The sequence below is a fragment of the Pseudomonas sp. LjRoot71 genome (assembly GCF_964253255.1).
Taxonomy (GTDB): domain Bacteria; phylum Pseudomonadota; class Gammaproteobacteria; order Pseudomonadales; family Pseudomonadaceae; genus Aquipseudomonas.
On the sequence record NZ_CAXURA020000001.1, the window covers coordinates 57672 to 282697 of the forward strand.

A 225026-nucleotide genomic window follows, 5' to 3' on the forward strand; every position below is an offset into this window, starting at 1 on the left:
CCATGTCAGGCTCGGTGCTGGTGGCCATTCTTACGCCGATGGCAATTGATGGCGACATGAGCGCACGACTGGCCTTGCTGACTACGGCAGTTGTCATGCTGCTGGTGAAAAAGCCGCTGCCCGCGATTGCCGCTGGCATTCTGGTCGCGGCCCTCTGCCGACAACTTTGAGTATCGCCGCACGGGCCTTGCCGCACAGCTAGCAAGCGCCGTTTAGCGAAATTGACATATCTGCCTGACGACAACCTATGCCGCCCCGCGAACCAGGCAAGACTGCTATTAACCCCTCACAACACCGCTATTGATTGCTCACGCCGCTGCCAATTGTCCTGCTGCGGCAGGTCATTTCAAAGCACATATGTATATATCTAAAAATTCTTTATTAACTATTTTTTAGATCGTTTAACTTATTTCTACCGGATCACCGGACCCTGCTGAACCCCATTTATTTCCAGTGATCCGGCCACTCCTGCAACAGCAGTCGATTGGCTGTTGAGGAGTCCTGCCATGCTCAACAAATTCCTGCCCCGTCGCCTGCTTGCCGCTATCGCCTTGGGTGGTTTTGCCCTGAATGCCCATGCGGTGGATTTCACCGTGGCCTACCAGACCACCGTCGACCCGGCCAAAGTCGCCCAGGCTGATGGTGCGTATGAAAAAGCCAGCAACGCCAAGATCGACTGGCGCAAATTCGATGGCGGTGCCGAAGTCATTACCGCCGTTGCCTCCGGCGATGTGCAGATCGGCTATGTCGGCTCCAGCCCTCTGGCCGCAGCGGCCACCCGTGAATTGCCGATTCAGACCTTTCTGATTGCCGCCCAGATCGGTGCCGCCGAGGCGCTGGTTGCCCGTGACGGCAGCAATATCAGCAAACCCGAAGACCTGATCGGCAAAAAAGTTGCCGTACCGTTTGTGTCCACCGGCCACTACAGCCTGCTCGCCGCGCTCAAGCACTGGAAGATTGATCCGAGCAAGGTGCAAATCCTCAACCTGGCTCCGCCGGCAATCATTGCTGCCTGGCAGCGTGGCGACATCGATGCGACCTACGTGTGGGACCCGGCGCTGGGTGTGGCCAAGGAAAACGGCAAGGTACTGATCACCTCAGGTGAACTGAGCGACCTGGGTGCACCAACCTTCGATGCCTGGATTGTGCGCAAAGACTTTGCCGAGAAGCACCCTGAAGTTGTCCGTGCCTTTGCCAAGGTCACCCTGGACGCATACGCCAACTACCGTAAAGACCCGCAAGCCTGGCTGGCCGACAGCAGCAACATCGACAAGCTGGTCAAGCTCTCCGGCGCTAAGGCCCAGGACATCCCGCTGCTGCTGCAAGGCAACGTGTTCCCACTGGCAGCCGATCAGGTCAACCAGCTCGCGGCGCCGACCACCCAGGCCATCACCAACACCGCCAAGTTCCTCAAAGAGCAAGGCAAGGTCGATGCGGTGCTGCCGGACTACGCGCCCTACGTCAGCAATCAATACCTGACCAACTAAATCACCTTACCTGCGCCGTGCATGACCATTCGGCCTGCACTGCGCAGCGGCATTCTTGCGGAGTAAGCAGCATGAGTTTTCGTCCATTACGCAGCCTGTTGGCGGCGCTGATTGTCAGCGGGCTGAGCACCGCAGCCCAGGCAGATGACCTGATCATCGGTTACCAGACTGGTATCGATCCGACCAAAGTGGCGCAGTTTGACGGCACCTACGACAAAGCCTTGGGTCAGAAGATCGACTGGCGACGTTTTAACAGCGGCGCTGAAGTGGTTACCGCCATCGCCTCCGGCGACGTACAGATCGGTAACCTCGGCAGCAGCCCATTGGCCGCCGCCAGCCGTGGCCTGCCGATTGTGACCTTTATAGTCGCCGCGCAAATCAACGCCGCAGAGGCATTGGTAGTACGTAACGGCAGCGGCATCAATGGCCCGCAAGACCTGATCGGCAAGACCATCGCCACGCCATTCGTTTCCACCTCGCACTACAGCCTGCTCGGCGCACTCAAGCACTGGCAGGTCGAACCGAGCAAAGTGAAGATCGTCAACCTTAACCCCAGCGAAATCTCAGCTGCCTGGGCGCGCGGCAATATCGACGGGGCCTTCGTCTGGTCGCCGGCACTCGGCGCGATCAAGCAGAACGGCACAGTGCTGACCGATGCCGCAGAAGTCGGCACCTGGGGCGCTCCGACCTTCGAAGTGTGGGTGGCACGCAAGGATTTTGCAGAGAAGCACCCGGAGCTGCTGAGTAAATTCGCCCAGGTCAGCCTGGATGCTTTCGCCGACTACGCCGCCAACAAAGACAGCTGGACTGCCGACTCCGAGCCCGTGCAGAAAATTGCCAAGTTGACCGGTGCTGATCCTAATGACGTGCCTGAGCTGCTCGCCGGCTCTGCCTTCCCGGATGCCAAGCAGCAAGCCGAGTTGCTCGGTGGCAAGACGGCCAAGGACATCGCCGCCACCGCGGTATTTCTCAAGGAACAGGGCAAAGCCGACAGCGTGCTGAGCGACTACTCACCCTATGTCAGCGACGCCTATATCCAGTAACCCGCTGTAACTCCCCCGGCAAAAGCTGGGGGAGCATTTGAGAGAGTCACGATCATGGCCTTACTTGAACTGGAGCGCATCAGCGCACAGTACCCCGGCACGGCCGAGCCGGTACTGACGGATATTTCCCTGAGCCTTGGCCCTCAGCAATTGCTGGTCGCCCTAGGCCCTTCGGGCAGTGGCAAAACCACCCTGCTCAACCTGATCGCCGGCTTTGTTGCACCCAACGCCGGCCGCATCAGCCTCGATCAACAACCGGTACAGGGCCCCAGCGCCGAACGCGGCGTGGTGTTTCAGGATGACGCCCTGTTGCCCTGGCAGAACGTATTGGAAAACGTCGCATTCGGCCTGCAACTGGCCGGCGTGGCAAAGCCCCAGCGCGAAGCCAGGGCCCGCGAACTGTTGAGCCTGGTGGATCTGGCAGGGTTCGAACAGCGACGCATCTGGGAACTGTCTGGCGGTCAGCGTCAGCGTGTCGGCCTGGCCCGCGCACTGGCCGCCGAACCACGGGTGCTGCTGATGGACGAGCCGTTCGGTGCCCTCGACGCCTTTACCCGCGAGCAGATGCAGGAGCTGCTGCTGCAGGTCTGGCAGCGCACGGCCAAACCCGTGTTCCTGATTACCCACGACATCGAGGAAGCAGTCTTTCTCGCCACCGACCTGATTCTGCTGTCAGCCAACCCTGGCCGCATCAGCGAACGCCTGAGCCTGGATTTCGGCCAACGCTACACCGCCGCTGAGAGTGCCCGCGCGATTAAATCCGATCCGGCCTTTATTGCCACCCGCGAGCATGTGCTCGCCCAGGTTTTCGCCGAACGCCAAGGGAGCCGCGCATGAGCAGCCATGAGTACATCTACTCCAACACCGAGAGCGAACAACAAGCACGGCGTGCTCCGCGTGAGCTCAGCCTGTTCACCATCAGTAGCCTGACAGTCGCCTTTTTACTGTGGGCTTGGTGGGCGGTAACCTACTTCGGCCTGATTGAGCCGCTGTTTCTACCCAGCCCACAGGCGGTGGCCAAACGCGGCTGGCTGGTGCTGAGCCAGGGTTATATGGATTCCAGCCTCTGGCAGCACCTGGCCGCCAGCCTGCAACGTATCGGCCTGGGTCTGTTCGCCGCCGTACTGACCGCCATTCCGCTGGGGATCGCGATTGGCCGTTACCGAATCGCTCGCGGTATTTTCGACCCGCTGATCGAGTTCTACCGCCCGATCCCGCCGCTGGCTTACCTGCCGCTGATCGTTATCTGGTGCGGGATTGGTGAGCTGTCCAAGGTGCTGCTGATCTTTCTGGCGATCTTCGCGCCAATCGCCATTTCCACCGCCACCGGCGTGCGCAACGTCGACCCGAGCAAGATTCGCGCAGCGCAATCGATGGGTGCCAGCCAGGCGCAGTTGATCCGCTACGTGATCCTGCCCAGCGCCCTACCGGAGATTCTTACTGGCATTCGCATCGGCCTGGGTGTGGGCTGGTCAACCCTGGTGGCCGCCGAGCTGATCGCCGCCACCAGTGGCCTGGGTTTTATGGTGCAGTCCGCCGCCCAGTTTCTGGTAACCGATGTGGTGATTCTCGGGATTCTGGTGATCGCCCTGATCGCCTTTGCCCTGGAGATGGGCCTGCGCGCCCTGCAACGTAAGCTGGTGCCCTGGCATGGCCAAGCCCATTGAACTGGATAGATGAGCATGAGCATTCAAATCACCCAACTGAGCCCTGCCCTTGGCGCACAGATTGACGGCATCAACCTCAGCGAGCCCCTGAGCGCCGAGAACCATCAGTTGATTGAGCAGGCCCTGCTCACGCATCAGGTGCTGTTCTTCCGTAACCAGCCGATCACCCCACAACAGCAGGCCAGTTTTGCCCGCCATTTTGGTGATCTGCATATCCACCCGATCTACCCCAATGTGCCGGAGCAGCCAGAAGTGCTGATCCTCGACACGGCGGTAACCGATGTGCGCGACAACGCCATCTGGCACACCGATGTCACCTTCCTGCCGACTCCGGCCATGGGCGCGGTGCTGTCGGCCAAGCTGCTGCCACCTTTCGGTGGCGACACGCTGTGGGCCAGCAGCAGTGCTGCCTTCGAGGCATTGTCGAAACCGCTGCAGGTGCTGCTCGACGGCCTGACTGCCACCCACGACTTCACCCACTCGTTCCCGCTGGAGCGCTACGGCAATACCCCGCAAGCGCTTGAGCACTACCACGAGGTGCAGCGTAAATACCCGCCACTGTCCCACCCGGTGGTGCGCACTCACCCGGTTACAGGGCGCAAGGGACTGTTCGTCAACGATGGCTTCACCACCCGGATCAACGAACTGGAGGCCGATGAAAGCGATGCGCTGCTGCGCTTTCTGTTCGCCCACAGCACCCGCCCGGAGTTCACCGTGCGTTGGCGCTGGCAGACCAACGACATCGCCTTCTGGGACAACCGCATTACCCAGCATTACGCCGTAGACGACTACCGCCCGCAGCGCCGGGTGATGCAGCGCGCGACAATTCTCGGAGATGCGCCGGTCTAAGCAGAGTCTATGCCCCTCACTCCTCCTGACAGCGGCAGCCTTTCTCCAGCCTCGACCAGGCTGGCGCATGCGGTTTTATCAGCCTGCCGCAACTCTACTTCGAACACCTGCTTGGCAGTTTGCTGCTGTTGCATGGCAATTACCCAATAGGCAAACCGATCACCTATCCTTGGGCAACACCCCGTGAATATACCGAGCACGGGCTTGCCGAGGAGATGGCGCATGGCGCAATTCACTGGCGGTTGCCTTTGCGGCAACGTGCGTATCGAAGCAACCGGGCAACCTTACCGAGTTGGCCTGTGTCATTGCCTCGACTGTCGCAAACACCACGGCGTACTCTTCCACGCCTCTGCGGTTTTTCCCAAGGACGCCGTGACAGTCGTTGGCGCAACAGCCGATTACGCCGGGCGGTTTTTCTGCCCACGCTGCGGCTCTTCGGTATTTTCCCGCAGTGCCGACGAAGTCGAAATCAATCTGGGGACTCTCGACAGCCCCAACCAACTGCGCCCCACCTATGAGCTGTGGACCACCCGCCGCGAATCCTGGCTGCCACCCTTCCCATTCACGAAGCGCTATGAAGGTGATCGGGAAACCACCACACGCACGGAAGAGTAGAGACACCGTCTCGGGGTAGCCCAGTCAAGCCGACTCAAGCGCAATGCAGTAGGCTTGGGCGCACAACAACAATCAACGAGTCCCATGCATGCCTAGCATTCAGTCTCAGCTGCTTATTGCCCTTCTGCGCATCACCCGACGCAAACGCATTTACAGCTCCGTGCAGGCGGTACTTGAGGGCATCAAGAAAGTCAGAAACCAAGGCCCGGCAAGGCCCTCAGGCAATATGCTGCGCAACCTTGAAGTACAGCATCAGACCCCGGACGGGATCGAGCTGTACCAACTGTCGCCACAAACCCCACAGGCCACGGCGCGCCATCTGCTCTACCTGCATGGCGGGGCCTATATCCGGCCCATCACCACACATCATTGGCGATTTCTTCAGCGACTTGTAGAGCAGACCGGCTGCACGATCACCGTGCCCCTCTACCCGCTGGCACCTGAAGCCAGCTGCAAGCAGGCAGTGGATGCGGTTGTTCGGGTTTACCAGCACCTCTGCATCACCACAGATGCCGGCTCACTGACCCTGGCCGGTGATTCTGCCGGTGGCGGCCTGAGCCTCGCCCTTTGCTACGCCCTGCGCGAAAAAGGCCTGCCACTACCCGCGCAATTGGTGCTGATCTGCCCCTGGCTTGATGTGAGCATGCAGCACCCGGCCATAGCCGCCAGAGAAAAGCATGACCCCATGCTCGCCGCTGTCGGCCTAAAAGAGGCCGGCCGTTTGTACGCTGGGGATTTGAGTGTTGAGCACAGTCATGTCAGCCCGCTTCGTGGCAACCTGCAAGGCCTCCCACCCACACTGCTGTTCGCCGGCACACGCGATATCGCCCACCACGACGCATTGCTGTTTGCCAACAAAATGCGGGCTGCCGGCGTACCGGTGGACCTGCAGATAGGCGAAGGAATGATTCACGTCTGGCCAATCCTACCCATCCCAGAGGGTAAAAAGGCGCTGGAGCTGATTGTCAGCTGCTTAACTAGCGCCGGTTAACAGGAATGGTCTGCGGTAAATAGAAACGTTACATCCATAGTCGGCGGCAGAGAGTTGCATGCGGCGCTATCGGCCGATTCTGTTGAAAAAGTAGCTGCTTCCCCATGCCTTCGGCAGAATTGCCCTGTCAGCGAGCGCGGGGGCGAACAGCATGATGGGGCAGTTACCGGGAGGACAGCAGCGCCTGTTCTACTCGTTCAATCTGGAAGATCACGTCCCGGCCCAACACCTCCTGCGCAGCATCGACCAGTGCTTAGATCTCAGTGATCTGCGCGCCTACCTGGCAGATTTCTATAGCCCCATCGGGCGCCCCTCGATTGATCCGGAGTTAATGGTGCGCATGCTGGTCGTCGGCTACTGCTATGGCATCCGTTCCGAGCGGCGACTGTGCGAAGAGGTGCACCTAAACCTGGCCTATCGCTGGTTCTGCCGACTGGGCTTGGAGGATGAAGTACCCAATCATTCGACCTTCTCGAAGAATCGCCATGGACGTTTTCGTGACAGCGATCTGTTCCGCTGGTTGTTCAATGAGGTGCTGCGGCGCTGCATGGCGGCCGGTCTGGTCAAGGGTGAAGGTTTCGCCGTCGACGCCAGCATCATCAAGGCGGATGCCAGCCGGCAACGTGGGGTAGCGGGAGATGAAGTCGATTGGAGTGATCCAAAGCTCAGCAGCCGCGCCGTACGCGAGTACCTCGAAGCCCTTGATGAAGAGGTGTTGGCTAAAGCCCTCCCCAAGAAGATTTCGCTCACCGATCCGCTGTCTCGTTGGACAGCAGCGCCAGGCGGCCCGGCTTACTTTGCCTACTCCACCAACTACCTGATCGACACCGAGCATGGCGTGATCATGGATGTGGAAGCGACTCCGGCGCATCGTACCGCCGAGGTTGATTCGACTAGGACGATGGTTGAGCGTGTCGAAGCGCAGTTCGACCTCACACCGGAACGCCTCATCGGCGACACCGCCTATGGCACTGCGCCGATGCTGGCCTGGATGGTCGAAGAGAAGAACATCGAGCCGCATGTGCAGGTGTGGGACAAGACCGAACGCAAGGACGACACCCTCTCCAGTAATGACTTCCACTGGAATCAGGAGGCCAATGAATACCGCTGCCCAGCCGGCAAACCGCTGCGCAGTGCATGGCGCACCTTCACCCAGCAAAGATCGCGGGTGACCAAGGCCAACACCATCATCTACCGCTCCAGCCAAACCGACTGCGCCACCTGCCCGCTGAAAGCGAAGTGCTGCCCCAATACCGCATTTCGCAAGATCGCTCGGAGCATCCATGAAGCGACCCGTGACGTGGCGCGACGCATCGCCAAGACGCCGGAATACCTCGTCTCTCGTTGCGAACGGAAGAAGGTGGAGATGCTGTTCGCCCACCTCAAACGGATCATGAAACTGGACCGTTTACGACTGCGTGGACTGACGGGTGCGACTGACGAATTCACCTTGGCGGCGACCGTGCAAAACCTGAGACGTATGGCCAAGCTACTGCCTCACGGGCCGCCGATCACGGGATAGGTGCGCCTGCGGCGAGCAGAAACCCTCGAATTAACCCTCAGACCTGGGCAAAAAAGCTCAGTGAAACGCCGAAAGGCAACTTGAAGTGGCTTCCAGCCACTTCGACAGCAGGCACATTCGACCGGCCGGCTGCCGCTAAACCTACTTTTTCAACAGAATCGGCCGCTAGCTGCCCATCACCATAGGCTGCGTTCCCTGAGTTCCATACACGGGCGGGGGCATTCAGTTAACTGAGGAGCGAGCCGAGTTTCAAGAATGGCGCGCATTGAAAAACGCCCGCCAGGACGGCTGCCGCTCCGATACGTTACCCGCCGATAGGCGATGCCAGCCCTGCCAAATAGTCCCACGGGTAAATCCCCCGCTCATGCCCGTCACTGAACACTAGTTGCACGCCATAACCCTGACTGTTGATAGCACTCAGGCTTACCCCGGCATTGACCAGATCGATACGCCCGGCCAGCCGTGCCGCGCGGCACTGTGAACACGGGCATGCGGCACGCAACCTTGTATGGCTGAGGCTTTGCGTCGAGCCGTCAGGCCACTGCAGGTGCAGTAGGCCGGCACTGCGCTGATTGCGGATGGCGCTGGGGGCGTTCATCCCACAGCCTTTTGCAGCTGGCTCAGGGCGATACGCACGGCCTTGCGCACTTCCGGGTCGCTGTCCTGTTCGGCCGCTTGCAAGGGGGCAATGGCGGCGCTGTCGGCCAGTTCGCCGAGGGCTAGGGCGGCCTCCTTACGCAGGTTGCTGATGCTATGACCGAGCAGCGTGACCAAGCCATCCAACGCGTCGACAAAGCGCAGTTTGCCCAGCGAACGCGCCGCGCGCAGGCGCACCTGCCAGTAGCTGTCCTGCAATGCGTCGATCAGCGCCGGGCCGGCCTCGCTCAGGCCCACCTTGCCCAAGGTGGTGGCAGCTTCTTCGCGCACCTGCCATTCACTGTCGCGCAAGGCTGCCTGCAAAGCCGGCAGTACCACCAAATCGCTGGCCAGGCCCAAGGCACCGGTGGCGGCGCGGCGTACTTCGGTGTCCGGGTCATCACTGGCCAGGCGCGCCAACTCGGGTAGAGCGTCGAGCTGCTTGAGCCAGCCGAGGATGCCCACCGCCTCACGCCGTACAAAGGCATCGCTGTCCTGCAGGGCCTGGCGCGCCACTGGCACGCTGTCGGGCAGGCGCAGTTCACGCAGGGCACGCAGGGCGCTGCTGCGCACAAAGGCATCAGCATGGTTGGCCCAAGGCAGGATCACCCGCCCGGCGTCCAGGCTTTTCAGTTCGCTTAGGCTCTGCGCAGCAGCACCACGTACCGCCTCATCCGCATCGGCCAGGGCGGCGCACAAAGCGGCCACGACCTCGGGCTCCTCCCAGGCTTCAAGCAGACGGGCGGCCTCGGCGCGCACCTGGGCGTCGCTATCGCTGCCCAGGGCCTCAATCAACCAGGGTAAGGCGTCGGGGTCTTCCAGATCGGCCAGGGCAATCAGGGCAATACGCCGCACGCCTGCATCGCTGTCACTCAGGCGTGGCTGCAGGGCCAGAATTTCGGGGTTGTCGCTGTTCAATTCAGTCATAGGGCAATTCGCAATGGCGGGAAGTCGGCGCTGGGCAGGCCCAGCGGGGTCAGGCGTGGCAGTTCGCGGCCTTCTTCATGGCGCAGCAACTCCAGGCAATGGCGCTTGAGGCGGACGAACTCAGGGCTGGTCAGCAGGCTGGCGTGCCGGGGCCGGGGGAAATCCAGGCGCAGATCCTCGATAAAGCGTCCCGGCCGTGGGCTCATCACCAGTACGCGGTCGGCGAGAAACAGCGCCTCGTCGATATCGTGGGTGACAAACACCACGGTGGTACGGATGCGCGTCCAGATGTCCAGCAACAACTCCTGCATCCGCGCACGGGTCTGTGCATCCAGCGCGCCGAAGGGCTCGTCCATTAGCAACAGACGCGGGCGGTTGATCAGCACCCGGGCGATTTCCGCGCGCTGCTGCATGCCGCCGGACAACTGATTGGGCCAGCGCAGGGCAAACTCCTGCAGGCCAACCAGACGGAGAAACTCACCGGCCTGGTAGCGTCGCTCGGCCTTGCCCAGGCCCTGCATCTTCAGGCCGAAAGCAACGTTGTCGAGCACGCTGCGCCAGGGCAACAGGGTGTGGTGCTGAAACACCATACCGCGTTCAGGTGACGGCCCATCCACCGCCTGGCCATCGACGCGCAGCGCGCCGGCACTGATCTGTAGATGACCGGCCAGAGCACCGAGCAGGGTCGATTTGCCACAACCGGAGGGGCCGAGAATGCACACGAACTCGCCGGGCTCAACGCTGAAATCCAGGTTCTGCACGGCGTCGAAGGTCTGTGCGCCCTGCCCCAGGCGAATCGACAATTGCTGGCCGTCGATACGCCCCGGTTCAACGGCTTTTTCATAGGCACTCATCAGCGCTTCCCCTTGATCCGGTACCAGGGCGTCGCCCAGGCCCCCAGTTGTTTGACCAGGGCACTGCTGCCCATGCCGAGCACGCCGATCAGCAGCATGCCAACGACAATGTCGGCGTAGTTCTGGATGGTGTAGGACTCCCAGGTGTAGTAACCGATGCCCCACTGCCCGGAGATCATTTCCGCCGTCACCAGGCAGAACCACGAGGTGCCCATGCCGATGGCCAGGCCGGTAACGATGCTCGGCGCAGCGCCCGGCACGATTACCTCGCGCAGAATCGCCAGGCGCCCAGCGCCCAGGCTGCGCGCCGAGGCGATCAGACGCGGATCGACGCCCTCAACGCCATGGATGGTATTGAGCAGGATGGGGAACAGCGCCCCGGTAAAGGTGATAAAGATCATCGAGGCTTCCGAGGACGGAAACATCAGGATGGCCAGGGGAATCCAGGCCACCGCGGGAATCGGCCGCAACACTTCCAGTGGCGGCAGCAGGCTGTCTTCGGCCCATTTCGAACGGCCAATGGCCAGCCCCAGCAGCACACCGGCGATCACCGCCAGCAGGTAACCGACAAACACCCGGCCCAGGCTGCTGGACAGGTGCGTGGCCAGCTTGCTCGATTCGATCAGGGCCACGGCGGCATCCAGCACCGCGCTTGGCGTTGGCACGTAAGTGAAGGTAATCAGCCCCAGATTCAGACGCTGGGTCGCCGCCACATGCCAGAACAGCAGGCAGGCGGCGAGCGATGCCAGACGCAGGGGCCAGCGATATAGCGGATTCATGGCAATCTCCATAACCCTCTGCCACACCCCGCTCGCCTGAGCGAGAAAGGGGGGGCAGAGGGAGTAGGTCTTAGCGGCTGGCCAGCAACTGCTGGTTGGCGCTGACGAAATCCAGCGCGGTGCCGCCATGCTGCTGGGCGTACTGCTCGGCCTGCTGCTTGAGCAGGAAGGCGCTGAGCTGGCCCTTGGCATCACGGACGAACCAGGCCTGGTTGGCCAGCAGCTTGATGCCGCTGTCCGCTGCCTGGGCGTAGATGGCGCGGATGTCCTTGCCCTCTTCTTCCAGCGTGGCCAGGGCGCTCAACGCAGCCTCGGGCGAGGCGTAATGGCGCACCTTGTCTTCGCCACGCACCCAGATCTGCGCCAGGCGCTTGAAGTCGGTGATTGGTTTGCCGGTCACCGCATCATTGGCCTGCAGTGGCAACTGGGCGTAGTTCTCCAGCTGTTTGGAGTAGTCGAGGTTGGAGGCCTTGAACGCCGCACGGATGTACTGATCATCAATAAAGCTGTCGATGTTCAGGTCGCGGTCGGTGCGTTTGAGCAGCTTGAGGGTTTCGATGGAGGTAGTAACCGCCTGGCGATACTCCGGCTTCCAGCTCAGGTCGCGGGTCTGCAAGCCCAGCGGGCCGTGGAACAGGTAGTTGACCTCGGCCTCGATGCCGGTGACTTTCTCGATCAGCTCGCTGTATTTCTCCGGTTCAGCGGCCAGCAACTGGTCAGCTTCTATCCCTGCGCGCAGATAGGCGGTGACAACTTCCGGGTACTTTTTGGCGTACTCGGAATCCACCAGGGCGCCGTGGAACGTCGGTGCGTTGGCTTGCGAGCCATCGTAGATCTTGCGGGCGAAGCCACGGTTGGGGAACAGCTCGGCGAACGGCACAAAATCGGCGTGCGCCTCAATGCGGTTGCTGCGCAGCGCAGAACCGGCGATTTCCGGTGCCTGGGCGATGATGCGCACGTCCTTCTCCGGGTCCCAGCCTTGAGCGGCAACCGCACGCAGCAGCATGCCGTGGGCGGTGGAGGCAAAAGGTACGGAAATGGTCTTGCCCTTCAGCTCGGCCAGCGACTGCACGCTGGAAGACGCCGGCACGACGATGCCATTGCCACTACCCTCGATGCTGCCGGACAGCACGCTGATAAACAGGCTGCGTTTGCCGGCATCCAGGTGTGCAACGCCGTTGAATGAGCCAGGGAAGTCGGCCATCGCACCGAAGTCCAACTTGCCGGCGACCATTTCATTGGTCAGCGGCGCACCGCTTGTGAAGTTCTTCCACTCGATGACGTATTTGGCATCCTTGTACTTGCCGTCTTTGGGCAGGTACTTGTCGAGCAGCCCCAGCTCACGGATCAGCAGGCCGCCGGCGGCGCAGTTGATGGTGGTGTCCTGGGTGCCGATGGCGATACGGATCGGCTCTTGACTGGATTGGGCCTGAGCCGCGGTGATGCTGCTGATGGCCAGCGCAAGGCCGGCAATAGTAGTACGCAAGATCATGGGTGTTTCCCCTCGAATCAGTAGTTATGCAGACAGGGTTAACACGTAGCGAGCGAAGGGTAAGCAAGGCGAAACGCAGATGAAAAAGCGGAGTTGGCTCTAGCCAATGAGCATTTTGAGTCTGTGGTTCAAGGCCGCTAACCGAGCGCAGTAGTGTTTACCTGGTCTGTTGGAATCGTCTCCGCCACGCTGTAAGTGGTGGGAAACGAGGGGGTGTTACATCAGGCGTCCGGTGGTTGGCCGGATGGCATTTTTGCTCTTGTAGGGTGCGCCGGGCGCACCATCGACCAGCAGTGCGCGCCGCGCACCCTGGTCAACGCAACAGGTAAGGAATTTCCACTTTCACCGCGCCGGTCGGGCAGTCGGTTTCGCACGGCATGCAGTACCAGCACTCGTCAAAGGCCATATAGGCCTTCTGGGTGGCTGGGTTGATGGCCAGCAGGTCCATCGGGCAGACCTCCACACACACGGTGCAACCCTTGTGGGCGATGCACTTGTCCTCATCGACCGTTACCGGGGCATTGCTGCGAAAGAAGATTTCCTGCGGTTGATAAGCCATTTCACGATTCCTTGGAGCCTGCGGCTCGTTGTTCTGTACGGGTGTCACGCATAACTTTGCTTGCCGTGGGAGGGGCTTCAGCCGCGAACAAATGTCGCGGCTGAAGCCCCTCCCGCAATTACTGTCCTACGCGGCAGCCTCGGTTTTCACCCGCAGGCGGTTGTAGGCCTGTTGTTCATCGTCATCCAGGGCGATCAGATACGGCTCCACCGCCTTCTTGAAACTGACCATCTGGCCGTGCTCGTCCTTCTTCAGGTGGCAGTGCACAAACCACTCGGCGTCATTGCGCAGTGGGTGATCGACGCGGTGGTGATACAGGCCCCAGCGGCTCTCCTTGCGGAACAGCGAGGCGCGTGCAGCCATTTCGGCGCAGTCGCGGATCACACTGACTTCCAGGGCGCGCATCAGCTCATGAGGGTTGTTGGCCTTGAGCTGGTCGAGGTCACGCTGGATATCGGCAAAACGAGTCAGGCCGATTTCCATCTTCTTGGTCACCTTAGGCGGCTGCAGGTAATCGTTGACCATGCGCCGCAGCTTGTACTCGACCTGGGCCGGCGGCAGGCCGTGCTCACGCAGCAGCGGCGCATACACCCGCGCTTTCTCTGCCTCGATCTGCGCTTGGTCCAGCTCGCTGTAATCACGCTCAGCCACGTAGTCAGCCGAGTTGCTGCCGGCAAACCAGCCGTAGGTGAACGCCCCCAGCATGTAGTTGTGCGGCACGGCGGCCATGTCACCCGCCGAGTACAGGCCTTTCACCGAAGTCTCTGCCTTCTCGTTGACCCACACGCCCGAAGCACTATGGCCGGAGCAGAAACCGATTTCGGAGATATGCATCTCGACCATGTGCTGGCGGTAGTCGGTGCCGCGCCCGGCGTGGAACTGGCCGCGACTCGGCCGCTCGTTGCTGTGCAGAATTTCCTCGATGTTCTGGATGGTTTCCTCGGCCAGGTGATCGAGTTTGAGGAACACCGGGCCGTTGCCGCCTTCGAGTTCCTGGTGGAACTCCCACATCATCTGGCCGCTCCAGTAGTCGCACTCGATAAAGCGCTCGCCCTTGTTGTTGGCGGTATAGCCGCCCAGCGGGCCGGTGACGTAGGCGCAGGCCGGGCCGTTGTAGTCCTTAATCAGCGGGTTGATCTGGAAACACTCCAGGTTGGCCAGCTCGGCACCCGCGTGGTAGGCCATGACGTAGCCGTCGCCGGCGTTGGTCGGGTTCTCGTAGGTGCCCATCAGGTAGCCCGAAGACGGCAAGCCGAGACGTCCGGCCGCGCCGCAGCAGAGGATCACCGCCTTGGCCTTGATCACATGGAAGTCGGCGGTGCGGCAGTCAAAGCCCATCACTCCGTTGACCGTGCCTTCGGCATCCGTCAGCAAACGCGTGGCAATCAGACGGTTGGTGATCTCCACCCGCGCACGTTTGAGCTGGCGATACAGCACCTTCTTGATATCGTGGCCTTCCGGCATCGGCAGCACGTACGCGCCCATGTGGTGCACCTTCTTCACCGCGTAGTCGCCGGTCTCGTCCTTCTCGAACTTCACGCCCCAGCGATCCAGCTGTTCGATAGTCTCGAAACTGTGGGTGGCATAGGCGTACACGGCGGCCTGGTTGACGATACCGTCGTTGGCCACGGTGATTTCCTTGGTGTACTGCTCGGGCGTGGCGTGGCCGGGGATGATCGCGTTGTTCAGACCGTCCATACCCATGCTGATCGCGCCGCTACGCTTGACGTTGGCCTTGTCGATCAGCAGCACGCGCAATGCCTTGTTGCGCTCCTTGGCCTTGATTGCCGCCATCGGCCCGGCCGTACCGCCGCCGATGATGACGATGTCGTATTGCTGTTCGATGGTGTTGATCTCATTCATTGGTGCGCGCCCTTGTGCCGGTCGATGCGCAGGCGGTACTGGAAGGCATCGCCGCGGTAATAGAGGTGTTCGAAATCCAACGGCGTGCCATCGGCGGCATGGGTCAGACGCTCGATACGCATGATCGGCGAACCCTCCTCGACCAGCAGCGCCTGGGTCAGGTCGCTGTCGGCCAGCACCGCATCAATGGCCAGGTCGGCGTGGCCGAGGGCAATGCCACAGTCGTTTTCCAGGATCAGGAAGATGTCGCGGGTCGCCAGGTCGGCCTTCTCCAGCTTCTCGCCAACGGCTTGCGGCAGGTAGGTGACTTCCAGCGAAACCGGCTCGCGGTTGATCAAGCGCACCCGCTTGATCTCGGTGACCAGGCTGCCCTCTTCGACCTGCAAGCGTTCGGCGACCAGCGCGCTGGCGGGCACGAACTTGAGGCTGCGCAGGCGATTGAGCACTTCATAGCCCATCTGCGTCATCGACTCGGCCAGGCCTTGCAGGGTGCTGACGTTCTGGAAGGCCTTGGGCTTGGCGACGAAGGTGCCCTTGCCGTGGATCTTGAAGATCAGCCCCTCCTTCTGCAGATCGCCCAGGGCCTGGCGCACGGTGATGCGGCTGACGTCGAAGGCCTTGCCCAGCTCGCTCTCGGAAGGCATGCGACTGTGCGGCGGATAGGTGCCGTCGAGAATGCGCGTGCGCAGAAGCTCCTTGAGCTGGCTGTACAGCGGGACGGGTGACAGGGGAAGCAATTGGGCCATGTTCTAACTCTCGATTCTTACTTGTCATAACAAGTTGTAGCGAGAAGATAACGAATATAAGCATCGCTTTGAAAATACCGTTATCGAATAAGGTTATGGCATTGCGCGCAGCAGCCATTGGCCAGGCAAACACCCATTCCAACGCGGCATAGCGTCGGCAGCCTGCGGGTATGGTCGCGCAAAAAAGAACGCCGACGAGAGCAAGCCTTCGTCGGCGCGGGAAATGGCCTGGGCAGTTGAACCGCACAGGCCGCCGTGGTCAGTTGGTAGAGGGAATCAGAACGCGGGAACCACCGCGCCGGAATACTTCTTCTCGATAAAGGCTTTGACTTCAGGGCTGGTCAGCGCCGCCGAGAGCTTCTTGATGGCTTCGCTGTCCTGGTTGTCCGGGCGTGTCACCAAGTAGTTCACGTAAGGCGAATCGCGGCCTTCGATCACCAGGGCGTCCTTGCTTGGATCCAGCTTGGCTTCCAGGGCGTAGTTGGTGTTGATCAGCGCCAGATCCACCTGATCAAGCACGCGTGGCAGCGTTGCCGCTTCCAGCTCACGTATCTTGATGCTCTTCGGGTTGCCGGCAATATCCTTTGGCGTCGCGAGGATGCCGCTGTCCGGCTTCAGGGTGATCACGCCGGCCTTCTGCAACAGCAGCAAAGCCCGACCGCCGTTGGTGGCGTCGTTGGGGATGGCCACAGTGGAACCTTGCGGCAGTTCAGTCAGGTTCTTGATCTTGCTGGAGTAGGCACCAAACGGCTCGACGTGTACGCCCTTGACGCTCACCAGATTCGTACCGCGATTGGCGTTGAAGGTATCCAGATAGGGCTGATGCTGGAAGTAGTTGGCATCCAGCTGTTTCTGGCTGACCTGCAGATTGGGCTGCACGTAATCGGTGAAGACTTTGACATCCAGATCGACGCCCTCCTTGGCCAGCTGCGGCTTGATCAGCTCAAGGATTTCGGCATGCGGCACGGGCGAAGCCGCCACAACCAGTTTCTCGCCGGCCTGCGCCAGGGTGACGGAAAGCGCAGCAGCCAGCGCGGTGAGCAGCAAAGTCTTTTTCATCGTGAGTTCTCTCAGTTCGTATGCCCCAGCTGGATCTTCAGGTGCGAGCGGAGCGGATTTTTCACCTGCCGGTCAGGCTCGGTTGCTGCCGACACTACTGAGATTATTTATTCCAATAAAATACTAAATAATTATTTTATTATTCGATTATTGAATATAAAGATTGCCTTGCCCTACACCCTCATAACCGCTGCCGCAGAGCATTTACGGGCTCACTGCACCAGTTGGCCCGGCCACAGCCAATGGCGAGCACACGCCAGCGCAAGCCCGCCCGTCCCGCCTGCTGCCTTTTAGCGCCGTAAACCGCTACAATCGCGCCCCTTTCGCGCCCGTGCGCCCGCTTATCTGGACCAAGATTCGTGATCTCCACCGCCAACATCACCATGCAATTCGGCGCCAAGCCGCTCTTTGAAAACGTCTCCGTGAAGTTCAACAACGGCAACCGCTACGGCCTGATCGGCGCCAACGGTTGTGGTAAGTCGACCTTTATGAAAATTCTCGGCGGTGATCTGGAGCCCTCTGCTGGCCAGGTGATGCTGGAGCCGAACGTGCGCTTGGGTAAGCTGCGTCAGGATCAGTTCGCTTACGAAGAATTCAACGTGATCGACACCGTGATCATGGGCCACGCCGAGCTGTGGAAGGTCAAGGCTGAGCGTGACCGCATCTACTCGCTGGTGGAAATGAGCGAAGAAGACGGCATGAAGGTCGGTGAGCTGGAAGGTGAGTTCGCCGAGATGGACGGCTACACCGCCGAGTCCCGCGCGGGCGAGTTGCTGCTTGGCCTGGGCATTCCGCTCGAACAGCATTTCGGGCCGATGAGCGAAGTCGCACCCGGCTGGAAGCTGCGCGTACTGTTGGCCCAGGCGCTGTTCTCCGACCCGGACGTGCTGCTGCTCGACGAGCCGACCAACCACCTGGACATCAACACCATCCGCTGGCTGGAAAACATCCTCACGGCGCGTAACAGCACCATGATCATCATTTCCCACGACCGTCACTTCCTCAACTCAGTCTGTACCCACATGGCCGACCTAGACTACGGCGAGCTGCGCCTGTTCCCGGGTAACTACGACGAGTACATGACGGCCGCGACCCAATCGCGTGAGCAACTGCTGGCTGACAACGCCAAGAAGAAGGCGCAGATCGCCGAGCTGCAAACCTTCGTCAGCCGCTTCTCGGCCAACGCCTCGAAAGCCAAGCAGGCCACCAGCCGTGCCAAGCAGATCGACAAGATCCAGCTGGCCGAGGTCAAGCCATCGAGCCGCGTCAGCCCATTTATCCGTTTCGACCAGAACAAGAAGCTGCACCGCCAGGCCGTGACCCTGGACAAACTGTCCAAGGCCTTCGACGACAAGGTGCTGTTCAAGGACTTCAGCTTCACCATCGAAGCCGGCGAGCGCGTGGCGATCATCGGCCCCAACGGTATCGGCAAGACCACCCTGCTGCGCACCCTGGTCGGTGAAATGACCCCGGACGCCGGCACCGTGAAGTGGACCGACAGCGCCGAACTGGGTTACTACGCCCAGGACCACGCCCACGACTTCGAAGCCGATGACACCCTGTTCGAGTGGATGGGCCAATGGACCCAAGGCGAGCAGAACATTCGCGCCGCTCTCGGCCGCATGCTGTTCTCCTCCGATGAAATCCAGAAATCGGTAAAAGTGCTGTCCGGTGGTGAGCAAGGCCGCATGCTGTTTGGCAAACTGGCCTGCCAGAAGCCCAACGTGCTGCTGATGGACGAACCAACCAACCACCTCGATATGGAATCCATCGAGGCGCTCAACCTGGCGCTGGAGAACTACCCGGGCACGCTGATTTTCGTCAGCCACGACCGCGAGTTCGTCAGCTCCCTGGCCACCCGCATCATCGAGCTGTCGGACAACGGCGTGACCGACTTCAGCGGCAGCTACGACGACTACCTGCGCAGCCAGGGCGTGATCGTCTGACCGGTCTGTAACCGGCATAAAAAAGCCCGCTCATTGAGCGGGCTTTTTCGTCTATGCAGCCTTATGCAGTGGCGAACAACCCGGCGATCTGCGCATGCGCGGCATTGAGGGCATTGCGGCGCGGCTCTTCACCGTAGGCCAGGCCTTCAGCGCGAACAATCTCGATGTCAGTGATACCGAGGAACCGCAGCACCAGTTGCAGGTAGTCCTCATGCGCCTGGCCACTTGGCTGGCCAGCATGGATGCCGCCGGCGGTGGAGACGATGATGACCTTCTTGCCACCGGCCAGACCTTTCGGGCCATTTTCATCGTAGGCAAAAGTCTTGCCGGCTACAGCCACGCGGTCGATCCAGGCCTTGAGCTGAGTGGGTACGGTAAAGTTGTACATCGGCGCGCCAATCACCAAAGCATCGGCAGCCAGGAATTCATTGAGTGTGGCTTCAGCCAGCTCCACTTCATGCCGCTGCGCAGCATCACGCAGCTCTGCCGGCGTACCGCCTGCCATCAGGCTGGCGGCAGACAGATGGCTCAGCGCATCGCCGGCCAGGTCGCGATAGCTCACTTGAATCTCAGGGGCAGCGGCCAACCAAGCCTCGACCACGGCGCGGCTGAGCTGACGGGAAGCGGATGAGTCGCCGAGGATGCTGGAATCGAGGTGAAGTAGTTTCATGACAATCTCCAAAATGAGATCGCCCCACGGCGATCAAGATGCTGGAGATACTACTGATGAAAGCAATAGCCGATTAGTCGGCGCAAATGCGATAGTTCGTCCTACTGATAGGACGATTAAGCCATGCATGACCTCAACGACCTGTTCTATTTCGCCAAAGTGGTAGAAGCCGGCGGTTTCGCCGCCGCCGGACGCATTCTGGGTATTCCCAAATCGCGCCTATCACGGCGGATTGCCGAACTGGAGAACCGCCTCGGCGCGCGCTTGTTGCAACGCACCACACGCAAACTGGCACTGACCGACGTTGGCGAACGCTACCTGCGTCACTGCCAGGCCATGCTGCTGGAGGCCGAACAGGCCGAGGAAACCGTGGCCAGCCTGACCAGCGAGCCCCGTGGGCGTCTACGGGTTAGCGCGCCAGGTGGTATCGCGTTATTGAGTGAGTGGGTGGTGAGCTTTCTGGCGCTCTACCCCAAGGTGCAGCTGGAGCTGATCCAGACCAGTCGGCGGATCGACCTGCTCAATGAAGGCGTGGACGTCGCCCTTCGCGTACGCAGTGCAGAAGATGAAGACCCGTCGCTGATCACCCGACGTTTGCGCCCGGCGCAGGCGTTTCTGGTGGCCGCCCCGACTTTGCTGGAAAACGCCGAAATCTGCACGCCTGAAGACCTCGCACAATTGCCAGCCCTGGGCGCATTAGAAGCAGATCGGCAGATCCACCTGCGCTTCCAGCATGGCAGCGGACGAATACAGGAGGTCATGCTGGAAGCACGTCTGGCCATCGTCGACTTCAGTGTGCGCAAGCATGCGGCTCTCGCCGGGCTGGGCTTTACCATGCTACCGGCTGCGCTGTGCCTGGATGAGCTGGCCGATGGCAGCCTGATCCGCCTGCTGCCTGACTGGGAATTACCGGCAGGCAATCTGCAACTGGTTTACACCCATAGACGCGGCATGCTGCCGGCAGTGCGCGCCTGGATTGAACACCTCAGCGAGGCCGTCAGCCGTTGGGAGCAACCGATCTAGCGGTTTACCGCGTGCAGCAAAGCCATCAACAACTGGCCGTCGAGCAACAACCAGTCAATCCATACCACCTGGTGCGCAGCAACAATCAACCAGAACACCAGCTGGAAGGACGCCTTGCGCGTCTTGTGTCGGAAACACTGCTGCGCCACCAACGCGCCCGGCCAACCACCCAGCAGCGCGACCCCATGCAGAACATTCTCCGGCGTGCGCCAGCGACCTGCCTGGGCGCTGGACTTGTCGTGCCAGTACTGCACAAAGCTGACCATGCTGGCCAGCGGATAAGCCAACAACACCCACATCACGCCAAGCTGCGTCAGCACCCGCCAACTGCCCAGTAATGGCAGCACGCAAAGCAAAGCCAGCAATGCCAGTTTCGCCGGTAGATGCTGAATCGGCCCGGAGTCGTGGCTGCGCCTCGATCGTAGCTTGGGCTTATTCGCTGGCTTAACGACTGACTGGGTTAGCGGTTTATCTGCGCGCGGTTTACGGCGAATGGCCGGGCGATCCAGCGCCAGCTCACCGGCCAGGCGGATATGCTCGGCACGCACCCTGCCCTGGGCATCCTGGCCGGCGACATACAGCACCTGATCGCCGGCAACCGGGCGACGGTCACCGCGCATGGCCGAGATATGCGCGAATAGCTCTGCACCGCCCTGCTCCGGCTGAATAAAGCCGAAGCCCTTGTCGTCATTCCAGTTGCGTAACCGGCCACGCTGTTCCATCACGTCATCCCAGAGCTTTACGCGCGATAGTGGCGCTGCAGAAAGTCCAACAGCAAAGCATTGACCTGCTCAGCCTGCTCGTTCTGAATCCAATGTCCGCAATTTTCTAGAACATGCGACTCCAGCCGGGGAACCCGCTTGGGCATCTGCTTGAGGGTATAGGCCTCCAATGTGCCCACCGGGTCCATGTCGCCCAGCAGAAACAGCGCAGGCTGCTCCACCTGCCGCTCAGCCAGTGACTCGGTGCGCTGCCAGTTACGCTCGAAGTTGCGGTACCAGTTCAGCGCACCATAGAAGCCGCGCTCCTGGAAAGTCTGCACGTAGAGTGCGAACGCCGGCGCATCACACCAGACGGGAAGCGTGCCGGGGTCCTGCATGCCGTCGAACAACCCCGCACCGGCGGTTTTTTCCTGCAGAAAGTGATCCTTGGGTACAGCGGCGGAGGTGTTGTGCATCATCATGCGCAAGGTGCGCGGGATATCTGCATCCATCTCCGCCTCAGCCACGCCCGGCTGCTGAAAATGCACGATGTAATGAAAGCGTCCGGCATACAGCTGACGCATGATGTCGATGGCCGGCTGCCGGGGCCGACCGCCAAACGGCACCGCCATGCCCACCACGGCCTGCACCCGTTGCGGCTCAAGCAAGGCTAGATGCCAGGCAATCGGCGCGCCCCAGTCATGCCCCACCACACACACCTGCTGCTGATCCAGCTGATCCATGGCCGCCTGAATATCACCGCAGATGGTCAGTACGTCGTATGCCGCCGGGTCGCGTGGTGCGCTGCTCTGGCCGTAGCCACGCATTTCCGGGATCAGCACGCGGTAACCGGCCGCAGCCAGTGGGGCAATCTGCTGCCGCCAGGAATGCCAGCATTCGGGAAAGCCATGCAGCAGCCAAACGGGTCGCCCACCCTCGGGGCCGGCACAGTACAGGCTCAGGTCAATCCCGTTGACCTGCAGAATCTGATGTTCGAGCTGATCCATATCCGCCTCCATTAACTGCGGCCACTATGACAAAGGCGCACTCGAAGGTGCGCCTTTATTCATCCGCCGAATGCACCGGCAGCAATCAGCCCTGCACGGTGCTCCAGTCAATCCACTGCAACTGCCAGGTAGCCAGAATCAGCAAGCCGAAACCGATGCGATACCAGGCAAAGGCTGCATAGCTGTGGTTGCCAATAAACTTCAGTAACGCCCGCACAGCAATCATGGCGAAGACAAACGAGGTGATAAAACCGATGGCGAACACCGGCAGATCACTGGCCTGGAAAAGATCACGGTATTTGTAGCCGGAATACACCGCGGCACCGACCATGGTCGGCATGGCGAGAAAGAAGGAGAACTCGGTAGCGGCCTTGCGCGACAGGCCAAACAGCAGACCACCAATAATCGTCGCGCCGGAACGTGAAGTGCCCGGAATCATCGCCAGACACTGAGCAAAACCAATTTTCAGGGCGTCTTTCCAGTTCATGTCATCGACGCTTTCCGCATGCACAAGGTGCGTGCGCCGCTCGGCCCAGAGCATGATCACTCCACCGATGACCAAGGCCAGGGCCACGGTGATCGGGTTGAACAGGTAATGGTGAATCAGATCGGCAAACAAAACACCCAGGGCTACCGCAGGCAGAAAGGCGATCAGCAGATTCACGGTAAAGCGCTGCGCCTGCGGTTCTTTCGGCAGGCCGATGACAATGTCGAAGATCTTGCGCCGGTATTCCCATACCACCGCCAGAATCGCCCCAAGCTGGATGATGATGTTGAACGCCATCGCCCGCTCGCCGCCAAAACCGATCAGATCCGCAACAATGATCTGGTGCCCGGTGCTGGAAATCGGCAGAAACTCGGTCAGCCCTTCCACCACACCCAGAATAAATGCCTGCAAGGCAACCCAAAGATCCATCCCCACTCCCCAACACGTGCGTTTTTGGCACGAACAACAACGATGATGATGAACCCGCGAGTGCGTCGACAGCCTTTGCGAGCAAAGGTTCCCTCGCGCAGAAAAAACAGCCAAATCACACACTTAACAAACAGTGGCGCAAATCCTAACAGAGAACATACAGACATGGTGCTGCCAACCCAGACGCTCGGAATCGCCCACCTATAGACAACTGCTGGCCATTGGCCTTCTACACTGTGCTTATCCGCCAATTAGCCTAAGGTCTAACGTAGGAAAACAGCGCGCTCAGCCTATAAGAGCGCCTCACAAAAACATAAGGGAGCCTAGTCCCATGAACAGCTTGCGCAGCCTACCCATCAATCGTCGTCTGTGGCTGATTCTGGCAGTGTCCATCCTGATGCTGGTGATCCAGGGCGCATTGTTGCTGCAGCAGATTCACACCGACCTGTATGCCGCCAAGGGTGAGAAGACCCAGCATGTGGTGCAGAGTGCAGCCGGGATTCTGAAATACTTCCATGGCCTGGAAACGGCTGGCAGCCTGCCCCGTGAACAGGCACAGAAACAGGCCATGGAGGCGATTCGCGGCCTGCGCTATGCCGGCCAGGAATACTTCTGGATCAACGATCAGACGCCCGTGATGATCATGCATCCCACCAACCCCAAACTTGAGGGGCAGAACCTCTCGGGCTTCAAGGACCCTGACGGCAAAGCCCTGTTCAATGAGATGGTGGCCATCAGCAAGAGCCAGGGCGCCGGCCAGGTGAACTACCGCTGGCCCAAACCCGGTGCCAGCGATCCGGTGCCCAAGGTGTCCTATGTCGAACTGTTCCAGCCCTGGGGCTGGATTATTGGTTCAGGGGTGTACGTCGATGATGTCCAGGCCGAGTTCCAGACCCAGGCCCTGAAAGCGGTGATTATCGGCCTCGGCATTGCCATATTGGTGGCGTTGCTGGTGGTGCTGATCGTGCGCAGCATCACCCAGCCACTGCAACAGGCCGTCAGCGCCATGGCCAATATCGCCAGCGGCGACGGCGACCTGACGCGCAACCTGGACACCCATGGCAGCGATGAGCTGTCCGCCCTGTCCCGCCATTTCAATGTGTTTACCGAGAAGTTGCGCCAGGTGATCCGCCAGTCACTCGACTCCGCCGGCAAACTCGATGTAGCCGCCCGCGAACTCGGGCAGATTTCCAGCCAGGCGCAGCAGCACAGCGAGCAGCAATCACAGCAGATGGAACTGGTGGCCACGGCAATCAACCAGGTCACCTATGGCGTTCAGGATGTGGCGAAGAACGCCGAACATGCTTCATCAGAAGTGCATACCGCCGAAGATCAGGCGCGGCAGGGCCAGCAGAACATCGAAAGCAGCCTGCGGCAGATCACCGAACTGTCCGCCACCATCACTCAGGCTGTCGAAGTCATTCAGGCCTTGGCTCAGGAAAGCACGCAGATCGGCAGCGTGCTTGAAGTGATTCGCTCGATTGCCGAGCAGACCAACCTGCTGGCCCTCAACGCCGCCATCGAGGCAGCCCGGGCTGGCGAGCAAGGCCGTGGTTTTGCCGTGGTGGCCGACGAAGTCCGCCTACTGGCGCAGCGCACGCAGAAATCCACCGCCGAAATCCAGGTAATGATTGAACGCCTGCAAGGTAACTCTGAGGCCGCCGTTAAAGTCATCAACGACAGCAGCAAAGCCTCACAACTGACCATCGAGCAGGCCAGACAGGCGGGCGTCAGCCTCACCCAGATTGCCAACGGTTTGCGCAACCTCACCGGCTTGAACGCTTCCATCGCCAGCGCGACGCTGCAACAATCGCATGTGGTCGAAGACATCAACCAGAATGTCACCCAGGCGGCCAGCCTGGCTCATAACAATGCCCTGGCAGCACAACAATCCAGCGACGCCGGGCAGCACCTAGGCCAGCTTGCTGAGCAACTGAACAGGCTGCTGGGACAGTTCAGGGTATAAATACTAAATGAGCAGTATGGAACATCAGGAAGTCGACCTCAGCAAACCGCAGAACCAGGACCTGATCTGGGACCTGGACAGCATTGCCAGGCGCGAGCTGGCCGAGCGCTTTATCAAGCTGTTCGAGAACCGTCTGTGCGTTTACTCGGAATCGACCCGCCAGCTGTACACCAACTATGACCTGCACTTCCCCAGCGACCTGGGGCGCAAGATGGTGGTGCTGCCCAACCCCTATGCGTTTCACGACACCCTGAATGGCATAGAAGCGCTGGCCGTACGCAAGACCGGGCTCTGTGTGCTGCCCGGCGTGGTGCTGAACAAGCCTGGCCTGCTGCTGACCACGATGATCAAGGAAGGCGGCCCTGCCCCCAAGACCATGCCATTCAAACCCGCCCTGGCGCAGATCATCAGCAATCAGAAAAAGGCGGGGGACATTTTCCTGCCGATCATGATGAAAGGTGACCTGCGCGAGTTCGATCAGCAGATGCCTTACATCCACTTGCATCGCCTGCAAGTCGGCCGCCTGACACGTCTGTCGACCTTCGAACGCGACGATATCCAGCAGACCATCACCCGCAAACTGTTGATGCTGTACCGCCAGGCCGACAGCCTGAGCTGCCACTGAGGCTGCACACCGACCAATAAAAAACGGGCATCAACGCACTGATGCCCGTTTTTTTGTACCGGTCGCGGGTCTTACTGCTGGCTGACCCAGAACACCGCAGTGGCGACGAAGATCAGAATCAAGGCAAAGATGGCCTTGGCATCAACCACGCTGTCAGCATTATCCGGTTCACTGTGTTCACTCATGGACTACCCCTCTTGTTGTGTTTATGGGTGAATCGTCTTATGCAGTTAAGACCAGCATGCCCGCTTACTCAAGCCGTGGGGCTATGTTCAAGGGCCGTCTTATCCCTTTAAGTTCTTTCCATATACTCAAACATCACTTTTGCGCATAACCCTGAGCTGGTATCTTCCTCCGGCTCCGCAGGGAGTGCGCGGCCGTGCGCGCTGATAGCTGTAAAAAGCCTGATAACAGGACACTCCATGTACGTATACGACCAGTACGACCAAAAAATCGTCGAAGACCGCGTCAAGCAGTATCGCGATCAAACCCGCCGTTACCTCGCTGGTGAACTGAGCGGTGAAGAATTCCGCCCGCTGCGCCTGCAGAATGGCCTGTACATCCAGCGCTTTGCGCCGATGCTGCGCGTTGCCGTGCCGTACGGCCTGATGTCTTCCGCCCAAGTACGCATGATGGCCAAGATTGCCCGTGACTACGACAAGGGTTACGCGCATATCAGCACCCGCCAGAACGTCCAGTTCAACTGGCCGGACCTGGAAGATGTGCCCGATATTCTCGCCGAGCTGGCCACCGTTCAGATGCACGCGATCCAGACCAGCGGCAACTGCATCCGTAACACCACCACCGACCAGTTCGCGGGCGTGGCCAAGGATGAAATTATCGACCCGCGCCCCTGGTGCGAGATTATCCGCCAGTGGTCGACCTTCCACCCCGAGTTCACTCACCTGCCGCGCAAGTTCAAGATTGCCGTCAACGGTGCAGTGAGCGACCGTGCAGCGATTGAAGTGCACGACATCGGCCTGGAAGCGGTACAGAACGACGCAGGTGAACTGGGCTTCCGCGTGTCCGTCGGTGGCGGCCTGGGCCGTACTCCGATCGTCGGCAGCTTTATCAACGAGTTCCTGCCCTGGCAGCACCTAATCAGCTACCTCGACGCCATCCTGCGTGTGTACAACCGCTACGGCCGTCGCGATAACAAGTACAAGGCGCGCATCAAGATTCTGGTCAAGGCGTTGACCCCTGAAGTCTTCGCCGAGCGCGTCAATGCTGAGTGGGTCCACCTGAAAGACGGCCCGACCACCCTGACCGAAGCTGAAGTGGCGCGCGTTGCCGCGCACTTTATCGACCCAACTTACAAAGCCCTCGACGATCAGGATGCCGCGCTGGCTGCCCTGGATGCCGAACACCCAGGCTTTGCCCGCTGGCGTCAGCGCAACACCTTCGCCCACAAGAAGCCGGGCTATGTCGCCGTTACTCTGTCACTGAAACCGACCGGCGTGGCGCCAGGCGATGTCACCGACAAGCAGTTTGATGCGATTGCCGACCTGGCCGACCGCTACAGCTTTGGCGAAGTGCGCAACAGCCACAACCAGAACATCATCCTCGCGGATGTTGAGCAGGCGCAGCTGTTCACCCTGTGGGGCGAGCTGCGTGAAAACGGTTTCGCCACGCCGAACGTCGGCCTGCTGACCGATATCATCTGCTGCCCAGGCGGCGACTTCTGCTCGCTGGCCAACGCCAAGTCGATCCCGATTGCCGAAGCCATCCAGCGCCGTTTCGACGACCTGGATTACCTGTTCGACATCGGCAATATCGACCTGAATATCTCCGGTTGCATGAACGCCTGCGGTCACCACCACGTTGGCCATATCGGCATCCTCGGGGTGGATAAGAAAGGCCAGGAGTTCTATCAGGTGTCCCTCGGCGGCAGCGCCGGTCGTGACGCCAGCCTGGCGCAGATCCTCGGCCCATCCTTCGCCGAAGCAGACATGGCTGATGTGATCGACAAGATCGTCAAGGTCTATGTCGAGCGCCGCACCGAAGAAGAGAGTTTCCTCGACACCTTCCGCCGTATTGGCGTCGACCCGTTCAAGGAGCGCGTATATGCAGCGAATCATTAAGAACGGTCAACTGATCGACGAAAGCTGGCACCTGCTGCCCAAGGACGCCACGCTGGACGGCATTCCCAACTGCGACGACCTGATCGTGCCGCTGGGCTTGTGGGTCGAGCACAGCACCGCGCTCAAGGCCCGTGATGGCGGCCTGGGCGTGTGGCTGGATGCGGGCGAGGAAATCGAGGAAATCGCCGATCAGCTGGATAACTTCCAGGTTATCGCGCTGAACTTCCCTGCTTTCACCGATGGCCGCCACTGCTCCACCGCCTACCTGCTGCGCAACCGCTACGGCTACAAAGGCGAAGTGCGTGCCATCGGCGATGTACTGCGCGATCAGCTGTTCTCCTACCTGCGCGTGGGCTTCGATGCCTTCGCCCTGCGTGAGGACAAAGACCCGCTGGACGCTTTGAAAGCCTTCGAGGAGTTCAGCGAGGTTTATCAGGCCTCCACGGACCAGCCGCTGCCGCTATTCCGCCGCCGCGCCTGATTGGCTCAGCATTGAAAAGCCCCGCTCTGCGGGGCTTTTTTATTTCAGGCTTTCACGCTGTCCCAGGCCACCTGAGCCAATAGTTCGCGACAGTCCGCCAGCTGTGTCTGCGTGCGCCCCGCCAGCCAGTTGCGCGAGAAGTCGTGGGTCGGCCCGATGATCACCGAAGCAAAGCAGTCCACCGGCATGGCTTTGAACAGCCCCTCTTCGCGGTAGCGCGAGAGCGCGGCAAATATCCGCTGAAAGTGCTCGCGGTTGGCTTCACGCAACTGCTCACCCATTTCCCCGGCCTCCACACGGCTGCGGCTGTGCAGGACAAAACGCGCCCAGTCGGGGTTGGCCGCCACCCAATCGATATAGCTGGTGACCAGCAGCTTGACGCAGGCCTCGGCGCTGTCAGCCGTGGCAAAGCCCTCTTCCAGCATCGCCGCGTACTCAGCCGTACCCGCCAGATAGAGCGCGGCGATGATTCGCTCCTTGTTGCCGAAGTGGTGATACAGGCTGCCGATGCTGGCCTCGGAACGATCACGGATCATCTCGATGGTGGTGCCATCGACTCCAACCTCGGTGAAGCAGGCCAGTGCGGCCTGAAGGATTTCATCTTTGCGGGAACGACGGGCCATGCTTTCCTCGGCGACAACTCAACTAGAATATATTTCTAGAATTAAATTCCAATATTCGTATACTGCCCTGGCGCGCACATCTCTTCAATCAGTAAACAAGCCAGGAGAACCCCATGAGCCAGATGTTACAGATGTTCCAGCAGGCAGGCCCGCTGCAGTTCAGCGCCATGATCGGCCAGGTCGCGCCCTACTTCGCCAGCATCGCCCCGCAATTCGTCGAGCTGCGCCCAGGCTACGCCGAAGTCACCTTCCCCAAACGCCGCGAGGTGCTCAACCATATTGGCACCGTGCACGCGATAGCCCTGTGCAACGCGGCCGAACTGGCTGCTGGAACCATGACCGACGCCTCCATCCCCACAGGTTGCCGCTGGATTCCGCGCGGTATGACCGTGGAATACCTGGCCAAGGCCGATGGCGATATTCGCGCCGTGGCCGATGGCAGCGCCATCGACTGGAGCCAACTGGGTGACGTGACTGTGCCAGTACAGGCCTTTGTCGGCGACAAAGCGGTGTTTCGCGCCGACATCACCATGTACGTCAGTCAAGCCTAAGCCCCGGAAATACAAAGGCCCGGAAATACCGGGCCTTATCAGACACGCTAGCCATCAAGCCAGGTTGACCAGCACCCGCCCGACCTGTTTACCCGCCAGTATCTGCGCAATGGTTGCCGGCAATTGCTCAAGCGTCACTTCGCTGACCAATGCATCGAGGCTGACCTTCCATTGCAGCGACAGCTTGTCCCACATCGAGGCTTTGACCACCAGCGGCAGCTCTACAGAGTCGACCCCCAGCAGGTTCACGCCGCGAAGGATAAACGGCAGTACGCTGCCTTTGAAGCCGACCCCGGCCGTCAGCCCACAGCAGGCCACGCTGGCGCCGTAGCGCAGCGACTTGACTACATTGAACAGGATGTCCCCGCCCACACAATCCACGGCGCCCGCCCACTGTTCCTTGAGCATCGGCTTATCGGTGCCGTCCTGTAACTCACTACGCGACACTACTTGCTGCGCGCCCAGTGCCTTGAGGTAATCGGCCTGCTCCGCCTTGCCCGTCGAGGCCGCGACGCGATAGCCCAGCGAGGTCAGCAGGGCCACAGCAACACTGCCCACACCACCCGTAGCCCCCGTTACCAGCACAGGGCCGGCATCCGGGCTCAGGCCGCTTTGCTCCAGCTTGTCCACACACAGTGCCGCCGTGAGGCCGGCTGTACCGAGCACCATGGCTTCACGCAGGGATAAGCCCTTGGGACGCTTCAGCGCCCAGTTGGCCGGAATGCGGATGTACTGGGCAAAACCACCCGAGGTGTTCATGCCCAGGTCATAACCGGTGACGATCACCTCATCACCCACGCTGAACTCAGCCACGCTGGACGCCTCCACCACACCCGCAGCATCGATGCCCGGGGTGTGCGGAAAGTGCTTGGTCACACCGCGGTTGCCACTGGCCGACAGCGCATCCTTGTAGTTGAGCGAGGAGTACTTGACCCGAATCAGCAACTCACCGGCCGGCAAGTCGTTGATGTCGCGCTGCACAATCACCTGTTCGAAACCGCCCGTAGCACTTTCACGAGCCTGCAATGCACTGAACTTGCTCATCTTCTTCCTCTGTATGAAGGCGTTATTACCAGAAGCGCTGCTGATTCAAACGACTCAACCAGTTCAGCACGAAGCGATCCAGCGCCACGCTACCGGCCAGGCCAACACGCTCCTGCAGGGTTTTCTTTTCGGCATAGTGCAGATGAAACAGCTCGGCACTTTTCGCCCGTTCAGCCAAGTACTCGTCGCTGGTTTTCAATTCATCCACCAGCTGTTTCTCCAGCGCTGCCAGGCCTAGCCAGACTTCACCGGTGGCAATCTGATCGATATCCAGTTGTGGCCGGTAACGCGCAACAAAACCTTTGAACAATTCGTGGGTGGTTTCCAGGTCGTCCTGAAACTTCTCCCGGCCTTTATCGGTATTCTCGCCAAACACGGTCAGGGTGCGTTTGTACTCACCCGCGGTGAGCACCTCGAAATCGATATCGTGCTTCTTTAGCAGACGATGCACGTTAGGCAACTGCGCCACCACACCAATCGAGCCGAGAATGGCGAATGGCGCGGAAATGATCTTCTCGCCAATACAGGCCATCATGTAGCCGCCGCTGGCCGCAACCTTGTCGATACAGATCGTCAGCGGCACGCCCGCTTGGCGAATGCGCGCCAGCTGCGAAGAGGCCAAGCCGTAGCTGTGTACCATGCCACCACCGCTTTCCAGGCGCAGCACCACTTCATCCTGCGGCGTGGCCATGCTCAGTAAAGCAGTGATTTCATGGCGCAGGCTGTCGGTGGCCGAGGCTTTGATATCCCCATCGAAATCCAGCACATAGACACGTGGTTTCTGCGTACCGGCCTTTTTCTCCAGCTTGGCCGCCTTGGCTTCGGCTTTGGCTGCAGCCTTCAGCTGATCCTTGTCGAGCACCGCGTGTTCGACACGCTGTTGCAGTTGCTTGAAGAAGTCATTGAGCTTGTTCACCTGCAATTGGCCCGTAGTCTGACGCCCTTTGCCACGCAAAGCGGCAATTGTGACCAGCACCACCACAATGGCGACAACCAGGGTGACCGTCTTGGCCAGAAAGCCGATGTACTCTGCAAAAAACTCCACGTATTGCCCCTCAATCCAGTGACAGCGCCGATTCATCAAGCACGCTGATTGACCGCAAGCATACCGAGGCCATGGGTTGGCGGCCAGCAAGCTGAGGACTGGCCATTCAGCGCATCGATGCAATTCAAACAAGCGTATGTTTTTACGTTGACAGCTCCTGAGCTTCCTCATACCCTCGCGAAACTTTCAACGTACCGGAATCGAGCGGACGTGGGCAGCATCTACCTGATTCGACATGGCCAAGCCTCATTCGGTGCCGACGATTACGATGTGCTATCGCCCATCGGAATTCGCCAGGCCGAAGTGCTAGGCGCGCACCTTGCGCAACTTGGTACGCGCATTGACCGCAGCGTCAGCGGCGATCTGCGTCGTCAGCAGCACACGGCCAATGCCGCACTCAAGCAGCTGCAGGATGCCGAACTGGCAAGCGCTGCGCTGGAGATCGATGCAGCCTTCAATGAATTCTACGCCGACGCGGTGATTCGCGCCCTGCTGCCCGACCTGCTCCCGGAAGAACCCGAAGCGCTGCACATCCTGCGTAATGCGGCGCAGAACCGTGGCGAATTCCAGCGCCTGTTCGCCACGCTGATTGGCCGCTGGGTCAGCGGTGAGCATGACAAACCCGGCCTGCAAAGCTGGCAGGCGTTCGTCGAACAGGTGCAGGGTGGCCTGGAGCGTGTGCTACAGCAGGCTGACAGTAAACAGAACATCGCCATATTCACCTCAGGCGGCACCATTACCGCCCTGCTGCACCTGATCACCGGCATTGCGCCAGCGCAGGCTTTCGAGCTGAACTGGCAAATCGTCAACACCTCACTAAGCTGCCTGAAGTTTCGTGGCAAGCAAGTGAGCCTGGCTTCCTTCAACAGCCATGTGCATCTCCAGCTGTTGAAGGCGCCGGAACTCATCACTTATCGCTGAGTCCGGCCCACTGCACCCTGACGGGCGCTAGTAAAACCCAAGAAAAAGGAAAACATCATGAGCGTTGCAGACATCGTCCAAACCATGCACTCCAAGTTCAACGCCAGCGCTGCCGCCGGCCTGGATCTGGTATTCCAGTTCAACATCGAAGACGGCGAGAACTACGCACTGATCGTCAAAGACGGCACCTGCGCCGTTGAGAAAGGCGACAACGCCAACGCCAACGTGACCCTGATCATGGACACCGACACCCTGAAAGGCATCACCAGCGGCGAAACCGACGGCATGCAAGCCTTCATGTCCGGCAAACTGCGCGCCGAAGGCGACATGATGCTGGCCATGAAACTGGGCGAACTGTTCCCGGTTTAAGTGGAAACAGCAGCACAGTTGCACAACAAACCGGAGTCCTCGACTCCGGTTTTTTTATGTTCAGTACATCCATGTGCTTCTCCCCTTCGGGGCTTGCGCGCAAAAATGCTCCTGGCGTTTTTGTGGCCTGCCATCCATGGCAGCCACCCTAAGGGCTATCGCTACGCGACGTTAACACTGGCTCCCGGTCAGTTTTTGATGTCTTGCAACACGCTCCAGAACAGCCAATCAGGCAGCTTGATTAGGTAGCAACACGCGCGCCTATAACGGCGGGTAATCCTTGTGAGCCGCAGGCTGCAGCATTAGATTAGCTAATTATCTTAGGCACCCATCATAAGCAGAAGGGATAAACATGGCGCTCACTGACCAGTCCACCCGTATCCGCGAAGGCGAAGAACTCGACGCTGCGGTCATCGACCAGTACCTCAAGGCGCATATCCCGGGCCTGACTGGTGAGCCACGCATCAGCCAGTTCCCTGGCGGCGCATCGAACCTGACCTACCTGCTCGAATACCCTGGTAAAGAATTCGTTCTGCGCCGTCCGCCATTCGGCCACAAGGCCAAATCGGCCCACGACATGGGCCGCGAGTACCGCATTCTCAACCAGCTCAACGCCGGCTTCCCGTATTGCCCGAAAGCCTATGTGCACTGCACTGACGAATCGGTGATCGGCGCCGAGTTCTATGTCATGGAACGGGTCAACGGCATCATCCTGCGCTCGGACATGCCGGCCGAGCTGAACTTCAGCGCTGAGCAGACCCGCGAGCTGTGCAAGAGCTTTATCGACAAGATGGTCGAGCTGCACAACGTCGACTATCAGGCCTGCGGCCTGGGCGACCTGGGCAAGCCGGAAGGTTATGTACAGCGGCAGATCAGCGGCTGGAGCGACCGTTACGAAAAAGCCCTGACACCCGACGCGCCACTGTGGGAGCCGGTCAAGGCCTGGCTGCGCGACAAGATGCCGGCCGACCACCACAAGCCGGGCATCGTGCACAACGATTACCGCTTCGATAACGTGATTCTCAACCCCCAGAACCCGAGTCAGATCATCGGCGTGCTGGATTGGGAACTGACCACCATCGGCGACCCGCTGATGGACCTGGGCAACACCCTCGCCTACTGGATCGAAGCCGCCGACCCGGCTCCGGTGCAACTGATGCGCCGCCAGCCAAGCAATGCGCCGGGCATGCTCACCCGCCAGCAGTTCGCCGACTACTACGCTGAACGTGCCGGTATCGAGATCAAGAGCATCGACTTCTACTACACCTACGGCCTGTTCCGTCTGGCCGGTATCGTGCAGCAGATCTATTACCGCTACTTCCATGGTCAGACTCAGGACAAACGTTTCGCGCAGTTCATTCACATGAACAAGCTGCTGGAACAGATGAGCCTGCAGGTCATCAATAAATCGCAGCTGTAAACGGCCGAACAGGCCTCTCATAAGAAAGGAAAATCCCATGTCCAAGACCCATCTGTTCGACCTCGACGGCAAAATCGCTTTCGTTTCCGGTGCCAGCCGTGGCATCGGCGAAGCTATTGCCAAACTGCTGGCCCAGCAAGGCGCACACGTCATCGTCTCGAGCCGCAAGATTGATGACTGCCAGAAAGTCGCTGACGCCATCATCGCTGACGGCGGCAAGGCCACAGCGATTGCCTGCCACATCGGTGAAATGGAGCAGATCAGCAACGTCTTTGCACAGATCAAGGAGCAGTTTGGTCGCCTCGACGTGCTGGTCAACAACGCCGCCACCAACCCACAGTTCTGCAACGTGCTGGACACTGACCTGGGCGCATTCCAGAAAACCGTCGATGTGAACATCCGGGGTTACTACTTCATGTCCATCGAAGGCGGCAAGCTGATGAAAGCCAACGGTGGTGGCAGCATCATCAACGTGGCTTCGATTAACGGCGTCTCGCCGGGTGAGTTCCAGGGCATCTACTCGGTGACCAAGGCCGCCGTAATCAGCATGACTAAAGTATTCGCCAAGGAGTGCGCGCAATTCGGCATCCGCTGCAACGCTTTGCTGCCTGGTCTGACCGATACCAAGTTCGCCTCTGCCCTGGTGAAGAACGACTCGATCCTCAATCTCGCTCTGCAACGTATTCCGCTCAAGCGCGTAGCCGCCCCGAGCGAAATGGCCGGCACCGTGCTGTACCTGGCCAGCGATGCCTCCAGCTACACCACTGGTGTAGCGCTGAACGTAGATGGCGGTTTCCTCTCCTGAGACGCGGCATTCAGCGGCAATAAAAAAGGGACCCTCGGGTCCCTTTTTTATGCGTGTAGCAATGCTCGATCAGATGCTAAAACGCGACACCAGTGCATTCAGGTCCACCGCCAAACGTGACAGCTCCTGGCTGGCCGCACTGGTCTGATTGGCACCGGCCGAGGACTGCATCGACAGGTCGCGGATATTCACCAGGTTACGGTCGACTTCACGGGCCACCTGGGCCTGCTCTTCCGAGGCACTGGCAATCACCAGGTTACGTTCGTTGATCTGCGAAATGGCCGCAGCAATTTCATCCAGCGCCTGACCGGCGGCCTTGGCCACATCCAGGGTCGAACGCGCCCGGCTGTTGCTGTTCTGCATGGCGTTGACCGCTTTATCGGTGCCCTGCTGAATACCACTGACCATTTGCTCGATTTCGCGGGTCGATTGTTGCGTACGATGCGCCAGAGCGCGCACTTCATCGGCCACCACAGCAAAACCGCGACCGGCTTCACCGGCACGCGCCGCTTCAATGGCCGCGTTGAGTGCCAGCAGGTTGGTCTGCTCGGCAATCGAGCGGATTACATCCAGAACCTTGCTGATGTCACGCACCTGCCCTGCCAGCTGTTCCACTTCAGTGGCGGTGTTGGTGACGTCTTCGGCCAGGTGGCTGATCGAATCGACCGTCTGCCGCACCTGCTCGCGACCATGCTGGGCGGTACGGTTGGACTCGCTGGAGGCCTCGGAGGTGCTCACCGCATTGCGCGCGACTTCTTCCACAGCGCTGGTCATTTCGTTGACCGCAGTGGCCGCCTGTTCGATTTCGTTGTTCTGCTGGTGCAGGCCACGGGTGGAGTCCTCCGTCACCGCACTGAGTTCTTCCGAAGCCGAGGCCAGTTGCGTCGAGGAGTCGGAAATATTCTGGATGGTGCTGCGCAGGCTCTGCTGCATGGTCTTCAAGGCGCCAAGCAGACGGGCCGGCTCGTCCGAGCCCTGCACATCGATGGTCTGGGTCAGATTACCGCTGGCCACCACCTCAGCCACACGCACTGCTTCACCCAACGGGCTGACGATGCTGCGGGTCAGCAACAGCGCCAGAGTCACTGTCATGCCCAGCGCCATCAGCATCATCGCGATGACCCAAACACGGGCGCTGGAGAACACGGCGTCAGCACGATCAGCAGCGGCCGTTGCACCGGTGCGGTTCATTTCGGCCAGATCGGCCAAGGCCTTGGCCATATCATCGGCATGGCTGTTGAGTGTGCCATTGGCCACTGCCAGGGCGGCATCCAGATCGCCCTGGCGTACGGCCGTAACGATTTTGGCCTGCTCCTGCAGGTAGCTGCTCTCGGCTTGTTTGAAACGCTGGTAAATGCTGCGCTCGGCATCACTGGCAATCAGATTTTCATATTGGCTTTGCGCCTTATGCAACAGCGTCTTGAACTCCTCGACACGGGCAACGTTCTGCTGCGTCACTGCCTCGTCACTGTTGAGCATCAGGCGCAGGGTCAGTGCGCGCAAACGCAGGATGTCCTGGCTCATCTCCCCGAGGCTTAATACGCTGGGCAACCAGTTGTCGTTGACGTCGGCAGACTGCTTATTCATCTCCGACATCTGCAACAGCGAGAAACTGCCGAGCAGCATTACCAGCAGGGCCACCAAACCAAAGCCAAGCGACGCTCTGGGGGCGATATTGAGGTTTCTTAGGGTCATCACGGCTGTCCTTGGGGTCTTTAACCTTATGGTCAGTAGCATATGGCCATCAGCCTTATGAACACATTAAGACTTTCAGCCAACTGCTCCTGAACTTGTACCAGCCTATCGACCCCAAACGCTTAATCTTGACTGCTCAGGCATAAAAAACCTGAGCCAGGCTCGGGTTGGCAGCACAGCCTGGAGGCTTCAGCGCACGGTAAAACGCTGCTCCAGCAGCTTGCGGTCATCCTGAAACACCATAAAGTGCCATTCACCCGGCACCACTTCATGCGCCTCAGTGAACTCGAATGCCATGACGTCCTGGGGCGCACCGGGCACCAGCTTTTGCGTGACCACATACTTGTCATGGCGCTTGCCATCCGGGGTGATCACCCCTGGGGTGAGATACAGCAGAGTCAGCGGCGCTTCAGTGGCGGTTTTGCCCGTCAGGCTGTAACGCACACCGAATTTGGTACCGAGCTTGGCGGGAATCTCATCGCCGGGCTCGATCTGCTGGTTACTACGGGTCAGGACGCGCTCGCCTTCCTGAAAATTCTGGTAATCGCTGGCGAAGACGCCGTATTCCAGCGGGCCCTGAACCCGCACTTCGGCCTGCACCAGGCCACTGATCAAGACGCATGCCGCCAAGGCACTGAAACGGGTGTATTGCATATCGCGCTCCTTGTTTAGATGGCGCGAGCCTATGACACCCGTGTGACAAGGCCGTGACAGAGCTATTCGACCAGTTCGGCCTGCACCTTGCGCGGCAGTACCGCGAGAAAGTTGTCGCGCGCCACCTGCTGCGCCACATCCGCCGGCAAGGCATCAAGAAAGGGGGCAAAACCGCTCAGGTATTCACCCAGCCCATCAAAGCGCCCAACCACATCGGAGCCGAGCATAAAACGCGCCGGGTAGCTGCTGACCAACTTCACCCATGCAGGGTCAGGCTTGCCGTCGACATCCAGCAGGTAGGGCTGCAACATGGTCCAGGACAGGTCGATATACAGGTTGGGGTATTGCTTGAGCATCCGTTCGAGCGTTGGCAGGAGGAAATCCAGCTTCTCCTGATGACGATGAATTTCCTTGCTGGTGCCGGCATGCGCCCAGATAAAGCGTACATGCGGGTGGTTGCGCATTGGGTCTTCGATTTCCTGCAAATACAGTGGATTGCGCTCGCGCTTGGAGGTGATGTTGGAATGCAGCATCACCGGCAGGTCGTATTCGGCGGCCAGGTGAAAGACCCGTGCAAGGGCTTCGTTATTGGCCCGTGGCGCATCGCCATGAATCAGCGCAGTAAGATCATCATGGCGGGTGAACACCTCACCGATGCCCTGCCACAGGCCAGGATCGAGTTCGAGCATGCGGCGGATATGTGCATCGGCATTCTTGTCATTCGGGTTGAACCCGGAAAGAAACGGATGCAGGCGTTTGCGTTGCTCAGCCGGTACCTGCTTGTAGGCATGCGCCACCAGCACATCGGTGGCGCTGTACCAGTAGGCGTTGGCATCGTCGCCAGCGTAATAGCGCGGGCGTTTGGGCTCATCTTCATCCCACTTCTTGGCCACGGGAATACCCGAGAGCATCACATGGTCAATATTGCCGGCGGCCATCTGCTCCAGCAGCTCGGTCATGCCGGCACTTTCCTGAAAAAAGTCGACGTAATGCAGATGGGCATCGCTGTAGCGATAGTCGCGGGCCTGAACCAGCGTGCTCAGCAAAGCGAACAACAGGGCAACACTCAAACGCGATGCAGGCAATGGGATGTCCTCCTGACAGTCAGAGCAGCATAGACCCTGCGCTGCGAGCGCAAGTTCAGGCTCCAGGCGGGTAAACAGCACCACAAAGACCCAGAACAGGCCGTACGGCACCAGAACAGGGCAACCACGACGACTGTTTTCCAGCGTCAGCGGCATGACGCGCCACTTCAGTAATGGCACTTGGCTTGCAGTGCAGCCAGCAGACCCTAGAAGGAATTCGCCATGCTTCAGCTATTGCGCTCGACCCCACGCAAGAACACGGACGACATTGCACTCGACGCGCTGTTTAATCAGCACGACCTGACCACCCGCCTGAGCGACAACTATCGCTGGATGTCGCGCCTGAATGACTTCAGCGCAGGCCTGCACCAGCGCATCCGCACCAGCCTGGGCGCAGCAGTCGGCATTGCTTCGCATGCCCCACAACTGGCGCGTATTGCCGCCGCCAACCAGCAAAGCGGGCAAACCCTGGCACAGTCCTCGGAACTGATCGCCAGCGCCAGCGAACAGGTCACCACCACCCTCGACGCCGAGTTGGTGCCTGGTGCCGCCGAAGTCGCACAGCTGTCCGCCGAGGTCACCGCCACCTTGCATGGTTGTCAGCAAAGCGGCCAGGCGGTGCTGCAACAGGTTGAGGTGATCGGCAAGAGCGAACAGCAGCTGGAGCTGGTGATTCAGCAACTGACCAGCCAGCTTGAAGAGGTCAGCAAGGTGATCGGGGTGATTGCCAGCATTTCCCAGCAAACCAACCTGCTCGCGTTGAATGCGGCCATCGAGGCTGCCCGCGCAGGCGAGCATGGTCGTGGCTTTGCCGTGGTGGCCGAGGAAGTGCGGCGTCTGGCCGGGCATACCACCGACGCCACCACGCAGGTCAGTGACATCATCGAGCGCTTTCGCAGCGGCATGCAGCAACTCACCGACGCGGGCAGCCACATGCACCAGGCCGTGGCCGATGGCCGCGATGGCATGCTCGCCGTGGGCGGTGGCCTGGATAGCACCCGCCAGGCCATGGATCGCCTGGACAGCCGTGTGGGCCAGATCGCCGCGGGCACCGAGCAGATCGGCCAAGCCGTACGCTCGATCAACGGTGACGTACAGAACATCGCCCGGGTTGCCGGCGAATTGCTCGGCAAGGCCGGCCAAGTGCTGCACCACAGTCAGGCGGTGCGCGAAGATGGCGACCGTCTGCTGGCCGGGCTAGGTGATTTCCGCCTGGAGATTCACCACGCCGTGCAGACCAGCGTCGAGCAGCTGGCGCGCCAACCTGGCATGAGTGCTGATGTGGCCACCGCCGAACGCCTGCTCGGCGACACCCTCAAGCGTGATGCGCGGTTCGAGCTGTTTTACCTGGTCGACAGCCGCGGCGTGCAGCTGTCCGAAAACATCTTTGCCGCCGACGTGAACCACAGCGAAAGCAGCAGCTGTAAAGGCCGCAACTGGCAGCAACGTCCGTGGTTCCGCGCCGCGGCCGACAGCCTGTGCAGCCATATCACCCAGGTCTATCGCTCATCGGCAACCGACGACTTCTGCTTCACCGTCTCGGTGCCGATCCTCGATGCCCGTGGTCAATTGCTGCGTGTACTGGGGGCCGATGTGCGGCTGTCTGCGCTGGTCTGAGCCCCGCGCCATGAGCTAGGCTGGCTACTCACTCAGCCCATGGCGTTGGAGTTCACATGATCAGCATCAGCAACGAGAAAGGCCTTCTGCAACGCATCAGCATCGGCCCGCACACCCTGCACAGTGACGTATCGGTAGAGCTGGGCGGCGAAGGCTCAGCGCCCGAGCCCCATGACCTGTTCGATGCGGCCCTGGGTGCCTGCAAGGCGCTGACCCTGGCGTTGTATGCCAAACAACGTGGTTTGCCGCTGGAAGGCCTCGACGTGAAAATCAACCGCGACGACAGCCAGGAACGTCAAGGCGTCTACCAGCTAAATGTCGAGCTGACCCTGCACGGCGCGCTGGATGACGCGCAACGCCAGCAGCTGCTGCGCGTCGCCGATAAATGCCCGATCCACAAGTTGATGACCAGCAGCGAAGTTCAGGTCAGCACTCAGCTGAGCGAGGGCGCCTGATGAGCGATTTTCTGCTGATCCAGCCGCGCCCGGAAAACCTCGGCGGGCAACCTATCCTGCGCCCCCTACCCTCAGCCAAATGCCGCAGTGTCGGACCGTTTGTGTTTTTCGACCATATTCTGGAAAACACCTACCCGGCTGGCAGCGGTATGAATATCAACCAGCACCCGCATATCGGCCTGTCCACCCTCACCTACCTGTTCAAGGGGCAATTGCAGCACAAGGACAGCCTCGGCTCGAATCAACTGGTCAGCCCCGGCGAGGTCAGCTGGATGACCGCCGGCCGTGCCGTCGCCCATGTCGAGCGAACCCCACAGGCGCTGTGGGAAAGCGGCTCGCACATGCATGGCCTGCAAGTCTGGCTGGCCATGCCCGCCGCCGATGAGCAAAGCGAACCCCACTACAGCCATCACCCCGCAGACAGCCTGCCGCGCAGTACCAGCATGGGCGTGGACATCTGCCTGATTGCCGGGGCAGGCTTCTGCCTGCAATCGCCAGTACCGGTGCTGTCGCCCACTATCTATGCCGAGCTCAAACTGGCCGCCGGCAGCGCACTGCAGATACCCGCCGAGCATGCCGAACGCGCGCTGTACCTGATTGACGGCGAGGCGACACTGGACGACCAGCAACTGCCGCTGCGCGGCCTGCTGGTGCTGCCTGAAGGCGAGGCCTACACCCTCAGCGCCTGCAGCGAGAGCCACCTGGTATTGATCGGCGGCGCGCCGATTGGCCCACGGCGGATCAACTGGAACTTCGTTGCAAGCGACCCGGCGCTGATCGACCAGGCCCGCCAGCGCTGGGCGGCGCAGGACTGGCCAAGTGTGCCCGGCGAAACCGCACGCATCGAGCTGCCGCGCTGACGGAGAAGATTTGTTGCACTCGCGCAACATCCAAAGCGCAGGTGCTCGGGTATAACCCTTGGCACGCTCACACATTCAGGAACCCTGTGCATGGCGCAGCCGCTGTTTGATTACGAAAGCCATCTGGAAGCTTGCGCCCGGCAGGATGAACGCGCATTCCAGGCGCTCTATCAACAGGAGGCCGCGCAGATGCTCGGGTTGGCCATCACCTTGCTTGGCCGTCGTGATCAAGCCGAAGACTGCGTGCACGATGCCTTTGTGCAGGTCTGGCGCAACGCCCAGCGTTTCCAGCCCACGCTGGGCAGTGGCCGTGCCTGGATCTACAGCATCCTGCGCTACCGCGCACTGAATCAGTTGCGCAGCCGTGGCCGTACGGTGGAGATGAACGACGACTTTATCGAACGCGCGGCCGACGACAGTCCGCAGGCCGCCGAACTGCTGGAGCAGCAAGGCGAACAGCAGCAACTGCGCCGCTGCTTGCAAAGCATCAAACGCAATCGCCGCCACCCGATCCTGCTGGCCTTTTACCGCGGCCTGACCCATGAACAGATCGCCAACCGCCTGACCACGCCGCTGGGCACCATCAAGGGCCGTATTCGCGCCGGTCTGCGCGCATTGCAGGAGTGTTTGCACGCATGATTTCGCAGCAACCTGCCGAGCGCCGCGCCTTGATCGGCGAATACGTCCTGGGCTTGCTTGATGAGGCCGAAGCCGCTGAAGTGCGCGAGTTGATCGAGCACGACAGCGAAGCCGCGCAAATGGCCCTGCAATGGCAGCAGCACTTTCTCGAACTGAGCGACCAGCTGCCCCCGCAAACACCGTCGGCGCACTTATGGCAGCGGCTACAGGACAGCCTTGGCCTGACACCGGCCGTCAGCCGTGTGAATGCCTGGCTCGCCTGGTGGCAGAGCCTGACCACCTGGCGTCTCACCAGCGCCGCACTGGCGCTGGCCTTGATCGCCGTGCTGATGCCTGACCTGTGGCGCACAGACATGCCTGGCAACAGCTACACCGTGGTGCTGCAAGCCCCGGGTGAAGCCGCCAAACCTGGCTGGGTGGTGCATGTGGATGGCACAGGCGGCCTGCGTTTGCAGCCGTTGCTGGACGATCAGATTCCAGCCGACCGCTCCGTGCAGTTCTGGACGTTGATCGACCCCGCCATCGGTCCGCGCTCGTTGGGCCTGGTCGAACCGGGTAAAGCGCTGCAACTGTCTGCCGAACAGATTGGTGCGGTACAAGCTGGCCAGCTGTTCGAGCTGACCCTGGAACCGGCCGGTGGATCGCCCAAGGATCGGCCAACCGGCAAGGTGCTGTATATCGGCCGCGCGGTGATGGCCTCGGTCAACTGAGGCCATTTACAAAAAACTGAATTTATTTTCAGGCGACGACATCCAGACGTTCTCTCGTGGGTATAGCTATCAGGTGTTTCATCGAGGCACCTGCAAGGCAGGCCTTAGCCGGCCTTGCATCGATGCTGGATAACCACAGATGAGAGGACGCATATGAACAGCTTTAATACCCTGCTGACCGCTGCCGTTACCACTGCCACCCTCAGCCTCGTCGCCAGCACTGCCAGTGCAGCAACCCTATTGGCACTTGGCGCCGACGGTCAGCTGTTCAAGATCGACAGCAGCAGCCAGAAAGTAACCGCCACCATGGCGACCAACAGCCCAAGCCCGTTGCGCGGCATTGATGTGCGCCCGGCAAATGGGATGCTCTATGCCTTGAGCAATGACCATCAGCTCCACACCCTGGACCTGGCCACAGGTGCAGCCAGCAAGATCGCCAGCCTGCACAAGCAACTGCCTGGCAGCGGTCAGGTGGTGATCGACTTCAACCCGGTCGCCGACAAGCTGCGCATGCTCGCGGCCGACGGCACCAGCTTTCGCGTCAACGTCGAAACCGGTGAAGTGGTGGTAGACGGTTCGGTGGCTTACGCCGCCGAAGGCCCTTATGCCGGTAAAAGCGCCAAGGTTGTTGCCGGTGCGTATAGCAACGCCTACGCCGGCACTCAGGCCACCGCGCTGTACACCGTCGACCTGGCCAGCAGCAGCCTGATGCTGCAGAATCCGCCAAACGATGGCATTCAGCAAGCCGTAGGCAAGATCGTTGATGGTTTGCAGAATGCGGCGCTGGACATCGCCAGCGACGGCAAGGGCGGCAATACCGCGTACCTGCTGACCGGTACCACACTACATACCCTGGATCTGGCCACTGGCAAGCCGACCACGTTAGGTGAGATCGCCGATCTGCCGGGCAATATCATCGATATCGCCGTACTGCCGGAGTAAGTGCAGACGCGGGAAGGTCGCCCGGCCTTCCCGCTACGCCTTAATCGGCGAAGGTTTCCGCAAACAGATCATCCATGGCCTTGAACGCGCGCGCGGCCACCACCGGGTGGTACTCGTTGCGCCCCGGCACGTTGGCCACCGGGCTGGTGAAGGAATGCACCGCACCGCCGTAGCTGACCAGTTGCCAATCGGCTTTGGCCGCTTTCATCTCGGCAATAAAGCCATCAACCTGCTCTTGCGGCACTGCCGGATCGTCAGCGCCATGCAGTACGAGAACCGGTGCTTTGATGTTCTGCGCATCACTTGGGTTGGGCGTATCCAGATTGCCGTGGAAGGAGACAAAGCCTTTCAAATCAGCACCGGAACGCGCCAGCTCCAGCACAGTGCCGCCGCCAAAGCAGAAACCGATGGCCCCCAGCTTGCTGACATCCAGCGCCACCTGTGCGGTTTGCGCCTTGAGCACTTCCACGGCAGCTTGCGCGCGTTTACGCATCAGCGGCCTGTCGCCACGCACTTGGGTCGCCGTAGCCTTGGCTTCATCGGCATTTTTTGGGCGTACGGCCTTGCCGTACATGTCGGCCATAAACACCACGTATTTATCGCCAGCGGCGCGGGCGGCCTTCTTCGCCGAATCCTCGGTAACGCCCAGCCAGTTGGGCACCATCAGCAGTCCGGGGCGCGGCGTGGTTACCGAATCGTCGTAGATCAGCAGGCCTTCAAAGGCTTCACCGTCGATTTCATATGGCACTGGTTTGACCACCACGGCGGCTTCGGCAAAACCAATCACGCCGGCACATAACAGGGGTAACAGGATTTTCGTGGACATGGCGAAGCTCCTCTGGGCGAGTTAAACGCAGCGCTCACCATAGACCGCCGCCGCAGGATGACCAAGCCTGAGCGCTTACGGGCGCACAACCAAAGGTTTCAACCTATTACGGGCTCAGCCCTGCTCGGCCCAGCGGTCTTTTATTTCCAGAATCGCCGGCAGCTGCTGAATAAACAGCTCGACCAGCTGCGGATCGAAGTGCTTGCCACTCTCTTCGCGCAGCAGACCGACCGCATCCTCGACCGACCAGGCGGCCTTGTAGGGGCGCACGCTGGTTAGGGCATCGAATACATCGGCAATCGCCACGATGCGCCCTTCCAGCGGAATGTCCTCGCCGCTGAGGCCATTGGGGTAGCCCGTACCGTCCCACTTCTCGTGGTGCGACAGGGCAATGCGCTGCGCGGTGCGCAGCAGGCCCGAGGCATGCTCACCAATAATCCGCGCGCCAATCTCGACGTGTTGGCGCATCACCGCCCATTCCTGTTCATCGAGCTTGCCAGGCTTACGCAACACCGCGTCAGGAATGCCGATCTTGCCGATATCGTGCATCGGCGCGGCGTTGAGCAATTCTTCGGCGGCGGCTTCACTGAAGCCGGCAGCCAGGGCCAGGATCTTGGAGAAATGGCTCATGCGAATCACGTGCAGGCCGGTTTCGTTGTCCTTGTACTCCGCAGCCATGCCGAGGCGCTGAACAATCTGCAAACGGGTCTGGCGCAGCTCATCCATGCGTACCAGTGACAGGTGCGTACGCACCCGAGCGCGCACAATCGGCGGGCTGACCGGTTTGGTGATGTAATCGACCGCGCCCACGGCAAAGCCGCGTGCTTCATCTTCAACATCAGCCAGCGCGGTGACAAAAATCACCGGAACGGCCTCCAGATGGGCCTGCGCCTTGAGTGCCTGGCACACCTCATAGCCGGTCATGCCAGGCATCATTACGTCCAGCAGGATCAGGTCCGGCCGCTCGCGTTCGGCCATTTCCAGGGCTTTCGCGCCATCCTTGGCAAACAGCAGGCGATAGTCATCCTGCAGGATATGCCGCAGCACTTGCAGGTTGGTGGCCTCATCGTCAACCAGCAGGAGCAACGGGCGCGCATCGACTGGGGTAATCATGGTGTATGCGGTTCCTCGTCGTGCAACTGGCTCAGCAACTCGTTTAGCGATTGCTGCGCCAGGTCAAAGTCGAAATCATCCAGCGCCAGGCGGATCTGCGCCAAGGCGGCTTTGTGCGGCGCGCTCTGCAAGCCGCGAGTCAGGCAGTCGAGAGCCTGATCATCCAGGCCGCCACGACTGACGGCCTCTTGCAGGCGCAGCAAGGCAGCACGCAGCTGCTCACGGTCCAGCGCCTGGGCCGGCGTACTGGCTTCAGGCACTTGTGGCAGGGCTTCGGTCACTGCGGTCAGTGCTCGCGCCAATTCCGCCAACAGGCTACGCAGGTGCAAGCCTTCGCGCTGATTGAACGCCTGCTCGATAGCCAGGCCCAGACCGGCCAGATGAGTCAGCGCCAGGTTGGCCGCTGCCCCCCGGAAACGGTGCGCCAGGCTGCGCCCGGTGTCCCAATCATTCTTCTCCAGCATGCTGCTGAGGTGCTCGACCAGCGCATTCTGCTCAGCAAGGAAACGCTGGATCGCCTGACTCATCTGTACCGGCCCGCCCCACAGGCTGGCCCCACGCTGCCAGTCGAACAGTCCGTCCGTGGCTGCGGCCTCGCTTTCGGCCGGCGACGCGTCCTCAGCCACGCCGAGCAGCCGAGCTATTTCCGCGAGCAAAGCGGCCAGATCCAGGGGTTTCGAGGCAAAGCCGTTCATCCCGGCATCCAGTGCTGCCTGACGATCCTGGTCCAGCACGCTGGCGGTCAGGGCAATGATTGGCACGCCGACACGCTGCCCGGCGGTCTCCAGCGCACGGATACGCCGAGACGCTTCCAGGCCGTCGACCAGAGGCATCTGCACGTCCATCAGAATCAGGTCAAAGCTGCCATTAGCAAAGGCTTCTACTGCGGCCTGCCCGTCCGCCACGCAAGTGACCCGATGCCCCAGGCGCTGCAGATTGAGCTGCAACAACTCCAGGTTCTGCGGCACATCGTCAGCGGCGAGAATGTGCAATGCCGCCAGTTGCGGCAGCGACTGACGCACCTGCGGAGCCAGGCGTTGCCCCGCACGCAGGGGCAGTTCGACGATAAAACGACTGCCCTCGCCCAGGGTACTTTCCACCCGCAGACGTCCCCCCATCAATTCGACCAGCTGGCGCGAAATGGTCGTCCCCAGCCCCGTGCCACCAAACCGTCGGCTCATCGAGGCATCCGCCTGGGCAAAGGGTTCGAAGATCTTCTCCAGACGGTCGGCGGCAATGCCGATGCCGGTGTCTTCGACGATCAAGCGGATCGCGCCGGGTTCACCCTGCACGTGCAGGCACACTCGGCCTTCACTGGTGAATTTCACCGCATTGCCCAGCAGGTTGGTCAGCACCTGCTGCAGGCGTAAAGCATCGCCCCGGTAGAACTCCAGTAACTGCGCCGGATAATCGAGCTGTAACGCCAAGCCTTTGTTCTCTGCGCTCAGGCGCTGGGTTGCGCAGACCTGCTCACACAGTTCGCGCAAGGAAAAATCCAGATCTTCCAGCTCAATCGCGCCACGGTCGAGCTTGGCGGTATCGAGAATGTCGTTGAGCAAACCGAGCAACGAGCGCGAGGCCTGCTGCACGGTCTGCAGGTGGCGGCGCTGGTCATCGGCCAATGGGGTGCCAATCAGCAATTCGGTAAAGCCGATGATGGCGTTCATCGGCGTACGGATCTCATGGCTCATATTGGCCAGGAAGCTGCTGCGCGCTGCCGCTGCGGCTTCAGCACGGTCACGCGCGGCGCGGGTTTCCTGCTCCATCAGGCGACGCGGGGTGAGGTCGGTGGCCAGCTTGACCACCTTGAAAGGCTTGCCGTCGGTATTGAGAATCGGGTTATAGGTCGCCTGAATCCATACCTCACGGCCGCCATAGCCAATACGGCGGTATTCACCACTGCAGAACTCGCCAGCGCGCAGTCTCGCCCAGAGCTGGCGATAGTCGTCGCTGTCGACATACAGCGGGTCACAGAACATGCTGTGGTGCTGGCCAATCACATCGGCGCGCTGATAACCGAACAGATCCAGCGCATTGTCGTTGATCGCCAGCACATGGCCTTGCAGGTCAAACTCAACCAGTGCCATGGCCTTGCTGATGGCATTGACCTTGCCTTCGTACTCGGCGTTGCGCAGCTTGGTTTCGGTCTGGTCGAGCAGCACGCCATCAATCCAGCGCGGAATGTCCTGCTCATCGCACACAGCACTGCCGCTTTCCCAGATCCAGTGTTCCTTGCCATCGCGGTCAAACAGGCGGTATTCGACGGTGTAATTGCGCCGCTGATCAATGGCAGCCTGCACTTGTTCGGCAACAGGTTGCAGATCATCCGGGTGGTAGAGCGCGGCAATCGACTGGCGCTGGCTGATGAAGTCATCGGCACTCCAGCCGGTCAGCGGCTGCACCGCATCACTGATAAACAGCATGGTCCAATCGCTATCGAGCAGGCAGCGAAAGGAAACCCCGGGGATGTTGCTGATCAGCGAACGGTACTGCTGCTCGCTTTCACGCAGCGCCTGCTCCATGTGGATACGTTCGCTGATGTCGTTGGCGAACACCACAAATAGCGGGTGATTGCCGGCACGGGTCACCCCGACGCTAAGGCGCACCGGTTTTTCCTGGCCATCGCGGGCAATGCAGTACAGCTCCTGCTCAGCCCCTGACAACATGACCTTGCCACTGTTCAGGTAGCTGCGCAGGTACACCTCGTAGGTGTTGCCATCCTGCTCGCTGAGCAAGCGCCGCATCGGCATCCCAACCAACTCATGCGGTTGCCAGCACAAGAGGCGGGCGGCAGCACGGTTGGCTGAACGGATGGTGCCGGTATGGTCAATGGTCAAAATCGAATCAAGGGCGGTATCGAAGATCGAACGTAAATGCTGCTCGCTGACTTGCAGTTGCAGGCTCATCCGGCGGTAGCGCAACAGCGCGTTAGCCGCTACTACGAAAACCGTCAGGGCCACAGTAATCAAAGAGATCGCAGCGCCCAGGTAGAGGCTGTCCACCACAGCTATCGGATGATCGGACTCGGCCACCCCGACAAAACGTGCCGCCTTCATACCGGTGTAGTGCATGCCACTGATTGCCAGGCCCATCACCAGGGCGCTGAGTAGTAAGGCCCACAGCGCGGGCAGACGTCCTTCCAGACCGAAACGTACCCACAGGGCAAGAATGGCCAGGCCGACGGCCACCAGAATCGATACACCGAACATCCAGGGGTCATAGCGCAACAGCGGTGCCATCTGCATCGCCGCCATGCCGCTGTAGTGCATCGCGCCGATACCGGCCCCGACCAGCACCCCGCCGATACACAACTGGAGCAGGCTCAGGTTATGGCGGGCCAGCACACTCAGCGCCACCCAGGACGCCGCCAGGCTCGGCAGCATGGACAACAACGTCACACCTAGGTCAAAACGCACCTCGGCGCATAACTGGAAGGCCAGCATGCCGATAAAGTGCATGGACCAGACACCCGCCCCCAGGGCCAGCGAGCCGGTGAGGATGGTGATCTGCCGCCACCAGGCGGTTTCACTGTCGCGGGCCACACCGGCCAGTTGCAAGGCCATGCCCGAGGTGAACACGGCAATGCACAGCGACATCAGCACCAGCAGCGGGTCGTAACTGCTGAGAACCAGCACACTGGGGTCAGCACTGACGATGAACAACTGATCAAGAAACTGCATACCACCTCAAGACTGCATCGGTTGTACATGCGCATCAGTGGCGCAATGACAGCATGACAAACGAGCCCGTCCGGCCTGTCAATCAAACGCCGACAAAAAAGCCCGCTTTCGCGGGCTTTTTTCGGGTTACTGCTTTCAGGCGGACAATTCGACCAGCAGCTTGTTCAGACGCTGCACGTAAGCAGCCGGGTCTTTCAGGTTATCGCCGGCGGCCAGGGCAGCCTGATCGAAGAGGATATGACTGAGGTCGGCGAAACGATCTTCATCGGCCTCGGCATCCAGTTTCTCGATCAGCGGGTGGCTTGGGTTGAACTCAAAGATCGGCTTGGAGTCCGGCACCTTCTGCCCGCTGGCTTCGAGGATCTGGCGCATCTGCAAGCCCAGGTCCTGTTCACCGATGGCCAGGATGGCTGGCGAGTCGGTCAGGCGGTGCGACACACGCACCTCGGCAACCTGCTCACCCAGCGCCGTTTTCAGGCGCTCAACCAGGCCTTCTTTGGCCTTGGCGACTTCTTCCTGGGCCTTCTTGTCCTCTTCTGAGTCCAGCTTGCCGAGGTCCAGATCGCCACGGGCGACGTCGACAAAGTGCTTGCCGTCGAACTCGGTCAGGTAGCTCATCAGCCACTCGTCGATACGGTCGGTGAGCAGCAGCACCTCGATGCCTTTCTTGCGGAACACCTCCAGATGCGGGCTGTTCTTCACCTGGGCGTAGGATTCGCCAGTCAGGTAGTAGACCTTGTCCTGACCTTCGGCCATGCGCGCGATGTACTCGCCCAGGCCGACGCTCTGCTCGCCATCCTCGGTGCGGGTGGAGGCAAAGCGCAGCAGGCCTGCGATCTTCTCCTTGTTGGCGAAGTCTTCGGCCGGGCCTTCCTTGAGCACCTGGCCGAAGTTCTTCCAGAAGCTCTTGTATTGCTCGGGCTCGTTCTTCGCCAGTTTTTCCAGCATGTCCAATACACGCTTGGTCAGCGCCGACTTCATCGAGTCGATGATCGGGTCTTTCTGCAGGATCTCGCGGGAGACGTTCAGCGACAGGTCGTTGGAGTCGACCACACCCTTGATAAAGCGCAGGTAAAGCGGCAGGAAGGACTCAGCTTGATCCATGACGAATACGCGCTGCACATAAAGCTTCAGACCGCGCGGCGCTTCACGCTGATACAGGTCGAACGGTGCACGCGCCGGGATATACAGCAGCGAGGTGTATTCCAGCTTGCCTTCGACCTTGTTGTGGCTCCAGCTCAGCGGGTTCTCGAAATCGTGACCGATGTGCTTGTAGAACTCCTGGTATTCCTCGTCCTTGATCTCGGTACGCGGGCGGGTCCACAGGGCGCTGGCGCGGTTGACGGTTTCCCACTCAACTTCGGCTGGTTTGTCCTTCTCCTCACCGTGGAACTCTTTCGGCAGTTCAATCGGCAAGGCGATATGGTCGGAGTATTTCTTGATGATGTTGCGCAGGCGCCAGCCATCGGCGAACTCGTCTTCACCGGCTTTCAGGTGCAGAACGATGCGTGTACCGCGCTCGGCTTTTTCAACAGTGGCGACTTCGAACTCGCCCTCGCCTTTGCTCGACCAGTGCACGCCTTCGCTGGCCGGGATACCGGCGCGGCGGCTGTACACATCAACCTTGTCGGCAACGATAAAAGCCGAGTAGAAGCCCACACCGAACTGACCGATCAGGTGCGAGTCCTTCTTCTGGTCGCCAGTCAGGTGCTTCATGAAATCGGCAGTGCCGGATTTGGCGATAGTGCCCAGGTGGGTAATGGCGTCTTCACGGCTCATGCCGATGCCATTGTCTTCGAGGGTGACGGTCTTGGCGTCCTTGTCGAAGCTGACGCGAATTTTCAGCTCTGCGCCGCCTTCAAGCAGCTCGGGCTTGGCCAGCGCTTCGAAACGCAGCTTGTCGCTGGCATCGGAGGCGTTGGAAATCAGTTCGCGCAGGAAGATTTCCTTGTTCGAGTACAGCGAATGGATCATCAGGTGAAGCAGCTGCTTCACCTCGGTCTGGAAGCCCAGGGTTTCTTTTTGAGTTTCCACACTCATGCTCTCTAACTCCACTTTGTTGACGAAGCCGCAGCGCGGCGGATGTCATACAGATGGGGGCAACGTGTGGAATTTCAAGGCCTAAGGTTCAAGCAGCTCAATGCGGGTTATTTCTTCTGGCTGCAAGGTATAGGTCACCTCACCCTGAGCGTTCATGCGCTGGCGCAGGATGATCCGTCCCTGCTGGTCGATCCCCTGAAAACGTCCTTCGGCAGTGTTGCCGCGCTCGGTGGCGGCACGCATGCTGAGGTTCTCATAGCGATTGGGGCTACGCAGCAGGCCTTCCAGGCTGAAACGCACACGGCGATCCAGGGGCCGGCTGACTCGCTCCGATGCAGGAGCGGCGACAACACTGGCTGCCTCGCTGACGGCCGCCGGCTTGGCAACCACGACGTCGCGAGTGGCCAAGGGCGCAAAACTGTCACCGGCCACCTGCCAGCCACGCTTATCCTGTTTCTGCAGCAGGATCGGCAGCTGCTGCAGCTCACCATTGATTCGCGCCTGCACGTTCAGCTCAAAACGCGGCTGCGGAAAACTCAGCCCCCCCAACGGTTGCAACTGCACCTGGCGCGTGGCAAAGCGGCGTTCAAGGTAGTCCTCAATCACATGGGCCAAGGTGTCGGTTGAGTCGAACTGCCGGTCAATCTTGCCATCGCGGTAGCGCAAACCGTTGCTGAACAACTCCAGCTTGCCGCTGAGGGTGGTTTTGAACTGCGGCGGCAGTACCAGATGGAAATCGCCCACCAGCTTGTTCGGCGCTAACGGCTGCAAATCCAGATGCAGGGTGTAGCCACGGCTCAGGCGCCGCGCTTCGGGCAGTTCCTGCTCGGGCAACAACCAGCTGATTTCCACCTCCGGCAGGATGCCTTCATCGGCCGGCAACACATCGACGCGCACCGGGCCTTTTTCAGCCTTGGGCAGACGGATTATCAACTCACTCTGGGCAAAGAAATCCTGCCCTTCGCGCAGGCTCAATACACCGTCGATCAGTTCGGCCTGTTGCGGCATAAAGGGCCGACCGTGCAACTCACCGCGCAGACTGATGGCCAGTTCGGCCGGCACCGGCGTTTGCGGCTTGAGCCATTGCAGGCTGAGGATGGCCTCCAGGCGCTGCACATCATGGCTGGCCAGCAGGGTCAGGCCAACCACTAGGGGAATGATCCCCAACCCCGACAACGCCAGAGCCGGGCGGGCCGAGCGCCAATGACGCAAGGCATACAGCAAGGTGAACGGCGGCAGCAAACTGGCCCAGCCCCACAACAGGCTGGTGGCAAAGGCTCGCATCACCAGCCAGACCAGGCCGGCAAGAATCAGCAGCAAGCCACCCAGAATCAGCAGCGCATCCATTCAGTATTCCTTAGTGAGGGTTCAGCGAGAGGTCAGTGCCGCACTCAGGGCTCATCCACCTTGAAGTGCGCCCGTGCTGTGGCAATCGGCTCGGTCTGGTTGGTCTGCCAGGCAGTAATGGCCACGTTGGCCACACGGCGCCCCTGCCGCCAGACCTGGCACTGCACGAAGGTGTCACGATAATGGCCAGCGCGCAGGTAATCTATCGAGAAGTCGATGATTTTCGGCAAATGTGGAATACCCATGAACATCAACAAGTGAAGCATCGCCGAGTGTTCCATAAACCCGGCAATCACCCCGCCATGCAGCGCTGGCAGGGTCGGGTTGCCAATGCAGTCCTGGTTGGCGGGCAGACGAAACACCATGTCATCACCCAGGCGCAGGCACTCGATGCCAAGCAGCTTGGCATAGGGAATCAGGCTGATCAGTTTGTCGTAGTTATTCTGTTCGTGGGCTTCACGCACCAGCTGGTTGAGGTTCAGCGTGCTCATTGGCCAGCCCCCTTGGCAGTGCGTTGCAGATCGGCCGGTTTACCCATGCGCATAAAGGCACCCACCACATGGGCAATCGGCTCGTCGGGGTTGTCCTGATAGGCATAGCCACGGGTGAAAATGATGTTCTCGGTCACCCGATAGCATTCGGCGAAACCGAATACATCCTTGTTCGGCTCGGCCGGGCGCATGTAATCGATGCGCAGATCCAGGGTCGGGCAGATCTCGAATTCCGGTAACACGCAGACGGTGGAGATGCCGCAGGTGGTGTCCATCAACGTGGTAATGGCGCCACCATGGATTACCCCTGTGTCCGGGTTGCCAACAATTTGCGGGCTGTAGGGCAAACGCAGGATCAGCCCCTGCGGGTCTGCGCTGTGTACGCCCATGCCCAGCACCTGGCAATGACGCAGCACCGATAAAAAACGCTGCGCCCGCTCAAGAATGGGGGAATCGCTCATGATTTCAGTCCCGCAACAACTGTACAAAGGGCGTGCATGATACCCCTTGGCGGCATAGGCTTCACCTCGGCCGCACAGCGAATCACGGAACAACCCGGTAAAGGTCAGGGAACTTCGGCGAAATAACGCTGTTTAATGGCTATGCCTGGGGAACCAGACATCGATCATCACATACAAGGAGTATTAACCGTGCAAAAGCCATTCACCTATGCCCTGCTTCTCGCCGCCATGCTCGGCCTGGCAGCTTGCGAGAAAACCCCGGAAGACAAAGTAGAGTCAGCCAAGGAGTCCGCATCTGAAGCCGTCGAATCCATGGGTGATGCCGTTGAGAAAACCGGCGAAGCCATTGAGCAGAAAGTCGATGAAGTGACCGGCAATGAGCCGACCACTGGCGAGAAGATTGAAGACGCTGCCGATGATGCCGCTGACGTCATCAAAGATGCCGGCGATGAAATCAAGGACGCCGTTGAAGGCCAATAAGCCGTTCAACTGAAAGCAAACAGGCCCGCGTAATGCGGGCCTGTTTGTTTATGCGTGCACTCAAAGTGCCGGAGTGAGCATCAGCAGCAGGCTGCACAGCAGCCCGACCACCCAGACCAGGCTGCGCTGCCAATGTAGGTCGGCCCAGTAGAAAACCAGGTACAGCACCCGCGCCACCACGAAGGTCACCGCCAGCACGTCAACCAGCACACCGTGGTTGTTGGTCACATGGGCCATCAGCACGCCCACGGCAAACAGTGGGAAAGCCTCAAAACTGTTCATGTGCGCAGCCAGGGCGCGCGCGCCGAAACCGCTCAAGCGGGCCTGCTGAGCGCGTGGGTGGTGATTGTCGTAGCGGCCACCGCCCTCCTTTGCCATGGCCCTGGCCACCGGGGCCTTGGCGACAAAGATCAGGATGGCACTGATAAAGATGCACCAGAACGGCAGACTCATTCGCTTTTCTCCTTGGGCGGATCAAATGCCGGTGTCTGGGTATAGACCATGACCTCCAGCACATCTGAGTGAAACTCGCGGTGATACAGCACCAGAACCACACCGGCGGTCACCAGCATGAAGAACCAGGGGTTGATAAACCAGGCCAGGGTCGCCATGCCAAAGTAATAGGCACGCAAGCCCTGGTTGAACTGGTGAGCGGCCATCGAAATGACCCGCGCAGTGCGCTCGGCAAAAGCCTTACGTTCCTGCTCGGTAACATGCCGTTCACCGATCATCGGTGCCGAGCCTACCAGCACAGCGGCAAAGTTGTACTGGCGCATGCACCAGCTGAAGGTAAAGAAGGCGTAGACAAACACCACCCCCAGGCTCAGCAGCTTGACCTCAGACAGCCCACGACTGGCCGCCTGGACAAAAGGCAAATCGGCCAACAGTGACACGGCTCGATCAGAAGCGCCGAGTACCGTAAGGATACCGGCGAGGATGATCAGCGTGCTGGAGGCAAAGAACGAAGCGTTGCGCTCCAGATTGCCGATCACATTGGCATCGGCGATGCGGTTGTCGCGCAACAGCATGCGCCGCATCCAGTCCTCACGATAAAGATGCAGCACGCTGGCCAGGCAAGGGGTCGTGCGGCCTTTGACCTGGGCGTAGCGGGTGTAGCCGACCCAGCAGATCACGAACCAGAGGACGGCAAGCAGATGAGGCAGGTAGTAGTCGCTGATCGGCATGGAGGCTCCTTGTTAACCTGCGCCGATTATAGACAGGCCAGGCTTTCAGCTGGCCAACAAAAAGGCCACCGCATGCGGTGGCCTTCAATACAGTAAAAAACCTCAGGCCGTTGCTGGAAGCGGACGCCCCAATGCGCGATCCAACGCTGTAGCCAGCAACACCGTGAGCAATACAGGAACCAGCCAACCGAGGCTCTGCCCGGCCAGCGGCAATTGGCTGAACAGCTCCGGCACCACCTCGGTAAGCCCGGCAGCAGCCAGGCCATCGGCCAGCCCGAAAACCAGCGTCACGGCCATGGCAGGAACAAATACCCGCGATGGCGACAGCCACAACCGATCCAGCAAGCTCAGAACAACCAGCACAATGGCCAGCGGATACAAGCCAACCAGAACTGGAATGGAAACACTGATCAGTTGGGTCAAGCCCTGGTTGGAAACAATCAGACTGAACACCGTCAGCACTACAACCACTGCGCGGTAAGGCACCTTCAGCAGCTCGCTGAAAAACTCACCGCAGGCGGTCAGCAAGCCAACCCCGGTGGTCAGGCAGGCCAGTACCATGACCATTGCCAGCAACAAAATCCCCGAGTCGCCGAACGTATGCTGAACATAGGCGGTGAGAATCTGTCCACCATTCTGCGCGCCACTGGCCAGTTCATTACTGGTGGCACCGAGATAGAACAACGACAGGTAAACCAGCGACAAGCCCGTCGCCGCGATGAGTCCGGCGATAATCGAATAGCGCGTAACAAGCCGCGAATCAGCGATGCCACGATCACGGATGGCGGTCGCGATGACGATGCCGAATATCAGCGCGCCCAATGCATCCATGGTCAGGTAACCCTGCAGAAAGCCCTGCACCAGGGGCTCATCGCGATAGGCCCCGCTGGCCACGCCAATAGAACCGGCCGGCACAAACAAGGCTGCGGCGCCCAGGGTCAGTAGCGCAGCAATCAGCACCGGCGTGATCAGCTTGCCGACCCGGTCCACCAGTTGCCCAGGATTGAACGCGAGAAACAGCGCAGCGGCGAAATAGGCACTGGTGTAGATAAACAAGGCCAGCTTGCTATCGCCGGTAAACGGAACAATGCCCACTTCAAACGAGGCGACAGCGGTTCGTGGGGTTGCAAACAGCGGGCCGATGGTCAGGTACACCGCCACCGCCAGCACGCTTCCAGCAACCCGACCAATCGGAGCAGTCAAGGTAGGTAAACCGCCGCCAACCCGGGCCAGAGCCACGACAGTGAGCAGCGGCAAGCCAACGCCGGTCAGCAGAAAACCTAGGGCGGCCAAGCCGATATGCTCACCGGCGGCCATACCAGCGCTGGGTGGAAAGATGATGTTGCCTGCGCCGAGAAACAGCGCAAAGGTCATAAAGCCGAGAGCCAGAATATCCGACCGCTGTAACACTTTCATCGAGAGCAGCACCGACGCAAAAAATCAGAAAGGTGTGGTGTTTCCCAACTCATTGATCAGGAAAGTCGCGCACCTTAATGCAATGCGCCGTGCCCGACGACCCATGCTGGTCGAGGCGTCGAACCACAGGGCGTGCATGTCGCATTTCTATAACTTCGGCAAAGCCTGCACCGCCCCTTACACCTGGAAGTGCTCAATCAGCCGGCTCAACTGCTGCTCCAGCTCACGAATGCTCTGCGCCGCTGCGCGGGTCTGCTCGACCGTGGCATAGGTGTTTTCGCTGATCTGATTGGCACGCACCACGCCCGCCCCCACATCTTCCGCCACCTTGGCCTGCTCGGCAGCAGCCGCCACCAGCAGCTGGATGTTCTGGTCAATGGCGCCCACGGCCTGGGTGATGCGCTGCAACGAATCGCTGGTCTGCTCGGCGCTGTCATGGGCCAGGGTCACCGCCTGACGGCTTTCGCCCATCACCGTGATAGACGCCTGACTGCGTCGTTGCAGGGTCTGGATGATCTCCTGGATTTCCTCGGTCGAGGTCTGGGTACGCTGCGCCAGGCTACGCACCTCATCGGCCACCACTGCAAAACCACGGCCTTGATCACCGGCCCGCGCCGCCTCAATCGCGGCGTTGAGCGCGAGCAGATTGGTCTGCTCGGCAATCGAACCGATCACCGCCAGCACCGAGCCGATACGTTCGCTTTCAGTACTCAGGCTCTCGATTACATCGGACAGCCGAGCGAACTTCTCGGTCAGGCTCTGCATGGCCTGACGGTTGCTCTCGACGCAGCGCAAGCCATCATGGGCAGCCTCGCGGGTATCACGCGACAGCTGCTGGCCCTGCCCTGCACTGCTGGCCATCTCCTGTGCACTGGCAGCCATCTGGGTCATGGCGGAGGCAATCTGTGTGCTCTCATCACGCTGCTGCTCGACATCCTGATGCGCACGCTGTGCGGACTGCTGCAGGTTCTCCCCGGCCTGCTCCAGGGTATGAGTGGCCTGCGCCACCTCGGTAACGGTCTGTCGGATCTTTTCGACAAAGGTGTTGAAGCTGCTGGCCAATTGGCCGAGATCGTCCTGCCCGCGAATTGGCAAACGCTTGGTCAGATCACCCTCACCTTCGGCCATGTCTTGCAGCATCAGGTTGATCTGCCTCAGGCCACGCACCAGGGCATGCCCTACGCCGTAGGCCAGCAATGCACCAAAAACCAGCGCAGCAACCAGCAGCCCCCAGAGCAACTGATTGACCTGCAGCACGGTGCTGTCAGTTGCCTTGGCAGCTTCCTGCATGCCAGCCATCAGGCGTTGCTGCAGACGACTGGCCAGATCGGCGATCTGCGGATCGATGCGATCCATCTGCGCCAGGGTTTCATTACGCTGCTTGACCAGCTCAACCACCTTGGCAGCCGCAGCCTTGTAACGCTCCAGACTCTCCAGCGCCTGGGTCAGCTGCGCAATTAAGCGTTCACTGCTGCTGCGGTCACGCAAGACCCCAATCATGCTTTGCGCGTTGTCCAGCTCACGGGTGAAGGCGGTGACCTGAGCGTCCTGATTTTCCTGCAGAAACTGATAGAGATACTGGCTACCCAGCAACAGATGACGCATCGCCGCACTGGCATAGAACACCGCATCGAGGTTGAAACTCTGCTGCGCATTGGTCAGCACCGCCGACAGCGCCTGTTCAATCGCCGGCCCGTGCTCGCTCAACTCGCCACTGATCAACGCCTGGCGCTGCTGACTCAACGGCACCAGGCGCTCACGAAACAGCCCGCTGTACTGCACATGCAACTGTTGGATAGACGCCAGCAGACGCTGCTGCTCGGCATCATTCAGTCGGCTTTCAGCCTACTGCAAGGCTGCACCCAGGCTGCGGTCCAGTTCGGCAATCAGCGATTCGGCGCCTGGCTCACCGCTGCGCGCATACTGGCTGACGGACAACTGCAGTCGCGCCATGTTGTCACTGACATGAGCGACCCGCTCGATACTCGGCCCCAGATCACGGGTAACCACCTCAGCCCGGTCGGCGATATTGCGCAGCGACAGTGAGGAAACCACCCCGAGAATAATCAACAGTACGCAGAGCACCACCGGCACGATGGCAATTTTGTAGGCAATCCGCAGATCGGCAAACCAGCGCATAGAAAACTCCCTCTGGTAGCGATTAAGTAGGCATTTGCTGCCTTATCGACTGCAGCCGCCGCATTCTTGAGACTTTTCTCAGCCAATTGCCCAGCAAGAAGCAGACCTGCTGCATGCCACTTTATGCTTGCCGAAAACAAAAAGGCCACCCGAAGGTGGCCTTTCATGAGCAGTCAGCAACGCTTAGGCGTTTTTGACTTCCCAACCGGTCAGCTCGGCCAGGGCCTTGCCGATGTCAGCCAGAGAGCGCACGGTTTTCACACCAGCGTCTTGCAGGGCTGCGAACTTCTCGTCTGCAGTGCCCTTGCCACCGGAGATGATGGCGCCAGCGTGGCCCATACGCTTGCCCGCCGGAGCGGTTACACCAGCGATATAGGACACGACAGGCTTGGTCACGTTGGCCTTGATGAAAGCAGCCGCTTCTTCTTCAGCCGAACCGCCGATCTCGCCGATCATGACGATCGCTTCGGTCTTCGGGTCTTCCTGGAACAGCTTCAGGATGTCGATGAAGTTGGAGCCTGGGATCGGGTCACCGCCGATGCCGACGCAGGTGGACTGACCGAAACCGGCGTCAGTGGTCTGCTTGACGGCTTCGTAAGTCAGGGTGCCGGAACGCGACACGATGCCTACTTTGCCTGGCAGGTGGATGTGACCTGGCATGATGCCGATCTTGCACTCGCCCGGAGTGATCACGCCTGGGCAGTTCGGGCCGATCAGGACTACGCCCAGCTCGTCGCACTTGACCTTGGCTTCCAGCATGTCGATGGTCGCGATGCCTTCGGTGATGCAGACGATCAGCTTGATGCCGCCGAATGCTGCTTCCAGGATCGAGTCCTTGCAGAACGGAGCCGGAACGTAGATCACCGAGGCAGTGGCGCCAGTGGCTTCCACAGCTTCCTTGACGGTGTTGAATACCGGCAGGTTGAGGTGAGTGGTGCCGCCTTTACCTGGGGTCACGCCGCCAACCATCTGGGTGCCGTAAGCGATGGCTTGTTCGGAGTGGAAAGTACCCTGCGAGCCGGTGAAGCCTTGGCAGATAACTTTGGTGTCTTTATTGATCAGGACGCTCATTATTTGCCCTCCGCAGCTTTGACGACTTGCTGAGCAGCGTCGGTCAGGCTGGTTGCCGCGATGATGTTCAGGCCGCTTTCTGCCAGGACTTTAGCGCCCAGCTCAGCGTTGTTGCCTTCCAGACGGACGACAACCGGGATTTTCACGCCGACTTCTTTCACAGCGCCGATGATGCCTTCGGCAATCATGTCGCAACGAACGATACCGCCGAAGATGTTCACCAGTACGGCAGCCACGTTGCTGTCGGACAGGATGATCTTGAAGGCTTCGGTTACGCGCTCTTTGGTTGCACCGCCACCTACGTCGAGGAAGTTGGCTGGCTTGCCGCCGTGCAGGTTGACGATGTCCATGGTGCCCATGGCCAGGCCAGCACCGTTGACCATGCAACCGATGTTGCCTTCCAGGGCAACGTAGTTCAGCTCGAACTTGGCAGCGTGAGCTTCACGTGGGTCGTCCTGAGACGGGTCGTGCATGGCACGCAGCTTCGGCTGACGGTACATGGCGTTGCTGTCGATGTTGATCTTGGCGTCCAGGCAGTGCAGGTTGCCGTCAGCCTTGATCACCAGCGGGTTCACTTCCAGCAGAGCCAGGTCATAGTCCTGGAACAGCTTGGCCAGACCCACGAAGATCTGAGTGAATTGCTTGATCTGATCGCCTTGCAGGCCCAGCTGGAACGCCAGCTCACGGCCCTGGAACGGCTGAGCGCCGACCAGCGGATCAATGGTCGCCTTGAGGATTTTCTCAGGGGTGTCGTGTGCCACTTTCTCGATGTCCACGCCACCTTCGGTGGACGCCATGAACACGATGCGACGGCTGGAACGGTCAACTACCGCGCCCAGGTACAGTTCCTTGGCGATGTCGGTGCACGATTCAACCAGGATCTTGCTGACCGGCTGACCATTGGCATCGGTCTGGTAAGTCACCAGACGCTTGCCCAGCCAGTTGGCGGCGAACGCCTTGGCGTCTTCTTTGCTCTTGACCAGCTTCACGCCGCCCGCTTTACCGCGGCCACCAGCGTGGACCTGAGCCTTGACGACCCACTCGGTGCCACCGATTTTTTCGCAGGCTGCTGCGGCTTCTTCCGGGGTGTCTACCGCGAAGCCCTTGGATACGGGCAGGCCGTATTCAGCGAACAGCTGCTTACCCTGATACTCGTGGAGATTCATGCTTGTCTACCGTCTTCGTTTAGGTATTGCGCATACGGTGCTGCACTTATGATGCCGCACCACCTGTGACTGCTTCTGGAGCAATCCGGCTGATATTCCGCGCAGCAACCTGAGCTGTACGCGGGCCATCTGCCGTGGTTCTTTCTGCCTGAGCTGCACCTGCGTCGGTACACAACGCCGCCGCAGGCAACCACTCAGACCAACAACGTCTTAACGCTTTTTGCGGTTGGCGATATGAATCGCACCGCCGTTTACAGCCAATGCCGCTTCGTGCAGGGCTTCAGACAGCGTCGGATGGGAGAACACCATCATTCCCAGATCCTCGGCGCTGGTGCCGAACTCCATACCGATTGCACCCTGCTGCACCAGTTCGGCAGCGCTTGGGCCGATCACGTGTACGCCCAATACGCGGTCAGTGTTGGCATCGGCGATCACCTTGACCAGACCACCAGTATCGTTGGCCGCCATGGCACGGCCGCTGGCTGCGAACGGGAAGGTTCCGACGTTGACGGCAACGCCTTCAGCCTTCAGTTGCTGCTCGGTTTTGCCAACCCATGCGATTTCCGGGTGGGTGTAGATAACCGACGGGATCAGGTCGTAGTTCATCTGCGCTTTGTGGCCGGCGATACGCTCGGCAACCATCACGCCCTCTTCCGAGGCCTTGTGGGCCAGCATGGCACCACGCACCACGTCACCGATGGCGTATACGCCCGGCACGCTGGTTTCGCACTGATCGTTGACGAAGATGAAACCACGTTCATCCAAGGTCACGCCGCTGTCGGTAGCCAGCAGATCGGTAGTGACTGGACGACGGCCAACAGCCACGATCAGCTTGTCAAAGACGATCTTCTGCTCGCCTTCGGCGTCGGTGAAGTTGACGGTAACCTGCTTCTTCTTGACTTCCGAACCGGTCACGCGAGCGCCCAGACGGATTTTCAAGCCCTGCTTGGTCAGGGTTTTCAGGGCTTCCTTGGCGATCTGCTCATCGGCAGCCGGCAGGAATTTGTCCAGGGCTTCCAGCACGGTCACTTCCGCCCCCAGACGCGCCCACACCGAACCCAGTTCCAGACCGATTACGCCTGCACCGATCACGCCCAGCTTCTTCGGCACGCTCTGGAATTCCAGGGCGCCAGTGGAGTCGACGATCACGTCCTGATCAACCGGAGCAGGCGGAATGTCGATCGGCTTGGAGCCGGAAGCGAGGATTACGTTACCCGCCTCAACGATCTGGGTCTTGCCATCGGAGCCAGTGACTTCAACCTGCTTGTTCGCCAGCAGCTTGCCGTGGCCTTCGAGCAGAGTCACACCATTGGCCTTGAACAGGGTCGCAACGCCGCCGGTGAGGTTCTTCACGATGGTGTTCTTGCGACCGACCATGGCCGGTACGTCGATGGTCACGCTTTTGGCTTCGATACCGTGAATGGCAAAGCCTTCATGCGCTTCGTGGTATTTCCAGGAGCTGTCGAGCAGCGCCTTGGACGGAATGCAGCCGACGTTCAGGCAAGTACCACCGAGGGCGACTTTGCCCTCTTTATCCTGGTACTTCTCGATGCAGGCAGTTTTCAGACCAAGCTGCGCTGCTTTGATGGCCGCTACATAGCCACCAGGGCCGGCACCGATGACTACCACGTCGAATTTCTGGGTCATAACGTATTCCTTCTCGAATAAACCGGACGGCCCTGGTGACAGAGCCGCCGTGGGAGAAACTGGCTTTTAGATGTCCAGCAGCAGACGCGCCGGGTCTTCCAGCAAGTTCTTGATGGTCACCAGGAAGGTCACGGCTTCCTTACCATCAATCAGGCGGTGGTCGTAGGACAACGCCAGGTACATCATCGGGCGGATAACCACCTGACCATTCACCGCCATCGGGCGCTGGATGATGTTGTGCATCCCCAGGATCGCGGCTTGCGGCGGGTTGACGATCGGCGTCGACATCATCGAACCGAAGGTGCCACCGTTAGTGATGGTGAAGGTGCCACCGGTCATTTCTTCGATCGAAAGCTTGCCGTCTTTGGCTTTTTTGCCAAAGGTGGCGATGCCGCTTTCGATTTCAGCCAGGCTCATCAGCTCAGCATTACGCAGCACCGGAACCACCAGGCCACGGTCGCTGGACACCGCTACACCGATGTCGGCGTAGCCGTGGTAAACGATGTCGTTGCCGTCGATCGAAGCGTTGACCGCCGGGAAGCGCTTCAGCGCCTCGGTAGCGGCTTTGACGAAGAACGACATAAAGCCCAGGCGCACGCCGTTATGGGACTTCTCGAACAGGTCCTTGTACTTCGAACGCAGGGCCATGACTTCGGTCATGTCGACTTCGTTGAAGGTGGTCAGCATGGCCATGGAGGACTGAGCCTCGACCAGGCGCTCGGCGATCTTGGCGCGCAGACGAGTCATCGGCACACGTTTCTCGGTGCGGTCGCCAGTCGCGAAGACCGGAGCGGCAGCAGCTGGAGCAGCAGGCTTGGCAGCCGGCGCAGCAGCAGGTGCGTTTTTCTTCGCTTCAACGGCCGCTACCACGTCTTCCTTGGTCACACGGCCGCCTTTGCCGGTGCCGGCAATGCTGTTCGGGTCGATGCCGTTTTCTTCGGCAATCTTGCGTGCAGCTGGGGACAGGATCTGGTCATCGCCCGCAGCAGCTGGTGCAGCGGCCTGAGCCGGTGCGGCAGCAGCCTGAGCAGCCGGTGCTGGCGCAGCAGCACCGCCCTCACCCAGGGTGCCCAGCAGTTCGTTGGACAGAACGGTGTCGCCTTCATTCTTGATGATTTGCGCGAGGACGCCGTCGGCCTCGGCCAGCACTTCGATCACTACTTTGTCGGTTTCGATGTCGACGATCAGTTCGTCGCGCTTGACCGCATCGCCCGGTTTCTTGTGCCAGGTGGCCACGGTGCCATCGGCAACCGATTCCGGGAAAGTAGGGGCTTTGATCTCGATAGCCATTATGTGTGGTTCCTTAAATTCGGTTTCTTCTAGCAGGCGGCCCAGTTGGCCGCCTGTTGCGCGAAGGCGTTAAACAGTAAAGGCGTCTTGCAGGAGTTTTTCCTGCTGTTCGGCGTGCATCGATGCATAACCACAGGCCGGTGCGGCAGAGGCATCACGACCGGCGTACTCGAGGAACAGCGCTTTCTTGTGCGCTGTCGCCACGCGACGCATGTGATGCTGACTGCAGTACCAGGCGCCCTGGTTCATCGGCTCTTCCTGACACCAGACGATGTGTTTGAGGTTCTTGTACGGGGCGATTGCCTCGGCCAGGTCCTCTTCCGGGAACGGATAGAGCTGTTCGATACGCACGATGGCGATGTCTTCGCGACCTTCGTTGCGGCGCTTCTCCAGCAGGTCGTAGTAGACCTTGCCGCTGCACAGCACCAGGCGCTCGACTTTCTTCGGATCGATTGCATCCAATTCCGGGATCACGGTCTGGAACGAGCCTTCGGCCAGATCTTCCAGGGTCGAGATGGCCAATTTGTGGCGCAGCAGCGACTTCGGCGTCAATACGACCAATGGCTTGCGCAGCGGGCGAATCACTTGGCGGCGCAGCAAGTGGTAGATCTGTGCCGGCGTGGTCGGTACCGCCACCTGCATGTTGTGCTCGGCGCACAGTTGCAGGTAACGCTCCAGACGCGCCGAGCTGTGCTCAGGCCCCTGCCCTTCATAACCGTGCGGCAGCAGCATGGTCAGGCCGCACAGACGGCCCCACTTGTGCTCGCCACTGGAGATGAACTGGTCGAACACCACCTGGGCACCGTTGGCGAAGTCGCCAAACTGCGCTTCCCAGATCACCAGGGCATTCGGCACAGTGGTCGAATAGCCGTATTCGAAGGCCAGTACCGCTTCTTCCGAGAGGAAGGAGTCATACAGCTCGAACTTTGGCTGACCTTCGTAGAGGTTCTTCAACGCCACGTAAGCACTGGCATCCTTCTGGTTGTGCAACACCGCATGGCGGTGCGAGAAGGTGCCACGGCCGATGTCCTGGCCGGTCATACGGATCGGGTGGCCTTCAAACAACAGGGTTGCGTAGGCCATGGTTTCGGCGTAGCCCCAGTTGATCGGCAAGGCACCTGCGCCCATTTTCTGACGGTCTTCGAGAATCTTCGCTACCTGACGCTGAACCACGAAGCCTTCCGGGATTTCCAACAGCTTGTTGGACAGTTCCTGCAGGGTCTTGAGCTCGAAGCGGGTGTCGTGACGCGCGGTCCAGGCGTGGCCCAGGTACGGACGCCAGTCAACGAACAGCTCTTTGTTCGGCTCTTTGACCAGGCTCTTGACCACATGCTGGCCGTTATCCAGGGCAGTGCGGTATTCGTCGATCTTGCTCTGCACGTCGTCATTCGACTGACGTGCCGCGGCGATCAGGGCATCGGCATACAGCTCACGGGTGGTGCGCTGCTTGGTGATCTGCTGATACATGATCGGCTGGGTGCCGTTCGGCTCGTCGGCCTCGTTGTGGCCACGACGGCGGTAGCAGACCAGGTCAATAACCACGTCGCGCTTGTATTGCATGCGGTAATCGACGGCCAGTTGAGTCACAAACAGCACGGCTTCCGGGTCATCGCCATTGACGTGTAGGATCGGCGCCTGAATCATCTTCGCCACATCGGTGCAGTACTCGGTGGAGCGCGAGTCCAGCGGGTTGCTGATGGTGAAGCCGACCTGGTTGTTGATCACGATGTGGATGGTGCCGCCCGTCTTGAAGCCACGGGTCTGCGACATCTGGAAGGTTTCCATGACCACACCCTGACCGGCGAATGCCGCATCACCATGCAGGGAAACCGGCAGCACTTTCTCGCCGCTGGCATCGCTGCGACGGTCCTGACGCGCGCGCACGGAACCTTCGACCACCGGAGAAACGATCTCCAGGTGGGAGGGGTTGAATGCCATGGCCAAGTGCACTTCACCGCCGGCAGTCATCACGTTGGACGAGAAGCCCTGGTGGTATTTCACGTCGCCGGAGGACAGGCCTTCGGTCTTCTTGCCTTCAAACTCGTCGAACAGGTCACGCGGGTTTTTGCCGAAGGTGTTGACCAGTACGTTCAGACGGCCACGGTGGGCCATGCCGATGACGATTTCCTTGGTGCCGTAGGAGCCGGAACGCTGAATTACTTCATCGAGCAGCGGAATCAGGCTCTCGCCGCCTTCCAGACCAAAGCGCTTGGTGCCCGGGTATTTGGTGCCCAGGTATTTTTCCAGGCCTTCGGCAGCCGTCAGACGCTCAAGCAGGTGGCTTTGGACGTCGACGGAGAATTGTGGACGACCGCGCACACTTTCCAGACGCTGCTGGAACCAGCTGCGCTGCTCGGAATCGACAATATGGGTGAACTCGGCACCGATGGTGCGGCAATATGTCTGCTGCAACGCATCGCGAATTTCGCGCAGAGTAGCCTCTTCCTTGCCAATGAACAGACCACCGGTACGGAAAGTGGTGTCCAGGTCGGCATCGGTCAGGCCGTAGTGATTGATCGCCAGATCAGCCGGAACCGGACGCTGCCAGAGGCCAAGCGGATCGAGCTGGGCAGCCTGATGGCCACGCATGCGATAGGCCTGAATCAGGCGCAGCACTTCGACCTGCTTCTTCTCGTGCTCACTGCTCACGCTACCAGCAGACACCGGTTGGGCGCGGCGCTGGTTTTTTGCGAGCAGGACGAAATGATCGCGAATCGTTGAGTGCGATACGTCTGTGGCGGCGCTGCCGTCAGTCGGCAACTTCTGGAAGTAAGTGCGCCACTCTTCTGGCACAGCGTTGGGATCGTGCAGGTAAAGCTCATAGAGCTCTTCCACATAGGCAGCGTTACCACCGGATAGGTGGGCACTGTCCCACATGCGCTGCATCACGCTTTCTTGCATGCTTGGTCACCCTCGGTAAGGGGACACCACCGGCGTAGAAACCGCATGATTTGCCAGTCCTGAAGCAGCGACTGGTAAGCCACTACGGATCCCGCAGATAGTCCGGGCACCAGCCCGGATGCCCCTGCTGGTCGTCATATTTTTCAATTTAGGCACCACCGCTTTGTGAGCAGCAGCCCTGGCTATAACTACGGCGCGGGGTTTGAAGCCAGCGCCGCAGGTGTTACAGGTCTAGCAAACAACTGTGAATCAGGTACCGCTCTGCAGCAGCATGTTGCGTACGTGACCGATTGCCTTGGTCGGGTTCAGACCTTTCGGGCACACGTTCACGCAGTTCATGATGCCGCGGCAACGGAACACACTGAACGGATCATCCAGCGATGCCAGACGCTCTTCGGTCTTGGTATCACGGCTGTCCGCCAGGAAACGATAAGCCTGCAGCAATGCAGCCGGACCGAGGAACTTGTCGGGGTTCCACCAGAACGACGGGCAGCTGGTGGAGCAGCACGCGCACAGAATGCACTCGTACAGACCGTCCAGTTTCTCGCGCTCTTCCGGCGTTTGCAGACGTTCGATGGCCGGAGCCGGCGTATCGTTCTGCAGGAATGGCTGCACCTTTTCGTATTGCTTGTAGAAGATGCTCATATCGACAGCCAGGTCACGAATGACCGGCAGACCAGGCAGCGGGCGAATCACCAGCTTGCCGCCTTTCAGCCCCGCTGCGGACAGCGGAGTGATACAGGCCAGGCCATTCTTACCGTTGATGTTCATGCCGTCGGAACCGCAAACGCCTTCACGGCAGGAGCGACGGTAGGAGAAACCCTCGTCCTGTTCCTTGATCAGCGCCAGGACGTCAAGAACCATGATGTCCTTGCCACCGGTGTCGACCTGGAAATCCTGCATGAACGGAGCAGCATCTTTCTCCGGGTTGTAGCGATATACACTGACTTGCAACATATCAGGCACCCTTAATAAGTCCGGACCTTGGGTTCAAACGCTGGAACTGTCTTCGGCGAGAAGTTGACCGAACGCTTGCTCACGCGCTTCTCACCTGGGAAGTACAGGGAGTGGCACAGCCAGTTTTCGTCGTCACGTTCTTCGAAGTCTTCACGAGCGTGAGCACCACGAGATTCTTTACGAACCTCGGCGGCGATCGCAGTGGCTTCTGCCACTTCGAGAAGGTTTTGCAGTTCCAATGCTTCGATACGCGCAGTGTTGAATGCCTGGCTCTTGTCCGCGATCTTGACGCTCGCGATCCGCTCACGCAGGTCGGCCAGTTGGGTAATACCCTTTTGCATGTACTCGCCGGTGCGGAACACACCGAAGTAGTTTTGCATGCACTGTTGCAGTTCTTTACGCAGCGGGGCGACATCTTCGCCGCTGGTGCGTTCATTGACACCGGCCAGCCGCTTGAGCGACAGCTCGATGTCGGTTTCGCTGGCACCACGGACTTCCACGCCTTCTTTCAGCGCTTTTTCCAGGTGCAGGCCAGCAGCGCGACCAAATACCACCAGGTCAAGCAGCGAGTTGCCGCCCAGACGGTTGGCACCGTGTACCGATACGCATGCCACTTCGCCTACAGCGAACAGGCCTTCGATGATCTTGTCGTTGCCGTTGGCATCCTGAGTGATGGCCTGACCGTGGATGTTGGTCGGCACGCCGCCCATCATGTAGTGGCAGGTCGGAATCACTGGCACCGGAGCAACAACCGGGTCAACGTGAGCAAAGGTTTTCGACAGTTCGCAGATGCCTGGCAGACGACTATGCAGCACGTCTTCGCCAAGGTGGTCGAGTTTCAGCAGCACGTGGTCCTTGTCCGGGCCACAGCCGTTGCCGGCGATGACTTCCTTAACCATCGAACGGGCAACCACGTCGCGACCGGCCAGGTCTTTGGCGTTCGGCGCGTAGCGCTCCATGAAACGCTCGCCGTGGGCGTTGATCAAGTAACCACCTTCACCACGGCAGCCTTCGGTCACCAGTACACCGGCGCCGGCAATACCGGTCGGGTGGAACTGCCACATTTCGATGTCCTGAACCGGCACGCCAGCACGCAGGGCCATGCCAACGCCGTCACCGGTGTTGATCAGGGCGTTGGTGGTGGAAGCGTAGATACGGCCAGCACCGCCAGTGGCCAGAACCACGGCCTTGGAACGGATATAAACGGTTTCACCGGTTTCGATGCAGATGGCGATAACACCGACGATGGCGCCGTCCTGGTTCTTCACCAGATCCACGGCGTACCACTCGTTGAGGAACGAGGTGCCCGCTTTCAGGTTGGCCTGATACAGGGTGTGCAGCAGTGCGTGACCGGTACGGTCAGCAGCAGCACAGGTACGCGCAGCCTGAGTCGGGTTGTTCGGGCCTTTGGACTGACCGCCGAACGGACGCTGATAGATACGACCCTGTTCGGTACGGGAGAACGGCAGCCCCATGTGCTCCAGTTCGAATACAGCTTCTGGGCCGACGGAGCACATGTATTCGATCGCGTCTTGGTCACCGATATAGTCGGAGCCCTTGACGGTGTCGTACATGTGCCAGCGCCAATCGTCATTCGGATCAGCCGAGGCGATGGCGCAGGTGATACCACCCTGAGCAGATACAGTATGCGAACGGGTCGGGAAGACCTTGGTCACCACTGCGGTTTTGTGACCACCCTGAGCCAACTGCAGTGCAGCGCGCATACCCGCGCCGCCGCCGCCAACAATGATGGCGTCATAAGAAAGAGTGCGAATGCTTGTCATGGATCAGTTACCCCAAAAAATCTGCACGCCCCAGACGAAGAACGCGAACATGACAACGCCACACGCGGCCTGGAACAGAAAACGCACGACAGTCGCCCACTTACCCAGCGCCATGTGCGTCAGGTAGTCAGTGGAAATCGTCCACATACCAACCCAGGCGTGAACGCTGAGCGCCACCAGGGTCAACAGGCTGAAAATGCGCATTGCGTTATTGGAGAACAGCGCCTGCCATTCGGCGTAACCCAGACCCGGGTTGCACACAATAAAGCCAAGCAGAAACAGCACATAAGCCGCGAGGACAACAGCAGACACACGCTGCGCCATCCAGTCATAAAGACCCGAACGCGAGAAGTTCGTGACGTTGGTTACCATATCCACACCCCCAGCAGCACGATCACGATCGTCGAGACGACGAGAACGATTTTCGAGCCCAGCTTGCCGCCTTCCAGCGTCTCACCGATGCCCATGTCCATGATCAAGTGGCGAACACCGGCCACCAGGTGGTACAGCAGAGCGGACAGCAGACCCCAAATCACGAACTTGGCCAGCGGGCTGGTCAGGCATTCCTGCACCTGGGCAAAGCCCTCTTCGGACGCCAGCGACTTGTCGAGGCCATACAGCAGAATGGCGATGCCGACAAAGAGGATGACACCGGAGATACGGTGAAGAATGGACGTGTAAGCAGTGATCGGGAGTTTGATAGTCCTAAGGTCTAGGTTTACAGGTCTTTGGCTATTCACGGCTTTTTTATCACACTGAGAGCCCCTAACTATCAGGGCAAAGTTGTCGGGAAGTGCACTGGTCAGGTACCCATCACCCAAGGAGTGGCAACTACCAGAATACGGGCGTAAAGCCCTTGGTAGTTGGGCGCAGAGTATAGACAGTTAGGTTACTAATGACAACGCAAAGCCCCCTACCTAAAAGCGCATTGCACAGCATCAATAAATGGCGTAAAGAGCCGCTTTTCCAGCCCGAAAACAACCCGCAAACCCTTCTGCCATCTGGGTTTTCGCAAATTGACATTCAAATTTATCCCACTATAGTGGTGCGGGCCCTGCGTGGGGGGCTGTCAGATGATTTCAAGCATAACTAGGAGGCCACACATGGCTGACAAAAAAGCGCAGTTGATCATCGAGGGCGCAGCCCCCGTCGAGCTGCCCATTTTAACCGGCACCGTTGGTCCCGATGTAATTGACGTGCGGGGCTTAACCGCCACGGGCCGTTTCACTTTTGATCCTGGCTTTATGTCCACCGCCTCGTGCGAGTCGAAGATCACCTATATCGACGGCGACCAAGGCATCCTGTTGCACCGCGGCTACCCCATTGAACAGCTGGCAGAACAGTCCGACTACCTGGAAACCTGCTACCTGCTGCTGAACGGCGAACTGCCCAATGCAGAAGAAAAAGCCAAGTTTGTCAGCACCATCAAGAACCACACTATGGTTCACGAGCAACTGAAGACCTTCTTCAACGGCTTCCGCCGTGACGCTCACCCGATGGCTATCATGTGTGGTGTAGTCGGCGCCCTGTCGGCCTTCTACCACGACTCGCTGGACATCAATAACCCGCATCACCGCGAAGTATCGGCCATGCGCCTGATCGCCAAGATGCCAACCATCGCCGCCATGACCTACAAGTACTCCATGGGTCAGCCGATGATGTACCCGCGTAACGACCTGAACTACGCGGAAAACTTCCTGCACATGATGTTCAACACCCCGTGCGAGATCAAACCGATCAGCCCGGTATTGGCCAAGGCCATGGATAAGATCTTTATCCTGCACGCCGACCATGAGCAGAACGCCTCCACCTCCACCGTACGCCTGGCCGGCTCTTCGGGTGCCAACCCGTTTGCCTGTATCGCGGCCGGCATTGCCGCCCTCTGGGGCCCGGCACACGGTGGTGCGAACGAAGCGGTGCTGACCATGCTCGACGAAATCGGCAGCGTGGAAAACATCGACAAGTTCATCGCCAAAGCCAAAGACAAGAACGATCCGTTCAAGCTGATGGGCTTCGGTCACCGCGTTTACAAGAACCGCGACCCGCGTGCCACCGTGATGAAACAGACCTGCGACGAAGTGTTGAAGGAACTGGGCATCACCAACGACCCGCAATTGCAACTGGCCATGCGCCTGGAAGAGATCGCCCTGACCGATCCGTACTTCAAGGAGCGCAACCTGTACCCGAACGTCGACTTCTATTCGGGCATCATCCTCAAGGCCATCGGCATTCCGACCAGCATGTTCACCGTGATCTTCGCCCTGGCGCGCACCGTCGGCTGGATCTCGCACTGGAAAGAAATGCTCTCCAGCCCGTACAAGATTGGCCGCCCGCGCCAGCTGTACACTGGCTACCCGCAGCGTGATCTGAACAAGTAATTTAGCGATGCTGCATAAAAAAGGCTGCCCTCGGGCAGCCTTTTTTGCTTCTTGCAGACTGTTCTATTGTTCTTCCGCCAATTGGCGTAGCGCCTGCAAGGTATTGAACGGCGCATCGACGACAAAGCTGTTGGCCAGCCACGCCGGCACGCTGCCGCCAGGTTCGGAATGCACCTGATAGATCACCTCGATCTCGCCGTCGCGAGGCGTCAGACTCCAGAAACCTTCAACCTTGCTGACACGAACAAACCCCGACTGTTGCGGCAAATAATCCGCCACACCGTGCAGAACACGGGTCACACTGCCATCGGCAGCCTGTTCGGTGGTGACCTGCAAAATCGAATCACGTTGCTGGACTGGCCACGGCGTGTGATAGCGGGTGTAGGCCCAGCTTTGCTTGCCGTCATGGCTGAGCAGCTTCTGCTCACTGCACGCATGAATCCAGCGACACGCCGCACTGACATCATCCTGCAAGGCCAATAGCCTGGGCATGCTCACCCGCATGCGAGTGACACCGCGAAAAGCCTGAAAGCTTGAGCCGGGAATGGCCTGCAGGTAGACCTGTATTCCCGCCTCATCCTTGACCAACCGCCACGGCTGCGCCTGTACCAGACTGGCCACCAGCAGCAGGCAACTGCCCAGAAACCACTGCCCAACTCGCTTCATTACGCCTCCACTACTGCTCACCTGGTGTCACGCGATCAGGGTGCCACACCCGTGCTCTGCTCCAGCCAACCGAGCAACTGAATAGCCTGCTCGTCGGTGCTGCCACACACCTCGACATCCGCTTGAAAAGACGAACAGACTGCCGGGCGCTCCGGCCTGCCGAAGATCAAACAGTAGTTGTTGGTATCCAGCTGCACACAGCGCACACCTGCAGGCTTGCCGTGCGGCATACCGGGGATGGGCGAACTGATCGAAGGGGCAATACAGCAGGCACCGCAGCCAGCACGGCAATTCATTAGGGCAGACCTCAACTACAACAGAAATCGATATCCGAGCAATTTTACGATGCCCAGACCAGGCTTAGCAGCCCAAGACGTACAGATTCAGGCGAGCGGTAGGCGCAACCGAAACTGCGTCCCCTGCCCCACAGTGCTGCGTACCTGCAGTTCAGCACCGAGAATATCCACTGCCAGTTGATGGGTAATATGCAAACCTAAGCCAGTGCCGCCACGCCCGCGCCGAGTGGTGTAGAACGGGTCGAAAATCTTGCTCAGCACCTCATCACTCATGCCACAGCCGTTATCACGCACCTCGATCACGCACTCATGGCGCAGTACATCATGCTCGACACGCACTGTAACCAGGCCCGACTCGTCGTCAGTAAACGCATGCGTCAGGGCATTGTCGATCAGGTTCTGCAGAATCTGTCCCAGCGGCCCCGGGTAGCTGTCGAGCAGCAAGCTGTCGGGCAGCTCCAGAACCACCTGTTGCGCCGCTTGCTTCAGCTTCGGGGTAAACAACAGCAATACCTCACGCACCAACTCGACCAGATCGAAGGTCCGTCGCTCGGTGCTGGCACGGTCACTGGCCAACTGTTTGAAGGCCCGGGTCAGCTGCGCCATACGCGACAGGCTGTTGCGGATAATCGCCAGACCTTCATCATTGCGCTGCAGGAATTTTTCCAGCACGGAGCGCTGCAACCCCTCCTCCAGGCCACGCTGCACCGTCTGATTACCTGCTTCCAGGGCCGAAGCCGCAACGCTGGCCGCACCGATTGGGGTGTTCAGCTCATGGGCTACGCCTGCCACCAGGGTGCCCAACGAAGACAGTTTTTCCGCCTGCAGGAGTGCACCACGGGTACGCTGCAACTGATCCACCGTGTCGCGCAGCTCGTCATTGCTCTGTTGCAGAGCCTGGCTGCTGACCTCCAGCGCCTGACGCACCTGGTCGCGCTCATGCTCGGCTAAGCCCAGACGGATAGCCACCAACATGCCCATCGATAACGTCACGCAGACAAACAGCAGCACCAACCAGAAGACTTCGACCCGCAACGCCTGCACCTGCACACGGGGCAAATGGGAAACCAGCAACCATTGCTCACCCGCATCGGAAGCCCGCACGCTGCGCTGGTAAGGGTCGAATGTGGCAAATGCCCAAACCCCGGCAGCATCGGTAAACACGCCATTGCGCGTGCTTTGCATACGCTGCCAGCTGGCCGGGTAACGACTGGCCAGGGTGGCGTCGGGTTTGCCCAGGTCAAAACCCCAGGCATCCTGCTCGGCAGCGGCCAACAGCCAGTAACCTTCGTGATCGACCAGCGTCAGGTTGTTGCCATAGCTGCGAGAAACCTCAGCCAGACGCTGCAACAGCACCTTGCCGAGGTAATTGAGCACCAGAATGCCGCGGCGCTTGCCCTCACTGTCAAAGATCGGCTGGGCCCCGCGCAAGGTCGGTTTCAGCGGTCGTTCGACCACGCCGAAGTCCTTGTTCAGGTCGAAACGCGACAGGTAGAAACGACCACGGTCCAGGTTCATGGTTTCGACAAAATAGTAATGCTGAGCCTGGTTCTGCAGTTCTGCCTGGGCGCGCACCAGCGGTGCGCCGTCATGCCAATCAACACGTACCTGCTCGGCCCCACGTTCGTCCAACCAGCGAATCTGGTCATAACTGGCGGTACTGCGAGCGAACTCGACAAATAGCTGGCTCAAGGCATGCCGATTTTCCGCACTGGGGTTGGCGAGCACCTCGGCAAACAGGGGTTGTTGAATCAGAAACTGCACATTGCCACGCAACATGGCCAGATGCCGATTGAGCACCCCTACGCCTTCATTGAGGCTGACCTGCTGATCGCGCAGCAAGGGATCAAGCCGCGCATCCAACAACCGTTCGTAGAGCAAAGCCATCAGCAATAGGATCAGCACGGTCCAGGGCACAAACAACAGCAGCAGATAACGCCTGACCGGGCGCACCAACAGCCTGCGATAGCCGGCTTTAACCATCAACGCTGGCGCTCGGACCAACAGCCGAGCCAGTCCAGCAGCTCTGCGCAGGCCATCGGCTTGGCAAACAGATAGCCCTGTGCCTGTTGGCAACCGTGACTGAGTATCCAATCGGCCTGCTGCTGAGTCTCTACGCCCTCAGCGATCACCTGCATACCCACCCGCGCGGCAATCTGAATCACCGCCTCGGCGATCATCTGCTGATCCCCCACCTCACCGATCTCAAGGACGAAACTGCGGTCGATTTTCAAGCGATCCGCCGGCAGTAAACGCAGGTAGCTGAGCGAGGAGAAACCGGTGCCAAAGTCATCAATCGCCACTTCCACCCCCATGGCGCGCAGGGCCCGAAGCTTTTCACACACGGTATCGAAAGTACGCATGGCCACCGACTCGGTGATTTCCACTTCGATCTGCTGCGGTGTAACCCCGGCGACTTGCAGGTGAGAGCTGAAACGCTCAATGAAATCGTGCTGGAGCAGCTGTGGCGCCGAGACGTTGACCGCCACACGGATCTGCGGGTAACCCGCATCGGCCAGCTGCTTGGCCGCCTGCAGCGCCAGGCGCATCAGCAAATCACCCAGTGGCAGGATGTAACCGGTGGCTTCGGCCAGGGGAATAAAGCTTAGCGGTGGCACCATCTTGCCATCGGCCTTGCGCCAGCGTGCCAATGCCTCCACCCCGGTGACGCACTGGGTACGCAGATCAATCTGCGGCTGTAGCTCCACACTGATCTGCCCAGCCTCGACCGCATCACGCAGCGCCAGCAGCATGCGGTACGACTCGGCGTGCGCGCTCTGCAAGCGTGGATCGTAAACACCATGCTGATCGTGGCCCAGGCGCTTGGATTGCTTGAGGGTCAACAGCGCATCCTGCAACGCCACACTGGCTGAGCCGGTAAAGTCGGCCAGGTGCATGGTCACGCTGCTCAGGCTGTGCACCTGACCCAGTTCATAGGGTCGCTTGTGCCGCCGAAACAGCGCTACGATCTCCGCCGCCCGTACCTGTGTCTGCGGGCCGAGAATGGCAAACAGGTCATCACGCACCCGCGCAATCAGCACCTCGCTGCTGAAAGCATCGCGCAACTTCTTGGCCACCAGGCCGAGGATAAAGTCGCCATAGCCCGTACCAAAGGCCGTGTTGGCTCCGGAGAAATTATCGATGTCGATCAACACCAGCACTGACTGATCCTTGCCATTCGACTTCAGGGTCATGTCCAGCATGCGGATCAGCGCGTTGCGGTTGGGGATCTTCAGCAGGTCATCCTGGTAGGCCATTTCCTCCAGGCGACTGAACAGCGCAACGTTGTACAGGCCACGGCTGATGCTGGCACTGAACACCTTGAGCAGTTCCAGCTCGGTGTCGTCCAGCGTGCGCTCACTGGCCACATAGCAGGCGTAATCCGCGCCCGCCTGGAAGCGCGGAAAGAACAGCACCGCAGCATCAGGCAGGCGCAAGGTCTGTTGTTCCAACAAGCACTGACGTAGGGCCCCTGCCACCTGGGGCGCGTCCAGGCTGTCCAGACTGCCCTCGACAGTGCCGCTGAAACGGCCATTGGCGCCGACAATGCGCACGGCCAGCGTCGCAGCATCCTGGCCGTCATCCAGGCGCAAACACACTACGCCCTCGGTTTGCAGATTCAGCAGCGAGCTGATTTCCGAGAGGATCTTGGCTGAGAGTTCACGGGTGTTCTTCGAGCAGAACAGCGCATTGCTCGACTCGACAATCATCTGCAAGCCGCGCCGGGCAATGGCCACTGCGCGCAACTGGGCATAACCCCGCACAGCGGCGGTCAGCACGGTCAGCAGGCGCTCGGCACTCAGCTCACTTTTGGCCCAGTAATCGTTGATGCCGTAGTCACGCATCACCTCATGAGCCGGGGCCAGCCCTGGTTCGCCGGTCAGCAGCACCACGCGGGTGTCACGGTTGCCGAGCACCTCACGCAGAGACTGTATCAGGCGCAGGCCGGCATCTTCGGTTTCCATTACGACATCGAGCAGCACCAGGGCGATATCCTGCTGCTGAGCCAATACTGCCAGGGCTTCGCGGCAGCTGAATGCCTGCACCAGCTCAACACGACCACCGAGCACCTCAAGCTCACTCAGGGCAAAGGCCGTCGCGCGCTGGAAATCGGCATCATCATCAACCGCCAGCACACGCCATACACGCTGGCTTACAGGGCCGGGAAGTTCGTCGTCGCTGAACGCAAATTGCTCATCCATGAAAGGTGCCCGCATACCTGATGGAGTGGGAACACAACCGATTCCTGACTGGTTGTCAGCTCAGTATAGACGGCCCACTCCAGACGCCAGGCCATCCGCGCGCGAGGTGCGTACGAGCACGTTCAGCGGGGTTTACGACCCTGCAGGCGGGCCAGCAGGCTTGAGGTGTCCCAGCGTCCGCCGCCCATGCTCTGTACATCGGCATAGAACTGATCGACCAGCGCCGTCACTGGCAACTGCGCGCCATTGCTACGCGCTTCATCCAGCAGGATCGACAGGTCTTTGCGCATCCAGTCCACGGCAAAACCATGCTCGAACTCGCCGGCCAGCATGGTCTTGTGACGGTTCTCCAGCTGCCAGGACTGCGCAGCACCCTTGCCGATCACTTCCATGGCGCCATGAGCATCAAGGCCTGCGCACTGGGCAAAATGCAGGGCTTCGGACAAACCCTGGACCAGGCCGGCAATGCAAATCTGATTGACCATTTTGGTCAATTGACCACTGCCGGCCTCTCCCATCAGACGCGTCATCCGGGCATAGGGCTGCAGCACCGGCTCGGCCTTGGCGTAGGTGGCCTCTGCACCGCCGACCATGATGGTCAGTACACCGTTCTGTGCACCGGCCTGACCGCCGGAAACCGGCGCATCGAGAAAGCCCAGCCCCAGTTGGCTGGCCTGTGCGGCAAGTTCACGCGCCACGTGGGCCGACGCGGTGGTGTGATCAACCAGCACGGCACCCACTTGCATGCCAGCAAAGGCACCATCGGCTCCCAGCACCACGCCACGCAGGTCATCGTCATTGCCAACACAGACCATTACAAACTCAGCGTCAGCAGCGGCCTCACGCGGGGTCGGCGCATGGCTACCGGAATATTCCTCCACCCACTGCGCCGCCTTGCCGGCGGTGCGGTTATACACACACACCTGATGGCCAGCACGCGCCAGATGCCCCGCCATCGGGTAGCCCATCACCCCCAGCCCGATAAACGCCACCTTTGCCATGCCCACACCTCTACGCTGATTCAATTACCGCTCGTACCGCCTAACGCCGCATTACGCGCCGCTCAGCCCCTAGGCTGCAAGCATGCCCGCCACCTGCGGCCAATACCAGTACAGCCAAAGGGCAAAACTGTATGGATACAGCCGACAGGCAGGCTTTACCTGCAGCCGAATCCGCTTCCATACTCGCCACAGGCAAAGGAGGGCTTATGCAGCATTGGCTGGTAATTGACCTGGAAGCCACCACCGAAGACGGTGGCTGGCCAGTCGCAGAAATGGAAATCATTGAAATCGGGGCCAGCCTGGTCACCCGCGACGGCCACGAGGTCGAGCACTTTCAGCGCTTTGTCCGCCCTACCCGGCGTCCGCATCTGACGCACTTCTGCCGTCAGCTGACCCAGATCAGCCAAGCCGATGTCGATACGGCCGCTCCGCTTTCAGTGGTCTGGGCACAGTTCGAGCGCTGGTTGCAGAGTCATCAGGCACAACTGGCCGGTTGGGCCAGTTGGGGCGACTATGACCGCCGTCAGTTCGAACAGGAATGGCTGGCACATGGGCTGAACAGTTACCTGAGCCAGATCCCCCATATCAACCTGAAGAAACGCTTTGCCGAGGCCCGCCAACTGGCCAAGCCAATTGGCCTGAAGATGGCCCTCAACCTCGCGGGCTTGGCCTTCCAGGGTCAACAGCACCGCGCCCTCACCGATGCGCGCAATACCGCCCGGCTGCTGCCACTGGTTTTGCCTGTGCAAAGCAGATGACGAAGAAAAATCGCTTGGGCATACTGGCGGGCCTTTTTCCATGGCCTGCCGCAACTGGCAGCCAGCGCTTTTAATCCCCTTCTCGAGGAACTGCAGATGTTCAAGGTCAATGAATACTTCGACGGCACCGTCAAATCCATCGCCTTCGGCATGGCTGAAGGCCCGGCCACCATTGGCGTGATGGCTGCAGGCGAGTACGAATTTGGCACCAACCAGCTGGAAATCATGCACGTAGTGGCCGGTGCCCTGACCGTGAAACTGCCAGGCAGCGATAACTGGGAAACCTTCGCCGGCGGTAGCCAGTTCACCGTACCGGCCAACAGCAAGTTCCAGCTCAAGGTCGCCGTAGATACCGCCTACCTGTGCGAATACCGCTAAGTCCCGGCCAGGTGCCTGAAAGCCGGCCTCAGTGGCCGGCTTTTTTATTAACGAACAAAAAACCAAGGAACAGCCATGCCGCGCTCAACGCAATTCTCTCTGGTGATCCTGCCGATCCTGTTGCTACTGATCGCCATGACCTCGATCCAGAGCGGCGCGTCCCTGGCCAAAGGACTGTTTCCGGAAATTGGCGCCAGCGGCACCACGGCCCTGCGTTTGAGCCTCGGCGCGCTGATTCTGTGCATTCTGATGCGCCCGTGGCAGGCCAAGCTGACGCTAAAGTCCAGCCGTTCGCTGCTGGCTTACGGGTTGTCACTGGGCGGCATGAACCTGCTGTTCTACCTCTCGCTGAAAACCATTCCACTGGGCATTGCCGTGGCCCTGGAATTCACCGGCCCATTGGGCCTGGCGCTGTTGTCGTCACGCCGCCTGGTGGATTTCGTCTGGATTGCCCTGGCGGTGTTCGGCCTCTGGCTGCTGTTGCCAACAGCCCAGAGCGACGTGCCGCTGGACCCCGTCGGCATGGCCCTGGCCCTGGCGGCCGGCCTATGTTGGGCGCTGTATATCGTCTTCGGGCAGAAGGCTGGTGCCGAACACGGCAAGCAGACCGTAGCCCTCGGCACCATAGTCGCGGCGCTGCTGGTGTTCCCGATTGGCCTGTGGCAAGCCGGCAGCGGTCTGTTCTCCGTGGATCTGTTGCCCATCGCCCTCGGCGTCGCCGTGTTGTCCTCGGCCCTGCCCTACAGCCTGGAAATGGTCGCTCTGACCCGCCTGCCGGCGCGCACCTTCAGCATCCTGATGAGCATGGAGCCGGCGATTGCCGCGCTCTCCGGCCTGTTGTTTCTCAGCGAGCGCCTGACCCTCAGTCAATGGCTGGCGATCAGCGCCATCATCCTTGCCTCGGCCGGTGCAGCGGCGACGATCAAACCGAAAGCCAAGCCGCTTTAAATTCCCCAACATGCGGCTCTGGTGGGAGGGGCTTTAGCCGCGACGAAGCAACACAGCAGCATCCCTGCTCGCGGCTAAAGCCCCTTCCACACAGTCAGTTGGCAGCTTCGGCCTCGTTACTGAACTGCAACTCGGCCAGGCGCGCATACAGCGGGCTGCTGCTGACCAACTCGCTGTGCGTGCCGATGGCCGCCAGCTTGCCATGCTCGATCACTGCGATGCGGTCAGCGCTTTTTACCGTAGCCAGGCGGTGGGCAATCACCAGGGTGGTGCGCCCCTCCATCAGCGGCGGCAAGGCTTGCTGAATCAGATGCTCGCTCTCGGCGTCCAGGGCACTGGTGGCCTCATCGAGCAGCAGAATCGGCGCATCCACCAACAGCGCACGAGCAATCGCCAGGCGCTGGCGTTGACCACCGGAAAGTCCCAATCCGGCATCACCGAGGTGAGTCTGGTAACCATTTGGCAGTTTCATGATGAATTCGTGGGCATGGGCGGCCTTCGCCGCCGCTTCGACCTCAGCCAGGCTGGCATCGGTACGCCCATAGCGAATGTTGTCCTCCACTGAGCCGAAGAACAGCGCCGGGTTCTGCGACACCAAGGCAAAGCTGCTGCGCAGTTCACGCGGATCAAGCTGCTGGATCGGCACGCCATCAATCAGGATGCGGCCCTGCTGCGGGTCGAAAAAGCGCAGCAGCAGATCAAACAGCGTGGACTTACCTGCACCAGACGGCCCGACCAGCGCCAGAGTTTCCCCGGCCGCAACCTGTAGATCGATGCCGTCCACGGCAAAACTGCCAGGGCGTGACGGGTAGGCAAAACGCAGCCCTTGTAGCTCGATACGCCCCTGCACCGGCTGGGCCAGATGCACGGCATCAGAAGTCGGCGGGGTGATTTCATTACGTGCCTGCAGCAGCTCGGCAATACGCTCGGCGGCGCCGGCAGCCCGTTGCAGCTCACCGATTACCTCGCTCAGGGTGCCGAAGGCCGAGCCGACGATCAGGCTATAGAACACGAACGCCGCCAGCTCACCGCCGGAAATTCGCCTGGCGATCACGTCCATACCGCCCACCCAGAGCATCACCCCCACCGCGCCGAGCACCAGCACGATCACCACAGTAATCAGCCAGGCGCGCTGAGCGATGCGCTGGCGCGCGGTATCGAAAGCCGCCTCGGCAGACAGACCGAAGCGACGCTTGTCCTCATTCTGGTGGTTGTAGGCCTGCACGGTCTTGATCTGTCCCAGCACCTCACCGACATAGCTGCCAACATCCGCCACCCGGTCCTGGCTCTGCCGCGACAATGCGCGTACGCGGCGGCCGAAGATCAGGATCGGCGCGACCACCAGCGGCAGCGCCATCAGCACAATGCCGCTGAGTTTGGCGTTAGTCACCACCAGCAGCACGCTGCCACCCACCAGCATGATCAGGTTGCGCAGCGCCATCGACAGCGACGAGCCGATCACCGACTGCAGCAGTGTGGTATCGGCAGTCAGGCGCGACTGAATCTCCGAACTGCGGTTGCTCTCATAGAAGCCCGGGTGCAGTTCGATCAGGTGGTTGAACACGCGCTTGCGGATATCGGCGACAAACCGCTCGCCGATCCACGACACCAGGTAGAACCGGGTAAAGGTGCCGATGGCCAGCGCCAACACCAGTACGAAAAACAGCCCGATCGACTGCTGCAACGCCGCCGGCGACTGGGTCGCCAGACCCTGATCGACCAGCAGCTTGATGCCCTGGCCCATGGACAGGGTGATGGCGGCGGTAAACAGCAGCGCCAGCAAGGCCCCAAATACGCGACCGCGATACGGCGCAATAAAGCGCCAAGCCATACGCAGAGCATTGCGCTGACGGGAAGACAGGATCGAAAGCATGCAGGCTCGCTGGGGCGCTGGCGCCCGTTAATGAGGAGGCGATTGCGGCGTTTCCGCCCGCCAAGCCACCCAACACAGCGCCAAAGCGGCGAGATTGGTCGACAGCGGATTGAACGCCTGCAGCAGTAGATGGGGACTCACTAGCGCCACATCAAGCAGCAAACCAATCAACAGCACGCCGGCCAACAGCAAAGGCCAGCGCTGACGCCGCCACAGCAGCAACAAACCGAGAATGATTTCCACCAGCCCGGCAATGCGCGCCACCCATTCGGGAGCCGGCAGGTTATGCGCCTGGATCATCGCCAGCTCATCGGGGCTTAGCCAGAAGATTTTCGGCACCAGGCCGTGCCAGATAAACACCAGCGCCAAGGCGATACGCGCGCCCCAGGCGATCTGCGATAAACGCGGCTCAGTCATGTAAAAAGCGCCGGGCATGATCAGCGCTGGGCAACAAACAGCTGTCGTAGCGACCGAACAGCCGGTAGCGATTGAGCGCAATTCGGTCATAACACCAGTCGCGTAGAGGCCTTGGAATAACGCGCAGCCAAGCCAGCCAGCGCCATGGACCGGGCAATTGCGCAACGATGCGCAGCACCGCGTCCGAACGCAGCAGCATCTGGTCATTTTCGATCAAGGCCATGGTATCAAAGCGCTCAGTGGGCAAACCGCCCCAAGCCAGTAGCGCCTGGCCCTCAGCCGACTGCACCGAGGCCAGGCGAAAGCGCTGCTCGACATCATGACGAATCAGAAACTTCGCCCAGCCGTTGCACAGTTTGCATACGCCATCGAACAGCACCACGCGCTCGCCGGACTGGATAAAAGGTGCAGACATGCGCAACTCCTCTGTGCAGCCCTCAGGCCTCGGGAATACGGTAATGGCCGGTAATCTTGAAGCGAAAGAGGATGTCTTCTTCCTGGGTGCCGCGACCAATATTGTGCAGCACCAACGGTACATCGCCGCCGGTCTGGCGGTCGCTGATAATGCCAATATGCGTCAGGCCTCCACCTAGATCCCAGGTGACGATATCGCCCGGGTGATAGCCCTCGACATCTTGACCAAGCGGCAGCGCCCAGCCCTGGCGCTTGAACCAGGTCATCAGGTTCGGCACGCGGCGATGATCAATATTGCTGTCGGGCCGGCTTAGCCCCCAGCTCTTTGGATACAGGCGAAAATTCGCGCGCATGTCCTGATGCACCGCCTGCTGCAAATCCAGGCCCTGCTGACGCAGGGCGCGAATCACCACATCGGTACACACGCCGGTATTCAGGGGTACATCGCCGTTGGGGTAACTCAGGCGGCGGTAAGCCGGGTCATAGGTGAGCGTCACGCCGACCTGCTGCCTTGCAGCCAGCACCAGTTTGTCCGCCTCGATGGCCTGCGCAGCAAAGGCCAGCAGCCAGATCAACAACCCACTCACAACCCGCATCGCGACCTCCTATCGACTCAGGGGATACAGCAGTTCTTCCTTATAACCGGCCCACACACGTACGGCATCGGGGAAAGCATCGTCCAGCGCGACATCGCCGCTGTCGACCAGCAGCGGCCGACCCTCCAGCGTACCGAGCTTACGCTTGGTGGCGACCACCCGCAGATTATCCAGGCCAATGGCGCGCAGCACCCGTGGGCTGATCTGCTGGTTGCCGCGACCGATAATATGACCCTGGCCACCAATCGCAGTCACCAGCAGCCGCGCCGGATGGCCATAAATTAGCTCGAACAGCTGCGCCTCGGTCACATCGCTGGCCAGCAGTTGGCCATTCTCGATCACATCGACGCCGAGCAAGGTGGTCTGCATGCCGAGGTTCTGCGCCAGGCCATGCAGGGTCGAACCAGGGCCGAAGACGTAGCGTACACCGGCTTCCCAGCTGTCCTGCAGCCAGTCGGCCAGGTCAATCAGTACCAGCTCTTCAGATTCGACGCCGCCCTGCTTGACCTGCTGCACATAACCGCCTTCCTGCGGCACGGTCAGTTCGCCATACCAGCGCGCCGTCACCCGACCTTCACGCAGGGCGCTTTCTTCGATATCGCGCACTTCCCCGCTGCTCAAGCGTACCAGGCCGCCCTCAACCAGCCGTGCGGTCAACTCACCGGCTGCGCGCGGGCTGATGGCATAGACTCCTGACTGGATCTTCACTCCAGCCGGAATGCCCAACACCGGCTGGCCTTCACGAACGGCGGCGCAGATATCTCGCGCCGTGCCATCGCCGCCGGCAAACAGAATCAGCGCCACGCCAGCATCCTGTAGCAGTTCGACAGCCTGGCGGGTGTCCGCAGCGCTGCTCGGGCCTGCGCCCAGCTCGCCAACCACGCGGTGGGCAAAGCCCATCTCAGCCAGAAGATCAGCACCCATGGCACCGGGAAAGGTGACGAATTCCAGGCGCTCGCGCAGCGGTAGCAGCACCTCAAGCGCCGTTTGCGTCCGTAGCGCCGCTTTAGCTTCAACACCCAAAGCCAGGGCCTGCTCGGCCATGCCATCACTGCCCTTGAACCCCGCTGGGCCGCCCAGCCCGGCCAAGGGGTTGATGATCAAGCCGATGTGGAAAAGACCCATAACACCCTCTGATTCAATACCTGCCTGCTCAATACCTGCTGGCCTGGCACGTTGCCTGCTATGACTGATTAGCCCTGTGTCTTGCGGCGGTTTTCTGCCGTCGCAGTCATAGCGCCTTCATCTAACACTCATAAAATCGCGCTAACCGATGAGGAGACCAGCCATGCACAGCCAACAACAGAATTCGCAGAAAGCTACAACAATGCCCATTGGTGGCTTTGTCATTGACGCCCAGGGCCGCGAGATTCCGATCACCGAAGAGATGATCCAACAGGCCTGCAACGCGCTGGAAAAAGCCCAGCAGCAAACCACCAAACGTAAGTAAGTTTCCCGCCAGGGCAGCATCGCTGCCCTTCGCTACAGCTGATTCAACCTCGCACCCAACGCCTGCACCAGGCTCACCAGCACCGGCGCATGCCCCTTCACGGCAACCTGCAAGCCGTCGATTTCCCGGCGCATCGGATAATGCTTGCGCAACCCGTCAAATGCCGCACGCCGGGTAGCGGCATCACCCTGCAGGCTGCGGCGAAAATCCGCATCGTCGCGGCGCGGGTCGTAGACCGCGCGGCAGATGTTGGCCAGGGCCCAGGCCGGATCGGCGCTGGAATCGATAGTCAGCTCACTCAGCCAGGCGGCAGGCATCAGTTGTTGCGGTTCAACGCTGGGCGCAACGCCCAGGTGCTGACACAGCGCCTGATAGATCTGCGCCGTGCCGCGTAGCTTGCCGTCGAGGCTGTAGCCGGCGATATGCGGGGTGGCGATACGGCACAGCGCAGCCAGCTCAACATCAGCCTGCGGTTCACCTTCCCAGACATCCAGTACCACTTGCAGATCGTTACGCTGCGCCAGTAATTCACGCAATGCCTGGTTATCCACTACCGCGCCGCGGCTGGCGTTGATCAACCAGCTGCCCGGTTTGAGCGCAGCCAGGCGGGCGCTATTAAACAGATGATGAGTAGCATATTCACCCAGACGCTCCAGCGGCGTATGCAGGCTGATCACGTCACATTCATCCAGCACCTGCTGCAAGCTGACGAAATCACCGCCCTCGGCAGCCTGGCGCGGCGGATCGCACACCAGCACGCGCCAGCCCAGACCGCGCAGCACCTTGAGCAAGCGGCTGCCGACCTGCCCCGCGCCGACTACCCCATAGGTGCGGCTAGTCAGATCGACACCCTGTTGCTCGGCCAATACCAGCAAACTGCCCAGCACATAGTCGACCACGCCACGGGCATTACAGCCCGGCGCGCTGGCCCAGGTGATGCCGGCTTGCTGGAAGTAGTCGAGATCCAGATGATCGGTGCCGATGGTGCAGGTGCCGACAAACTTCACCGCCGAACCGTCGAGAAGCGTGCGATCGACCTGGGTCACCGAACGCACCAGCAGCAGGTCGGCATCGGCGACGGCCGCCGCATCAATGCCACGACCTGGCAAGCGGCGAATCTCGCCAAAGCCGGCGAAGAACTCGTCAAGCAGGGGGATATTTTCGTCGGCAACGATGCGCATAGAGGGTCTGTTCCCGTGCTCCAAAAATCAGGTCGGCATTCTAACCTGCCAGCACCGCTTGGCTACGCTGAGTCGTGTAATGCGCCCATCGCACTGAAACATCGCAAAGCAAGGTTTCCTGACCAGACCGTCAAGGCGTAGACTGCACGGTTTCCTGATATACAGCCGGATACACCTCAATGCTTGCCCAATCCCGCCTGCAACGCGTCAGCACCGAGTTCTACAGCCTGCTGAAGCTCGCAACGCCGATCATCATTGCCCAATTGGCCAACACCGCCATGGGCTTCGTCGATACCGTGATGGCCGGCCGGGTCAGCCCACGCGACCTGGCGGCAGTGGCACTGGGCAACTCGATCTGGGTACCGTTGTTTCTATTGATGACCGGCATCCTGCTGGCCACCACGCCGAAAGTCGCGCAACGCTTTGGCGCGGGTGCACACGGCGAAATCGGCCCGCTGGTGCGCCAGGCCCTGTGGCTGGCGCTGGCGGTGGGCGGCAGCGCCGCGGCCTTGCTGTGGAACGCCGAAATCATCCTGACCCTGATGAACGTCGATCCTGGCCTGATCGAACCGGCCATGGGCTATCTGCGCGGCGTAGCCTGCGGCTTTCCGGCTGTGGCGCTGTACCACGTGCTGCGCTGCTTCAGCGACGGCCTCGGCCACACCCGGCCGAGCATGATCCTCGGGCTCGGCGGCCTGGCGCTGAACATTCCGCTCAATTACATCTTTATCTACGGCAAGCTCGGCGTACCGGCCATGGGCGGCGTGGGCTGCGGCTGGGCCACCGGCCTGGTGATGATCTGCATGTTCCTGGGCATGCTCTGGTGGGTGAAATGGGCACCGTTCTACCAGCCGAGCAAAGTTTTCAGCCACTTCGAATGGCCGCAGTGGTCGGTGCTCAAACGCCTGCTCGCGGTGGGCCTGCCGATTGGCATTGCGGTGTTTGCCGAGTCGAGCATCTTCGCCGTGATCGCCCTGCTGATCGGCGGCCTGGGCGCTACCGTGGTGGCCGGGCACCAGATCGCCCTGAATTTCAGCTCTATGGTGTTTATGATTCCCTACTCGCTGGGCATGGCCGCCACCGTGCGCGTTGGCCAGGCGCTGGGCCGTGGCGAGCCGCGTGAGGCGCGCTTTGCCGCCGGGGTGAGCATGGCCGCCGCACTGGGCTACGCCTGCCTGTCGGCCAGCCTGATGCTACTGTTGCGTGAGCAGATTGCACAGATCTACACCCCCGACCCGGCGGTGATTCTGGTGGCCACCACCCTGCTGGTGTATTCGGCGCTGTTCCAGTTCTCCGACGCCATTCAGGTAACGGCTGCCGGCGCGCTGCGCGGCTATCAGGACACCCGCGTGACCATGATCCTGACCCTGTTCGCCTATTGGGGCATCGGCCTGCCGGTGGGTTATATCCTGGGCTTGACCGACTGGTTCGGCGAGCCCAGCGGCCCCAGCGGGCTCTGGCAAGGCCTGGTAGTGGGTTTGACCTGCGCGGGCGGCATGCTTGCGATACGCCTGGCCGGCAGCGCGCGCAAGCGCATCCGCATGGCCAGCTAGCACTTAATCCGGGTGGCAGGGATGCGCCGCCAGCGCGGCCCAGTAGGCCTCGGGCAACCATTCACGCCCTGCCAGCAGATGCGCCAGGTAGTCGGCACTGGGTAACAGGCCGGCCTGACGAAACGCCGGGTTGGCGATGTACACCCAGGCGGCCTGGACACCGGCAACCGTGACAATCGGCATGCGTTCGCGGCTGTAATAGACCGGCGTACCTTCGAAGTGATCCAGCTTGGCGATTTCGTCAGCGCCCTGCAGGCGATACAGCACGCCCTCCACCACGCCATCGCGCTGATAACGGATATTGGCGTAGGCGCGCCCCGGCGCACGATCGGCGGCGCGCTTGTCAAAGCACAGGCCGTAACCTGGCAAACGCCCCGGCAACACCTCGCTCACACACAAGCCGCGGGCCTGCATGCGCGCAGGGTTCATGTTCGAGCCGTAAGCGAAGTACCAGTCCATCAATCGGCTTTCTTGCGAATCAGGTACAGGTAGGTCGCGCCGTCTTCGGCCTGTTCCACCAGCTCATGGCCGAGAAACACGCAGAACTTGGGGATATCGCGACGGGTCGAGGGGTCGGTGGCAATCACCTTGAGCAGGCCGCCGGCCGGCAGATCGCGCACCTTGTTGTGCAGCATCATCACCGGCTCCGGGCAGTTCAGCCCGGTGGCGTCGAGGGTGTCATCGGGAATCGCAGGGGTTTGCAAAGACATCGGCAGGCTCCAGTAGCAGGCCGCCATTCTCGCGCAAAGCTGACCCCGAGGTCATCTAGTGCTGCTGGAAAACTGCTGAGTGCCATTGCTGCGGCCATTGCAGCCGCAGCAGGCCAGGTAGCGAAAGGGTTATTTACCTAACCGGCGCAGGTGACACGTCACTTCTTCGCGGTCGTGATAGAGCTGCTTACAGGCGATCGACACTTTGATCTTGCGCGCGGCAAAGCCGTCTTGCAGACGTTCCAGCAGGCGGCGCACCTCAGCATAACGCTGCTTCATCGGCAACTTGAGGTTGACCACCGCCTCACGGCAATGGCCGTCACCGATCCAGATTTCCACCATCGCCGCGGTGCGCGCCGGCTTTTCCACAATATCGCAGACCATCCAGTCCACCGGTTGCTTGGGCGTCCAGGTAAAACCATCGACCATCAGGTGGTTGACCAGGCCGGTGTCCATAAGGCTTTCGGCCATCGGTCCATTGTCGATGGCGGTCACCAGCATGCCGCGCTTGACCAGCTGATAGGTCCAGCCGCCGGGTGCCGCACCCAGGTCAACCCCGGTCATCTCATCGGACAGGCGCTCATCCCACTGCTCGCGGGGAATAAAGGTGTGCCAGGCCTCTTCCAGCTTGAGGGTCGAACGGCTCGGCGCTTCGCGGGGGAATTTCAGCCGCGGAATGCCCATGGGCCAGAGCGCCGAGTTATTTGCCTCGGCCATGCCGACAAACACCTCGCGGCCGCTCTTGAAGGTCAGCAGCAGACGCGGCTTGTGTGCATCTTCAACCAGCCTGCCGGCCTTGCTCAGGGCCTTGCGCAGCGGCGCTTCGAACTTCTTGCAGAAATTCGACAGCTCTTTGCCGTCGTTGCTGTCCAGCACTTCCAGCCACAGGCTGCCGAACACCGGCGCATCCGCCAGATGGGCCAGCAGCACGCTGATGCGATCCGTTTCCGGCAGTTCGACAAACGCTCCGCGTGCCCACTGCCGCGGGAAAATCAGCTGGGTGAAACGCACCCCGCGCATCAGCCGCTCGGCACCGTTGGCTTCGCTGCAGATAAATTCGGCGCAGGCGGTGTTCGGCTTGGCCTTGGCATAGCCCGCCACATTCAACAGCGCAGCATGTTCGGCGATTTCCGCACACACTTCGTTTTCAAAACCCGGACGGCAGTGCAACAGCAAGCTATTCATCGATCAGTCTCCTCAAGGCGCGCATCATAGCCGACTGGCTCTGTTGCCGTTTGTTTCCTCAGCGGTTACGTGACCATGCGTACTTCGCCTCATTCACAACCTTCGGGTTAGACTGCCAGCACTGCGTCAGGCCGCTATGGCCTACCAACCGACCATCCGCTCGCACCAAGATCTTCAGGCCACGACTTTTGTCTCTATCGGGCACGCCCAAGTTCGCGAGCTAAACTTCTGCGACAAACAGCCGAAGTACCGATAACGCTTAAAGGAATAAAACTCACCATGCGCAATAACCAACCTATTACTCAACGTGAGCGCACATTCCCCGCGCAGCAGCGGCTGATTTCCACCACCGACCTCAAAGGCCAGATCACCTATTGCAATGACGCCTTTGTCGATATCAGCGGCTTCACCCGTGATGAACTGATTCGCGCGCCGCACAACCTGGTGCGCCATCCCGATGTACCGCCAGCGGTGTTCCAACATATGTGGGACACCCTTAAGAAAGGCCGGCCGTGGATGGGCATCGTCAAGAACCGCTGCAAGAACGGCGACCACTATTGGGTCAACGCCTACGTCACCCCGGTGACTGAAAGCAATCAAGTGATCGGCTACGAGTCCGTGCGGGTCAAACCGACTGCCGAACAGGTACGCCGCGCCGAAGCGCTGTACCAGCGCATCAACAGCGGTAAATCAGCGATTCCCGGCAGTGACCGCTGGCTGCCAATCGTGCAGGACTGGTTGCCATTTATTCTGGTCAGCCAGATCGGTTTCCTCATCGGTGCTTGGCTCGACTCCAGCTGGGGCTTTGCCCTGGCGGCGGCGCTATCGGTGCCGCTCGGCCTGGCCGGTTTGAACTGGCAGCAACGCGGTCTCAAACGTCTGCTGCGCCTGGCGGATCAGACCACCTCTGATCCCCTGATCGCGCAGATGTACACCGACAGCCGTGGTGCTCAGGGCCGCCTGGAAATGTCCATCCTCAGCCAGGAAGCGCGCCTGAAAACCTGCCTGACTCGCCTGCAAGACACCGCTGAACAGCTGACCCTGCAAGCCAAGCAGGCTGACACCCTGGCGCACAACAGCTCAGCCGGGCTTGAGCGGCAGCGCAACGAAACCGATCAGGTGGCTACCGCCATCAACGAGATGGCCGCCACCACTCTGGAGGTGGCCAGCAACGTGGCGCGCACTGCCATCGCCACTCAGGATGCCAACCGCCTGACCAGCGCCGGCCGCAGCATTGCCAGCGAAACCCGCCAGGCCATTCAGCGTCTGTCGCAGTCCGTCGGCGATACCGGTGAAACGGTGACTCGCCTGGCTCAGGACAGCACTGAAATCGGCGGCGTGGTCGATGTGATCAAAGGCATTGCCGACCAAACCAACCTGCTCGCCCTCAACGCCGCCATCGAAGCGGCGCGTGCAGGGGAAATGGGCCGTGGTTTTGCCGTGGTGGCCGATGAAGTGCGCTCGCTGGCGCAGCGTACCGCCGAATCCACCGGGCAGATCCATCAGCTGATCGCCAAACTGCAACGCACCGCCGAAGAAGCAGTACTGACCATGGAAATCGGTCGCAAGCAGGCCGACGAAGGGGTTGAACGTGTACAGCAGGCCGATGAGGCTCTGGCCGGTATCAGCGACGCGGTGGCCAATATCACCGATATGGCCAACCAGATTGCGGCAGCCGCCGAAGAGCAAAGTGCGGTGGCCGATGAGGTCAACCGCAGCATCACCACCATCGCCCACCTGGCCGACCAGACCGCAGGCGAAGCGCATGACACCGCCCTGCTCAGCGAAGCCCTGACGGCCACCGCCAACGGTCAGTACGCACTGGTCGAGCGCTTCAACCGCTAACAGCCCACTCGCAAGATCGTGAACAGGTTCTAGACCACGAAGGCGCACTGCCCTGCAGTGCGCGGCCCTCCCCGTCGTTACAAATTCTCGTAACGGTTCATATCCAGCACGCCGGCTTCCACCGGTTCGGTCTGCTGGATATACGCCGACATATCGTGGAAATAGCGCCAGAACTCTGGGTGCGTACGGCGAATGCCCCAGCGCTCGACAACCTTCTCAAACGCCGACTGATCACGCGCTTGCTCCAGCGCTGCAACGAAGTCTGCCACCTGCTCTGCCGGGATATTGAAGATAAAGTTCGGGTAGCTGCTGAGCACACCGGGATAGACCGTCAGGGTATCCAGCGCCGGCTGATAACGCAGTTCCTCGCCCAGCATAAAGGCCACATTGCTGTGCGCACGGTTGCGCAGCAGGCTGTAAACCTCGCGCGGTCCATCAGCCAGCTGCACACGCAACAAGGTGGCTTCCGGCAACTGGCTGATCACCTTGAGTGTGCCTCCCGGCTTGCCGCTCAAACGGCTCAGGGATTGCTCGGCACGCTGTAGCTCGGCGGTTATGCCGGAGCGATGGCAATGCGCTCCGGTGCAGCGGTTGATCGGATCAGGTCGCGCATTCAGGCTGCCATAACGCTCCAGCAGGGTTTCGACAAAGCTGCGTTTAGGATCACCTGCGGCCAAGCGCAGCGCACTCGGGCTGTCACTGTCGATGGCCTGATAGTCCAGCCAGATTTTCAGCTTGCCGCTGTTTTGATACCAATCATCCAGATAACTCTTGCGTGACTCGGCCGGCATCAGACGCAGGAAGTTGACCTCGGCACCATTGCGAATCAGGTCGAAGTACAGGCGGGTCTGCGCTTGGTGCGAAACGTTGCCAAACACATCGAAGTTCACCACCAGTTGGTAATAAGTGCGCTCCAGCAGTGGGTAATCCATCCACCAGAGGGTTTGCGGCACTTCACCAATCAGCCCTTTGCGCACGGAGGCACTGTCGTGCTGGCGGAAGATCGACAGCAAGGCGTTGTCGTTGCCGGCCCAGATATGCGACCAGCTAGGTGCGGGGGCATCGGCATAACGCTGCATACGCAGCGCTTCATAGGCATTGCGTTTGTCCCGGTAGCTGCGCCACAGGCCCGGCAGATCGGTGATGCCATCAAGCTGACCGGGCATGGCCAATAACGCGGTGGCCTGCTCGCGGTACTCGGGGTCGGTGATATAGAGGTCATGCTGCGGGTCCTGGAACAGCGCCCAGAAGTTATCGCGAATCACATCCGTGGCAATCTGCCCCCGGCATACCGGGCCGCGAATAAAGGTACGCACGAAGTATTCGGCGTTATCCAGCATGAACTGATAACGCGCCTGGGCCGGAATCGCGGCAAAGGTCTCGAATGGATTGGCGCGGCGTTGCAGGCCATAACCGGGCACGGCGTCAGCCTGCCAGTCACTGGCAAAGAACAACTCTTTGACTCGCGCCAGCTTGGCCGCACTCAACCCGTAGGTGATGTGAGTCTTGTGCACAATCACCCCCTGCACCGGGATCAGCCGGTAATAGAACTCGGTGCCGGGGTCATCATTGGGTCGCCGCGTGGCGATGACATCCACTGGCTGGCCACTGGGCGTGCGCGAACGCACCATCTGGAAGAAGTGCCCCGGCTCGCCACCGGCAAAATGCAGGTGGGCGAGAAACAGGTGTTCGTAGAGCCAGCGCGACACCAGCGCCTCGCGGGCGCCGGGGGCGTTCATAAAGGCTTCCCAGGTGGCGACCTGCTGCGCCTCGGCGGCGCTGGCCTGCAGCGCCTGCTGATCCACCGGCGCGCCCTCGGCCAGCCAGCGCTGCAACGTCTGATAGTCCGCCTCGCTCAAGCCGGTAACAGCAAACGGCATGCCTGCCTGCGGATTCTTGCGGGCGAACTCGGCAAACTCCTGCGGTAACGGGCATTGGTTAGCCCGGTTGATGCTGATATCCAGCTGCGCCGGCAACTTGCTGTTGGCGACCAGCGGCTGCTGATGCCCCAGCTCCAGCATGCGTGCCATCAGAGCGGCCTGACTGCCCTGCGCCTCCAGCACCGAGGTAAAGCCCTTACGCCGCCAGGCCGCTTCATCATGCGCGTCGAGAAACAACCGCGTAGTGGCTTGAACTTGCGTGCGTGTGCCGTTATAGACCGCGATTTTGCTCGCCCCGCGCTCTGCACCTGCGGCGCTGCCCAGATTGAGTTGGCACGGCGCGTCATAGCAGGCATGGCAGGCCACGCAGTTCTTGGTAAAGATTGGCTGAACGTCGCGGCTGTAGGAAACCGGCTCCGCCGCCTGCAGCGAGCCGATGAACAATAAACACGCGCCAAGCAGTAAGCGGCAGAACATAAGCACATCCCTGAAAAGGCCAAGCGCCGATTCTAGCTAGCGTCAGGCAAGAATGGCGAATCAACAAACATGAGCAGGATTCATGTGAAAGCGCAGACCACTGCAAAAGCACGCAGCTTTGCTATCATCGCCGCCTTTGTTTCCGCTCCCCAGGTAGTTCCCCATGTCTGATCGCACCGCCCGCCTCCACGCTCTGCAGAAGGCTCTTTCCGAGCGCATCCTGATTCTCGACGGCGGCATGGGTACCATGATCCAGAGCTACAAGCTGGAGGAAGCCGATTACCGTGGCGAACGCTTTGCCGACTGGCCGCAGGATGTCAAAGGCAACAACGACCTGCTGATCTTGAGCCGCCCGGACGTGATCGGCGCCATCGAAAAAGCCTACCTGGATGCCGGCGCCGACATCCTCGAAACCAACACCTTCAACGCCACCCAGGTGTCGCAGGCCGACTACGGCATGGAAAGCCTGGTGTATGAGCTGAACGTAGAGGGTGCGCGCCTCGCCCGCAGTGTGGCCGATGCCAAAACCCTGGAAACGCCGGATCGTCCGCGTTTCGTCGCAGGTGTGCTGGGCCCAACCAGCCGCACCTGCTCGATTTCCCCGGATGTGAACAACCCTGGCTACCGCAACGTCACCTTCGACGAACTGGTGGAAAACTACGTGGAAGCCACCCGCGGCCTGATCGAAGGCGGCGCGGACATGATCCTGATCGAAACCATCTTCGACACCCTTAACGCCAAGGCGGCGATCTTCGCCGTGCAGGAAGTCTTCGAGCAGCAAGGCTTCGAGCTGCCGATCATGATTTCCGGCACCATCACTGACGCCTCCGGCCGCACCCTGTCCGGGCAGACCACCGAAGCCTTCTGGAACTCGGTGCGGCACGCCAAGCCGATTTCCGTGGGCTTGAACTGCGCCCTTGGTGCCAGTGACCTGCGCCCGTACCTGGAAGAGCTGGCCAACAAGGCTGACACCTTTGTCTCCGCGCACCCCAACGCCGGTCTGCCGAATGCCTTTGGTGAATACGACGAAACCCCCGCGGAAATGGCCGTGGTGGTGGAAGAGTTTGCCGCCTCGGGCTTTTTGAACATTGTCGGCGGCTGCTGCGGCACCACGCCGGCGCATATCCAAGCGATTGCCGAAGCGGTGAGCAAATACCCGCCGCGCGCCATCCCGGATATTCCCAAGGCCTGTCGCCTGTCGGGTCTGGAGCCGTTCACCATCGACCGCAACTCGCTGTTTATCAACGTCGGCGAGCGCACCAATATCACCGGTTCGGCCAAGTTCGCCCGGCTGATCCGCGAGGACAACTACACCGAAGCCCTGGAAGTCGCCCTGCAGCAGGTGGAAGCCGGCGCCCAGGTGATCGACATCAACATGGACGAGGGCATGCTCGATTCGCAGAAGGCCATGGTCACCTTCCTGAATCTGATTGCCGGCGAACCGGACATCTCCCGCGTACCAATCATGATCGACTCCTCCAAGTGGGAGGTGATCGAAGCCGGCCTGAAATGCATCCAGGGCAAGGGCATCGTCAACTCGATCTCGATGAAGGAAGGTGTTGAGCAGTTCAAGCACCATGCCCGCCTGTGCAAACGCTATGGTGCAGCCGTGGTGGTCATGGCCTTCGACGAGGTCGGTCAGGCCGACACCGCCGCGCGCAAACGCGAGATCTGTCAGCGCAGCTACGACATTCTGGTCAACGAAGTGGGCTTCCCGCCGGAAGACATCATCTTCGACCCGAACATCTTCGCCGTGGCCACGGGCATCGAAGAACACAACAACTACGCGGTCGACTTTATTGAGGCCTGTGCCTATATCCGCGACCACCTGCCCCATGCATTGTCGAGCGGCGGCGTGTCCAACGTGTCGTTCTCCTTCCGCGGCAACAACCCGGTGCGTGAAGCGATTCACTCGGTGTTCTTGTACTACGCGATCCAGAACGGCCTGACCATGGGCATCGTCAACGCCGGCCAGCTGGAAATCTACGACGAGATACCCAAAGAGCTGCGCGACGCGGTGGAAGATGTGGTGCTCAACCGCAACGCCGGCGCCACCGAAGCGCTGCTGGCGATTGCCGACAATTACAAGGGCGATGGCAGCGTCAAGGAAGCGGAAACCGAAGAGTGGCGCACCTGGAGCGTGGTCGAGCGGCTCAAGCATGCGCTGGTCAAGGGCGTGACCACGCATATCGTTGAAGACACCGAAGAATGCCGCCAGCAATGCGCACGCCCCATCGAAGTGATTGAAGGCCCGCTGATGGCCGGCATGAACGTGGTCGGCGACCTGTTCGGCGCCGGCAAGATGTTCCTGCCGCAGGTGGTCAAATCCGCCCGCGTGATGAAGCAGGCCGTGGCCCACCTGATTCCGTTTATCGAGGCCGAAAAAGGCGACAAGCCGGAAGCCAAGGGCAAGATCCTTATGGCAACCGTAAAAGGCGATGTGCACGATATCGGCAAGAACATCGTCGGCGTAGTCTTGGGCTGTAACGGTTACGACATCGTCGACCTGGGCGTGATGGTGCCGGCGGAGAAGATTCTGCAGACGGCCATCGCCGAGAAGTGCGACATCATCGGCCTGTCCGGCCTGATCACCCCGTCGCTGGATGAAATGGTGCATGTCGCCCGCGAAATGCAGCGCCAGGATTTCCACCTGCCGCTGATGATCGGCGGCGCCACCACCTCGAAAGCCCACACCGCGGTGAAGATCGAGCCCAAATACCAGAACGATGCCGTGGTGTACGTCACCGACGCCTCGCGCGCTGTGGGCGTGGCCACTCAACTGCTGTCCAAAGAGCTGAAAGCAGACTTCGTTGAGCGCACCCGCCTGGACTACATCGAAGTGCGCGAGCGCACCGCCAATCGCAGTGCCCGCACCGAGCGTTTGAGCTACGCCAAGTCGGTAGAAAACAAACCCAAGTTCGACTGGACGAGCTATCAGCCGAGCGTGCCGACGTTCACCGGTGTGAAGGTGCTCGACAATATCGACCTGAATGTTCTGGCCGAGTACATCGACTGGACACCGTTCTTTATCTCCTGGGACCTAGCCGGCAAGTTTCCGCGCATCCTCACCGATGAAGTGGTCGGCGAAGCAGCGACAGCCTTGTATGCCGATGCTCAGGCCATGCTGAAAAAACTGATCGACGAAAAACTGATCAGCGCCCGTGCAGTGTTCGGTTTCTGGCCCGCCAACCAGGTGAATGATGACGACTTGGACGTCTACGCCGACAACGGCGAGAAGCTGGCCACTCTGCATCACCTGCGCCAACAGACCATCAAGCCGGACGGCAAGCCGAACTACTCCCTGGCCGACTTTGTTGCACCGAAAGACAGCGGCATCACCGACTATGTTGGCGGCTTTATCACCACCGCCGGTATCGGTGCCGAGGAAGTGGCCAAGGCCTATCAGGACGCCGGCGACGACTACAACTCGATCATGGTCAAAGCCCTGGCCGACCGCCTGGCCGAAGCCTGCGCCGAGTGGCTGCACAAAGAGGTACGTACCACTTATTGGGGTTATGAGCCGGACGAGCAGCTGTCCAACGAGGAACTGATCAAGGAAGCCTACAAAGGCATCCGCCCGGCACCTGGCTACCCGGCCTGCCCGGATCACACCGAGAAAAAGACCCTGTTTACCCTGCTCGACCCGGCGGCCGAGTTCAACAAGGCAGGTGCCAGCGGCGTGTTCCTTACCGAGCACTACGCCATGTTCCCGGCCGCAGCCGTATCCGGCTGGTACTTCGCCCACCCACAGGCGCAATACTTCGCCGTCGGCAAAATCGACAAGGACCAGGTGGAAAGCTACACCGCCCGGAAAAAGCAGGACTTGAACGTCAGCGAGCGCTGGTTGGCGCCCAACCTGGGCTATGACAACTAAGTAACACCCTCGCTACTCGCCCAATAAAAATGCCGCTCACCTATCAGGTGAGCGGCATTTCTTTTATCTGGAAGGCGCTTTAGCGGCGGGCTTTAGACCAATGTTTCGCGGCTAAAGCCCCTCCCACACTGCCGATGTTGTCGCCGGTTACTGCTGCAATTCCTGCTCGGTAAACATATCGCTGAACAGCATGCTCGACAGGTAACGCTCGCCCGAGTCTGGGAGGATCACCACGATGGTTTTACCCTGCATTCCGGGCTCGGCAGCCACACGCAACGCCGCCGCCATGGCTGCACCGCAGGAAATCCCGCAGAGAATCCCCTCTTCGCGCATCAGGCGCAGGGCCACGGCCTTGGCATCGTCATCGGTCACCAGCTCCACCCGGTCGACCATGCTCAGGTCGAGGTTGCCTGGAACAAAACCGGCGCCGATGCCCTGGATCTTGTGCGGGCTGGGTTTGACTTCATCACCCGCGATGGTCTGGGTGATCACCGGCGAGCTGATTGGCTCGACCGCTACCGAAAGGATCGGCTTGCCCTGAGTGTTCTTGATGTAGCGCGAAATACCGGTGATGGTACCGCCGGTGCCGACGCCTGCCACCAGTACGTCAATCGCGCCCTCGGTGTCGTTCCAGATTTCCGGGCCGGTGGTCTTTTCATGGATCGCCGGGTTGGCCGGGTTGTTGAACTGCTGCGGCATAAAGTAGGTGGCGCTGTCAGAGGCGGCGATTTCCGCAGCTTTCTCGATAGCGCCCTTCATGCCCTTGGCCGGCTCGGTCAGCACTAGTTCGGCGCCCAAAGCCTTGAGCACCTTGCGCCGCTCCAGGCTCATCGAAGCTGGCATGGTCAGCAGCAGCTTATAGCCACGCGCCGCCGCGACAAAGGCTAGGCCGATGCCGGTATTGCCCGAGGTCGGCTCGACAATGGTCATGCCGGGCTTGAGCACGCCACGATCCTCGGCATCCCAGATCATGCTCGCGCCGATACGGCACTTCACCGAGTAGGCCGGGTTGCGCCCCTCGATCTTGGCCAGGATGGTCACCCCAGCAGGCCCCAAGCGATTGATCCGGACCAGCGGAGTGTTGCCGATGGCTTGTGCGTTGTCTGCGAAGATGCGACTCATGACGATGTCCTTGTGCGTGGGTTTCCAACAGTCCCCCAGACTAAAACGCGCGCAGGCAACCGTCCAGCACAGGGCGTGACCCGCTATTCAGTGACTGAATGCCCCGTCTGCGTTCACAGTCACCGGGGCTGCGCGTTATAGTCTGTTTTTTCAAATACTGAACCCGCGGGTATGGCCCTGCGCGTTACCGTTCGAGGATTTACCGATGAAGTTCGAAGGCACCCAGTCCTACGTCGCCACCGACGACCTCAAACTTGCGGTCAACGCCGCCATCACTCTGCAGCGCCCGCTGCTGGTCAAGGGTGAGCCGGGCACCGGTAAAACCATGCTGGCCGAACAACTGGCCGAATCCTTTGGCGCACGTCTGATCACCTGGCACATCAAGTCCACCACCAAAGCCCACCAGGGCCTGTATGAATACGATGCGGTGAGCCGCCTGCGCGACTCGCAGCTGGATTCGGACAAAGTTCACGACGTGCGCAACTACATCAAGAAAGGCAAACTCTGGGAGGCCTTTGAGTCCGAAGAGCGCGTCATTCTGCTGATCGACGAAATAGACAAGGCCGACATCGAGTTCCCCAACGACCTGTTGCAGGAACTCGACAAGATGGAGTTCTACGTTTACGAGACCAACGAGACGATCAAGGCCAAGCAGCGCCCGATCATCATCATCACCTCGAACAACGAAAAAGAACTGCCGGACGCCTTCCTCCGTCGCTGTTTCTTCCACTACATCGCCTTCCCGGATCGCGCGACCCTGCAGAAGATCGTCGATGTGCACTACCCCAATATCAAGAAGGATCTGGTGGCAGAGGCCTTGGACGTATTCTTCGACGTGCGCAAGGTGCCGGGGCTGAAGAAAAAGCCATCCACCAGCGAACTGGTCGACTGGCTGAAATTGCTGATGGCCGACAATATCGGCGAAGCGGTGCTGCGCGAACGCGACCCCACCAAGGCCATCCCACCACTGGCCGGTGCCCTGGTGAAGAACGAGCAGGATGTGCAGTTGCTTGAGCGTCTGGCCTTTATGAGCCGCCGCGCCAGCCGCTGAACCGGCAGCCGGGAGGAAATCCATGCATAGCGGCAGTTGCCTTTGCGCAGTGGTGAAATACCGCATCGATGCCCCGATCGAGTCGGCGAACCACTGCCACTGCTCGATGTGCCGCAAGGCGCATGGGGCAGCATTCGCAACGTATGCCAACGTGCGTCGCAGGGATTTCCACTTCACTCAGGGCGAGGACTCACTGGGCATCTACCAGTCTTCGCCGGGGGTGACGCGAACCTTCTGCAAACACTGTGGCTCAAGCCTGCAGTGGTACAGCGACCAGCCCCACCCGAACTGGCTTTCAGTGGCGCTCGGCACGCTGGACACGCCAGTGGGTGAAATCGCCCAGAAGCATATTTTCCCCGAAGCCAAGGCCGACTGGTACGCCATCAACGATGGACTGCCATTGGAGCGGCGCTCCTAGCGCCACACTCAGATGAATTCACGAGGGCGCAGCCATGCTGCTCAACCTGTTTAACGAAATGCGCGCCGCCAAGGTGCCGGTGTCGGTGCGCGAGCTGCTCGATCTGGTCAACGCGTTGAAACACAACGTGGTGTTCGCCGACATGGACGAGTTCTACTTCCTCGCCCGCGCCATTCTGGTCAAGGACGAACGCCACTTCGACAAGTTCGACCGCGCCTTCGGGGCCTACTTCAAGGGCCTGGAAAACCTCAACCAGCATATCGAGGCGTTGATCCCCGATGAGTGGCTGCGCAAGGAATTCGAGCGCTCGCTGACTGACGAAGAACGCGCCCGCATCGAATCCCTCGGCGGCCTCGACAAGCTGATCGAGGAGTTCAAAAAGCGCCTCGAAGAGCAGAAGGAACGCCACGAAGGCGGCAACAAATGGATCGGCACCGGCGGCACCAGCCCATTCGGCTCAGGTGGTTTCAACCCGGAAGGCATCCGCGTCGGTGACGCCGGCAAACGCCAGGGCAAGGCCGTCAAGGTCTGGGACCAGCGCGAATACAAGAACCTCGACGATCAGGTCGAACTGGGCACGCGCAATATCAAGGTGGCCCTGCGCCGCCTGCGCAAATTCGCCCGCCAGGGTGCGCAGGACGAGCTGGACCTGGATGGCACCATCGACCACACCGCCAAAGACGGCGGCCTGCTGAATATCCAGATGCGCCCGGAGCGGCGCAACGCAGTGAAACTGCTGATCCTGTTCGATATCGGCGGTTCGATGGATGCCCACGTCAAGGTCTGTGAAGAGCTGTTCAGCGCCTGCAAGACCGAGTTCAAGCATATGGAGTACTTCTACTTCCATAACTGCGTGTACGAGTCGGTGTGGAAGAACAACCTGCGCCGCACCTCCGAGCGCTTCTCCACCCAGGACCTGCTGCACAAGTACGGCGCGGACTACAAGGTGGTGTTCGTCGGCGACGCAGCAATGGCCCCTTACGAAATCACCCAGGCCGGCGGCAGCGTCGAGCACTGGAACGAGGAGCCGGGCTATATCTGGATCAAGCGCTTTATGGAGAAGTACAAGAAGCTTATCTGGATCAACCCCTACCCCAAGGACACCTGGAACTACACCGCCTCGACCAACATCATGCGCGAGCTGGTCGAAGACCAGATGTACCCGTTGACCCTACAAGGGTTGGAAGAAGGCATGCGCTTTCTCTCCAAGTAACAGCAACAGGTTTCGTAGGGTGCGCCATGCGCACCTGGTTGCAGTTATCAGCGGCCTCGTGGTGCGCACAGCGCACCCTACCGGGGACTACTACCAGTCAGGCAGTCTACCAACTCCGCGGCAAACCCGGACAACAGCTCGCGCTTGCGCACACAGACTTTCAGATCACGCTGCGCCCAGGTTTCCTCCAGTTCAACCACGGCAAGCGGCATACGCAACGCACCGTCGCTTACCGCACTGCGCGGCACCATACCGATACCAACACCTGCACTGACCATGCGGCACACCGCTTCAAAGCTGCGCACCTGAATCCGCACCTCAAGGTGTCGCCCCAATGCGGCAGCAGCATTCATCGTGAAGGTGTGGATCGCCGAGCCTGAATGCAACATCACAAAGGGGTAATCCAATACCTGGGCAAACAGGCTGCTGTCGCATGTGGCAAGTGGATAATCGAGCGGTGCAATCAATACCAGCCTGTCTTCCCTGTACGGAATCAGTTCGACTTCAGCCCCCTCAATCGCTCCCGCCACCACGCCAACCTCCACCTCACCGCGCGCCACCGCCATCAGCACATGCGGGCTGGTGTGTTCTTCCAGGGAGATACTGACTTGCGGATGACGCTGCAAAAACGTCGACAGACTGTCGGGCAGAAAGGTATGGGTGGCGTGGGTGTTGGCCCACAGGCTGACATGCCCGCGCACGCCTTTGGCGTAAGGCGTCAGATCGGCATGCATCTGTTCGAGCTGGGCAAACACCTGTCGCGCATGGCGCAGCAAGGACTCGCCGGCACGGGTCAGGCTGACACCACGCGGCTCACGCAGCAGCAGCGGCGTGCCAATTGACGCTTCCAGCAAGCGCATACGGTGGCTGGCCGAAGACGCCGCCAGGTGCACGCGCTCAGCCCCACGGGTGAGGTTTTTCGCCTCGGCAATGGCGACAAACAGGCGCAGATCAATCAGGTCATACTGCATAGCGTTAGTTAAATCCGAACGATCTGTTATGAAAAAGCCAATTCCAAGCTGATTCTATACCCATCATCATTCGGCGCAGCACAACACTTAAGGAATCGCCCCAAGATGCCATGGAAAACCTGGTCAACTGAGCGCGTAGGTATCGCACTGGCGATCCTTGCTGCCTTTGGCTTCTCGTTCAAAGCCATCTTCGTCAAGTTGGCCTACGCCGCCGCGCCGGTAGATGCCGTCACCCTGCTCGCCCTGCGCATGAGCTTTGCCCTGCCCATCGCCCTCTGGGCCACGTTGTGGCTGTGCCGTAACGCACCACCGCTGACCCGCAAAGACTGGGGCATGCTGGTAGCCCTTGGGCTGCTCGGTTACTACGGCGCCAGCATTCTGGATTTTATTGGTCTGCAGTACATCTCGGCGGCGCTGGAGCGGTTGATCCTGTTTATCTACCCGACTATGACCGTGCTGATCGGCGTGTTGTTTCTAGGCAAGCGCCTGGAGAAACGTCAGATTGCCGCACTGCTGCTGACCTACGTCGGGATTGCCCTGGCCTTCGCCCATGACCTGCAGGTGGCAGAAGACCTCAAGGTGGTGCTGATCGGCGCGGCATTTGTTTTCGGCTCGGCGTTGTCCTACGCGCTTTACAGCGCGGGGGCCGAAGTGGCGATTCATCGGCTGGGCACCATACGCTTTGCGGCCCTGGCGATCATCGTTTCCACCTTTGCCACGCAGCTGCATTTTCTCGCCACCCAGCCGTTCAGCGCACTGCAACTGCCGATTGAGGTGTACGCCTACAGCGCGGCGATGGCGATTTTCTCCACGGTGTTGCCGATCTTCTGGCAATCGGCGGCGCTGCGTCTGATCGGCTCGGCGCGTACCGTGCTGATTGGTACGCTGGGGCCGATTCTGACGATTGTTTTCGCCTGGATGCTGCTGGCAGAACCGGTGTCGTTGGCTCAGTTGGCCGGGGCAGGTTTGGTGCTGGCGGGGGTCTTGCTGGTATCGCGGCGCAAGGCACTGGCTACTCAAGCAGAGTCTGTTGACCAAACTGACACCGCCCAGAGCCATAAGGCGTCACGTGCCAAAGCCGTTTCATCAAGCCACTAGACTGACGGCTGTAGCTGTCTGTGGGAGGGGCTTTAGCCGCGACGCATTCAGGCCTGCAAGAGCTGTCGCGGCTAAAGCCCCTCCCACAGAGCCCTCGCACAAGACCAAAAGGCTGATCGTAAAACCTAACGCCAGTGCCGCTGCTGAACCTTCTGGCTGCGGCCAGCCCCAAGCAGCATACCGACCAACAACACCAGACTTTCCAGCAGCCAGGCCAGCAGCAGTGCACAGGCAATGCCCCAGGCGATGGCTTCCGGGGCCAGCAGTACTTGGTAGCGGTAAGCAGCGAAGGTTTCCGCCATCAACTCATGATCAGCCGCAGTGGCCAGATGCCAGACCTGAGCGTACCAGGGGCCTTGCATGGCCTTGCTTTCACGCTCCAGAAAGGCCGAACGCTCGACCAGCGTGCCCAGGCTCTGAGCATCGCTGCGCATCACAGGATCTGCACTGGCCTGGTAATGGCCGACCAGGGCCACCAGATCGCCTTTGAAAAAGCGCTTCGCCGTTTCGCGGAAGCCTTTGAGGCCCAGCTCCGATTCGATGCGATGGGCTTCGACGCGCTTGCTGTAGTCGTCGATAAACCCCGGCACCTGTACCCCAACCAGCAAACCCAGGGCAAACAAGGCTAATCGCAGATAACTTCTCAACATCTTCCCTCCCCCCATTCAGTCCGTCAGGCCCTGCGCTATGCATTCGCCGCCACGCCACAAGCGCCACTCGCCGGGCTGATACAGCGTCCAGCTCTCGTTATCGGTCAAGGGTTCAGTGGCCAGCACGGTGACCACATCATTGGGTGTGGTTTCTGCCTGGAAATCCACCTGCATATCGGCATCTTTCAGGTGCGCCGGGCCAAACGGCGCGCGCCGGGTGATATGCGCGAGCTTGCTGGAGCAGAAGCTGAACAGCCAGTCGCCATCGCTGAGCAGGCAATTGAACACGCCGTGCTGGCGATAGCCGACGCAGGCACTGACCAGGGTCGGCAGCAGTTCCTCCACCGCTACCGGCTCAGGGAAGGCCTGGCGCAGGCGATTGAGCAGATCACAGAACGCCGCCTCACTGTCGGTATCGCCAATCGGTCGGTAGTTATCCAGATGCGGGCTGAACGCGGCCAACTGGCCGTTGTGCGCAAAGCACCAGTTGCGCCCCCACATCTCGCGGACAAACGGATGGGTGTTGGCCAGGCAGACCCGGCCGACATTGGCCTGGCGAATATGGCCAATTACCACTTCGCTCTTGATCGGGTAGCGCTGCACCAGCTGCGCCACCTCTGATTCACTACTGGCGCGCGGGTCCTGAAAAAGACGCAGGCCGCGCCCTTCATAAAAACCGATGCCCCAGCCATCGCGGTGCGGGCCAGTACGTCCGCCGCGCTGCATCAGCCCGGTAAAGCTGAAGACGATATCGGTCGGCACATTGGCGCTCATGCCCAGCAATTCACACATTGGCTAAAGCCTCGCGCAGTTGCTGCGCCTCAAGCGCCAATCGCGCCTCGATACGTTTGCGCGCCAACGGCAGAAAACGCGTCAGGGCGCGCCAGAGCAGCTGCATGACATCGCCGCTGCGCCGTGGAATCAGGTGCAGATGCAAGTGCGGTACATGCTGGTTGGAGGTCGGCCCGTCATTGATCAGAAAATTGATGCCCTGCTCGCCATAGCCAGCCGCACGCAGGGCGGCGGCAATCCGCTGCGCCAATGGCAGCAGCGCATCTGCGGCGGCAATGGAAAGGTCCTTGAGAAACGGCGCGTGCTCGCGGCTGACGATCAGCACATGAGCCGGGCGCAAGGGGAAGATATCCAGCAGGACGATAAAGTGTTCATCCTCATAGATACGCTCGGCAGGCAGTTGCTCGGCGGCAATTGCACAGAACACACACTCCATAACCCCTCCTTAGTCAAAGGGGCATGCTGAACGGCTGTGCCGTCCGGTGCAAGTGCGCAGCGCAGATTACAGACGCGGCTCAACCCGCAAACGGCGATCGCCACGACCATCAACGCGGGTGTCACCAAAGTCCTGCTCGTCGCGCGTCATCATCTCGCGCAGCGTCGGTTCGTCGTCGGCAATCGGGGCCGGACCTTTGCGAGCTTGCCACCAGCGCTCCAGCGGCCAGCGGATGGCGACAAATAACAGGTACAAGCCAAATACAATCAGGCCATACATGCTCAAATCCGCGACTGCGCGCCAGGCGTTGTTACCGACGCCAAGCAGCAGATCCATCGCGGTAATGGCAATAGAGGGGGCGAACTGCTCCTTGCCAGGGTCGACAATGGTCGGGCTGAACAGCAACACCAACACCAGTACTCGCAGCGGCTCACGCAAATAACGCCACATCCAGCCGGTCAGACGCAGCCATACCAGCAGGCAGCCGAACGCCGCCACCAGATAGGCACCCCAGGCAAGCAGGTAGTCGTGTTCACTCATAAAACGCAAATTCTCTGACAGTGAAGAGCAGCCGGCGCGCACGCACATCAGCACACAGATTTCAGCGCCCGACAGGCGAAGTGGCGCTTATGATAACGGCTTTTGTCCGCAGCGGCGTCCCCGCTGTCGGCGCACGTCAATGGAGCCACCTCATGCCCCACGCCCCCATCGCCCGCGTCGAGAACGCTGCCGACCCCTATCGCTGGCTGGAAAACCGCGACAGCGCTGAGGTGCTTGACTACCTCAAAGCGGAAAATACCTACCTGGAACAACAACTCAGCGAGCAACTGACGCTGCGCGAAAGCCTGTTTCAGGAGATCAAGGCGCGCATCCGTGAAACCGACCTCAGCCTGCCCTCGCCCTGGGGCCCTTACCTGTATTACCAACGCACCACCGCTGGCGATGAATACCCGCGGCATTACCGCTGCCGCAAACCCGTCGATGGTTCACTGACGGTCGATGAGGCCAGCGAACAGCTGCTACTCGACCCCAACGCCCTGGCCGAGGGCGGCTTTATCTCGCTGGGCGCCTTCAGCATCAGCCCGGATCACCAGCGCCTGGCCTACAGCCTGGACATCAGCGGCGAAGAAACCTACCAGCTGTTCGTCAAGGAACTGGCCGACGGCAGCCTGATTGAGCTGCCCTTCGAGGACTGCGACGGCAGTATGACCTGGGCCAATGACAGCCAGACCCTGTTCTTCGGCGAACTGGACGACACCCACCGCCCGCACAAACTCTATCGCCACCGCCTCGGTACCGATGCAGCCGAACAGGTGTTCCATGAGCCGGATGGTCGTTTCTTTCTCAGTTGCTACCGCAGCAGCTCCGAGCGCCACCTGATCCTGCAACTGGGCAGCAAGACCACCAGCGAAGCCTGGATACTGGATGCGGCAACCCCGGAGGGCCACTTCAGCTGCGTCGCGCAACGTGAAGAAGGCCATGAATACGACGTCGACCACGGTATGCTGGATGAGCAATGGCGTTGGCTGATCCGCAGCAACCAGCACGGCATCAACTTCGCCCTGCTGTACGCCAGTGAAGCCGCCCCGCAACGAACCCATTGGCAATTGCTGCGCGAGCATGACCCACAGGTGATGCTGGAAGGCGTCACCCTCAATCAGCAGGCCCTGATACTCAGCCTGCGCGAGAACGGCTTGCCGATCATCGATGTGCAACCGCAGGGGCAAGCTGCCTACCGCGTACAGTTACCGGACGCTGCCTACAGCCTGTATGTGCAGGACAGCCTGGAATTCGACAGCCCAGTCATTCGCCTGCGTTATGAAGCGCTCAATCGCCCGGCGCAGGTGCGCCAACTGGAACTGGCCACTGGCGAGCAGGTCGTCCTCAAGCAAACCCCGGTACTCGGCAGCTTCGATGCCGACAGTTATGTCAGCCAGCGCCTGTGGGCCACTGCCGCCGACGGTACCCAGGTGCCGATCACCCTGGTGGCCAAACGCGACGTGCTCGGCAGCCCTGCGCCGCTCTACCTGTATGGCTACGGCGCTTATGGCGAAAGCCTCGACCCCTGGTTCTCCCATGCGCGCCTGTCGTTGCTTGAGCGCGGCTTTATCTTTGCCATCGCCCATGTGCGCGGTGGCGGCGAGCTGGGCGAAGCCTGGTACCGCGGCGGCAAGCTGGAACACAAGCAGAACTCGTTCAGCGACTTTATCGCCTGCGCCGAACACCTGATCAGCAACGCTTATACCAGCGCTCAGCAATTGGTGATCAGCGGCGGCAGCGCCGGCGGCCTGCTGATGGGCGCGGTGCTCAATCAGCGCCCCGAACTGTTTGCCGCGGCCATCGCCGAAGTGCCGTTTGTCGATGTGCTCAACACCATGCAGAACCCTGACCTGCCCCTGACCGTCACCGAGTACGACGAATGGGGCGATCCACAGGATCCCGCGGTGTTTGCGCGGATCAAGGGCTATGCCCCCTATGAGAATGTAAAAGCTCAGGCCTATCCGGCGATTCTCGCAGTGGCCGGTTACAACGACAGCCGCGTGCAGTACTGGGAAGCGGCAAAATGGGTAGCCAAGCTGCGCGCGCAAAAAACCGACAACAACCTGCTGCTGCTGAAAACCGAACTGGATGCTGGCCACGGCGGCATGAGCGGCCGCTACCAGGCGCTCAAGGATGTTGCCCTGGAATACGCCTTTATCCTCAAGGTACTGGGCCGGGTTTAAGTCGCTGATAGCGCGCAGCCCCATCCTATTCGGGTGGGCGGCGCGCTAATGGGTCAGTGTGGGCCCTAGACAGCGGATGTTTAGGAGCAATTACCTAATCGACCTGACGCATGAGGTTGCAACCGGAAGCCCAAAACGGCGCGCTGCCCCCCCCTATTTGGCTACCTGCCACAATAAAAGGCCTGCCATGAAAACTGGCTGATCAGCATTCATTTATTGCGGCTTTTCGGCTGCAAGCGGGTAGCTCTTCGATGAACGCTTTGCACGCTATTCCCGCACGTTTGCAGGGCGTCATGCAGCGTTTCAGTTTCTAGATTCATGCCACACCAGCGCCACTCGGCGGCAGGCACCGGGCGGCGCTGGCAAGCGTGATGGCCGACGGCTAAGGTCAAAGTATGCGACAAATGTCGCGCCATCCCAGGCTGCCGTCCATGCCCGCCCAGTCACAACTGATTGATGAAATACGCGACATGCTGCTCGACTGCGGCCTGTTCGACAGCCTCAGCCCGAATGAACTGCTCAGCGCCGCCGGCTATTTCAATATCAGCAAGTGCGCCCCCGAAGCGAGCATCTGCCGCGAGGGCGACCCGGGCACCTTTATGTGCATCATCCACGCTGGGGCAGTCTCGGTACGCAAGATCAACTCCAGCGGTGAAACCATCGAACTGGCCAAACTGCGCAAAGGCCGCGCCTTCGGTGAAATGGCCGTGCTCGATGGCGAACGGCGCTCGGCCAGTTGCATTGCCGTCAGTGACTGCAGCCTGCTGATGCTGGCCAAGGACTCCCTGGACAAGATGCTCGGTGAATCCCCGAAAACTGCTGCCAAGGTGATTCGCGCGATTGCCATCGCCATGTCGCGACGTTTGCGCATGGCCGACGGTCAACTGGTGGAACAACAGCTGTAACGACTGCCGCTTACTCCGCCGATTTCAGCACCGGCTGCGCATTACGCTCACGCTGCTCCTGTAGCAACCGCAGATCCTCGTCACGACGCGGCTCACGGGCCTCGGGCTTTGGCAACGGGTTGAGCAGCGGCGGGTTCTGGCTACTTGAGTTAGGCAAGTGCTGCGCCGGCACGGGTGCGTAAGGTTGTGGTGTGGCGGTGCCAGGGGCTCCTGTCGCGGGGGCCGTGGCCGGCATTTTCGGGGGTTGCTGAGCCAGTATTGACGTGCTGGCCAGGGTGGTCAAAGCGAACAACAGGGCAGTCAAGCGCATGCTGGGATCTCCTGTGAGGTTACTGCGTTGGGCCACAGGCTTGCCGTTAAGTGCCACATCGGCGGTTCTCACTGACGACCGGCACGGCTAGACTGCAACCAAGGCCCACCGCACGAGACATCAGATGAGCAGCGATAAATCCCCATCCGCCACTGGCAAGCTTGACCGCATTCTCGCCGAAGCCCAGCGCACGCGCGAAGAAGGCTACCGCGACAAGGCGCTGAAAATGTACCCGCATGTCTGCGGGCGCTGTGCCCGCGAGTTTTCCGGCAAACGCCTGAGTGAACTGACCGTGCACCACCGCGACCACAACCACGACAACAACCCGCAGGACGGCTCCAACTGGGAGTTGCTGTGCCTGTATTGTCACGATAACGAACACGCGCGCTACACCGACCAGCAGTACTTCAGCGAAGGCTCGCTGAGCACGCCAAAGACCGCCCAGGCGACCCACAACCCCTTCGCCGACCTCGCTGCCCTGCTGAAAAAGAACTAGCAAGCGTCAGCCCGACGCAGCCAACCGGTGCACGGCGTTATACTCGCCGGCCTGTTCTGCCCTGCCGCCCTTGGCGACCTGTTGCGGTCGTTCTGCTGCGGCGCTCTATCTACCGAATCTTTGCGAGTACAGCGTGGCCAACAAGAGATACGCCTGCATCGGCCTGTTCAACCCGAAATCCCCGGAAAACGTCGGTGCCGTGATGCGCGCAGCGGGCTGCTATGGCGTCAGCTCGGTGTTCTACACCGGCAAACGCTACGAGCGTGCCCGTGATTTTGTCACCGACACCAAGCGCATCTACATGGATATCCCGCTGATTGGCGTAGCGGATCTGCAACAGATCATCCCCCTGGGCTGCACGCCAGTGGCCGTGGAGCTGGTCGAAGGGGCCCGGCCGTTGCCTGAGTACACCCACCCCGACCGCGCCATCTACATCTTCGGCCCCGAAGACGGTTCACTGAGCAAGGAAGTGCGCGACTGGTGCGAGGATGTGATCTACATCCCCACCGAAGGCTGCATGAACCTTGCTGCGACGGTTAACGTCGTGCTCTACGATCGTCTGGCCAAGGGTAACAACACAAAGTCTGGCCCCAAATTCAAATAACCCACATAGCCTAGAGCCCCGACTTGAGCCGGCTGAATGCGCGCGTCAGGGCGCGGTTGAATACCGGGTTGTTGTCGTTCTTGGTATAGAGCTTGGCGCGTATCGCGGCAGGTGGGTAGGTGCCTGGATCAGCGAGAATCGTCGGATCGACCGCGGCATTGGCTGCCGGCACCGCGTTGGCGTAGTAGATGGTGTTGGTGATAGCGCCGATGACCTCGGGGGTCATCAGGTGGTCCATCAGCGCCAGGCCTACCTCGGGGTGTGGCGCGTCCTTGGGGATCACCATTGCATCGAACCAGATCAGCGTGCCTTCACGCGGGATGCTGTAGCGCAGGCTGTAGGGCTTGCCTGCCTGCTCAGCCTGGCCGGCAGCAATCGAGACGTTGCCATTCCACGACATCGCCAGGCAGGTATCACCGTTGGCCAGGTCGCTGATATTGCGGTCGTTGTCGAAGTAGCGGATCGACGGCCGCACCTTGGCCAGATGCGCCTCGGCCAGTTTCAGATCGTCCAGGCTCTGTTGGTTGATATCCAGTCCCAGATAGCGAAACGCGGCGGCAAACACTTCATTGGGGTCATTAAGAAAGCTCACCCCGCAGTCGGCAAACTTCGCCACGACGGCTGGGTCCATCAGCATCGCCCAGCTGTCGGTCGGCGCATCGGCCATGCGCTTGGCAATGGCCTGCTGCTGATAGCCAAAGCCGGTGGTACCCCACACATACAACCCGGCATAGCGGTTACCCGGATCGAAGGCCGCCATGTGCCCGGTGAACTCCGGATCAAGCCCGGCGAAGTGCGGCAGCGCAGCCTTGTCCAGCGGCTGTACGGCGCCACTCTTGATGGCCCGCTGCAGGTGCTGCCCGGCCGTGAGTACCAGGTCATAACCGCTGCGCCCGGTGAGCAGCTTGGTTTCCACGGTTTCCAGGGAATCGAAATGATCGACCACCACCTTGATCCCGGTCTTCTGCTCGAACTGACTGAGGGTATCCGGGGCCAGGTACTCGCCCCAGATAAACAGATTGACCTGCTTCGGCGCCTCGGCCGCCAGCGTCTGAACGCTCGCGGCCAGGCCTAACGCCAACAGACTGGCATGCAATTTCATCGAAACCTCCTAGGCGCGCTTGGGCGCGGCGTACTGCGGCATGGTGATACAGGCGACGTTGCCGCCACCGAGGAGGATTTCCCGCGAATTCTCGATGCCGATGATGCGGTGCTGGGGGAACAACTCGGCCAGAGTGGCCTGGGCCACGCGGTCGCAGGGATCGTTGAACAGCGGCACGACAATCGCCGAGTTGCCGGCGTAGTAGTTGATGTAGGACGCGCAGATCTGCGTGCCAGCCTGGCGGGTGTGGGTGGCGTCGTCTTGGTCCAGGCCCTCGGCTTCTTCTGCCGTCCACTCCAGCACGCGCGGCTGCGGCAGCTTGTGTACCTCAAGCTCGCGACCCTGAGCATCGCGGGTGCTGCGCAGGATGTCGTAGGCCTCCTGGTAGATTTCCCACTGCGGGTCGTTGCGATCATCGGTCCACTGCTGCACCACCACGCCCGGGCGGACGAAGCAGGCCAGGTCATCGATATGGCCATCGGTTTCATCGAACTTGCAGCCACGCGGCAGCCAGATCACCTGCTCGGCACCGAGGTAGTCGTGCAGCCGGCGGGTCATCTCATCCTTGCCCAGGTGAGCATTGCGGTTGCGGTTGAGCAGGCACTGCTCGGTGGTCAGCAGGGTGCGCTGGCCGTCGCTCTGGATGCCGCCCATCTCGGCGATGAAGGGGGTGCGGTAGCGGTCGAAGCCTTCGATCTCGAGGATCTTCTGGGCGATCTGGTCATCCTTGTCCCAGGGATAGTAGAGGCCGCCGTCCAGACCGCCGTAGGCGTTGAACTCGAAGTCCACGCCGCGCACCTCGCCGGTCGCGTCGTTGAGCAGAAAGGCCGGGCCGCTGTCGCGGAACCAGGTGTCATTGCAGGTCATTTCCACCACCCGCACATGGGCCGGCAGCTGGCGGCGGGCGTTGGCGTACTGGGCGGCCGAGGCGCAGACGGTGACCGGCTCGCTGCTGGCGATGGCGGTGACGATCTCGACCCAGACCTTCTGCGCCGGCTTGGCGCCGTTGCGCCACACGTCGGTGCGCTCCGGCCAGCCGAGCCAGCAGCGGGTCTTGGGTTCGAATTCGCCGGGCAGGCGGAAGCCGTCAGTTTTGGGCAGAGAGGTCAGGGAACGGGCCATTGCTAGGTACTCGTCGGTGGCTGTTGGATAGCCCGACAGTACCCGCGGCAGCGCGCCGGCGACCAATGACCATTATCGCGGAATCCTTGAATTCAATTCACAGGTCAGCCAACTGATCAGTGAACCATTCAACGAACTGCGCCACCGCCGGCTTGTCCAGGCGCAACCGTTCGCAGACCAGCGCGTACTGCCCGAGCGAGGCCACGCTGGCGGCAAACGGGCGCACCAGGCGGCCGCTGGCCAGGTCTTCGGCGCTGGTCAGGTTGTCGCCGATGGCCACACCCTGCCCGCGTGCAGCCGCTTCCATGGTCAAGCCGGCATGGCCGAGGTACAGGTGGCGCTGCGGCTGGATATCGCCGGCATGGGTGGCCAGCCAGGCGGTCCAGGTCTTGCCGTCCTGGTCATCGTGCAGCAGGCAGTGGCGGGCCAAGTCGCGCGGGTGCTTGAGCGGCAGCTGGTTGAACAGGCCGGGGCTGCACACCGGGAAGAACAGCAGGGTCGGTAATGGCCGCACGAAGTAGGCGCTGCCATCGGCCGGACCGGTGCCGTAGGTGATCGCCAAGTCGACTTCCTCGCCGGGCTGGGTCGCCTCCAGCGGCTGCTCATAAAGGTGCAGGGTGATCTGCGGATAGCGTTCGCTGAAATCGGCCAGGCGACCGATCAGCCATTTCTGCGCCAGTTCGGCGGTTACTGCGATGCGCAACTGCGCCTGGGAGCCGGGGTCGCGCAGTTCATCACAGGCATCCAGAATCAGCTCGAAGGCCTGCTGCACACTGCGCAACAGACGCTGAGCCTGCGGTGTGGGGCGCACCTGGCGGCCGTCACGCTGGAACAGCGGCGTACCGAGCTGCTCTTCTAGCTGGCGGATCTGATGGCTGACCGCGCTGTCGGTGACGCACAGCTCGGCCGCGGCCCGGCCAAAGTGGGCATGCCGGGCGGCACACTCGAAGGTGCGCAAGGCAGTGAGAGACGGTAGACGGCGCATGCGGCGCTCCTCGCTGGCAACTGCGCCGCATGCTTACTCAGGCAGGTGACTAGCGCAACAGCTTGTTGTCCAGCACCTCGGAGGCACTGCCCATGACGTTTTCGCTGATCTCGATAAAGTCCTTGGTGCTGGCCTTGTCCAGGCGCATCAGGCCGCGGGTCACGTCATCCAGCGAACGTGGCTGGGTGGTGCCTTTGGTGGCCTGACGGATTTCCCGATCCAGCTCCTGCAACAGCAATACCGCGCGGGCAGTGACAGGGCCACTGGAGTTGTCGGTGCGCAGGCTCTGCACCGGCTTGCTCCAGCGGATCAGCTGTTCGCGAATCTTCTGGTAACGCTCCTCGCTGAGGCCACCGGCACGGCGCATCAGCTCGATGGCGTAGTACTCGGCCAAGCCCTCGGTGATCCAGTCACTGCGGTCACGGGCGCGGATTCGGCTGAATACATGCACCAGTTCGTGCACCAGGGAGCTGGTGCCGTTTTCGCTGACCAGCGGACGGTCACTGTGCATGTAATAGGAATTGGCCGCCGACAACCCGCCGCGCCACATCGGGTCACCAGCACCGACAATCAGTAACTTGGCCGGATCACGCGGGAACACGTCCTGGGCATGCGGCCAGATAAACGTCAGCAGAGTCAGCACATCCATGCGGCGCATGCCCTCGCCTACTGGCGCGGCGATGGCCACGTCGGTTTCACCGAGTTTGGCGCGGCGCGTGCCGACTTTACCGGCCACGATCCAGCCTGTTGGGCGGTCGAACTTGCGCTGTGGGTTGTCGATGCGGAACTTGTTCTTGCCGACCCGCTGCCAGCCGGTTTCGACACTCTTCCAGCCCTTGGGCAGGTCGAACTGCAGGCGCGACACCAGCACGGTGTGATCCTCCTGACGCAGCTTGACCGCCGGCACCAGATCGTCGCCACGCAGCAGCGCCCAATCCTTGGTGATACGCGCATCAAAACGCCCGGGGGCACGTTCATGGTTGATGCGTACCAAGTAGGTCAGCTTTGCCTTGCCTTTGGCTGGCTGCCAGACACCCAACGCTGGGCTGTCCTGGGTCCATTGGCCATCGGCCTTGAAGTCGCTGTAAACGCCCTGGTCGCCCAAATTGAAGGCCAGGCTGATGACCCGTGCGCCGTCCTCCAGGGTCAGGCTAACTTCGGCCTGCTCAGTCTCCGGCAGAAAACGCACGCGGTAATCCAGATCAACCTTCTTCGCCCACAGCGGGGTACTCAGGCTCAGCAGCACAACAGACAGCAACAGACGACGCAGCAACATGCCAAAGCTCCACAGTGCAATTGAATGGTTCAGGCGAGTTTAGGCTGGCATTTGCAGACGAGGTTCAGCCGGCGCGGAAGATCATATGGTCCTCCCACTCATCCTCAGCCACGCTGTTTTCGCTGAGCATGCGCCCTGCCTGGGAAATCCGCTGTTTGTGCACCTGCTCAGGGTCGCCACACACCAGGTGGTGCCACAGCAACAGGTCCTTGCCCTCGCTGACCAGACGGTAAGCACAGGTCGGCGGCAGCCACTGGAACTGATCGGCCTGGGCCGGGGTGAGCTGGATGCAGTCGGGCACAAATTTGCGCCGGTTGCTGTAGTCCGTGCAGCGGCAGGTTTGCAGGTCCAGCAGCTTGCAGGCGATGCGCGTGTAATAGACGCTGCCATCGTCCTCGTCTTCGAGCTTTTGCAGGCAGCACAGGCCGCAGCCATCGCACAGCGACTCCCACTCGTCCTGATCCAGCTGTTCGAGGGTTTTGCGTTTCCAGAAGGGTTCGACTTTGGCGGCCATGGCGAGGGTACAGTGAGGGGCGAAAAGGCCGGCAGTCTAGCCGCTTGGCCTGGCGCGGCCAAGGGCGGCAAGCCGAATGGCTGCCGCCTGACTCAATAACCCCGAGCAAAATCCACCTGCCCCACCAAGACCTCATCGGCACGCCAGCGTTGCAGGTTATCGACAAACAGCTGCACCAACAGACGCGGATCTGTCGGTGCAGCACTGTGCCCGGTCAGCAACAAACGCGGTGCATCCCAGAATGGATGGCCAGCAGGCAGCGGCTCTACTCGGCAAACATCAATCACCGCGCCTGCTAGTTGCCCCTGCTGCAAGGCACTGACTAACGCCTCATCGACCACCGCCACACCGCGCCCGGCGTTGATGAACAGTGCGCTGGGCTTGCAGGCAGCAAACAGCTCGGCGTTGTAAATATCACGGGTGGCGAGCGTGTCGGGCAGCAGATTGATCAGGTAATCGGCCTCAGCCGCCAGGCTTGGCAGTTCGTCGAGCCCAGCCACCAGACGGAACGGCGGCAGATTGCGCGGGCTGCTGGCAATGCCCAGCAACTGCATGCCGAACGGCGCGAGAAACCGCGCCACGCTCAAGCCGATATCACCCGTACCGACAATCAACGCCGTGCGTCCGGCCAGGCTCTGCGGTGCGCGGTTGTCCCAGCGCTGCTCGACCTGAGCAGCCAGACGGGCAAACAACTGACGTTCATGGGCCAGCAGATGACCCAGTACGTACTCGGCCATCACCTGACCGAAGATGCCCACGGCGCGGCTCAGGCGGTAATCGCTTGGCAAATCAGCGGCCAGCAAGGGCGTGATGCCTGCCCAGGTCGATTGCAGCCATTGCGGCCGAACACCCTGGCGCAGCATGGCAGCCAACAGATCGGGCTGCCCCAACCACACAGGGCAGGTGGGCGCTTGCTGCTGCAACTCGCCCAGTTGGTCGCTGCCGAACACATCCAGCTCCGGGGCCTGTTCACGCAGCAGCGCAGCATAGCGGCGATGCTCGCCCTCCGCGATCAGTACGCGCAGCGGGGTGTCAGCTGGCGGGTTCATCACACCGGATCGTTACGGCGCAGCAGTTCATCGGGCAGGTGCTCGATGTATTCATCTTCCGGTGGCGGCATTTGCAGGTGGTAGCCCTGCTCGTCGAGGTTGGCCAGCACCTTGTAGATGTCCTCGCGGGCTAGTTGGCGCTCGGGGGTGAGGATCAATTCGAAGGCCAGAGCCGGAGTACCGAAGGCGCTCAACAGCGCTTCAGGTACACGTTTGAGGCCATCGCTTTTCAGCACATAGAGGTACATCTCGTTCTTGCGCGGGCTTTTGTAGATTGAGCAGATACGTTTCACGCGGTGTCTCCGGTTGCAGCCAGGCAATCAAGCAGTGCCTGGCCCATCAATTCACGTCGCCAGCCGCGCAGGGAATCCGGCAGCTGGTAGGGGCCACTGGGGTAGCCGGTTTTCAACAGGGCTTCGAGGGTTTTCTTGCGCAACATCAGCTCCGGGGCGATGCCCAGACGCTCACCCTCGCGCTGGCCGATGGCCCGCAGTTTCTTCAGCAGCGCCGAGGCTTCCAGCGGCAAGGGTTCGGGCAACGCCTCGGGCCAGTCCGCCGGTGCAATGTCGGCTGCCTGCTTGATCAGCCGCAGAAGGAACTCGCCGTCCTGACGCACGGTTTTCGGGTGCATGTCCTCGATACGCGCCAGCGCCACCAGGTTGTCCGGCTGGGTACGCGCCAGGGGCCATAGCGAATGCTCGCGAATAATCCGGTTGCGTGGCTGGTTGCGCTTGCGCGCTTGCTCTTCACGCCAGGTGCACAGGACCTGGAGCACGGCCAACTGCTGGCGGGAGAGTTTCCACGCCAGCTTGGCTTCGCGGTAGGCCAGACGCGGGTCGGTTTCCCGGCCAAGGTTGCTGACCAGTTCGGCACCGTCTTCCAGCACCCAGGCGTACTTATCAGCCGGCAGCTGCGCCTTGAGCCGGGTATACACCTCGGCCAGGTGCACGACGTCTTCGGCGGCATAACTGACCTGCGTCTCGGACAATGGGCGCTGCAGCCAGTCTGAGCGGGTCTCGCCCTTGGGCAGCTCGATCTCCAGCACGGCCTGTACCAGACGCGAGTAACCCATGGAGAAGCCGAGGTTGAGGTAACCGGCGGCCAGTTGCGTGTCGAACAGCGGCACTGGCAGGCTGCCGGTCAGACGCAGAAACACTTCCAGGTCCTCGCTGCAGGCATGCAGCACCTTGACCACCGCTGCGTCTTGGAGCAAATCGACAAAAGGTGCCCAGTCACTGATCAGCAGCGGATCAATCAGATAAGCCCGTTCTCCTTCGCTGACCTGCAACAGGCCGGCAATCGGGTAAAAGGTGTCGACCCGCATAAACTCGGTATCGAGCGCCACAAACGCCAGCGTGCGCCAGGTTGCACAATGCTGTGCCAGGCTGGCGTCATCGCCAATCCACTGAATATCTATCGCCACGCGGCTCTCCCCTGAAGAATGCCGCGCAGTATATATCGCCCTGCCCAATAGCCGGGCATTCACAATGCGCGACAGCCGGCAGACGCGCTATTCTGCGCCCGCTTGCATTGAGAACCACCTTCAGCACAGGGAATAACAACAATGAAGAAACTGCTTGGCCTGCTGGCGGCCCTGATTGCCGCAGCGGCAATCTACCTCGTCATCACCCCCAGCCCGATTGACCCGCTGGCCTGGGACGCGCCAAAGATCCCGCCAATGACCGGCATTCTGGAACCCAATGACACGCTGATGAAGGCCGAGCTACTTGGCCGTGGCCAGGTGCATGGCCCGGAAGACACCGCGGTGGATGCCCAGGGCCAGGTCTACAGCGGCCTGCATGACGGGCGCATCGTGCGCATCAAGGCCGATGGCAGCGTAGAAACCTTTGTCGACACCCAGGGCCGCCCGCTAGGCATGGACTTTGACGCCGCCGGCAACCTGATCGTCGCCGACGCTTACAAGGGCTTGCTGAGCATCGACGCCCAAGGCCAGATCAAGGTGCTGACCACTGAGGCCGAAGGCGTGCCATTCAAGTTCACCGACGATCTCGACATTGCCCGCGACGGCATCATCTATTTCAGTGATGCCAGCCAGCGTTTCGAGCAACCGGACTACCTGCTTGACCTGCTCGAAGCCCGCCCGTGGGGCCGCCTGCTCAGCTACAACCCGGCCAACGGCGAAACCAAGGTGCTGCTCAAGGATCTGTACTTCGCCAACGGCGTGGCACTGTCGGCCAATGAGGACTTTGTGCTGGTCAACGAAACCTACCGCTACCGCATCACCCGTTACTGGCTGAGCGGCGACAAAGCCGGCACGCATGACGTCTTTATCGACAACCTGCCTGGGCTGCCGGACAACCTGCAGGGTGATCGCAATGGCACCTTCTGGGTCGCCCTGCCAACCCCGCGCAAAGCCGACGCCGATATGCTGCATCGCTCGCCCTGGGCTAAAGCGCAGCTGGCCAAACTGCCGCGCGCCTTGTGGCCCAAGGCCGTGCCTTACGGGTTTGCCATCGCCCTCAATGAGCAAGGCGAAATCACCCAGAGCCTGCACGATACCAGCGGCACCCACCTGCGCATGATCACCTCGGTCAAGCCGGTGGGCGACTACCTGTACTTCGGCAGCCTGGACAACGACCGCATCGGCAAACTGAAAATCCGCTGATACACCTCAGGCCCGCCCATCACCTGTGGCGGGCCTTTCTGCCCCTCTCTAGCAGGCTCCTGTCATGGATATAAGCGCCCTGTTTTCTCAAGTTCACAGCTTGCCCTGTATACCCCGCGTCGCCCAGGATTTGATTCAACAGTTCGATAACCCCCACACCAGCCTGGACAGTGTGGCGCGCAATATCGCCCTGGATCCGGTGATAGCCGCCAAGGTGTTGCGCCTGGCCAACTCGGCGCGCTTTCGCGGCGCCCGCGAGTCCACCAGCGTCGAAGATGCCGCCATGCGCCTGGGTTTCAACACCCTGCGCACACTGGTGCTGGCCTCCGCCGTGACCGGCGCGTTCCAGGCGCCGCCTGGCTTTGACCTCAAGGGTTTCTGGACGCACAGTTTTCAGGTCGCCAGCATCAGTCGGCTGCTGGCAAAGAACCGTGGCGTTGCCGTGGAAACTGCGTTTACCTGCGGGATGATGCACAACATCGGCGAACTGCTGATTCAGACCGGCGTACCTGAACTGGCCGAACGCCTCAACCAGAACGGCAAGGATGTCGGAGCCGCCCAGCGTGTGGCACTGGAAACCCTGCAACTGGGCTTTGGCTTCCCTGAAGTGGGTGCGGAACTGGCGCGGCGCTGGCAACTGCCGGAGCTGATCCAGCATGCCATCGCCTACCAGAGTCGGCCGTTCCAGGCGCCAGTGGACATGCCTTTGCCACGCGTGCTGGCGCAAGCAGTGTCGATTGCCGAGGCGCTGCGCGAACATCCAGGTGCCATGTCCAAGGCGGTGGACACGCTGCAAGGCCCGTTGTTCGAAGGGCTGGATGTGGCCAGCCTGCTGGATGAGCTGCCGGCGATTCTGGATGCCGACAAAGGCTTTGCCGAGTTGCTTGGCTGAGCCGAACACCACTGAGCGCCTGGCGGCGTTTAGTGGTGGCTAGCGCTACTTGCTGGCAATCCAGATGGTGTGCCGGGTGCCCTTGTTGCCATGGGCATAGACCTGCACTTCTTCGACCTTGAAACCGGCCTTGCGCACCTTGTCGCTGAACACCCTGTCGACACTCGCCGACCACACCGCCAACACGCCTTTGGGGCGCAATGCCTGGTAACAGCGTTGCAGACCCTGGGCCGAATACAGCCAACTATTGCGCGTCTGGGTCAGGCCTTCGGGGCCGTTGTCGACATCCAGCATGATCGCGTCATAACGCTGTTCGGCATTCTTCAGGCAATTGGCGACATCGTCCTGAATCACCCGGGTACGCGGATCAAGGATCGGATAGCCAGCCTTGGCGCCCAGCGGGCCGCGGTTCCACTCCACTACTCCTGGCACCAGCTCAGCCACTTCCACTTCGGCGGTCTTGCCCAGGTTCTGCAACGCCGCTGCCAGGGTAAAGCCCATGCCCAGGCCACCGATCAGCACCCGCGAGTCCGGCCGCCCGGCGACCTTCTTGCAGGGAATCGCCGCCAGGGCGTCTTCGGAGCCGTGCATGCGCGTATTCATCAACTGACCGCCATCGCCGCCGGCGATCTTGATGACAAAATCCTCGCCATACTCGAACAGGCACAGCGCGCCCGAGCCATCGGGAATCGGGGCGGTATCGAGCAATACAAAACGCTTCATGGGGTGCGGCAACCTGGATCAGAGAAAACGGGCAGGCAGCATGCACACAATCGCCTCAAGATGCAGCGCCCAATCGGCAGAAATTCTTCTATGCGCGGCGTCTCGACAGCTCAACGCCAGGGTTTATGATGCCGGCTGCCCCTTTGCCCACAGGATGACTGGCATGCCCCTCGCCCAACTGATCAGCGCTGCACAACTGCAACAGCGCTTTGCCGAACCCGACCTGCTGATTCTCGATTGCCGCTTTGCCCTGGATGATCTGAGTTACGGCGAACGTCAGTACGCCGACGGGCATATCCCCGGTGCGCAATTCGCCGATCTGGAGCGCGACCTGTCCGGGCCGATCCACAAAGGCATCACCGGCCGTCACCCCCTGCCAGAACCCGCGCAACTGCTACAGCGCCTGCGCGAGTGGGGGCTGAGTAATCAGAGTGAAGTGGTGCTCTACGACGACGGCCCCGGTGCCTTTGCAGCCCGCGCCTGGTGGCTGCTGGCCTGGTTGGGCAAACGCGAAGGCGTGTACCTGCTCGATGGCGGCCTCAAGGCCTGGCGCGAAGCAGGCGGGGCTTTGACCCAGGAGCTGCCCACGCCCACACCCGGCACCTTCAGTGGTAGCACCGATGCCAGCCTGCTGATCAACGCCGCGCAGCTGCAACAACGCCTCGGTGATAACCAACTGACTCTGCTCGATGCACGTGGCTTGCCACGCTTCAGAGGCGAAGTCGAACCGATCGACCCGGTCGTCGGGCATATTCCTGGCGCGCAGTGTGCAGCGTTCACCGACAACCTCGACAGCGACGGTCACTTCTTCAGCCCAGAGCAACTGCGCCAGCGCTTTACCGCGCAACTCGGTGAACGCCCCGCTACGGGCCTGGTGGCCTATTGCGGCTCAGGCGTAACGGCCTGCCACAACCTGTTCGCCCTGTGCCTGGCTGGCTATCCCCTGGCTCCGTTGTATGCCGGTTCCTGGAGCGAATGGATCACCGACCCGACTCGGCCAGTAGCCACCGGCGACTGACAAGCCCCAAGCGATGCGGCTGCAGTGCCGCATCGCCATATACGGGTTAATCACCAACTGGAATATAGGCAATAACCGAAAGCCAAAAACAATTTAAAAACAGCTCTTTACAGTAGAAAGGTCGCACTACACTTCAATATAAGCGGCTAACACCGCTTCCGGTGGGGCCTTTCACTAAAAGAACAACCGCTGCCAGCGCCCCGGCCCCATCGGTCACCTTTCGCCGAGGGCTCTATGGGAATTGCCGCCTGCGAGTTAAGCCAGTACGTCATCCGCCCTACCCTGCTCTACCTGGGCCGCCACTCCAACGCCGCCGAAGCACTGTTACTAGGCGCGGCCGCCAGCCAATCCGGACTCGGTTCCGCCCTTGATGACAAACACGGCCACGGCCTCTACCGAATTGCCGCACTGCGTCATCAACAGCTCTGGGACCAGCACCTGGCCCTGGATCCGGAACTGGCCAGCCAGGTGCGCGGCCTCGCCAGCCAGCATGCCTTCCTCGCTGCACCGCATCTGGAACTGACCGTCAACCTGCGCTACGCCACGGCGATTGCCTGGATGCTGATCGAAGCCGAGCACCGCGAGCTACCGGCTGCCGACGACCTGATGGGCATGGCGCAAGTCTGGCGACGGGTGTTCAAACCCCACGGCCGCAGCAAAGATTTTATCGCCGCCTGGCAGCGCTGCATCGGCAACCTCAGCCAGGTCGCCTGAAACACAAACCAACGTGCCAAGGGCATTTCCGGCACTCAAAACACTGGAAACAACCGCTCTATCTCAGAGGCTGCAAAGACTTTTCAGGAGCCATGGAAAGTTGCCGCGTTTCGTCCTACAGGCAAACCCCAGTAACCCAAACCCTGCCTATTTTCTGATCGTGTCTCTGCCCCCAGCCATCGCGCGGCCAATGGTTTTGCCAGCAAGGCACACAGCATCAATAACCTGGCCACAGTCGGGCGCACAGGTGATGTAGCGCTTCTGATTCATCCCGCCGTTTGGGTTACACTCGCCCGGCGCACACAACAATAAGAAGAATGGTCTGGAACCGTTCTAACGTCGCGTAGCGACTGCCCGCGGGTGGCCGCCATGGATGGCAGGCCATAAGCCGCCTGAGACAGCCCTTATGACTGCACTCTGCACTGCCTTGCCTGAACAGCTCAGCCTGTTGCTGGTGGATGACCACCGGATCTTTCTCGATGGCCTCAGCCTGGCCCTCGCCCCGCTCTGCCCTGACCTGCAGATTCGCACCGCCGAATCCGCAGCCGCCGCTGAAGCATGCCTGCAACACGCCACTTTCGATCTGATCCTGCTCGACCTGCGTCTGCCAGACGTGCCGGGCCTGGAGTTACTGCAACGCTGGCAACAACAAGGGCGCATGACCCCAGTGGCGATTCTCAGTGCCAGCGACTCCAACCTGGACGCCCAGGCCGCACTCTCTGCCGGAGCATTGGGATTTATCCCGAAAAGTGCCAATAGCGATGAACTGCGTCAGGCCGTCACCCGCGTTCTGCTGGGGGAAACCCTGCCTGCACCACAACACGGGGACAAACCGCAACTCACGCCACGGCAGATGGAAATCCTTCAGTTGCTGGCCGAAGGCCTGCCGAACAAGTCGATCAGCCGTCAACTGGGCGTTTCCGAGGACACGGTGAAAACTCACCTAAAATCACTGTTCCAGGAATTCGCCGTGCACACCCGCACGGCTTGCGTCAGTGCGGCGCGGCAACGGGGTTGGCTTTGACCGCCGCTGGCAATAACACCGCCAGGGCCTGACGCAGGCGCGCCGGCAGCAGTGGCTTGCCCAGCAATGTGACATGGGCACGGGTGCAGCGCTCCTGCAGGTCGGCGCTGACATCCGCAGTGATCAGCAGAGCCGGCAGCATGCGCCCGGCTTCCTCGCGCAGACGCTCGATGGCGCGCAGGCCGTCTTCAGTAGCAGCCAGCCGATAGTCACTGATCAGCACCTGCGGTTGGGCCTGCGCCACGCATTGCAGCGCCTGCGCCGGATCGGCACAGGCCCAGACCTCACACCCCCAGCGTTGCAACAGCCCGGCCAGTGCCTCACGCCCGGCCGCATCATCCTCCAGCAACAGCACCCGGCCCTGCATGGCGTTGACTGCCGGCGCAGGTGCCTGCCATTGACCGGCCTCGGCCACCGGCAGTTGCAGTACAAACCGCGCCCCCGCCCCTGGGCTTGAGTGCAATTGCAACTGATGCCCGAGCAATTGCGCCAGTTGTTGCACAATAGCCAGGCCCAGACCCAGGCCGCGCTCGGCATTGCGTCCGGGGTTGTCCAATTGGCGGAACTCTTCGAACACCAGCTCTTGCTCTTCATCGCTCAAGCCCTGGCCATCGTCCCCCACTTCCAGGTAGACCACACCCTCTTCCGCCCGCGCCTGCAACCAGACATGCCGTGCCTGAGCGTGACGTAGCGCATTACTGAGCAGATTGCGCAGCACACGCTCCAGTAACAGCGGATCGCTGCGCACCCAGATGTCGGCACTGTGCAGCTGCAACTCGATGCCCTGGGCATCGGCTTCGGCGCGGGTTTCTTCGCTCAGGCGAGCAAGCAACGGACGCAAGGCAAACACTTCCTGCTTGGCCTGCACGCCGCCGGGCAGGGTCAACCGGGTGTAATCGAACAGGGATTGCAACAGCCGGCTGAGCTGCTCAACGGCAATCGCCAAACGGCTGCTGATGCGGTGCACACCGGGATCCTGGTTCTGCTCCAGCAGGTGCTGGGCATACAGGCCCATGGCATTCAGTGGCTGGCGCAGGTCATGGCTGGCGGCCGCAAGCAGCCGCAGTTTGCGCGCGTCGTCCGCTTCCGCACGCTGCCGTGCCAGGTCCAGCAGACGCAAGTTGAGCCAGGCACCACGCTGGCCGTGCTCTTGCAGATAAGCACCGACACTGCCGATCAGATTGGCGCACAGCAGAAACAGCCCCTGATAACTCAGTAGCACACTGCCGCCGGAGCTGAGCAGGCCAAACAACAGAAACAGACCGCAGATGCTCCACGACGCCAGACTGACCGAACGAAACGACACGCCGAGCAATACATAGCCAAACAGCAGCACCAGAAACAGCCCGTCATAGGGCATCGGCACGCCCTGGGCCCAGCACACGTGGATAATCACCGCCACACAGCTGCCGTTCAGCGCGTAGGCCGCCACATAAGCCAGCAAGCTGGGACGCGCTGGACTGCTCGGACGACGGCAATAGAGGAATGCCAGCAGCGCACCGAACATACCCAATAGACGCAACGGCAAGGTTGCCAGACTGGTCGCCAAGGGCAACAGCAACAGATCCAGCACGGTGTAAACCAGCTGAAAGACAATCGCAGTACTGATGATCAGAAGCAGACGGCGGCGGATACGCTGTACCCGGTGCTCGACAAACTGGTCTTCCAGTGCCTCGGTAAAGCGCAGGCTGCGGTAGCCCCGGAGCTGCTGGGCCAGCAACAGGGCTTCCTGGCGCTCCAGATTCATGGCTTACAACTCGGGCGAGGGATTGTCCTGCTGTTTGGCGGCAATGGCGTCATAGGTTTCCACCCGGTGCTGATCTTCGGCGCTGAACAAACGCTGGCGCAGACGCTGTTGCTCACGCTGCTGGTCCTCGGCACTCAGGCCATTGCCCTGCAGACCCGCCAGCTCCTGCTGGTAAGCGGCATAACGTTGCTGCCAGGCGCGCTCGTTGCGCTGCTCGTCGAGCAGACGCTCGACCGTGGGTGGATCATAGGTCAAGGTAAGGAACTGGCGCACCTGCTCTTCGCTGGCCCCCTCTTGCCAGAGCTTCTCGGTTTGCGCCTGCAAGGCCTGGGCCTGCACCTGACGCTCCTCGCTGGCACGCATGGCCTCGGGCAACTGGGCGCGCAAACGTTCTTGTGCCAGTGCCTTGGCCTGTTCGGTCAGGTCATCACGGGCCATCAGTGCCAAGTTATCCAGGGTGTAACGGCCATAGGCTTCTTCGGCACCGAACAGGGCTTCGGCAGCCGCACTGGAAAAATGCGCCCGGCGCAGTTGCGCCAGTTGCTCGAAGGCACGCTGCAAGGCCTGCAACTGGTCTGCCGGGGTGCTCTGCTGCGCAGCACTCAACGGCTGTTGTAACAGTTCCAGGCTGGCGCGTTTGTAATCCATGTAGTCGCCCAGCAGGCCGATAAACTGCCCCAGCGCCGGCTCAGGCAAACGCCCACGGGCATCAGCCAGCATGGCCTCGACGACCACTTCCAGGCCGGCTCGATCCGCCGCGCTGAGGAAGTAATCCAGATAATCGCGCAAGGCCAGGTTCAGCTGCAGGTTGCCGGCACTGTCGGCACGCAGGTCACCATCCACTTCGGTGCCTTGCAGGCCCGGCAGGGTTACGGGGTTTTCCGGGCTTTGCGCTGTCGGTTTGCCAGCGGGTAGATGCGCTACAGAGGGGCTGGCAACAGTCGCCGTGCTGGTCGACGGTGCGTGGCTTGCGGCCGGCGCAGATGCCTGCGGCCATTGCCAGTAAAGCGTAAGGCCGGCAACGCTGCCGGCCAGTAACAGAAGAGGAACAGTGGTGCGCAACGACAGGGCCATAAAAGCTCCAGAACGCGGGCTGCATTGCGCAGCCCGCCGGACAACGGTCAGACGCCTTTGTTTTTCAGGCGGTTGGCATGCTGGCGGTACAGCGAAACCGGGTCGGTCCAGCCACGTACGCCAAACAGGTGGTTGATCGCATCCACGTGGTTCATGTTGTAGTCATCAGCAATCACCTGCCCCAGGTAAGTCGAGCAGACGCCAACCAGCCCATCGTTCTTCTCGCCATTAAACGCCAGGCCGGTGATGGCTAGAAACGGATCAACCGCATCGAAGACGTTGGTGTAAGGCGTGTTGCCGGTCCAGGAGTAGTAACGAATGTTGTGCCCGCGCACGTTGTGCACTTCGGTGGACTTGGCGCAGTAGCTGCTGCTGTTCACACCCCATGGATGACGGCCGTTAAGCGCCGTGGTACCTGCAGTGGTGAGGGTTTTTAGTGCGGCCAGGCCGTTCTGCGGGTTGTTGTTACCCGACAGCAGGTTGATCAGTTTACCCAGGGTATTGGCCAGGCCATTGGCACCGCCTTCGATGGCGCTGTTGGCCGGAATCGCGCCGCGCAGCACATCGGCTACTTTAGAGCCTTTGTTGACACCGTTGACCGACGTAACCGAGGCCACCAGGTCAGGGCGCAGCGAGGCCGCAACGCGTGAGGTCGGTGAACCTTGGCTATGGCCGATCAGGTTGACCTTGCCGCCATTGGCGCTGGCCCACGGCACGATCTGCTGAGCCAGGGAGGCACCGCGCTGCTCGCTGTCGTTGAGTGCCGATACGCTGGCGACATAGACCTTGGCACCGTCGCGCTCAAGGTTCCAGGGAATGGTATGGAAGTAGTTGATCAGCCCACCAATGGTGTCGAAACCAGTCACCCCGTGCACCAGCACGATCGGGTATTTGGTCTTGGTGTAGTTGGCTTGAGCTTCAACCGCGCCCACCAGGGCAACAGCAGCTAGGGCAGTAGCAATAACGCGACGCATGGGTGCCTCCTTATTTTTCTTGTTGGCACGCCGGGAAACTGCGTCCGGCGTACTAGCAACTCTAAGGAGGTGTTTAACGGTGAACCATCGCCCAGATGGGTGAGGCCTCAGTCACCCAGCGTTCAGCGCTGCGAGGCAATCGCCTGCTCGACGGCAGCCAGCAGGGCCGGGTCATCCGGGGTGGTACTGCTGGGGAAACTGGCGATCACCTGGCCCTGGGCATCGATCACATACTTGGAGAAGTTCCAGCGGGGAGCCTGGCTTTGCGCGGCCAGCTCCTTGAACAGCGGCACGGCATCACTGCCGGTTACGCGCTGGGTTTCGCTCATGGGGAAAGTCACGCCGTAGTTGACGTAGCAGACCTTGGCCGTCTCTGCGCTGTTATCGGCCTCCTGGCGAAAATCATCGGAAGGCACCCCGAGAATCTGCAGGCCCTGACCTTTGTAACGCTGATACAGCGCCTCGAGGCCTTTGAACTGCGGAGTAAAACCGCAGAAGCTGGCGGTATTGACCACCACCAGCGGCTTACCGGCGAACTGCGCACACAGGTCGATACGCTCCTGGCTGCGCAATTTCTGCAGATCCCCCTGCAACAAGGCCGGGCATTCTGCCGCCTGAGCAAACCCGCCCCCAGTACCCAGCATGAGTGCAACCAGTAGAAGAGCACGCCACATAACGGATTACCTTGATAGTGATCAGCACCAGCGCCACGTGTCAGGCGCAAACGGTTACAACACTCAACAGACGCCCAGCCCCAGTTGCAGAAAAGCCAAGCCACCTTGCAGCCATCCCCACCAGGCCAGGCCCAGGGTCAGCATGCCGCCCATCACCCATGCAGCGTTCCAGCCATACGCACTATTCACGCACTCGCCTCCTGTTGCTGCAAGCGGGCCACCGGCTGTTCGCGCACCGGCCAGTTCAGGGCAGCCGCCAGCAAGCTGAGCAGCACGGCAATCTGCCAAACCAGATCATAGCTGCCGGTATGGTCATACAGATAGCCGCCCATCCAACCGCCGAGAAACGCCCCCAACTGGTGGAACAGAAACACGATACCGCCCAGCATCGACAGGTTGCGCACCCCAAACAGGGTCGCCACGGTGCCATTGGTCAGCGGCACCGTGGACAACCACAGCAATCCCATCGCCACACCAAAGGCATAAGCGCTCCAGACGCTCAGCGGCGTCAGGATAAACGCCACGATCACCACCGCCCGCGCCAGGTACAGTGCGCTGAGCAGACGCGGTTTGGACATCCGCCCACCCAGCCAGCCGGCGATATAGGTGCCAAAGATATTGAACAGCCCGACCAGCGCCAGCACCGTGGTACCCACCAAGGCCGGCAGATGCTGATCGACCAGATAGGCCGGCAGGTGCACGCCGATAAACACCACCTGAAAGCCACAGACGAAAAAGCCCAGCGCCAACAACCAGAACCCCGAGTGGCTGCAAGCCTCGCGCAGAGCCTCGCCGAGGCTCTGCTCCTGACCGGTCAACGGCAGCGGCGTGTCCTTGAGCATCGCCGCCAGTGGCACGATCAGGGCCACCAGCAAGCCCAACGCCATCAACGCCACTGACCAGCCCAGCCAACTCAGCAAGCCCAGGGTGCCGGGCAGCATGGCGAATTGACCGAACGAGCCGGCCGCTGCCGCAATGCCCATGGCCATGCTGCGTTTCTCCGTGGGCACCGCGCGCCCCACCGCGCCAAGAATCACCGAGAACGAGGTACCGGACAGGCCAATGCCAATCAGCACCCCGGCACTCAGCGACAAGCTCAAGGGCGAGTCAGCCAGGCCCATGCAGAGCAGCCCGATGGCATACAGGACGCCACCGACAATCACCGTGCGGCGCGCACCAAAACGGTCGGCCAGGGCCCCGGTAAACGGCTGGGTCAGCCCCCAGATCAGGTTTTGCAGGGCGATGGCAAAGGCAAAGACTTCCCGCCCCCAGCCGAACTCACTGCTCATCGGCGGCAGAAACAGGCCAAAACCATGCCGGATGCCCAGCGACAGAGCCAGAATCAGCGATGCGCCCAACAGCAACCAGGTGGCAGAGCGCCTTGCGCTTGTCATGTGTCGATCTCCCAGGGACAGCCGTTGGCGGCTGTGAAGGTAATGCAGTCGTCAGCACACGGCTCAGACGGACAGCCGGCCTGAGTGTCGAAACGGTGATCAGCAGGTATATGCCGGCTGTTGATCAAGGCACAGGCACAGTTACTCGCTTTGTTGGCAGCACAGTCGCCGCCGCGCCATCAGATCGCCAGGGCCAAGGTTAGCAGCACGGCACACTCGACTATTTCCAGCAGCGCGCCAGCGGTGTCGCCCGTAGTGCCGCCAAGGCGCTGGCACATCAGCGCACGCAGATAAATAAACACGGCCGCAGCAACCAGCCAGGCCAGCAGCGCCGGCCAGCCAAACAGCAACATGGCCAGGGCATTGGCGCCGAGTACCCAGGGCAGTTGCTGACGTGGCAAATACTCGACCAGGGATTGCCCAAGCCCGCCGGGACGCACATAGGGCGTGGTCAGGAGCAACAATGGCAGCAGGCTGCGGGCCAACCAGGGCACGAGAACCAGCAGCAGCGTCGAGCCGTTTTCCAGCAAGGTCGCCAGGGCGGCGAACTTGAGCAACAGCAGCAGTACCAGCACCACCACGGCAATCGGCCCGCTGCGCGGGTCCTTCATGATGTCCAGGGTGCGCTGCCTGTCACCGAAACCACCGACCCAGGCGTCAGCACTGTCCGCCAGGCCATCGAGATGCAAACCGCCACTGATACCCACCCACAAGGCCAGCAGCAATGCAGCCTGCAACAACACGGCGCTATCACCGAGCAGGCATTGCGCGGCGAACAGCAACAGGCCTATCAGCAGCCCCACCAGCGGGTAGAACAACAGCGAACGGCCGTTCTGCTCGGGTGTCGGCATCGCGCGCAAGCGCACCGGCAGACGGGTGAGAAACTGCAGGGCAATCCACCACGGCGTCATATCAGCTCCCGCAGGTTGCCGTGCTGATCCAGGCTTAACTGGAACCGCTGGGCATGACCCACCGCGACCTGCAGCAGGTCATTGCGCGGCAGACCCCGCGCCCGTGCCAGCAGCAGGCGGATCACCCCACCATGGGTGACCAGCAGCAGGCGCTCGCCGGCATGCTGCGCCTGCAAGCGCTGTACAGCGCGCAGCACCCGCGCCTCGAAAGCCAGCAGCGGCTCGCCATCAGGCGGGGTAAAGCCATAGGGATCGCTCCAGAAACGACCGAGTTCAGTCGCGCTGGTTTGCATCAAGTCGGCAGTGCTGCGCCCTTCCCATGCACCAAAATGCAACTCCTGCAGATCGGCTTCCAAGCCCAGCGACACGCCTTGTTGCGTTGCCAGTTCCTCGGCAAATCGCGCGCAGCGCTGCAAGGGCGAGCTGATCAGCCGATCCCATCGACTGCCATCAGCCACCGCCGCGCGCAACTGCGCCCAGCCGGTTGCAGTCAGGGCATCGTCCAGGCTGCCGCGCAGACCGCCGCCCAGTTCGGTTTCACCGTGGCGCAGCAGCTCCAGGTAGACCGTCATGCCGGGCGCTCGGCCACCGCCGCCTCGGCAAAGGTGGCCATGTCGTTGTGCAGGCTACAGGCCAGCTGCAACAGCGGCAGCGCCAAAGCCGCGCCACTGCCCTCGCCCAGACGCAGGCCCAGATCAAGCAGCGGTTCGGCCTGCAGCGCCTGGAGCACACGCTGGTGGCCCGGTTCTGCGCCGCGATGAGCGAACAGCAACCACTCACGACAATCTGGGTTGATCCGCACGGCAAGCAAGGCCGCCACCGTGCAGATAAATCCATCGACCAACGCCACAATGCCCTGCTGCGCACAGGCCAGATAAGCGCCAGCCAGTGCCGCCATCTCGAAGCCGGCAAAAGCCTGCAAGGCCTGCATCGGCTCAGCGATAGCAGCGCGGTGCAGCAACAACCCCGCCTCAACCACCTGCGCCTTGTGCGCCACCCCCGTGGCATCCAGCCCTGTGCCAGGGCCGACCAGCTCGGCTGCCGGACAGTCCAGCAACCAGCACGCCAGGGCGGTGGCGGCGGTGGTATTGCCGATACCCATCTCCCCGCCGATAAACAGCTCGCAGCCGTTCTGCTGAGCACGCAGCAGGCTATCCCTTCCCGCCTCCAGGGCGATCAGCAATTGCGCCGGGGTCATGGCCGGGCCTTGCAGGAAATTCTGCGTGCCGGCGCCGACATGCAGATGGCGCACCCCTGGCAGCGGTTCCAGCGGCAAGGCGGTACCCAGGTCAATCACCTCCAGCGTGGCATTCAGCTGACGGGCCAGCACGCTGATGGCGGCACCACCCGCCACGAAGTTGCGCAGCATCTGCCCGGTTACCGCCTGGGGAAAGGCCGAGACACCCTCGGCGACAATGCCGTGATCACCGGCAAAAATGCTGATGGCCACCTGCGCCACGCTCGGCCGCTCGCGACCTTGCAGTGCGGCCAGCTGAATGGCCAGGCGCTCCAGCTGGCCGAGCGAGCCGGCGGGTTTGGTCAGTTGCTGCTGACGCGCCAGCGCCTTGTTGCGGGCCACATGATCCAGGGGCTGGCAGGGGCCCTGCCACCATTGCAAACTCATAACCTCTCTCCTTCCAATGCTGCGCCCTTGAGCCGCATCGGCAAGCCGGCGACGCAGAACAGCACGCGCTGGCAACGCTCGGCCAGGGCCTGATGCAACCAGCCCGCCTCATCGACATAACGCCGGGTCAACTCGCCCAACGGCACTACACCCAAGCCGGTTTCATTGCTGACCAGAATAATCCGCCCCGGCAGGCTCGCCAGGCTGTCGAGCAGTGCATCGCGCTCGGCCTTTAGCTGCGCCTCATCGTCCTGCATCAATAAGTTGGTCAGCCACAGGGTCAGGCAATCAACCAGCAGGCACTTATCCGCAGCGGCCTGCTCACGCAGCACCCGCGCCAGGGCCAGCGGCTCTTCCACCAAACCCCAGTGCGGCGGCCTACGTTCCTGGTGATGGCGAATGCGCGCGCTCATCTCACCATCCAGCGGCTGGCTGGTGGCGATATAGGTCACTGCCAGGCCAGACTCAGTCGCCAGCCGCTCGGCCAGGCGGCTTTTGCCGGAACGGGCACCGCCGAGAATCAGTTCATGCATGTCGATAACCTTCTCATTGCAACGGGTGACGAAGGACTACTGTGGGAGGGGCTTTAGCCGAGAAATGGCCGAACCAAAAATGTCGCGGCTAAAGAGGATCGCCGCCCGGCCCCTCCAATAAACGTGCGTTACAGGCCGCATAACGTTCGCAGCTTTTGCGTATCCAGGTGCGCCTCGACCAGATCGGCCAAACGCTCGATATCACGTTCACGCAGGGCGTGGTAATCCACCGTCTGTGCATCACGCAGCCCGGCCCAGCGCAGTAAGGCGCTGCACGCCTCGCTGCCTTCAAACAGACCATGCAGGTAGGTGCCGAGCACCTGGCCATCGGCACTCAACGCGCCGTCACTGCGGCCATCATCCAGGCGCACAGCGGCGTTCAGACCGACGCCCGTGCTGACCCCGGCATGAATCTCGTAACCGCTGACCGGGGCATTTTCCAGACACAACTGGCCACGCACATTGCGCAGCTGCTTTTCCGGTTCCAGCACGGTGCTAAACGCCAGCAACCCCAGGCCGGGGCTTAAGCCTGCCGCCCCTTCCAGGCCATGGGGGTCGTCGATCTGCGTACCCAACATCTGCAGCCCGCCGCAGATACCCAGCAGCTTGCCGCCGTAACGCAGGTGCCTGGCGATAGCGTCTGGCCAACCCTGCTCACGCAGAAACGCCAAGTCAGCGCGCACGCTTTTCGAGCCAGGCAGGATGATCAGATCAGCCGCCGGAATCGCCTGGCCAGGCCCAACAAAGATCAGCTCGACTTGCGGGTGCAGGCGCAGCGGATCGAAATCGGTGTGGTTGCTGATACGCGGCAGCACCGGCACCACCACCTTGATCCGCTCGGCCGCCTTGGCGCTCTGGCGCACATCAATGGCATCCTCGGCTTCCAGGTGGAAATCCATCAGGTAGGGCAATACCCCCAGTACCGGTTTGCCGGTGCGCTGCTCCAGCCAATCCAGACCCGGTTGCAGCAAGGCGATATCACCGCGAAAGCGGTTGATCACAAAGCCCTGCACCCGCGCCTGTTCGCTTTCGGAAAGCAACGCCAAAGTGCCGACCAGATGGGCAAACACCCCGCCCTTGTCGATATCGGTGATCAGGATCACCGGGCAATCCACCGCTTCGGCAAAACCCATATTGGCAATATCGCCGGCACGCAGGTTGATCTCCGCTGGCGAGCCGGCACCCTCGACCATCACCACCGGATAAGCGGCGCTGAGGCGCTGGTGTGACTGCAGCACCGCCTGCATCGCCACCTTCTTGTAATCGTGGTAGGCCACGGCGTCCATGCTGCTCAGGGCGCGGCCATGGATGATCACCTGGGCACCAATGTCACTGTTGGGCTTGAGCAGCACCGGATTCATATCGGTGTGCGGCGGCAAGCCTGCGGCCTGGGCCTGCACCGCCTGGGCGCGGCCGATCTCGCCGCCGTCGGCGGTGACGGCGCTGTTGAGTGCCATATTCTGCGGTTTGAACGGCACCACGCTGACGCCCTGGCGCTTGAGCCAGCGGCACAGTGCCGTCACCAGGGTGCTCTTGCCGGCATCAGAGGTGGTGCCCTGCACCATCAGGGTGGTCATGCAATGTCCCCACTAAAGGCAGCAAGTGCCTGCTGCAAACGCTGCCAGCCGGCTTCATCGGGCGGCAGGCCGAAACGCAGGCTCAGCGGTGCTTCAAACAGCCGAGTAAGAATGCCCTGTAGGGCGAGAAACTCATGCAGCAAAGCGGCCTGCGGCGTGCAACAGAACTGGAACAGCGAACAGCCGCCTGTTGGGCTCAGGCCATGTTCAAGCAACAACGCCAGCAGCCGCTCACCATCAGCCAGCAGCCGTTCACGCTGCGTCTGCTGGCCGGCCAGGTCCTGTAACAACGCCGTGGCCACCACCCGGCTCGGCCCACTGATGGCCCAAGGCCCGAGCAACTCGGCCAGTTGCGCCAGCAGCTGCGGTTGCGCCAGGACAAAGCCCAGACGAATGCCCGCCAAACCGAAGAACTTGCCAAACGAGCGCAGTACGATCAACCCCGGCAGCTCGCTGAACGCCGCCAGGCTCAACGCCGGTGTGCAGTCGATAAAGGCCTCGTCCACCACCAGCCAGCCGCCACGCTCAGCCAGACGCCGATGCCACTCGAGCAAGCGCGCAGGTTCAATGCAGCGCCCGGTGGGGTTGTTCGGATTGACCAGCAACAGCACATCGATGCGCTCCAACGCCCGCTCGATTGCCCCTTCGCTGATTTCCAGCAGACGATGCCCTTCGCGCTGCCAGGCCGCCGCATGCTCGGCATAGGCCGGCGACACAATGCCTACCGTGACGTTGCGCAGCAGACGTGGCAACGCCTGGATCGCCGCTTGCGAGCCAGCCACCGGTAGCAGGTTGGCCACGCCGTAGTAATCGCGTGCCGCGATTTCCAGGCCGTCCTGCTGTTCGGGCAAGCGCGCCCAGGCACTGGCCGGGATGGCGGGCAAAGGCCAGCCATAGGGCGCAATCCCGGTGGACAGGTCCAGCCATTCCGCCAGGGCGATGCCATAACGCAGCGAAGCCGCACGTAAGCGGCCACCATGTTCAAGCATAAAAAAGCATCCAGAAAAGCAGCAGCGCCAACCATAGCAGCACGCCGCCATAGACCAGATTGACGGCCCGCTCGATATCCCGCGCCTGGGGCGGCGGCCCCGCGCCCAGATCAGGCCGCACATGCACCTCACCGTGATATTCCGCCGCGCCGCCCAGGCTGATGCCCAGCGCCCCTGCCCCAGCCGCCATCACCGGGCCGGCATTGGGACTGTCCCACAGCGGTGCCTGGGTGCGCCAGCAATGCAGCGCCAGCAGGGTTTTGCCCAACACCGCATAGGTCAAGGCAACCAGCCGAGCGGGCAGGTAATTGAGTGCATCGTCAATCTTCGCCGCGGCCCAGCCGAAGCGCTCGAAGCGGTCGTTACGGTACCCCCACATGGCGTCCAGGGTATTGCTCAGGCGGTACAACACCACGCCCGGCGCACCGGCCAGGAGGAACCAGAACAACGCGGCAAACACCGCATCGCTACCGTTTTCCAGCACCGACTCGCTGCCGGCGCGGGCCACACCCGTGGCATCCAGCTGCGCGGTATTACGGCTGACCATATAACCGACCCGCTCGCGGGCCAGGGCCAGATCACCCAGGCGCAGCGCCTGCGCCACCGGCAGCGCATGCTCGCCCAGGCTTTTCAGGCCCAGGGCGGCGTACAAGGCAATAATCTCCACGGCCCACCCCAACCCGCTGATCTCACTGAGCAGCCAAGTCAGCAGGGTCAGCGGCAACACCGCCAGGCACCAGGCCGTGACCCCGTGGCTGCGCCAACCGGCACCGGCGGGGTTGAAACGCTGCTCAATACGCGTGGCCAGACGACCGAAGGCCACCAGCGGGTGCCAGCCCTTGGGCTCACCGAGCACGGCATCCAGTGCCACACCGGCCAGTGCGCTTAGCGCCAGGCTCACGCGCCGGCCTCCACACAGCCACGGATCAACGCATGCAGCTGACGCAGGCCATCGCTCAGGGCGGCTGGGCCTGGCTGGAGAATGTCTGCTGATTTGATCTCATGCAGCTGACCGTTGCGCACGGCCGGCAGCGCCTGCCAACCCTCACGCGCAGCCACCTGCTCGGGGCGAAAGCGTTTGCCGCACCAGGAGCCGATGATCAGCTCCGGCGCACGCCGCAAGACCTCTTGCGGATCCGCGATGATCCGCTCGCGCGCACGTTTGAAAACCGCCAGTTCGGCAAAGCAGTCCTCGCCCCCGGCCAGTTCGATCAACTCGCTGACCCAGCCAATGCCGCTGATCAGCGGCTCATTCCACTCTTCGAAATACACCCGTGGCCGCCGCGGCAGTTGCGCGGCCTGTTCGGCAACCTGCCGCATACCAGCCTGCAGTTCAGCCACCAGTTGCTCGGCACGCGCACTGGCATGCACCAGGGCGCCGAGGGTTTCGATCATGCGCAGGATGCCGGCGACATCGCGCTGGTTGAACAAGTGCACCTCCAGGCCTTCGCGAGCCAGCTCGGCAGCGATGTCCGCCTGCAGGTCGCAGTAGCCCAGCACCAGGTCGGGCTGAACCGCGAGAATCTTGTCCAGCCGCGCCGTGGTAAAGCCGCTGACCTTGGGCTTTTCCTTGCGCGCCTGGGGCGGCCTTACGGTGAAACCGGAAATGCCCACGATGCGCCGCTGCTCACCCAGCAGATAGAGGGTTTCGCAGGTTTCCGTGGACAGACAGACAATACGCTGCGGGCCCTTGCTCGCTGCACTCATGCCTGCGCCTCGCCCCAGCTGTTTTCGAACAGCAGCTCGGTCAATGGCCGGGGTGTGGCCCAGCCTTGCTGCACCAGCATCGGCTCGCTGTAGAACTCGCTGACCGGCCCCAGGCAAAGCACCGCCAGCGGTTTGCTGCCGCTGGGCATATGCAGCAGCTCAGCCAGCGCCTGCGGCTCGAACAGCGACACCCAACCCAGCCCCAGCCCTTCGGCCCGCGCTGCCAGCCAGAGGTTCTGGATGGCGCAGGCCAGTGACGCGAGGTCCATTTCCGGCAGGGTGCGACGCCCGAAGATGTGCGACTCACGCTGATCCATCAAGGCCACCACCAGCAACTCGGCGCAATCACGAATGCCTTCAACCTTGAGCTGCATGAACGCATCAGCGCGCTCACCCAGCGCCTCGGCTGTACGCACCCGCTCGGCTTCCACCAAGCCATGGATCGCCTCACGCAAAGCAGGCCGAGTGATGCGGATAAACCGCCAGGGCTGCATCAGGCCGACACTGGGAGCCTGGTGCGCCGCCTCCAGCAGACGCGCAAGCAACTGCGGAGCCACCTCACCACCGACGAAGTGGCGCATATCGCGGCGCTCGGCGATGGCGCGGTACACCGCGGCGCGTTCTGCGGGGCTGAAGGCGTGATCGGTCATGGCAACAACAACTCGGCTGCCGCCTGGGGATTGGACGGCATATAGAAGTGGATATAGGAGGCCGTCAGCCGGCCGATGCGGTACACCGCTTCGGCGGTGCGCCGGTAATTCGGGCATTCGCCACGCGCCAGCGGCTCAAGGGCACAGTCCAGCACGGAATGGTGGTAAGTATGCCCGCGCAGACGGCCTTCTGGCAGCTCTACTTCCTGCAAGGCCAATGCGGCCAGACGCGTCTGCAAGTGTGCGTGCCCCGGCAACAGCCCGGCCAGTTCGGCACGCTCACCCTGCTTGTCGGTCAGCGACTGCAGCAGATAGAGCATGCCGCCACACTCGGCCAACAGCGGTTTACCCGCTGCATGGTGCGCAGCAATTGCCGCCAGCATCGTCTGGTTGGCCGCCAGCGGTGCCAGGTGCAGTTCGGGGTAGCCGCCGGGCAGGTAGAGGCTGTCGACCTCCGGCAACTGCTGATCGTGCACCGGTGAAAACGGCAGCAGTTCAGCGCCCATCTGACGCAGTAAATCCAGGTTGGCCTGGTAGATAAAGGCAAAGCTGCTGTCGCTGGCCACGCCAATGCGCACCCCTTCAAGCAGCGGCGGGTAGTGCAGCGCGGCAGGCGCCGCGAAACTGACTGGCTCCGGCAGCAACTCTCCAGCGCTGGCCAGCAACGCATCGGCAGCCGCGTCCAGACGTGCATCGAGGTCCTCCAGCTCTTGCGCCTGGACCAGCCCGAGGTGCCGGCTTGGCAGTTCCACAGCCGCACTGCGCGGCAAGGCGCCATACCAGCGAATCGCCGGCGGCAGGCTGTCACGCAGCATTTCAGCGTGCCGCTCACTGCCGACACGATTGGCCAGCACCCCGGAGAACGGCAGGTTGTGCTGAAAGTTGGCCAGGCCATAGGCCAATGCGCCGAAGGTCTGCGCCATGGCGCTGCCGTCGATCACGGCCATAACCGGCACGGCAAAACGCCGCGCCAGGTCAGCAGCCGACGGCGTGCCATCGAATAGCCCCATCACCCCTTCGATCAGAATCAGGTCTGCTTCACCCGCCGCTTCCCAGAGCAAGCGACGACTTTCCGCCTCACCGATCATCCACAGGTCCAGCTGGTACACCGGCTGGCCACTGGCACGCGCCAGGATCATCGGGTCAAGGAAGTCCGGCCCGCATTTGAACACTCGCACCCGGCGTCCGGCACGTCGGTGCAGACGCGCCAGGGCAGCGGTCACGGTGGTTTTGCCCTGACCGGAAGCCGGAGCCGCAATCAACAGAGCCGGGCATTGCCGGGCAGCCGCGCGTGCCATCTAGAACTCCACTCCCTTCTGCGCCTTCACCCCAGCCTTGAACGCGTGCTTGACCAGGCTCATTTCGGTGACGGTATCCGCCGCCTCGATCATCCCCGGCAGCGCCCCACGGCCGGTCACCACCACATGCTGCAGCAGCGGCCGCGCTTCGATGTCAGCGAGCACCGTGTCGAGTTCCAGGTAGCCGTACTTGAGGGCGATATTCAGCTCATCGAGCACCACCAGGCCGATGGCCGGATCACTCAATAGCTGCACCGCCACGGCCCAGGCTTCGCGGGCCTTGTCGATATCACGCTGGCGATCCTGGGTTTCCCAGGTAAAGCCCTCGCCCATCACGTGGTAGCTGACCTCATCGGGGAAGCGCCGGAAAAAGGTTTCCTCGCCGGTGCTCGCCGCGCCTTTAATGAACTGCACCACGCCTACCTTGAAACCATGCCCAAGGGCCCGAGCCACCATGCCGAAGGCACTGCTGCTCTTGCCCTTGCCATTGCCGCTGTGCACCAGCAACAGGCCATATTCATCCTGAGCCTGGGCGATCTTTTCATCGATCAGGGCTTTCTTGCGCTGCATGCGCGCGCGGTGGCGCTCATCACGCTCGTTCGACTCGGCCATTATTGGATGTCCAGGCTGCGGCGCTGACCCAACAACGCCCAAACGGCGATATACAGCGCACTGGCCACGCCGACATACAGCGCCATGGAAGACAGGAAGCGCGGGTAGTATTCCGCGATGCGCGGCAACCAGGCAGCCAGACTTGGCTCCGGGTAGCGCCCGGAGAAGAAGTAGAAGCCACCGCCCGAGAGCAGGTTGCAGAGGAACGCACTGACCGCTACCACCGCAGCCAGCAGCAGCAGGCTCTGCAGGGTGTCGCGGTGCCAGCCGGCATACAGGCGGCCAGCCAGCCACAAGGTGGCGTAAGCCGGCACCAGCATCCAGTAGGCTGGTGACAGGCACCAGTCACTCACCGTGCCGCTGGCCAGCATGGAGAAATCCAGGCCACTGGCCAGGGCAAACAACCCGGCAAATACCCAACGCGGGCGCAGCAGCACGCCCGCCAGGAAGAACACCGCCCAGGACGCGCTGGGCAGATTGAGCGTGGCGAAGTGATTACCACGGGTAATGGCCAGCAGCAGCGCCAGGGCGATGCCAATCAGGACCTGAGTACGGGTTGAAAGAACGGGCATGGAGCTGCTCCTGAGTCATAAGCCACCCGCCAGGGGTGGCCGGGTGGGTTAAAGGGCTTGGTAACGCACGGTCAGGTAAAACGCCTGGCCCGGCTGGTTGTAGCCTTCGGCGGTCTGGTAATCGACATCCAGCAGGTTGGCCGCCCGCGCTTGCAGGCGCCATTCCTTGTTGAGGCGGTACTCACCGCGCAGATCAAGGGTGGCGAAGCCGGACAACTCGGTCTGGTTTTCCAGGTCGTCGTAGGTCGAATTCTGCGCATGCAGGCTGGCACCGACACTGACATCACCGAAGGCGCGATCAACGTCGAGGTTGAACAACTGGCTCGGCCGTCGATTGAGTTCCTTGCCGTAGTAAGCAATGCCGCCACGGCTGCTGCGCTGTGAGCGGTTCTCGGCACTCATCAGGCTGTAATTGGCATTCCATTCCCAGCCCAGCAACTCGCTGCCCAGCTGCAACTCGACACCGCGAATGCGCGCCTCATCGACACCTTCGGCGCGGCTCTGGCTCTTGCCGCCCACCAGCGAATTCACAGTGGCGATCAGGTTGTCGATCTCACTGCGGTAGGCATTGATCGACCAGTGCCCCCAGTCATGCACACCGGCCAGCCCCAGCTCGATGCTGCGCGACTCTTCGGCTTGCAGATCCGGGTTACCGAAACCTGGGTAGTACAGCTGGTTGAAGGTCGGTGCCTTGAAGGCCGTGCCGTAGCTGGCCGTCAGGCGCAGCGCATCGCTCAGCGCATAGCCCCAGCCCAGACTGCCGGTGTCATGCTTGCCGAACTGTTCGTCATCGTCGCGGCGCACGCTGAGTTGCAGGTCATGCCGGCCGAGCTGCGCCAGGTACTGGGCAAAGAGCCCCTGGTTGTCACGTGAATCGCGGGCATAGTCGGTCGTGCCGTTGACCTCGTCATGCTGATAGTCGGCGCCCAAGGTCAGGGTGTGGCCATCGGCCAGGCTGAGGTCGTTCTGCCAACTGAGCGAGTCGCGGCGGCTGTCAAATCGCGAATAGAAGGCGCGGTCCTGAAAGCTGTCGGACTTGTCCTCGCTGCGCCCGGCCTGCAGGGTCAACAGCCAGGGCTCCAGCGGGCTGAAACGTGCCCGTCCGCCCACCACCTTCTGCACACCCTCGGCATTGGCACCGAAGCCGGCGGTGCGCTTGCTGTTCACCGAGTCATAGTCGTTGTGCGAGCGGCTCTGCAACAGGCTGCCATCGAGTTCCAGGCCATTGGCGAACTGGTAACCGGCCTTGGCGGCCAGTGACAGGCTGCGGTAGCCGTCGCGGTCCTGCTCATAACCGCTGACCGTTGCCGGTTTGACGTTGATGCCATCCGTATCAAGACCAGACACCCCCAGGCTGTACCAGCCACTGCCGGCCGTACCGGTGAAGCCGGCGCTGCCCTGATAGGTGTCCTGGCTGCCATAACCTGCCGAAGCAAAAGGCTTGAAGCCCGTGCCCTGGCCTTTGCGGGTGTAAATCTGAATCACCCCGCCAATGGCCTCGGAGCCATACAGGCTGGAGCGTGGCCCGCGAACCACTTCGATGCGCTCAACCAGTTCAATGGGCAAATCCTGCAATGCGGCGCCACCACTGGTCACCGAACCGACCTTGACGCCATCGATCAGTACCAGCACATGGTTGGAGTTGCTGCCGCGCATAAACAGTGAGGTCGACTTGCCTGGGCCGCCGTTGTTGCTCAGGGAAATACCCGGCACGCGGCTGAGCAATTCCGGCACCGACTGCGCCTGGCTGCGCTCGATCTGCTCACGCTCGATCAGGTTGAACGCCGCAATGCTGCTGGCCGCTGACTGCTCGGTGCGGGTTGCGGTAATAACCTGGGTATCCAGGCTGAGGGTTGCGGCCTGGGCCGCGAGAAATGGGCTACAGCCCGCGAGCGCAATGGCCAGCGGACGCATATTGAGGATGCGAAGCAAGGTCTGATTCTCCGTCGCGCCACCCGCGCGACACTGCCGATATAAGGCATGGGAGAACAGCACGGGCAGACACGGCAGAACGCCGCAACCACCCGACAACGCCCTCCGCAATGCCGTGGATGCAGCAGGCCGGTCTCCGGGCTGACGAGTGAAGCCGATGGCTTCCGGATCGCGCCTTCCCATGCCGGTGGGCACAGTGGCTATTGGCGATCCTTGACTCGTTTACCGTTGCGGGGGCAGCGCCGGAATTGTTGCGTGATCAACACGTAACGCACCGGCTTCCCTGTTTCACCCCTCTGACGCGCTGCGTCGGGGGCACCTGTTGCAGGCGCGCAGGGTAGAGAGTTGCACCGGGAGCGTCAACGCATAACGCCGCCCAGAGACCATTAAGGTCGCAGGCAGGCTGCCTGACACACGCCGGGCTAGATCAATGCCGGGGCATAAACCCGGCGGGCTTGCTCGCCAGCCACTCGACGAAGGTGCGCAGGCGTTCATCTGCAAGCAGGCTGTCGCGACTGTTGTAGGTCAATGCCAGTTCCTTTTCACTGAACAACCGGTGGATCTGGTTGTGACAGGCCCGGCAAACCCAGAGCGTAGCGCTGATGCGCTCACTCTTGGCGAAACGCTTCTGCACATAGACCTTGTTGTGCAGCGCCTTGGGGATCAGGTGATGCCGCGTCAGTGGCACCATACGGGCGCACAACTCACAGGCATCAGGCTGGGCAGGCAGGCGAATCGGTTCTGGCATACGAGCAGCGCAGGTTCAGCGTTTGCGACACAGGCTCAGCCCGTCACCCAGCGGCAGCAGGGACAGGTCGATGCGCGGGTCATCGCGTAGCGCCAGATTGAGCGCTTGAATGGCTCGGGTATCGGCGCTTTCAGGGCTTTCCTTAAGCACACGGCCACTCCACAGGGTGTTGTCGAACAGGATCAGTCCTCCCTGGCGCACCAGACGCAGAGCATGTTCCAGGTAACTGGGATAATTGGCCTTGTCGGCATCGATAAACAGCAAATCGATACTGCCGGCCAGGCCTTCCTGTTCCAACGCAGCCAATGTCTCCAGCGCCGGTGCCAAACGCAGCTCGATACGTTCAGCAACCCCCGCCTCAGACCAGTAACGCTCGGCCGTGGCGTTGTAGTCGCCGGGAATGTCGCAACAGATCAGTTGGCCGTCCGCCGGCATGGCCTGAGCCATGCACAGGGCGCTGTAGCCGGTGAAGGTACCGACTTCGACAATCCGCCGGGCACCGGTCAGCTGCACCAGCAGGGCCATAAACTGACCCTGCTCAGGGGCAATCTGCCAACGCGCCATGCTCAGCTGTGCGGTTTCTTCGCGCAGACGCTTGAGCAGCGGCGTTTCACGCAGGGAAACATCCAGCAGGTATTGATGCAGAGCAGCATCGAGCGTAAGCGTCTGGTTGGTCATGGCAGGCCCCTCAGCCGCGCAGGTTGATCAGGGATTGCGCGCCAGTTCCGGGGTAAATACGCGCTTGGCATTCAGGTAGGTACGCTGCCAGTAGGTGTTGCTCAGGCTGTCCAGGCGTACGGTGCCGCCGCTCGACGGCGCATGAACGAAGCGCCCCTCACCGACATAGATGCCGGCATGGCTAACCTGGCTGCCGCCATTGGTGGCGAAGAACACCAGGTCGCCACTTTGCAGGCGGTCGCGACCGACAGCCGGAGCGCGCATGCTGATCAGCTCGCGAGTCGAACGCGGCAGGCTGATACCCGCCGCATCGCGGTAGACATAGCCAATCAGGCCACTGCAATCAAAACCACCGTCCGGGGTATTGCCCCCGTAGCGATAAGGCGTGCCAACCAAGCCGAGGGCGCGAAACAGCACGTCATCAGCATTGCCGTTAAAGCTGCTGCTGGGCGTTTGCACGACAGGTGGCGGGATTGGAGTAGGTGCGCGACTGGAACAGGCGCTGAGCAAGGCAACGACGACCAGCATGCTGAAACGGGCGAGAGCGGTCATGGATAAGGCGATCCTGAGCCGGGATGCGCCCTACTCTGCCGACTTGCGCACCGCAGAGCAAGCTTTAGATTAGCTTTGCCTAGCAAGTCATTGAAAACTATCGAGATGCATCAGATATATAACCCTGGGAAACGGCTGCGCAGCTGGCAGCCGCCTCCCACAGGTTCAAGGATGGCGCGCCACGCTGTCACTTGGCGCCAGCGCCAGGGCACGCTTGGCTTCGATAAAGGTACGTTTCCAGTAACGATCTTCCAGGCTGTCGACCCGCACACCACCGCTGCGGCTGCTGCTGGAGTGGATGAACTGGTTATCACCCATGTAGATGCCGGCGTGGCTGACGCGATTACGCCCATTGGTGCTGAAGAACAGCAGATCACCCGGCTCCAGCTCATCGCGCGAGACCAGAGGAGCGTCGATATTGATCATGTCGCGGGAAGAACGCGGCAACTGCATGCCGGCTTCTTCCTTGAACAGGTAACCGATAAAGCCGCTGCAATCGAAACCGGAACTCACCGAACCACCACCGAAGCGATAGCGCGTACCCACCAGCGATAGGCCGTGAGACAGGATGCTGTCAGCCAGCTGCGGCAGTTTGTAGGATTTTTCTTCGGTAAAGTCGCCGAGGGCTGCTTCCTTGGCCTGTTCATCAAACTCGGCCAACTCGGTCGAGGAGAACACTGCGGGCTGGGCGGCCAGCTCCGGCTGTGGCTGCGGCGAATGGTTGGCGCAAGCGGCCAGAACCATGGAGAGTGCAATAGGCACGAGGGGTGCGAGGCGTTTGAGCATGGGCACGACCGTGTCGATGAATTTTATAAGAGCGCGACTATGCCCTCTATGGCATACATTTGCAAATTCTATGGCCCTAGATGTGACTCAGTAGTTTCGGCAAAACATCTAACGCCCGCCCTTGCAGGTGCACATCCACTCGCCCACTCAAGTCAGTGCGCTGCGGGTTGATCTCGACGGTAAAGCCACCCGCCTGGCGGGTACGCAACAGCGGTTCGACGATATACGGGAAGCTCGCGCTGGTGCCGATACTGATCACCACCTCAAAGCCTTTGCGCACCTCGTCATACAGCGTGCCGATGGCCTGCTCAGGCAACATTTCCTCGAACAGCACCACTGGCGGGCGCAGCACCCCGGCGCATTGCCGGCATTTGGGTGGCAGCGGTCGATCCAAATGCGCGGCCAGCTCACTGTCGACGGCACCGCAGGATTGGCAATACAAGGGAGCCAGCTCGCCATGAATTTCGATCACCCGCTCCATCGGGCTACCGGCCGCACGGTGGTAGCCGTCAATATTCTGGGTCAGCAACCAGCACTGCGGTTTTCTGCGCTGCAATTCGGCAATCGCATAGTGCCCGGCGTTGGCCTGAGCCCCCAGGCAGGCCTTGCCCAACTCCGCCAGGTATTTCCAGCACAGTGCCGGATCGCGCTGCAGCATTGAGCCGGACAGCGCCGCCTCAATCGGCAAGCCTTCGGCGGTGTGACCGTTGTACAGGCCACCGAGGCCGCGATAGGTGGGCAAGCCGGAATCAGCAGACAAGCCGGCACCAGTAATCAGCAGGATGCGTTCAGCCGCGACGATGGCCTGGGCAACACGGGTAATGACCTCGTCCATCTCGATCCCTCATCTGTAGGGTGGACGACGCTCTTCTGGCCCACCGCAACCGCGTCATGCTGGATGGAAAAACGTCATCCACCCTACATCCAGCGATCTGCTCAGTGATTGACTGTATGGGCCAGCATCACCGACAGCTGACATAACGGCCGCCCGCTCTGCTCCTGCCATTGATTGAACGCCGCCTGCACGGTAGCCAGCTCCTTCAAGCTGGTCGGCGCCTTGTCGATGATTTTCTGCGCTTTCAACGCTGCGACCATGTCATCGGTGGGGACGAAGGTGTCCTTGCCGACCATGCGCAGGAAACGCGGCGCGGACAGCCCGCCCAACTGACAACCGTGCTTGGCCAGGTACTTCCACAGCCCGACCACATCGCTCACCGGCCAGTCGGCGATCAGCGCACCGAAGCTGCCCTTCTCCTTTTGCACATCGAGGATGAACTGGGCGTTGCGCGGCACACTCTTGAGCTTGCCCAGGTGGCGGATGATGCGCGCATCCTGCATCAGGTTTTCCAGGCGTTCCGCGCCCATCAGCACGACTTTCTCCGGATCAAAGCCGAAGAACACCTGCTCGAAGGCCGGCCATTTGGCGTCCACCAGGCTGTGTTTGAGGCCCGCACGAAAGATGCGCAGGCTGAGGATCGACAGGTAGCGATCATCAGGGATCGCCCGTAGCTCCTCGGCACTACGCGGCTGCGGCAGGATCGACTCCAGCGCGGCAACCGAGCCAAAGCGGTTCAGGCAGTATTCGTTAAGCCATTTGTAATCGCGCATCAGGCAATCCTTGAACCGTAAACTGCGGGATCAGAGATTCATCACGTCGAGAAAGCGCGGCGTGGCGCTGTCGTCGATTTTTAGGCTCTTGAAGTCAAACAGATTGCGGTCAGCCAGCTGCGACGGCACCACGTTCTGCAGCGCGCGGAACATGATCTCGGTGCGACCCGGCGACTTGCGCTCCCACTCCTGGAGCATTTCCTTGACCACCTGACGTTGCAGGTTCTCCTGCGAACCACAGAGGTTGCACGGAATGATCGGGAACTCCTTGAGCACGCTGTAGGCTTCAATATCACTTTCGCTGCAATAGGCCAGCGGACGGATCACCACGTTACGGCCGTCATCGGCACGCAGCTTGGGCGGCATAGCCTTCAGCGTGCCACCGTAGAACATATTGAGGAAGAAGGTTTCGAGGATGTCGTCACGGTGATGCCCAAGGGCCATCTTGGTCGCACCGATCTCATCGGCAAAGGTGTAAAGGGTGCCGCGACGCAGGCGTGAGCACAGCGAGCAGGTGGTCTTGCCTTCCGGGATCTTCTCCTTGACCACCGAGTAGGTATCCTTCTCGACGATGTGGTACGGCACGCCGATGGATTCCAGATAGGCCGGCAGCACATGCTCAGGAAAACCTGGCTGCTTCTGATCCATGTTCACCGCAACAATCTCGAACTTGATCGGCGCGACTTTCTGCAGGTGCAGCAGCACATCGAGCATGGTGTAGCTGTCTTTGCCGCCGGACAGGCAGACCATGACCTTGTCGCCATCCTCGATCATGTTGAAGTCGGCAATGGCTTCGCCGGCCTGACGACGCAGGCGTTTTTGCAGTTTGTTCTGATTGACCGAGAGGGTGCCCATGGTGCGCTGGAGTCCGGAGGGTTACGAAAGTGCGGCATTTTACCCAGAAAGCGTGACGCGCCCTACCCCACAGTGACGCAAATGCTAGGCTCGGCCGATGAATGACGATTTCGACCCAGGCCTCGACCTGTCCGAACAACTGCATGAGCTGCTGTGCACTGCCCCTGATGGCCTGGGCGAGTACCAGTTGATTCAACTGCTGAAAGCCCGCCAGTGCGTGCATATCCCCAACCAGCCCCTGACGGACAGGCTGGCGCTGTTTCGCACCCACTTTATTCTGTTCAACGCCCTCTACCGCTTGCGCGACCGGCTCTGGGCCAGCCAGAGCAGCTGTTTACAGATCAGTGCACTGAATATCCAGCTGTTGCCCTATCAGCCTGGTAGCCGCGAACTGAGCGAGCACGACCCATTGCGCGACTATTACCTCGATCTGAGCCAACTCAGTTACACCGACGAAGAGGGTGTGGCCAAACTGCTGCTGAGTTTCTGGACGCGCATGCACGGCAGCGATGAAAAACAGGCGGCGCTGGAGCTGTTCGAGCTGGAAGACAGCACGCAACCGCTCAACTTCGCCACTATCAGGCATCGCTACCGGCAGTTGGTGAGTCAGCATCACCCCGATCGCGGCGGCAGTACGGCACGCTTGCAGTCGATCAACAAGGCCATGGAAATCCTGGAACGCTATTACGGCCGCGTTTGAGAGCACGATTTGCTCTAACCCAGCCCCTTTGCCAATCCGCTTGGCTGCCTATACTGCGACATACGGTCGCATAGGTTTGGTATCGCACCTGACACCGCTGTGCACGCGATTCAGGCGCTCTACTGGGGGACGGCCGCTATAACAACAGGAGGTCTGACATGATCCATCATGTTTTGGGGCTATTCACCCATCCCGATCAGGAATGGCAGGAAATCCGTGGCGAAGAAGAAAGCATCAGCCACATGTACCTCACCCATATTCTGATTCTCGCTGCCATACCCGCAGTCTCTGCCTACATCGGTACCACTCAGGTGGGCTGGGCCATCGGTGATCGAGCACCGGTAATGCTGACCGAGGCCAGTGCACTGCAAATGACCGTCATGACCTACCTGGCGATGCTGGCCGGGGTCGCTGTGATGGGGGCCTTTATCCACTGGATGGCGCGCACCTACGACGCCAGCCCAAACCTCACACAATGCGTGGTCTTCGCTGCGTACACCGCTACACCGCTTTTTATCGGCGGGCTGGCGGCGCTCTATCCGCATCTCTGGCTGGCCATGGTGGTGGGCACGGCAGCCATCTGCTACACGGTGTACCTGCTGTATGTCGGCATACCGACCTTTATGGGCATCCCCGAGGATGAAGGCTTTATGTTCTCCAGCTCGGTGCTCGCAGTAGGCCTGGTGGTGCTGGTGGCAATGATTGCAGCCTCGGTGATTCTCTGGGGCTTTGGCGTCGGCCCGGTGTACACCAGCTGATTCAACGCATGATGAAACAAGACGAAACCACCTGCGGGTGGTTTCGTCGTTTCAGGGCTGTGATCGCTGCACTGCTTGGGCATAATCAGCGCCTTTCTCAGCACCCAAGCCGCCATGCCTGAACAACTGCTCCAGCGCGTCGAACACTGCTATCAGCAGGCTGAAACCTTTTTCAAACAACCCTTCACCCGCGCCGAGGTAAGTTTCAAGCTGCGTGGACAAAAGGCCGGTGTGGCGCACCTGACGGAAAACAAGCTGCGCTTCAACCCGCAGCTGTATCGGGAAAACCGCGATGACTTTCTAAAGCAGACGGTGCCTCATGAGGTGGCGCACCTGATCGCTCACCAGCTGTTCGGCCCGAAGATCCAGCCCCACGGCGAGGAATGGCAGCTGATCATGCGCGGCGTGTATGAACTACCGCCCAACCGCTGCCACAGCTATGCGGTGCAACGGCGTACGGTCAGCCGCTATATCTATCGCTGCAGTTGTGCCGAGGGCGAGTTCCCCTTTTCCGCCCAGCGCCATGCCCTGGTCAGCAAAGGCCGGCGCTACTACTGCCGCCGTTGCAAGGTGACGCTGCGTTATACCGGTGAACAGCGCCTCGAATAATCCGCCGGGAACTACAGCACGTAACGCAATACCGCGACAAAGTGCATCAGGCTACCGCCCATGACGAACAAGTGCCAGATGCCATGCCAGTGGCGAAAACGGCTGTCATAGGCAAAGAAGATGATCCCCACGGTGTACAACACCCCACCGCCGGCCAGCCAGATAAACCCGTCCATCCCCAGTGCGGCGATCAGTGGTTTGACCGCGATCAGCACAATCCAGCCCATCACCGCGTAGATCACGATCGACAGCACACGCGCCTCGGAACGCGGCTTGATCTCCTGCAGCATGCCGATGATTGCCAGCGTCCAGACGATGCCGAACAACGTCCAACCCCAGGCACCTTCGAGGGTCACCAGGCAGAACGGCGTATAGCTGCCGGCAATCAGCAGGTAGATCGACAGGTGATCGAGCTTGCGCATCAGCACTTTCGCCCGCCCCTGCACGCTGTGGTAAAGCGTGGAGATGCTGTAGAGCAGCACCAACGTCAGGCCGTAGATGGCCACACTGATGACCTTGCCCAGCTCGCCATCCAGACTGGCCAGCACCAGCAACCATATCGCGCCAGCGCAAGCCAGTAGCGCCCCGACCAGATGGGTCCAGGCGTTGAAGCGTTCCCCGTGATACATATTTTCCGACCCCACGACGCCCGCAGGCAAAATGCCTCAGGCTTATGCCGGAAATTTCAGTGTTTGACGAGCAACCTTTTGCTCAGCGCGAGCAAACTACCCGCCAATCAACGTGATACTTGCCCGCACACTCAAGCCACAACCTTGGCCGCCCTGAGTTGGTCAATCTGCTCAGCGCTGTAACCCAACTCCGCCAACACTTCGCGGGTGTGCGCACCCAGCGTGGCACCGATATGCCGTGGCGCAGGCAGGCCGCTGGAAAACTTGATCGGACAGGCGATTTGCGCCTGTGGCCCATTGCCCGCACGCGGCACTTCGGTGACCAGGCCGCGGGCCTTGATCTGCGGATGTTCGACCGCCTCGCTGAGATTGAGCATCGGTTCCACGCAGGCGTCCAGCCCGGCGAACACCTGGCTCCACTCGGCAAAGTCGCGTTTCTCGAACTCGATTTCGATCTCGCGTTTAAGCGCCTGCTGATCCTCGGGCTTCTGTGACAGGCCGCGCGCGGCCAGCTCCGGGCGGCCGATGGCAGCGCAGAACTGCTGCATAAATTGTGGCTCCAGGCTGCCGACCGAGAACCAGCGACCATCGCGGGTGCGGTAGTAGTCGTAGAAGCTGCCGCCGTTCAGCGCCTGGTTTTCCATCGCAGGCTCCACCCCAGCCGCCAGATAGCCTGCCCCGGCCATGCCATGCAGGCTAAAGGCGCAGTCGGTCATGCTGATGTCCACCTGTTGGCCCTGCCCTGTCGCCTGACGCTGGATAACCGCCGCGAGCAGGCCGATCACCCCATGCAGCGAACCGCCGGCAATATCCGCCGCCTGGATGCCCAAAGGCAGCGGCCCGGTTTCACGGCGGCCGGTGTAGCTGGCGATACCGGCCAGGGCCAGGTAATTGATGTCGTGACCGGCGCGGTCCTTGTACGGGCCGCTCTGACCGTAACCGGTGATCGACACATAGATCAGCTTTGGGTTGACCGCTTTCAGTGCCTCATAGCCCACACCGAGCTTGTCCATCACCCCGGGGCGAAACTGCTCCAGCACGATGTCGTACTCGGCCACCAATTGCTTGACCATCTCCACCGCTTCCGGCTTTTTCAGGTCGAGGGCGATGCAGCGCTTGTTGCGATTGAGGTAGGCATGGCTGGCCGATACGCCGCCGTCATGCGGTGGCAGCACGCGCACCAGATCCATGCGGCTGGGCGACTCCACGCGCAGTACCTCAGCGCCCATGTCAGCCAGCAATAAAGAGGCAAACGGCCCTGGTAACAGGGTGGAAAAGTCCAGCACTTTCAATGACGACAGCGGGCCTTGCATAACAGCTCCTCAGGGAACTCAATCCCGTAGCCCGGATGCACTCCGGGGAATATCAACAGATTCCCGGAAGTGCATCCGGGCTACCCAGCGCTCACTGCCAATGCAGCGGCTGTCTGGCATCCAGCGCCGCCAGCTGATCGGCAAAGCGCGCTTCCAGTACGTTGCGACGAATCTTCATGGTCGGGGTCATGCAGCCGTTGTCCACGGTCCAGGCTTCGCGCACCAGCACGAAGTGACTGACCCGCTCATGCGCCTGCAACTGCGCGTTGAGCTGTTGCAGGGTCTGCTGCAAATCAGCCGTGACCTGCTCACGCGGCTGCTCGCGCGCGGCCGGTGAGAGTTCGATCAACGCCAGCGGCTGATCGAGGTTACTGCCCATCAGGCAGACCTGCTCAACCCAGAGGTTTTTGGCTATTTCACCTTCGATGGGTGCCGGGGCGATGTACTTGCCCTTGCTGGTCTTGAAGATGTCTTTTACCCGCCCGGTGATCTTCAGGTAACCGGCCGCATCCACCTCGCCCTTGTCGCCGGTGTGCAACCAGCCATCGGTGATGGTTTCTACGGTTTTCTCCGGATCGAGGTAGTAGCCCAGCATCAGGCTCGGGCACTGCAGGAGGATCTCGCCATTCTCGGCGATGCGCAGCTGATTGCCCGGCATCGGCCGGCCCACCGTACCGAAGCGCACCTGCCCGGGACGGTTGAAGCAACCATAGGCAAAGTGTTCGGTCATGCCGTAGCCCTCGCAGATGGTCATGCCGATGCTCTGATACCAGTCGAGCAACGCCGTTGGTATCGCCGCTGCGCCACTGACCAGAATGCGTGCACGGTCCAGCCCCAGACCCTTGCGAATCTTGCGTGCCACCAGGCCGCCAAGCAGCGGGATGCGCAGCAAACGCGCCAGCTTGGCCTGTGGCAGTTTTTCCAGCACACCCTGCTGAAAGCGCGTCCACAAACGCGGTACGGAGAAGAATACGGTGGGCCGTACATGGCGCAGATCACTGGCAAAGGTTTCCAGCGACTCGACAAACGCCACTCGCCCGCCGCTGTACAGCGCATTCATTTCCACCAGGAAACGTTCGGCGGCGTGTGACAGCGGCAGGTAGGAGAAATACTGATCCTGCTCGGTGATCTGCAACTCCTTCACCGACTGGCTGCCGGCATAGGCAAAGGCCCTGGCCGAAAGCATCACGCCTTTGGGCTGCCCGGTAGTGCCAGAGGTGTAGAGAATGCTGAGCAGCGCATCGGCCGCCTGCTGGTGGCCTTTGGTAAGCGGCGCATGCGCGGCCAACAGCGCATGCCAGCCATGTTCGGCCGCAAGCGTCGGGTATGGCATGGCGATGCGCACCACATCAGTTGGAATGCCCGCCTCCAGTTTGGCCGGTTCATCCAGCTTGCCGAGAAAGATCACCTTGCACTGCGAGTGACGCAGCACATAGTCGATGCTCTCGGCCGACTGCAACGGATACAGCGGCACACTGATCAACCCGGCCTGCATGATCGCCAGATCGGCAATCAGCCATTCGGCGCAGTTCTTCGCCAGCAGTGCAACCCGGTCACCCGGCACACAGCCCAAGGCGAGCAAGGCACTGGCCATGCGCCGCGCCTGCTCGTCGACCTGCGCCCAGGTAAAGTCATGCCATTGGCCGCCTACCGGCTGACTAAGCCAGACCGCATCCGGGCGTTTCTCAACCCAGAGCGCCAGGCGCTCCAGGGGCAGTTGCTCGTTCATCGCATTCCCTCGTTCTTGTTATTTTCCAGGCATCAACCCTGAGGCTTGGGTTGCCCGTTTTAACAGACAACCACCACGCGGGGTCAAGATCGCCTGGCAGGGCAAGCGCTTTACAGCTTCATGCCGCGGCTAATGATCTCCTTCATGATTTCCGAGGTGCCGGCGAAGATCCGCTGAATACGTGCGTTCGCGTACATCTTGCAGATCGGGTACTCCCACATGTAGCCCCAGCCGCCGTGCAACTGCACGCCTTCATCGACCACCTTGCACAGCAGCTCAGTGGTAAACAGCTTGGCCTCAGCGGCGACTTCCGGGGTGAGCTTCTTCTGGTTGTGGTCCATCACGCAGCGGTCGACGAATACCTGCGCCACATCGATCTGTGTGCGCATTTCCGCCAGTTTGAAGCGGGTGTTCTGAAAGTGCGAGATCGGCCGGTCGAAAGCCTTGCGCTCCTTCACGTAATCAATAGTGGTCTGCAACGCTGCTTCAGCACCGGCGACCGCGCCGCAGGCGTTGGTCAGGCGCTCCTGGGCCAGCATGTTCATCAGATAGAAGAAGCCGCCCTTGGCGTCGCCCAGCAGGTTGGCCTTGGGCACCTTGACGTTGTTGAAGAACAGTTCAGCGGTGTCCTGGCTCTTCATGCCGAGTTTTTCCAGGTTCTTGCCGCGCTCGAAACCTTCCATGCCGCGTTCGACCAGGAACAGGCCCATGGCGTGCTTGTTGTTCGGGTCGGTCTTGGCCGCAACGATCACCACATCGGCCAGCAAGCCGTTGGAGATAAACACCTTGGAACCGTTGAGCAGGTAGTGGTCACCCTTGTCCACCGCACTGGTGCGCATACCGGCCAGGTCGGACCCGGCGCTCGGCTCGGTCATCGCCACCGCCAGGATCAACTCACCGCTGATAATGCCCGGCATAAAGCGCGCTTTCTGCTCCGCATTGCCGTACTCGGCGATGTAGGGCCCGCACAGTGCTGAATGCAGCGGCAGCATAAAACCGGGCTCGTTAATCTTGGCCAGCTCTTCACACATGATCTGCTCATAGCGGAAGTCCTTGAGGCCCGAACCGCCGTATTCCTCATCCGCCCAGGGCAACAGAAAACCCATGTCACCGGCCTTCTTCCACACTTCGCGGCTGACCACGCCCGCCGCTTCCCATTCATCCTGATAAGGCACCACTTCCTTCTTCAGAAAGGCGGCAAAGGCGTCGCGAAACATCGTGTGTTCGGTGTCGAAAATAAGGCGCTGCATGCGAGTGTGCTCCCAGGGGGATTGAGGTCGTGCTGCAGGTTAGGCCGCCACCCTGCGCGCCTCAATGACCCATGCGCTCAGCCTGGATTGACCCATTCGGTCATCCCACGCACAACGCCCATAGCCATGGCCCAGGCGAAAAAAAGCCCGCCAAAAGGCGGGCCCAATTGCACCATTAATCGATCAGCTCAATTCGGTTTTGGCCGCTACGGACACCGGTTGCGCCTTGCCACCGCTGGCTAGCTCGCGCTGTAGGGTGTCTTCATCCAGCTCCTTGCACCACTTGGCGACCACGATGGTGGCCACGCCGTTACCAATCAGGTTGGTCAGGGCGCGGGCTTCGGACATAAAGCGGTCGATACCCAGAATCAGTGCCAGACCGGCAACCGGCAGATGGCCCACCGCCGACAGCGTAGCCGCCAGCACGATAAAGCCGCTACCCGTTACCCCGGCCGCCCCCTTGGAGGCCACCAGCAACACCAGCAAGAGGGTGATCTGATGGCCAATATCCATCGGCGTATCAGTGGCCTGGGCGATAAATACCGCCGCCATGGTCAGGTAGATGGAGGTGCCATCGAGGTTGAACGAATAGCCGGTCGGGATCACCAGCCCCACCACTGACTTCTTCGCACCCAGCTTTTCCATTTTGGTCAGCATGCGCGGCAGCACCGACTCGGACGACGAGGTGCCAAGCACGATCATCAGCTCTTCGCGGATGTACTTGATGAACTTGAGGATGCTGAAGCCATGGCTGCGGGCGATACCGCCGAGCACCACGAGGATGAAGAACACGCAGGTGATGTAGAAGCAGATCATCAGCTGACCCAATTGCACCAGCGAGCCGACACCATACTGGCCAATGGTAAAGGCCATGGCACCGAAGGCACCGATGGGCGCGAGCTTCATAATCATGTTGATGATGCCGAACATCACTTGGGCAATGCGCTCGATAAACTCCAGCACTGGGCGGCCAAAATCACCCATGCGCTGCAGCGCGAAGGCGAAGATCACCGAGAAGAACAGTACCTGCAGAATGTCGCCATTGGCGAACGCCCCCACCACGGTGGCCGGGATCACGTTGAGCAGAAAGCCGATGGTGGTCTGCTGCGCACCGGCCGAGGCATAAGCGGCGATGCTGCTGGCATCCAGGGTGCTCGGGTCGATGTGCATGCCCACGCCTGGCTGCGCCAGGTTGACCACAATCAGGCCGATCACCAGAGCAATGGTGGACACAATTTCGAAATACAGCAGTGCGTAACCGCCGGTCTTGCCGACCGCCTTCATGTCCTGCATGCCGGCGATGCCGCTGACCACGGTGCAGAAGATGATGGGCGCAATCACCATCTTGATCAGCTTGACGAAGCCGTCACCCAGAGGTTTCAGGGCAACACCGGTTTCCGGGTAGAAGTGACCGAGCAGAATACCAATGGTGATGGCCACCAGTACCTGGACATAGAGCATCTTGTAAAACGGTTGACGTGGCGCAGCGAGCGGCGTGGCGGTCATGGCAGGGTTCCTCTGCGGTGCTGCATGCATCGTCCGTCGATACTTGCAACACCCTGATAAGCGCTAACCCCCTTAACTGAGGGGACTTGTTGTAGGTGCGCCTGGCGCAGCCTTGTACGGCCTATCGCAAGCCCCGTGCCACTCCGTATTTAATTTTTTAATCCTTATAAATCAGTAAGTTAAAAAACATACAGGCGTATTTTAGAAGCCGCCTGGCGGATTTCCGCACGACGTCGGCCAGCCCCATGGCGGATATCCACCAGCCCGACTGAACCGGATCAATAACCAACCAGGCAAAGGCTTGGCTTGTTGCACAGGCCGGCGTCTGGCTACCATCGGCCCGCCCTTATCAATGAGCCAGCCCCATGCGCGAACGCACTATCGCCAGCCACTTTGTCCGCGCCGCCTTGCGTGGCGCCGAGCGCCAGGGCCACGACAGCACGCCACTGCTACGCCAACTGGGCATCCAACCGGCACTGCTCGACGAACCGCGCGCGCGGGTCGCCCCGGAACAGTTCGCCCGCCTGGTGCAACTGCTGTGGGAAAGCCTCGACGACGAATACCTGGGTTTCGGCCGTATGCGCAGCAAGCGCGGCACCTTCGCCATGATGTGTTACGCGATCATCCACTGCCATTCGCTGGAAAAAGCCCTGGGCCGTGGCGCGCTGTTCTATAGCCTGTTCCCCGAAGCCCCGGCCATCAGCATCCAACGCGAAGGCGACTGGGCGCGACTAAGCGTGGACGACTCAACCCTATGGGACCCCGATCACTTTCTGGTGGAAAGCCTGCTGGTGATCTGGCATCGCCTCGGCAGTTGGCTGATCGGCCAGCGCATCCGCCTGGAAGAAGCCACCTTTACCTACAGCCAACCGGCGCATGCCGGCGAATACGAACTGCTGTTCCCCGGCACCCGGCGATTTGGCGCCGGACGTACCAGCCTGTTGTTCCATGCACGCTACCTGGCCATGCCGCTGCTGCAGGACGAACGCACTCTCAAGCAATTCCTCCAGCACTCCCCCGCCGACCTGCTGGCCCGCCCGGATGGCGGCGACAGCCTGACCAGCCAAATCCGCCGCCTACTCGGCCGCGATTGCAGCAACTGGCCGGACCTGGATGCCGTCGCCCAACAACTGCACATGAGCCCACAAACCCTGCGCCGGCACTTACGCGAAGAAGGCTCGAGTTTTCAGGAACTCAAAGACCATCTGCGCCGGGATTTGGCGATTTACCACCTGGGACGTGATGAGTTGGCGATTCAGGATATTGCTGAGCAGCTAGGATTTTCCGAACCTTCGGCGTTTCATCGGGCGTTTAAGAAGTGGACCGGGCTGACGCCGGGGGCTTATCGGGCGCAGGAAGGGTAAGTCAGCAGTTGCCGGCTGCATGCAGCACACGGACGCTTATGGCGCAATCAAGGATCGAAGGCAAAGACCAGCTATTTCTGGGCTCCAGTTAAAGCGTAAGTGGTCTGACTTGCCTCTCCTCGCCGTGATTCCAAGAGATTTTCGACACATCCGCTAGACAGCCATGGGGCCGATCAGTAGCGTCTGAACATTACGACACTTGAGCTGGCTTGGTACGCGTGGTCATTCATGTCGCTTTTTCACCTCACTTAGCCGCGTTGAACATTCACGCCTCTAAGCAAATCAAGGGGTTGCTACATGACAAGGAACGTTATCAGACACCTTCAGGTGTTTTATGCGACAGAGATGTCGCCTAATTATAGTTAGAGCACTCAAGATGAAAATCACCTGGCGCGAACTAGCAATTGATATTTCAGAGGAGTCCCCAGATGAGATCCTAAAAGAGTGGCGCTGGCTAATACCTTCTGGATTATCACTCCGCATGGTCTCAGCTCTAGGCGATGCATTTCTTGAAAATGAACTAGGCGAAATTTATTGGCTTGATACTGGCAGCGCAGAAATTTCAAAAATTGCCGCTAGTCGAGATGAATTTGACACTCTTCGTCAAACTGCAAATCACGCAGATCAATGGTTTTCCCCAATGCTCGTAGGGGACTTATTGTCATCTGGCAAGAGCCTGTCACATCGTGAGTGCTTTAGTTATAAAATTCCTCTAACGCTCGGAGGGTCGTTCTCTCCAGAAAATTTCAAGCCAACAAGTGTTGCAGTGCACTTCAGTACACTTGGACAAATCCAAAAACAAGTACGCGACCTTCCAATTGGCACGAAAATCAGCTCAGTTAAACTCGGAGTGTGAGTGCTCTAACAATTGGTTCAAGTCGTTCGCTTCGCTCACTCGGGACCGGCTAAAGCCGGCCCCTTAACCAAACGTTATACACACATGCCATATAACATCGGCACCGCCCATGAAAGTCATTTATAAAATCACTTACCCGAACGGCAAGATTTACGTTGGCAAAGACTTAACGGGAACGCTAAATTATTTTGGTAGCGCCGATAGCAAGCTAATTGCGCGTGATTTCACTCCAGAACAAATGCGTGACTTTACAGTTCGCAAGCAAATTCTCTGGGAGTCGGAAACCGCAACAGACAAGGAAGTGAATATGAAAGAAGTGGAGTTAATCAAAGAGCTACAATCAAACAACCCGGATATCGGCTACAACCAGTGGCCGAAATTCAAGGTCATTGTGCAGGCTGGCGTATAACAATGCGCTCAAATCGCTCACTTCGTTCGCTGGGACGGGCTAAAGCCCGCCCCTTAGCTTAATCGTTAGAGGCAAAGCGTGAAACTTAAGTGGCTAACCTTACCGCTAATCGCAATCATAGTAGGCGTGGCTAGCCTATATGCCTTTGCACACACGCTGCCGAGCCTTGCCTTCCCCCTAAAGTCAATAGATGCATTTGCCCTTACTGATGGTGGATCACTAACAATTGAGTTAGAAGACGCAGAAGGAAACCAGTTTTACTTCGGAATCAAAGGTGATTTAGATACACCGCGCGAAAAGTTTCCATCATTTTATATGCGCACTTTCTTAGGCATACCTCTAATGGTTACGCCAGATATTGGCAGCCTTGAGGAGCGCAAACTTGCAAATTTCGCAAAGACTCTAGCAGAGGCCAATCTAACCGCAGCCTCACTGAGCAAGGTCAAAAATAACGACCTCGATGGGCTTTCAAAAGCTGAACTCAAGTACGCCGTCATCTACTCTATATACAGCAGCATCAGCGAGCGCCATGCCTCTAACTAATGGTTCAAGTCGTTCGCTTCGCTCACTCGGGACCGGCTAAAGCCGGCCCCTTAACCAAACGTTATACGTACTGGATGATTACGTGAAATTTTTAAGACCAACAAAAACGAAGCTAACCACAACGCTGTTACTGATAGCGTTGTGGTTTACATATTCAAGTTTTAACTCCGTGGCAAAAAATGCATACAAGGCATACTCTCTTGAAATAATGCAACTTAGCAACTACAGCAAAGATATAGAAAACCCGACAAAGGAATATGTCCTAGCAACGCAAACTGCTCGTGAAAAAATCACTATGGACGTGGTAAGAAAGCTTGAAATTGCTGGGTATTTTAATATTTCAGCTCAGCTAATTATGGGTCTACTAATCGCATATTTTGGTTCTTGCCTCATCCACAGAAAGAAATCCAGTGAGTACGTATAACAACTGGTTCAAACCGTTCGCTGCGCTCACTGGGACGGGCTAAAGCCCGCCCCTTAACCAAACGTTAGGCATATAGAGCTTAGAGCCGTGCACCCAGGCGAAATTGCTGAATCAATAATTCGGCACAGTGCAAATCCTTGGAAATGCATCGGTGTATTTGAAACCGCTGGCGGGCAAAAAGTCGGCGCGGGCCATATCATCGCCAAAGCCATAAAATCGCTGGCCGGCAGGTTGTCCGCTGAGAGTAGTGTCATCACGCTGGCCTCAGCACCGTACCAGCGCTGAGGCGCTTCAAAACCGCAGAGAAAAAGGCGAAGGAACGCATGCAGGTACATCAAAAATCAAAGGCAGGTACGGCATCGCATCAGCGGCCTTTGCCCGTTCCACGAACCGCTTGCCTAACAAGCGGTTCAAATCGCTCGCTCCGCTCACTGGGACGGGCTAAAGCCCGCCCCTTAACCAAACGTTAGGCCATGATGGGGGTACGTCCTTGATCCCAGATCAAATCGAAACATTGCAGGAAATATTTTCACTGATATCCGCCGGAATACATGAGCCTTATCAAAAGCTAACTTTTGAGTCTGATGTATTTGACAGCTACACGGACAACATCTTGACATTAACAACTAATAGCAAAGAAAAAACCGACGTAGATACAACCTACAACCATTCATTACTATATAGCCTTATCCAGAAACTCCACAAGCAGTCAGTGCAACAAGGTGATGACTGGAAAGTGCTTGTTATTACATATATTCCAGGCGACCAAGTAAAGGCCAAGTATATTTACCAGCATCGTGAAGAAAACTTGTTGTGATCTACCATGCACGTTATACACCTACGTCTACACAGAAAGTTCTGTTGTCGGCGCAACGTCAGGCAGCCTAACTAGAGGTTCAAATCGTTCGCTTCGCTCACTGGGACCGGCTAAAGCCGGCCCCTTAACCAAACGTTAGGAACCGCATGCCTAATAAATCTGCAACCATTAAGTACCTTTTTTGGGTTGGCCTGCTCATATTTTGTGTTTTCTTATTTTTCGTAGGGGCTAACAGAAACGCCTTCTTCTCAATACCAACCGAGGTATTCCCCATCCCGCTAGCTGTTTCGTTAGTCATAGCAGCTTATTTACTGAACCTTAAAAACAAATTGTTTAGATTCTTGATTTGGGTTGGACTACTAGCATCCACGGCATCAATTGGGTGGTTCCTTCTTCTTTACATAGCAAACCCGTATGGAACCGAAGTGACAATTGCCATTTATTTAATAGCTGCATTAATTATTGCTTGGCTACAATTCAGAAATCATCGAGCAGCTCCTAACTAGTGGTTCAAGCCGTTCGCTTCGCTCACTCGGGACCGGCTAACGCCGGCCCCTTAACCAAACGTTAGGCAGAACAGTACGACCATGGACATTGATGATCTTAATCGCATGTATGACAGCGCCATGGATAAGCTTGAAAATTTCCCCGAGATAGACTATCGATTCTATACATTGAATGATTACATTAATGAAATTGCTGAATTTCTTGAATTTACATACGCACAAAAAATACAGCGCATCAAGGCAAAGATTCCGACCATCTCAGCCCCTGTAGAGCAAGGAGAGTTGGCAGGCGAATTATGTAAGCTTGAAGAAAATGGGTTGGAATATCTCTCTCACACCATATGGGGTGGCGTACTTGTATCAATATTTGGAACATATGAGAGCAGCATCCAGGAGCTGATGACTTTTTTCGAAGAAACCCAGGGAAAACCAAAGTTCAAAAAGGAAGGCCGAAAAAGCTTGATTGAGTGCGCGGACATATACTCAAGAGAACACTTAAAAACCAGACTATATCGTGACCAAGCAGACAAGCTGCTAATTGATGACTTAGCAAAACTCAGGAACTCATACGTTCATAATGGTTGCAGCATAAATCTACTACCCACAAGATTAAGAGAGGCGGTAGTCGAAAACAAATACAGAGACTATAGCCTTGGCGTAAAAAATGGAAAGTGGCTAGCCAACTCGACAAATTCAAAGCTTTATTTTAAGTACATCCATGACTCCTTCCAGAGCTACAGAAGGCGACTTGCTGATTTACTTTAACAATCATGCCTAACAACTGGCTCAAACCGTTCGCTTCGCTCACTGGGACGGGCTAAAGCCCGCCCCTTAACCAAACGTTATACGCTGGAGACACATGGAAGAACTTCTCAGCCTCGCAGCCCGATTTTTTGGCTACTTAGTAACGGAAATAATACTTGGAACATTTTTCTACGCCATAGGGTGGCCATTTGTAAAAGTGGCCACTCTTGGGAAATACCCAAAAAACGAGTGGTTAAGCGGCTCCAGAAATGAGGCTTATGTATGCTGCGTTGGAATACTCGTATTTGCCCTTTTGCTAATGGCCCTTCTTGGCCAGTTCAGCGCATAACAATTGGTTCAAACCGTTCGCTTCGCTCACTGGGACGGGCTAAAGCCCGCCCCTTAACCAAACGTTATGCCTTTACAGGAGTACAGCGTGACAAAGGACATTTTCAATCTATTCATGGCTATTTTTTATATATCCATAATGGCCGGGGCAATAGTTTTTGTTTTTTGGATGACGATCCAAAGAAGAAAAAATATGGAAAAAATGAAATCAAACATTAAGCAGAAGCTCTCATCTTCGGTAGCACTTTCCGCAAAGGATATAACCTTAATTGGGCGCGGCTTTGACCTGTCATCAAAAAACAGCCGAGATGCGGTTTATAAACTTTACGCAGAAACCGACGATGCCAGCTCGTTCGCGGCACTCAAGAAATTAGTTGATGACATAGAAAAAGAAGAACCTTTCGACGACTTACCTGACGAGGTTAAGCCTTCATTATCTAGGCTACTTACACTTGTCGAATCATCACCAGAAATATCCGACAAGCATGTGCTTTTACCGATAACCTCAACGCTAAATAAATACACCGAATTAAAATCAGAACAAGAAAAGACAAAAAAGCAAACCAATAGAGCTTACGTTATAACAATAATTAGTTTTGTAGTTGGCGCAATAAGTTTTTACTTCACTCTAAAATCACCCTCGGATGTAGATATAAAAAAAGCAATGGAGCAAGTTCTAATAGAGCGTTCAGTTACCAATACGAATGAGCCATAAGCATAACAATTGGTTCAAAGCGCTCACTTCGTTCGCTGGGACCGGCTAAAGCCGGCCCCTTAACCAAACGTTAGATGCTTTGACCCACCACCCGTCACGCCCGCTTGCCTCAATGAATACCATGTAATACATTGCATTAAACAGTATGGAGGGCACCCCAATGAGCGTCACAACCGTCCGGCTACAACCTGAACTCGAAGAAAATCTTGGCGCCATGGCCGAAAAGCTTCACCGGAGTAAAAGCTGGCTTATCAATCAAGCACTTAGAGAATTTTTTGAGCGCCAGACATTAGAGCAGAACCGCTGGCAGGAAACGTTGCAAGCTATGGAGTCCGTTGCACAGGGCAAGGTCGTGTCCGGTGAAGCAGTAAGCTCCTGGCTCCAAAGCTGGGGCAGCTCCAATGAACTGCCACCACCGAAGGCGGGCCAATGAAGCTGGTCTACTCAGAAGAATCCGTGGCAGATTTGGTTCGTCTTCGTGCATTCATTGCTGAAAAAGATCCCCTTGCTGCTGCACGTGTAGCAACAGAACTCATTGCACGCATCGAAAATCTTCGCCTATTTCCAACAATGGGTCGCGCAGTTGAATTAGCTCCAGATCCAAAAGCTATTCGTGATGCAGTTTTCGGTAAATACGTAATTCGATATGCCACCCATACCGAAACTGTCGTGATTCTTCGTATATGGCACCACTATGAAGACCGCATGCAAAGCATCTAACTACTGGTTCAAGTCGCTCGCTGCGCTCACTCGGGACGGGCTAAATCCGGCCCCTTAACCAAACGTTAGGCAACCCCCAATAGTTCCCGCAGACTTTCCGGGTGCGGCGGCGCCGAAGCGTAGTTCAGGCTCTTGAAGTATGTATCCAGACAGCGGCTACCACACCGTCACATACCCGCCGATATGCCTCAGTTGCTCAGCCGCACACGAAAACTCGCGCCGCCCAGGGCGGAATCTTCCAGCTGCAATTCCCCGACGTAGCTCTCGATAATGTCCTTGACCACCGCCGTGCCAATGCCCTGCCCCGGATGCTGGGCATCCAGCCGCTCGCCGCGGCGCAGGATGCGTTCGCGCTGATCAGCCGGTACGCCGGGGCCGTCATCTTCCACGCAGAGTTCGAGCGTGCCGCCCTGCTGACGCACGCTGACGCGCACCTGACCGAGGCACAGGCGATAGGCGTTTTCCAGCAGGTTGCCGAGCAATTCGAGCAGCGCTCCGCGCTCCATTGGCAGGTGCTGTTCAGGGGTAAAGTCGCGCAGTACTTGCACCTGTTTGTCGCGGTAGACCTTGTCCAGCGCACCACAGAGGGTGTCGAGCAAAGGCGACAGGTGCGTGCTGTGGCGGATCAGGCCGCTCTTGCGCAGGCTGGCGCGTTGCAGCTGATAGCCAATCTGCTGGCTCATGCGCTCAATCTGCTGTTGCAGCACCTGCGACTGCTCGCGATTGTTGGGCTGGTTGTCGATCACCTCGGCCACGCTTTGCAGCACGGCCAGGGGAGTCTTCAGGCTGTGCGCCAAATCGTCCAACGAATGCCGATAGCGCTCGCGCTGCTGGCGTTCATTTTCCAGTAGGCGGTTGAGCGAACCGGTCAGACGCAGCAGCTCGCGCGGATGCTGTTCACTCAAGCCGGCGCGCGTGCCCGCCTCCACCTGATCCAGCTCGGCACTCAGGCCGCGCAGGCTGCGAAAGCCCCAGGTCAGACCGAACCAGAGCAACCCCAACAGCACCAGCAATGCACCGCCCAGCCAGAGGTAGAGCTGGCCCATAAAGCCATCGTACATAGACTGGTAATCACTGGCCGGTTGCATGGTGACCACGCTGAAGGCGGCGCTCTGCCCGCGCAACAGGTCGATTTCCACATCGTAAGCAAAGAACTCGCGACCCTGAGCATCGCTGATGCGCACAAACTCGTGGCCACGGCCGTCGTAGCGCGGGCGGTAGCTGACGCTTTCATCCAGAGAGGAGCGTGACTGCCAGACCAGTTTGCCCTGGCGGTCGTAGATAAAACCCAGCAGCTTGGCTTCCAGGCTGTCGAATTCATCGGCCGGCAGTTTATCCGGCATGGTCAGCCGGCCCTGTTCGGTCCGCGCTGCAGAAACCAGGGCCGCGGCATCGGAGGCCAGGCGTTTTTCGATGGATTGTTCCAAGGCGATGACAAAGGCCCCGCGCAACGCTGGCAGCAGCGCCAGCATAAACAACACAGCCAGCACGGCGGTGCCGAGCATCAGGCGCAGGCGTAGGGATTCGCCGCGCTGGGGTGCGGAGTTTCTCGCCTCGGCGGCGGCGCTCATCGGCAGCGCTCGGTAAACAGGTAGCCCTAGCCGCGCACGGTTTCGATGGGTTTGAAATCCAGCTGGCCTTCAAGTTTGCGACGCAGGCGGCCAACCAGCACTTCGATCACATTGGGGTCGCGCTCGTCGTCATCCGGGTAGAGCTGTTCGATCAGCCGCTCCTTGGCCACCACCTGCTGCTGGTGACGCATCAGGTACTCGAGAATGCGGTATTCGAAGGCTGTCAGTTGCAAGGTTTCGCCATCGAGCAGCGCCTGCTTGCGATTGAGGTCGAGCACGAGCGGGCCAGCGGCAATGCTCGCCTGGGTAAAGCCCGAGGCGCGGCGCAGCAAGGCGTTCAGGCGTGCCTCCAGCTCTTCGAATTGAAAGGGTTTGACCACGTAATCATCGGCGCCAGCTGCCAGGCCTTCGACCTTGTCCTGCCAGTTGCCACGGGCGGTGAGAATCAGAATGGGGAAGCTCTTGTCCTGGCTGCGCAACTGGCGAATCAGGTCCAGGCCGCTCATGCCCGGCAGGCCGAGATCGACCACGGCCAGGTCATGGTTGTATTCAGCCGCGCGGTACAGTGCTTCTTCAGCATTGGCCACGGCATCGACCACATGGCCCTGTTCGCCAAGCCGGCTGTAGAGGTGGTGGCGCAGCAGCGCTTCATCTTCCACGACCAACAGTTTCATCGTGCACTCCCCGCAATAAAGCGGCCGGGCTTGTAAGCCCGGCCAGATCGATCGGCAACCACTTAGAACTTGTAGTTGGCACCCAGGTACAGCTGGCCGCTGCTGTGCAGGTCCAATGAGCCAACCTTGCCTGCGCCGTGCGGGGCCATTTCCGTGCTGGCATTGGTGCGCAGGTAGCGGTAGCCGGCTTCAATCGAGGCATTCTGGTTGATGTCTTGCAGAATGCCAGCCTGCAGGCCGAGGGCATAGCCGATGTTGCTATCACGCTTGAAGCCCTTGCTCTCCTGCTCCAGCTTGACCAGGCCGGCCGTAGCACCACCGAACAGCTTGGTGTTGTAGTCGCCAATCGGCAGGAACACATCGTAGCTGCCGAGCAGGTTCTGCTGGCGCAGCTTGTTGCCGCTGTCGGTGTCCGAGACATTTTCATAGGTCATGTAGTAACGGTTTGTCTCGCTGACCTGACCGGCGCGCACGCCCCAGGTGCCGGTGTCGTTGATCACCTTGTCGAGTTTGGGGTTGTTCAGGTTGCTGTTGAGCGCGCTGGACTTCTGAATATTGTTATCGGTCTGGCCCCAGGTCAGGCCGACGAAGTTGTCAGCAGCGTTGGCGGTAACAGCAGCGAAGCTCAGGGAAGTCGCCAGGGCGAGTTTGCTAAGGGTACGGTTCATGGTGTGTCCTCAATGGTTAGTCGGTGTTGTTTAACTCGAGGTCTATGTTGCCTAGCCCTCGCTGAACGCCTCCTGAACCCTTGCTGAACAAACGCTGAACCGAATGCCGCCCGCCTTTGACCGATTATTACCAGGCGATTACCCAACACGTGCTGGAAAAAGCCATTCGTCATGATTCAGCGCAATGTTTTTGTCCCTATTGCCTGTAGGGTCTAGTCTGACTGCTACGCATGAATGGAGTCAGCCGAGATGCCTACCACTGACCGCGACGCCCCCAGTAAACGCAAGGAAACCCGCTTGTTCCTGTTTCTGGTGGTGTGCTTCTTCCCCCTGCTGTCCATCGCCCTGGTCGGTGGTTACGGCTTCTTTATCTGGTTTATGCAGATGCTGATTGGCCCACCGGGGCCGCCTAGCTGACAGCCCTGCCTGATTCACCCCATGGAGCCACGGAACATGGCCGAAACCCTGCATATCGCCAGCCTGCTGGTACACGCCCGCCCCGAACTGTTCGAGGCGGTAAAAGCCAATCTGCGCCTGCTTGACGGTGTTGAACTGCACCAGCAAAGCCCGCTGGGCAAGCTGGTGGTGGTACTGGAAACCGCAAACGAACAACAGATTCTTGAGCGCATCGATCAGATCAGCAACCTACCGGGCGTACTCAACACCGCACTGGTCTATCACGAGTTGCTCAGCCCCGAAGGAGTCGACGAATGAGCTTAACCCGCCGTCAATTCGCCAAAGCCAATGCCGCCGCCATTGCTGCCGCAGCGGCCGGCCTGCCGCTAGCCACTTCGGCGAGCAACCTGGTCACCGAAGCAGACCTTACCGCGCTGAACTGGAACAAGGCCCCCTGCCGCTTCTGCGGCACCGGCTGCAGCGTGATGGTGGCGACCAAGGACAACCGCGTGGTGGCCACCCACGGCGACGTCAAGGCCGAGGTCAACCGCGGGTTGAACTGCGTGAAGGGCTATTTCCTGTCGAAGATCATGTACGGCGTCGACCGCCTGACCCAGCCGCTGCTGCGCATGAAGAATGGCGTGTACGACAAGCAGGGCGAGTTCCAGCCGATCAGTTGGGAGCAGGCTTTCGACATCATGGAGTTGAAGTTCAAGGAAGCGCTGAAGAACAAAGGCCCCGAGTCGGTCGGCATGTTCGGCTCCGGGCAATGGACGGTGTGGGAAGGCTACGCGGCCAACAAGCTGATGAAAGCCGGCCTGCGCAGCAACAACATCGACCCCAACGCGCGCCACTGCATGGCCTCGGCGGTGATGGGGTTTATGCGTACTTTCGGCGCGGATGAGCCGATGGGCTGCTATGACGACATCGAAGCCGCCGATGTGTTTGTGCTGTGGGGCTCGAACATGGCCGAGATGCACCCGATCCTCTGGAGCCGGGTCACCGACCGTCGCCTGAGCTATCCGCAAACCAAGGTGGCAGTGCTGTCCACTTTCGAGCACCGCAGCTTCGAACTGGCTGACATCCCGATGGTGTTCAAGCCGCAGACTGATCTGCTGATCCTCAACTACATCGCGAACCACATCATCGAAAGCGGTGCGGTAAACCAGAACTTCGTCAGCCAGCACACCAAGTTCGCCAAGGGGGCCGACGATATCGGCTACGGCCTGCGCCCGGACAATCCGCTGGAGATGCAGGCGAAGAACGCAGATAAGGCCAATACCTGGACGGACATGTCCTTCGAGCAGTTCGCCGCCTTCGTCAAACCCTACACGCTGGAGCGCACCGCCAAGGAAACCGGGGTGCCGGCCGAACGCCTCAAAGCGCTGGCCGAGCTGTATGCCGACCCCAAGCGCAAGGTCATGTCGTTCTGGACCATGGGTTTCAACCAGCATACGCGCGGCGTGTGGGCCAACAACCTGATCTACAACATCCACCTGCTCACCGGCAAAATCAGCGAGCCGGGCAACAGTCCGTTCTCGCTCACCGGCCAGCCTTCGGCCTGCGGCACCGCCCGTGAAGTGGGCACCTTCGCTCACCGTCTGCCAGCCGATCTGGTGGTGACCAACCCCAAACACCGCGCCACGGCGGAAAAAATCTGGAAGCTGCCGGCCGGCACCATTCAGGAAAAGGTCGGTTTTCATGCTGTGCAGCAGAGCCGCATGCTCAAGGACGGCGTACTCAACGTGTACTGGACCCAGGCCAGCAACAATATGCAGGCCGGTCCCAACATCATGGGCGAGGTGTTGCCCGGCTGGCGTAACCCGGACAACTTCGTGATTGTTTCCGATGTGTACCCCACCGTTTCCGCCCAGGCCGCCGACCTGATTCTGCCCAGCGCCATGTGGGTGGAGAAGGAAGGCGCTTACGGCAACGCCGAACGCCGCACGCAGTTCTGGCATCAACTGGTCAGCGCGCCGGGCGAGGCCAAATCCGATCTGTGGCAGTTGGTGGAGTTCTCCAAGCGCTTTACCACCGATGAAGTCTGGCCCGCCGAGCTGCTGGCCAGCTCGCCGCAACACAAGGGCAAGACCCTGTATCAGGTGCTGTTCGCCAACGGCCAGGTCGACCAGTTCCCCGGCGAACAGATCGAAGCTGGCTATCTCAATGATGAAGCCAAGGCCTTCGGTTTCTATCTACAAAAAGGCCTGTTCGAGGAATACGCCCAATTCGGCCGCGGCCACGGCCATGACCTCGCGGATTTCGACCGTTACCACAGCGAACGCGGCATGCGCTGGCCAGTGGTGAACGGCGAGGAAACTCGCTGGCGCTACCGCGAGGGCCTCGACCCTTATGTGGAAAAAGGCAGCGGTGTGCAGTTCTACGGCTACCCGGACAAGAAGGCGATCATCTTCGCCCTGCCCTACGAGCCCGCGGCTGAATCTCCGGATGCCGATTACCCGTTCTGGCTCAGCACCGGCCGGGTACTGGAACACTGGCATACCGGCAGCATGACCCAACGCGTCGAAGAGCTGCACAAGGCGGTGCCCGACGCCCTGGTGTACATGCACCCGGATGACGCCAAGGCGCTCAACGCGCGGCGTGGCAGCGAAGTGAAAATCATCAGCCGGCGCGGCGAAATGCGTGCACGCATCGAAACCCGCGGGCGCAACAAACCGCCACAGGGTCTGGTGTTCGTGCCGTTCTTCGACGCCCGCAAACTGATCAACAAGGTCACCCTGGACGCCACCGACCCGATCTCCAAGCAGACCGATTACAAGAAGTGTGCGGTGAAGATCGAACTGATCAGCGTGGCCTGAGGAGAAGCCTGATGAACTATCGCCTACTGCCTTTATTGCTGCTGGCCGCGTTCGGCATTGCCGTGGCTGCCGAGGTCAACTACCCGCTGGACGCTCCAGCCCCGGATGGCCGCCGCGCTGGTGGCACCATCAGCCAGATCCTGCCGGCCCCGCCCATCGCCAACGAGGAAAACAAGGACCTCAAGCGCGAACGTAACTACCCCGAACAACCGCCGACCATCCCGCACAGCATCAGCAGCTACCAGATCGACAAAAACGGCAACAAGTGCCTGACCTGCCACAGCCGCGCAGGCAGCGCGCGCACCCAGGCGCCGATGATCAGCATCACCCATTACATGGACCGCGACGGCCAGGCACTGGCGGCGGTGTCACCACGGCGCTACTTCTGCAACCAGTGTCACGTCTCGCAGAACGAGGTGCAGCCGCTGGTGGGCAACAGCTTTCAGACCATCGACACCCTGTTGCAGAACGAAGCCAAGGCACCGGCCAAACCCTGAGGAGGCGTCATGAAATCATTGTTCGCCCTGCTCAAGGACTACTGGGGCATCCTGCGTCGTCCGAGCGTGCATTACAGCCTGGGCTTTCTCACCCTAGGTGGATTTATCGCCGGGATCATCTTCTGGGGCGGCTTCAACACCGCACTGGAGGCCACCAACACCGAGCAGTTCTGCATTTCCTGCCACGAGATGCGCGACAACGTGTATGTCGAGCTGAAGGACACCATCCACTACAGCAACCGCTCTGGGGTGCGCGCCACCTGCCCGGACTGTCACGTACCACATAAATGGACCGACAAAATCGCGCGCAAGATGCAGGCCTCCAAAGAGGTGTGGGGCAAGATCTTCGGCACTATCAACACCCGCGACAAGTTCCTCGCCCATCGCCGCGAACTGGCCGAACACGAATGGGCACGGCTCAAAGCCAACGACTCACTGGAATGCCGCAACTGCCACAACTTCGAATTTATGGACTTCACCCGCCAGGGCCAGCGCGCTCGGCAGATGCACTCCACGGCCCTGGCCAGCGGCGCAGCCACCTGCATTGATTGCCATAAAGGCATTGCCCACAAACTGCCGGATATGAGCGGGGTGCCTGGCTGGTAACGCAGAGCAAAAAAGCGTGCGACTAACACTGCAATCCGTAGGGTGTGCTGTGCGCACCCCGGGGCTCACAACCGCGCAGACAGCCCAGACGAGCAATAGCTTGTGCGCACTGCGCACCCTACGCATGCAGGCCACTTTACGCTCGGTGTCGAGCACTAAAGACGCAAAACACGATTGGCACAGCGGCATAAAAACTGTCTGGAGCAGTTTTTAACGTCGCTCAGCGACGGCCCGCAGGATGGCCCAAGGCTGGCAGGCAAAAAAAACGGGAGCCCAAATGGGCTCCCGCACTCAATCTCAGAGAAATGCAGGTACACGCCTCACGCATGCCCCGCTACAACCTCACCTGCGTCTCCTAGGAAACGCATGACTCAGTGTGGCAAAAAAACTGTACCCACTCCGTTTAGCTTTGTTGCCGCTTTGCAAAGAATTGTAAACAGCACCGCCGGCTGGCCGATACGTCCCACACGCGGCAGAATGCGCCCATGACTACAGACTACCTGCCGGCCTGTTGCACCGCGCTCAGCGCCCACTGGCCCCTGCCCCATCAATTACCGTCGCTGCTGCTATGCAGCACCCGTTTTGATCCTGCGCTGCTGCACAGCGAGGATTTCCAGCGCTGCGCCATTACACCGATAACAGGCGTTGCCAAGCGTCAGGCCGAATACCTGGCCGGCCGCCTGTGCGCCCGCACGGCCCTGAACCAGCTCACAGGCCTGGCGACCGTTCCCGGCAGCGACGCAGACCGCGCGCCACAATGGCCAGCCGGCACGCTGGGCTCAATCACCCATGGCAGTGGCTGGGCAGGCGCCGTGGTGGGCAACAACTCGGATTGGCGCGGCCTGGGTCTGGATATCGAGCGCATCATGCCGGCCAGCCGCGCCGAACGCCTGGTCGGGGAAATTCTCACAGCCAACGAACGGTTGCGCCTGGAAGACCTGCCCACAGAACAGCGGGCCCAGCGCATCAGCCTGACCTTCTCACTCAAGGAGAGCCTGTTCAAAGCGCTCTACCCGCAGGTGCTACGGTACTTCTACTTTCAGGATGCCGAGCTGCTCAGCGTCACCTCAGACAACAAGGTGCGTATGCGTCTGCTGATTGACCTGCATGCCGACTGGCCGGCCGGCAGTGAGCTGGAAGGCCAGTTCGCCGAGTTCGACGGCTACCTGCTCAGCCTGATCAGCATCCCGCGCTGAGCAATTGCATACACGCATTACTGATATGCGATCTTGCCCCAAAAGTTCGCCGCTGAAGCACCTTCCACAGCGTAAGACTGCAGCTCATCTAGCGGCCTGAAGCAAAACTGTGGGAGGGGCTTCAGCCGCGACAAACGCCTCACTCTCATGCGACTGGTCTCTAAGCAGCGCTGCGACACAACAGCGCCTTTAGCAAATCCGCTAAACTCGGCCGATTGCCGCCCGGAGTGCCCTATGCGCGAAGATTTGAATCAAGGCCTGATCGAGTTCCTCAAGGCCTCGCCCACCCCTTTCCATGCCACCGCCAGCCTGGCTTTGCGTCTTGAAGCTGCGGGGTTTCAGCACCTGGATGAGCGCGCCAGTTGGCACACCGAAGCCGGTGGCCGCTATTACGTGACGCGCAACGACTCCTCGATCATTGCCTTCAAACTGGGCAAACGCGCGCCGCTGGAAGGCGGCATCCGCCTGGTTGGCGCACACACCGACAGCCCATGCCTACGCGTCAAACCGCAACCGGAGCTGCAACGCCAGGGCTTTTTCCAGCTCGGCGTTGAGGTGTACGGCGGCGCACTATTGGCACCCTGGTTTGACCGCGACCTGTCGCTGGCCGGCCGTGTCACTTACCGGCGCGACGGCAAGGTGGAAAGCCAGTTAATCGACTTCCAGAGCCCGATTGCGGTCATCCCCAACCTGGCCATTCACCTCAACCGTGAAGCCAACCAGGGCTGGGCGATCAATGCGCAGAACGAACTACCGCCGATCCTCGCCCAACTCGCGGGCAGCGAAGCGGCCGACTTCCGCGCGCTGATCACCGATCAGTTGGCCCGTGAACACGATTTCAGTGCCGATGCGGTGCTCGATTACGAGCTGAGCTTCTATGACACCCAAAGCGCAGCAGTAATCGGCCTGAACAGCGACTTTATCGCCGGCGCACGCCTGGACAACCTGCTGTCCTGCTACGCCGGTCTGCAAGCGCTGCTGGCTGCGCCGGATGAGGAAAGCTGCGTGCTGGTGTGCACCGATCATGAGGAAGTCGGCTCCTGCTCGGCCTGCGGAGCTGACGGCCCGATGCTTGAACAGGTATTGCGCCGCGTGCTACCAGAGGGTGATGCCTTCGTGCGTACCATTCAGCGTTCGCTGCTGGTTTCGGCGGACAACGCTCACGGCGTGCACCCCAACTACGCCGACAAGCACGACCAGAACCATGGACCCAAGCTCAACGCTGGCCCGGTAATCAAGATCAACAGCAACCAGCGCTACGCCACCAACAGCGAAACCGCCGGGTTCTTCCGTCATCTGTGTTTGGAAAACGAAGTGCCGGTGCAGAGCTTCGTCACCCGCAGCGACATGGGCTGCGGCTCGACCATCGGCCCGATCACTGCCAGCCAACTGGGCGTACGCACCGTGGATATCGGCTTGCCGACCTTCGCCATGCACTCGATCCGCGAACTGGCCGGCAGCCATGACCTGGCGCATCTGGTGAAGGTGCTGACGGCGTTTTACGCCAGCGCTGATTTACCGTGAACGACGCGACGCAGGGTGGATTAGCGGCTCTGATAGGTATCACTTCGCCCAACGCCACCCTACGAACAACCCTGCGCACAGCGATGTAAACCCGCCTTACTCCGGCACTTCGACGCTCACATGCAGGGCGTCGTGGCGCCAGAATTCCAGGTCGCAGTCGATCAGCCGTCCATGCTGGTCGCGGTTGATCCGCACGATGCGCAGCGCCGGGCTCCCCACTGCCACTTTCAAAGCTGAAGCGGCTTCGCTGTGCAACGCCGTGGGCACCATATCGAAACGCACTCGCCCGTAATGAATGCCGTACTCACTGGCATACAGCTCGGTCAGCGAACGGGTCAGGTCGAAATCCAGAATACCGGCGAAATAGTTCGGGTTGAGGTAGTGCTCGACATACAGCACCAGACGCCCGTCGATTCGCCGCGCGCGCCGGATCTGGTACACGCTGGACAGCGCTGGCAAGGCCAACAGCTGGCAGATTTCCGCACTGGCGGGAATCTGCTTGGCACTCAGCACTTCGGTGGCCGGCACCCGACCCTGCTCGCCGACCATGGCATGGAAGTGGCTGCGCACCAACGGGTTATAGGTCACCCGTGGCGGTGAGACAAACCAGCCACGGCGATCCTCACGGTAGATCAGCCCTTGCGCTTCCAATTGCCCCAGCGCTTCACGCAGGGTGATCCGCGTGGTGTCGAACACTTCGCTGAGCTTGCGCTCGGCCGGCAACTGGCTGCCCGATGGCAACAGGCCGTGTTCGATCTGTTCTTCCAATGCCCGGCATATAGCGGTGACTGCCCGCGGCGCTTCATCGCGCATCAAGACCTCCGAATCTGGACTAGTCCAGCCCCATTCAGGGGCAATAACCACTGCCTGCAGCGGTTTTAAAAGCATGTTTCAAGTTTAAGCAGTCTTGATAAACAGACCATGACAATAATCTTTCAGCCCATCCATTTATCGGTAACGCACCGCCCATACCTCAATTAATCGGCACCCGAGTGATGGTCTACGCTTGCTGATCAGCCGTTACCAACGCCTCTACGTGGCCATTTGATAGCGAATGTACATAAAACTGTCATTACACAAGCCTAAAGTGGCGCAAGTTTTGCTGATCTAGACCAGAAGCTTAACTTCGCACGCATATCACTCGCAAAGGAGTTTCCAATGAAACAACTGTTGCTGGCTTCACTGATGGGCTCTGCCATCGCCCTGGCCACCTCGGCCATGGCGGCCGGAACAGACTTGCACGCGCTGGAACAAGCCGCACGCGCAGAAGGCACGGTAAACAGTGTGGGCATGCCTGATAGCTGGGCCAACTGGAAAGATACCTGGGCCGACCTGAATAAACTCTACGGCCTCAAGCACATGGACACCGACATGAGTTCGGCCCAGGAAATTGCCAAATTCGCCGCCGAGAAAGACAACGCCACCGCCGACATCGGCGACGTCGGCGCCGCCTTCGGCCCCATCGCTGTGCAGCAGGGTGTTACCCAAGCCTACAAACCGAGCACCTGGGAACAGATTCCGACCTGGGCCAAGGATGCCGACGGCCACTGGATGCTGGCCTACACCGGCTCCATCGCCTTTATCGTCAACAAGCAACTGGTCAAGGACGTACCCAAGTCCTGGGCCGACCTGAAACAGGGCAAGTACAAGGTCGCCATCGGCGACGTCAGTGCCGCCGCCCAGGCCGTCAACGGCGTACTGGCCGCGTCCATCGCCAACGGCGGTGACGAGAAGAACATCCAGCCGGGCCTGGACTTCTTCGCCGAGATCGCCAAGCAGGGCCGCCTGGGCCTGTCCAACCCGACCATCCAGACCCTGGAAAAAGGCGAAGTGGAAGTCGGCATCGTCTGGGACTTCAACGGCCTGTCCTACCGCGATCAGATCGACCCGAGCCGCTTCGAAGTGCTAATCCCGTCCGATGGTTCGGTGATCTCCGGCTACACCACCATCATCAACAAGTACGCCAAGCACCCCAACGCGGCCAAGCTGGCGCGTGAGTACATCCTCAGCGATGCCGGGCAGATCAACCTGGCCAAGGGCAACGCCCGGCCGATCCGCGCCGAGCACCTGACCCTGCCGGCCGAGGTGCAAGCCAAGCTGCTGCCCAACGAGCAGTACGCCAAGGTTCAGCCGATCAAGGATCCGGCCGCCTGGGAAACCACCTCGAAAGCACTGCCGCAGCTGTGGCAGGAAAACGTGATCATCGAAATGCAGTAAGCGCTCGCCCACGGCCCGGCGCTCGCCGGGCCGTGTTTTTGCTCAAGGAAATCGCGCGATGAAACACAACGTCATCCTGGTGGTACTGGATGGCCTGAATTACGAGGTAGCCCGCCATGCGCTGGGCCATCTGCAGGCCTACTGCGGCGCTGGCCGCGCTGCGCTGTACAAGCTCGAATGCGAGCTGCCCGCACTGTCCCGCCCGCTCTACGAATGCCTGATGACCGGCGTGGCGCCGATCGACAGCGGCATCGTGCACAACGATGTGGTGCGCCTGTCCAACCAGCGCAGTATCTTCCACTACGCCCGTGCAGCTGGCCTGACCACCGCCGCCGCGGCCTATCACTGGATGAGCGAGCTGTATAACCGCGCGCCCTTCGATGCCGCCCGCGACCGCCACACCAGTGACAGCACCTTGCCGATCCAGCACGGCCACTTCTATTACGCCGACCACTACCCGGATTCGCACCTGTTCGCCGATGCCGAGCATCTGCGTGTGCAGCACCAGCCGAACTTCCTGCTGGTGCACCCGATGAATATCGACGACGCCGGCCACAAGCATGGCCTGGACTCGCCGCAGTACCGCAACAGCGCGCGCCGCGCCGACCTGCTGCTGGCCGAATACCTGCAGCGCTGGCTGGATGCCGGCTACCAGGTGCTGGTCACCGCCGACCACGGCATGAACAACGACCGTTCGCACAACGGCCTGCTGGCGGAAGAGCGCGAAGTGCCGTTGTTCGTCGCCGGCAGCGCCTTCAGCCTGGATGGCAGCGCGCAACCCCGGCAGACCGAACTGTGCGGCACCATCTGCACCCTGCTCGGCGCCAGCCACGACAAACCGCTGTGCAAGGAATTGCTCAAGTGACGGCCAGCAAACCCCGCGGCAAATGGCTGGCCCTGCTCTGCCTGCTGCCCTTCGCGATTTTCTTCATCGCCTTCCAGATCGCCCCACTGCTGTGGGTCGCGGTGCACAGCCTGAGCGTCGGCGACGCCTGGGGCCTGGGTAATTTCGAGAAGATCTTCAGCTCCAAGTTCTACCTGCAGGCGATCAAGCACAGCCTGCAGATTGCCTTCTGGTCGAGTCTGTTCGGCATCGTCATCGCCGTGCTCGGCAGCTACTCGCTGCGCCAGGTCGACTCCAAGCTGCGCGACTTCGTCATGGCCTTCTCCAACATGACCAGCAACTTCGCCGGGGTGCCGCTGGCCTTCGCCTTCATCATCATCCTCGGCTTCAACGGCGCGCTGACCCTGCTGCTCAAGCAGGCCGGGATCATCGAAGACTTCAACCTGTATTCCAAGACCGGGCTGATCGTGCTCTACACCTATTTCCAGATTCCCCTCGGCGTGCTGCTGCTCTACCCGGCCTTCGACGCCCTGCGCGAAGACTGGCGCGAGTCCGCCGCGCTGCTCGGTGCCGGTACCTGGGAGTTCTGGCGGCATATCGGCCTGCCGGTGCTGACCCCGGCACTGCTCGGCACCTTCGTCATCCTCCTGGCTAACGCCCTGGGCGCCTACGCCACGGTGTATGCGCTGACCACCGGCAACTTCAACGTGCTGCCGATCCGCATCGCCGCCATGGTCGCCGGCGATATCAGCCTCAACCCGGACATGGCCAGTGCCCTGGCGATGGTGCTGGTGGGCCTGATGGTGGTGATCACCGCCGCGCACCAGTGGCTGCTTAAGAGGAGCTACCATGTCGCGCGCTGATGCCAAACCGGCCGCCCTCTATCACCGCACGGTGGTCTGGTTGCTGTTCCTGATCCTGCTGCTGCCGCTGGCCGGCACCTTGGTCTACTCACTCTCCACCAGTTGGTCGGCGACCATCCTGCCATCCGGCCTGACCTTCAAGTGGTATGTGGCGCTGTGGAGCGACCCTCGTTTCCTGGCCGCTTTCGGCCAGTCGCTGCTGGTGTGCTTCGGCTCCCTGCTGCTGGCCACCGTGCTGATCCTGCCGCTGCTGTTTGTGGTGCATTACCACTTCCCCAAGCTCGACGGGCTGATGAACATCCTGATCCTGCTGCCGTTCGCCGTGCCGCCGGTGGTGTCTTCGGTCGGCCTGCTGCAGGTCTACGGTTCCGGGCCGCTGGCGATGGTCGGCACGCCGTGGATTCTGATCGGCTGCTACTTCACCGTGGCCCTGCCGTTCATGTACCGGGCGATCACCAACAACCTGCAGGCGATCAACCTGCGCGACCTGATGGACGCCGCCCAGCTGCTCGGGGCCAGCACCTGGCAGGCCGCCTTCCTGGTGGTGCTGCCTAACCTGCGCAAGGGCCTGATGGTCTCGCTGTTCCTCTCGTTCAGCTTCCTGTTCGGCGAGTTCGTGTTCGCCAACCTGCTGGTCGGCACCCGCTACGAAACCCTGCAGGTGTACCTCAACAACATGAAAAACAGCAGCGGCCACTTCAACAGCGCGCTGGTGATTTCCTACTTCTTCTTCGTGCTGATCTTCACCTGGGCAGCCACTCGCCTGAACAGGGACAAACAGTAGGCTGCGTCGAGCGCAGCGAGTACCAGACTACAAGGACTTTTTATGAGTTACCTGAGCATCCGCGGCCTGCATAAAAGCTACGGCGCCACCTCGATCTTCAGCGACATCAACTGCGAAATCGCCCAGGGCGAGTTCGTCACCCTGCTCGGCCCCTCCGGTTGCGGCAAATCCACCCTGCTGCGCTGCATCGCCGGCCTGACCGACGTCGGCGGCGGGCAGATTCTCCTCGACGGCCAGGACCTGGTGCCGCTGTCGCCGCAAAAGCGCGACATCGGCATGGTGTTCCAGAGCTATGCGCTGTTCCCCAACATGAGCGTGGCGCAGAACGTCGCCTTCGGCCTGCGCATGCAGAAAGTTGGCAAGGAGGAAAGCGCCCAGCGCGTGCAGGAGGCCCTGGCCATGGTCGAGCTGGGCGACTTCGCCAGCCGCTACCCGCACCAGCTCTCCGGCGGCCAATGCCAGCGCGTGGCCCTGGCCCGTTCGCTGGTCACCCGCCCGCGCCTGCTGCTGCTCGACGAGCCACTGTCGGCGCTGGATGCACGCATCCGCAAACACCTGCGCGAGCAGATCCGCAGCATCCAGCAGGACCTCGGCCTGACCACCATCTTCGTCACCCACGACCAGGAGGAGGCACTGACCATGAGCGACCGCATCTTCCTGATGAACGCCGGCAAGATCGTCCAGAGCGGCGATGCCGAGACCCTCTACACCGCACCAGTGGATGCCTTTGCCGCCGGCTTCATCGGCAACTACAACCTGCTCGATGCGGAGACCGCCAGCCGCCTGCTGCTGCGCCCGGTGAGCAGCCGCATCGCCATCCGCCCGGAGGCCATCCAGTTGCACCACAGCGGCGCCATCGCCGCGGAAATTCTCGGCCACAGTCTGCTCGGCAACGTCATCCGCTACCGCGTCGAAGCCAATGGCGTGCAGCTGGTGGTCGACGTACTCAACCGCCGCGAAGGCGACCTGATCGGCAAGGGCCAGTGCATCGGCCTGAGCATCGACGAACAGGCAATCCGGGAGGTGGCGTGATGGCCCTGGCAATCTTCGACCTCGACGAAACCCTGATCCACGGCGACTGCGCCTCGCTGTGGGCCACGCACATGGCCGACATCCAGTGGGTCGACCGCGACAGTTTCCTGGCCCGCGAGCAGGAACTGATGGCGCTCTACTCCCAAGGCAAGCTGGCCATGGAGGACTACATGGCCTACACCCTGTCGCCGCTGGTGGGTCGCACGCCGGAGGAAGTCGAGTTCGTCGTCGATCCCTTCGTCGAGGATGTTATCGAGCCGATCATCTACAGCGACGCCATGCGCTGTCTGGCCCAGCACCGCGCCGCCGGCGACCGCCTGCTGGTGATCTCGGCCTCAGCGCATTTCCTGGTCAGCGCCATCGCCGAGCGCCTGGGGATAGACGAGGTGCTGGCCATCGACTGCGAGCTGCAGCACGGCTGCTACAGCGGCAAGACCCAGGGCGTGCTGACCTATCGCGAAGGCAAAGTCACCCGACTGCAGGCCTGGCTGCAGGAGCAAGGCGAAAGCCTGGCCGGTGCCTACTTCTATTCCGACTCACGCAACGACCTGCCGCTGCTGAGCCAGGTGGACTTCCCCTACGCGGTAAACCCGGATCCGACCCTGCGCGCCCATGCCGAGCAAGCCGGCTGGCCGATCCTCAACTGGCGCTGAAAGAACCTAAGCCTGCACTCAGGCCTGCATGGCCCGGCCGTGCACACTCATCGCCGCCTGGCGCAAGGCCTCTGAGCGGGTCGGGTGCGGGTGGCAAATCAGCGCGATGTCTTCGGCCGAGGCGCTGAATTCCAGGGCCACGCAGTACTCGCCGATCAGCTCACCAGCGCTGGGGCCGATAATATGCACGCCGAGAATCTGGTCGGTACGCTCATCGGCCAGCACTTTGACGAAGCCTTCGGCCTCGTGGTTGATCTTCGCCCGGCTGTTGGCGGTGAAGGGAAACTTGCCGACCTTGTAGGCACGCCCTGCGGCCTTCAGCTGCTCCTCGGTCTTGCCCACGGTGGCAACTTCCGGCCTGGTGTAGATCACCCCGGGAATGGTCTCGTAATTGACCTCGGCAGCGTGCCCGGCAATCCGTTCGATACAGGCAATGGCTTCATCTTCGGCCTTGTGCGCGAGCATCGGCCCGGAGGTCACGTCACCGATGATCCAGATGCCCGGCACGCTGCTGCGGTGCTGCTGGTTTTCCAGCATGCCGCGCTTGTCGGTGGCCAGGCCGACAGTCTCCAGCCCCAGGCCGGCGCTATAGGGACGACGACCGATGGCGACCAACACATAGTCAGCCTGGAGCTGCTCGATTGCGCCGCCAGCGGCGGGCTGCAGATCAAGGGTTACACCGTTTGCCGTGGCCTGGGCGGCACTGACTTTGGTGGCCAGTTTGAAGCGCATGCCCTGCTTACTCAGAGTGCGCTGCAGGGTTTTCGCGGTTTCATCGTCCAGGCCTGGGCAAATACGGTCGAGGTACTCCACCACCGTCACCTCACTGCCCAAGCGCCGCCACACCGAACCCAGCTCCAGACCGATCACCCCGGCACCGATCACCACCAGGTGCTTGGGCACCTCGGGCAGAGCCAGCGCGCCGGTGGAGTCGAGGATGCGCTGATTATCAATGGTCACCCCCGGCAGTGGCGTCGGCTCCGAGCCGGTGGCGATCACAATGTCCTTGGCCTGCAACTCACGCACGCTGCCATCGGCGAGGGTCACCGTCACCTTGCCCGGCCCGTTCAAACGGCCCCAGCCCTTGATCCACTCGACCTTGTTCTTGCGAAAGAGGAATTCGATGCCCTTGGTCAGGGCGGTCACACTCTCATCCTTCTGCTTCATCATCTGCGCCAGGTTGAGCGTCGGCTTGACCTCGATACCGAGGTTATTCAGCTCGCCACTGGTCGCCGTTTCATACAACTCCGAGGCATGCAACAAGGCCTTCGACGGCATGCAGCCGACATTCAGGCAGGTGCCACCCAAAGTTTCACGCCCCTCGATACAGGCGACTTTCAGGCCCAGTTGTCCGGCACGGATGGCTGCGTTGTAGCCGCCGGGGCCGCCACCGATAATCAGCACGTCATAGTTGCTCATTGAGTTACTCCTATAGGCTGCAGAGGTTTAGCGAACCAAAGCGGCGTTCGCTGCTGGCCGTGGACGCAGCAGGTGGAAGGCGCAGAACGCCGCAACGGCAAATAAACTGTTCAGCAACACCATAGGCCACGCCGAACCATCCGCCAGCAGGCTGAGCAAAACACCGCTGCAGGTGGCGCCGGCCATTTGCGCAAACCCCATAAAGCCTGCCGCCAAGCCAGCGCGGTGGGCATTGGGAATCACCGCGCCAGCCACCGAAGCCGGCAGCAACATGCCGCCACCCAGCGTGACCAGTACCTGGGGCACCGACAAGCCGAGCAGCGACAAGCCAAACAGCAGATAAATAGCCAAGGTAGCCAGCGCGCCGCTCGCCACCAGCGCTGCACCGATGCCAACGATCCGCTCGGGCCCCAGTTGCAGGATGCGCCGCTGGGTGAACAGCGCGCCGGCAATCAGCGCCGAAACGATGGCCGCGAAGGTGATACCGAATTGCGCCGTGCTCAACCCCAGCAGACCGATATACACAGCCGAAGAGCCAGCAACCACCGCAAACATCGCGCCATAGGTACAGGCCAGCGTCAGGGCCAACGCGCGAAACGAAGCGGCGCGCAGCAGATCGCGGTAATTACCGACCAAACGGCTGAGTTGCCCGGCCTGCGGGTCAAGTTGCTGATTGCTTTCGCGGTACAGACCCAACACCGCAACAACGATGGCTACGCCGATCAGCAGCGCCAGGGCAATCGGTGCGCGCCAGCCGCCATAAAGCGTCAGCACCCCGCCGAGCATGGGCGAAAGGACGATGGCGCAGAGCATACCGATCACCGTCAGGGCCAATGCCGGCCCCGCCTGGGCCTGCCACACATCGCGCACGATGGCCCGCGCCAACACCAGCGCCGTACAGGCACCAATGCCCTGCAACACACGGGCAGCGATAAATTCACCCATGCTGCCGGCCAGCAGCATCCACAGGGTCGCCAGCAGGTAGACCAGCAACCCGGCGATCAGCACCGGACGCCGGCCGATGCGGTCCGACAAGGGACCAAGCCATAACTGCCCCAGGCCAAACGCCGCGACGAAAGCCGACAACGCCAGCAGGCTGCTACCCGGTTGTGCGGACATGATCAGCTCGATAGCGCCCAGGCTGGGAATGATCAGTTGCGTGGAGATTTCGCCAAGGGCCGTCAACGCCACCAGCATCAACAGCAGGCGGCGCGACGGTAGTGGATGAGCGTGCATGGCGTGTCCCTTAATTTTCAGCGGCAGTGGCTTGCCATTTATTAATATTTCAGTCGTAATGTAAACAATAAAATTACGCTCGAAATATAAAACACCGACCCAAGCAGAGGCCCCCATGAGCACTCCATCACACGAAGAAAAACTGGCTGAATGGATCGCCGCCGAACAGGCCATGCGCGCCAGCCTTGGTGCACCCGGCAGCATGAGCCTGGCGCAGGTCAGCGAATTGCTACCGCAGGAGTTCTTTGACGGTATCGGACGCGGTGAACTGCCCTCGCCGCCCATCGGTCACCTGCTGGATTTCATCCCGCTGGAGTGGTCACCCGGTCGTTTTCTCTTTCAGGGCACGCCCGATGAACGTCACTACAATCCCCTGGGCAGCGTACACGGTGGTTACGCCGCCACCCTGCTCGACTCCTGCATGGGTTGCGCCATCCATACGCAGTTGCAACGCGGCCAGGGTTACACCACCACCGACCTGCGCATCAGCTATATCCGGGCCCTGAGCAAGAAAATCGGCCCGGTTCGCGCCGAGGGCCGCATCGTCCATCTAGGCCGCACCACCGCACTGGCCGAGGGGCGTATCTATGACGTCGACGACCGCCTGTATGCCGTGGGCTCAACCACCTGCCTGATTCTCAACATGCCCGGCTGAGCCTGGCTTTGCCATCGCGTTAATCACCATGAGGAACTCCACCATGTCATCCATCGTCATCGCCGGTTTTGCGCGCTCGCCATTTCACTTCGCCAAGAAAGGCTCCCTGATCAACCTCCGCCCGGACGATCTCGCCGCCCAGACGCTGCGCGGCCTGGTGGACAAGCTCGACCTCGATCCAGCAGAGATCGAAGACGTGATCATGGGCTGCGCCTACCCGGAAGCCGAACAGGGCATGAATATCGCCCGCATTGCCAGCTTCCGCGCCGGCTTCCCGGAAACCCTCGGTGGAGCGACGGTCAACCGCTTCTGCGGCTCGTCGATGACTGCCGTGCACTTCGCGGCTGGGCAAATCATGCTCGGCGCCGGCGAGGCCTTTATCTGTGCGGGGGTTGAGTCGATGACGCGCGTGCCCATGGGTGGTTTCAATATTTCCCCCAACCCCACCCTGCTCGAGAACTTTGCACAGGTCTACATGAGCATGGGGCACACGGCAGAGGAAGTGGCCAAGCGCTTCAACATCAGCCGCAATGATCAGGACGCCATGGCTGTCGAGTCGCATGCCAAAGCCACTGCAGCCCGTGAGAGTGGCCTGTTTCGCGATGAACTCGTCGCCATCAGCACGCCCGAAGGCCTGGTCGAAGCCGACGGCTGCATCCGCCCTGGCACTCACCTCGAGGCTCTGGCCCAGCTCAAGCCGGCCTTTGGCGGCAGCGTGACTGCGGGTACGGCGTCACCACTCACCGACGGCAGTGCCGCCGTGCTGGTGTGCAGTGAAGACTTTGCCCGCCGCCATCGCCTGAATATCTTCGCACGGATCAAGGCTGTCGCAGTGGGTGGTTGCGCGCCAGAAATCATGGGCATGGGCCCGGTGGTGGCGACACGCAAGGTGCTGCAGCGCGCGGGCTTGCGTATCGAGGACATCGACCTGGTGGAAATCAACGAAGCATTCGCCAGCCAGTCACTGGCCTGCGTGCGCGAACTGGGGCTGGACATGGCCAAGGTCAATCTCGACGGCGGCGCCCTGGCGCTGGGTCACCCACTTGGGGCGACCGGTGCGCGGATTACCGGCAAGGCCGCCAGCCTGCTGCAGCGCACGGACGGCCGCTATGCCATTGCCACCCAATGCATTGCCGGCGGCCAGGGCGTTGCCACCCTACTGGAAGCCGTCTAATCCTGTGCTGCACCCGCCCGGCGCGTCACTACGCCGGGCGCTGAAACAGCCAGACGAAGCGGGTAAGATGGCAGCCAACATCTTAAATATCAGCGGCCAGGTACTCCATGCGTTACTCCGAAGACCATAAAGCCCAAACCCACCAGCGCATCATCGAAGAAGCCGCACACCTGTTTCGCCGAGATGGCGTGGGTGCAACCGGCCTGCAACCGTTGATGAAAACCCTGGGCCTGACCCATGGCGGCTTCTACGCCCACTTCAAGTCGAAAGACGAGCTGGTGGAAACCGCACTGCGCCACAGCGCCGAACAGCTGGCCGCAGCCAGCAGCGAGCTGCCATTGGCGGGTCTGATCAAGGGCTATCTGTCGTCTGCGCACCGTGCCAATCCGGGTGCAGGCTGCCCGCTGCCGACCATTTCCGCCGAACTGGGCCAGCGTGGCGCACCCAGCCCGACCACTGATGAACTGATTCGCGACCGCCTGAGCACCATCGAAGCAGGCCTGCACGGCGAACAGGCCGATCAGCAAAGTGTGCTGATTCTCAGCGCCATGGTCGGTGCGTTGCTGCTGTCGCGCAGCGTCAGCGACCCAGAGCTGTCCGACCGACTGCTGAAAACCACTCGCCGCCTGCTGATCGAGCAGAACACGGGCGCGAACATAGCCTGACATTTCCGCAAACCCTACAAAAGCAAAAGCCCCGACTGTTGTCAGTCGGGGCTTGGCTTGTTGTTCAGGCTTATTTGTAACGCGCAGCCGCGCTGCTGTGGGACAGGTTCGGCCCAAGCTTGCCGCGCGCGGCGGTAAAGGCCTGCCAGTCGGCAGCATCGGGCAGCGATGGAATGGTCACCAGCTCGCCCTGATCAAACCCTGCCAGTGCCGCGTCGACCATCTCCCCCACCTCCATGATCATGCTGGGCGGCAGCGCCGAATCATCCATGCCGCTGCGCTCCCAGATTTCGGTACGGGTGATCCCGGGCAATACCGCTTGAACCTGCAAACCCTTGTCTTTGACCTCACCATTGAGCGTCTGACTCAGGCTCAGCACGTAGGCCTTGGTGGCGCTGTACACAGCATTGAACAGCTCTGGAGCCAAGGCCACCACCGACGCGATATTGATAATGGCTCCACGCCCAGCAGCCGCGAAGTTTGCTGCCGCTGCACTGGACAGGTGGGTGAGGGAAACGACATTGAGCAGGATCATGCGGTCTACGGTGTCGAGATCGGCCTCGACCAACTGCCCGTTCATGGCCATTCCCGCGTTATTGACCAGCAGGCTGATGGCCTTGTCGCTGCGCAGACGCTGGGTGACGGCCTGCAAATCGGCCTTGTCGGTCAGGTCGGCTTGCATCACTTCAGCCTGCACCCCGTACTGCTCGCTCAGGCGCGCAGACAGCGCCTGTAACCGCGCCAGGTCGCGGGCCACCAGGAGCAGGTCATAACCTCGCTGCGCCAGGCGCTCGGCGTAAGTTGCACCGATGCCTGATGAAGCACCGGTGATCAATGCTGTGCCTTGTTTAAGGTGCGTATTCATTGCGTGTCTCCTGCAGCGTGCGATGGTTGAACTGTCTGGAAGTGATAGTGCGCCAATAAATATTACGCGCATAATATAATTATTATATGCCAACCGTAATTAAATCTATCAGCACTCAATCGATGGCACTCAGCGCACTAATCCTGGCAAAACGAAACTGCAGAGCAGATGAGCAGAAGGTCAAAACGAACCCGGCCAGGAACACCGCGCACAAAAAAGCGGACAACCCTTGCAGGTTGTCCGCTCTATTTGACACCGCCACGTGAGGCCGTCAGCTGGCCTCAACGTTTAGCTGCGAATCAGATGATCAAAGGCACTCAGCGAGGCTTTGGCGCCCTCACCTACAGCAATCACAATCTGCTTGTATGGAACGGTGGTCACGTCACCTGCCGCGAACACGCCTGGGATATTAGTGGCGCCCTTGGCATCGACGATGATTTCACCGAAACGGCTCAGTTCCACAGTGCCTTTGAGCCAATCGCTGTTGGGCAGCAGGCCTATCTGCACGAAGATGCCTTCCAGCTCGACGGTGTGCAGCTCCTCGGTGGTGCGATCTTTGTACACCAGGCCGTTGACCTTCTGACCGTCGCCTTTGACCTCGGTGGTCTGCGCGCTCTTGATCACAGTCACATTCGGCAGGCTGTAGAGTTTTTTCTGCAACACCGCATCGGCACGTAGGGTGTCAGCGAACTCCAGCAGGGTCACGTGAGCCACCAGCCCAGCCAGGTCGATAGCCGCTTCAACACCGGAGTTACCGCCGCCGATCACCGCCACGCGCTTGCCCTTGAACAGCGGGCCGTCGCAGTGCGGGCAGAAGCACACGCCCTTGGCCTTATATTCCTGCTCACCGGGCACGCCCATCTCGCGCCAGCGCGCACCGGTGGAGAGGATTACAGTTTTGGCCTTGAGCGAAGCGCCGTTGTCGAACTTCACTTCGTGCAGACCACCTTCGCTGCTGGCCGGAACCAGGGCGCTGGCGCGCTGCAGGTTCATCACGTCGACTTCGTATTCCTTGACGTGTTCTTCCAGAGCACGCACCAGTTTTGGCCCTTCGGTTTCCTTCACCGAAATAAAGTTCTCGATGGACATGGTATCCAGCACCTGACCGCCGAAACGCTCAGCGGCGATAGCCGTGCGAATACCTTTGCGCGCGGCGTAAATGGCCGCTGCTGCGCCAGCTGGGCCACCACCGATGACCAGCACATCGAAGGCCTCCTTGGCGCTCATCTTCTCGGCATCGCGGCTACCAGCTTTGGTGTCGATCTTGGCGAGGATTTCCTTCACCTCCATGCGACCCGAGGCGAACACTTCACCGTTCAGGTAGATGCTCGGCACGGCCATAACCTGGCGACGCTCGACTTCTTCCTGGAACAGCGCGCCGTCGATGGAGACGTTGCGGATGTTGGGGTTGAGCACCGCCATCAGGTTCAGCGCCTGAACCACGTCCGGACAGTTCTGGCAGCTCAGCGAGAAGTAGGTCTCGAACTCGAACGTGCCTTCGATGCGCTTGATCTGCTCGATGGTTTCCGCGTCCAACTTGGACGGGTGGCCGCCCACTTGCAGCAGCGCCAGTACCAGCGAGGTGAATTCGTGGCCCATGGGGATACCGGCGAAGGTCACGCCGATGTCCGCACCAGGACGGTTGAGCGAGAACGACGGACGACGGGCGTCGTTGCCATCGGTCTTCAGGGTGATCTTGTCGGTCAGGCCGACGATGTCCTGGAGCAGGCTCAGCAGCTCCTGGGATTTCGCGCTGTCATCGAGGGACGCGACGATCTCGAACGGCAGGGTGACCTTTTCCAGATAGGCCTTCAACTGGGTTTGCAGGTTGGCGTCCAACATGGCGAATAGTCCTCAATGACAAAAATTTTGGGCAATAAAATGCCCGGACGGATCGCACCCGGGCATCGGGCACTCAAGAGGCTGGGTAGCAGCCCTAAAGCGCAGAGCAGAGATCAACCGGCTCAGCACTGCTCGGCAACGCGAGGCAGTGCTGAACAGCGATTTAGATCTTGCCGACCAGATCCAGCGAAGGAGCCAGGGTCTTCTCGCCTTCTTTCCACTTGGCCGGGCACACTTGGCCTGGGTTGGCAGCGGTGTACTGAGCGGCTTTCAGCTTGCGCAGGGTCTCGGAGACGTCGCGAGCGATTTCGTTGGAGTGGATCTCCAGGGTCTTGATCACGCCTTCCGGGTTGATCACGAAGGTGCCACGCAGCGCCAGACCTTCTTCCGGAATGTGCACGCCGAAGGCGTTGGTCAGTTGGTGAGTCGGGTCACCGATCAGCGGGAACTGAGCCTTGCCAACAGCCGGCGAAGTTTCGTGCCAGACCTTGTGCGAGAAGTGAGTGTCGGTGGTCACGATGTAGACCTCGGCACCAGCCTTCTGGAACTCGGCGTAGTTGTTGGCAGCGTCTTCGATCTCAGTCGGGCAGTTGAAGGTGAAAGCAGCCGGCATGAAGATCAGCACGGACCACTTGCCTTTCAGGCTCTGCTCGGTGACCTGGATGAACTCACCGTTGTGAAACGCGTTGGCCGAAAAAGGTTGAACTTGGGTATTGATGAGGGACATCTCTGATTCCTTCTGAGGGTTAGGAAATTTACAGGGCGCATTCTAGCCCCTTATTCGAAAAAAGCTTATTGATTGCCGCCATGATTCTGATTGAGTAAGCCAATCGACCCATAGCCTTATGCCAGGGTCGGATCAATCACCAATACCAGCTTGCCATTAACGCCATTGCCCGCCAGTTCGGCAAAAGCCAACTCGGCCTCTTTGACGGCAAAACTGCGCTCAAGTTGCGGTTTTAGACGCCCTTCGGCAAACAGCGGCCAGACGTATTGCTGTAAATCCTTTAGCAGCTGCGCTTTGAACAGCGCATCACGGTTGCGCAGGGTCGAGCCAATCAGCTGCACGCGCTTACCCAGCAGCAACGCCAGGTCCAACTCGGCCTTGCGTCCGCCGAGCAAACCAATGTTCACCCAGCGGCCATCCTGGGCCAGCAACTCCAAATTAAGCGCTGCATAGTTGCCCCCGACCGGATCGAGAATCACATCGAACGGCGCAAAATCACGCAGCGCCTGCAACTGTTCTTCACCGCGCAACACGCCGCCCTGAGCCCCCAAGCTCTCACAGTAGGCCAACCGTTCAGCAGAGCCGACGCTGACCCAACACGGGCTGCCAAAGGCCTTGCACAATTGAATTGCGGCCGACCCCACACCACTGGCACCGGCATGCAGCAACACTCTCTGCCCGGGCTTCAGCGCCGCCAGTTGGAACAGATTGAGCCAGGCCGTGGCGTACACCTCGGGCAAGGCGGCGGCTTCAACCAGCGTCATGCCTTCAGGAACCGGCAAGGCATGCCGCGCATCGACCACCACTTCCTCGGCCATACCGCCGCCTGCCAGCAACGCGCAGACCCGATCACCGACTTTCCAGTCGCAGCCCGCACCCACTTCGCTGACCACTCCGGCGCACTCCAGCCCGAGGATCTCGCTAGCACCCGGCGGTGGCGGATACAGGCCGGCACGTTGCAACAGATCGGCACGATTGAGGCCGGCGGCCGCTACGCGAATGCGAATTTCCCCAACATCACAGGCCGGTGTGGGCTGCTGCGCCCACTCCACACGGCCTTCAACGCCTTGCAATGCCTTCACGCTGCCTCCATAGTGCATTTGAACCGAGCCCGGCGCTGACCGCCGGGCTTTTGCATTGCGCCGATGGAACCTGGCGCCCTTAAAGACGGCCTAATATGCGTTATCAACTGCCCACACGTCGAATCAGCATGAAGCGATCCCTACTCAGCGTCACCCTCGCCTTTTCATTTGCCCTGAGCGCCTTTCCGCTTGCGGCGAAAACCACCAGTGACGACTCCTGGGAATACCTGCAGCCTGACCGCGAGCAGGTCATCGCCAGCCTCAACGTCGTGGAATTGTTGAAGCGCCACCACTACAACAAACCACCGCTGAATGACGAACGCTCGGAAAAGATCTATCAGGGCTACCTGAAGATGCTCGACCCTTCGCGCAGCTACTTCATCGCCTCCGATATTGCCGAGTTCGATCAATGGCGCACGCGCTTTGACGACCTGTTGAAAAATGGCGACCTGCAACCGGGCTTTGCCATCTACAAACGCCACCTCGAACGCCTGCAGAGCCGTTTGCAGTTCACCCTGAACATGCTCGAACAAGGCGTCGACAAGATTGACCTCGACAGTGATGAGACATTGCTGATCGACCGCGAGAACGCCCCCTGGGTCAAAGACCTTTCCGAACTCGATGACCTCTGGCGCAAGCGTGTTAAAGACGAAGTCCTGCGCCTGAAAATCGCCGGCAAAGAGCCCAAGGCGATTCAGGAGCTGCTGACCAAGCGCTACAACAACCAGCTCGCGCGCCTCAAGCAGACCCGCGGCGAAGACGTGTTCCAGGCTTACATCAACGCCTTTGCCATGTCCTACGACCCGCACACCACCTACCTGTCGCCGGACAACGCGGAAAACTTCGATATCAATATGAGCCTGTCGCTCGAAGGTATTGGTGCCGTACTGCAAAGCGACAACGAACACGTCAAGGTTGTGCGCCTGGTACCTGCAGGCCCGGCGGAAAAGAGCAAGCAGATCGCCCCTGCCGACAAGATCATCGGGGTGGCACAAGGCAGCAAGGAAATGGTCGACGTGATCGGCTGGCGCCTGGATGAAGTGGTCAAGCTGATTCGGGGCCCGAAAGGCTCGCAAGTACGACTGGAAGTGATCCCCGCCAGCAACGCGCCGAATGATCAGACCAGCAAGGTGGTGTCCATCACCCGTGAAGCGGTCAAGCTGGAAGAACAGGCAGCGAAGAAATCCATCCTCAACCTCAAGCACGACAACCGCGACTACAAGCTCGGTGTCATCGAGATTCCGGCCTTCTACCTGGATTTCAAAGCCTTCCGTGCCGGCGATCCGAACTACAAAAGCACCACCCGTGACGTCAAACGCCTACTCACCGAACTGGAGAAGGAAAAAGTCGATGGCGTGGTCATCGACCTGCGTAACAACGGTGGCGGCTCGCTGCAGGAAGCCACCGAACTGACCGGCCTGTTTATCGACCAGGGCCCGACCGTACTGGTACGCAACAGCGATGGACGTGTCGATGTACTGGCCGATGAGAACACCGGTATCTACTACAAAGGCCCGCTGGCCGTGCTGGTCAATCGCCTGTCAGCCTCGGCCTCGGAGATTTTCGCCGGTGCCATGCAGGACTACCACCGCGCACTGATCCTCGGCGGTCAGACCTTCGGCAAAGGCACCGTGCAAACTATCCAGCCGCTCAACCATGGTGAGCTGAAATTGACCCTGGCCAAGTTCTACCGTGTCTCCGGGCAGAGCACCCAGCATCAAGGCGTGATTCCGGATATTCAGTACCCAGACGTCATGGACACCAAGGAAATCGGCGAAAGTGCCCTGCCCGAGGCCTTGCCATGGGACAGCATCAAGCCTGCGATCAAACCGGAGCTGGACCCGATCAAACCGTTCCTGGCAGAACTGCAGAGCCGCTTTGAAAGCCGCACCGCACAGAACCCGGACTTCACCTTCGCCCGCGAACGCCTGCAACTGGCGCAGAAGCTGATGGAAGAAAACACCGTCAGCCTCAATGAAAACAAACGCCGCGCCCAACAGGCCGATATCGAAGCCCAGCAACTGGCCATCGAAAACAGCCGCCGCCAGGCCAAAGGTGAAGCCCTGCTGAACAAGATCAAGGAAGAAGACGAAGATGCTCTGCCGGTGGAAGATGATAAAACCAAACCGGAAGACGATGCCTACCTCGCCGAAAGCGGGCGCATCCTGCTCGACTACCTGGGCCTGAATACCCGTCTGGCCAAGCAGTAACAGCGAGCGTCATTAAAGGGTCATCAAATTGTCGTGAAATGCGGGGACTGGTCATCAACCAGTCCCCGTTTTTTATGCCTATCGAGATCCAACATGATTGCCACCGAGCAGTTCAGCGCGCTGGACAACATCCTCGCCAACAGTGATCTGCATAGCCTGTTTCAGCCGATCTTCTCGCTCTCCGAGCGGCGTATTCTCGGCTATGAAGCCCTTAGCCGTGGCCCGTCCAACAGCGCCCTGCACTCGCCGATCAATCTGTTTGCCGTGGCCCGCAGCGCCGGCCGCCTGAGCGAACTGGAGCTCTTGTGCCGCCAGAAAGCCTGCCAGCGTTTCAGCCAACTCAAGCTTGAGGGCAAGCTGTTTCTTAACGTCTCGCCAGACTCGCTGATGCAGCCCAAACACCAACCGGGTCGCACGCTGCAACTCTTGCAGTCGCTGGGCATTCCGCCCAGTCAGGTAGTGATTGAACTCACCGAACAATCGCCCACCGACGACTTCGCCCTGCTTGATACAGCCCTGCACCACTACCGCGCCATGGGCTTTTCCATCGCCCTGGACGACCTCGGCGCGGGTTATTCCAGCCTGCGCCTGTGGTCAGAGTTGCGCCCGGACTACGTGAAAATCGACCGTCACTTTATCGATGGTATCCATCAGGATGCGGTCAAGCGCGAATTCGTAGGCTCCATTCTGAAGATGGCCAAGGCATCGCGCGCGCAAGTCATCGCCGAAGGCATCGAACTGCCCGAAGAACTCGCGGTACTGGCAGAAATGGGCGTCGACCTGCTGCAAGGCTACCTGCTCTGTCGCCCGCAAGAGGTGCCACCGCGCGATGCCCTCAACCTGCTGCCCAACACCACGACCAGCAGTCCGTTGAGTGAAGACACCAGTGACCTGCGTGGTCTGCTCAACCCGCAACGCGCAGTAGCCACCGGCACGCCCACTACAGAGGTGCTGGAGATGTTTCGCACCCAGGCCAACCTGAACTCACTGGCCGTTCTCGACGAAGCCCTGCAACCGGTCGGCATCGTGCATCGTCACTCACTGGCCGAAGCCTTGCTCAAGCCCTTTGCCAACGAACTGTTCGCCCGCAAACCGATCAGCCGCCTGATGAGTGATGACTACCTGGCCGTGGAAGTCAGCCAGTCGCTGCAACAGGTCAGCCGCTTGCTCACCAGCCGCGCCCGCCAGCGCATCGAGGAAGACTTCATCATCATTGAAGGCGGTCGCTACATCGGCCTGGGTCGGGTGATCGACGTGCTCAAGCTGATCACCGAACTGAAAATCCAACAGGCCCGCTATGCCAACCCACTGACCTTGTTACCAGGCAACGTACCGATCCAGCAGTGCCTGACACGCCTTCTACAGCAGGGCCGTGAAGCCGTGGTGTGTTATGTGGATATCGACAATTTCAAGCCGTTCAATGACATCTACGGCTATGCCAAGGGCGACGAAGTGCTCTTGAGCCTGGCGCAATGCCTGAATGATCGGGTTGACCCAACGCGGGATTTTGTCGGCCATATCGGTGGCGATGACTTTCTCCTGGCGCTCGGCTCGCCGGACTGGCGCGCACGGCTCAATCGCCTGCTGGAGGACTTCCAGAGCCAATGCCGACGGTTCTATCGGGAAGAGGACCTGCACGCTGGCTGTTTTGTCGCCCATGACCGCAGCGGCAAGCGCCAGGAATACGCCCTGCTCTCGCTGTCGCTGGGTGTGGTGCATGTACATCCCGAGCAGTGTGCACAGCTGGATGCCAGCCAACTTGCCGCCATGGCCTCAGAGGCCAAGCGGCATGCCAAGGCGGTGCCCGGTTACAGCCTGCACATCATCGACACCGCCAGCGATACGGCGGCCTAAGCCGCACCGCCAAACTAGACGTGAGCGGCAGCGGACAGCGCCGCAAAGTGCTCAGCCAGGGCCAGATCAACCGGAATGCCTGGAGCGCCTGCGCGGTACAGTTCAGCCAGGCGGTACGCGGCTGCGGGGTGTCCGGCGTTGGCCGCCTGAGTCCACCAGTCGATGGCTTGCTGTACATCTGCTGCATACTGGGTATCGCCAGCCAGGTTCAGTACGCCAAGCTGGTAGGCGGCTTTGGCATCACCAGCCTTGGCAGCCAGCGCCAGCAGACGCCGGCCCTCATTGCGCGCAGCCAGCCCCTGCCCGCGAAACAGCAGAATATGCCCATAGAAGCTTTGTGCCTGGGTATCTCCCAGATTGGCCATACGCGCGAATTGCCCTTCCATCCAGCGCCAGGCCCTGGGCTGTTTAACCAACCACGACCAGTGGAACAGGCGACGCGCCAGCACATAGCCCAGGCGAGCCCGAAGGGTAATCGGCATCAGGCTTCTTCCGGATAGCTGAATTCGAACACCCGTGCCACCTCAGCCGCATGCCAGGAAGCCGCAGCAATACCATCGGAAGCACCGCTGAATCGCCCCAGGCGATTGACGCACTCGAAGAAGCCCGTGCGAGGCAGGCGACTGGCACCCTGGCTGATCACCAGCGCACTGCGCAGGGGGCGTTCGGCACGGGCATCCAATGCGGCCAAGTGCTCAAGAGCAGCGGCCAGGGTCTGCATCGCCGGGCTGGGTAAGGCAAGGCGTTCGATCAGCGCACGGTAGGTCAGCAGATGACGCTGCCGCTGTGCGTCCTCAAGCTCATCCAATAGCGCCTGCCAATGCTGCCGACTGATACGCACGCTCAAGGCTGCGACTCCCAGCCAGCCACTCCCAGGTGCCAGGCCAGTGCACGCTGAATCGCAGCATCTGGCTGACGCTCACCGCTCTCGATCATGGCCATATAGTGCGGGCTGATCCCGACCTGGCGCGCCAGCTGCTCCGCTGTCAGACCCTTGGCCTCACGCAGATGCGTGAGTTGGCTGAGTGCCGGGGTATCGCTCTGCGCTTCGGCAACCGCAGTGTCGGGAGCGTGTCCGGCAGCCTGTAACAGGGCTTGATACTGCGCCCATGGCAGCACCGCATACTCCGGCTCGCCATCACGCTCGATCACTTGCACATTCATCTGTAAATCTCCATGCAGAGCACTTCCATCACTCTCGCAACTCCAGAACAGGCGGCCATCTTAACAGCCGGCACGGCAAAGGGCGTGATCTATACTGCCGCCAGGTTAGCAAGCTGCACTTGGGGGCTAGCTTTGCGTACATTGATAACAATACTAGTTGCTGCCTACAGCCTGACGACCCATGCCGAGCAATTACGCTGGGGTTTTGCCAGCGCTGACGGCCTGCCCTATGTCGAAGTCAAAGACCAGCAACTGCGCGGCGGCGTGATTTATCAGCTTGGCCAGCTGGCCAGCCAGACGCTTGGCTACAGCGCAGAATTTGTAGAAACCCCGAACAAACGCATTGATGAGTTCATGCAACGCGGCCGCATCCATGTGATCTGCAACAGCAACCCACAATGGATAGATAGACCGGAGCGTTATCACTGGTCTGCAGCGCTCTACAGCGAAGAAGATGTGTTGTTGCTGCACGATCAGCAGGCGCCCATCAGCAGCCTGCACCAGCTCTATGGCAAAACCGTCGGCACACAACTGGGCTACGTGTATAACGCGGCGCTGATGGAGGCATTCGCCAAGCAGCAGATCATTCGCCAGGACTTGCGCGATCACAGTGCCGGACTCAATCTGCTGAACAAGCAGCGCCTAGATGCCATCATCGACATGCGCCGGCCACTGAACCTCGCTCTGCATAAACAAGCCGCTACTGCACTAAGGCTCAACCCCTGGGTCATCGAGCGCTATGGCATGCACTGCACCTACAGCCCCAAACTGCCTGTCAGTGCCGAGCAGCTGGACAAGACCCTGCTGCAATTGCGCGATCAAGGCATTATCGAGCAGTGGCTCAACGCCACCTAAAGCAGGTTCGTAACGCTCATTGCGACAGGCGCCCCTGCTGCTCGATCAGCTGCTGTTCGCTGTCCGGCAAACGCTCCAACACGCCCAGCACCCCAGGAGCTTGAGCCGCGCGCCATTGCTCAAAAGCTGCCAGTTCATTGCGCCAGGTACGCATCACCCAAGCCAGTACGGCCAAGTCATCGACCAGGCCAATGCCAAACAGCCAATCCGGTATCCCATCAATCGGCGTAACGAAGTACAGCAGGGCCGCCATCACCGCCAGTAACGCCTGGGTATCAATGGCTCGGTATTCCCCACGCCACCAAGCCAGACAGAGTGCCTGCAACAACTTGAGCTGAGCCGCCAGATCACTGAATCTCTCACCCAGTTTTTCACGCTTGCGGGCGACCGAAAACAACAGCGCCGGTAACCGTCCGGCCTTGAGGAAACGCTTTGCCAAACGCAGGTAACGCGCAAAATTTTTCACTGTGTTCCTCGCCATCTCCCGGCAATCCCGCATACGTACTGGGCTTGCCATGGTTATCCACTAAAGCTGTGGATAACCTTGTGAACAGATTCTCGATAAGCCTGGCAAACGCCCAGCCCACGGGGCCTCGCAACAGATCGGGCATTTTTTGCTCACACGGTAAATACCTATATGAATCAATAACTTAAAAATGACAACGGGTTTCTACGCAAGAGTTACCGACAACTGCCACAGGTCATCCGAGAAATGTGCATAACCGTAACACCAACACAACCACACAGGCCTTTTGAGACCTGCCAGTCAAGCAAAAAGTGCCGAATTTATACGCCGTAAACGACAACGCCCCGTCGAGACGGGGCGTTGTCTGAAACAACCTGGAATTACTCTTGAGCGGCAGCGTCTTTGATCGCGATCAGCTCCAGATCAAACACCAGCACCGAGTTGGCTGGAATGGCCGGAGTCGGGCTCTGCTCGCCATAAGCCAGTTCGCTTGGAATGTACAGTTTGTACTTCTCGCCAACGTGCATCAGTTGCAGGCCTTCGACCCAACCAGGGATCACACCGTTGACCGGCAGGTCGATCGGGCTGCCACGCTCAACCGAGCTGTCGAACACGCTGCCATCAGTCAGCTTGCCTTCATAGTGCACGGTTACCACGTCAGTGGCTTTCGGCTGAGCGCCGTCAGCTTTTTTCACCACTTCGTACTGCAGGCCGGAAGCAGTGGTGGTTACGCCTTCACGCTTGGCGTTGTCTTCAAGGAATTTCTTGCCGGCTTTGGCCGACTCGGCATTCAGCGCCACCATGCGCTCTTCGGCACGCTTCTGCAGGAAGGCAAAGGCTTCGATCAGCTCTTCGTCTTTCAGACGCTGCTCTTTCTTGCCAATGGCGTCTTCGATGCCTTGCGCAACAGCGTTGGAATCCAGGTCGTCCATGCCTTCCTGAGCCAGGCTTTTGCCCATGTTCAGACCGATGCCATAGGACGCTTTCTGTGCTGGGGTTTCCAGGGTGATTTCGCTGGTTTGCGAATCACAGCCTGCGAGAACCAGACCAACCAGGGCGACCGCCGCTGCTAAACGATGCTGTTTCATGCTTGTTCCTTGTTCGGTGCGCCCTAGGGCAATGGTGTGAAAGCGCGAGCTTAGCAGGCTGCCGCGATCACTGGCTACCGTGATAGGAGACAGAAAATGCGTATAAGTTCAGATGTTTAGCTGAATTTACTGAGAGAATTTTGCGGATAAAAGCGAAGTGTCACAGAGGGGATGAAGCGAGAAGAAAAATGGCGCAGCGGACGGGACTCGAACCCGCGACCCCCGGCGTGACAGGCCGGTATTCTAACCGACTGAACTACCGCTGCGCGTAACCTCGAAAAGCGAGTTGGTGGGTGATGACGGGATCGAACCGCCGACCCTCTGCTTGTAAGGCAGATGCTCTCCCGGCTGAGCTAATCACCCTTCACTCTCGAAGTGGGGCGCATTCTAGAGAGCCATCGACACCTTGGCAAGCCCTGTTTTGAAAATTTTTTATTGATGCAGCAAAGGCTTAGGGTCTTTTGCCATTTCGTTCGCGGCCACGCCGGAGCCTGCTTTAGCACGAGGCAAGGCACGAGACACGAAGTTTGGTTGTTCCAAATGAGTGTCGAGAAACGCAGCATCGCGCTAAAACAGGCCCGGCCCTGCGGGTTGCGCGCAAAATCTCGCCATGCGGTGTTGGAGGACTTGGCAAGGGAATAACCATTACCTGCTTCCTCCGCCTAGCCTGGCGAGATTTTGCGCGGCAACGCGGGTCGCGACGAAACGGCAAAAGACCCTAACTCCGACTTGGCCTTGAGCATGAGTCGGGGGAATAATGCGCCCCGAATGCAACGCATAGGTTCGCCAAGCGGTCATAGCGCAGCGGCCAACCTGAAACAGCATCTGCGCAAGGTGCTGACGACTTGTGATACCTGCTGCTGCCGGCAGGTCTGTTAATGGAGATTCACCCCCTTATGTGGTTTCGTAACCTGCTGGTTTATCGCCTCACCCAGGACATCCCGTTTGATGCCGAGGCACTCGAAACGGCGCTCCTGGCCAAACCGGCCCGCTCTTGCGCCAGCCAGGAACTCAGCACCTACGGCTTTATTGCGCCTTTCGGCAAAGGTCCTGATGCACCACTGGTGCACGCCAGCGGTGATTTCCTGCTGATTGCCGCCCGCAAGGAAGAACGCATCCTGCCCGGCAGCGTGGTGCGCGATGCGCTGAAGGACAAGGTTGACGAGATCGAAGCCGAACAGATGCGCAAGGTCTACAAGAAGGAGCGCGATCAGCTCAAGGATGAAATCGTCCAGACCTTCCTGCCACGCGCCTTTATCCGCAAGTCCGCCACCTTCGCCGCCATCGCTCCCAAGCAGGGCCTGATTCTGGTGGACTCGGCCAGCGCCAAGCGCGCCGAAGACCTGCTGTCGACCCTGCGCGAAGCCATCGGCTCACTGCCGGTACGTCCGCTGACCGTGAAAATCGCGCCCAGCGCCACCCTCACCGACTGGGTCAAGGTGCAGCAGGCGGCTCCGGACTTCCACGTACTGGACGAATGCGAACTGCGCGACACCCATGAAGACGGCGGTGTAGTGCGCTGCAAGCGTCAGGACCTGACCAGCGACGAGATCCAGCTGCACATGAGCGCGGGCAAGCAGGTCACGCAACTGTCCCTGGCTTGGCAGGACAAGCTGTCCTTTGTGCTCGACGACAAACTGGTGGTCAAGCGCCTGCGTTTCGAAGACCTGCTGCAAGATCAGGCCGAACAGGATGGTGGTGACGACGACCTCGGCCAGCAGGACGCAAGCTTCACCCTGATGATGCTCACCCTGGTGGACTTCCTCCCCGCACTGTTCGAAGCCCTGGGCGGCGAAGAAATCCCGCAAGGCATCTAAACCTTCGCGGGTAAGCGCAGAGGATTCGACCATTGATCCTCTGCGGCTTGCCACGAACCTGCCAATGTGCAAAATACTGCACAGCGTGAGGACGACCTCACCACTCCACGAGTGACCATTTCGGGACGGCCCATCTGTACTGTTGATGGAGGTTTTTATGTCCTGGATTATTCTGCTGCTGGCTGGCCTGTTCGAAGTCGGCTGGGCCGTAGGCCTGAAATACACCGACGGTTTTACCCGCCCGCTCCCCACCCTGCTCACCGTAACCGCCATGCTCATCAGCCTGGGGCTACTCGGCCTAGCCATGAAGGAATTGCCGCTGGGCACCGCCTATGCCATCTGGACCGGAGTTGGCGCAGTCGGCACGGTCATCGCCGGCATCATCCTGTTTGGCGAGGCGGTGACACTCATGCGACTGGCCAGTGTAGCGCTGATTGTTTGTGGCTTGCTCGGCCTTAAACTCAGCCACTGAGTCAGTGACACTCCATAAAAAAGCCCGCCGATTGGCGGGCTTTTTCTATCTGAAAGGCTAGCGCCGTTCACCACGCAAGGCGCTTACCTGAGCCTGCAACAACTCGCACTTGACCACTTCCGCAGCCACCGGCTCGCCCGCTACCAGAGTGATGCGCGACCACAGGCGTTTGAAGAAACCCTTGTGCGGGTCACGGCTGAAAAAGCTGCCCCACAGCCCCTGCAATGCCATGGGAATCACCGGCACCGGGTTTTCCGCGACGATGCGCTCGATGCCATTCTTGAACTCATTGAGTTCGCCATCGCTGGTCAACTTGCCTTCCGGAAAGATGCACACCACCTCGCCGTTGCGCAGGTATTCGGCGATTTTCTTGAACGCAGCATCGTAGATCAGCAGGTCTTCACTGCGCCCGGCAATCGGCACAGTACCGGCGGTGCGGAAGATAAAATTGAGCACCGGCAGGTTGTAGATCTTGTAGTACATGACAAAGCGCACTGGCCGGCGCACCGCTCCGCCGATCAACAAGGCATCAACAAACGACACGTGGTTGCACACCAGCACCGCCGCGCCTTCGTCGGGAATCGCGTCCAGCCCTTTGTGCTCAACCCGGTACATCGAGTGGCTGAGCAGCCAGATCATAAAGCGCATGGTGAATTCGGGAACGATCTTGAAGATGTAGCTGTTGACCGCGATGTTCATCAGCGAAATGGTCAGGAACAGCTGTGGAATCGACAGATCAGCAACGCTCAGGAACAGAATCGAAACAATCGCCGAGATCACCATGAACAGGGCATTGAGGATGTTGTTGGCGGCGATCACCCGCGCCCGCTCATGCTCCACGGTGCGCGACTGGATCAGCGCATACAGCGGCACGATGTAGAAGCCGCCAAACAGGCCGATGCCGAGAATCGAGCCGAGAATCCACCAGGCCTGGCTATAGCTCAGTACCGACAACCAGTCGTGGGCCACTGCCGCTTCGGGGAAGCCACCAGAGAACCACCAGAGCAGGATGCCGAACAGGGTCAGGCCAATCGAACCAAACGGCACCAGGCCGATTTCCACCTTGTGTCCGCTCATGCGCTCACAAAGCATCGAACCCAGCGCAATGCCCACCGAAAAAACAGTGAGAATCAGCGTCACCACACTTTCATCGCCGTACAGCCACTCTTTGGCATACGCCGGAATCTGCGTCAGGTACACCGCGCCGAGAAACCAGAACCAGGAGTTACCCACCAGTGAGCGTGATACGGCCGGGCGCTGGCCCAGGCCCAGCTTCATGGTCGCCCAGGACTGGCGCACGATATTCCAGTCCAGCTTGAGCTGCGGCATGGCCGCCGAGGCTGCAGGAATACCGCGACTGGCCAGATAACCCAGCACCGCGACCAGCACTACGGCTACTGCAACGATATGCGCATAGGCGCTGCTGGCCATGATGATGCCAGCGCCGATAGTGCCGGCAAGAATGGCCAGGAAGGTGCCCATCTCTACCAGCGCGTTGCCACCCACTAATTCCTGTTCTTCCAGGTGCTGCGGCAGGATCGAGTACTTCACCGGGCCGAACAGCGCCGACTGGGTGCCCATGGCAAACAGCACTGCGAGCATCAATGGCAAGTTGCCGAGCAGCACGCCGACGGCGCCGAGCAGCATGATGAGGATTTCAGCGAACTTGATCTTGCGGATCAACGAGTCTTTGGTGAACTTCTCGCCCAACTGCCCGCCCAGGGCCGAGAACAGAAAGAACGGCAGGATAAACAGCAAGGCACAGAGATTAACCAAGAGGTCCTTGTCAGCCGTGGAGCTAATTTTGAACAGGATGGCGAGTATCAGTGACTGCTTGAAGATGTTGTCGTTGAAGGCACCCAGTAACTGGGTCAGGAAGAATGGCAGGAAGCGCTTTTTACCCAGCAACGCGAATTGGGAGTGTTCGGTCATCGTCCGTGTACCTGTGTGCAGTGGCCAGCGGGTGTTTTCAGGCATTTGACTGCAAGAACACCCGACAAAGCCACAGCCATGCACGTTTTTTGCTGCATTTTCTATCAAATCAGGTGCAACAACCGTGCGCTTACAGCGGTAACTGCCCCAGCACAGCACGCAGCACGAAGAACACCAGCAGGCCGCCGCCGATGGTGGCCAGCAGATGCCGAGTCAATGCGGCGATGGCAATGGTCGCCAGCCCCGCCAACAGGTAGGCATTGTCCAGACCGAACGCCCACTGCTGACCATCGGGTATCAGCATGCCGGGCAGCACAATGGCACTCAGCACTGCCGTCGGTACGTAATGCAGGCCTTGGCGAACCAGCGGCGGGAAGCGCAGATCGGGAAAAGCAAACAGGCTGTAGCGAATCACGAAGGTGATCAGCGCCATGCCGAGGATCAGCAGCCAGGTCTCCATCATGCGCCCTCCCCAGCTACAGTCGGCGTGTTACGGCGCTCCAGCCATACCCCGACGGCGATGCCGCTGAGAGCAGCGGCCATCAACCCCAATTTGTACGGCCAGGCATGACAGAGCAGCGCCACCGCGCCAGCCACCAGGGCCGCGGCAATTTGCGGGCGGTTGCGCAGCGCCGGAACGACGATGCCGATAAAGGTCGCCAGCATGGCGAAGTCCATCCCCCAGCCCGCCAGGTTCGGCACGCTCTGGCCAAACAACGCGCCGACCAGCGAACTCGACACCCAGGACAGGTACAAGGCCAGTGCAACACCGGTGTGATACCACTGGCCGTGCTCGGTCATGCCGCGCGCCAGATAGCGGCGCTGCACCACCGCAAAGGTTTCATCGGTCAGGCCGAACGCCAGCGGCACCCGCCAGCGCTGCGGCAGCACGCCCACATAGGGTTGCAGCGCCGCGCTGTAGAGCACATGGCGCAGATTGACCACCAGGGTGGTGAGCAGAATCACCACCGCACCACTGCCCAGGGTCAGTAGGCTGATGGCAATAAACTGCGCCGAGCCGGCATACACCAGCATCGACATGCCCAGCGCTTGTCCCAGGCTAAGCCCGGCCAGGCTGGCCAGCGCACCATAGATCAAGCCAAACGGCAGAATGCCGACGATCATCGCAATACTGTCACGCACCCCGTAGAGAAACTGCTGTAAACGGCTCATGTGCCCTCCTTAATGCAGCACAGCCTGGCGCATCACCGTCGTGCCGTCTTGAACAATCTTGCGCAGCGATAAGCGCGCAGCCTGACCTGTCGCAATACAGCCACCCTCATGCTGGCTAAACTGCCACTATTCTTCACTCAGGACAGCCCCATGCCAGAAGCCCTCGACACTCTACTGAACTTTGCCAGCGCCCTGGCCGCCGGCCTGTTGATCGGTGCCGAACGCGGCTGGCAAGGCCGCCACAGCGATGACAGTCAGCTGGTTGCGGGGATTCGCACCTTCGCCCTGAGCAGCCTGCTGGGGGCGTTTGCCATGCTGCTCGGCGAGCACTTTGGCGTCGTGGCCTGGGCGGCGATATTCGCCGGTTTTGCTTTGTTGGTAGTGGCGTCCTACTTTGGCGAGCTGCAACGTCAGGGCGATATGGGTCTGACCAGCGAAGTGGCGCTGCTGACCACCTTCCTCCTCGGCAGCCTGGCCATGGCTGGTTATGCCGGGCTGGCTGCTGCCGGCGCGGTGGCCGTGGCATTGCTGCTGAGCCTCAAGCAGTCGCTGCATGGCGCCCTGCAACGCCTCAGTGAAACCGAGCTTTCTGGTGCACTGAAGCTTTTGTTTATCTCCCTGGTACTGCTGCCCGCACTGCCCAACCAAGGCTACGGCCCCTGGCAGGCCTTCAACCCCTATGTCATCTGGTGGATGGTGGTGCTGATCGCCAGCATTGGTTTCGCTGCCTATGTGGCGATTCGCCTGGTCGGCATGCGCCATGGCCTGTTGATCACCGCACTGCTCGGCGGCATGGTGTCATCCACGGCAATGACCGTGACCCTCGCGCGGCTGGCACCCGGGCGCAACCTGCATGCGATCCTCGCCTGCGGCCTGCTGGCTACCTCGGCACTGATGTTTCCACGCGTGCTGCTGGAAGTCGGCCTGGTCAACGCCAGCCTGTTGTCACAACTGGCCTGGCCGCTGGGAACGGCCACCCTGGTGTATGCCGCCGGTGCCCTGCTGTATTTCCGCCGGGCCGGGACAGAGAGTGAGGGGCAAGCCGAACCGCCGCTGAAAAATCCTTTCGAACTGATCCCGGCATTGCGCTTTGCCGCCCTGCTCGCGCTGATTCTGCTGCTGGTCGAGGGCGCTCAGCGTTGGCTTGGCGATGTCGGCGTCTATCTGGTGGCGCTGCTCTCGGGGTTGGCCGATGTGGATGCCATTACCCTGTCGCTGGCGCGCAGCGCCCAGGGCGAGCTGGATGCTCAGGTGGCCGTACAGGGGATCTTTCTCGCGGCGCTGAGCAACAGCCTGGTCAAGGGCTTTCTCGTGGCATTGATTGGCGGCCGCAAGCTGGCCCTGATGACATTGCCGGTGATGGCAGCCGGCCTGCTTGCGGGTGCGGCAGTCTTATTGCTGCTTTGAAGGATCGGCGCGCAAAAAGCCTTCCAGCAACTTATGCACCCGCTCGCTCAATTCGCGGTTGGCCGCCTCGGGCAGACTGCGCGCCAGTTCGGCCACGACGACCTGTTCCACCAAGGGCCGCAGTTGCAGCAACTGCGCACTGAGCCGCTCAAGGTCAGCGGCATGCGGCAGATCACTGTGCAGCAGCGGGTTAACCAGTTGCTGGGTAATCATCGTGACAATACCTGTGGCCACCTGCTGCACATGACCACGAATAGCTGCCAGCTCATCGAGCAAGGCCGGTAAAGGAATACCGGCACGGTACAGCTCAAGACCGGCCGCAAACAGCTTGGGGCTGGGCACACGCAGATGGTCGCCGGCAAACTCCAGCAGGCCCAGTGCTAGCGCCCGCTCGATCACCTGATCATCCAGCACCTCACCGAACAACACCTGCAGCTGCGCAAAAGACAGCTGCTCAGCCTGCTCAGGCTGGCCCGGCCCCTGGATTGCCTGCTCCAACCCCAGCACATGGGCCAGGTCGCGACCCTGCGTCCAGGCTTCGAACAGCTCGCGGATGCTGGCGATGCTGTAGCCACGCTCCAAAAGTTGGCCGATCAACTTCAGCCGCGCCAGGTGCTCGCCGTTGTAGATTCCCAGCCGGCCACGCCGCTCGGGTGGCGGCAATAACCCCTGATCCTGATAGGCGCGCACATTACGCACACTGGTCTGAGCGGCCTGGGCCAGATCATCGACCCGATATTCGACAGACACTGCTTCCACCACGGGGGCGGCGCTGCCTAATAAACGCTGGAGAAAAGCAGAGGCTGTTTGCATGGCGGCGATCATAGCCGCATGGCCAACCGGCCAACAACCGCCCCAACCAAGGGCTGGACTTGCCCTGTCAGTGGTCGCGAGCAACCCTGCTGATTCCGGGCAAAGCCCTATTGCACAGGGCTTGCAGCCATATCAGTAACACCGTAACAGAGTCGGGATTGAGTCTTCCGGATGGCTAGGCAGAGGCCTGTTGAGCATCCAACAATAACCATGACATCAAATGATGTAACAGTCATGACCACTGGAGACGCCGCATGCCCTTTGACCCTGCTCCCTTCACTCGGCCGTTTCACTCAGCTACCACGCGGCAGGTGCACCCATGAACGCGCCTGTCGTGCTGCCACATGAGGCACTGCAAGCCGAACACCTGCGCATCCAGGGCGACGGGGTAGAACTGGCCGCTTATCGCTGGGGCAAAACGGATGGCCCGACGCTGCTGCTGGTGCATGGCTACCCGGACAATCACGAAGTCTGGCTGCCGCTGGTGCATGAACTGGCCGCCGACTACCAGATCATTGCCTACGACGTGCGCGGCTTCGGTGCTTCGGATATTCCACGCAAGCGCCTGGACTATCACCTGGCAAAGCTGGCCAACGATCTGGAAGCGGTGATCAAAACCCTCAGCCCCGACCAGCCCGTGCACCTGGTGGCCCACGACTGGGGTTCGATCCAGGCCTGGGAAGCGGTCACCGAACCACGCATCCAACCCCTGCTGGCCTCCTACACCAGTATCTCCGGACCGTGCCTGGATCATGTCGGCCACTGGATGCGCGACAAGCTCAAGCAGAAACGCCCACGCGCACTGCTGCAGGTGCTCGGCCAACTGCTCAGCTCCTGGTACATCGCCCTGTTTCACACGCCATGGCTGCCCGAGCTGACCTGGCGCCTGGGCCTGGATCGCGCCTGGCCTGGCCTGCTGCGCAAAGTCGAAGGCCTGCGCAATGTCGCGGTCAGCAGCAGCCAGCGCTCCGACGGTGTACACGGGGTCAAGCTGTATCGCGCCAACTTTATCCGCAGCCTGTTCAAACCTCGCCTGCGCCACACCGACGTACCGGTGCAGCTGATCGTGCCAACTGAAGACCGCTTTGTGCGCCCGCAACTGTTTGACCGGTTACAGCACTGGGCCCCCAAGTTATGGCGTCGCGAAGTGCGCGCCGGGCACTGGCAACTGCTGGCCGAACCCCAGCAACTGGCCCTGTGGCTGCGTGAATTTATCCAGCACCTGCAAGGCGATGGCAGCAGCCGCGCGCTGCAGCAGGCGCAGGTCAAAGCCAATACCGGGAACTACAGCGGCAAACTGGTGATCGTCACCGGAGCCGGCTCCGGAATCGGCCGCGCCACCCTGCTGGAATTCGCCAAACAGGGCGCCAACGTGCTGGCCGCCGATATCAACCTGGCCGCCGCAGAACAAAGCGCCGAACTGGCCAAGGCACTGGGTAGCGAAGCCTTCACCTATCAACTGGATGTGGGCGACAGCAAGGCCATGGCCACCTTTGCCGCCTGGGTAGAACGCGAATTCGGCTGCCCCGATATCGTCATCAACAACGCCGGCATCGGCATGGCCGGCAGCATGCTCGACACCAGCAATGCTGACTGGGAGCGCCTGCTGCGCATCAACCTGTGGAGCGTGATCGACGGCAGCCGGCTGTTTGCCCAGCAGATGATCAAGGCCGGCAAGCGCGGGCATATCGTCAACACCGCCTCGGCCGCCGCCTTTGTGCCCTCGCGCAACTACCCGGCGTATGCCACCAGCAAGGCTGGGGTACTGATGCTCAGTGAATGCCTGCGCGCAGAAATGGCCGCTCACGGCATCGGCGTTACCGCGCTATGCCCGGGCCTGGTCAACACCGCCATCATCCAGGCCACCCGCTTCAACGGTCTCAGTGCCGAGGCCGAAGCCAAGCAGCAAGCCAAAACCCAACGCCTGTACAGCAAACGCAACCTCAGCGCGGAAACCGTAGCCAGCCGCCTGCTGCGCGGCATCGAACGCAACCAGGCAGTGGTCGCCGTGGGTGCCGAAGCGCACCTGAGCATCGCCCAATGGCGCTTCGCCCCCTGGCTGTCACGGGCCCTCGCCCGCCTGAACCTGGCCGGTTGACAAGGAGAACCAGAATGACCGAACAGCACCGCCTGGAACAACGCAAAGTGCGCTTCGATTTCGCCGATACCCCGCTGCACTGGGTGCCGAACGAGCCGGAGGCCTCGCATATCATGAACAGCCTGCACCTGATCCTGCCCGCCGGCGAGTTCTGGTTCTGCCGGGTCTACAACAAGACCCTGCCGCTGGTCACTGACCCGCAGTTGCGCGATGACGTGCAGGGCTTCGTCAAACAGGAAGCGCAGCATGCCCGCGCCCACGACAGCGCGCTGACGCCTTACCTGCTGCGCCACGGTATCGACCCAACGCCCTTCACCGGACCGATCCACTGGCTGTTCGATCGCGTGCTGTGCGACTTCCCCTTGGGCAACAACGCCATCAGCCGATGGTTGCAGCCCTGGTGGCTGCGTCAGCGAGTCGGCCTGATCGCCGCAGTGGAGCATTTCACCTGCGTGCTCGGCGACTGGATCATCACCACCCGCAGCCTCGACCACGCCGACCCGGTGATGCTCGACCTGCTGCGCTGGCACGGCGCCGAAGAAGTCGAACACCGCAGCGTGGCTCATGACCTGCATGTGCATATCGGCGGCAGTGTGCTGATGCGCTGGGTGTATATGTTGATTGCCACGCCAGCGCTGATCTTCCTGTTCAGCATGGGGATGAGAACCATGATGCGCCAGGATCCGGTAACCCGTTACCGTCCCGGTTTCCTCTACCTCTGGTATCAACTGGGTAAGCGAGGCCTGCTACCGCGCATGGGCAGCATCGGCCGTTCGGTATTGCGCTATTTCAACCCTGGTTATCACCCACGTAGCGAAGGTGATATTCGCGTGGCGCTGGACTACCTGGCCAACTCCCCGGCAGCGCAACGGGCGGCCGCCGAAAAGTCGGCCATCAGCGTCTAATCCGCAGGGGCGGCCTCGTCCAGCACCATCACACCGGCCGCCTGTTCGAGTAGATCGACAGGCAGGCTTTTGCTGGCGCGAGCGCCAAGCAGCTTGAGGTTTTCCACCCGACTGATGATATTGCCGCGGCCCTCGCAGAGCTTGTTGCGCGCGCCGGCATAGGCCTTGTCCAGCTGCTGCAGGCGCACGCCCACTTCATCCAGATCCTGAATAAAGGCCACGAACTTGTCGTACAGCGCCCCCGCACGCTCGGCAATTTCACGAGCGTTCTGGCTCTGCCGCTCCTGCCGCCACAGACTGTCGATCACCCGCAGGGTGGCGAGCAAAGTGGTCGGGCTGACAATGACGATATGCTGATCGAAAGCCTCCTGAAACAGCCCAGGATCGGCCTGCAACGCCGAAGCGAAGGCCGCTTCGATTGGCACGAACAGCAACACGAAGTCCAGGCTGTGCAGGCCTTCCAGGCGCTGGTAATCCTTGAGCGACAAGCCCTTCAAATGGCTGCGCAACGACAGCACATGCTGTTTCAGTGCGAGTTGCCGGCTGGCCTCATCTTCGGCGGCAATAAACTGCTGGTAAGCGGTCAGGCTGACCTTGGCATCCACCACCACCTGTTTGTCGCCAGGCAGCTGGATCAGCACATCGGGTTGGAAGCGCTCACCATCAGCGCTCTTCAGGCTGACCTGGGTCTGGTACTCGCGGCCCTTCTCCAGCCCGGCATGCTCCAGTACACGCTCCAACACCAGTTCACCCCAGTTGCCCTGGGTCTTCTGCCCCTTGAGGGCACGGGTCAGGTTGGTGGCTTCATCGCCCAGACGCTGGTTGAGCTGCTGCAAACGCTCCAGCTCCTTGCCGAGGGAAAAGCGCTCACGGGCTTCCTGCTGATAACTTTCTTCCACGCGCTTTTCGAAGGATTGGATGCGTTCCTTGAGTGGATCAAGTAGTTGGCCAAGCTGTTGCTGGCTGGTTTCAGCAAAGCGCTGCTCGCGCTCATCAAAGATTTTCCCGGCCAGCTCGGCGAACTGCGCACGCAGCTCATCACGCGAGCCTTGCAGATCGCTCAAACGCTGTTGGTGGCTGTCCTGCTGCTCTTTGAGTTCAGCACTGAGCGCAGCCCGCTGGGCATCCAGGCGGCGGATTTCAGCTTCCTGCTGTTCACGCTGACTGACCCAGCCCTGAGCGGCTTCGCGGGCGATCTGCCGCTCTTGTTGCAGCAGGTAGGCCTCACGGCGCAGCGCGGCCAGTTCAGCCTGCTGGTCTGCCTTGATCTCGCTGATCCCGGCGACTTCCTCGCGGCAATCATCCAGCTGCGCCGCCAGGCCGGCCTGCGCTAGCTGCGCATTATTCAGGCGTTCCTGCAGCAGGCTGAAATCCAGTTGCTGAACGTTGAGGCGGCGTTGCAGTGACCAGGCCATGTAAAGAAGAGGCAATGCGGCGGCGGAAAAACCGAGCAGTACCGGCACCAGCGCGGTGGAGAGATCGATGGGCATTGAGCAGCTCCGCAGAAAAGTACTGGCAGTATAACCAGTATTTTTCGCCACTGACCCTTTCTATCAGAGTTGCTTGAGCAGTTGCTGCGCTTCCAGCGAACCTTGCCCTGCCGCCAGCTCCAGCCAGTGCCGAGCCTGTTGCGGCTCCAGGGTGCGGGGCTGGCTATACAGCTGACCAAGTTCCAGCTGAGCACTCACATCCCCGGCACGGGCGGCCTGACGCAGCAGCTCGAAACCCATGCGCCGATCACGCGGGTTGCCACAGTCACGGCAGAGCATTTGCCCCAGGCGGGTCTGCGCCTGCACCACACCCTGCAAGGCAGGTTGCTTGAGCAGGCGACCGGCAAGGCGTTTAACGCTGGAGGCATGACCGAGACGGGGACTGTCCAGTAGCCAGAGCGCAACACGGGTTGGCAGGCGTGGGACAGTGACAGGAACAGCAGACAGACGAGTGATTGCGCGAGGCATAAGAAGCAGCGGTGGCCGGGAAGGCGCGCAACTCTACTCCTTTTTCCGCCAAGGTAAAGCCTTGCAAAAAACGCCAACCTGCGGTCTAGAGCAAGCGCTCGGGTTAATCCACAGAAGCTGTGGATAACTTCGTGGATAACATGGGAGCAAGCGCCCTGAGCGCCTATGGCGTGGGCCTCAGAGTCAAACTGGTGGTTTTTTCACCAACGCAAAAAATCTATATTTTTCATTGACTTATAGAATCAACAAAAAGAATCAAGGGTTTACGTCAAGCACTGCATCTTGCTTGACAAGGCGCATCGCAATTGTGCACAAGTCGCTGCGTCATGCCGTCGCACTGCCCTTTTTCAGGGCAGATTGCGAGCCTCTCTAGGCCGGGCATGGCAGGCGGCCGCCCAGTTGATAGGCGCCCAGATGGAAGACCCTAGGGGTATCGGGAACCTGGGCATTCTTGAACGCCACATACTCCGCCGTGGTTTCACACAACCAGCTCAGCAGGTTGCGCGGACGCTTTTCTGCCAACGCGCTTGGGACGAACAACGCCACGTTGTTACCCTTCTGCGGGCAGCGCGCCGAGCGGTATTCAAATGCCTCCACCGCGGCCCCACGCATGGCTGCACCCAACACCTGGCACGGTTGATAAGCGCTGGCATGACATAGCGCGTCCTGGAACTGGGCAAAGGGAGGATGTTGCAGTTGGATGCCGCGCTCCACCTGGTAGCGTGCCTCGAAGGTGCAATGCTCGGACAGAATGCGCCCGCTGGGCGGCGCAACGCTCATGCCGTCCCACAACAGGAAACGGTAATAAGCCGCCTCAGCCATGGCTGTGTCGATGCGCAGCGCGCCGTAGAACAGGCTCGGCTCATGCACCGAACCAAAGCGCGAGCCCCAGCGCAGCGGTGGATAGCGGAACGGAGTTTTCAGCAAGTAATGCAGCGGCTCGGCACTCTGCGGCAGCGGTGGTTTGCTGGTCTCCAGCAATTCCTCAAGCAGCGCCTGTTCAGCGAGGGTATCGACCAGTTGCAGGGTCGCGACCTGGGCCTGACTCTCGACCAGGCGCACCAGGCGCCCGCGCAGGGGTTTGATCTGCTGCGGGCCTTGGCAGTGTTGCCAGATATCCATAATGGCGTTGTCCTTGATGCTTGATGTTAGAGCCCACTGCGCAACAACAGTGACTCAGCCCTTGCCACGAATCGCATCGAGGTACTCCACCACACGCACAAGCCCCTGCACTTGCAGCATCAGCGCCAGTGGCGGTGCATCCAGATGGCGATTATCAGTGCGCAGAAAATGCTGCATGTCCGCCAGGTTGCCGCCAAACAGGGCAAACAGTGAGCGGTATACCCGAATCAGCAGCAAGGCCAGTTCGCCGGTCTTGCTCTGCACCCGCAGGCCGCCCTCTGCCCAGCGCGAGATGGCTGTGCGGTGCACCCCCACGATGTCCGCCAACTCCTGCTGGGTCAGCCCCAGTTGCTCACGGGTATTGAGCAGCGCCTTGGCCAGTACCGCGTCTGCATCGGCGACCGGTCGAATCAATGCACTCATCACGACCTCCCTTCTGCCCATCAATGTCTGTTTCAAACAAAAATATCACTAAATGCTGTATTTACACAGTACCAGTTAAGCACTCATTGGCAGCCTGCCAGACATGGGTTAACGTCCAGCCACACAACTCACCACTCAGGATCAGTGCTTATGCCCAGCCGGCGCACCTGGCTGCGACTGCTTGCTTACCTGGTTTTACTGCTCCTGCTGCTTGGCGCAACAAGCTACCTGAGCCTGAACCGCGCGCTTGAACGTGCACAGGTCAGCCACCTCGACTGGCAGGGGCTGGGCATCTCCACCCAAGGCATCCAGCTTGAGCAGCTCCGCCTGGAACACCCGGCGGCCACCGTGCAGTTGCAACATTTACAGCTGCCGTGGCGCGGTTTCAGTCTGGCCCCGCCGTTCTGGCAGCAGATTTCGCTTGCACACCTGCAACTGCAGCTGCCCACACGCAGTGAAGCTGCGCCCACTGGCGCCGACACGCCGATACTGCAACCCGAACAACTGGCCAAGCTGATCGGCCTGCTACCGCAGCGACTAGAAATCGCCACCCTGCAGATCGAGCTGCCCTGTGCCGAAACGCGCTGCCAGCTGCTGGGCGATCTGCAGCTGCGTAAACAGGCACGCACAGCCACACAACAACTTGAACTGCAGCTCAACCTGCAACACCAGCAGGATCAACTGCGCTGGCACGCTCAGCTGCAAGCTGAGGCCACAGGTGCAGCCTTGCAGCTGGGCCTGGCCATCAACCAGCAACCGCAGTTGCGGATCAGCAGTCGTTTGCAGCGCACAGCCAGCGGTCAGCTCTGGCAGGGTGAACTCGACGGCGAATTGGCCCAGGGTCGTGTGCTGCACAGCTGGCTCCGCCAGTGGCTGCCTGACAGCGGCCAGCTACCTGAAGCGTCAGCAGCGGCGCAACTGCAGGCCAGTTGGCAACTGCAACTGCCCCCAGGGCCACTTGACCTGAAACAACTGCACCAGGCCAGCGGCCAGCTGCAGGCCAGCGCCAACCTGCCAGCGCCCTGGCCAATTCCAAGCATCGGCCTACTGCAAGGCCAGCTTGGCCTCTCCGCCCACACGCTGCATGGGCAATGGCTGGCCGATAGCCTAACTGCCGACCTCAACCTCACGCAGATCCCCGACGAGCTGACCAGCGACCTGCCGGTAGCACTCAGACCGGACGCCTTGCAGCTGACAATTCAGCCCACACAGATGCCGGACAACCTGGCCGAACAGTTGCGCGGACGCGCCCTGCCCTTGCAGCTGCAATTGCGTGGGCAAGGACGCAGTCCATTCAACCTGGAAGGCACATTGGCGCTGGCCAATGGCCTGCCCTGGGGCCTGCAAGTGCTGGCAGGCAAGCTGACTGCCAGCAGCCCCGCACTGCAGCTGGAACAGCTGCAACTCGGCGCCGGCCAGGCACACCTGCTGATCAGCGCCTACCTCGATCCAGAACAGTTGATGCTCAAGCTGGAGAAAGGCACACAACTCAGCCTGCAGCAGGTCGGCAGCACCGAGTTGCAGGCACAGCAGCTCACGCTCAGCAGCAGCGGATTACAGCTGCAGGGCCGGCTAACCGATGGCACATTGCATGACTGGCAGTTGCAAGGCCCTCTCGACCTCAGCGCACAGCTGCAGCATGCCCAGCTGCGCCCGCAGCGCTGGTATTGGCAAGGCCCGCTGGTGGCTTCTCAAGAACAGGTGGAGCTGGATGGCACACTGCGTAACGATGCCGCCCTGCAACTTAAGCTGCAGCTACAACACAACCACGCCAAAGGGTTGAGCCTGCACGCCCAGCTGGCAGAGCTGTTTCTGCGCAGCGGCAACCCGCTGCAAGACAGCTTCAGCGCCTGGCCAGCCTTGCTGGAGTTGAACAATGGTCGACTGAATGCCGACGCGACGCTGAGCCTGGCCAGCGATCAACAACAGCCCACAGTGAGCGTCACACTCACGGGCAAAGGCCTTGGCGGAATTTATGACCGCACGGCACTGGAGGGCCTGGACAGTCAAATGGCGCTGCGTCTTGACCCGCGCCGGCTCGAACTGAACATCAGTGAGCTGCGTCTGGCCCAGGCTAACCCAGGCATTCCGTTGGGCCCGGTGCAGCTAAAAGCTCACTACAGCGCCGACTTGCACGCCCTCGGCAAAGGCCAGTTGCAGCTTGAGCGCGCGCAAACGGCATTGATGGGCGGTCAGCTACGACTGGCCGCCGGACACTGGGACCTGACAGCGGAGCCCTTGCAGTTTCCTATCGAGGTCGATGGGCTGGAACTTGAACAACTTTTCATCCTCTACCCCACAGAAGGTCTGGCTGGCAGCGGCACCCTGGATGGCCGCTTACCGCTGCAGATCGGTAGCCAGGGTGTGACCATCACACAGGGGCAGCTGAGTGCCCGTGCGCCGGGCGGGCAGCTGCAGTTTCACTCCGAGCGTATTCGTGCCCTGGGCCGCAGCAACCCGGCAATGCAGCTGGTCACCCAATCACTGGAGGACTTTCGCTTCACCACCCTGAGCAGTCAGGTCGACTACAACCAGCAAGGCAAGCTGGCCCTGGCCATGCGCCTGGAGGGACAGAATCCGGCCATCGAACAGGGCCGACCGATTCACTTCAACATCAACCTGGAAGAGGACATCCCGACCTTGCTGGCCAGCCTGCAACTGACCGACAAGGTCAGCGACATCATCAAGCAACGCGTGCAGCAGCGTATGCTGGAACGCAATGCCAAGACGGCCCCGAACGAGTAAAAGGAGAAGCGCCATGCGCTTGCGTAGTTGTTTCGCCGCCCTGCTGCTGGGGCTGCTCAGCACGGCCTGTACGCCGACTGTGCAGCTGGCAATGCCCAACGAGCCGATCAATATCAACCTCAACGTGAAGATCGAGCACGAAATCTATATCAAGGTGGATAAAGCCCTGGACAGTATGTTCAGCGAATCCAGTGGACTGTTCTAAGGAGCCCGAGCATGAAGAATTACCAACGCCTTGCCAGCCTGTTGCTGCTGCTCAGCCTGAGCCTGCCGGCGGCCGCCCTGAATCTCAATGAAGCCATGTCGGCCCTCGGCGATGTCAAAGCCAGTGGCCAGTTGGGCGAGATGCCCAACGGCTACCTCGGGGTTGTCAGTGCGGGCGGCCAGGCTGCCGAAATTGCCAAACTGATCAACCAGGCACGCCGTGCCGAATACCAGAAACTGGCGGCGCAGAACGGTATCCAGCTGAGCGATGTGGAAGCCATCGCCGGGCAGAAGGCCATCGACAAGACTCCGGCCGGGCAGTACATCCAGCGTGAAGGTAAGTGGCAACGTAAATAGTACGGATAGCCATACCAGCTCTCTGACGCACATTGCTGGTGCGCACAGCACACCTTACGCGTCGCGGTCTCGACACCAAAAACCAACAAGGAGCGCATTGCGCTCCTTGTTGGTTTACGAGCAGGGACTCAGCGCTGCTGAATCACCGGCTGACCCGCTTTCGGTTTGAAGTACAGGGTTTCACCGCGCGTGAGGTTGGCCAGGCTGAGGTGATCCTTGGCCACTTCGGCTTCAATCGGCTCGCTCTGCCCAGCAACCTTGAGGGTCACTCGGGTGATTGCGCCGAGCGGGCGAATGTCACGGACTTCACCGGCCTGATGGCCTTCTTCGGCCTGACGCGAGAGGTGAATTTCATGCGGGCGGAACAGTACGTGGTGATCATCGCCGACATACAGGCGGTTGGCATCACCAAGGAAGTGGTAGACGAAATCACTGGCTGGATTCTCATACACCTCGCCCGGCGAGCCGATCTGCTCGACCACACCCTTGTTCATCACCACGATGCGATCAGCCACTTCCATGGCCTCTTCCTGGTCATGGGTCACGAACACTGAGGTCAGATGCACTTCTTCGTGCAGACGTGCCAGCCAACGGCGCAGCTCCTTGCGCACCTTGGCGTCGAGGGCGCCGAAGGGTTCGTCGAGCAGCAGCACTTTCGGTTCCACCGCCAGGGCGCGGGCCAGGGCGATACGCTGACGCTGGCCACCGGAAAGCTGTTCAGGGTAGCGATCTGCCAACCAGTCAAGCTGCACCAGATCGAGCAGGTCGTGGACCTTCTTCTTGATCACGTTTTCATTCGGGCGCTGATTCTTGGGCTTCATGCGCAGGCCGAAGGCGACGTTATCGAACACGGTCATGTGGCGGAACAACGCGTAATGCTGAAACACGAAACCGACGTTACGGTCGCGCACGTCATGGTTGGAGACGTCTTCGCCGTGGAACTCGATATTGCCGCTGTCCGGGGTTTCCAGACCGGCGATGATGCGCAGCAAAGTGGTCTTGCCGCAGCCAGACGGACCAAGCAACGCAACCAGTTCGCCGCTCTGGATATTCAGGTTGATATCGTTCAGCGCTTTGAACGCATTGAAGTTCTTGCTGACGTTGGAAATTACGATCGACATGGTTATTCGTCCTCAGCCTTGTGGCGCAGGCGGTTAATGCGTGACTCGCTCCACTGCTTGAGCAGCAGGATAAACAGCGCCAGAAGCAACAGCAGACTGGCGACGCTGAAGGCGGCGACGTGATTGTATTCGTTATAAAGAATCTCGACATGCAGCGGCAGCGTATTGGTGTAACCGCGAATGTGCCCAGACACCACCGACACCGCGCCGAACTCGCCCATGGCCCGTGCCGTACACAGCACCACGCCATAGATCAGACCCCATTTGATATTCGGCAGGGTGACGTGCCAGAACATCTGCCAGCCATTGGCACCGAGCAGGCGCGCGGCCTCTTCTTCCTGGGTGCCTTGCTCCTGCATCAGCGGAATCAGCTCACGGGCCACAAAAGGCACGGTAACGAACACCGTGGCCAGAACGATGCCCGGCAAGGCGAAAATGATCTGAATATCGTGCTCACGCAGCCATGGGCCGAAGAAGCCCTGGGCACCGAACAGCAGCACATAGATCAGACCGGCGATGACCGGCGAAACGGAGAACGGCAGGTCGATCAGGGTGACCAGAATGCTCTTGCCGCGAAACTCGTACTTGCTCACGCACCAGGCGGAGGCCACGCCGAACACCAGGTTGAGTGGCACCGAAATGCCCACCGCGAGCAGGGTCAACTTCAAAGCGGAAATGGCATCTGGCTCGAAGATGGCACCGAAGAACGTGCCAACACCCTGCTTTAGCGCTTCGCTCAGCACGATAAACAGCGGTAACAGCAAAAACAGCGCAAACACCAACCAAGCGCTGATGATCAGCAGCCGGCGACCGAGTACGTTGCCGCGCCGGGCGGCGTTGGCCGAAGAGGCCGCAGTCAGGGATGTAGAAGACATGGCGACCTCCTCAGGACTTGGCGATCTGGCGCTGCAGCAGGTTGATCAGCAGCAGCAAAATAAAGGAGACCACCAGCATCAGCACGCCAATAGCCGTGGCACCGTGATAGTCGTACTGGTCGAGCTTGACCATGATCAGCAGCGGCAGGATTTCGGTTTTCATCGGCATATTGCCGGCGATAAAGATCACTGAGCCGTACTCACCCACGCCTCGCGCAAAGGCCAGCGAGAAGCCGGTCAGCCAGGCAGGCAACAGGGCCGGCAGCAGCACATAGCGAAACACCTGCAGCGGCTTGGCGCCCAGGCAAGCTGCGGCTTCTTCGACCTCACGCGGGATATCGGCCAGCACCGGCTGGATGGTGCGCACCACAAACGGCAACGTGACAAAGGTCAGTGCCAGAGTGATGCCCAGCGGGGTGTAGGCAATTTTGAAACCCAGGTCCGTGGCGAACTGACCGACCAGGCCGCTGGGGGCATACAGGGCAGTCAAGGCAATACCGGCAACGGCAGTGGGCAAGGCAAACGGCAGGTCGATCATTGCTTCGATGATCTTGCGGCCCGGGAAGGTGTAACGCACCAGCGCCCAAGCCAGTAATGTGCCGATAATGCCGTTGATGATGGCAGCGGCGAAGGCAGTGGCAAAGCTCAGTTTCAGCGCTGCCAGCACGCGCGGTGCAGAAATAATCGCCCAGAATTCAGCCCAGGTGAGCTGAGCGGCGTGAACGAACATGGCACCCAGGGGAATCAGCACCAACAGGCTGAGGTACACCAGGGTGTAGCCCAGCGTCAGCCCGAAGCCGGGTATGACCGGGGAAGTACGACGAGACATTGTCTGTCCTTAATCTGCTTCTGCGTTGGAACGCTCAAATCAGCCCTGCCGCCGGTGTCGCCCTTTCCGGCTGGCCTGCAACAAGGCCGACGCTTACACAACAAGGGGTGGGCAGCGCACGGCTAACCCACCCCTGGCCTATCTGGCTTACTGCGCCTGATAGATCTGATCGAATACGCCACCGTCGTTGAAGAACTTCGGCTGCGCGGTTTTCCAACCGTTGAAGTCCTTGTCGATGGTGACCAGCTTCAACGCCGGGAACTGCTTGGAGAACTCGGCAGCAATCGCCTCGTTACGCGGACGGTAGAAGTGCTTGCCGGCCAGACGCTGACCTTCATCGCTGTACAGGTAGTTGAGGTAAGCCTCGGCTACTTTGCGGGTGCCCTTCTTGTCGACGTTCTGATCAACCACGGCTACCGGCGGCTCGGCGAGAATCGACAGCGACGGCGCAACGATTTCGAAGTTGTCACCCCCCTCTTCCTTCAGTGCCAGGAAGGCTTCGTTTTCCCAGGCCAGCAGCACGTCACCGATCTGGTTGTTAACGAAGGTGATGGTCGAACCACGCGCACCGGTGTCGAGTACCGGCACGTTTTTGTAGAGCTTCTCAACGAACGCCTGAGCCTTGGCTTCGCTGCCGTACTTCTGCTGGGCGTAGGCCCAGGCGGCAAGGAAGTTCCAGCGCGCACCGCCAGAGGTTTTCGGGTTCGGGGTGATCACTTCAACGCCCGGCTTGACCAGGTCATCCCAGTCCTTGATGCCTTCCGGGTTGCCTTTACGCACCAGAAACACGATGGTCGAGGTGTACGGCGTGCTCGATTGCGGCAGGCGCTCCTGCCAGTTTTCCGGGATCAGCTTGCCGAGCTTGTACAGCTCGTCGATGTCACCGGCCAGGGCCAGGGTCACCACGTCAGCACGCAGACCGTCGATCACCGCACGGGCCTGTTTGCCCGAGCCGCCATGGGACTGCTGGATGGTCACGGCTTCGTTGCCCTGGTCTTGCCAGTACTTGTTGAAAGCCTTGTTGAAATCGACATACAGCTCACGGGTCGGATCGTAGGACACGTTGAGCAGGGTTTCTGCGGCGGCCACCGGGCCTGCGATCAGGACGCTGGCAAGGGCAGCGAGGGCAAAACGGCGAATGGACATGGTGCGACTCCTAAATTCTTCGATTGTGTGTTGGTTTTTTCTTAGGGGTTGAAGGTCAACAGCGCATTCGCGAATGACCAGCGCAATACCGGTGTGTGCTCATGGCTTCTGCTCGATTCATGCTCACGCCCTCCGGTGGTCCAGTCGGGTTTTGAGGCTCGGTGTTAGATGCTCGGTGTTGGTGTAGCAGGTCAGGCGTTCTTGCCGGCCGGAGCCTGCAAGCGGAATTTCTCTTTACGCTCGATCTGCACGACTTGGCCGTTGTGCACGGTGATTTCCACCGAGCCGAACTTCAGGCCATTCAGCGCAGCCTGGATCTCGCGCAGGATGCTGGCGTCGTCCTGGCCTTCAAGGTTACGGAGGGTTGCGGTCATGGTATTGCTCCTTGAAATAGCCCCATGCGACTGGCGAAAACTGGCCGTAGTCAGTGGGTGTGGAGCGGATAGTAGAGAGCATCGAATATTCTTAAAAATATTATTTAAGAACATTTATATAATTTTTAGATATATGAAAGCCATTACACAAACCACTCAAAAAAATAGAAATATGGAATAAGCAAATAAGTTCTTATTCTTTTTGATATTCGAAACCCCTGCCTACACTGCAGCCATTAAAACGTGCAGGAGGGCGCACGATGCGCAACGAAACTATCCGCTACCTGATAGTGCCGGGCTGGCAAGGATCGGCCGACGATCACTGGCAAAGCCACTGGCAACGCAGCCTGCCGAACAGTGCGCGGGTCGAACAGGCCGACTGGCTGAACCCCGAGCGCGCAGCCTGGGTGGCCGAACTGCAACGCAATATCGCCAATGACCCGCGCCCGACCATCCTGATTGCCCATAGCCTGGGCTGCATTACAGTGGCCCATTGGGCCAGCCAGGCTCCGGTCGAACTGCTACGGCGGGTGCGCGCCGCACTGCTGGTCGCACCGGCGGACGTGGAGCGCGCCAACTGCCCCGCAGCCCTGCAGAATTTTGCGCCGATTCCACAGCACCCGCTGCCGTTCCCCAGCCAGTTGGTCGGCTCGGATAACGACGCCGCAGCCAGCGCCGCACGGGCCATCGAACTGGCCCGCGACTGGGGCAGCGATGTGGCCATTCTCAGCGGTGCCGGGCATATCAATGTGAAGTCCGGGCATCAACGCTGGGAGCAGGGTTTTGCCTACCTCTATCGCCTGCAAGGCCGTATAGAGCAGCACGCACGCCGCCGCGCCTGAGCGTACCCGGTACCTAAGCCAGACGCCGCAAGGCCTCTGGCCTTGTAAAGACCATGCAACCTGCCCTGCCGCCCGAGCCGGGCTGGAGACTTGTTAATGAGCCAGAACACTTTCAGCAGCCAGCCGCTGCTGACCTTTCCCGATGCGGAAAAAAGCCCACTGAGCATCCGCGCCAAGGCGCTGGTGTTTATCGACCCACGCTCCAAGCAGCTGCGTGATCAGGTCGAGCAACTCGCCACGCAACCCCTGCCACTGTTGATCGAAGGTGAGACTGGCACCGGCAAGGAACTGCTGGCACGGCATATCCACCGCGCCAGCGAGCGCCCTGGCTTGTTTGTTGCGCTCAGTTGCAGCGGGCTGAGCAGCAAGCATGCCCAGGCCGAGCTGTTCGGCTATGCCGCCGGCGCGCATCAGGGCACGGCCAGCAGCCGGGCCGGCTGGTTCGGTTCCGCCAACAACGGCACCTTGTATCTGGATGAAATCGGCGATCTGCCGCTGCCGCTGCAAGGCGAACTGCTCAGCGCCCTGGAAACCGGCGAAGCGTTGCGCGTCGGCGCCAGCCAGCCAAGCCCTGCAGATGTCCGGCTGCTGGCTGCCACCAGCATCGACCTGGCCCAGGCGGTGGCCGCCGGCAAATTCAATGAGCGCTTATACGGATACCTGAGCGACGGTCGCCTCAACCTGCCACCGCTGCGTGAACGCATTGGCGATATCCTGCCGCTGGCGGAATACTTTCTCGGCATCTACGCCCAGCGCCTGAGCCTGCCACTGCCCACCATCAGCGATGCCGCGCAGCAACGCCTGGAAACCCATAGCTGGCCGGGCAATACCCGCGAGCTGGAGAACGTCATCCACTTTGCTCTGCTGGTCAGCAGTGGTGATGAGATCCTCAGCCAGCACCTCAATCTGGCCGGCAGCGTGGCGCCCCTGACAGCTATTCAGCATGGCCTTGCGCAGCTCTTTGATGCTGCCGAACCCCAGCAACTGAACCACCTGCGAGAACTGCTGCAGCACGCCGAACAGCGCCTGCAGCAGCTCGCCGGTTAAGCCCCAGCCCCCTTGGCCAGCTCGGCTTGCAGCCACTCGACAAATACCTGGGTCAGGCGTTGGCGGCGCTTGCGCTCCGGCAGCACCAGGTAATAGCCCATCGTTGAATGTGCAACTTCATCACCCATGCGGCACAGCAGGTTCTGCGTCAGCAGTTCATCAACCAGATGCCGCCAACCGATGGCCACGCCCTGCCCGGCGATGGCCGCCTGAATCAGCAGCGTGTAGTTATCGAAACGCAGGCTGCCGGGGCTTGGCGTTTGCTGCAGCCCAAACGCGCGGAACAGCCCGGCCCAGTCGAACCAGCGCGAACGATTTTCCGGGCGCAGGTGCAACAGCGGCAGACTGGCCAGCGCAGCAGCCGGCAGCGGTAACTCACGGCCCTTGAGCAACCGCGGACTGCACACCGGGAATACCTCTTCGCGAAACATCAGCTGCGCCTCGGCATGCTTGAAACGTCCGTCGCCGAAGTTGATCGCCACATCGATTTCCGCCGGCAACGCGCCCTGATCACGCTCGCTGGTGATCAAACTGACATCCACCTCCGGGTGCAACTGATGGAAGCGCTGCAAGCGCGGCATCAGCCAGTACGCGGCAAAGGCGAAGTCAGTGGCCACCTGCAGCACCTCATGTTGCTGTTGCGCGGTGACCGCCAGCAGGCCGGCATCCAGGCTCTGCAGGCCGTCCTGCACGTAACTCAGCAACAGCTCGCCGGCATCAGTCAGGGCAATGCCGCGGTACACCCGGTCGAACAAGCGGGTTGCCAGTTGCTGCTCCAGCCGTTTGATCTGCTGGCTGATCGCCGGCTGGCTGGTACCCAGCTCGCTGGCCGCGGCGGTAAAGCTCAGCTGGCGGGCAGCGGATTCGAATACCCGCAGCACATCCAGCGACACCCCATTGATGCGTTCAAACATAAGTTCAGGTTATCCAATGCATCTACTTACAGCAGGTTTACCCAGCTTTTTCTAATCCGGATGATCAAGCCAGCACTGTCGCATAAATCTTTCATATGGAATACCGGCTGCCATGAAACGCCCGAACATCCTCTTTATCATGGCCGATCAAATGGCCGCGCCGATCCTGCCACTGCACGATGCGACCTCACCGATCCAGATGCCTAACCTGGTGCGCCTGGCCACCGAAGCCGTGGTGTTCGATGCCGCCTACTGCAACAGCCCGCTCTGCGCGCCGTCGCGTTTTACTCTGGTCAGCGGCCAGTTGCCCTCGAAGATCGGTGCTTACGACAACGCCGCCGACTTTCCAGCTGACGTCCCCACCTACGCCCACTACCTGCGCCGCCTCGGTTACCGCACCGCGCTGTCGGGCAAGATGCACTTCTGCGGTCCGGATCAGTTGCATGGTTATGAAGAGCGCCTGACCAGCGACATCTACCCGGCCGACTACGGCTGGGCGGTGAACTGGGATGAGCCGGACGTGCGCGCCAGCTGGTATCACAACATGTCCTCGGTGCTACAGGCCGGGCCATGCGTGCGCACCAACCAGTTGGATTTCGATGAAGAAGTGGTGTTCAAGGCCCAGCAGTATCTGTATGACCACGTGCGCCGCGACGGTGATCAGCCTTTCTGCCTGACCGTGTCGATGACCCACCCGCATGACCCCTACACCATCCCGGCCGAATTCTGGAACCTCTACCGCGACGAGGACATCCCACTGCCGCGCCAGCATATCGAGCAGGCCGAGCAAGACCCGCACTCGCAACGCCTGATGAAAGTCATCGACCTGTGGGACAAGCCACTGCCCGAGAACAAGATCAAGGATGCGCGCCGCGCCTACTTCGGTGCCTGCAGCTATATCGACAGCAACATCGGCAAGCTGCTGAAAACCCTCAAGGACTGCAACCTGAGCGACAACACCATCATCGTGTTCTCCGGCGATCACGGCGACATGCTGGGTGAGCGCGGCCTCTGGTACAAAATGCATTGGTTTGAAATGGCCGCCCGCGTGCCACTGCTGATACATGCACCCAAGCAGTTTGCTGCGCGCCGGGTAAGCCAGAATGTCTCGACCATGGACCTGCTACCGACCCTGGTGGAACTGGCTGGCGGCACGCTGCAAGCCGACCTGCCACTGGATGGCCGCTCGCTGCTGGCGCACCTCGAAGGACGCCAGGGACATGACGAGGTCATTGGCGAATATATGGCCGAGGGCAGCATCAGCCCATTGATGATGATCCGTCAGGGCGAGTGGAAATTTATCTATTCGCAGCAGGATCCCCTGCTGCTGTTCAACCTGCGCCACGACCCGCAAGAGCGCGAAAACCTGGCAGAGTCAGCCGAGCACCAAAGCCTGCTCGCCGACTTTATCAACCAGGCCCAGGCGCGCTGGGACATGCCGGCGATTCATCAGGCCACCCTGGCCAGCCAGCGGCGCAGGCGTTTCGTGGCCAGCGCACTGACCCAAGGGCACCTGACCAGTTGGGACCATCAGCCAATGGTCGACGCCAGCCAACAGTACATGCGCAACCACATCGATTTGGACGACCTCGAACGTCGCGCCCGTTTTCCGCAACCCTGATTGCAAGCCACTGCCGCGTTGATCCAATAACTAATAATTCAAGAGGACACATGCCATGCACACACTTCGCACAGCACTTATCGGCGGCCTGTTACTGGCCGCCAGCAGCTACAGCTTCGCCGAAGACGCCAGTTGCGCCACGGTGAAACTCGGTGATCCGGGTTGGAGTGATATTGCCGTAACCAACGGCATCGCCAGCTTTCTGCTCGACGGCCTGGGCTACAAGGCGCAGCCACAGACCCTGGCCGTGCCGATTATTTTCGCCGGGCTGCAGAAAGGTCAGGTGGACGTGTTCCTCGGTAACTGGATGCCGGCGCAGCAGAGCAACTACGACAAGTTCGTCAGCAGCGGTGAAGTCGAGCAACTGGTGGAAAACCTCAGCGGCACCGAGTACACCCTGGCCGTGCCCGCCTATGCCTATGAAGCGGGTGTGAAGACCTTTGCCGACCTCAACCGGCATGCCGACAAGTTCAGCCGCAAGATCTACGGCATCGGCTCAGGCGCACCGGCCAACGAGTCGATCCAGAAGATGATCACCGCCAACGAGTTCGACCTGAAGGACTGGAGCCTGGTGGAATCCAGCGAACAGGCCATGTTGGTGCAGGTCGGCCGCGCGGTGAAGCGCGAGCAGTTTGTGGTGTTCCTCGGCTGGACCCCGCACCCGATGAACGTGCAATACGACATGCGCTACCTCAAGGGTGGCGAGAAGTACTTCGGTGCCAGCGGCAGCGTCAACACCCTGGCCCGCAAAGGCTACGCCGCGCAGTGCCCGAATGTCGGCAAGCTGCTGAGCAACCTGACCTTCACCCAGCAGATGGAGAACGCCATCATGGACCAGGTGCTGAGCAAACAGGCCAGCAACGATGAGGCGATCAAGGCCTGGCTCAGGGCCAATCCAGCGGTGGTTGCCGGCTGGCTCAAGGGCGTCACCAGCCGCAGCGGTGGCGATGCGCTGGCGGCAGTAAACGCCAAGCTCTGAGTCACCCCTGAAGGTTAAATCGAGCGGACAGAGCAAGGCCTGTCCGCTCGCTTGCATAGGTCTACTCCCGCCACGAGCGACACTGATGCCGCCATCCGTTTTGCAGTCCCTGCTGCCTTTTCTGCGCTGGTTACCCAATTGCACGAAACGCAGCCTTGGCAAAGACCTGCTGGCAGGCCTGAACGGGGCCATCCTGGCGCTGCCACAGTCCATCGCCTACGCCCTGATCGCCGGGCTGCCGCCGCAATATGGCCTGTACGCGGCCATCGTGCCGGTACTGATCGCCTGCCTGTGGGGCTCCTCCAGCTACCTGATCTGCGGCCCCACCGCCGCGATTTCCATCGTGTTGTTCAGCAGTGTCAGCCCGCTGGCAACACCGGGCAGCGACGACTTTATTGCCCTGATTCTGCTGCTGACGCTGCTGGCGGGCCTGTGTCAGTGGCTACTGGGTCTGCTGCGCTTTGGCGCGCTGGTGAACTTCGTTTCGCACTCGGTGGTGCTCGGTTTCACCCTGGGTGCGGCCCTGGTGATCGGCATCGGCCAGTTGCCCAACCTGCTTGGCCTGACTGTCACCGGCCAGGCCACGGCACTGACCAGCCTGCTCAACCTCGGCGAACACCTGATTGATAGCAACTGGCGCAGCCTGGCCGTAGCCGCGTTTACCCTGACAGTCAGCCTGCTGAGCAAACGCCTGTGGCCACGTGGCCCGGCATTGTTGATCGGGATAGTCGCTACCAGCCTGTTGGTCATGGCCTGGCCCGAGCAGCTCAGTGCAATTGCCCTGGTCAGCCATTTCGACGGCCGTTTGCCTCCGGTTGCCCTGCTCGACCTCAACCTGACTCACATCCTGCAACTGCTGCCCGCTGCCGTGGCCTGTGGCTTGCTCGGCCTGGTCACCAGCCTGTCGATTGCCCGCGCGCTG

General features: G+C 60.4%; 225 protein-coding genes, 2 tRNA genes, 2 pseudogenes and 1 riboswitch (2 of these 230 cut by a window edge). Of the genes and pseudogenes, 95 read left to right on the forward strand and 134 right to left on the reverse strand.

Going from position 1 to position 225026, the window contains the following annotated elements; genetic code table 11:
• The 9 genes from ACSQ17_RS00230 to ACSQ17_RS00270 form a co-directional block, all read left to right on the forward strand.
• Nucleotides 1-170, forward strand: the 3' portion of a protein-coding gene (locus tag ACSQ17_RS00230) for an AzlD family protein (protein ID WP_436067091.1). 139 nt of this gene lie to the left of the window's left edge; only the last 170 of its 309 coding nucleotides appear in the window; its start codon lies off the left edge, out of view; the stop codon is at nucleotides 168-170.
• A 336-nt stretch (nucleotides 171-506) separates the two neighbouring features.
• Nucleotides 507-1487 (forward strand): taurine ABC transporter substrate-binding protein, encoded by a 981-nt coding sequence (tauA, locus tag ACSQ17_RS00235; protein ID WP_436067092.1) that lies wholly within the window; start codon nucleotides 507-509, stop codon nucleotides 1485-1487.
• Nucleotides 1488-1558: 71 nt separating this feature from the next.
• The gene (tauA, locus tag ACSQ17_RS00240) at nucleotides 1559-2530 is read left to right on the forward strand and encodes a taurine ABC transporter substrate-binding protein (RefSeq protein WP_436067093.1); all 972 of its coding nucleotides are present in this window, start codon (nucleotides 1559-1561) and stop codon (nucleotides 2528-2530) included.
• A 54-nt stretch (nucleotides 2531-2584) separates the two neighbouring features.
• Nucleotides 2585-3367: a taurine ABC transporter ATP-binding subunit gene (gene tauB / locus ACSQ17_RS00245; protein WP_436067094.1), complete on the forward strand. Its 783-nt coding sequence runs from the start codon at nucleotides 2585-2587 to the stop codon at nucleotides 3365-3367.
• Complete coding sequence (tauC, locus tag ACSQ17_RS00250) at nucleotides 3364-4197, forward strand: taurine ABC transporter permease TauC (protein ID WP_436067095.1); 834 nt, start codon at nucleotides 3364-3366, stop codon at nucleotides 4195-4197. The genes tauB and tauC overlap by 4 nt, the downstream gene beginning before the upstream one ends.
• A gap of 15 nt (nucleotides 4198-4212) precedes the next feature.
• Nucleotides 4213-5046 (forward strand): taurine dioxygenase, encoded by an 834-nt coding sequence (gene tauD, locus ACSQ17_RS00255; RefSeq protein WP_436067096.1) that lies wholly within the window; start codon nucleotides 4213-4215, stop codon nucleotides 5044-5046.
• 222 nt (nucleotides 5047-5268) lie between these two features.
• Nucleotides 5269-5661, forward strand: a complete 393-nt coding sequence (locus tag ACSQ17_RS00260; protein WP_436067097.1) for a GFA family protein — start codon at nucleotides 5269-5271, stop codon at nucleotides 5659-5661.
• An 88-nt stretch (nucleotides 5662-5749) separates the two neighbouring features.
• Nucleotides 5750-6652, forward strand: a complete 903-nt coding sequence (locus ACSQ17_RS00265) for an alpha/beta hydrolase (protein ID WP_436067098.1) — start codon at nucleotides 5750-5752, stop codon at nucleotides 6650-6652.
• Nucleotides 6653-6803: 151 nt separating this feature from the next.
• Nucleotides 6804-8174, forward strand: coding sequence for an IS1182 family transposase (locus tag ACSQ17_RS00270; protein WP_436067099.1), 1371 nt, complete (start codon nucleotides 6804-6806; stop codon nucleotides 8172-8174).
• A gap of 304 nt (nucleotides 8175-8478) precedes the next feature.
• Here the strand turns inward: ACSQ17_RS00270 and ACSQ17_RS00275 are convergent, their stop codons facing one another.
• The 9 genes from ACSQ17_RS00275 to ACSQ17_RS00315 all read right to left on the reverse strand — a co-directional run bounded on the left by ACSQ17_RS00275 (nucleotide 8479) and on the right by ACSQ17_RS00315 (nucleotide 17089).
• Nucleotides 8479-8772, reverse strand: coding sequence for a DUF971 domain-containing protein (locus ACSQ17_RS00275; protein WP_436067100.1), 294 nt, complete (start codon nucleotides 8770-8772; stop codon nucleotides 8479-8481).
• A complete protein-coding gene (locus tag ACSQ17_RS00280) occupies nucleotides 8769-9737 on the reverse strand; it encodes a HEAT repeat domain-containing protein (protein ID WP_436067101.1) in 969 nt (322 codons plus the stop codon). The genes ACSQ17_RS00275 and ACSQ17_RS00280 overlap by 4 nt, the downstream gene beginning before the upstream one ends.
• Nucleotides 9734-10591: an ABC transporter ATP-binding protein gene (locus ACSQ17_RS00285; protein ID WP_436067102.1), complete on the reverse strand. Its 858-nt coding sequence runs from the start codon at nucleotides 10589-10591 to the stop codon at nucleotides 9734-9736. The genes ACSQ17_RS00280 and ACSQ17_RS00285 overlap by 4 nt, the downstream gene beginning before the upstream one ends.
• On the reverse strand, nucleotides 10591-11370 hold the full coding sequence (locus ACSQ17_RS00290) for an ABC transporter permease (protein ID WP_436067103.1): 780 nt from the start codon (nucleotides 11368-11370) through the stop codon (nucleotides 10591-10593). Before ACSQ17_RS00290 ends, ACSQ17_RS00285 begins: the two co-directional genes overlap by 1 nt.
• Nucleotides 11371-11440: 70 nt before the next feature.
• Nucleotides 11441-12862 carry an ABC transporter substrate-binding protein gene (locus ACSQ17_RS00295; protein ID WP_436067104.1) on the reverse strand — a complete coding sequence of 474 codons (1422 nt, stop codon included), beginning with the start codon at nucleotides 12860-12862 and terminating at the stop codon, nucleotides 11441-11443.
• Between the two features lie 313 nt (nucleotides 12863-13175).
• A complete protein-coding gene (locus tag ACSQ17_RS00300; RefSeq protein WP_436067105.1) occupies nucleotides 13176-13421 on the reverse strand; it encodes a 4Fe-4S dicluster domain-containing protein in 246 nt (81 codons plus the stop codon).
• Between the two features lie 126 nt (nucleotides 13422-13547).
• On the reverse strand, nucleotides 13548-15275 hold the full coding sequence (locus ACSQ17_RS00305) for a fumarate reductase/succinate dehydrogenase flavoprotein subunit (protein WP_436070399.1): 1728 nt from the start codon (nucleotides 15273-15275) through the stop codon (nucleotides 13548-13550).
• Between the two features lie 5 nt (nucleotides 15276-15280).
• On the reverse strand, nucleotides 15281-16030 hold the full coding sequence (locus ACSQ17_RS00310) for a GntR family transcriptional regulator (RefSeq protein WP_436067106.1): 750 nt from the start codon (nucleotides 16028-16030) through the stop codon (nucleotides 15281-15283).
• A gap of 276 nt (nucleotides 16031-16306) precedes the next feature.
• Complete coding sequence (locus ACSQ17_RS00315; protein ID WP_436067107.1) at nucleotides 16307-17089, reverse strand: MetQ/NlpA family ABC transporter substrate-binding protein; 783 nt, start codon at nucleotides 17087-17089, stop codon at nucleotides 16307-16309.
• A gap of 359 nt (nucleotides 17090-17448) precedes the next feature.
• Here ACSQ17_RS00315 and ACSQ17_RS00320 point away from each other — a divergent pair, with 359 nt between their 5' ends.
• Nucleotides 17449-19035 carry an ABC-F family ATPase gene (locus tag ACSQ17_RS00320; protein WP_436067108.1) on the forward strand — a complete coding sequence of 529 codons (1587 nt, stop codon included), beginning with the start codon at nucleotides 17449-17451 and terminating at the stop codon, nucleotides 19033-19035.
• A gap of 61 nt (nucleotides 19036-19096) precedes the next feature.
• Here the strand turns inward: ACSQ17_RS00320 and ACSQ17_RS00325 are convergent, their stop codons facing one another.
• A complete protein-coding gene (locus ACSQ17_RS00325; RefSeq protein WP_436067109.1) occupies nucleotides 19097-19705 on the reverse strand; it encodes an FMN-dependent NADH-azoreductase in 609 nt (202 codons plus the stop codon).
• Nucleotides 19706-19828: 123 nt separating this feature from the next.
• Here ACSQ17_RS00325 and ACSQ17_RS00330 point away from each other — a divergent pair, with 123 nt between their 5' ends.
• Nucleotides 19829-20728, forward strand: a complete 900-nt coding sequence (locus ACSQ17_RS00330; protein ID WP_436067110.1) for a LysR substrate-binding domain-containing protein — start codon at nucleotides 19829-19831, stop codon at nucleotides 20726-20728.
• Here ACSQ17_RS00330 and ACSQ17_RS00335 read toward each other — a convergent pair.
• From ACSQ17_RS00335 to ACSQ17_RS00345, 3 genes are all read right to left on the reverse strand, one after another.
• The gene (locus tag ACSQ17_RS00335) at nucleotides 20725-21450 is read right to left on the reverse strand and encodes a DUF1294 domain-containing protein (protein ID WP_436067111.1); all 726 of its coding nucleotides are present in this window, start codon (nucleotides 21448-21450) and stop codon (nucleotides 20725-20727) included. The two genes, ACSQ17_RS00330 and ACSQ17_RS00335, sit on opposite strands and share 4 nt — an antisense overlap.
• Before the next feature lie 17 nt (nucleotides 21451-21467).
• A complete protein-coding gene (locus ACSQ17_RS00340) occupies nucleotides 21468-22436 on the reverse strand; it encodes an alpha/beta fold hydrolase (protein WP_436067112.1) in 969 nt (322 codons plus the stop codon).
• An 85-nt stretch (nucleotides 22437-22521) separates the two neighbouring features.
• Complete coding sequence (locus tag ACSQ17_RS00345; RefSeq protein WP_436067113.1) at nucleotides 22522-23352, reverse strand: undecaprenyl-diphosphate phosphatase; 831 nt, start codon at nucleotides 23350-23352, stop codon at nucleotides 22522-22524.
• A 331-nt stretch (nucleotides 23353-23683) separates the two neighbouring features.
• Between ACSQ17_RS00345 and ACSQ17_RS00350 the strand changes: the two genes are divergently transcribed.
• The 4 genes from ACSQ17_RS00350 to ACSQ17_RS00365 all read left to right on the forward strand — a co-directional run bounded on the left by ACSQ17_RS00350 (nucleotide 23684) and on the right by ACSQ17_RS00365 (nucleotide 28505).
• On the forward strand, nucleotides 23684-25318 hold the full coding sequence (locus tag ACSQ17_RS00350) for a methyl-accepting chemotaxis protein (protein ID WP_436067114.1): 1635 nt from the start codon (nucleotides 23684-23686) through the stop codon (nucleotides 25316-25318).
• A gap of 7 nt (nucleotides 25319-25325) precedes the next feature.
• On the forward strand, nucleotides 25326-25943 hold the full coding sequence (locus ACSQ17_RS00355) for a hypothetical protein (RefSeq protein ID WP_233684835.1): 618 nt from the start codon (nucleotides 25326-25328) through the stop codon (nucleotides 25941-25943).
• A gap of 422 nt (nucleotides 25944-26365) precedes the next feature.
• Nucleotides 26366-28024: a nitrite/sulfite reductase gene (locus ACSQ17_RS00360; RefSeq protein WP_436067115.1), complete on the forward strand. Its 1659-nt coding sequence runs from the start codon at nucleotides 26366-26368 to the stop codon at nucleotides 28022-28024.
• Nucleotides 28008-28505: a DUF934 domain-containing protein gene (locus tag ACSQ17_RS00365; RefSeq protein ID WP_397493264.1), complete on the forward strand. Its 498-nt coding sequence runs from the start codon at nucleotides 28008-28010 to the stop codon at nucleotides 28503-28505. The genes ACSQ17_RS00360 and ACSQ17_RS00365 overlap by 17 nt, the downstream gene beginning before the upstream one ends.
• A 44-nt stretch (nucleotides 28506-28549) precedes the next feature.
• On the opposite strand, the gene ACSQ17_RS00370 is transcribed toward ACSQ17_RS00365, so the two are convergent.
• Nucleotides 28550-29128: a TetR/AcrR family transcriptional regulator gene (locus tag ACSQ17_RS00370; protein ID WP_436067116.1), complete on the reverse strand. Its 579-nt coding sequence runs from the start codon at nucleotides 29126-29128 to the stop codon at nucleotides 28550-28552.
• 113 nt (nucleotides 29129-29241) lie between these two features.
• Here ACSQ17_RS00370 and ACSQ17_RS00375 point away from each other — a divergent pair, with 113 nt between their 5' ends.
• On the forward strand, nucleotides 29242-29679 hold the full coding sequence (locus ACSQ17_RS00375) for a hotdog fold domain-containing protein (RefSeq protein ID WP_436067117.1): 438 nt from the start codon (nucleotides 29242-29244) through the stop codon (nucleotides 29677-29679).
• Nucleotides 29680-29733: 54 nt separating this feature from the next.
• Here the strand turns inward: ACSQ17_RS00375 and ACSQ17_RS00380 are convergent, their stop codons facing one another.
• On the reverse strand, nucleotides 29734-30723 hold the full coding sequence (locus tag ACSQ17_RS00380; protein WP_436067118.1) for a YhdH/YhfP family quinone oxidoreductase: 990 nt from the start codon (nucleotides 30721-30723) through the stop codon (nucleotides 29734-29736).
• 25 nt (nucleotides 30724-30748) lie between these two features.
• Nucleotides 30749-31768 (reverse strand): protease SohB, encoded by a 1020-nt coding sequence (sohB, locus tag ACSQ17_RS00385; protein ID WP_436067119.1) that lies wholly within the window; start codon nucleotides 31766-31768, stop codon nucleotides 30749-30751.
• Nucleotides 31769-31978: 210 nt separating this feature from the next.
• Between sohB and ACSQ17_RS00390 the strand changes: the two genes are divergently transcribed.
• From ACSQ17_RS00390 to ACSQ17_RS00405, 4 genes are all read left to right on the forward strand, one after another.
• Complete coding sequence (locus ACSQ17_RS00390) at nucleotides 31979-32689, forward strand: histidine phosphatase family protein (protein WP_436067120.1); 711 nt, start codon at nucleotides 31979-31981, stop codon at nucleotides 32687-32689.
• Nucleotides 32690-32743: 54 nt separating this feature from the next.
• The gene (locus tag ACSQ17_RS00395; RefSeq protein WP_233685214.1) at nucleotides 32744-33058 is read left to right on the forward strand and encodes an SCP2 sterol-binding domain-containing protein; all 315 of its coding nucleotides are present in this window, start codon (nucleotides 32744-32746) and stop codon (nucleotides 33056-33058) included.
• A gap of 352 nt (nucleotides 33059-33410) precedes the next feature.
• Nucleotides 33411-34478: a phosphotransferase family protein gene (locus ACSQ17_RS00400; RefSeq protein WP_436067121.1), complete on the forward strand. Its 1068-nt coding sequence runs from the start codon at nucleotides 33411-33413 to the stop codon at nucleotides 34476-34478.
• A 37-nt stretch (nucleotides 34479-34515) separates the two neighbouring features.
• Nucleotides 34516-35283, forward strand: coding sequence for an SDR family oxidoreductase (locus ACSQ17_RS00405; protein WP_436067122.1), 768 nt, complete (start codon nucleotides 34516-34518; stop codon nucleotides 35281-35283).
• A 69-nt stretch (nucleotides 35284-35352) separates the two neighbouring features.
• Here the strand turns inward: ACSQ17_RS00405 and ACSQ17_RS00410 are convergent, their stop codons facing one another.
• The 3 genes from ACSQ17_RS00410 to ACSQ17_RS00420 all read right to left on the reverse strand — a co-directional run bounded on the left by ACSQ17_RS00410 (nucleotide 35353) and on the right by ACSQ17_RS00420 (nucleotide 38723).
• On the reverse strand, nucleotides 35353-36978 hold the full coding sequence (locus ACSQ17_RS00410) for a methyl-accepting chemotaxis protein (RefSeq protein WP_436067123.1): 1626 nt from the start codon (nucleotides 36976-36978) through the stop codon (nucleotides 35353-35355).
• A 189-nt stretch (nucleotides 36979-37167) separates the two neighbouring features.
• Nucleotides 37168-37632 (reverse strand): DUF3859 domain-containing protein, encoded by a 465-nt coding sequence (locus tag ACSQ17_RS00415; protein ID WP_436067124.1) that lies wholly within the window; start codon nucleotides 37630-37632, stop codon nucleotides 37168-37170.
• A 62-nt stretch (nucleotides 37633-37694) separates the two neighbouring features.
• Nucleotides 37695-38723: an amidohydrolase family protein gene (locus tag ACSQ17_RS00420; RefSeq protein WP_436070400.1), complete on the reverse strand. Its 1029-nt coding sequence runs from the start codon at nucleotides 38721-38723 to the stop codon at nucleotides 37695-37697.
• Between the two features lie 327 nt (nucleotides 38724-39050).
• Between ACSQ17_RS00420 and ACSQ17_RS00425 the strand changes: the two are divergent.
• The 7 genes and pseudogenes from ACSQ17_RS00425 to ACSQ17_RS00455 all read left to right on the forward strand — a co-directional run.
• Nucleotides 39051-39770, forward strand: a pseudogene (locus tag ACSQ17_RS00425) (methyl-accepting chemotaxis protein); the annotation flags it as partial.
• A gap of 216 nt (nucleotides 39771-39986) precedes the next feature.
• Complete coding sequence (locus ACSQ17_RS00430) at nucleotides 39987-40334, forward strand: PDC sensor domain-containing protein (RefSeq protein WP_436070401.1); 348 nt, start codon at nucleotides 39987-39989, stop codon at nucleotides 40332-40334.
• A 56-nt stretch (nucleotides 40335-40390) separates the two neighbouring features.
• Complete coding sequence (locus ACSQ17_RS00435; protein WP_436067125.1) at nucleotides 40391-40789, forward strand: OsmC family protein; 399 nt, start codon at nucleotides 40391-40393, stop codon at nucleotides 40787-40789.
• Nucleotides 40789-41649 (forward strand): pirin family protein, encoded by an 861-nt coding sequence (locus tag ACSQ17_RS00440; RefSeq protein ID WP_436067126.1) that lies wholly within the window; start codon nucleotides 40789-40791, stop codon nucleotides 41647-41649. The genes ACSQ17_RS00435 and ACSQ17_RS00440 overlap by 1 nt, the downstream gene beginning before the upstream one ends.
• Before the next feature lie 90 nt (nucleotides 41650-41739).
• Nucleotides 41740-42288 (forward strand): sigma-70 family RNA polymerase sigma factor, encoded by a 549-nt coding sequence (locus ACSQ17_RS00445; protein WP_436067127.1) that lies wholly within the window; start codon nucleotides 41740-41742, stop codon nucleotides 42286-42288.
• Nucleotides 42285-42998 carry an anti-sigma factor gene (locus ACSQ17_RS00450; RefSeq protein WP_436067128.1) on the forward strand — a complete coding sequence of 238 codons (714 nt, stop codon included), beginning with the start codon at nucleotides 42285-42287 and terminating at the stop codon, nucleotides 42996-42998. Before ACSQ17_RS00445 ends, ACSQ17_RS00450 begins: the two co-directional genes overlap by 4 nt.
• Nucleotides 42999-43151: 153 nt before the next feature.
• Complete coding sequence (locus tag ACSQ17_RS00455; RefSeq protein ID WP_436067129.1) at nucleotides 43152-43940, forward strand: DUF4394 domain-containing protein; 789 nt, start codon at nucleotides 43152-43154, stop codon at nucleotides 43938-43940.
• A gap of 40 nt (nucleotides 43941-43980) precedes the next feature.
• Here ACSQ17_RS00455 and ACSQ17_RS00460 read toward each other — a convergent pair whose 3' ends face one another.
• From ACSQ17_RS00460 to ACSQ17_RS00490, 7 genes are all read right to left on the reverse strand, one after another.
• Nucleotides 43981-44766 (reverse strand): dienelactone hydrolase family protein, encoded by a 786-nt coding sequence (locus tag ACSQ17_RS00460; RefSeq protein ID WP_436067130.1) that lies wholly within the window; start codon nucleotides 44764-44766, stop codon nucleotides 43981-43983.
• A 114-nt stretch (nucleotides 44767-44880) separates the two neighbouring features.
• Nucleotides 44881-45879 (reverse strand): response regulator, encoded by a 999-nt coding sequence (locus ACSQ17_RS00465; RefSeq protein WP_436067131.1) that lies wholly within the window; start codon nucleotides 45877-45879, stop codon nucleotides 44881-44883.
• On the reverse strand, nucleotides 45876-49559 hold the full coding sequence (locus tag ACSQ17_RS00470; RefSeq protein WP_436067132.1) for a PAS domain S-box protein: 3684 nt from the start codon (nucleotides 49557-49559) through the stop codon (nucleotides 45876-45878). Before ACSQ17_RS00470 ends, ACSQ17_RS00465 begins: the two co-directional genes overlap by 4 nt.
• A gap of 135 nt (nucleotides 49560-49694) precedes the next feature.
• Complete coding sequence (gene htpG / locus ACSQ17_RS00475) at nucleotides 49695-51599, reverse strand: molecular chaperone HtpG (protein WP_436067133.1); 1905 nt, start codon at nucleotides 51597-51599, stop codon at nucleotides 49695-49697.
• An 81-nt stretch (nucleotides 51600-51680) separates the two neighbouring features.
• Nucleotides 51681-52946, reverse strand: coding sequence for an MFS transporter (locus tag ACSQ17_RS00480; protein WP_436067134.1), 1266 nt, complete (start codon nucleotides 52944-52946; stop codon nucleotides 51681-51683).
• Between the two features lie 44 nt (nucleotides 52947-52990).
• Nucleotides 52991-53437: a PaaI family thioesterase gene (locus tag ACSQ17_RS00485; protein WP_233684813.1), complete on the reverse strand. Its 447-nt coding sequence runs from the start codon at nucleotides 53435-53437 to the stop codon at nucleotides 52991-52993.
• Entirely contained in the window at nucleotides 53434-53898 is a 465-nt protein-coding gene (locus tag ACSQ17_RS00490; RefSeq protein WP_436067135.1) for a PaaI family thioesterase, read from the reverse strand. Before ACSQ17_RS00490 ends, ACSQ17_RS00485 begins: the two co-directional genes overlap by 4 nt.
• A 189-nt stretch (nucleotides 53899-54087) precedes the next feature.
• Here ACSQ17_RS00490 and ACSQ17_RS00495 point away from each other — a divergent pair, with 189 nt between their 5' ends.
• Nucleotides 54088-54378: a hypothetical protein gene (locus ACSQ17_RS00495; protein WP_436067136.1), complete on the forward strand. Its 291-nt coding sequence runs from the start codon at nucleotides 54088-54090 to the stop codon at nucleotides 54376-54378.
• Nucleotides 54379-54438: 60 nt separating this feature from the next.
• Here ACSQ17_RS00495 and ACSQ17_RS00500 read toward each other — a convergent pair whose 3' ends face one another.
• The 15 genes and pseudogenes from ACSQ17_RS00500 to sdhC form a co-directional block, all read right to left on the reverse strand.
• Nucleotides 54439-54831 (reverse strand): MAPEG family protein, encoded by a 393-nt coding sequence (locus ACSQ17_RS00500; protein ID WP_257778498.1) that lies wholly within the window; start codon nucleotides 54829-54831, stop codon nucleotides 54439-54441.
• The gene (locus ACSQ17_RS00505; protein ID WP_233684809.1) at nucleotides 54828-55562 is read right to left on the reverse strand and encodes a DUF599 domain-containing protein; all 735 of its coding nucleotides are present in this window, start codon (nucleotides 55560-55562) and stop codon (nucleotides 54828-54830) included. The genes ACSQ17_RS00500 and ACSQ17_RS00505 overlap by 4 nt, the downstream gene beginning before the upstream one ends.
• A 102-nt stretch (nucleotides 55563-55664) precedes the next feature.
• Entirely contained in the window at nucleotides 55665-56978 is a 1314-nt protein-coding gene (gene brnQ, locus ACSQ17_RS00510) for a branched-chain amino acid transport system II carrier protein (RefSeq protein WP_436067137.1), read from the reverse strand.
• 177 nt (nucleotides 56979-57155) lie between these two features.
• Complete coding sequence (locus tag ACSQ17_RS00515) at nucleotides 57156-57869, reverse strand: methyl-accepting chemotaxis protein (RefSeq protein WP_436070402.1); 714 nt, start codon at nucleotides 57867-57869, stop codon at nucleotides 57156-57158.
• A gap of 141 nt (nucleotides 57870-58010) precedes the next feature.
• A pseudogene (locus ACSQ17_RS00520) lies at nucleotides 58011-58583 on the reverse strand (HAMP domain-containing protein); the annotation flags it as partial.
• A 240-nt stretch (nucleotides 58584-58823) separates the two neighbouring features.
• A complete protein-coding gene (locus ACSQ17_RS00525) occupies nucleotides 58824-59117 on the reverse strand; it encodes a Tar ligand binding domain-containing protein (RefSeq protein WP_436067138.1) in 294 nt (97 codons plus the stop codon).
• A 183-nt stretch (nucleotides 59118-59300) separates the two neighbouring features.
• Nucleotides 59301-60188: a succinate--CoA ligase subunit alpha gene (gene sucD, locus ACSQ17_RS00530; protein WP_233684806.1), complete on the reverse strand. Its 888-nt coding sequence runs from the start codon at nucleotides 60186-60188 to the stop codon at nucleotides 59301-59303.
• Nucleotides 60188-61354 carry an ADP-forming succinate--CoA ligase subunit beta gene (gene sucC, locus ACSQ17_RS00535; protein WP_108488308.1) on the reverse strand — a complete coding sequence of 389 codons (1167 nt, stop codon included), beginning with the start codon at nucleotides 61352-61354 and terminating at the stop codon, nucleotides 60188-60190. Before sucC ends, sucD begins: the two co-directional genes overlap by 1 nt.
• 210 nt (nucleotides 61355-61564) lie before the next feature.
• Nucleotides 61565-63001, reverse strand: a complete 1437-nt coding sequence (gene lpdA, locus ACSQ17_RS00540; protein WP_436067139.1) for a dihydrolipoyl dehydrogenase — start codon at nucleotides 62999-63001, stop codon at nucleotides 61565-61567.
• Nucleotides 63002-63067: 66 nt separating this feature from the next.
• Nucleotides 63068-64291, reverse strand: a complete 1224-nt coding sequence (odhB, locus tag ACSQ17_RS00545) for a 2-oxoglutarate dehydrogenase complex dihydrolipoyllysine-residue succinyltransferase (protein WP_257778502.1) — start codon at nucleotides 64289-64291, stop codon at nucleotides 63068-63070.
• A 69-nt stretch (nucleotides 64292-64360) separates the two neighbouring features.
• Entirely contained in the window at nucleotides 64361-67192 is a 2832-nt protein-coding gene (locus tag ACSQ17_RS00550; protein ID WP_436067140.1) for a 2-oxoglutarate dehydrogenase E1 component, read from the reverse strand.
• A gap of 249 nt (nucleotides 67193-67441) precedes the next feature.
• The gene (locus tag ACSQ17_RS00555; RefSeq protein WP_108488312.1) at nucleotides 67442-68149 is read right to left on the reverse strand and encodes a succinate dehydrogenase iron-sulfur subunit; all 708 of its coding nucleotides are present in this window, start codon (nucleotides 68147-68149) and stop codon (nucleotides 67442-67444) included.
• An 11-nt stretch (nucleotides 68150-68160) separates the two neighbouring features.
• Complete coding sequence (gene sdhA / locus ACSQ17_RS00560; RefSeq protein ID WP_108488313.1) at nucleotides 68161-69933, reverse strand: succinate dehydrogenase flavoprotein subunit; 1773 nt, start codon at nucleotides 69931-69933, stop codon at nucleotides 68161-68163.
• 3 nt (nucleotides 69934-69936) lie between these two features.
• Nucleotides 69937-70305, reverse strand: coding sequence for a succinate dehydrogenase, hydrophobic membrane anchor protein (sdhD, locus tag ACSQ17_RS00565; protein ID WP_436067141.1), 369 nt, complete (start codon nucleotides 70303-70305; stop codon nucleotides 69937-69939).
• The gene (sdhC, locus tag ACSQ17_RS00570) at nucleotides 70299-70673 is read right to left on the reverse strand and encodes a succinate dehydrogenase, cytochrome b556 subunit (protein ID WP_090253269.1); all 375 of its coding nucleotides are present in this window, start codon (nucleotides 70671-70673) and stop codon (nucleotides 70299-70301) included. The genes sdhD and sdhC overlap by 7 nt, the downstream gene beginning before the upstream one ends.
• Nucleotides 70674-71036: 363 nt before the next feature.
• Between sdhC and gltA the strand changes: the two genes are divergently transcribed.
• On the forward strand, nucleotides 71037-72311 hold the full coding sequence (gltA, locus tag ACSQ17_RS00575; protein ID WP_436067142.1) for a citrate synthase: 1275 nt from the start codon (nucleotides 71037-71039) through the stop codon (nucleotides 72309-72311).
• 63 nt (nucleotides 72312-72374) lie between these two features.
• On the opposite strand, the gene ACSQ17_RS00580 is transcribed toward gltA, so the two are convergent.
• The 5 genes from ACSQ17_RS00580 to ACSQ17_RS00600 all read right to left on the reverse strand — a co-directional run bounded on the left by ACSQ17_RS00580 (nucleotide 72375) and on the right by ACSQ17_RS00600 (nucleotide 78476).
• Nucleotides 72375-72977 carry an START domain-containing protein gene (locus tag ACSQ17_RS00580; RefSeq protein ID WP_436067143.1) on the reverse strand — a complete coding sequence of 201 codons (603 nt, stop codon included), beginning with the start codon at nucleotides 72975-72977 and terminating at the stop codon, nucleotides 72375-72377.
• Nucleotides 72978-73012: 35 nt separating this feature from the next.
• Complete coding sequence (locus ACSQ17_RS00585) at nucleotides 73013-73273, reverse strand: YkgJ family cysteine cluster protein (protein ID WP_436067144.1); 261 nt, start codon at nucleotides 73271-73273, stop codon at nucleotides 73013-73015.
• Nucleotides 73274-73360: 87 nt separating this feature from the next.
• Complete coding sequence (locus ACSQ17_RS00590) at nucleotides 73361-75256, reverse strand: sensor histidine kinase (protein WP_436070403.1); 1896 nt, start codon at nucleotides 75254-75256, stop codon at nucleotides 73361-73363.
• Nucleotides 75256-77475, reverse strand: a complete 2220-nt coding sequence (locus tag ACSQ17_RS00595) for a GGDEF/EAL domain-containing response regulator (RefSeq protein ID WP_436067145.1) — start codon at nucleotides 77473-77475, stop codon at nucleotides 75256-75258. The genes ACSQ17_RS00590 and ACSQ17_RS00595 overlap by 1 nt, the downstream gene beginning before the upstream one ends.
• A gap of 122 nt (nucleotides 77476-77597) precedes the next feature.
• Nucleotides 77598-78476 (reverse strand): NAD(P)-dependent oxidoreductase, encoded by an 879-nt coding sequence (locus ACSQ17_RS00600; protein ID WP_436067146.1) that lies wholly within the window; start codon nucleotides 78474-78476, stop codon nucleotides 77598-77600.
• 206 nt (nucleotides 78477-78682) lie between these two features.
• On the opposite strand from ACSQ17_RS00600, the gene ACSQ17_RS00605 reads away from it, so the two are divergent.
• The 3 genes from ACSQ17_RS00605 (at nucleotide 78683) to rhtA (ending at nucleotide 80560) form a co-directional block, all read left to right on the forward strand.
• Nucleotides 78683-79234 carry an exonuclease domain-containing protein gene (locus ACSQ17_RS00605; protein WP_436067147.1) on the forward strand — a complete coding sequence of 184 codons (552 nt, stop codon included), beginning with the start codon at nucleotides 78683-78685 and terminating at the stop codon, nucleotides 79232-79234.
• A 96-nt stretch (nucleotides 79235-79330) separates the two neighbouring features.
• The gene (locus ACSQ17_RS00610; protein ID WP_436067148.1) at nucleotides 79331-79612 is read left to right on the forward strand and encodes a pyrimidine/purine nucleoside phosphorylase; all 282 of its coding nucleotides are present in this window, start codon (nucleotides 79331-79333) and stop codon (nucleotides 79610-79612) included.
• A 75-nt stretch (nucleotides 79613-79687) separates the two neighbouring features.
• On the forward strand, nucleotides 79688-80560 hold the full coding sequence (gene rhtA / locus ACSQ17_RS00615) for a threonine/homoserine exporter RhtA (protein WP_436067149.1): 873 nt from the start codon (nucleotides 79688-79690) through the stop codon (nucleotides 80558-80560).
• 94 nt (nucleotides 80561-80654) lie between these two features.
• Here the strand turns inward: rhtA and ACSQ17_RS00620 are convergent, their stop codons facing one another.
• The 5 genes from ACSQ17_RS00620 to ACSQ17_RS00640 are packed head-to-tail and all read right to left on the reverse strand — an operon-like array spanning nucleotide 80655 to nucleotide 84985.
• Nucleotides 80655-82433 (reverse strand): ABC transporter transmembrane domain-containing protein, encoded by a 1779-nt coding sequence (locus tag ACSQ17_RS00620; protein WP_436067150.1) that lies wholly within the window; start codon nucleotides 82431-82433, stop codon nucleotides 80655-80657.
• 27 nt (nucleotides 82434-82460) lie between these two features.
• On the reverse strand, nucleotides 82461-82850 hold the full coding sequence (locus tag ACSQ17_RS00625; protein WP_436067151.1) for a DoxX-like family protein: 390 nt from the start codon (nucleotides 82848-82850) through the stop codon (nucleotides 82461-82463).
• Nucleotides 82843-83265 (reverse strand): thiol-disulfide oxidoreductase DCC family protein, encoded by a 423-nt coding sequence (locus ACSQ17_RS00630; protein ID WP_436067152.1) that lies wholly within the window; start codon nucleotides 83263-83265, stop codon nucleotides 82843-82845. The genes ACSQ17_RS00625 and ACSQ17_RS00630 overlap by 8 nt, the downstream gene beginning before the upstream one ends.
• Before the next feature lie 22 nt (nucleotides 83266-83287).
• The gene (locus ACSQ17_RS00635; protein ID WP_436067153.1) at nucleotides 83288-83860 is read right to left on the reverse strand and encodes a DUF1287 domain-containing protein; all 573 of its coding nucleotides are present in this window, start codon (nucleotides 83858-83860) and stop codon (nucleotides 83288-83290) included.
• Nucleotides 83861-83869: 9 nt separating this feature from the next.
• Nucleotides 83870-84985: an ATP-NAD kinase family protein gene (locus ACSQ17_RS00640; RefSeq protein ID WP_436067154.1), complete on the reverse strand. Its 1116-nt coding sequence runs from the start codon at nucleotides 84983-84985 to the stop codon at nucleotides 83870-83872.
• A gap of 148 nt (nucleotides 84986-85133) precedes the next feature.
• Between ACSQ17_RS00640 and ACSQ17_RS00645 the strand changes: the two genes are divergently transcribed.
• Entirely contained in the window at nucleotides 85134-85310 is a 177-nt protein-coding gene (locus ACSQ17_RS00645) for a PA1571 family protein (protein WP_436067155.1), read from the forward strand.
• A 32-nt stretch (nucleotides 85311-85342) separates the two neighbouring features.
• On the opposite strand, the gene pdxB is transcribed toward ACSQ17_RS00645, so the two are convergent.
• Nucleotides 85343-86491, reverse strand: coding sequence for a 4-phosphoerythronate dehydrogenase PdxB (gene pdxB, locus ACSQ17_RS00650; RefSeq protein WP_436067156.1), 1149 nt, complete (start codon nucleotides 86489-86491; stop codon nucleotides 85343-85345).
• Nucleotides 86492-86670: 179 nt separating this feature from the next.
• Here pdxB and ACSQ17_RS00655 point away from each other — a divergent pair, with 179 nt between their 5' ends.
• Complete coding sequence (locus ACSQ17_RS00655; RefSeq protein WP_436067157.1) at nucleotides 86671-88044, forward strand: MATE family efflux transporter; 1374 nt, start codon at nucleotides 86671-86673, stop codon at nucleotides 88042-88044.
• Nucleotides 88045-88047: 3 nt separating this feature from the next.
• Here ACSQ17_RS00655 and ACSQ17_RS00660 read toward each other — a convergent pair whose 3' ends face one another.
• The 3 genes from ACSQ17_RS00660 to rlmM all read right to left on the reverse strand — a co-directional run bounded on the left by ACSQ17_RS00660 (nucleotide 88048) and on the right by rlmM (nucleotide 89939).
• Nucleotides 88048-88503, reverse strand: a complete 456-nt coding sequence (locus ACSQ17_RS00660; protein ID WP_436067158.1) for a gamma-glutamylcyclotransferase family protein — start codon at nucleotides 88501-88503, stop codon at nucleotides 88048-88050.
• Entirely contained in the window at nucleotides 88503-88754 is a 252-nt protein-coding gene (tusA, locus tag ACSQ17_RS00665; protein ID WP_436067159.1) for a sulfurtransferase TusA, read from the reverse strand. Before tusA ends, ACSQ17_RS00660 begins: the two co-directional genes overlap by 1 nt.
• A 129-nt stretch (nucleotides 88755-88883) precedes the next feature.
• Nucleotides 88884-89939, reverse strand: a complete 1056-nt coding sequence (rlmM, locus tag ACSQ17_RS00670) for a 23S rRNA (cytidine(2498)-2'-O)-methyltransferase RlmM (protein WP_436067160.1) — start codon at nucleotides 89937-89939, stop codon at nucleotides 88884-88886.
• 279 nt (nucleotides 89940-90218) lie between these two features.
• Between rlmM and ACSQ17_RS00675 the strand changes: the two genes are divergently transcribed.
• Nucleotides 90219-91784 (forward strand): methyl-accepting chemotaxis protein, encoded by a 1566-nt coding sequence (locus ACSQ17_RS00675; RefSeq protein WP_436067161.1) that lies wholly within the window; start codon nucleotides 90219-90221, stop codon nucleotides 91782-91784.
• 77 nt (nucleotides 91785-91861) lie between these two features.
• On the opposite strand, the gene ACSQ17_RS00680 is transcribed toward ACSQ17_RS00675, so the two are convergent.
• A complete protein-coding gene (locus ACSQ17_RS00680; protein ID WP_436067162.1) occupies nucleotides 91862-94141 on the reverse strand; it encodes a fatty acid cis/trans isomerase in 2280 nt (759 codons plus the stop codon).
• Nucleotides 94142-94304: 163 nt separating this feature from the next.
• Here ACSQ17_RS00680 and metH point away from each other — a divergent pair, with 163 nt between their 5' ends.
• Complete coding sequence (gene metH, locus ACSQ17_RS00685) at nucleotides 94305-98015, forward strand: methionine synthase (protein ID WP_436067163.1); 3711 nt, start codon at nucleotides 94305-94307, stop codon at nucleotides 98013-98015.
• Nucleotides 98016-98162: 147 nt separating this feature from the next.
• Here the strand turns inward: metH and cysK are convergent, their stop codons facing one another.
• Nucleotides 98163-99137, reverse strand: coding sequence for a cysteine synthase A (cysK, locus tag ACSQ17_RS00690; RefSeq protein ID WP_436067164.1), 975 nt, complete (start codon nucleotides 99135-99137; stop codon nucleotides 98163-98165).
• A 205-nt stretch (nucleotides 99138-99342) separates the two neighbouring features.
• On the opposite strand from cysK, the gene ACSQ17_RS00695 reads away from it, so the two are divergent.
• From ACSQ17_RS00695 to ACSQ17_RS00705, 3 genes are read left to right on the forward strand one after another with little or no spacing between them, the layout of a single operon-like run.
• Nucleotides 99343-100188 (forward strand): AAA family ATPase, encoded by an 846-nt coding sequence (locus ACSQ17_RS00695; protein ID WP_267808060.1) that lies wholly within the window; start codon nucleotides 99343-99345, stop codon nucleotides 100186-100188.
• Between the two features lie 22 nt (nucleotides 100189-100210).
• Nucleotides 100211-100606, forward strand: a complete 396-nt coding sequence (locus ACSQ17_RS00700; RefSeq protein WP_436067165.1) for a GFA family protein — start codon at nucleotides 100211-100213, stop codon at nucleotides 100604-100606.
• Nucleotides 100607-100640: 34 nt separating this feature from the next.
• The gene (locus ACSQ17_RS00705) at nucleotides 100641-101819 is read left to right on the forward strand and encodes a vWA domain-containing protein (protein ID WP_436067166.1); all 1179 of its coding nucleotides are present in this window, start codon (nucleotides 100641-100643) and stop codon (nucleotides 101817-101819) included.
• A gap of 77 nt (nucleotides 101820-101896) precedes the next feature.
• Here ACSQ17_RS00705 and ACSQ17_RS00710 read toward each other — a convergent pair whose 3' ends face one another.
• Nucleotides 101897-102790 carry a LysR family transcriptional regulator gene (locus ACSQ17_RS00710; protein WP_436067167.1) on the reverse strand — a complete coding sequence of 298 codons (894 nt, stop codon included), beginning with the start codon at nucleotides 102788-102790 and terminating at the stop codon, nucleotides 101897-101899.
• A gap of 105 nt (nucleotides 102791-102895) precedes the next feature.
• Between ACSQ17_RS00710 and ACSQ17_RS00715 the strand changes: the two genes are divergently transcribed.
• Nucleotides 102896-103888 (forward strand): DMT family transporter, encoded by a 993-nt coding sequence (locus tag ACSQ17_RS00715; RefSeq protein ID WP_436067168.1) that lies wholly within the window; start codon nucleotides 102896-102898, stop codon nucleotides 103886-103888.
• Nucleotides 103889-104013: 125 nt separating this feature from the next.
• On the opposite strand, the gene ACSQ17_RS00720 is transcribed toward ACSQ17_RS00715, so the two are convergent.
• The 4 genes from ACSQ17_RS00720 to ACSQ17_RS00735 all read right to left on the reverse strand — a co-directional run bounded on the left by ACSQ17_RS00720 (nucleotide 104014) and on the right by ACSQ17_RS00735 (nucleotide 106306).
• Complete coding sequence (locus ACSQ17_RS00720; RefSeq protein ID WP_436067169.1) at nucleotides 104014-104538, reverse strand: DUF2937 family protein; 525 nt, start codon at nucleotides 104536-104538, stop codon at nucleotides 104014-104016.
• A 15-nt stretch (nucleotides 104539-104553) separates the two neighbouring features.
• The gene (locus ACSQ17_RS00725; protein WP_436067170.1) at nucleotides 104554-105330 is read right to left on the reverse strand and encodes a class II glutamine amidotransferase; all 777 of its coding nucleotides are present in this window, start codon (nucleotides 105328-105330) and stop codon (nucleotides 104554-104556) included.
• Nucleotides 105323-105766: an HIT family protein gene (locus ACSQ17_RS00730; protein WP_436067171.1), complete on the reverse strand. Its 444-nt coding sequence runs from the start codon at nucleotides 105764-105766 to the stop codon at nucleotides 105323-105325. Before ACSQ17_RS00730 ends, ACSQ17_RS00725 begins: the two co-directional genes overlap by 8 nt.
• A gap of 66 nt (nucleotides 105767-105832) precedes the next feature.
• Nucleotides 105833-106306, reverse strand: coding sequence for an MFS transporter (locus tag ACSQ17_RS00735; RefSeq protein ID WP_436067172.1), 474 nt, complete (start codon nucleotides 106304-106306; stop codon nucleotides 105833-105835).
• 152 nt (nucleotides 106307-106458) lie between these two features.
• Here ACSQ17_RS00735 and ACSQ17_RS00740 point away from each other — a divergent pair, with 152 nt between their 5' ends.
• Both ACSQ17_RS00740 and ACSQ17_RS00745 read left to right on the forward strand, forming a co-directional pair.
• Entirely contained in the window at nucleotides 106459-108489 is a 2031-nt protein-coding gene (locus ACSQ17_RS00740; RefSeq protein WP_436067173.1) for a S9 family peptidase, read from the forward strand.
• 431 nt (nucleotides 108490-108920) lie between these two features.
• On the forward strand, nucleotides 108921-109394 hold the full coding sequence (locus tag ACSQ17_RS00745; protein ID WP_436067174.1) for a Crp/Fnr family transcriptional regulator: 474 nt from the start codon (nucleotides 108921-108923) through the stop codon (nucleotides 109392-109394).
• A 10-nt stretch (nucleotides 109395-109404) separates the two neighbouring features.
• Here ACSQ17_RS00745 and ACSQ17_RS00750 read toward each other — a convergent pair whose 3' ends face one another.
• Nucleotides 109405-109704 carry a hypothetical protein gene (locus ACSQ17_RS00750; protein ID WP_436067175.1) on the reverse strand — a complete coding sequence of 100 codons (300 nt, stop codon included), beginning with the start codon at nucleotides 109702-109704 and terminating at the stop codon, nucleotides 109405-109407.
• A gap of 124 nt (nucleotides 109705-109828) precedes the next feature.
• Between ACSQ17_RS00750 and ACSQ17_RS00755 the strand changes: the two genes are divergently transcribed.
• Nucleotides 109829-110200 (forward strand): YajD family HNH nuclease, encoded by a 372-nt coding sequence (locus ACSQ17_RS00755; protein WP_233684763.1) that lies wholly within the window; start codon nucleotides 109829-109831, stop codon nucleotides 110198-110200.
• Nucleotides 110201-110333: 133 nt separating this feature from the next.
• Nucleotides 110334-110804: an RNA methyltransferase gene (locus ACSQ17_RS00760; protein ID WP_233684762.1), complete on the forward strand. Its 471-nt coding sequence runs from the start codon at nucleotides 110334-110336 to the stop codon at nucleotides 110802-110804.
• 10 nt (nucleotides 110805-110814) lie between these two features.
• Here the strand turns inward: ACSQ17_RS00760 and ACSQ17_RS00765 are convergent, their stop codons facing one another.
• The 8 genes from ACSQ17_RS00765 to rnd form a co-directional block, all read right to left on the reverse strand.
• Entirely contained in the window at nucleotides 110815-111906 is a 1092-nt protein-coding gene (locus tag ACSQ17_RS00765) for an extracellular solute-binding protein (RefSeq protein WP_436067176.1), read from the reverse strand.
• A gap of 9 nt (nucleotides 111907-111915) precedes the next feature.
• A complete protein-coding gene (gene aguA, locus ACSQ17_RS00770) occupies nucleotides 111916-113028 on the reverse strand; it encodes an agmatine deiminase (RefSeq protein ID WP_436067177.1) in 1113 nt (370 codons plus the stop codon).
• Nucleotides 113029-113125: 97 nt separating this feature from the next.
• A complete protein-coding gene (locus tag ACSQ17_RS00775; RefSeq protein ID WP_436067178.1) occupies nucleotides 113126-114013 on the reverse strand; it encodes a LysR substrate-binding domain-containing protein in 888 nt (295 codons plus the stop codon).
• Between the two features lie 49 nt (nucleotides 114014-114062).
• Nucleotides 114063-115289, reverse strand: a complete 1227-nt coding sequence (locus ACSQ17_RS00780) for a hypothetical protein (protein ID WP_436067179.1) — start codon at nucleotides 115287-115289, stop codon at nucleotides 114063-114065.
• 64 nt (nucleotides 115290-115353) lie between these two features.
• Nucleotides 115354-115803, reverse strand: coding sequence for a YcgN family cysteine cluster protein (locus tag ACSQ17_RS00785; protein WP_233684757.1), 450 nt, complete (start codon nucleotides 115801-115803; stop codon nucleotides 115354-115356).
• A 92-nt stretch (nucleotides 115804-115895) separates the two neighbouring features.
• A complete protein-coding gene (locus tag ACSQ17_RS00790; RefSeq protein WP_436070404.1) occupies nucleotides 115896-116828 on the reverse strand; it encodes a D-2-hydroxyacid dehydrogenase in 933 nt (310 codons plus the stop codon).
• Nucleotides 116829-116851: 23 nt separating this feature from the next.
• Nucleotides 116852-117145, reverse strand: a complete 294-nt coding sequence (locus ACSQ17_RS00795; RefSeq protein ID WP_436067180.1) for a YcgL domain-containing protein — start codon at nucleotides 117143-117145, stop codon at nucleotides 116852-116854.
• Nucleotides 117142-118275, reverse strand: coding sequence for a ribonuclease D (gene rnd, locus ACSQ17_RS00800; RefSeq protein WP_436067181.1), 1134 nt, complete (start codon nucleotides 118273-118275; stop codon nucleotides 117142-117144). Before rnd ends, ACSQ17_RS00795 begins: the two co-directional genes overlap by 4 nt.
• Nucleotides 118276-118416: 141 nt before the next feature.
• Here rnd and ACSQ17_RS00805 point away from each other — a divergent pair, with 141 nt between their 5' ends.
• Nucleotides 118417-119478, forward strand: a complete 1062-nt coding sequence (locus tag ACSQ17_RS00805; protein WP_436067182.1) for an SMP-30/gluconolactonase/LRE family protein — start codon at nucleotides 118417-118419, stop codon at nucleotides 119476-119478.
• A gap of 64 nt (nucleotides 119479-119542) precedes the next feature.
• Entirely contained in the window at nucleotides 119543-120370 is an 828-nt protein-coding gene (locus tag ACSQ17_RS00810) for an HDOD domain-containing protein (protein WP_257778548.1), read from the forward strand.
• A 45-nt stretch (nucleotides 120371-120415) separates the two neighbouring features.
• On the opposite strand, the gene ACSQ17_RS00815 is transcribed toward ACSQ17_RS00810, so the two are convergent.
• Nucleotides 120416-121093, reverse strand: coding sequence for a spermidine synthase (locus ACSQ17_RS00815; RefSeq protein ID WP_436067183.1), 678 nt, complete (start codon nucleotides 121091-121093; stop codon nucleotides 120416-120418).
• A 163-nt stretch (nucleotides 121094-121256) separates the two neighbouring features.
• On the opposite strand from ACSQ17_RS00815, the gene ACSQ17_RS00820 reads away from it, so the two are divergent.
• From ACSQ17_RS00820 to ACSQ17_RS00830, 3 genes are all read left to right on the forward strand, one after another.
• Nucleotides 121257-122111, forward strand: coding sequence for a sulfurtransferase (locus ACSQ17_RS00820; protein WP_436067184.1), 855 nt, complete (start codon nucleotides 121257-121259; stop codon nucleotides 122109-122111).
• A 234-nt stretch (nucleotides 122112-122345) separates the two neighbouring features.
• Entirely contained in the window at nucleotides 122346-122825 is a 480-nt protein-coding gene (locus tag ACSQ17_RS00825) for a hypothetical protein (protein WP_436067185.1), read from the forward strand.
• A 406-nt stretch (nucleotides 122826-123231) separates the two neighbouring features.
• Nucleotides 123232-123849: a response regulator gene (locus tag ACSQ17_RS00830; RefSeq protein WP_436067186.1), complete on the forward strand. Its 618-nt coding sequence runs from the start codon at nucleotides 123232-123234 to the stop codon at nucleotides 123847-123849.
• Here ACSQ17_RS00830 and ACSQ17_RS00835 read toward each other — a convergent pair.
• The 26 genes from ACSQ17_RS00835 to ttcA form a co-directional block, all read right to left on the reverse strand.
• Nucleotides 123818-125596, reverse strand: a complete 1779-nt coding sequence (locus ACSQ17_RS00835; RefSeq protein ID WP_436067187.1) for a hybrid sensor histidine kinase/response regulator — start codon at nucleotides 125594-125596, stop codon at nucleotides 123818-123820. The two genes, ACSQ17_RS00830 and ACSQ17_RS00835, sit on opposite strands and share 32 nt — an antisense overlap.
• A gap of 3 nt (nucleotides 125597-125599) precedes the next feature.
• A complete protein-coding gene (locus ACSQ17_RS00840; protein WP_436067188.1) occupies nucleotides 125600-126670 on the reverse strand; it encodes a lipase secretion chaperone in 1071 nt (356 codons plus the stop codon).
• 47 nt (nucleotides 126671-126717) lie between these two features.
• On the reverse strand, nucleotides 126718-127644 hold the full coding sequence (locus ACSQ17_RS00845) for an esterase/lipase family protein (protein WP_233684746.1): 927 nt from the start codon (nucleotides 127642-127644) through the stop codon (nucleotides 126718-126720).
• Nucleotides 127645-127766: 122 nt separating this feature from the next.
• On the reverse strand, nucleotides 127767-128318 hold the full coding sequence (locus tag ACSQ17_RS00850) for a glutathione peroxidase (RefSeq protein WP_436067189.1): 552 nt from the start codon (nucleotides 128316-128318) through the stop codon (nucleotides 127767-127769).
• Nucleotides 128319-128381: 63 nt separating this feature from the next.
• On the reverse strand, nucleotides 128382-128507 hold the full coding sequence (locus ACSQ17_RS00855; RefSeq protein WP_436070527.1) for a hypothetical protein: 126 nt from the start codon (nucleotides 128505-128507) through the stop codon (nucleotides 128382-128384).
• Nucleotides 128504-129712 carry an MFS transporter gene (locus ACSQ17_RS00860; RefSeq protein WP_436067190.1) on the reverse strand — a complete coding sequence of 403 codons (1209 nt, stop codon included), beginning with the start codon at nucleotides 129710-129712 and terminating at the stop codon, nucleotides 128504-128506. The genes ACSQ17_RS00855 and ACSQ17_RS00860 overlap by 4 nt, the downstream gene beginning before the upstream one ends.
• A gap of 179 nt (nucleotides 129713-129891) precedes the next feature.
• Nucleotides 129892-130623, reverse strand: coding sequence for an adenosylcobinamide-GDP ribazoletransferase (locus ACSQ17_RS00865; RefSeq protein ID WP_436067191.1), 732 nt, complete (start codon nucleotides 130621-130623; stop codon nucleotides 129892-129894).
• Nucleotides 130620-131195: an alpha-ribazole phosphatase family protein gene (gene cobC, locus ACSQ17_RS00870; RefSeq protein ID WP_436067192.1), complete on the reverse strand. Its 576-nt coding sequence runs from the start codon at nucleotides 131193-131195 to the stop codon at nucleotides 130620-130622. The genes ACSQ17_RS00865 and cobC overlap by 4 nt, the downstream gene beginning before the upstream one ends.
• The gene (cobT, locus tag ACSQ17_RS00875) at nucleotides 131192-132247 is read right to left on the reverse strand and encodes a nicotinate-nucleotide--dimethylbenzimidazole phosphoribosyltransferase (protein WP_436067193.1); all 1056 of its coding nucleotides are present in this window, start codon (nucleotides 132245-132247) and stop codon (nucleotides 131192-131194) included. The genes cobC and cobT overlap by 4 nt, the downstream gene beginning before the upstream one ends.
• The gene (cobU, locus tag ACSQ17_RS00880; RefSeq protein ID WP_436067194.1) at nucleotides 132244-132780 is read right to left on the reverse strand and encodes a bifunctional adenosylcobinamide kinase/adenosylcobinamide-phosphate guanylyltransferase; all 537 of its coding nucleotides are present in this window, start codon (nucleotides 132778-132780) and stop codon (nucleotides 132244-132246) included. Before cobU ends, cobT begins: the two co-directional genes overlap by 4 nt.
• A gap of 128 nt (nucleotides 132781-132908) precedes the next feature.
• Nucleotides 132909-134357, reverse strand: coding sequence for a cobyric acid synthase (locus ACSQ17_RS00885; RefSeq protein ID WP_436067195.1), 1449 nt, complete (start codon nucleotides 134355-134357; stop codon nucleotides 132909-132911).
• Nucleotides 134354-135346 (reverse strand): threonine-phosphate decarboxylase CobD, encoded by a 993-nt coding sequence (gene cobD / locus ACSQ17_RS00890; protein ID WP_436067196.1) that lies wholly within the window; start codon nucleotides 135344-135346, stop codon nucleotides 134354-134356. The genes ACSQ17_RS00885 and cobD overlap by 4 nt, the downstream gene beginning before the upstream one ends.
• Nucleotides 135339-136247 (reverse strand): adenosylcobinamide-phosphate synthase CbiB, encoded by a 909-nt coding sequence (gene cbiB, locus ACSQ17_RS00895; RefSeq protein WP_436067197.1) that lies wholly within the window; start codon nucleotides 136245-136247, stop codon nucleotides 135339-135341. The genes cobD and cbiB overlap by 8 nt, the downstream gene beginning before the upstream one ends.
• The gene (locus ACSQ17_RS00900) at nucleotides 136244-137053 is read right to left on the reverse strand and encodes a cobalamin-binding protein (protein WP_436067198.1); all 810 of its coding nucleotides are present in this window, start codon (nucleotides 137051-137053) and stop codon (nucleotides 136244-136246) included. Before ACSQ17_RS00900 ends, cbiB begins: the two co-directional genes overlap by 4 nt.
• Nucleotides 137050-137703, reverse strand: a complete 654-nt coding sequence (bluB, locus tag ACSQ17_RS00905; RefSeq protein WP_436067199.1) for a 5,6-dimethylbenzimidazole synthase — start codon at nucleotides 137701-137703, stop codon at nucleotides 137050-137052. The genes ACSQ17_RS00900 and bluB overlap by 4 nt, the downstream gene beginning before the upstream one ends.
• Nucleotides 137700-139001 (reverse strand): cobyrinate a,c-diamide synthase, encoded by a 1302-nt coding sequence (locus tag ACSQ17_RS00910; protein ID WP_436067200.1) that lies wholly within the window; start codon nucleotides 138999-139001, stop codon nucleotides 137700-137702. The genes bluB and ACSQ17_RS00910 overlap by 4 nt, the downstream gene beginning before the upstream one ends.
• Nucleotides 139002-139613 carry a cob(I)yrinic acid a,c-diamide adenosyltransferase gene (gene cobO, locus ACSQ17_RS00915; RefSeq protein WP_436067201.1) on the reverse strand — a complete coding sequence of 204 codons (612 nt, stop codon included), beginning with the start codon at nucleotides 139611-139613 and terminating at the stop codon, nucleotides 139002-139004.
• A complete protein-coding gene (locus tag ACSQ17_RS00920) occupies nucleotides 139613-140185 on the reverse strand; it encodes a hypothetical protein (RefSeq protein ID WP_436067202.1) in 573 nt (190 codons plus the stop codon). The genes cobO and ACSQ17_RS00920 overlap by 1 nt, the downstream gene beginning before the upstream one ends.
• 48 nt (nucleotides 140186-140233) lie before the next feature.
• Entirely contained in the window at nucleotides 140234-142099 is a 1866-nt protein-coding gene (gene btuB, locus ACSQ17_RS00925) for a TonB-dependent vitamin B12 receptor (RefSeq protein WP_436070405.1), read from the reverse strand.
• A 128-nt stretch (nucleotides 142100-142227) separates the two neighbouring features.
• Nucleotides 142228-142455: riboswitch (cobalamin riboswitch) on the reverse strand.
• A gap of 89 nt (nucleotides 142456-142544) precedes the next feature.
• Nucleotides 142545-142865, reverse strand: a complete 321-nt coding sequence (locus ACSQ17_RS00930) for a hypothetical protein (protein ID WP_436067203.1) — start codon at nucleotides 142863-142865, stop codon at nucleotides 142545-142547.
• Nucleotides 142866-142880: 15 nt separating this feature from the next.
• On the reverse strand, nucleotides 142881-143543 hold the full coding sequence (locus tag ACSQ17_RS00935; protein WP_436067204.1) for an O-methyltransferase: 663 nt from the start codon (nucleotides 143541-143543) through the stop codon (nucleotides 142881-142883).
• A 27-nt stretch (nucleotides 143544-143570) separates the two neighbouring features.
• Nucleotides 143571-144095 (reverse strand): C40 family peptidase, encoded by a 525-nt coding sequence (locus tag ACSQ17_RS00940; RefSeq protein WP_436067205.1) that lies wholly within the window; start codon nucleotides 144093-144095, stop codon nucleotides 143571-143573.
• Nucleotides 144096-144260: 165 nt separating this feature from the next.
• Nucleotides 144261-144881 carry a C40 family peptidase gene (locus ACSQ17_RS00945; protein ID WP_436067206.1) on the reverse strand — a complete coding sequence of 207 codons (621 nt, stop codon included), beginning with the start codon at nucleotides 144879-144881 and terminating at the stop codon, nucleotides 144261-144263.
• 76 nt (nucleotides 144882-144957) lie between these two features.
• Nucleotides 144958-145716 (reverse strand): NAD-dependent deacylase, encoded by a 759-nt coding sequence (locus ACSQ17_RS00950; protein ID WP_436067207.1) that lies wholly within the window; start codon nucleotides 145714-145716, stop codon nucleotides 144958-144960.
• A gap of 101 nt (nucleotides 145717-145817) precedes the next feature.
• Nucleotides 145818-146489, reverse strand: a complete 672-nt coding sequence (locus tag ACSQ17_RS00955; protein ID WP_436067208.1) for a DNA-3-methyladenine glycosylase I — start codon at nucleotides 146487-146489, stop codon at nucleotides 145818-145820.
• Between the two features lie 30 nt (nucleotides 146490-146519).
• A complete protein-coding gene (ttcA, locus tag ACSQ17_RS00960) occupies nucleotides 146520-147344 on the reverse strand; it encodes a tRNA 2-thiocytidine(32) synthetase TtcA (protein WP_436067209.1) in 825 nt (274 codons plus the stop codon).
• A 97-nt stretch (nucleotides 147345-147441) separates the two neighbouring features.
• Between ttcA and ACSQ17_RS00965 the strand changes: the two genes are divergently transcribed.
• The 3 genes from ACSQ17_RS00965 to ACSQ17_RS00975 all read left to right on the forward strand — a co-directional run bounded on the left by ACSQ17_RS00965 (nucleotide 147442) and on the right by ACSQ17_RS00975 (nucleotide 149411).
• Nucleotides 147442-148044, forward strand: coding sequence for a DNA-J related domain-containing protein (locus ACSQ17_RS00965; protein ID WP_436067210.1), 603 nt, complete (start codon nucleotides 147442-147444; stop codon nucleotides 148042-148044).
• Between the two features lie 158 nt (nucleotides 148045-148202).
• Nucleotides 148203-148802, forward strand: coding sequence for a Yip1 family protein (locus ACSQ17_RS00970; protein ID WP_436067211.1), 600 nt, complete (start codon nucleotides 148203-148205; stop codon nucleotides 148800-148802).
• Nucleotides 148803-148916: 114 nt separating this feature from the next.
• Nucleotides 148917-149411 carry a SprT family zinc-dependent metalloprotease gene (locus ACSQ17_RS00975; RefSeq protein ID WP_436067212.1) on the forward strand — a complete coding sequence of 165 codons (495 nt, stop codon included), beginning with the start codon at nucleotides 148917-148919 and terminating at the stop codon, nucleotides 149409-149411.
• A gap of 11 nt (nucleotides 149412-149422) precedes the next feature.
• On the opposite strand, the gene trhA is transcribed toward ACSQ17_RS00975, so the two are convergent.
• The 5 genes from trhA to ACSQ17_RS01000 form a co-directional block, all read right to left on the reverse strand.
• Entirely contained in the window at nucleotides 149423-150040 is a 618-nt protein-coding gene (trhA, locus tag ACSQ17_RS00980; protein WP_233684721.1) for a PAQR family membrane homeostasis protein TrhA, read from the reverse strand.
• Between the two features lie 131 nt (nucleotides 150041-150171).
• Nucleotides 150172-151353 (reverse strand): CaiB/BaiF CoA transferase family protein, encoded by a 1182-nt coding sequence (locus ACSQ17_RS00985; RefSeq protein ID WP_436067213.1) that lies wholly within the window; start codon nucleotides 151351-151353, stop codon nucleotides 150172-150174.
• Between the two features lie 91 nt (nucleotides 151354-151444).
• On the reverse strand, nucleotides 151445-153082 hold the full coding sequence (locus ACSQ17_RS00990; RefSeq protein WP_436067214.1) for an AMP-binding protein: 1638 nt from the start codon (nucleotides 153080-153082) through the stop codon (nucleotides 151445-151447).
• 110 nt (nucleotides 153083-153192) lie between these two features.
• Nucleotides 153193-154332 carry an acyl-CoA dehydrogenase family protein gene (locus ACSQ17_RS00995; protein ID WP_436067215.1) on the reverse strand — a complete coding sequence of 380 codons (1140 nt, stop codon included), beginning with the start codon at nucleotides 154330-154332 and terminating at the stop codon, nucleotides 153193-153195.
• Between the two features lie 183 nt (nucleotides 154333-154515).
• Nucleotides 154516-155838, reverse strand: a complete 1323-nt coding sequence (locus ACSQ17_RS01000) for a dicarboxylate/amino acid:cation symporter (RefSeq protein ID WP_436067216.1) — start codon at nucleotides 155836-155838, stop codon at nucleotides 154516-154518.
• A 365-nt stretch (nucleotides 155839-156203) separates the two neighbouring features.
• Here ACSQ17_RS01000 and ACSQ17_RS01005 point away from each other — a divergent pair, with 365 nt between their 5' ends.
• The 11 genes from ACSQ17_RS01005 to ACSQ17_RS01055 all read left to right on the forward strand — a co-directional run bounded on the left by ACSQ17_RS01005 (nucleotide 156204) and on the right by ACSQ17_RS01055 (nucleotide 163284).
• Nucleotides 156204-157202 (forward strand): AraC family transcriptional regulator, encoded by a 999-nt coding sequence (locus tag ACSQ17_RS01005; RefSeq protein WP_436067217.1) that lies wholly within the window; start codon nucleotides 156204-156206, stop codon nucleotides 157200-157202.
• Between the two features lie 376 nt (nucleotides 157203-157578).
• On the forward strand, nucleotides 157579-158058 hold the full coding sequence (locus ACSQ17_RS01010) for a T6SS immunity protein Tdi1 domain-containing protein (protein WP_436067218.1): 480 nt from the start codon (nucleotides 157579-157581) through the stop codon (nucleotides 158056-158058).
• A gap of 109 nt (nucleotides 158059-158167) precedes the next feature.
• The gene (locus ACSQ17_RS01015; protein ID WP_436067219.1) at nucleotides 158168-158467 is read left to right on the forward strand and encodes a GIY-YIG nuclease family protein; all 300 of its coding nucleotides are present in this window, start codon (nucleotides 158168-158170) and stop codon (nucleotides 158465-158467) included.
• 78 nt (nucleotides 158468-158545) lie between these two features.
• Nucleotides 158546-159010: a hypothetical protein gene (locus ACSQ17_RS01020; RefSeq protein WP_436067220.1), complete on the forward strand. Its 465-nt coding sequence runs from the start codon at nucleotides 158546-158548 to the stop codon at nucleotides 159008-159010.
• An 82-nt stretch (nucleotides 159011-159092) separates the two neighbouring features.
• On the forward strand, nucleotides 159093-159434 hold the full coding sequence (locus tag ACSQ17_RS01025; protein WP_436067221.1) for a hypothetical protein: 342 nt from the start codon (nucleotides 159093-159095) through the stop codon (nucleotides 159432-159434).
• A gap of 490 nt (nucleotides 159435-159924) precedes the next feature.
• On the forward strand, nucleotides 159925-160251 hold the full coding sequence (locus ACSQ17_RS01030) for a hypothetical protein (RefSeq protein ID WP_436067222.1): 327 nt from the start codon (nucleotides 159925-159927) through the stop codon (nucleotides 160249-160251).
• A gap of 626 nt (nucleotides 160252-160877) precedes the next feature.
• Nucleotides 160878-161522: a hypothetical protein gene (locus tag ACSQ17_RS01035; protein ID WP_436067223.1), complete on the forward strand. Its 645-nt coding sequence runs from the start codon at nucleotides 160878-160880 to the stop codon at nucleotides 161520-161522.
• 94 nt (nucleotides 161523-161616) lie between these two features.
• The gene (locus ACSQ17_RS01040; RefSeq protein ID WP_436067224.1) at nucleotides 161617-161850 is read left to right on the forward strand and encodes a hypothetical protein; all 234 of its coding nucleotides are present in this window, start codon (nucleotides 161617-161619) and stop codon (nucleotides 161848-161850) included.
• 87 nt (nucleotides 161851-161937) lie between these two features.
• A complete protein-coding gene (locus tag ACSQ17_RS01045; protein ID WP_436067225.1) occupies nucleotides 161938-162564 on the forward strand; it encodes a hypothetical protein in 627 nt (208 codons plus the stop codon).
• Nucleotides 162565-162724: 160 nt separating this feature from the next.
• On the forward strand, nucleotides 162725-162997 hold the full coding sequence (locus tag ACSQ17_RS01050; RefSeq protein ID WP_436067226.1) for a CopG family ribbon-helix-helix protein: 273 nt from the start codon (nucleotides 162725-162727) through the stop codon (nucleotides 162995-162997).
• The gene (locus tag ACSQ17_RS01055; protein WP_436067227.1) at nucleotides 162994-163284 is read left to right on the forward strand and encodes a type II toxin-antitoxin system RelE/ParE family toxin; all 291 of its coding nucleotides are present in this window, start codon (nucleotides 162994-162996) and stop codon (nucleotides 163282-163284) included. The genes ACSQ17_RS01050 and ACSQ17_RS01055 overlap by 4 nt, the downstream gene beginning before the upstream one ends.
• Before the next feature lie 188 nt (nucleotides 163285-163472).
• Here the strand turns inward: ACSQ17_RS01055 and ACSQ17_RS01060 are convergent, their stop codons facing one another.
• The 3 genes from ACSQ17_RS01060 to ACSQ17_RS01070 all read right to left on the reverse strand — a co-directional run bounded on the left by ACSQ17_RS01060 (nucleotide 163473) and on the right by ACSQ17_RS01070 (nucleotide 166197).
• Complete coding sequence (locus ACSQ17_RS01060) at nucleotides 163473-164855, reverse strand: ATP-binding protein (protein ID WP_436067228.1); 1383 nt, start codon at nucleotides 164853-164855, stop codon at nucleotides 163473-163475.
• 26 nt (nucleotides 164856-164881) lie between these two features.
• On the reverse strand, nucleotides 164882-165529 hold the full coding sequence (locus tag ACSQ17_RS01065) for a response regulator (RefSeq protein ID WP_436067229.1): 648 nt from the start codon (nucleotides 165527-165529) through the stop codon (nucleotides 164882-164884).
• Between the two features lie 62 nt (nucleotides 165530-165591).
• A complete protein-coding gene (locus ACSQ17_RS01070) occupies nucleotides 165592-166197 on the reverse strand; it encodes a hypothetical protein (protein WP_436067230.1) in 606 nt (201 codons plus the stop codon).
• Nucleotides 166198-166446: 249 nt separating this feature from the next.
• On the opposite strand from ACSQ17_RS01070, the gene ACSQ17_RS01075 reads away from it, so the two are divergent.
• From ACSQ17_RS01075 to ACSQ17_RS01105, 7 genes are all read left to right on the forward strand, one after another.
• On the forward strand, nucleotides 166447-166614 hold the full coding sequence (locus ACSQ17_RS01075) for a periplasmic nitrate reductase, NapE protein (protein ID WP_233684714.1): 168 nt from the start codon (nucleotides 166447-166449) through the stop codon (nucleotides 166612-166614).
• 36 nt (nucleotides 166615-166650) lie between these two features.
• Nucleotides 166651-166911 carry a chaperone NapD gene (locus ACSQ17_RS01080; protein WP_436067231.1) on the forward strand — a complete coding sequence of 87 codons (261 nt, stop codon included), beginning with the start codon at nucleotides 166651-166653 and terminating at the stop codon, nucleotides 166909-166911.
• Complete coding sequence (gene napA, locus ACSQ17_RS01085; RefSeq protein WP_436067232.1) at nucleotides 166908-169412, forward strand: nitrate reductase catalytic subunit NapA; 2505 nt, start codon at nucleotides 166908-166910, stop codon at nucleotides 169410-169412. Before ACSQ17_RS01080 ends, napA begins: the two co-directional genes overlap by 4 nt.
• A gap of 11 nt (nucleotides 169413-169423) precedes the next feature.
• On the forward strand, nucleotides 169424-169909 hold the full coding sequence (locus ACSQ17_RS01090) for a nitrate reductase cytochrome c-type subunit (protein WP_436067233.1): 486 nt from the start codon (nucleotides 169424-169426) through the stop codon (nucleotides 169907-169909).
• 9 nt (nucleotides 169910-169918) lie between these two features.
• On the forward strand, nucleotides 169919-170515 hold the full coding sequence (locus tag ACSQ17_RS01095; RefSeq protein ID WP_233684710.1) for a cytochrome c3 family protein: 597 nt from the start codon (nucleotides 169919-169921) through the stop codon (nucleotides 170513-170515).
• Nucleotides 170516-171000: 485 nt separating this feature from the next.
• Nucleotides 171001-171711 carry a 4'-phosphopantetheinyl transferase family protein gene (locus ACSQ17_RS01100; RefSeq protein WP_436067234.1) on the forward strand — a complete coding sequence of 237 codons (711 nt, stop codon included), beginning with the start codon at nucleotides 171001-171003 and terminating at the stop codon, nucleotides 171709-171711.
• A 234-nt stretch (nucleotides 171712-171945) separates the two neighbouring features.
• On the forward strand, nucleotides 171946-173235 hold the full coding sequence (locus tag ACSQ17_RS01105) for a M18 family aminopeptidase (RefSeq protein ID WP_436067235.1): 1290 nt from the start codon (nucleotides 171946-171948) through the stop codon (nucleotides 173233-173235).
• Between the two features lie 96 nt (nucleotides 173236-173331).
• Here the strand turns inward: ACSQ17_RS01105 and ACSQ17_RS01110 are convergent, their stop codons facing one another.
• Nucleotides 173332-174048 (reverse strand): UTRA domain-containing protein, encoded by a 717-nt coding sequence (locus ACSQ17_RS01110; protein ID WP_233684707.1) that lies wholly within the window; start codon nucleotides 174046-174048, stop codon nucleotides 173332-173334.
• 345 nt (nucleotides 174049-174393) lie between these two features.
• On the opposite strand from ACSQ17_RS01110, the gene ACSQ17_RS01115 reads away from it, so the two are divergent.
• From ACSQ17_RS01115 to ACSQ17_RS01140, 6 genes are read left to right on the forward strand one after another with little or no spacing between them, the layout of a single operon-like run.
• Entirely contained in the window at nucleotides 174394-175452 is a 1059-nt protein-coding gene (locus tag ACSQ17_RS01115) for an ABC transporter substrate-binding protein (RefSeq protein WP_436067236.1), read from the forward strand.
• A 58-nt stretch (nucleotides 175453-175510) separates the two neighbouring features.
• Complete coding sequence (locus ACSQ17_RS01120; RefSeq protein ID WP_436067237.1) at nucleotides 175511-176317, forward strand: alkaline phosphatase family protein; 807 nt, start codon at nucleotides 175511-175513, stop codon at nucleotides 176315-176317.
• Nucleotides 176314-177159: an ABC transporter permease gene (locus ACSQ17_RS01125; protein ID WP_436067238.1), complete on the forward strand. Its 846-nt coding sequence runs from the start codon at nucleotides 176314-176316 to the stop codon at nucleotides 177157-177159. Before ACSQ17_RS01120 ends, ACSQ17_RS01125 begins: the two co-directional genes overlap by 4 nt.
• Nucleotides 177146-177943, forward strand: coding sequence for an ABC transporter permease (locus ACSQ17_RS01130; RefSeq protein WP_436067239.1), 798 nt, complete (start codon nucleotides 177146-177148; stop codon nucleotides 177941-177943). Before ACSQ17_RS01125 ends, ACSQ17_RS01130 begins: the two co-directional genes overlap by 14 nt.
• A gap of 42 nt (nucleotides 177944-177985) precedes the next feature.
• Complete coding sequence (locus tag ACSQ17_RS01135; RefSeq protein ID WP_436067240.1) at nucleotides 177986-178975, forward strand: ABC transporter ATP-binding protein; 990 nt, start codon at nucleotides 177986-177988, stop codon at nucleotides 178973-178975.
• Nucleotides 178975-179628 (forward strand): HAD family hydrolase, encoded by a 654-nt coding sequence (locus tag ACSQ17_RS01140; RefSeq protein ID WP_436067241.1) that lies wholly within the window; start codon nucleotides 178975-178977, stop codon nucleotides 179626-179628. The genes ACSQ17_RS01135 and ACSQ17_RS01140 overlap by 1 nt, the downstream gene beginning before the upstream one ends.
• Nucleotides 179629-179646: 18 nt before the next feature.
• Here the strand turns inward: ACSQ17_RS01140 and lpdA (ACSQ17_RS01145) are convergent, their stop codons facing one another.
• Together lpdA (ACSQ17_RS01145) and ACSQ17_RS01150 are read right to left on the reverse strand one after the other, a co-directional pair.
• A complete protein-coding gene (gene lpdA / locus ACSQ17_RS01145) occupies nucleotides 179647-181047 on the reverse strand; it encodes a dihydrolipoyl dehydrogenase (RefSeq protein ID WP_436067242.1) in 1401 nt (466 codons plus the stop codon).
• A gap of 27 nt (nucleotides 181048-181074) precedes the next feature.
• Complete coding sequence (locus ACSQ17_RS01150) at nucleotides 181075-182283, reverse strand: MFS transporter (protein ID WP_436067243.1); 1209 nt, start codon at nucleotides 182281-182283, stop codon at nucleotides 181075-181077.
• 115 nt (nucleotides 182284-182398) lie between these two features.
• On the opposite strand from ACSQ17_RS01150, the gene ACSQ17_RS01155 reads away from it, so the two are divergent.
• From ACSQ17_RS01155 to ACSQ17_RS01165, 3 genes are all read left to right on the forward strand, one after another.
• Entirely contained in the window at nucleotides 182399-182938 is a 540-nt protein-coding gene (locus ACSQ17_RS01155; RefSeq protein ID WP_436067244.1) for a PaaI family thioesterase, read from the forward strand.
• Nucleotides 182939-182981: 43 nt separating this feature from the next.
• Nucleotides 182982-184112 carry a thiolase family protein gene (locus ACSQ17_RS01160; RefSeq protein WP_436067245.1) on the forward strand — a complete coding sequence of 377 codons (1131 nt, stop codon included), beginning with the start codon at nucleotides 182982-182984 and terminating at the stop codon, nucleotides 184110-184112.
• A 107-nt stretch (nucleotides 184113-184219) separates the two neighbouring features.
• Nucleotides 184220-184777, forward strand: a complete 558-nt coding sequence (locus tag ACSQ17_RS01165) for a TetR/AcrR family transcriptional regulator (RefSeq protein ID WP_436067246.1) — start codon at nucleotides 184220-184222, stop codon at nucleotides 184775-184777.
• A gap of 70 nt (nucleotides 184778-184847) precedes the next feature.
• Here the strand turns inward: ACSQ17_RS01165 and ACSQ17_RS01170 are convergent, their stop codons facing one another.
• The 4 genes from ACSQ17_RS01170 to ACSQ17_RS01185 form a co-directional block, all read right to left on the reverse strand.
• Entirely contained in the window at nucleotides 184848-185642 is a 795-nt protein-coding gene (locus ACSQ17_RS01170; RefSeq protein ID WP_436067247.1) for an SDR family NAD(P)-dependent oxidoreductase, read from the reverse strand.
• Nucleotides 185643-185930: 288 nt separating this feature from the next.
• The gene (gene ahpF, locus ACSQ17_RS01175; protein WP_436067248.1) at nucleotides 185931-187484 is read right to left on the reverse strand and encodes an alkyl hydroperoxide reductase subunit F; all 1554 of its coding nucleotides are present in this window, start codon (nucleotides 187482-187484) and stop codon (nucleotides 185931-185933) included.
• A gap of 163 nt (nucleotides 187485-187647) precedes the next feature.
• Complete coding sequence (gene ahpC / locus ACSQ17_RS01180; RefSeq protein WP_108487477.1) at nucleotides 187648-188211, reverse strand: alkyl hydroperoxide reductase subunit C; 564 nt, start codon at nucleotides 188209-188211, stop codon at nucleotides 187648-187650.
• Between the two features lie 116 nt (nucleotides 188212-188327).
• Nucleotides 188328-189293: an NAD(P)H-quinone oxidoreductase gene (locus ACSQ17_RS01185; RefSeq protein WP_436067249.1), complete on the reverse strand. Its 966-nt coding sequence runs from the start codon at nucleotides 189291-189293 to the stop codon at nucleotides 188328-188330.
• A gap of 128 nt (nucleotides 189294-189421) precedes the next feature.
• Between ACSQ17_RS01185 and ACSQ17_RS01190 the strand changes: the two genes are divergently transcribed.
• On the forward strand, nucleotides 189422-191503 hold the full coding sequence (locus ACSQ17_RS01190) for a carboxy terminal-processing peptidase (protein ID WP_436067250.1): 2082 nt from the start codon (nucleotides 189422-189424) through the stop codon (nucleotides 191501-191503).
• Between the two features lie 93 nt (nucleotides 191504-191596).
• On the forward strand, nucleotides 191597-193357 hold the full coding sequence (locus ACSQ17_RS01195) for a bifunctional diguanylate cyclase/phosphodiesterase (protein ID WP_436067251.1): 1761 nt from the start codon (nucleotides 191597-191599) through the stop codon (nucleotides 193355-193357).
• Nucleotides 193358-193371: 14 nt separating this feature from the next.
• On the opposite strand, the gene ACSQ17_RS01200 is transcribed toward ACSQ17_RS01195, so the two are convergent.
• The 3 genes from ACSQ17_RS01200 to ACSQ17_RS01210 are packed head-to-tail and all read right to left on the reverse strand — an operon-like array spanning nucleotide 193372 to nucleotide 194521.
• Nucleotides 193372-193839, reverse strand: a complete 468-nt coding sequence (locus ACSQ17_RS01200) for a sel1 repeat family protein (protein ID WP_436067252.1) — start codon at nucleotides 193837-193839, stop codon at nucleotides 193372-193374.
• Complete coding sequence (locus ACSQ17_RS01205) at nucleotides 193839-194204, reverse strand: hypothetical protein (RefSeq protein ID WP_422909224.1); 366 nt, start codon at nucleotides 194202-194204, stop codon at nucleotides 193839-193841. Before ACSQ17_RS01205 ends, ACSQ17_RS01200 begins: the two co-directional genes overlap by 1 nt.
• Nucleotides 194201-194521: a helix-turn-helix domain-containing protein gene (locus ACSQ17_RS01210; protein WP_436067253.1), complete on the reverse strand. Its 321-nt coding sequence runs from the start codon at nucleotides 194519-194521 to the stop codon at nucleotides 194201-194203. Before ACSQ17_RS01210 ends, ACSQ17_RS01205 begins: the two co-directional genes overlap by 4 nt.
• A 132-nt stretch (nucleotides 194522-194653) precedes the next feature.
• Here ACSQ17_RS01210 and ACSQ17_RS01215 point away from each other — a divergent pair, with 132 nt between their 5' ends.
• On the forward strand, nucleotides 194654-195376 hold the full coding sequence (locus ACSQ17_RS01215; RefSeq protein ID WP_436067254.1) for a substrate-binding periplasmic protein: 723 nt from the start codon (nucleotides 194654-194656) through the stop codon (nucleotides 195374-195376).
• Nucleotides 195377-195392: 16 nt separating this feature from the next.
• Here the strand turns inward: ACSQ17_RS01215 and ACSQ17_RS01220 are convergent, their stop codons facing one another.
• The 4 genes from ACSQ17_RS01220 to ACSQ17_RS01235 all read right to left on the reverse strand — a co-directional run bounded on the left by ACSQ17_RS01220 (nucleotide 195393) and on the right by ACSQ17_RS01235 (nucleotide 197293).
• On the reverse strand, nucleotides 195393-195842 hold the full coding sequence (locus ACSQ17_RS01220) for a YkvA family protein (RefSeq protein ID WP_436067255.1): 450 nt from the start codon (nucleotides 195840-195842) through the stop codon (nucleotides 195393-195395).
• A 380-nt stretch (nucleotides 195843-196222) separates the two neighbouring features.
• Nucleotides 196223-196930: an FKBP-type peptidyl-prolyl cis-trans isomerase gene (locus ACSQ17_RS01225; RefSeq protein ID WP_436067256.1), complete on the reverse strand. Its 708-nt coding sequence runs from the start codon at nucleotides 196928-196930 to the stop codon at nucleotides 196223-196225.
• Between the two features lie 189 nt (nucleotides 196931-197119).
• A tRNA-Asp gene (locus ACSQ17_RS01230) sits at nucleotides 197120-197196 on the reverse strand.
• Nucleotides 197197-197217: 21 nt separating this feature from the next.
• Nucleotides 197218-197293 (reverse strand) — tRNA-Val (locus ACSQ17_RS01235).
• Nucleotides 197294-197826: 533 nt separating this feature from the next.
• On the opposite strand from ACSQ17_RS01235, the gene rdgC reads away from it, so the two are divergent.
• Both rdgC and sugE read left to right on the forward strand, forming a co-directional pair.
• A complete protein-coding gene (gene rdgC / locus ACSQ17_RS01240; RefSeq protein WP_257779182.1) occupies nucleotides 197827-198747 on the forward strand; it encodes a recombination-associated protein RdgC in 921 nt (306 codons plus the stop codon).
• A 157-nt stretch (nucleotides 198748-198904) separates the two neighbouring features.
• Nucleotides 198905-199219, forward strand: coding sequence for a quaternary ammonium compound efflux SMR transporter SugE (sugE, locus tag ACSQ17_RS01245; RefSeq protein WP_233684683.1), 315 nt, complete (start codon nucleotides 198905-198907; stop codon nucleotides 199217-199219).
• Between the two features lie 57 nt (nucleotides 199220-199276).
• Here sugE and ACSQ17_RS01250 read toward each other — a convergent pair whose 3' ends face one another.
• From ACSQ17_RS01250 to ACSQ17_RS01260, 3 genes are all read right to left on the reverse strand, one after another.
• Complete coding sequence (locus tag ACSQ17_RS01250) at nucleotides 199277-201151, reverse strand: MFS transporter (protein ID WP_436067257.1); 1875 nt, start codon at nucleotides 201149-201151, stop codon at nucleotides 199277-199279.
• Between the two features lie 130 nt (nucleotides 201152-201281).
• Nucleotides 201282-201611, reverse strand: a complete 330-nt coding sequence (locus tag ACSQ17_RS01255) for an AzlD domain-containing protein (RefSeq protein WP_436070406.1) — start codon at nucleotides 201609-201611, stop codon at nucleotides 201282-201284.
• Nucleotides 201611-202324: an AzlC family ABC transporter permease gene (locus ACSQ17_RS01260; protein WP_436067258.1), complete on the reverse strand. Its 714-nt coding sequence runs from the start codon at nucleotides 202322-202324 to the stop codon at nucleotides 201611-201613. Before ACSQ17_RS01260 ends, ACSQ17_RS01255 begins: the two co-directional genes overlap by 1 nt.
• A 150-nt stretch (nucleotides 202325-202474) precedes the next feature.
• On the opposite strand from ACSQ17_RS01260, the gene ACSQ17_RS01265 reads away from it, so the two are divergent.
• The gene (locus tag ACSQ17_RS01265) at nucleotides 202475-203731 is read left to right on the forward strand and encodes an MgtC/SapB family protein (protein WP_436067259.1); all 1257 of its coding nucleotides are present in this window, start codon (nucleotides 202475-202477) and stop codon (nucleotides 203729-203731) included.
• Here the strand turns inward: ACSQ17_RS01265 and ACSQ17_RS01270 are convergent.
• Entirely contained in the window at nucleotides 203717-204544 is an 828-nt protein-coding gene (locus ACSQ17_RS01270) for a MerR family transcriptional regulator (protein ID WP_436067260.1), read from the reverse strand. The two genes, ACSQ17_RS01265 and ACSQ17_RS01270, sit on opposite strands and share 15 nt — an antisense overlap.
• A 319-nt stretch (nucleotides 204545-204863) precedes the next feature.
• On the opposite strand from ACSQ17_RS01270, the gene ACSQ17_RS01275 reads away from it, so the two are divergent.
• Complete coding sequence (locus ACSQ17_RS01275; RefSeq protein ID WP_436067261.1) at nucleotides 204864-206642, forward strand: SDR family oxidoreductase; 1779 nt, start codon at nucleotides 204864-204866, stop codon at nucleotides 206640-206642.
• Between the two features lie 14 nt (nucleotides 206643-206656).
• Nucleotides 206657-207547, forward strand: a complete 891-nt coding sequence (locus ACSQ17_RS01280) for a metal-dependent hydrolase (RefSeq protein WP_436067262.1) — start codon at nucleotides 206657-206659, stop codon at nucleotides 207545-207547.
• Here the strand turns inward: ACSQ17_RS01280 and rmuC are convergent.
• From rmuC to ACSQ17_RS01300, 4 genes are all read right to left on the reverse strand, one after another.
• Complete coding sequence (rmuC, locus tag ACSQ17_RS01285; protein WP_436070407.1) at nucleotides 207544-208911, reverse strand: DNA recombination protein RmuC; 1368 nt, start codon at nucleotides 208909-208911, stop codon at nucleotides 207544-207546. The two genes, ACSQ17_RS01280 and rmuC, sit on opposite strands and share 4 nt — an antisense overlap.
• A gap of 189 nt (nucleotides 208912-209100) precedes the next feature.
• Complete coding sequence (locus ACSQ17_RS01290) at nucleotides 209101-209505, reverse strand: tetratricopeptide repeat protein (RefSeq protein ID WP_436067263.1); 405 nt, start codon at nucleotides 209503-209505, stop codon at nucleotides 209101-209103.
• Between the two features lie 369 nt (nucleotides 209506-209874).
• Nucleotides 209875-210627, reverse strand: coding sequence for an RES family NAD+ phosphorylase (locus tag ACSQ17_RS01295; protein WP_436067264.1), 753 nt, complete (start codon nucleotides 210625-210627; stop codon nucleotides 209875-209877).
• Nucleotides 210628-210681: 54 nt separating this feature from the next.
• On the reverse strand, nucleotides 210682-211050 hold the full coding sequence (locus ACSQ17_RS01300) for an antitoxin Xre/MbcA/ParS toxin-binding domain-containing protein (protein WP_436067265.1): 369 nt from the start codon (nucleotides 211048-211050) through the stop codon (nucleotides 210682-210684).
• A gap of 150 nt (nucleotides 211051-211200) precedes the next feature.
• Here ACSQ17_RS01300 and ACSQ17_RS01305 point away from each other — a divergent pair, with 150 nt between their 5' ends.
• From ACSQ17_RS01305 to ACSQ17_RS01315, 3 genes are read left to right on the forward strand one after another with little or no spacing between them, the layout of a single operon-like run.
• Nucleotides 211201-213795, forward strand: coding sequence for an intermembrane phospholipid transport protein YdbH family protein (locus ACSQ17_RS01305; RefSeq protein WP_436067266.1), 2595 nt, complete (start codon nucleotides 211201-211203; stop codon nucleotides 213793-213795).
• A 13-nt stretch (nucleotides 213796-213808) separates the two neighbouring features.
• Nucleotides 213809-214000 (forward strand): YnbE family lipoprotein, encoded by a 192-nt coding sequence (locus tag ACSQ17_RS01310; protein ID WP_392539624.1) that lies wholly within the window; start codon nucleotides 213809-213811, stop codon nucleotides 213998-214000.
• 11 nt (nucleotides 214001-214011) lie between these two features.
• Nucleotides 214012-214356, forward strand: a complete 345-nt coding sequence (locus ACSQ17_RS01315; protein WP_436067267.1) for a YdbL family protein — start codon at nucleotides 214012-214014, stop codon at nucleotides 214354-214356.
• A gap of 128 nt (nucleotides 214357-214484) precedes the next feature.
• Here the strand turns inward: ACSQ17_RS01315 and ACSQ17_RS01320 are convergent, their stop codons facing one another.
• From ACSQ17_RS01320 to oscA, 5 genes are all read right to left on the reverse strand, one after another.
• Nucleotides 214485-215477, reverse strand: a complete 993-nt coding sequence (locus ACSQ17_RS01320; protein ID WP_436067268.1) for a sulfate/molybdate ABC transporter ATP-binding protein — start codon at nucleotides 215475-215477, stop codon at nucleotides 214485-214487.
• Nucleotides 215478-215479: 2 nt separating this feature from the next.
• Complete coding sequence (gene cysW / locus ACSQ17_RS01325) at nucleotides 215480-216352, reverse strand: sulfate ABC transporter permease subunit CysW (protein WP_436067269.1); 873 nt, start codon at nucleotides 216350-216352, stop codon at nucleotides 215480-215482.
• 10 nt (nucleotides 216353-216362) lie between these two features.
• Complete coding sequence (gene cysT, locus ACSQ17_RS01330; RefSeq protein WP_436067270.1) at nucleotides 216363-217181, reverse strand: sulfate ABC transporter permease subunit CysT; 819 nt, start codon at nucleotides 217179-217181, stop codon at nucleotides 216363-216365.
• Between the two features lie 147 nt (nucleotides 217182-217328).
• Nucleotides 217329-218327, reverse strand: coding sequence for a sulfate ABC transporter substrate-binding protein (locus ACSQ17_RS01335; protein WP_436067271.1), 999 nt, complete (start codon nucleotides 218325-218327; stop codon nucleotides 217329-217331).
• A 191-nt stretch (nucleotides 218328-218518) separates the two neighbouring features.
• On the reverse strand, nucleotides 218519-218701 hold the full coding sequence (gene oscA, locus ACSQ17_RS01340) for a sulfur starvation response protein OscA (protein WP_233684666.1): 183 nt from the start codon (nucleotides 218699-218701) through the stop codon (nucleotides 218519-218521).
• 260 nt (nucleotides 218702-218961) lie between these two features.
• Between oscA and ACSQ17_RS01345 the strand changes: the two genes are divergently transcribed.
• Nucleotides 218962-219543: an alpha/beta hydrolase gene (locus tag ACSQ17_RS01345; RefSeq protein ID WP_436067272.1), complete on the forward strand. Its 582-nt coding sequence runs from the start codon at nucleotides 218962-218964 to the stop codon at nucleotides 219541-219543.
• A 96-nt stretch (nucleotides 219544-219639) separates the two neighbouring features.
• On the forward strand, nucleotides 219640-220590 hold the full coding sequence (locus ACSQ17_RS01350; RefSeq protein ID WP_436067273.1) for a sigma 54-interacting transcriptional regulator: 951 nt from the start codon (nucleotides 219640-219642) through the stop codon (nucleotides 220588-220590).
• On the opposite strand, the gene ACSQ17_RS01355 is transcribed toward ACSQ17_RS01350, so the two are convergent.
• Nucleotides 220587-221504 (reverse strand): choline sulfate utilization transcriptional regulator, encoded by a 918-nt coding sequence (locus tag ACSQ17_RS01355; RefSeq protein WP_436067274.1) that lies wholly within the window; start codon nucleotides 221502-221504, stop codon nucleotides 220587-220589. The genes ACSQ17_RS01350 and ACSQ17_RS01355 overlap by 4 nt on opposite strands.
• A 112-nt stretch (nucleotides 221505-221616) precedes the next feature.
• Between ACSQ17_RS01355 and betC the strand changes: the two genes are divergently transcribed.
• The 3 genes from betC to ACSQ17_RS01370 all read left to right on the forward strand — a co-directional run.
• Nucleotides 221617-223125 (forward strand): choline-sulfatase, encoded by a 1509-nt coding sequence (betC, locus tag ACSQ17_RS01360; RefSeq protein WP_436067275.1) that lies wholly within the window; start codon nucleotides 221617-221619, stop codon nucleotides 223123-223125.
• 55 nt (nucleotides 223126-223180) lie between these two features.
• Complete coding sequence (gene choX / locus ACSQ17_RS01365; protein ID WP_436067276.1) at nucleotides 223181-224104, forward strand: choline ABC transporter substrate-binding protein; 924 nt, start codon at nucleotides 223181-223183, stop codon at nucleotides 224102-224104.
• Nucleotides 224105-224189: 85 nt separating this feature from the next.
• Nucleotides 224190-225026, forward strand: the 5' portion of a protein-coding gene (locus ACSQ17_RS01370) for a SulP family inorganic anion transporter (RefSeq protein ID WP_436067277.1). Its footprint extends 729 nt past the window's final position; the window shows 837 of its 1566 coding nt (coding positions 1-837); its start codon is at nucleotides 224190-224192; its stop codon lies beyond the right edge, outside the window.

Coding starts and splice junctions, on each gene's coding strand:
- tauA (WP_436067092.1), top strand. CDS start 507: ATGCTCAACAAATTCCTGCCCCGTCGCCTGCTTGCCGCTATCGCCTTG.
- tauA (WP_436067093.1), top strand. CDS start 1,559: ATGAGTTTTCGTCCATTACGCAGCCTGTTGGCGGCGCTGATTGTCAGC.
- tauB (WP_436067094.1), top strand. CDS start 2,585: ATGGCCTTACTTGAACTGGAGCGCATCAGCGCACAGTACCCCGGCACG.
- tauC (WP_436067095.1), top strand. CDS start 3,364: ATGAGCAGCCATGAGTACATCTACTCCAACACCGAGAGCGAACAACAA.
- tauD (WP_436067096.1), top strand. CDS start 4,213: ATGAGCATTCAAATCACCCAACTGAGCCCTGCCCTTGGCGCACAGATT.
- ACSQ17_RS00260 (WP_436067097.1), top strand. CDS start 5,269: ATGGCGCAATTCACTGGCGGTTGCCTTTGCGGCAACGTGCGTATCGAA.
- ACSQ17_RS00265 (WP_436067098.1), top strand. CDS start 5,750: ATGCCTAGCATTCAGTCTCAGCTGCTTATTGCCCTTCTGCGCATCACC.
- ACSQ17_RS00270 (WP_436067099.1), top strand. CDS start 6,804: ATGATGGGGCAGTTACCGGGAGGACAGCAGCGCCTGTTCTACTCGTTC.
- ACSQ17_RS00275 (WP_436067100.1), bottom strand. CDS start 8,772: ATGAACGCCCCCAGCGCCATCCGCAATCAGCGCAGTGCCGGCCTACTG.
- ACSQ17_RS00280 (WP_436067101.1), bottom strand. CDS start 9,737: ATGACTGAATTGAACAGCGACAACCCCGAAATTCTGGCCCTGCAGCCA.
- ACSQ17_RS00285 (WP_436067102.1), bottom strand. CDS start 10,591: ATGAGTGCCTATGAAAAAGCCGTTGAACCGGGGCGTATCGACGGCCAG.
- ACSQ17_RS00290 (WP_436067103.1), bottom strand. CDS start 11,370: ATGAATCCGCTATATCGCTGGCCCCTGCGTCTGGCATCGCTCGCCGCC.
- ACSQ17_RS00295 (WP_436067104.1), bottom strand. CDS start 12,862: ATGATCTTGCGTACTACTATTGCCGGCCTTGCGCTGGCCATCAGCAGC.
- ACSQ17_RS00300 (WP_436067105.1), bottom strand. CDS start 13,421: ATGGCTTATCAACCGCAGGAAATCTTCTTTCGCAGCAATGCCCCGGTA.
- ACSQ17_RS00310 (WP_436067106.1), bottom strand. CDS start 16,030: ATGGCCCAATTGCTTCCCCTGTCACCCGTCCCGCTGTACAGCCAGCTC.
- ACSQ17_RS00315 (WP_436067107.1), bottom strand. CDS start 17,089: ATGAAAAAGACTTTGCTGCTCACCGCGCTGGCTGCTGCGCTTTCCGTC.
- ACSQ17_RS00325 (WP_436067109.1), bottom strand. CDS start 19,705: ATGAAACTACTTCACCTCGATTCCAGCATCCTCGGCGACTCATCCGCT.
- ACSQ17_RS00330 (WP_436067110.1), top strand. CDS start 19,829: ATGCATGACCTCAACGACCTGTTCTATTTCGCCAAAGTGGTAGAAGCC.
- ACSQ17_RS00335 (WP_436067111.1), bottom strand. CDS start 21,450: ATGGAACAGCGTGGCCGGTTACGCAACTGGAATGACGACAAGGGCTTC.
- ACSQ17_RS00340 (WP_436067112.1), bottom strand. CDS start 22,436: ATGGATCAGCTCGAACATCAGATTCTGCAGGTCAACGGGATTGACCTG.
- ACSQ17_RS00345 (WP_436067113.1), bottom strand. CDS start 23,352: ATGGATCTTTGGGTTGCCTTGCAGGCATTTATTCTGGGTGTGGTGGAA.
- ACSQ17_RS00350 (WP_436067114.1), top strand. CDS start 23,684: ATGAACAGCTTGCGCAGCCTACCCATCAATCGTCGTCTGTGGCTGATT.
- ACSQ17_RS00355 (WP_233684835.1), top strand. CDS start 25,326: ATGAGCAGTATGGAACATCAGGAAGTCGACCTCAGCAAACCGCAGAAC.
- ACSQ17_RS00360 (WP_436067115.1), top strand. CDS start 26,366: ATGTACGTATACGACCAGTACGACCAAAAAATCGTCGAAGACCGCGTC.
- ACSQ17_RS00365 (WP_397493264.1), top strand. CDS start 28,008: ATGCAGCGAATCATTAAGAACGGTCAACTGATCGACGAAAGCTGGCAC.
- ACSQ17_RS00370 (WP_436067116.1), bottom strand. CDS start 29,128: ATGGCCCGTCGTTCCCGCAAAGATGAAATCCTTCAGGCCGCACTGGCC.
- ACSQ17_RS00375 (WP_436067117.1), top strand. CDS start 29,242: ATGAGCCAGATGTTACAGATGTTCCAGCAGGCAGGCCCGCTGCAGTTC.
- ACSQ17_RS00380 (WP_436067118.1), bottom strand. CDS start 30,723: ATGAGCAAGTTCAGTGCATTGCAGGCTCGTGAAAGTGCTACGGGCGGT.
- ACSQ17_RS00400 (WP_436067121.1), top strand. CDS start 33,411: ATGGCGCTCACTGACCAGTCCACCCGTATCCGCGAAGGCGAAGAACTC.
- ACSQ17_RS00405 (WP_436067122.1), top strand. CDS start 34,516: ATGTCCAAGACCCATCTGTTCGACCTCGACGGCAAAATCGCTTTCGTT.
- ACSQ17_RS00410 (WP_436067123.1), bottom strand. CDS start 36,978: ATGACCCTAAGAAACCTCAATATCGCCCCCAGAGCGTCGCTTGGCTTT.
- ACSQ17_RS00415 (WP_436067124.1), bottom strand. CDS start 37,632: ATGCAATACACCCGTTTCAGTGCCTTGGCGGCATGCGTCTTGATCAGT.
- ACSQ17_RS00430 (WP_436070401.1), top strand. CDS start 39,987: ATGAGTGCTGATGTGGCCACCGCCGAACGCCTGCTCGGCGACACCCTC.
- ACSQ17_RS00435 (WP_436067125.1), top strand. CDS start 40,391: ATGATCAGCATCAGCAACGAGAAAGGCCTTCTGCAACGCATCAGCATC.
- ACSQ17_RS00440 (WP_436067126.1), top strand. CDS start 40,789: ATGAGCGATTTTCTGCTGATCCAGCCGCGCCCGGAAAACCTCGGCGGG.
- ACSQ17_RS00445 (WP_436067127.1), top strand. CDS start 41,740: ATGGCGCAGCCGCTGTTTGATTACGAAAGCCATCTGGAAGCTTGCGCC.
- ACSQ17_RS00450 (WP_436067128.1), top strand. CDS start 42,285: ATGATTTCGCAGCAACCTGCCGAGCGCCGCGCCTTGATCGGCGAATAC.
- ACSQ17_RS00455 (WP_436067129.1), top strand. CDS start 43,152: ATGAACAGCTTTAATACCCTGCTGACCGCTGCCGTTACCACTGCCACC.
- ACSQ17_RS00460 (WP_436067130.1), bottom strand. CDS start 44,766: ATGTCCACGAAAATCCTGTTACCCCTGTTATGTGCCGGCGTGATTGGT.
- ACSQ17_RS00465 (WP_436067131.1), bottom strand. CDS start 45,879: ATGATTACCCCAGTCGATGCGCGCCCGTTGCTCCTGCTGGTTGACGAT.
- ACSQ17_RS00470 (WP_436067132.1), bottom strand. CDS start 49,559: ATGCAGTTTCTTGATCAGTTGTTCATCGTCAGTGCTGACCCCAGTGTG.
- htpG (WP_436067133.1), bottom strand. CDS start 51,599: ATGAGTGTGGAAACTCAAAAAGAAACCCTGGGCTTCCAGACCGAGGTG.
- ACSQ17_RS00480 (WP_436067134.1), bottom strand. CDS start 52,946: ATGGATGCGCTGCTGATTCTGGGTGGCTTGCTGCTGATTCTTGCCGGC.
- ACSQ17_RS00485 (WP_233684813.1), bottom strand. CDS start 53,437: ATGAGCACGCTGAACCTCAACCAGCTGGTGCGTGAAGCCCACGAACAG.
- ACSQ17_RS00490 (WP_436067135.1), bottom strand. CDS start 53,898: ATGAGCGATTCCCCCATTCTTGAGCGGGCGCAGCGTTTTTTATCGGTG.
- ACSQ17_RS00500 (WP_257778498.1), bottom strand. CDS start 54,831: ATGAGTCTGCCGTTCTGGTGCATCTTTATCAGTGCCATCCTGATCTTT.
- ACSQ17_RS00505 (WP_233684809.1), bottom strand. CDS start 55,562: ATGCCGATCAGCGACTACTACCTGCCTCATCTGCTTGCCGTCCTCTGG.
- brnQ (WP_436067137.1), bottom strand. CDS start 56,978: ATGAAAGTGTTACAGCGGTCGGATATTCTGGCTCTCGGCTTTATGACC.
- ACSQ17_RS00515 (WP_436070402.1), bottom strand. CDS start 57,869: ATGACCCAGATGGCTGCCAGTGCACAGGAGATGGCCAGCAGTGCAGGG.
- ACSQ17_RS00525 (WP_436067138.1), bottom strand. CDS start 59,117: ATGCGCTGGTTTGCCGATCTGCGGATTGCCTACAAAATTGCCATCGTG.
- sucD (WP_233684806.1), bottom strand. CDS start 60,188: ATGAGCGTCCTGATCAATAAAGACACCAAAGTTATCTGCCAAGGCTTC.
- sucC (WP_108488308.1), bottom strand. CDS start 61,354: ATGAATCTCCACGAGTATCAGGGTAAGCAGCTGTTCGCTGAATACGGC.
- lpdA (WP_436067139.1), bottom strand. CDS start 63,001: ATGACCCAGAAATTCGACGTGGTAGTCATCGGTGCCGGCCCTGGTGGC.
- odhB (WP_257778502.1), bottom strand. CDS start 64,291: ATGGCTATCGAGATCAAAGCCCCTACTTTCCCGGAATCGGTTGCCGAT.
- ACSQ17_RS00550 (WP_436067140.1), bottom strand. CDS start 67,192: ATGCAAGAAAGCGTGATGCAGCGCATGTGGGACAGTGCCCACCTATCC.
- ACSQ17_RS00555 (WP_108488312.1), bottom strand. CDS start 68,149: ATGTTGCAAGTCAGTGTATATCGCTACAACCCGGAGAAAGATGCTGCT.
- sdhA (WP_108488313.1), bottom strand. CDS start 69,933: ATGACAAGCATTCGCACTCTTTCTTATGACGCCATCATTGTTGGCGGC.
- sdhD (WP_436067141.1), bottom strand. CDS start 70,305: ATGGTAACCAACGTCACGAACTTCTCGCGTTCGGGTCTTTATGACTGG.
- gltA (WP_436067142.1), top strand. CDS start 71,037: ATGGCTGACAAAAAAGCGCAGTTGATCATCGAGGGCGCAGCCCCCGTC.
- ACSQ17_RS00580 (WP_436067143.1), bottom strand. CDS start 72,977: ATGAAGCGAGTTGGGCAGTGGTTTCTGGGCAGTTGCCTGCTGCTGGTG.
- ACSQ17_RS00585 (WP_436067144.1), bottom strand. CDS start 73,273: ATGAATTGCCGTGCTGGCTGCGGTGCCTGCTGTATTGCCCCTTCGATC.
- ACSQ17_RS00590 (WP_436070403.1), bottom strand. CDS start 75,256: ATGGTTAAAGCCGGCTATCGCAGGCTGTTGGTGCGCCCGGTCAGGCGT.
- ACSQ17_RS00595 (WP_436067145.1), bottom strand. CDS start 77,475: ATGGATGAGCAATTTGCGTTCAGCGACGACGAACTTCCCGGCCCTGTA.
- ACSQ17_RS00600 (WP_436067146.1), bottom strand. CDS start 78,476: ATGGCAAAGGTGGCGTTTATCGGGCTGGGGGTGATGGGCTACCCGATG.
- ACSQ17_RS00605 (WP_436067147.1), top strand. CDS start 78,683: ATGCAGCATTGGCTGGTAATTGACCTGGAAGCCACCACCGAAGACGGT.
- ACSQ17_RS00610 (WP_436067148.1), top strand. CDS start 79,331: ATGTTCAAGGTCAATGAATACTTCGACGGCACCGTCAAATCCATCGCC.
- rhtA (WP_436067149.1), top strand. CDS start 79,688: ATGCCGCGCTCAACGCAATTCTCTCTGGTGATCCTGCCGATCCTGTTG.
- ACSQ17_RS00620 (WP_436067150.1), bottom strand. CDS start 82,433: ATGCTTTCGATCCTGTCTTCCCGTCAGCGCAATGCTCTGCGTATGGCT.
- ACSQ17_RS00625 (WP_436067151.1), bottom strand. CDS start 82,850: ATGACTGAGCCGCGTTTATCGCAGATCGCCTGGGGCGCGCGTATCGCC.
- ACSQ17_RS00630 (WP_436067152.1), bottom strand. CDS start 83,265: ATGTCTGCACCTTTTATCCAGTCCGGCGAGCGCGTGGTGCTGTTCGAT.
- ACSQ17_RS00635 (WP_436067153.1), bottom strand. CDS start 83,860: ATGCGGGTTGTGAGTGGGTTGTTGATCTGGCTGCTGGCCTTTGCTGCG.
- ACSQ17_RS00640 (WP_436067154.1), bottom strand. CDS start 84,985: ATGGGTCTTTTCCACATCGGCTTGATCATCAACCCCTTGGCCGGGCTG.
- ACSQ17_RS00645 (WP_436067155.1), top strand. CDS start 85,134: ATGAGGAGACCAGCCATGCACAGCCAACAACAGAATTCGCAGAAAGCT.
- pdxB (WP_436067156.1), bottom strand. CDS start 86,491: ATGCGCATCGTTGCCGACGAAAATATCCCCCTGCTTGACGAGTTCTTC.
- ACSQ17_RS00655 (WP_436067157.1), top strand. CDS start 86,671: ATGCTTGCCCAATCCCGCCTGCAACGCGTCAGCACCGAGTTCTACAGC.
- ACSQ17_RS00660 (WP_436067158.1), bottom strand. CDS start 88,503: ATGGACTGGTACTTCGCTTACGGCTCGAACATGAACCCTGCGCGCATG.
- tusA (WP_436067159.1), bottom strand. CDS start 88,754: ATGTCTTTGCAAACCCCTGCGATTCCCGATGACACCCTCGACGCCACC.
- rlmM (WP_436067160.1), bottom strand. CDS start 89,939: ATGAATAGCTTGCTGTTGCACTGCCGTCCGGGTTTTGAAAACGAAGTG.
- ACSQ17_RS00675 (WP_436067161.1), top strand. CDS start 90,219: ATGCGCAATAACCAACCTATTACTCAACGTGAGCGCACATTCCCCGCG.
- ACSQ17_RS00680 (WP_436067162.1), bottom strand. CDS start 94,141: ATGTTCTGCCGCTTACTGCTTGGCGCGTGTTTATTGTTCATCGGCTCG.
- metH (WP_436067163.1), top strand. CDS start 94,305: ATGTCTGATCGCACCGCCCGCCTCCACGCTCTGCAGAAGGCTCTTTCC.
- cysK (WP_436067164.1), bottom strand. CDS start 99,137: ATGAGTCGCATCTTCGCAGACAACGCACAAGCCATCGGCAACACTCCG.
- ACSQ17_RS00695 (WP_267808060.1), top strand. CDS start 99,343: ATGAAGTTCGAAGGCACCCAGTCCTACGTCGCCACCGACGACCTCAAA.
- ACSQ17_RS00700 (WP_436067165.1), top strand. CDS start 100,211: ATGCATAGCGGCAGTTGCCTTTGCGCAGTGGTGAAATACCGCATCGAT.
- ACSQ17_RS00705 (WP_436067166.1), top strand. CDS start 100,641: ATGCTGCTCAACCTGTTTAACGAAATGCGCGCCGCCAAGGTGCCGGTG.
- ACSQ17_RS00710 (WP_436067167.1), bottom strand. CDS start 102,790: ATGCAGTATGACCTGATTGATCTGCGCCTGTTTGTCGCCATTGCCGAG.
- ACSQ17_RS00715 (WP_436067168.1), top strand. CDS start 102,896: ATGCCATGGAAAACCTGGTCAACTGAGCGCGTAGGTATCGCACTGGCG.
- ACSQ17_RS00720 (WP_436067169.1), bottom strand. CDS start 104,538: ATGTTGAGAAGTTATCTGCGATTAGCCTTGTTTGCCCTGGGTTTGCTG.
- ACSQ17_RS00725 (WP_436067170.1), bottom strand. CDS start 105,330: ATGTGTGAATTGCTGGGCATGAGCGCCAATGTGCCGACCGATATCGTC.
- ACSQ17_RS00730 (WP_436067171.1), bottom strand. CDS start 105,766: ATGGAGTGTGTGTTCTGTGCAATTGCCGCCGAGCAACTGCCTGCCGAG.
- ACSQ17_RS00735 (WP_436067172.1), bottom strand. CDS start 106,306: ATGAGTGAACACGACTACCTGCTTGCCTGGGGTGCCTATCTGGTGGCG.
- ACSQ17_RS00740 (WP_436067173.1), top strand. CDS start 106,459: ATGCCCCACGCCCCCATCGCCCGCGTCGAGAACGCTGCCGACCCCTAT.
- ACSQ17_RS00745 (WP_436067174.1), top strand. CDS start 108,921: ATGCCCGCCCAGTCACAACTGATTGATGAAATACGCGACATGCTGCTC.
- ACSQ17_RS00750 (WP_436067175.1), bottom strand. CDS start 109,704: ATGCGCTTGACTGCCCTGTTGTTCGCTTTGACCACCCTGGCCAGCACG.
- ACSQ17_RS00755 (WP_233684763.1), top strand. CDS start 109,829: ATGAGCAGCGATAAATCCCCATCCGCCACTGGCAAGCTTGACCGCATT.
- ACSQ17_RS00765 (WP_436067176.1), bottom strand. CDS start 111,906: ATGAAATTGCATGCCAGTCTGTTGGCGTTAGGCCTGGCCGCGAGCGTT.
- aguA (WP_436067177.1), bottom strand. CDS start 113,028: ATGGCCCGTTCCCTGACCTCTCTGCCCAAAACTGACGGCTTCCGCCTG.
- ACSQ17_RS00775 (WP_436067178.1), bottom strand. CDS start 114,013: ATGCGCCGTCTACCGTCTCTCACTGCCTTGCGCACCTTCGAGTGTGCC.
- ACSQ17_RS00780 (WP_436067179.1), bottom strand. CDS start 115,289: ATGTTGCTGCGTCGTCTGTTGCTGTCTGTTGTGCTGCTGAGCCTGAGT.
- ACSQ17_RS00785 (WP_233684757.1), bottom strand. CDS start 115,803: ATGGCCGCCAAAGTCGAACCCTTCTGGAAACGCAAAACCCTCGAACAG.
- ACSQ17_RS00805 (WP_436067182.1), top strand. CDS start 118,417: ATGAAGAAACTGCTTGGCCTGCTGGCGGCCCTGATTGCCGCAGCGGCA.
- ACSQ17_RS00810 (WP_257778548.1), top strand. CDS start 119,543: ATGGATATAAGCGCCCTGTTTTCTCAAGTTCACAGCTTGCCCTGTATA.
- ACSQ17_RS00815 (WP_436067183.1), bottom strand. CDS start 121,093: ATGAAGCGTTTTGTATTGCTCGATACCGCCCCGATTCCCGATGGCTCG.
- ACSQ17_RS00820 (WP_436067184.1), top strand. CDS start 121,257: ATGCCCCTCGCCCAACTGATCAGCGCTGCACAACTGCAACAGCGCTTT.
- ACSQ17_RS00825 (WP_436067185.1), top strand. CDS start 122,346: ATGGGAATTGCCGCCTGCGAGTTAAGCCAGTACGTCATCCGCCCTACC.
- ACSQ17_RS00830 (WP_436067186.1), top strand. CDS start 123,232: ATGACTGCACTCTGCACTGCCTTGCCTGAACAGCTCAGCCTGTTGCTG.
- ACSQ17_RS00835 (WP_436067187.1), bottom strand. CDS start 125,596: ATGAATCTGGAGCGCCAGGAAGCCCTGTTGCTGGCCCAGCAGCTCCGG.
- ACSQ17_RS00840 (WP_436067188.1), bottom strand. CDS start 126,670: ATGGCCCTGTCGTTGCGCACCACTGTTCCTCTTCTGTTACTGGCCGGC.
- ACSQ17_RS00845 (WP_233684746.1), bottom strand. CDS start 127,644: ATGCGTCGCGTTATTGCTACTGCCCTAGCTGCTGTTGCCCTGGTGGGC.
- ACSQ17_RS00850 (WP_436067189.1), bottom strand. CDS start 128,318: ATGTGGCGTGCTCTTCTACTGGTTGCACTCATGCTGGGTACTGGGGGC.
- ACSQ17_RS00860 (WP_436067190.1), bottom strand. CDS start 129,712: ATGACAAGCGCAAGGCGCTCTGCCACCTGGTTGCTGTTGGGCGCATCG.
- ACSQ17_RS00865 (WP_436067191.1), bottom strand. CDS start 130,623: ATGACGCCGTGGTGGATTGCCCTGCAGTTTCTCACCCGTCTGCCGGTG.
- cobC (WP_436067192.1), bottom strand. CDS start 131,195: ATGACGGTCTACCTGGAGCTGCTGCGCCACGGTGAAACCGAACTGGGC.
- cobT (WP_436067193.1), bottom strand. CDS start 132,247: ATGAGTTTGCAATGGTGGCAGGGCCCCTGCCAGCCCCTGGATCATGTG.
- cobU (WP_436067194.1), bottom strand. CDS start 132,780: ATGCATGAACTGATTCTCGGCGGTGCCCGTTCCGGCAAAAGCCGCCTG.
- ACSQ17_RS00885 (WP_436067195.1), bottom strand. CDS start 134,357: ATGACCACCCTGATGGTGCAGGGCACCACCTCTGATGCCGGCAAGAGC.
- cobD (WP_436067196.1), bottom strand. CDS start 135,346: ATGCTTGAACATGGTGGCCGCTTACGTGCGGCTTCGCTGCGTTATGGC.
- ACSQ17_RS00900 (WP_436067198.1), bottom strand. CDS start 137,053: ATGAGTGCAGCGAGCAAGGGCCCGCAGCGTATTGTCTGTCTGTCCACG.
- bluB (WP_436067199.1), bottom strand. CDS start 137,703: ATGACCGATCACGCCTTCAGCCCCGCAGAACGCGCCGCGGTGTACCGC.
- ACSQ17_RS00910 (WP_436067200.1), bottom strand. CDS start 139,001: ATGGCACGCGCGGCTGCCCGGCAATGCCCGGCTCTGTTGATTGCGGCT.
- cobO (WP_436067201.1), bottom strand. CDS start 139,613: ATGGCCGAGTCGAACGAGCGTGATGAGCGCCACCGCGCGCGCATGCAG.
- ACSQ17_RS00920 (WP_436067202.1), bottom strand. CDS start 140,185: ATGCCCGTTCTTTCAACCCGTACTCAGGTCCTGATTGGCATCGCCCTG.
- btuB (WP_436070405.1), bottom strand. CDS start 142,099: ATGCGTCCGCTGGCCATTGCGCTCGCGGGCTGTAGCCCATTTCTCGCG.
- ACSQ17_RS00930 (WP_436067203.1), bottom strand. CDS start 142,865: ATGCCAGAACCGATTCGCCTGCCTGCCCAGCCTGATGCCTGTGAGTTG.
- ACSQ17_RS00935 (WP_436067204.1), bottom strand. CDS start 143,543: ATGACCAACCAGACGCTTACGCTCGATGCTGCTCTGCATCAATACCTG.
- ACSQ17_RS00940 (WP_436067205.1), bottom strand. CDS start 144,095: ATGACCGCTCTCGCCCGTTTCAGCATGCTGGTCGTCGTTGCCTTGCTC.
- ACSQ17_RS00945 (WP_436067206.1), bottom strand. CDS start 144,881: ATGCTCAAACGCCTCGCACCCCTCGTGCCTATTGCACTCTCCATGGTT.
- ACSQ17_RS00950 (WP_436067207.1), bottom strand. CDS start 145,716: ATGGACGAGGTCATTACCCGTGTTGCCCAGGCCATCGTCGCGGCTGAA.
- ACSQ17_RS00955 (WP_436067208.1), bottom strand. CDS start 146,489: ATGCGCGATTACAAATGGCTTAACGAATACTGCCTGAACCGCTTTGGC.
- ttcA (WP_436067209.1), bottom strand. CDS start 147,344: ATGGGCACCCTCTCGGTCAATCAGAACAAACTGCAAAAACGCCTGCGT.
- ACSQ17_RS00965 (WP_436067210.1), top strand. CDS start 147,442: ATGAATGACGATTTCGACCCAGGCCTCGACCTGTCCGAACAACTGCAT.
- ACSQ17_RS00970 (WP_436067211.1), top strand. CDS start 148,203: ATGATCCATCATGTTTTGGGGCTATTCACCCATCCCGATCAGGAATGG.
- ACSQ17_RS00975 (WP_436067212.1), top strand. CDS start 148,917: ATGCCTGAACAACTGCTCCAGCGCGTCGAACACTGCTATCAGCAGGCT.
- trhA (WP_233684721.1), bottom strand. CDS start 150,040: ATGTATCACGGGGAACGCTTCAACGCCTGGACCCATCTGGTCGGGGCG.
- ACSQ17_RS00985 (WP_436067213.1), bottom strand. CDS start 151,353: ATGCAAGGCCCGCTGTCGTCATTGAAAGTGCTGGACTTTTCCACCCTG.
- ACSQ17_RS00990 (WP_436067214.1), bottom strand. CDS start 153,082: ATGAACGAGCAACTGCCCCTGGAGCGCCTGGCGCTCTGGGTTGAGAAA.
- ACSQ17_RS00995 (WP_436067215.1), bottom strand. CDS start 154,332: ATGCAGCGCCTTATTTTCGACACCGAACACACGATGTTTCGCGACGCC.
- ACSQ17_RS01000 (WP_436067216.1), bottom strand. CDS start 155,838: ATGACCGCCACGCCGCTCGCTGCGCCACGTCAACCGTTTTACAAGATG.
- ACSQ17_RS01005 (WP_436067217.1), top strand. CDS start 156,204: ATGCGCGAACGCACTATCGCCAGCCACTTTGTCCGCGCCGCCTTGCGT.
- ACSQ17_RS01010 (WP_436067218.1), top strand. CDS start 157,579: ATGAAAATCACCTGGCGCGAACTAGCAATTGATATTTCAGAGGAGTCC.
- ACSQ17_RS01015 (WP_436067219.1), top strand. CDS start 158,168: ATGAAAGTCATTTATAAAATCACTTACCCGAACGGCAAGATTTACGTT.
- ACSQ17_RS01035 (WP_436067223.1), top strand. CDS start 160,878: ATGGATAAGCTTGAAAATTTCCCCGAGATAGACTATCGATTCTATACA.
- ACSQ17_RS01040 (WP_436067224.1), top strand. CDS start 161,617: ATGGAAGAACTTCTCAGCCTCGCAGCCCGATTTTTTGGCTACTTAGTA.
- ACSQ17_RS01050 (WP_436067226.1), top strand. CDS start 162,725: ATGAGCGTCACAACCGTCCGGCTACAACCTGAACTCGAAGAAAATCTT.
- ACSQ17_RS01055 (WP_436067227.1), top strand. CDS start 162,994: ATGAAGCTGGTCTACTCAGAAGAATCCGTGGCAGATTTGGTTCGTCTT.
- ACSQ17_RS01060 (WP_436067228.1), bottom strand. CDS start 164,855: ATGAGCGCCGCCGCCGAGGCGAGAAACTCCGCACCCCAGCGCGGCGAA.
- ACSQ17_RS01065 (WP_436067229.1), bottom strand. CDS start 165,529: ATGAAACTGTTGGTCGTGGAAGATGAAGCGCTGCTGCGCCACCACCTC.
- ACSQ17_RS01070 (WP_436067230.1), bottom strand. CDS start 166,197: ATGAACCGTACCCTTAGCAAACTCGCCCTGGCGACTTCCCTGAGCTTC.
- ACSQ17_RS01075 (WP_233684714.1), top strand. CDS start 166,447: ATGCCTACCACTGACCGCGACGCCCCCAGTAAACGCAAGGAAACCCGC.
- ACSQ17_RS01080 (WP_436067231.1), top strand. CDS start 166,651: ATGGCCGAAACCCTGCATATCGCCAGCCTGCTGGTACACGCCCGCCCC.
- napA (WP_436067232.1), top strand. CDS start 166,908: ATGAGCTTAACCCGCCGTCAATTCGCCAAAGCCAATGCCGCCGCCATT.
- ACSQ17_RS01090 (WP_436067233.1), top strand. CDS start 169,424: ATGAACTATCGCCTACTGCCTTTATTGCTGCTGGCCGCGTTCGGCATT.
- ACSQ17_RS01095 (WP_233684710.1), top strand. CDS start 169,919: ATGAAATCATTGTTCGCCCTGCTCAAGGACTACTGGGGCATCCTGCGT.
- ACSQ17_RS01100 (WP_436067234.1), top strand. CDS start 171,001: ATGACTACAGACTACCTGCCGGCCTGTTGCACCGCGCTCAGCGCCCAC.
- ACSQ17_RS01105 (WP_436067235.1), top strand. CDS start 171,946: ATGCGCGAAGATTTGAATCAAGGCCTGATCGAGTTCCTCAAGGCCTCG.
- ACSQ17_RS01110 (WP_233684707.1), bottom strand. CDS start 174,048: ATGCGCGATGAAGCGCCGCGGGCAGTCACCGCTATATGCCGGGCATTG.
- ACSQ17_RS01115 (WP_436067236.1), top strand. CDS start 174,394: ATGAAACAACTGTTGCTGGCTTCACTGATGGGCTCTGCCATCGCCCTG.
- ACSQ17_RS01120 (WP_436067237.1), top strand. CDS start 175,511: ATGAAACACAACGTCATCCTGGTGGTACTGGATGGCCTGAATTACGAG.
- ACSQ17_RS01130 (WP_436067239.1), top strand. CDS start 177,146: ATGTCGCGCGCTGATGCCAAACCGGCCGCCCTCTATCACCGCACGGTG.
- ACSQ17_RS01135 (WP_436067240.1), top strand. CDS start 177,986: ATGAGTTACCTGAGCATCCGCGGCCTGCATAAAAGCTACGGCGCCACC.
- ACSQ17_RS01140 (WP_436067241.1), top strand. CDS start 178,975: ATGGCCCTGGCAATCTTCGACCTCGACGAAACCCTGATCCACGGCGAC.
- lpdA (WP_436067242.1), bottom strand. CDS start 181,047: ATGAGCAACTATGACGTGCTGATTATCGGTGGCGGCCCCGGCGGCTAC.
- ACSQ17_RS01150 (WP_436067243.1), bottom strand. CDS start 182,283: ATGCACGCTCATCCACTACCGTCGCGCCGCCTGCTGTTGATGCTGGTG.
- ACSQ17_RS01155 (WP_436067244.1), top strand. CDS start 182,399: ATGAGCACTCCATCACACGAAGAAAAACTGGCTGAATGGATCGCCGCC.
- ACSQ17_RS01160 (WP_436067245.1), top strand. CDS start 182,982: ATGTCATCCATCGTCATCGCCGGTTTTGCGCGCTCGCCATTTCACTTC.
- ACSQ17_RS01165 (WP_436067246.1), top strand. CDS start 184,220: ATGCGTTACTCCGAAGACCATAAAGCCCAAACCCACCAGCGCATCATC.
- ACSQ17_RS01170 (WP_436067247.1), bottom strand. CDS start 185,642: ATGAATACGCACCTTAAACAAGGCACAGCATTGATCACCGGTGCTTCA.
- ahpF (WP_436067248.1), bottom strand. CDS start 187,484: ATGTTGGACGCCAACCTGCAAACCCAGTTGAAGGCCTATCTGGAAAAG.
- ahpC (WP_108487477.1), bottom strand. CDS start 188,211: ATGTCCCTCATCAATACCCAAGTTCAACCTTTTTCGGCCAACGCGTTT.
- ACSQ17_RS01190 (WP_436067250.1), top strand. CDS start 189,422: ATGAAGCGATCCCTACTCAGCGTCACCCTCGCCTTTTCATTTGCCCTG.
- ACSQ17_RS01195 (WP_436067251.1), top strand. CDS start 191,597: ATGATTGCCACCGAGCAGTTCAGCGCGCTGGACAACATCCTCGCCAAC.
- ACSQ17_RS01200 (WP_436067252.1), bottom strand. CDS start 193,839: ATGCCGATTACCCTTCGGGCTCGCCTGGGCTATGTGCTGGCGCGTCGC.
- ACSQ17_RS01210 (WP_436067253.1), bottom strand. CDS start 194,521: ATGAATGTGCAAGTGATCGAGCGTGATGGCGAGCCGGAGTATGCGGTG.
- ACSQ17_RS01225 (WP_436067256.1), bottom strand. CDS start 196,930: ATGAAACAGCATCGTTTAGCAGCGGCGGTCGCCCTGGTTGGTCTGGTT.
- rdgC (WP_257779182.1), top strand. CDS start 197,827: ATGTGGTTTCGTAACCTGCTGGTTTATCGCCTCACCCAGGACATCCCG.
- sugE (WP_233684683.1), top strand. CDS start 198,905: ATGTCCTGGATTATTCTGCTGCTGGCTGGCCTGTTCGAAGTCGGCTGG.
- ACSQ17_RS01250 (WP_436067257.1), bottom strand. CDS start 201,151: ATGACCGAACACTCCCAATTCGCGTTGCTGGGTAAAAAGCGCTTCCTG.
- ACSQ17_RS01255 (WP_436070406.1), bottom strand. CDS start 201,611: ATGGAGACCTGGCTGCTGATCCTCGGCATGGCGCTGATCACCTTCGTG.
- ACSQ17_RS01260 (WP_436067258.1), bottom strand. CDS start 202,324: ATGAGCCGTTTACAGCAGTTTCTCTACGGGGTGCGTGACAGTATTGCG.
- ACSQ17_RS01265 (WP_436067259.1), top strand. CDS start 202,475: ATGCCAGAAGCCCTCGACACTCTACTGAACTTTGCCAGCGCCCTGGCC.
- ACSQ17_RS01270 (WP_436067260.1), bottom strand. CDS start 204,544: ATGCAAACAGCCTCTGCTTTTCTCCAGCGTTTATTAGGCAGCGCCGCC.
- ACSQ17_RS01275 (WP_436067261.1), top strand. CDS start 204,864: ATGAACGCGCCTGTCGTGCTGCCACATGAGGCACTGCAAGCCGAACAC.
- ACSQ17_RS01280 (WP_436067262.1), top strand. CDS start 206,657: ATGACCGAACAGCACCGCCTGGAACAACGCAAAGTGCGCTTCGATTTC.
- ACSQ17_RS01290 (WP_436067263.1), bottom strand. CDS start 209,505: ATGCCTCGCGCAATCACTCGTCTGTCTGCTGTTCCTGTCACTGTCCCA.
- ACSQ17_RS01295 (WP_436067264.1), bottom strand. CDS start 210,627: ATGGATATCTGGCAACACTGCCAAGGCCCGCAGCAGATCAAACCCCTG.
- ACSQ17_RS01300 (WP_436067265.1), bottom strand. CDS start 211,050: ATGAGTGCATTGATTCGACCGGTCGCCGATGCAGACGCGGTACTGGCC.
- ACSQ17_RS01305 (WP_436067266.1), top strand. CDS start 211,201: ATGCCCAGCCGGCGCACCTGGCTGCGACTGCTTGCTTACCTGGTTTTA.
- ACSQ17_RS01310 (WP_392539624.1), top strand. CDS start 213,809: ATGCGCTTGCGTAGTTGTTTCGCCGCCCTGCTGCTGGGGCTGCTCAGC.
- ACSQ17_RS01315 (WP_436067267.1), top strand. CDS start 214,012: ATGAAGAATTACCAACGCCTTGCCAGCCTGTTGCTGCTGCTCAGCCTG.
- ACSQ17_RS01320 (WP_436067268.1), bottom strand. CDS start 215,477: ATGTCGATCGTAATTTCCAACGTCAGCAAGAACTTCAATGCGTTCAAA.
- cysW (WP_436067269.1), bottom strand. CDS start 216,352: ATGTCTTCTACATCCCTGACTGCGGCCTCTTCGGCCAACGCCGCCCGG.
- cysT (WP_436067270.1), bottom strand. CDS start 217,181: ATGTCTCGTCGTACTTCCCCGGTCATACCCGGCTTCGGGCTGACGCTG.
- ACSQ17_RS01335 (WP_436067271.1), bottom strand. CDS start 218,327: ATGTCCATTCGCCGTTTTGCCCTCGCTGCCCTTGCCAGCGTCCTGATC.
- oscA (WP_233684666.1), bottom strand. CDS start 218,701: ATGACCGCAACCCTCCGTAACCTTGAAGGCCAGGACGACGCCAGCATC.
- ACSQ17_RS01345 (WP_436067272.1), top strand. CDS start 218,962: ATGCGCAACGAAACTATCCGCTACCTGATAGTGCCGGGCTGGCAAGGA.
- ACSQ17_RS01350 (WP_436067273.1), top strand. CDS start 219,640: ATGAGCCAGAACACTTTCAGCAGCCAGCCGCTGCTGACCTTTCCCGAT.
- ACSQ17_RS01355 (WP_436067274.1), bottom strand. CDS start 221,504: ATGTTTGAACGCATCAATGGGGTGTCGCTGGATGTGCTGCGGGTATTC.
- betC (WP_436067275.1), top strand. CDS start 221,617: ATGAAACGCCCGAACATCCTCTTTATCATGGCCGATCAAATGGCCGCG.
- choX (WP_436067276.1), top strand. CDS start 223,181: ATGCACACACTTCGCACAGCACTTATCGGCGGCCTGTTACTGGCCGCC.